The organism is Desulfoluna spongiiphila (genome assembly GCF_900101345.1).
GTDB lineage: Bacteria > Desulfobacterota > Desulfobacteria > Desulfobacterales > Desulfolunaceae > Desulfoluna > Desulfoluna spongiiphila.
In genome coordinates this window covers 1-229,312 of the sequence record NZ_FMUX01000001.1, presented here as the reverse complement: position 1 = coordinate 229,312, position 229,312 = coordinate 1, and the positions used below count along the sequence as shown (strand labels likewise).

The 229,312-nt window shown below is 58.2% G+C and carries 202 protein-coding genes, 3 tRNA genes, 1 pseudogene and 1 riboswitch (1 of these 207 cut by a window edge); of the genes and pseudogenes, 95 read left to right on the top strand and 111 right to left on the bottom strand.

Going from position 1 to position 229,312, the window contains the following annotated elements; translation table 11 throughout:
• Both BLQ12_RS01010 and BLQ12_RS01005 read left to right on the top strand, forming a co-directional pair.
• A protein-coding gene (locus tag BLQ12_RS01010; RefSeq protein WP_092207386.1) for a class I SAM-dependent methyltransferase crosses the window boundary here: on the top strand, positions 1–44 show its final stretch. The gene continues 775 nt to the left of window position 1, outside the view; only the last 44 of its 819 coding nucleotides appear in the window; its start codon lies beyond the left edge, outside the window; its stop codon occupies positions 42–44.
• Between the two features lie 70 nt (positions 45–114).
• Positions 115–1,146 (top strand): glycosyltransferase family 9 protein, encoded by a 1,032-nt coding sequence (locus BLQ12_RS01005; RefSeq protein WP_092207384.1) that lies wholly within the window; start codon positions 115–117, stop codon positions 1,144–1,146.
• Here the strand turns inward: BLQ12_RS01005 and BLQ12_RS01000 are convergent.
• The 3 genes from BLQ12_RS01000 to BLQ12_RS00990 all read right to left on the bottom strand — a co-directional run bounded on the left by BLQ12_RS01000 (position 1,118) and on the right by BLQ12_RS00990 (position 4,355).
• A complete protein-coding gene (locus BLQ12_RS01000; RefSeq protein WP_092207382.1) occupies positions 1,118–1,912 on the bottom strand; it encodes a glycosyltransferase family 2 protein in 795 nt (264 codons plus the stop codon). The two genes, BLQ12_RS01005 and BLQ12_RS01000, sit on opposite strands and share 29 nt — an antisense overlap.
• A 90-nt stretch (positions 1,913–2,002) precedes the next feature.
• Positions 2,003–2,755, bottom strand: a complete 753-nt coding sequence (gene kdsB, locus BLQ12_RS00995) for a 3-deoxy-manno-octulosonate cytidylyltransferase (protein WP_092207380.1) — start codon at positions 2,753–2,755, stop codon at positions 2,003–2,005.
• Between the two features lie 331 nt (positions 2,756–3,086).
• Positions 3,087–4,355 carry a 3-deoxy-D-manno-octulosonic acid transferase gene (locus BLQ12_RS00990; RefSeq protein ID WP_092207378.1) on the bottom strand — a complete coding sequence of 423 codons (1,269 nt, stop codon included), beginning with the start codon at positions 4,353–4,355 and terminating at the stop codon, positions 3,087–3,089.
• Between the two features lie 414 nt (positions 4,356–4,769).
• Between BLQ12_RS00990 and BLQ12_RS00985 the strand changes: the two genes are divergently transcribed.
• From BLQ12_RS00985 to BLQ12_RS00975, 3 genes are read left to right on the top strand one after another with little or no spacing between them, the layout of a single operon-like run.
• Entirely contained in the window at positions 4,770–4,940 is a 171-nt protein-coding gene (locus BLQ12_RS00985) for a Trm112 family protein (protein ID WP_092207376.1), read from the top strand.
• Between the two features lie 3 nt (positions 4,941–4,943).
• Positions 4,944–5,477 carry a DUF4416 family protein gene (locus BLQ12_RS00980; protein WP_092207374.1) on the top strand — a complete coding sequence of 178 codons (534 nt, stop codon included), beginning with the start codon at positions 4,944–4,946 and terminating at the stop codon, positions 5,475–5,477.
• Positions 5,478–5,485: 8 nt separating this feature from the next.
• Positions 5,486–6,367 (top strand): YicC/YloC family endoribonuclease, encoded by an 882-nt coding sequence (locus BLQ12_RS00975; RefSeq protein WP_175469411.1) that lies wholly within the window; start codon positions 5,486–5,488, stop codon positions 6,365–6,367.
• Between the two features lie 2 nt (positions 6,368–6,369).
• Here BLQ12_RS00975 and BLQ12_RS00970 read toward each other — a convergent pair whose 3' ends face one another.
• A complete protein-coding gene (locus BLQ12_RS00970; RefSeq protein ID WP_092207370.1) occupies positions 6,370–6,555 on the bottom strand; it encodes a hypothetical protein in 186 nt (61 codons plus the stop codon).
• Between the two features lie 24 nt (positions 6,556–6,579).
• On the opposite strand from BLQ12_RS00970, the gene BLQ12_RS00965 reads away from it, so the two are divergent.
• The 13 genes from BLQ12_RS00965 (at position 6,580) to BLQ12_RS00905 (ending at position 15,896) form a co-directional block, all read left to right on the top strand.
• Entirely contained in the window at positions 6,580–6,855 is a 276-nt protein-coding gene (locus BLQ12_RS00965; RefSeq protein ID WP_092208119.1) for a DUF370 domain-containing protein, read from the top strand.
• 18 nt (positions 6,856–6,873) lie between these two features.
• Complete coding sequence (gmk, locus tag BLQ12_RS00960; protein WP_092207368.1) at positions 6,874–7,449, top strand: guanylate kinase; 576 nt, start codon at positions 6,874–6,876, stop codon at positions 7,447–7,449.
• A complete protein-coding gene (gene rlmB, locus BLQ12_RS00955; RefSeq protein ID WP_092207366.1) occupies positions 7,449–8,231 on the top strand; it encodes a 23S rRNA (guanosine(2251)-2'-O)-methyltransferase RlmB in 783 nt (260 codons plus the stop codon). The genes gmk and rlmB overlap by 1 nt, the downstream gene beginning before the upstream one ends.
• Before the next feature lie 230 nt (positions 8,232–8,461).
• Positions 8,462–9,283 carry a ComFC family protein gene (locus BLQ12_RS00950; protein ID WP_092207364.1) on the top strand — a complete coding sequence of 274 codons (822 nt, stop codon included), beginning with the start codon at positions 8,462–8,464 and terminating at the stop codon, positions 9,281–9,283.
• Between the two features lie 17 nt (positions 9,284–9,300).
• Positions 9,301–10,107, top strand: a complete 807-nt coding sequence (locus BLQ12_RS00945) for a nitrilase-related carbon-nitrogen hydrolase (RefSeq protein ID WP_092207362.1) — start codon at positions 9,301–9,303, stop codon at positions 10,105–10,107.
• A gap of 83 nt (positions 10,108–10,190) precedes the next feature.
• The gene (gene pgeF, locus BLQ12_RS00940; RefSeq protein ID WP_092207360.1) at positions 10,191–10,952 is read left to right on the top strand and encodes a peptidoglycan editing factor PgeF; all 762 of its coding nucleotides are present in this window, start codon (positions 10,191–10,193) and stop codon (positions 10,950–10,952) included.
• Positions 10,953–10,978: 26 nt separating this feature from the next.
• Positions 10,979–11,770, top strand: a complete 792-nt coding sequence (locus BLQ12_RS00935) for a dihydroorotate dehydrogenase electron transfer subunit (protein ID WP_092207358.1) — start codon at positions 10,979–10,981, stop codon at positions 11,768–11,770.
• Positions 11,771–11,797: 27 nt separating this feature from the next.
• Complete coding sequence (gene selD / locus BLQ12_RS00930; RefSeq protein ID WP_092208117.1) at positions 11,798–12,838, top strand: selenide, water dikinase SelD; 1,041 nt, start codon at positions 11,798–11,800, stop codon at positions 12,836–12,838.
• 261 nt (positions 12,839–13,099) lie between these two features.
• A complete protein-coding gene (locus BLQ12_RS00925; RefSeq protein ID WP_092207356.1) occupies positions 13,100–13,318 on the top strand; it encodes an AtpZ/AtpI family protein in 219 nt (72 codons plus the stop codon).
• Positions 13,319–13,336: 18 nt separating this feature from the next.
• The gene (locus BLQ12_RS00920; RefSeq protein ID WP_092207354.1) at positions 13,337–13,723 is read left to right on the top strand and encodes an ATP synthase subunit I; all 387 of its coding nucleotides are present in this window, start codon (positions 13,337–13,339) and stop codon (positions 13,721–13,723) included.
• Positions 13,724–13,725: 2 nt separating this feature from the next.
• Entirely contained in the window at positions 13,726–14,418 is a 693-nt protein-coding gene (atpB, locus tag BLQ12_RS00915; RefSeq protein WP_092207352.1) for a F0F1 ATP synthase subunit A, read from the top strand.
• Positions 14,419–14,510: 92 nt separating this feature from the next.
• Positions 14,511–14,783, top strand: coding sequence for an ATP synthase F0 subunit C (gene atpE, locus BLQ12_RS00910; protein ID WP_092207350.1), 273 nt, complete (start codon positions 14,511–14,513; stop codon positions 14,781–14,783).
• Positions 14,784–15,116: 333 nt separating this feature from the next.
• Positions 15,117–15,896, top strand: a complete 780-nt coding sequence (locus BLQ12_RS00905; RefSeq protein WP_092207348.1) for an FHA domain-containing protein — start codon at positions 15,117–15,119, stop codon at positions 15,894–15,896.
• Between the two features lie 444 nt (positions 15,897–16,340).
• Here BLQ12_RS00905 and uvrA read toward each other — a convergent pair whose 3' ends face one another.
• Both uvrA and pdxA read right to left on the bottom strand, forming a co-directional pair.
• On the bottom strand, positions 16,341–19,184 hold the full coding sequence (gene uvrA, locus BLQ12_RS00900) for an excinuclease ABC subunit UvrA (protein WP_092207346.1): 2,844 nt from the start codon (positions 19,182–19,184) through the stop codon (positions 16,341–16,343).
• A 67-nt stretch (positions 19,185–19,251) separates the two neighbouring features.
• Positions 19,252–20,262: a 4-hydroxythreonine-4-phosphate dehydrogenase PdxA gene (pdxA, locus tag BLQ12_RS00895; protein ID WP_092207344.1), complete on the bottom strand. Its 1,011-nt coding sequence runs from the start codon at positions 20,260–20,262 to the stop codon at positions 19,252–19,254.
• 426 nt (positions 20,263–20,688) lie between these two features.
• On the opposite strand from pdxA, the gene BLQ12_RS27240 reads away from it, so the two are divergent.
• From BLQ12_RS27240 to BLQ12_RS00875, 4 genes are all read left to right on the top strand, one after another.
• Positions 20,689–20,853, top strand: coding sequence for a hypothetical protein (locus BLQ12_RS27240; protein WP_175469410.1), 165 nt, complete (start codon positions 20,689–20,691; stop codon positions 20,851–20,853).
• Between the two features lie 250 nt (positions 20,854–21,103).
• Positions 21,104–22,468 carry a chromosomal replication initiator protein DnaA gene (gene dnaA / locus BLQ12_RS00885; protein ID WP_092207340.1) on the top strand — a complete coding sequence of 455 codons (1,365 nt, stop codon included), beginning with the start codon at positions 21,104–21,106 and terminating at the stop codon, positions 22,466–22,468.
• 138 nt (positions 22,469–22,606) lie between these two features.
• Complete coding sequence (locus tag BLQ12_RS00880) at positions 22,607–22,789, top strand: hypothetical protein (RefSeq protein ID WP_139163794.1); 183 nt, start codon at positions 22,607–22,609, stop codon at positions 22,787–22,789.
• A gap of 11 nt (positions 22,790–22,800) precedes the next feature.
• Entirely contained in the window at positions 22,801–24,177 is a 1,377-nt protein-coding gene (locus tag BLQ12_RS00875) for an FAD-binding oxidoreductase (protein ID WP_092207336.1), read from the top strand.
• A 392-nt stretch (positions 24,178–24,569) separates the two neighbouring features.
• Here BLQ12_RS00875 and BLQ12_RS00870 read toward each other — a convergent pair whose 3' ends face one another.
• From BLQ12_RS00870 to BLQ12_RS00825, 10 genes are all read right to left on the bottom strand, one after another.
• Positions 24,570–24,767 (bottom strand): hypothetical protein, encoded by a 198-nt coding sequence (locus tag BLQ12_RS00870; RefSeq protein WP_092207334.1) that lies wholly within the window; start codon positions 24,765–24,767, stop codon positions 24,570–24,572.
• 81 nt (positions 24,768–24,848) lie between these two features.
• Positions 24,849–25,634, bottom strand: a complete 786-nt coding sequence (locus tag BLQ12_RS00865) for an inositol monophosphatase family protein (protein ID WP_092207332.1) — start codon at positions 25,632–25,634, stop codon at positions 24,849–24,851.
• An 85-nt stretch (positions 25,635–25,719) separates the two neighbouring features.
• Positions 25,720–27,387: a GTPase HflX gene (gene hflX, locus BLQ12_RS00860; RefSeq protein ID WP_092207330.1), complete on the bottom strand. Its 1,668-nt coding sequence runs from the start codon at positions 27,385–27,387 to the stop codon at positions 25,720–25,722.
• The gene (gene dnaB, locus BLQ12_RS00855; protein WP_319016577.1) at positions 27,384–28,826 is read right to left on the bottom strand and encodes a replicative DNA helicase; all 1,443 of its coding nucleotides are present in this window, start codon (positions 28,824–28,826) and stop codon (positions 27,384–27,386) included. The genes hflX and dnaB overlap by 4 nt, the downstream gene beginning before the upstream one ends.
• A 273-nt stretch (positions 28,827–29,099) precedes the next feature.
• On the bottom strand, positions 29,100–29,567 hold the full coding sequence (gene rplI, locus BLQ12_RS00850; RefSeq protein WP_092207328.1) for a 50S ribosomal protein L9: 468 nt from the start codon (positions 29,565–29,567) through the stop codon (positions 29,100–29,102).
• Between the two features lie 106 nt (positions 29,568–29,673).
• The gene (gene rpsR, locus BLQ12_RS00845; protein ID WP_092207326.1) at positions 29,674–29,958 is read right to left on the bottom strand and encodes a 30S ribosomal protein S18; all 285 of its coding nucleotides are present in this window, start codon (positions 29,956–29,958) and stop codon (positions 29,674–29,676) included.
• A 1-nt stretch (position 29,959) separates the two neighbouring features.
• Positions 29,960–30,430 (bottom strand): 30S ribosomal protein S6, encoded by a 471-nt coding sequence (rpsF, locus tag BLQ12_RS00840; protein WP_092207324.1) that lies wholly within the window; start codon positions 30,428–30,430, stop codon positions 29,960–29,962.
• Between the two features lie 110 nt (positions 30,431–30,540).
• A complete protein-coding gene (locus BLQ12_RS00835) occupies positions 30,541–32,415 on the bottom strand; it encodes an AMP-binding protein (protein WP_092207322.1) in 1,875 nt (624 codons plus the stop codon).
• Between the two features lie 348 nt (positions 32,416–32,763).
• Entirely contained in the window at positions 32,764–33,372 is a 609-nt protein-coding gene (locus BLQ12_RS00830) for an alpha/beta hydrolase (protein WP_092207320.1), read from the bottom strand.
• A 110-nt stretch (positions 33,373–33,482) separates the two neighbouring features.
• The gene (locus tag BLQ12_RS00825) at positions 33,483–34,628 is read right to left on the bottom strand and encodes a ribonuclease D (RefSeq protein ID WP_175469409.1); all 1,146 of its coding nucleotides are present in this window, start codon (positions 34,626–34,628) and stop codon (positions 33,483–33,485) included.
• 426 nt (positions 34,629–35,054) lie between these two features.
• Here BLQ12_RS00825 and thrS point away from each other — a divergent pair, with 426 nt between their 5' ends.
• From thrS to BLQ12_RS00795, 6 genes are all read left to right on the top strand, one after another.
• Positions 35,055–36,968, top strand: coding sequence for a threonine--tRNA ligase (gene thrS / locus BLQ12_RS00820; protein ID WP_092207316.1), 1,914 nt, complete (start codon positions 35,055–35,057; stop codon positions 36,966–36,968).
• Between the two features lie 51 nt (positions 36,969–37,019).
• On the top strand, positions 37,020–37,424 hold the full coding sequence (locus BLQ12_RS00815; RefSeq protein ID WP_092207314.1) for a VanZ family protein: 405 nt from the start codon (positions 37,020–37,022) through the stop codon (positions 37,422–37,424).
• A 125-nt stretch (positions 37,425–37,549) separates the two neighbouring features.
• Entirely contained in the window at positions 37,550–38,446 is an 897-nt protein-coding gene (locus BLQ12_RS00810) for a DHH family phosphoesterase (protein WP_092207312.1), read from the top strand.
• Positions 38,436–39,698, top strand: coding sequence for a (Fe-S)-binding protein (locus tag BLQ12_RS00805; RefSeq protein WP_092207310.1), 1,263 nt, complete (start codon positions 38,436–38,438; stop codon positions 39,696–39,698). The genes BLQ12_RS00810 and BLQ12_RS00805 overlap by 11 nt, the downstream gene beginning before the upstream one ends.
• Before the next feature lie 85 nt (positions 39,699–39,783).
• Positions 39,784–40,539 (top strand): metal-dependent transcriptional regulator, encoded by a 756-nt coding sequence (locus BLQ12_RS00800; protein WP_092207308.1) that lies wholly within the window; start codon positions 39,784–39,786, stop codon positions 40,537–40,539.
• A gap of 158 nt (positions 40,540–40,697) precedes the next feature.
• Complete coding sequence (locus tag BLQ12_RS00795; protein ID WP_175469408.1) at positions 40,698–41,903, top strand: DUF2325 domain-containing protein; 1,206 nt, start codon at positions 40,698–40,700, stop codon at positions 41,901–41,903.
• A gap of 179 nt (positions 41,904–42,082) precedes the next feature.
• Here the strand turns inward: BLQ12_RS00795 and trmB are convergent, their stop codons facing one another.
• Both trmB and BLQ12_RS00785 read right to left on the bottom strand, forming a co-directional pair.
• Positions 42,083–42,748, bottom strand: coding sequence for a tRNA (guanosine(46)-N7)-methyltransferase TrmB (trmB, locus tag BLQ12_RS00790; protein WP_092207304.1), 666 nt, complete (start codon positions 42,746–42,748; stop codon positions 42,083–42,085).
• 13 nt (positions 42,749–42,761) lie between these two features.
• On the bottom strand, positions 42,762–43,904 hold the full coding sequence (locus BLQ12_RS00785) for a THUMP domain-containing class I SAM-dependent RNA methyltransferase (protein ID WP_092207302.1): 1,143 nt from the start codon (positions 43,902–43,904) through the stop codon (positions 42,762–42,764).
• Positions 43,905–44,294: 390 nt separating this feature from the next.
• Between BLQ12_RS00785 and BLQ12_RS00780 the strand changes: the two genes are divergently transcribed.
• From BLQ12_RS00780 to BLQ12_RS00750, 7 genes are all read left to right on the top strand, one after another.
• Positions 44,295–45,023, top strand: coding sequence for a YfaP family protein (locus BLQ12_RS00780; protein WP_139163793.1), 729 nt, complete (start codon positions 44,295–44,297; stop codon positions 45,021–45,023).
• A gap of 503 nt (positions 45,024–45,526) precedes the next feature.
• A complete protein-coding gene (locus BLQ12_RS27235; RefSeq protein ID WP_175469407.1) occupies positions 45,527–45,841 on the top strand; it encodes a PEGA domain-containing protein in 315 nt (104 codons plus the stop codon).
• A 176-nt stretch (positions 45,842–46,017) separates the two neighbouring features.
• Positions 46,018–47,811, top strand: a complete 1,794-nt coding sequence (locus tag BLQ12_RS00770) for an FHA domain-containing protein (protein WP_175469406.1) — start codon at positions 46,018–46,020, stop codon at positions 47,809–47,811.
• On the top strand, positions 47,808–49,304 hold the full coding sequence (locus BLQ12_RS00765; protein ID WP_092207294.1) for an LPP20 family lipoprotein: 1,497 nt from the start codon (positions 47,808–47,810) through the stop codon (positions 49,302–49,304). The genes BLQ12_RS00770 and BLQ12_RS00765 overlap by 4 nt, the downstream gene beginning before the upstream one ends.
• Positions 49,305–49,337: 33 nt before the next feature.
• Positions 49,338–50,282: a double zinc ribbon and FHA domain-containing protein gene (locus tag BLQ12_RS00760; protein WP_092207292.1), complete on the top strand. Its 945-nt coding sequence runs from the start codon at positions 49,338–49,340 to the stop codon at positions 50,280–50,282.
• 301 nt (positions 50,283–50,583) lie between these two features.
• A complete protein-coding gene (locus BLQ12_RS00755; protein WP_092207290.1) occupies positions 50,584–53,238 on the top strand; it encodes a serine/threonine protein kinase in 2,655 nt (884 codons plus the stop codon).
• A gap of 299 nt (positions 53,239–53,537) precedes the next feature.
• On the top strand, positions 53,538–54,329 hold the full coding sequence (locus BLQ12_RS00750; protein WP_092207288.1) for a protein phosphatase 2C domain-containing protein: 792 nt from the start codon (positions 53,538–53,540) through the stop codon (positions 54,327–54,329).
• Between the two features lie 466 nt (positions 54,330–54,795).
• Here BLQ12_RS00750 and BLQ12_RS00745 read toward each other — a convergent pair whose 3' ends face one another.
• The 10 genes from BLQ12_RS00745 to BLQ12_RS00700 form a co-directional block, all read right to left on the bottom strand.
• Positions 54,796–56,184, bottom strand: a complete 1,389-nt coding sequence (locus BLQ12_RS00745; protein ID WP_092207286.1) for a vWA domain-containing protein — start codon at positions 56,182–56,184, stop codon at positions 54,796–54,798.
• Between the two features lie 248 nt (positions 56,185–56,432).
• Positions 56,433–57,344 carry an AAA family ATPase gene (locus BLQ12_RS00740; protein ID WP_092207284.1) on the bottom strand — a complete coding sequence of 304 codons (912 nt, stop codon included), beginning with the start codon at positions 57,342–57,344 and terminating at the stop codon, positions 56,433–56,435.
• A gap of 373 nt (positions 57,345–57,717) precedes the next feature.
• Positions 57,718–58,407 carry a regulatory protein RecX gene (locus BLQ12_RS00735; RefSeq protein ID WP_092207282.1) on the bottom strand — a complete coding sequence of 230 codons (690 nt, stop codon included), beginning with the start codon at positions 58,405–58,407 and terminating at the stop codon, positions 57,718–57,720.
• The gene (tsaA, locus tag BLQ12_RS00730) at positions 58,404–59,111 is read right to left on the bottom strand and encodes a tRNA (N6-threonylcarbamoyladenosine(37)-N6)-methyltransferase TrmO (protein WP_092207280.1); all 708 of its coding nucleotides are present in this window, start codon (positions 59,109–59,111) and stop codon (positions 58,404–58,406) included. The genes BLQ12_RS00735 and tsaA overlap by 4 nt, the downstream gene beginning before the upstream one ends.
• Before the next feature lie 145 nt (positions 59,112–59,256).
• Positions 59,257–59,670, bottom strand: coding sequence for a hypothetical protein (locus BLQ12_RS00725; RefSeq protein ID WP_092207278.1), 414 nt, complete (start codon positions 59,668–59,670; stop codon positions 59,257–59,259).
• A gap of 242 nt (positions 59,671–59,912) precedes the next feature.
• Complete coding sequence (locus BLQ12_RS00720) at positions 59,913–60,335, bottom strand: hypothetical protein (RefSeq protein WP_092207276.1); 423 nt, start codon at positions 60,333–60,335, stop codon at positions 59,913–59,915.
• 291 nt (positions 60,336–60,626) lie between these two features.
• Positions 60,627–62,426 (bottom strand): oligoendopeptidase F, encoded by a 1,800-nt coding sequence (pepF, locus tag BLQ12_RS00715; RefSeq protein ID WP_092207274.1) that lies wholly within the window; start codon positions 62,424–62,426, stop codon positions 60,627–60,629.
• A gap of 15 nt (positions 62,427–62,441) precedes the next feature.
• Positions 62,442–63,629, bottom strand: a complete 1,188-nt coding sequence (locus BLQ12_RS00710; RefSeq protein ID WP_175469405.1) for a cation diffusion facilitator family transporter — start codon at positions 63,627–63,629, stop codon at positions 62,442–62,444.
• A gap of 172 nt (positions 63,630–63,801) precedes the next feature.
• On the bottom strand, positions 63,802–65,007 hold the full coding sequence (locus tag BLQ12_RS00705; RefSeq protein WP_226859941.1) for a thiolase family protein: 1,206 nt from the start codon (positions 65,005–65,007) through the stop codon (positions 63,802–63,804).
• Positions 65,008–65,221: 214 nt separating this feature from the next.
• Complete coding sequence (locus tag BLQ12_RS00700) at positions 65,222–65,533, bottom strand: hypothetical protein (RefSeq protein ID WP_092207269.1); 312 nt, start codon at positions 65,531–65,533, stop codon at positions 65,222–65,224.
• Between the two features lie 368 nt (positions 65,534–65,901).
• On the opposite strand from BLQ12_RS00700, the gene BLQ12_RS00695 reads away from it, so the two are divergent.
• Both BLQ12_RS00695 and BLQ12_RS00690 read left to right on the top strand, forming a co-directional pair.
• Entirely contained in the window at positions 65,902–66,294 is a 393-nt protein-coding gene (locus BLQ12_RS00695) for a hypothetical protein (protein ID WP_092207267.1), read from the top strand.
• 328 nt (positions 66,295–66,622) lie between these two features.
• Positions 66,623–67,498: a helix-turn-helix transcriptional regulator gene (locus BLQ12_RS00690; protein ID WP_092207265.1), complete on the top strand. Its 876-nt coding sequence runs from the start codon at positions 66,623–66,625 to the stop codon at positions 67,496–67,498.
• Between the two features lie 642 nt (positions 67,499–68,140).
• Here the strand turns inward: BLQ12_RS00690 and BLQ12_RS00685 are convergent.
• The 8 genes from BLQ12_RS00685 to BLQ12_RS00650 form a co-directional block, all read right to left on the bottom strand.
• Positions 68,141–68,902, bottom strand: a complete 762-nt coding sequence (locus BLQ12_RS00685) for an endonuclease/exonuclease/phosphatase family protein (RefSeq protein WP_092207263.1) — start codon at positions 68,900–68,902, stop codon at positions 68,141–68,143.
• 129 nt (positions 68,903–69,031) lie between these two features.
• Complete coding sequence (locus tag BLQ12_RS00680; RefSeq protein ID WP_092207261.1) at positions 69,032–70,093, bottom strand: DUF2860 family protein; 1,062 nt, start codon at positions 70,091–70,093, stop codon at positions 69,032–69,034.
• A 56-nt stretch (positions 70,094–70,149) separates the two neighbouring features.
• The gene (locus BLQ12_RS00675; RefSeq protein WP_092207259.1) at positions 70,150–73,287 is read right to left on the bottom strand and encodes an efflux RND transporter permease subunit; all 3,138 of its coding nucleotides are present in this window, start codon (positions 73,285–73,287) and stop codon (positions 70,150–70,152) included.
• 319 nt (positions 73,288–73,606) lie between these two features.
• Positions 73,607–74,836 (bottom strand): efflux RND transporter periplasmic adaptor subunit, encoded by a 1,230-nt coding sequence (locus BLQ12_RS00670; protein WP_092207257.1) that lies wholly within the window; start codon positions 74,834–74,836, stop codon positions 73,607–73,609.
• Positions 74,833–76,299, bottom strand: a complete 1,467-nt coding sequence (locus BLQ12_RS00665; RefSeq protein WP_092207255.1) for an efflux transporter outer membrane subunit — start codon at positions 76,297–76,299, stop codon at positions 74,833–74,835. Before BLQ12_RS00665 ends, BLQ12_RS00670 begins: the two co-directional genes overlap by 4 nt.
• 264 nt (positions 76,300–76,563) lie before the next feature.
• Complete coding sequence (locus BLQ12_RS00660) at positions 76,564–77,118, bottom strand: RNA polymerase sigma factor (protein WP_092207253.1); 555 nt, start codon at positions 77,116–77,118, stop codon at positions 76,564–76,566.
• Between the two features lie 21 nt (positions 77,119–77,139).
• Positions 77,140–77,631, bottom strand: a complete 492-nt coding sequence (locus BLQ12_RS00655; RefSeq protein ID WP_092207251.1) for a hypothetical protein — start codon at positions 77,629–77,631, stop codon at positions 77,140–77,142.
• Positions 77,628–78,065 carry an anti-sigma factor family protein gene (locus BLQ12_RS00650; RefSeq protein WP_139163792.1) on the bottom strand — a complete coding sequence of 146 codons (438 nt, stop codon included), beginning with the start codon at positions 78,063–78,065 and terminating at the stop codon, positions 77,628–77,630. The genes BLQ12_RS00655 and BLQ12_RS00650 overlap by 4 nt, the downstream gene beginning before the upstream one ends.
• Positions 78,066–78,357: 292 nt before the next feature.
• Between BLQ12_RS00650 and BLQ12_RS27230 the strand changes: the two genes are divergently transcribed.
• The gene (locus BLQ12_RS27230; protein WP_175469404.1) at positions 78,358–78,987 is read left to right on the top strand and encodes a DUF3786 domain-containing protein; all 630 of its coding nucleotides are present in this window, start codon (positions 78,358–78,360) and stop codon (positions 78,985–78,987) included.
• On the opposite strand, the gene BLQ12_RS00640 is transcribed toward BLQ12_RS27230, so the two are convergent.
• Positions 78,977–79,981, bottom strand: coding sequence for a methyltransferase (locus BLQ12_RS00640; RefSeq protein ID WP_092207245.1), 1,005 nt, complete (start codon positions 79,979–79,981; stop codon positions 78,977–78,979). The genes BLQ12_RS27230 and BLQ12_RS00640 overlap by 11 nt on opposite strands.
• Before the next feature lie 295 nt (positions 79,982–80,276).
• Between BLQ12_RS00640 and BLQ12_RS00635 the strand changes: the two genes are divergently transcribed.
• The 5 genes from BLQ12_RS00635 to BLQ12_RS00615 all read left to right on the top strand — a co-directional run bounded on the left by BLQ12_RS00635 (position 80,277) and on the right by BLQ12_RS00615 (position 89,628).
• Positions 80,277–82,619 carry a TolC family protein gene (locus BLQ12_RS00635; protein WP_092207243.1) on the top strand — a complete coding sequence of 781 codons (2,343 nt, stop codon included), beginning with the start codon at positions 80,277–80,279 and terminating at the stop codon, positions 82,617–82,619.
• Between the two features lie 69 nt (positions 82,620–82,688).
• Positions 82,689–83,786, top strand: coding sequence for an efflux RND transporter periplasmic adaptor subunit (locus BLQ12_RS00630; protein WP_175469403.1), 1,098 nt, complete (start codon positions 82,689–82,691; stop codon positions 83,784–83,786).
• Between the two features lie 49 nt (positions 83,787–83,835).
• Positions 83,836–86,892, top strand: coding sequence for an efflux RND transporter permease subunit (locus BLQ12_RS00625; RefSeq protein WP_092207239.1), 3,057 nt, complete (start codon positions 83,836–83,838; stop codon positions 86,890–86,892).
• A gap of 740 nt (positions 86,893–87,632) precedes the next feature.
• On the top strand, positions 87,633–88,235 hold the full coding sequence (locus tag BLQ12_RS00620) for a TetR/AcrR family transcriptional regulator (RefSeq protein ID WP_092207237.1): 603 nt from the start codon (positions 87,633–87,635) through the stop codon (positions 88,233–88,235).
• A gap of 271 nt (positions 88,236–88,506) precedes the next feature.
• Positions 88,507–89,628 (top strand): NADH:flavin oxidoreductase, encoded by a 1,122-nt coding sequence (locus tag BLQ12_RS00615; protein WP_092207235.1) that lies wholly within the window; start codon positions 88,507–88,509, stop codon positions 89,626–89,628.
• A 238-nt stretch (positions 89,629–89,866) separates the two neighbouring features.
• Here the strand turns inward: BLQ12_RS00615 and BLQ12_RS00610 are convergent, their stop codons facing one another.
• A complete protein-coding gene (locus tag BLQ12_RS00610) occupies positions 89,867–91,924 on the bottom strand; it encodes a methyl-accepting chemotaxis protein (protein WP_175469402.1) in 2,058 nt (685 codons plus the stop codon).
• Positions 91,925–92,383: 459 nt separating this feature from the next.
• Between BLQ12_RS00610 and BLQ12_RS00605 the strand changes: the two genes are divergently transcribed.
• A complete protein-coding gene (locus BLQ12_RS00605; protein ID WP_092207231.1) occupies positions 92,384–94,213 on the top strand; it encodes a peptidase U32 family protein in 1,830 nt (609 codons plus the stop codon).
• A 4-nt stretch (positions 94,214–94,217) separates the two neighbouring features.
• On the opposite strand, the gene BLQ12_RS00600 is transcribed toward BLQ12_RS00605, so the two are convergent.
• Complete coding sequence (locus BLQ12_RS00600; RefSeq protein WP_092207230.1) at positions 94,218–94,412, bottom strand: hypothetical protein; 195 nt, start codon at positions 94,410–94,412, stop codon at positions 94,218–94,220.
• 290 nt (positions 94,413–94,702) lie between these two features.
• Between BLQ12_RS00600 and BLQ12_RS00595 the strand changes: the two genes are divergently transcribed.
• The 3 genes from BLQ12_RS00595 (at position 94,703) to BLQ12_RS00580 (ending at position 97,561) form a co-directional block, all read left to right on the top strand.
• Positions 94,703–95,917: an OmpP1/FadL family transporter gene (locus BLQ12_RS00595; protein WP_092207228.1), complete on the top strand. Its 1,215-nt coding sequence runs from the start codon at positions 94,703–94,705 to the stop codon at positions 95,915–95,917.
• 670 nt (positions 95,918–96,587) lie between these two features.
• Positions 96,588–96,899, top strand: a complete 312-nt coding sequence (locus BLQ12_RS00585; protein ID WP_092207224.1) for a hypothetical protein — start codon at positions 96,588–96,590, stop codon at positions 96,897–96,899.
• Between the two features lie 38 nt (positions 96,900–96,937).
• On the top strand, positions 96,938–97,561 hold the full coding sequence (locus BLQ12_RS00580) for a hypothetical protein (protein ID WP_139163791.1): 624 nt from the start codon (positions 96,938–96,940) through the stop codon (positions 97,559–97,561).
• A gap of 38 nt (positions 97,562–97,599) precedes the next feature.
• On the opposite strand, the gene BLQ12_RS00575 is transcribed toward BLQ12_RS00580, so the two are convergent.
• Complete coding sequence (locus BLQ12_RS00575; RefSeq protein WP_092207220.1) at positions 97,600–99,162, bottom strand: sigma-54-dependent Fis family transcriptional regulator; 1,563 nt, start codon at positions 99,160–99,162, stop codon at positions 97,600–97,602.
• A gap of 655 nt (positions 99,163–99,817) precedes the next feature.
• Here BLQ12_RS00575 and BLQ12_RS00570 point away from each other — a divergent pair.
• The 10 genes from BLQ12_RS00570 (at position 99,818) to BLQ12_RS00525 (ending at position 113,046) form a co-directional block, all read left to right on the top strand.
• Positions 99,818–100,909, top strand: coding sequence for an MlaE family ABC transporter permease (locus BLQ12_RS00570; RefSeq protein ID WP_175469401.1), 1,092 nt, complete (start codon positions 99,818–99,820; stop codon positions 100,907–100,909).
• 4 nt (positions 100,910–100,913) lie between these two features.
• Entirely contained in the window at positions 100,914–101,693 is a 780-nt protein-coding gene (locus tag BLQ12_RS00565; RefSeq protein WP_092207216.1) for an ABC transporter ATP-binding protein, read from the top strand.
• 82 nt (positions 101,694–101,775) lie between these two features.
• The gene (locus BLQ12_RS00560; RefSeq protein WP_092207214.1) at positions 101,776–102,774 is read left to right on the top strand and encodes an MlaD family protein; all 999 of its coding nucleotides are present in this window, start codon (positions 101,776–101,778) and stop codon (positions 102,772–102,774) included.
• A 277-nt stretch (positions 102,775–103,051) separates the two neighbouring features.
• A complete protein-coding gene (locus BLQ12_RS00555) occupies positions 103,052–103,558 on the top strand; it encodes a PqiC family protein (protein ID WP_175469400.1) in 507 nt (168 codons plus the stop codon).
• Positions 103,559–103,724: 166 nt separating this feature from the next.
• The gene (locus tag BLQ12_RS00550) at positions 103,725–104,414 is read left to right on the top strand and encodes a hypothetical protein (protein WP_139163789.1); all 690 of its coding nucleotides are present in this window, start codon (positions 103,725–103,727) and stop codon (positions 104,412–104,414) included.
• A 143-nt stretch (positions 104,415–104,557) separates the two neighbouring features.
• Entirely contained in the window at positions 104,558–105,649 is a 1,092-nt protein-coding gene (locus BLQ12_RS00545; RefSeq protein WP_092207208.1) for a lipid A deacylase LpxR family protein, read from the top strand.
• 71 nt (positions 105,650–105,720) lie between these two features.
• A complete protein-coding gene (locus tag BLQ12_RS00540; protein WP_092207206.1) occupies positions 105,721–106,404 on the top strand; it encodes a potassium channel family protein in 684 nt (227 codons plus the stop codon).
• A 255-nt stretch (positions 106,405–106,659) separates the two neighbouring features.
• A complete protein-coding gene (locus tag BLQ12_RS00535) occupies positions 106,660–107,616 on the top strand; it encodes an efflux RND transporter periplasmic adaptor subunit (protein WP_254781957.1) in 957 nt (318 codons plus the stop codon).
• 15 nt (positions 107,617–107,631) lie between these two features.
• Entirely contained in the window at positions 107,632–110,682 is a 3,051-nt protein-coding gene (locus tag BLQ12_RS00530; protein WP_092207202.1) for an efflux RND transporter permease subunit, read from the top strand.
• A 552-nt stretch (positions 110,683–111,234) separates the two neighbouring features.
• The gene (locus BLQ12_RS00525; protein ID WP_175469398.1) at positions 111,235–113,046 is read left to right on the top strand and encodes a TolC family protein; all 1,812 of its coding nucleotides are present in this window, start codon (positions 111,235–111,237) and stop codon (positions 113,044–113,046) included.
• Positions 113,047–113,193: 147 nt separating this feature from the next.
• Here BLQ12_RS00525 and BLQ12_RS00520 read toward each other — a convergent pair whose 3' ends face one another.
• The gene (locus BLQ12_RS00520) at positions 113,194–114,528 is read right to left on the bottom strand and encodes an acetyl-CoA hydrolase/transferase family protein (RefSeq protein ID WP_092207198.1); all 1,335 of its coding nucleotides are present in this window, start codon (positions 114,526–114,528) and stop codon (positions 113,194–113,196) included.
• A 180-nt stretch (positions 114,529–114,708) separates the two neighbouring features.
• Here BLQ12_RS00520 and BLQ12_RS00515 point away from each other — a divergent pair, with 180 nt between their 5' ends.
• The 4 genes from BLQ12_RS00515 (at position 114,709) to BLQ12_RS00500 (ending at position 120,127) form a co-directional block, all read left to right on the top strand.
• A complete protein-coding gene (locus tag BLQ12_RS00515; RefSeq protein ID WP_092207196.1) occupies positions 114,709–116,259 on the top strand; it encodes a sigma-54 interaction domain-containing protein in 1,551 nt (516 codons plus the stop codon).
• A gap of 252 nt (positions 116,260–116,511) precedes the next feature.
• Complete coding sequence (locus tag BLQ12_RS00510; RefSeq protein ID WP_092207194.1) at positions 116,512–118,749, top strand: molybdopterin-containing oxidoreductase family protein; 2,238 nt, start codon at positions 116,512–116,514, stop codon at positions 118,747–118,749.
• A gap of 98 nt (positions 118,750–118,847) precedes the next feature.
• Positions 118,848–119,249 carry a Rieske (2Fe-2S) protein gene (locus BLQ12_RS00505; RefSeq protein WP_175469397.1) on the top strand — a complete coding sequence of 134 codons (402 nt, stop codon included), beginning with the start codon at positions 118,848–118,850 and terminating at the stop codon, positions 119,247–119,249.
• Between the two features lie 29 nt (positions 119,250–119,278).
• Positions 119,279–120,127: an alpha/beta fold hydrolase gene (locus tag BLQ12_RS00500; RefSeq protein ID WP_092207190.1), complete on the top strand. Its 849-nt coding sequence runs from the start codon at positions 119,279–119,281 to the stop codon at positions 120,125–120,127.
• Between the two features lie 42 nt (positions 120,128–120,169).
• Here the strand turns inward: BLQ12_RS00500 and BLQ12_RS00495 are convergent, their stop codons facing one another.
• The 4 genes from BLQ12_RS00495 to BLQ12_RS00480 form a co-directional block, all read right to left on the bottom strand.
• The gene (locus BLQ12_RS00495) at positions 120,170–121,186 is read right to left on the bottom strand and encodes a GlxA family transcriptional regulator (RefSeq protein ID WP_092207188.1); all 1,017 of its coding nucleotides are present in this window, start codon (positions 121,184–121,186) and stop codon (positions 120,170–120,172) included.
• A 247-nt stretch (positions 121,187–121,433) separates the two neighbouring features.
• On the bottom strand, positions 121,434–122,519 hold the full coding sequence (locus tag BLQ12_RS00490) for a 4Fe-4S binding protein (RefSeq protein WP_092207186.1): 1,086 nt from the start codon (positions 122,517–122,519) through the stop codon (positions 121,434–121,436).
• A gap of 174 nt (positions 122,520–122,693) precedes the next feature.
• Positions 122,694–123,713 carry a DUF3187 family protein gene (locus BLQ12_RS00485; RefSeq protein ID WP_092207184.1) on the bottom strand — a complete coding sequence of 340 codons (1,020 nt, stop codon included), beginning with the start codon at positions 123,711–123,713 and terminating at the stop codon, positions 122,694–122,696.
• A gap of 368 nt (positions 123,714–124,081) precedes the next feature.
• Complete coding sequence (locus BLQ12_RS00480; RefSeq protein ID WP_092207182.1) at positions 124,082–124,618, bottom strand: outer membrane beta-barrel protein; 537 nt, start codon at positions 124,616–124,618, stop codon at positions 124,082–124,084.
• Positions 124,619–125,554: 936 nt separating this feature from the next.
• Between BLQ12_RS00480 and BLQ12_RS00475 the strand changes: the two genes are divergently transcribed.
• Positions 125,555–126,091 carry an outer membrane beta-barrel protein gene (locus tag BLQ12_RS00475; RefSeq protein WP_092207180.1) on the top strand — a complete coding sequence of 179 codons (537 nt, stop codon included), beginning with the start codon at positions 125,555–125,557 and terminating at the stop codon, positions 126,089–126,091.
• A 43-nt stretch (positions 126,092–126,134) separates the two neighbouring features.
• On the opposite strand, the gene BLQ12_RS00470 is transcribed toward BLQ12_RS00475, so the two are convergent.
• Both BLQ12_RS00470 and BLQ12_RS00465 read right to left on the bottom strand, forming a co-directional pair.
• On the bottom strand, positions 126,135–126,956 hold the full coding sequence (locus BLQ12_RS00470; protein ID WP_092207178.1) for a HesA/MoeB/ThiF family protein: 822 nt from the start codon (positions 126,954–126,956) through the stop codon (positions 126,135–126,137).
• 225 nt (positions 126,957–127,181) lie between these two features.
• On the bottom strand, positions 127,182–127,916 hold the full coding sequence (locus BLQ12_RS00465) for an alpha/beta hydrolase family protein (protein ID WP_092207176.1): 735 nt from the start codon (positions 127,914–127,916) through the stop codon (positions 127,182–127,184).
• Positions 127,917–128,350: 434 nt separating this feature from the next.
• Between BLQ12_RS00465 and BLQ12_RS00460 the strand changes: the two genes are divergently transcribed.
• The 4 genes from BLQ12_RS00460 (at position 128,351) to BLQ12_RS00445 (ending at position 133,368) form a co-directional block, all read left to right on the top strand.
• On the top strand, positions 128,351–130,369 hold the full coding sequence (locus BLQ12_RS00460; protein ID WP_092207174.1) for an LTA synthase family protein: 2,019 nt from the start codon (positions 128,351–128,353) through the stop codon (positions 130,367–130,369).
• Positions 130,357–131,070, top strand: a complete 714-nt coding sequence (locus tag BLQ12_RS00455; protein ID WP_092207172.1) for a phosphatase PAP2 family protein — start codon at positions 130,357–130,359, stop codon at positions 131,068–131,070. Before BLQ12_RS00460 ends, BLQ12_RS00455 begins: the two co-directional genes overlap by 13 nt.
• A 210-nt stretch (positions 131,071–131,280) precedes the next feature.
• Positions 131,281–132,018: a response regulator gene (locus BLQ12_RS00450; protein ID WP_217640212.1), complete on the top strand. Its 738-nt coding sequence runs from the start codon at positions 131,281–131,283 to the stop codon at positions 132,016–132,018.
• 36 nt (positions 132,019–132,054) lie between these two features.
• Positions 132,055–133,368: an ATP-binding protein gene (locus BLQ12_RS00445; RefSeq protein WP_092207168.1), complete on the top strand. Its 1,314-nt coding sequence runs from the start codon at positions 132,055–132,057 to the stop codon at positions 133,366–133,368.
• A 16-nt stretch (positions 133,369–133,384) separates the two neighbouring features.
• On the opposite strand, the gene BLQ12_RS00440 is transcribed toward BLQ12_RS00445, so the two are convergent.
• From BLQ12_RS00440 to BLQ12_RS27630, 3 genes are all read right to left on the bottom strand, one after another.
• Positions 133,385–134,224, bottom strand: a complete 840-nt coding sequence (locus tag BLQ12_RS00440) for a pirin family protein (RefSeq protein WP_092207166.1) — start codon at positions 134,222–134,224, stop codon at positions 133,385–133,387.
• Positions 134,225–134,453: 229 nt separating this feature from the next.
• The gene (locus tag BLQ12_RS27635) at positions 134,454–134,840 is read right to left on the bottom strand and encodes a redoxin domain-containing protein (RefSeq protein WP_226860233.1); all 387 of its coding nucleotides are present in this window, start codon (positions 134,838–134,840) and stop codon (positions 134,454–134,456) included.
• A gap of 12 nt (positions 134,841–134,852) precedes the next feature.
• Positions 134,853–135,101, bottom strand: coding sequence for a thioredoxin domain-containing protein (locus BLQ12_RS27630; protein ID WP_217640211.1), 249 nt, complete (start codon positions 135,099–135,101; stop codon positions 134,853–134,855).
• A 780-nt stretch (positions 135,102–135,881) separates the two neighbouring features.
• Here BLQ12_RS27630 and BLQ12_RS00430 point away from each other — a divergent pair.
• Positions 135,882–136,664 carry a glycosyltransferase family 9 protein gene (locus tag BLQ12_RS00430; protein WP_217640210.1) on the top strand — a complete coding sequence of 261 codons (783 nt, stop codon included), beginning with the start codon at positions 135,882–135,884 and terminating at the stop codon, positions 136,662–136,664.
• Positions 136,665–136,849: 185 nt separating this feature from the next.
• Here the strand turns inward: BLQ12_RS00430 and BLQ12_RS00425 are convergent, their stop codons facing one another.
• Entirely contained in the window at positions 136,850–137,479 is a 630-nt protein-coding gene (locus BLQ12_RS00425) for a PEP-CTERM sorting domain-containing protein (protein WP_092207160.1), read from the bottom strand.
• Positions 137,480–137,501: 22 nt separating this feature from the next.
• Positions 137,502–137,578: riboswitch (cyclic di-GMP riboswitch) on the bottom strand.
• 379 nt (positions 137,579–137,957) lie between these two features.
• Positions 137,958–138,395 (bottom strand): Lrp/AsnC family transcriptional regulator, encoded by a 438-nt coding sequence (locus tag BLQ12_RS00420; RefSeq protein WP_092207158.1) that lies wholly within the window; start codon positions 138,393–138,395, stop codon positions 137,958–137,960.
• A gap of 190 nt (positions 138,396–138,585) precedes the next feature.
• On the opposite strand from BLQ12_RS00420, the gene BLQ12_RS00415 reads away from it, so the two are divergent.
• Complete coding sequence (locus tag BLQ12_RS00415; RefSeq protein ID WP_092207156.1) at positions 138,586–139,236, top strand: LysE family translocator; 651 nt, start codon at positions 138,586–138,588, stop codon at positions 139,234–139,236.
• Positions 139,237–139,599: 363 nt separating this feature from the next.
• Here BLQ12_RS00415 and BLQ12_RS26800 read toward each other — a convergent pair whose 3' ends face one another.
• Entirely contained in the window at positions 139,600–140,103 is a 504-nt protein-coding gene (locus BLQ12_RS26800) for a hypothetical protein (protein ID WP_139163786.1), read from the bottom strand.
• 319 nt (positions 140,104–140,422) lie between these two features.
• Positions 140,423–140,974 carry a recombinase family protein gene (locus tag BLQ12_RS00410; RefSeq protein ID WP_092207154.1) on the bottom strand — a complete coding sequence of 184 codons (552 nt, stop codon included), beginning with the start codon at positions 140,972–140,974 and terminating at the stop codon, positions 140,423–140,425.
• 516 nt (positions 140,975–141,490) lie between these two features.
• Here BLQ12_RS00410 and BLQ12_RS00405 point away from each other — a divergent pair.
• From BLQ12_RS00405 to BLQ12_RS00385, 6 genes are all read left to right on the top strand, one after another.
• Positions 141,491–142,501 carry a tyrosine-type recombinase/integrase gene (locus tag BLQ12_RS00405; RefSeq protein WP_175469396.1) on the top strand — a complete coding sequence of 337 codons (1,011 nt, stop codon included), beginning with the start codon at positions 141,491–141,493 and terminating at the stop codon, positions 142,499–142,501.
• A 192-nt stretch (positions 142,502–142,693) separates the two neighbouring features.
• Positions 142,694–146,554, top strand: a complete 3,861-nt coding sequence (locus tag BLQ12_RS00400; RefSeq protein ID WP_092207150.1) for an LPD38 domain-containing protein — start codon at positions 142,694–142,696, stop codon at positions 146,552–146,554.
• 72 nt (positions 146,555–146,626) lie between these two features.
• Positions 146,627–147,817 (top strand): YonV C-terminus-related protein, encoded by a 1,191-nt coding sequence (locus BLQ12_RS00395; protein ID WP_092207148.1) that lies wholly within the window; start codon positions 146,627–146,629, stop codon positions 147,815–147,817.
• A gap of 486 nt (positions 147,818–148,303) precedes the next feature.
• Complete coding sequence (locus tag BLQ12_RS00390; RefSeq protein WP_092208113.1) at positions 148,304–149,011, top strand: ribonuclease H family protein; 708 nt, start codon at positions 148,304–148,306, stop codon at positions 149,009–149,011.
• A gap of 26 nt (positions 149,012–149,037) precedes the next feature.
• A complete protein-coding gene (locus tag BLQ12_RS28270) occupies positions 149,038–149,157 on the top strand; it encodes a PDDEXK family nuclease (protein ID WP_175469395.1) in 120 nt (39 codons plus the stop codon).
• Between the two features lie 75 nt (positions 149,158–149,232).
• Positions 149,233–150,003: a KilA-N domain-containing protein gene (locus tag BLQ12_RS00385; RefSeq protein ID WP_092207146.1), complete on the top strand. Its 771-nt coding sequence runs from the start codon at positions 149,233–149,235 to the stop codon at positions 150,001–150,003.
• Positions 150,004–150,332: 329 nt separating this feature from the next.
• Here BLQ12_RS00385 and BLQ12_RS00380 read toward each other — a convergent pair whose 3' ends face one another.
• Positions 150,333–150,551 carry a hypothetical protein gene (locus BLQ12_RS00380; protein WP_092207144.1) on the bottom strand — a complete coding sequence of 73 codons (219 nt, stop codon included), beginning with the start codon at positions 150,549–150,551 and terminating at the stop codon, positions 150,333–150,335.
• A 109-nt stretch (positions 150,552–150,660) separates the two neighbouring features.
• Between BLQ12_RS00380 and BLQ12_RS00375 the strand changes: the two genes are divergently transcribed.
• Together BLQ12_RS00375 and BLQ12_RS00370 are read left to right on the top strand one after the other, a co-directional pair.
• Positions 150,661–150,861 (top strand): hypothetical protein, encoded by a 201-nt coding sequence (locus BLQ12_RS00375; protein ID WP_092207142.1) that lies wholly within the window; start codon positions 150,661–150,663, stop codon positions 150,859–150,861.
• Positions 150,858–151,037, top strand: coding sequence for a hypothetical protein (locus BLQ12_RS00370; RefSeq protein ID WP_092207140.1), 180 nt, complete (start codon positions 150,858–150,860; stop codon positions 151,035–151,037). Before BLQ12_RS00375 ends, BLQ12_RS00370 begins: the two co-directional genes overlap by 4 nt.
• A gap of 331 nt (positions 151,038–151,368) precedes the next feature.
• Here BLQ12_RS00370 and BLQ12_RS00365 read toward each other — a convergent pair whose 3' ends face one another.
• From BLQ12_RS00365 to BLQ12_RS00320, 11 genes and pseudogenes are all read right to left on the bottom strand, one after another.
• Positions 151,369–152,847: a site-specific integrase gene (locus BLQ12_RS00365; protein WP_139163785.1), complete on the bottom strand. Its 1,479-nt coding sequence runs from the start codon at positions 152,845–152,847 to the stop codon at positions 151,369–151,371.
• Between the two features lie 21 nt (positions 152,848–152,868).
• Positions 152,869–153,048, bottom strand: a pseudogene (locus BLQ12_RS28265) (DUF6538 domain-containing protein); the annotation flags it as partial.
• Between the two features lie 97 nt (positions 153,049–153,145).
• A tRNA-Leu gene (locus BLQ12_RS00360) sits at positions 153,146–153,232 on the bottom strand.
• 40 nt (positions 153,233–153,272) lie between these two features.
• Positions 153,273–153,920 (bottom strand): L-threonylcarbamoyladenylate synthase, encoded by a 648-nt coding sequence (locus BLQ12_RS00355; protein WP_092207136.1) that lies wholly within the window; start codon positions 153,918–153,920, stop codon positions 153,273–153,275.
• 230 nt (positions 153,921–154,150) lie between these two features.
• Positions 154,151–155,932 (bottom strand): phosphoribosylamine--glycine ligase, encoded by a 1,782-nt coding sequence (gene purD / locus BLQ12_RS00350; RefSeq protein ID WP_092208111.1) that lies wholly within the window; start codon positions 155,930–155,932, stop codon positions 154,151–154,153.
• A gap of 67 nt (positions 155,933–155,999) precedes the next feature.
• The gene (locus BLQ12_RS00345) at positions 156,000–156,944 is read right to left on the bottom strand and encodes a D-alanine--D-alanine ligase family protein (protein WP_092207134.1); all 945 of its coding nucleotides are present in this window, start codon (positions 156,942–156,944) and stop codon (positions 156,000–156,002) included.
• Between the two features lie 43 nt (positions 156,945–156,987).
• The gene (locus tag BLQ12_RS00340) at positions 156,988–157,362 is read right to left on the bottom strand and encodes a DnaJ family domain-containing protein (protein ID WP_092207132.1); all 375 of its coding nucleotides are present in this window, start codon (positions 157,360–157,362) and stop codon (positions 156,988–156,990) included.
• A 308-nt stretch (positions 157,363–157,670) separates the two neighbouring features.
• A tRNA-Met gene (locus BLQ12_RS00335) sits at positions 157,671–157,747 on the bottom strand.
• Positions 157,748–158,492: 745 nt separating this feature from the next.
• Positions 158,493–159,818 (bottom strand): (Fe-S)-binding protein, encoded by a 1,326-nt coding sequence (locus BLQ12_RS00330; RefSeq protein ID WP_092207130.1) that lies wholly within the window; start codon positions 159,816–159,818, stop codon positions 158,493–158,495.
• A gap of 534 nt (positions 159,819–160,352) precedes the next feature.
• Entirely contained in the window at positions 160,353–160,760 is a 408-nt protein-coding gene (locus tag BLQ12_RS00325) for a VanZ family protein (protein ID WP_092207128.1), read from the bottom strand.
• A gap of 57 nt (positions 160,761–160,817) precedes the next feature.
• On the bottom strand, positions 160,818–161,540 hold the full coding sequence (locus tag BLQ12_RS00320) for an enoyl-CoA hydratase/isomerase family protein (RefSeq protein ID WP_092207126.1): 723 nt from the start codon (positions 161,538–161,540) through the stop codon (positions 160,818–160,820).
• 852 nt (positions 161,541–162,392) lie between these two features.
• Here BLQ12_RS00320 and BLQ12_RS00315 point away from each other — a divergent pair.
• Together BLQ12_RS00315 and BLQ12_RS00310 are read left to right on the top strand one after the other, a co-directional pair.
• Positions 162,393–164,042 (top strand): hydantoinase/oxoprolinase family protein, encoded by a 1,650-nt coding sequence (locus tag BLQ12_RS00315; protein ID WP_254781930.1) that lies wholly within the window; start codon positions 162,393–162,395, stop codon positions 164,040–164,042.
• A gap of 91 nt (positions 164,043–164,133) precedes the next feature.
• Positions 164,134–165,459 (top strand): histone deacetylase family protein, encoded by a 1,326-nt coding sequence (locus BLQ12_RS00310; RefSeq protein ID WP_367888768.1) that lies wholly within the window; start codon positions 164,134–164,136, stop codon positions 165,457–165,459.
• A 764-nt stretch (positions 165,460–166,223) separates the two neighbouring features.
• Here the strand turns inward: BLQ12_RS00310 and BLQ12_RS00305 are convergent.
• The 17 genes from BLQ12_RS00305 to BLQ12_RS00225 all read right to left on the bottom strand — a co-directional run bounded on the left by BLQ12_RS00305 (position 166,224) and on the right by BLQ12_RS00225 (position 179,819).
• Positions 166,224–167,192 (bottom strand): contractile injection system protein, VgrG/Pvc8 family, encoded by a 969-nt coding sequence (locus BLQ12_RS00305; protein ID WP_092207122.1) that lies wholly within the window; start codon positions 167,190–167,192, stop codon positions 166,224–166,226.
• Position 167,193: 1 nt separating this feature from the next.
• Complete coding sequence (locus BLQ12_RS00300) at positions 167,194–167,400, bottom strand: tail protein X (protein WP_092207120.1); 207 nt, start codon at positions 167,398–167,400, stop codon at positions 167,194–167,196.
• A complete protein-coding gene (locus BLQ12_RS00295) occupies positions 167,397–167,834 on the bottom strand; it encodes a phage tail protein (RefSeq protein ID WP_217640209.1) in 438 nt (145 codons plus the stop codon). Before BLQ12_RS00295 ends, BLQ12_RS00300 begins: the two co-directional genes overlap by 4 nt.
• Complete coding sequence (locus BLQ12_RS00290) at positions 167,827–170,031, bottom strand: phage tail tape measure protein (RefSeq protein WP_092207118.1); 2,205 nt, start codon at positions 170,029–170,031, stop codon at positions 167,827–167,829. The genes BLQ12_RS00295 and BLQ12_RS00290 overlap by 8 nt, the downstream gene beginning before the upstream one ends.
• Positions 170,032–170,299: 268 nt before the next feature.
• The gene (locus BLQ12_RS00285) at positions 170,300–170,545 is read right to left on the bottom strand and encodes a phage tail assembly protein (protein WP_092207116.1); all 246 of its coding nucleotides are present in this window, start codon (positions 170,543–170,545) and stop codon (positions 170,300–170,302) included.
• A gap of 370 nt (positions 170,546–170,915) precedes the next feature.
• Positions 170,916–171,419, bottom strand: a complete 504-nt coding sequence (locus BLQ12_RS00280; RefSeq protein WP_092207114.1) for a phage major tail tube protein — start codon at positions 171,417–171,419, stop codon at positions 170,916–170,918.
• 348 nt (positions 171,420–171,767) lie between these two features.
• Positions 171,768–172,958: a phage tail sheath subtilisin-like domain-containing protein gene (locus tag BLQ12_RS00275; protein WP_092207112.1), complete on the bottom strand. Its 1,191-nt coding sequence runs from the start codon at positions 172,956–172,958 to the stop codon at positions 171,768–171,770.
• Positions 172,959–173,153: 195 nt separating this feature from the next.
• Positions 173,154–173,465, bottom strand: a complete 312-nt coding sequence (locus tag BLQ12_RS00270) for a hypothetical protein (protein WP_092207110.1) — start codon at positions 173,463–173,465, stop codon at positions 173,154–173,156.
• Positions 173,462–175,021 (bottom strand): phage tail protein, encoded by a 1,560-nt coding sequence (locus BLQ12_RS00265; RefSeq protein WP_092207108.1) that lies wholly within the window; start codon positions 175,019–175,021, stop codon positions 173,462–173,464. Before BLQ12_RS00265 ends, BLQ12_RS00270 begins: the two co-directional genes overlap by 4 nt.
• 9 nt (positions 175,022–175,030) lie before the next feature.
• The gene (locus tag BLQ12_RS00260) at positions 175,031–175,597 is read right to left on the bottom strand and encodes a phage tail protein I (RefSeq protein WP_092207106.1); all 567 of its coding nucleotides are present in this window, start codon (positions 175,595–175,597) and stop codon (positions 175,031–175,033) included.
• Positions 175,594–176,487 (bottom strand): baseplate assembly protein, encoded by an 894-nt coding sequence (locus tag BLQ12_RS00255; protein ID WP_092207104.1) that lies wholly within the window; start codon positions 176,485–176,487, stop codon positions 175,594–175,596. Before BLQ12_RS00255 ends, BLQ12_RS00260 begins: the two co-directional genes overlap by 4 nt.
• On the bottom strand, positions 176,484–176,840 hold the full coding sequence (locus BLQ12_RS00250) for a GPW/gp25 family protein (RefSeq protein WP_217640208.1): 357 nt from the start codon (positions 176,838–176,840) through the stop codon (positions 176,484–176,486). The genes BLQ12_RS00255 and BLQ12_RS00250 overlap by 4 nt, the downstream gene beginning before the upstream one ends.
• A gap of 169 nt (positions 176,841–177,009) precedes the next feature.
• The gene (locus BLQ12_RS00245; RefSeq protein ID WP_092207102.1) at positions 177,010–177,225 is read right to left on the bottom strand and encodes a hypothetical protein; all 216 of its coding nucleotides are present in this window, start codon (positions 177,223–177,225) and stop codon (positions 177,010–177,012) included.
• Between the two features lie 10 nt (positions 177,226–177,235).
• Entirely contained in the window at positions 177,236–177,811 is a 576-nt protein-coding gene (locus BLQ12_RS00240; RefSeq protein ID WP_092207100.1) for a phage baseplate assembly protein V, read from the bottom strand.
• Positions 177,808–178,341, bottom strand: a complete 534-nt coding sequence (locus tag BLQ12_RS00235; protein WP_092207098.1) for a hypothetical protein — start codon at positions 178,339–178,341, stop codon at positions 177,808–177,810. Before BLQ12_RS00235 ends, BLQ12_RS00240 begins: the two co-directional genes overlap by 4 nt.
• Before the next feature lie 409 nt (positions 178,342–178,750).
• Positions 178,751–179,101 carry a DUF2730 family protein gene (locus BLQ12_RS00230; protein WP_092207096.1) on the bottom strand — a complete coding sequence of 117 codons (351 nt, stop codon included), beginning with the start codon at positions 179,099–179,101 and terminating at the stop codon, positions 178,751–178,753.
• A 283-nt stretch (positions 179,102–179,384) separates the two neighbouring features.
• Positions 179,385–179,819 carry a Mor transcription activator family protein gene (locus BLQ12_RS00225; protein WP_175469394.1) on the bottom strand — a complete coding sequence of 145 codons (435 nt, stop codon included), beginning with the start codon at positions 179,817–179,819 and terminating at the stop codon, positions 179,385–179,387.
• Positions 179,820–180,058: 239 nt separating this feature from the next.
• On the opposite strand from BLQ12_RS00225, the gene BLQ12_RS00220 reads away from it, so the two are divergent.
• Positions 180,059–180,871, top strand: a complete 813-nt coding sequence (locus BLQ12_RS00220; RefSeq protein ID WP_092207092.1) for an XRE family transcriptional regulator — start codon at positions 180,059–180,061, stop codon at positions 180,869–180,871.
• Between the two features lie 11 nt (positions 180,872–180,882).
• The gene (epmA, locus tag BLQ12_RS00215) at positions 180,883–181,788 is read left to right on the top strand and encodes an EF-P lysine aminoacylase EpmA (RefSeq protein WP_254781928.1); all 906 of its coding nucleotides are present in this window, start codon (positions 180,883–180,885) and stop codon (positions 181,786–181,788) included.
• 729 nt (positions 181,789–182,517) lie between these two features.
• Here the strand turns inward: epmA and BLQ12_RS00210 are convergent.
• Positions 182,518–183,243, bottom strand: a complete 726-nt coding sequence (locus tag BLQ12_RS00210; RefSeq protein ID WP_092207090.1) for a pseudouridine synthase — start codon at positions 183,241–183,243, stop codon at positions 182,518–182,520.
• A 74-nt stretch (positions 183,244–183,317) separates the two neighbouring features.
• Positions 183,318–184,292: a class I SAM-dependent methyltransferase gene (locus BLQ12_RS00205; protein ID WP_092207088.1), complete on the bottom strand. Its 975-nt coding sequence runs from the start codon at positions 184,290–184,292 to the stop codon at positions 183,318–183,320.
• A gap of 640 nt (positions 184,293–184,932) precedes the next feature.
• Here BLQ12_RS00205 and BLQ12_RS00200 point away from each other — a divergent pair.
• Positions 184,933–186,771 (top strand): glycerophosphodiester phosphodiesterase family protein, encoded by a 1,839-nt coding sequence (locus tag BLQ12_RS00200; protein WP_092207086.1) that lies wholly within the window; start codon positions 184,933–184,935, stop codon positions 186,769–186,771.
• 448 nt (positions 186,772–187,219) lie between these two features.
• Positions 187,220–187,597, top strand: a complete 378-nt coding sequence (locus BLQ12_RS00195; RefSeq protein ID WP_226859949.1) for a translation initiation factor Sui1 — start codon at positions 187,220–187,222, stop codon at positions 187,595–187,597.
• A gap of 394 nt (positions 187,598–187,991) precedes the next feature.
• Here the strand turns inward: BLQ12_RS00195 and BLQ12_RS00190 are convergent, their stop codons facing one another.
• From BLQ12_RS00190 to BLQ12_RS00095, 20 genes are all read right to left on the bottom strand, one after another.
• Positions 187,992–189,557: an alanine/glycine:cation symporter family protein gene (locus BLQ12_RS00190; RefSeq protein ID WP_092207082.1), complete on the bottom strand. Its 1,566-nt coding sequence runs from the start codon at positions 189,555–189,557 to the stop codon at positions 187,992–187,994.
• Between the two features lie 845 nt (positions 189,558–190,402).
• Entirely contained in the window at positions 190,403–191,248 is an 846-nt protein-coding gene (locus BLQ12_RS00185; protein WP_092207080.1) for a metal ABC transporter permease, read from the bottom strand.
• Positions 191,245–192,045: a metal ABC transporter ATP-binding protein gene (locus BLQ12_RS00180; RefSeq protein ID WP_092207078.1), complete on the bottom strand. Its 801-nt coding sequence runs from the start codon at positions 192,043–192,045 to the stop codon at positions 191,245–191,247. Before BLQ12_RS00180 ends, BLQ12_RS00185 begins: the two co-directional genes overlap by 4 nt.
• 260 nt (positions 192,046–192,305) lie before the next feature.
• Entirely contained in the window at positions 192,306–192,704 is a 399-nt protein-coding gene (locus BLQ12_RS00175) for a YkgJ family cysteine cluster protein (RefSeq protein WP_092207076.1), read from the bottom strand.
• A gap of 185 nt (positions 192,705–192,889) precedes the next feature.
• Positions 192,890–193,471, bottom strand: a complete 582-nt coding sequence (locus BLQ12_RS00170; protein ID WP_092208101.1) for a peroxiredoxin — start codon at positions 193,469–193,471, stop codon at positions 192,890–192,892.
• Between the two features lie 581 nt (positions 193,472–194,052).
• Complete coding sequence (gene ftsZ / locus BLQ12_RS00165; protein WP_092207074.1) at positions 194,053–195,258, bottom strand: cell division protein FtsZ; 1,206 nt, start codon at positions 195,256–195,258, stop codon at positions 194,053–194,055.
• A 171-nt stretch (positions 195,259–195,429) separates the two neighbouring features.
• Positions 195,430–196,656: a cell division protein FtsA gene (gene ftsA / locus BLQ12_RS00160; protein WP_092207072.1), complete on the bottom strand. Its 1,227-nt coding sequence runs from the start codon at positions 196,654–196,656 to the stop codon at positions 195,430–195,432.
• 12 nt (positions 196,657–196,668) lie between these two features.
• Positions 196,669–197,508 carry a cell division protein FtsQ/DivIB gene (locus BLQ12_RS00155; protein WP_092207070.1) on the bottom strand — a complete coding sequence of 280 codons (840 nt, stop codon included), beginning with the start codon at positions 197,506–197,508 and terminating at the stop codon, positions 196,669–196,671.
• The gene (gene murB, locus BLQ12_RS00150) at positions 197,489–198,436 is read right to left on the bottom strand and encodes a UDP-N-acetylmuramate dehydrogenase (protein ID WP_092207068.1); all 948 of its coding nucleotides are present in this window, start codon (positions 198,434–198,436) and stop codon (positions 197,489–197,491) included. The genes BLQ12_RS00155 and murB overlap by 20 nt, the downstream gene beginning before the upstream one ends.
• Positions 198,437–198,438: 2 nt before the next feature.
• A complete protein-coding gene (murC, locus tag BLQ12_RS00145) occupies positions 198,439–199,812 on the bottom strand; it encodes a UDP-N-acetylmuramate--L-alanine ligase (protein WP_092207066.1) in 1,374 nt (457 codons plus the stop codon).
• A 46-nt stretch (positions 199,813–199,858) separates the two neighbouring features.
• Complete coding sequence (gene murG / locus BLQ12_RS00140; protein ID WP_092207063.1) at positions 199,859–200,953, bottom strand: undecaprenyldiphospho-muramoylpentapeptide beta-N-acetylglucosaminyltransferase; 1,095 nt, start codon at positions 200,951–200,953, stop codon at positions 199,859–199,861.
• Entirely contained in the window at positions 200,943–202,049 is a 1,107-nt protein-coding gene (gene ftsW, locus BLQ12_RS00135) for a putative lipid II flippase FtsW (protein WP_092207061.1), read from the bottom strand. The genes murG and ftsW overlap by 11 nt, the downstream gene beginning before the upstream one ends.
• Positions 202,042–203,397, bottom strand: coding sequence for a UDP-N-acetylmuramoyl-L-alanine--D-glutamate ligase (gene murD / locus BLQ12_RS00130; protein ID WP_092207059.1), 1,356 nt, complete (start codon positions 203,395–203,397; stop codon positions 202,042–202,044). The genes ftsW and murD overlap by 8 nt, the downstream gene beginning before the upstream one ends.
• Before the next feature lie 8 nt (positions 203,398–203,405).
• The gene (gene mraY, locus BLQ12_RS00125; RefSeq protein ID WP_092207057.1) at positions 203,406–204,485 is read right to left on the bottom strand and encodes a phospho-N-acetylmuramoyl-pentapeptide-transferase; all 1,080 of its coding nucleotides are present in this window, start codon (positions 204,483–204,485) and stop codon (positions 203,406–203,408) included.
• A 9-nt stretch (positions 204,486–204,494) separates the two neighbouring features.
• Positions 204,495–205,889: a UDP-N-acetylmuramoyl-tripeptide--D-alanyl-D-alanine ligase gene (locus BLQ12_RS00120; protein WP_092207055.1), complete on the bottom strand. Its 1,395-nt coding sequence runs from the start codon at positions 205,887–205,889 to the stop codon at positions 204,495–204,497.
• A gap of 10 nt (positions 205,890–205,899) precedes the next feature.
• The gene (locus BLQ12_RS00115; protein ID WP_217640207.1) at positions 205,900–207,402 is read right to left on the bottom strand and encodes a UDP-N-acetylmuramoyl-L-alanyl-D-glutamate--2,6-diaminopimelate ligase; all 1,503 of its coding nucleotides are present in this window, start codon (positions 207,400–207,402) and stop codon (positions 205,900–205,902) included.
• Positions 207,399–209,162: a peptidoglycan D,D-transpeptidase FtsI family protein gene (locus BLQ12_RS00110; RefSeq protein WP_092207053.1), complete on the bottom strand. Its 1,764-nt coding sequence runs from the start codon at positions 209,160–209,162 to the stop codon at positions 207,399–207,401. Before BLQ12_RS00110 ends, BLQ12_RS00115 begins: the two co-directional genes overlap by 4 nt.
• Positions 209,163–209,266: 104 nt before the next feature.
• Positions 209,267–209,566: a cell division protein FtsL gene (locus tag BLQ12_RS00105; protein ID WP_092207051.1), complete on the bottom strand. Its 300-nt coding sequence runs from the start codon at positions 209,564–209,566 to the stop codon at positions 209,267–209,269.
• A gap of 79 nt (positions 209,567–209,645) precedes the next feature.
• Positions 209,646–210,584, bottom strand: coding sequence for a 16S rRNA (cytosine(1402)-N(4))-methyltransferase RsmH (gene rsmH, locus BLQ12_RS00100; RefSeq protein ID WP_092207049.1), 939 nt, complete (start codon positions 210,582–210,584; stop codon positions 209,646–209,648).
• Between the two features lie 6 nt (positions 210,585–210,590).
• Positions 210,591–211,043, bottom strand: a complete 453-nt coding sequence (locus BLQ12_RS00095; protein ID WP_092207047.1) for a division/cell wall cluster transcriptional repressor MraZ — start codon at positions 211,041–211,043, stop codon at positions 210,591–210,593.
• Positions 211,044–211,439: 396 nt separating this feature from the next.
• Between BLQ12_RS00095 and BLQ12_RS00090 the strand changes: the two genes are divergently transcribed.
• From BLQ12_RS00090 to BLQ12_RS00040, 12 genes are all read left to right on the top strand, one after another.
• Complete coding sequence (locus BLQ12_RS00090) at positions 211,440–212,363, top strand: diacylglycerol/lipid kinase family protein (RefSeq protein ID WP_092207045.1); 924 nt, start codon at positions 211,440–211,442, stop codon at positions 212,361–212,363.
• Positions 212,364–212,907: 544 nt separating this feature from the next.
• Positions 212,908–213,918, top strand: coding sequence for an ABC transporter permease subunit (locus BLQ12_RS00085; RefSeq protein ID WP_092207043.1), 1,011 nt, complete (start codon positions 212,908–212,910; stop codon positions 213,916–213,918).
• Positions 213,915–214,958, top strand: a complete 1,044-nt coding sequence (locus BLQ12_RS00080) for an ABC transporter permease (protein WP_217640206.1) — start codon at positions 213,915–213,917, stop codon at positions 214,956–214,958. Before BLQ12_RS00085 ends, BLQ12_RS00080 begins: the two co-directional genes overlap by 4 nt.
• Before the next feature lie 376 nt (positions 214,959–215,334).
• Positions 215,335–216,291 (top strand): ABC transporter substrate-binding protein, encoded by a 957-nt coding sequence (locus BLQ12_RS27840; protein WP_254781926.1) that lies wholly within the window; start codon positions 215,335–215,337, stop codon positions 216,289–216,291.
• Entirely contained in the window at positions 216,227–217,132 is a 906-nt protein-coding gene (locus tag BLQ12_RS27835) for an ABC transporter substrate-binding protein (RefSeq protein WP_254781924.1), read from the top strand. The genes BLQ12_RS27840 and BLQ12_RS27835 overlap by 65 nt, the downstream gene beginning before the upstream one ends.
• 2 nt (positions 217,133–217,134) lie before the next feature.
• A complete protein-coding gene (locus tag BLQ12_RS00070) occupies positions 217,135–218,142 on the top strand; it encodes an ABC transporter ATP-binding protein (protein WP_092207041.1) in 1,008 nt (335 codons plus the stop codon).
• A 322-nt stretch (positions 218,143–218,464) separates the two neighbouring features.
• Entirely contained in the window at positions 218,465–219,421 is a 957-nt protein-coding gene (locus BLQ12_RS00065; protein ID WP_092207040.1) for an ABC transporter ATP-binding protein, read from the top strand.
• 282 nt (positions 219,422–219,703) lie between these two features.
• On the top strand, positions 219,704–220,030 hold the full coding sequence (locus BLQ12_RS00060; RefSeq protein ID WP_092207038.1) for an MGMT family protein: 327 nt from the start codon (positions 219,704–219,706) through the stop codon (positions 220,028–220,030).
• A 92-nt stretch (positions 220,031–220,122) separates the two neighbouring features.
• The gene (locus tag BLQ12_RS00055; protein ID WP_092207036.1) at positions 220,123–220,329 is read left to right on the top strand and encodes a 4Fe-4S dicluster domain-containing protein; all 207 of its coding nucleotides are present in this window, start codon (positions 220,123–220,125) and stop codon (positions 220,327–220,329) included.
• Between the two features lie 114 nt (positions 220,330–220,443).
• Positions 220,444–221,592 (top strand): 2-oxoacid:acceptor oxidoreductase subunit alpha, encoded by a 1,149-nt coding sequence (locus BLQ12_RS00050; RefSeq protein ID WP_092207034.1) that lies wholly within the window; start codon positions 220,444–220,446, stop codon positions 221,590–221,592.
• Positions 221,593–222,396, top strand: a complete 804-nt coding sequence (locus BLQ12_RS00045) for a 2-oxoacid:ferredoxin oxidoreductase subunit beta (protein WP_092207032.1) — start codon at positions 221,593–221,595, stop codon at positions 222,394–222,396.
• A gap of 3 nt (positions 222,397–222,399) precedes the next feature.
• Positions 222,400–222,945 carry a 2-oxoacid:acceptor oxidoreductase family protein gene (locus tag BLQ12_RS00040; protein WP_092207030.1) on the top strand — a complete coding sequence of 182 codons (546 nt, stop codon included), beginning with the start codon at positions 222,400–222,402 and terminating at the stop codon, positions 222,943–222,945.
• A 175-nt stretch (positions 222,946–223,120) separates the two neighbouring features.
• Here the strand turns inward: BLQ12_RS00040 and BLQ12_RS00035 are convergent, their stop codons facing one another.
• Entirely contained in the window at positions 223,121–224,242 is a 1,122-nt protein-coding gene (locus tag BLQ12_RS00035) for an NAD(P)/FAD-dependent oxidoreductase (protein ID WP_092207028.1), read from the bottom strand.
• 375 nt (positions 224,243–224,617) lie between these two features.
• Here BLQ12_RS00035 and BLQ12_RS27225 point away from each other — a divergent pair, with 375 nt between their 5' ends.
• Positions 224,618–225,109 carry an NlpC/P60 family protein gene (locus BLQ12_RS27225; RefSeq protein WP_175469392.1) on the top strand — a complete coding sequence of 164 codons (492 nt, stop codon included), beginning with the start codon at positions 224,618–224,620 and terminating at the stop codon, positions 225,107–225,109.
• A 196-nt stretch (positions 225,110–225,305) separates the two neighbouring features.
• Here BLQ12_RS27225 and BLQ12_RS00025 read toward each other — a convergent pair whose 3' ends face one another.
• The 5 genes from BLQ12_RS00025 to BLQ12_RS27220 form a co-directional block, all read right to left on the bottom strand.
• Positions 225,306–225,644, bottom strand: a complete 339-nt coding sequence (locus tag BLQ12_RS00025; RefSeq protein ID WP_175469391.1) for a DUF2845 domain-containing protein — start codon at positions 225,642–225,644, stop codon at positions 225,306–225,308.
• Positions 225,645–226,128: 484 nt separating this feature from the next.
• Positions 226,129–226,557 (bottom strand): iron-sulfur cluster assembly scaffold protein, encoded by a 429-nt coding sequence (locus tag BLQ12_RS00020; RefSeq protein WP_092207022.1) that lies wholly within the window; start codon positions 226,555–226,557, stop codon positions 226,129–226,131.
• Between the two features lie 541 nt (positions 226,558–227,098).
• Positions 227,099–227,173 (bottom strand) — tRNA-Gly (locus tag BLQ12_RS00015).
• Between the two features lie 145 nt (positions 227,174–227,318).
• Positions 227,319–228,278 carry a universal stress protein gene (locus BLQ12_RS00010; RefSeq protein WP_139163783.1) on the bottom strand — a complete coding sequence of 320 codons (960 nt, stop codon included), beginning with the start codon at positions 228,276–228,278 and terminating at the stop codon, positions 227,319–227,321.
• A gap of 320 nt (positions 228,279–228,598) precedes the next feature.
• A partial coding sequence (locus BLQ12_RS27220; RefSeq protein WP_175469390.1) for a hypothetical protein occupies positions 228,599–229,312 on the bottom strand: 714 nt, incomplete at its 5' end.

Here is a 229,312-nt window from a genome sequence, read left to right as displayed (position 1 = left end):
ATGATGCTCGAAAACGTATCGCTTCAATGTACAGGAGGGTGTAAACGGGTCAGGGGGCAGACAAAAGGGTCTTCCCCAATTTGAGTCTTACTTGTTGCGTGTCTGGAATTAGTGATGAATAGAATTCTCGTCGTCCGAAACGATAAAATCGGTGATTTTATGTTGGCGTGGCCAAGTTTTGCCATGCTCAAAGCCTCCCTTCCGGAGTGTCGGGTTGCCGCCCTGGTCCCTAAGTACACGGCTGATTTGGCGCGTTTGTGCCCGTGGATTGATGATGTGATCATCGACCCCACCAAGACGGCCCCTAAATCTAAGCGGAAGGCCCTGGTGGAAGAGATCAGGGGGTATGGATTTGACGCATCAATCAACCTGTTTTCCACGACGTACAATGCCCTTCTTGTGTGGAAGGCCGGGATTCCCTACCGCCTGGCACCGGCGACCAAACTAGCCCAGGTCTTTTATACGCGCCGCATCACGCAGCGGCGTTCCAAGTCGGCAAAGCCGGAGTCTGAATACAATCAGGACCTGGTGCGCAGCTTTCTTGCTGACAGGAAACGTTCCGTCGTCGAGGTGCAGCAGCCCTATTTAAGGTTTTCCCAAGGTCAGCTTGAATCGCAGCGGCAGAAACTTGCCGAACAACTTTCCATACGTGTGGATACGCCATGGGTCTTTGTGCATGCGGGCTCGGGGGGGTCTGCCAACAATCTTTCTTTGGAACAGTATGCAGCGCTGATAAGCGGGCTCCCCGCCCACTGCGATGTGGTGTTGACCGCCGGTCCGGGGGAAGAGGAAAATGCGAAAAAACTGCGTGGTATTGCGGAAGAGAAGGGCAGGCATACTGTGTTGTACGATAAAAACGATGGGCTGGTCGATTTTACGGCAGCCATTGCCTGTGCGGGACTGTTTATCGCAGGGTCCACGGGGCCCCTTCATATTGCCGGGGCCTTGGACGTCCCTACCGTGGGCTTTTTTCCCCGACGGCGCTCCTCGACCCCCCTTCGGTGGAAGCCCCTCAATTCGGACGGTCGGCACCTTGCCTTCTGCCCGCCGGAAGGCGGCGGCTCAGAAGGCGAGACGGACATGGGCCGCATCGACATCCAAGGGGCCCTGGCGGAGATTAATCCCTGGGCCTCTCCGTTTTTGTGATGATCCATAAATCGGCGTATTTTACGAACGTGGAATGCGCCGACAGCAGGGAAAGCAGAAACCCCTGTCTGCCATCCAGAAACCCCACCTTGAGAATATACATCTTTAAAAAGCAGCCCAGGGCATGGAAGATGCCCTGGCCAAGGCTGGTTTTTTTTCCCCGTGCGTTTCGTTGGTCTGCCCAGGCCTTGGCGTATCCAGCCGATTTTACCAGATAGTGATGAAGGTCTTTGTAGGTGTAATGAATGGCATCTCCGGCAAGGTTTTCAACATTCATTTCTTCGGTGACCTCCACCTTTTCGTGGACCAGCGAGTCGTCGTAACGCGTCAGTTTGGTAGGGTATAGCCGGACGACTCGATCCGGGTACCAGCCGCAGTGCCGGATATACCGCCCGAACACCCAACTCAACCGGGAGATGCGATACACGGTTGAAGGGGCGTTTGCCGCAACCGCCCCTTCAATACTGGCGCGAAGTTCCGGGGTGACGCGTTCGTCCGCATCAAGCCACAGGATAAAATCCGAACTGACATGCTCCTGGGCGATGCGGCGCTGAGGGCCGAACCCGGGCCAGGTGTCGTGGACAAAAAATTTATCGGTAAATTGCCTGGCCACATCCTCGGTTGCATCAGTGCTGCCGGAGTCGAGGATGACGATTTCATCGACCCAGCCCTCAACGGTCTTCAGGCAGGCGCAAAGGTTGTCCGCTTCATTTTTAACGATGACCGCAACGGCAAGGGTCGGTGTTGTTCGGGAATGTTCAGGCATGGGGTGGTTTCACTTTTTATGGAATGCGTGATTGGGGTTGTGCAACACAGGTGAAGAGGTTGCCGTCCGTAACCTAAATGGAGTGTGCGCCTACTGTTCGGGCGTTTGCCGGAGAAGGTCCTCCACGATGGGGATATCATCGGGATGGTCCACCCCAAGGCTTTGGTGGCAAGTGATGCCGACATGCATGGGAATACCGTTTTCAAGGAGCCTGAGCTGTTCCAGTTTTTCCACCTGCTCAAGGGTGCCTTGGGGAAGGGTGGAAAACAGTTCCAGGGTTTCCATGCGGAAGGCGTAAAGCCCCACGTGGCCCAGGTACCCGTCAAAGTCTTCATCCCGGGGGTAGGGGATGGGGGCGCGGGAGAAGTAAAGGGCGCGCTGCGCCTCATCGGTGACCACCTTCACGCGGTTGGGATTTTGGGCCTCCCCTGCGGAGATGGGGGTGGCCAGGGTGGTGACCCGGATGGACGGGTCGGTGAAGAAGGGGGCGGTGAGCTCGGTGAGCATGGCCGGGGCAAGGGCCGGCTCGTCTCCCTGAATGTTGACGATGACGGCATGCTCCGGTGCGTTGATGGTTCTGGCCGCCTCAAGGACGCGGTCGGTGCCGCTGTGGTGAGCGGCGGAGGTCATGACCACGGGCACGCCTGCTTTTCTTGCCGCCTCGTAGATACGGTTGTCGTCGGTGGCCAGGAGAACCCGGGTGATGGACGGACAGCTTGAGGCCCGCTCGTAGACGCGTTGGAACATGGGTTTACCGGCAATAAGGGCCAGGGGCTTTCCGGGGAACCGAGAGGAGTCGTAGCGTGCCGGAATGATGCCGATGCATGGGATGGATGAGGGCATGGGGTATCTCTATTGAAAATAGTTAACATCACGGCGTGACCGTCTCGGTCGCGTCCGGGGAACGTGGCGTCGCCCCACGTATGCTCTCTGTGGCGTGCTGGCCATGGGAAATCAGGATCGAATACCTCAATGGTGTTCTTCGGTTTCAGCACGCATTATCGTTGTTGCAGGGCAGTATACCACCCCTTTTCGGCCAGGTGAAGGCTTGTTGTCACGGCGGGTGTGCGTGCCTGAGGTGGTGCCGGATATCGGGGATAACCATTCAGCTGCTACCGTTGCCTAAAGGCTATGGCGCGGCAAGCTGCACACACATTCCGGTTTTATCCGTTTATTACAGCCCCGCCAGGCGTGTGAGATGCTTGCAGGTGGCTGCCGTGCCTCCGCGGCGGGTTGCGATGAGGCTTTCGAATCGCTTCAGGATTTTGTTGTCACCCCGGGGCTCCCGGGCAAGGCGGACAAGGTGTTCGGCGGCTTCGCCCGTGGTTGTGCAGAGGATCAGCAGCCCTGCGTTCCTGAGGTCGTCTCCTACCCAGGCGAAGTTGCTGTAGGAAGGGCCCATGACAGGGATAAGGCCCGCGGCAAGGGGTTCTAGCATGTTCTGGCCGCCCAGGTCTGCAAAACTGCCGCCGACAAAGGCGGCGCGGGCACAGGAGAAGGCCCCTCCCATCTCGCCGAACCGATCCCAGACAATAAGGGAGGTGGCGGTATCCAAGGACCGGCAGCAGGACCGCTTAGCAGGGGCCAGGTGCCTGGCCTCAAGGTATAGGCACAGGGGCTCCACCCTCTCCATGTGGCGAGGGAACCAGGCGATGAGGGCGCTTTTGTCCCGTGCAAGGATTTCTCGGCACATGTCTGCCACTGCGTCTTCTTCCTCTTCCCGCACGGAGGCCAGAAGGTAGATGGTACGTGCTTCGGCTCCGGGAAACAGGGACGGCACCGGAGCAGCGGGCTCATCCAGGGACGGGATTCTGTCAAATTTGATGTTGGGTATGACCTCAACCGGGGTGCTCGGAAAGAGCCGGGACAGCCGCTGGGCGTCTTCCGGGGAGATGGCTGAGATGAAATCCGGGGCCAGGGGCGCCAGCAAGCCTTTGGCGCGGGCATAGCCCTTAAAGCTTGACGGGGTCAGGCGGCCGTTGACGATGGCAACGGTTGTCCCGTGCTTTTTTGCTGCGGCAAGCATTCCCGGCCAGAGTTCAAGCTCTACGAGGACAAGAAGCCGTGGGGCCACCTGTTGAAACGCCTTGTCCATGAGGCTCGGGGCGTCAAAGGGGGCGTAGCAGGCTGTCGCCCTCGGGGCTTCGATGTCGGCGAGCCGTTTTTCAAGGACCTCCAGCCCCTGGCGGGTGTGGGTGGAGATGAGAATGGAGGGGGCTTCCGGGCCGGACAACTCCGCCACCAGTTCGGCTGCGATATACGCTTCTCCCGCGGATGCGGCGTGGATCCAGATGTCCGAGGGGGTGAGCCGATTCTCCATGAGGGTGCGCTGGTCATACCCTTCCTTGAGGCGCTTGTGGTTTCGCGTCAGGGGCACGGCAGCCTTCCAGAGGAGGTTGTAAGCCGAAAGGGTAAGGCCTGTGACGAATCGAGAAAGGGTCATGGATGACGGGCTCCGGGGTGGCGGCAGGGGCCTGCGGTCACCGGAAAAGGGTTAAAGGTCACAACAAACCAGTCATGATAAGAGAAGCGGTTGGGTGTGTCAATTTAAATGGGAATTGCATGGGGTTGACCCATCTGGTATAGATATGAATTTGTAGGAAAAGGGTGGGGAACTCGCAGGGATCCATCGAACAACACACCATGTGGTGAAGGGGCAACCCGCTTATATCTTAGGCCGATATCGGCCCGGGGAGAGGCCTTCCCGCGGAACCCTGTCTGCCTACGTTTGCTCGAGTCCTCTGCCTGCTCCGGCCGGATTTTTCACGTACGAGCCGTGAGGCCTGTGGTCCACAGGTTGTGTGTTTAACGACTCGCGATGATATCAATACACCACACATTAGGATTGGATAAACACATGACGATTTCTCAGGAACTCATCGACATTCTGGCGTGCCCGAAGTGCAAAGAGAAGGTGGAACTCAATGAAGCCGGAGACGGCCTGGTGTGCGGGGCCTGCAAGCTTGTCTATGAAATCAGGGATGGCATTCCCGTGATGCTGGCCGAAGAGGCCAAGCCCCTTTCGTAAGCCATGCGACCGGCAGAGATGTTGCCTGCAAAGCTGGTTATCGGCGTGCTTACGGAGGAGAAGGGCCTGTTGCCAGGCGTCGCAGGCGCCCTGGTGGATCGGTTCGGTCCTGCGGATATGGTGAGCTGCTGGATGCCCTTCAGTGACACCTCGTACTACGAAGCGGAAATGGGCGGCCCTCTTTTCAGGCGGGTCTTCTCCTTTTCCCGGCTCGTCGGCCAGGAGACCCTGGCCGATATCAAGGGGCGTACCAACGCCCTGGAAGATGCATTTTCAATCAATGCAAGGCGGAGAGTGAATATCGATCCCGGGCTTCTCCTGAACGCCCGGTTCCTGTTGGCAACGGCCAAGGATCATGCCCACAGGGTCTGCATCGGCAAAGGGATCTTTGCGGATCTGACCCTGGTATACAGGGCGGGGGCGTTTCGTCCTCTTCCCTGGACCTTTCCCGATTACACCGAGCCGTTGATGATTGATTTTCTGACAGATGTCCGCAGGCGATACGACGCCTTGCTTCATCACACATTTAAGGAATGAATACCCCCATGGTTAAAAGCATGACCGCCTATGCGCGGGCGGAGAAAATGGACGGCAGCGTTACGGCCGAAGTGGAACTTCGCAGTTACAACAGCCGCTTTTTGGATACCCACATCAAAGTTCCCCACGGTTACAGCCGGTTTGAAGAGAAGGTGCGCGGCGTGATCGCCTCTCGCCTTGAGCGCGGCCGGGTGGAAACCCGTGTGGTGATCCGCAACGAAGCCGATGATGCCATCGCCTATGAGGCGGATACGGCCAAGGCCCGTGCCTATGGCGTGGCCTTGAAGGAAGCGGCCGAGGCCGCGGGAATCGAGGCAGCCGTCACCCTGGATCAGCTTCTGCACATCAACGGCCTGGTGGTTCCCAAAGAGATCGAGACGGATTTCGATCACCACTGGCAGGTGGTGGAGGGGTGCCTGACGGAAGCCCTTGAGGGGCTGGACGCCATGCGGGCCAAAGAGGGCGGGTTCCTCGCCGATGACCTGAATGAGCGCCTGGCCATCGTAGAGAGCTCCCTTGATGCCATCGAGGAAGGGGCCGGTGCCCTTCCGGCCATCTACCGGGATCGCCTCATGGATCGCATCGCCACCCTCTGCGGCGGAGCCGTGGAGGTGGACGAGGCCCGTATCGCCCAGGAAGCGGCCCTTCTGGCAGATCGAAGCGATATCTCCGAGGAGATCACCCGGGCCCGGAGCCACATCGTTCAGTTCCGCGCCATCATGGCAGGGGACGCGGAGGCGGGCAGAAAGCTGAACTTTCTTCTTCAGGAGTTCAACCGGGAGTTCAACACCATGGGCTCCAAAATCGGCAAGGCCGATATTGCCCACACCATTGTCTCGGTGAAATCCGAACTCGAAAAGATGCGCGAGCAGGTTCAGAATATCGAGTAGGATCATAAAAAAAAGCCTTCGGCCGCCCTGCCGGGGACCAAACTTTTGAAAAGTTTGATAAACAGCTTTAAAGTGATTTTATGAAAATCTTCGCGAATGCTTTCTCCCCGAGAAACGAGGGGGGGAGAGCATTCGCAACCTGGGGTCCAGGGGATCATCCCCTGGCCGCCGGAGGCTGTCTTTTTCATGCACTTTATCCTTTGGAAATGATTATGGAACAACAGGCGTTATTGAATATCGGTTTTGGGAGCAGCGTGGTGGCGGAGCGTGTCATTGCCATTGTCTCTCCCAACTCGGCACCCATGAAGCGGTTGAAGGACGACGCCAAGGATGACAAGCGGCTGGTGGACGCCACCCACGGCAGGCGGACCCGTTCCATCATCGTGATGGACAGCAACCATGTGATCCTTTCGGCCATCCAGGCGGAAACCATCTCCCAGCGCTACGCCCAGCTCAGGGACGGTGGGAAAGAGGAGAAGGCCGAGTAGGCCGTCTCAGGAGAGATTTTGAAACGACGAGGCAATATCTATATCGTATCGGCGCCGTCGGGTGCCGGAAAGTCCACTTTGTGTCAGGAACTCCTCACGGTCTGTCCCGACATCACTTACTCCATCTCCCACACCACCCGGGCTCCCCGGGGGGGGGAAGAGGATGGAAGAGACTATCACTTCGTTACCCGCGAGGCCTTTCAGGAGCGCATCGCCAAAGGTCTCATGGCCGAGTGGGCCGAGGTGCACGGCAACTATTACGGGACCTCTCTGGAGACCCTGGAGGCGACCGTGGCGCAAGGGATCGATGTGCTTCTGGATATCGACGTGCAGGGTGCCCGTCAGATGTGTGAAGCACTCCCTGAGTGCGTGACCATCTTTATCATGCCCCCGTCTGTCGACGAACTTCGGGCGCGCCTTGAAAAACGTGGGACCGACTCCCCTGAGACCATCGAAAAACGCATGGCAAATGCCGTGGGTGAGATGGATCAGCGTGATTTTTACCGCCATGTGATCGTCAACGATGACCTGGCAGAGGCCGTGGCCGCCTTTGTGGCTGTGGTCAAGGGATGCCGTGAAGGGGTGAATGCCTGATGAGACAGCAAAAACAGGGGAAAAGGCCGAAGCCTTCAGCGGATCTGCTGTATGGCATCAACCCCGTCATGGAGGCCTTGAAGGCGGGCAGGCGACAGATTCGCCAGTTGATCCTTGCCTCGGGCCGTCGGGACCGGCGGGTGGATGAACTGGAGTCCCTTGCCCAGTCCAAAGGTGTGCCGGTCAAGCGGGTGGACGCAGAGGCCCTTGAAGGGCTTTGCGGCACCGGTCATCATCAGGGGGCAGCCCTTGACGCCGGCGCCTTGCCCGGCATCGCACCGGAAGATTTGATTCAGGTGGCGGAAAAAAAAGGGGAAGAGCCCTTTCTTGTGCTTCTGGACAGCATTGAGGACCCCCGGAACCTGGGGGCTATCGTGCGCACGGCCCATTGTGCCGGTGCCCACGGGGTGGTGGTGCCCAAGGATCGGTCGGCCCAGCTCACCTCCCTTGTGTCCAAGGCGTCGGCCGGGGCCCTGGAGCATATGCCCGTGGCCGTAGTCACTAACCTGGCCAAGGCCATGGAGGAGCTCAAAGAAAAAGGGCTCTGGTTTGCGGGCCTTGACGCCGATGGGGACAGCTCTCTTTTCGGGGGCGATTTTACGGGCCCTGTGGGCATCGTGGTGGGGAGCGAAGGCAAGGGGCTGCGTCCCCTCGTCAAAAAGGGGTGCGATTTTATCGTCTCCATTCCCCTGAAAGGCGCGGTGGACTCCCTTAACGCCTCGGTGGCGGCCTCCCTTGTGATGTATGAGGTGGTGCGCCAGAGAGGCGGCTCAGAAAAATGAGCGGCCAAGTCATGTAAAAATGCCTCCGGCGGCCCTGTCGGAGGCTAAGGCTTTAAAAAGTTTAACAAACAGCTTTGAAAAAACAGATTCAAGGCAATCTAAATTCAAGGCGAATGTGATTTTTCCCGAGGAACGAGGGGAAAAGCGCATTTGCAACCTGCTTTCGAGGTGGCACACCTCGCCGCCGGAGGCATGTTTTTTCCTCATGTTGACCAGGAAAAGGGGGCTGGATGCGGTGGCGGTGGCTTTCGGCTTTGGCGCTCATGGTGAGGCGCCTGGTGTATCCTCCCCGGTGCCGGGTGTGCGGGGTGCTGCTTCCCTGGGAGCGGGTGGGCGGTTCGTCGAGTCTCCACAGTGGGGATTTGGCCTCCATGTTTCACGGGGAATTGTGTCACGTGATGTGCGCGACCTGCCGTGCGGGGGTGCAGGAGCCTTCTGGGCAGCGGTGCACGGCCTGCGGGCAGCCCCTTTCAGGGGTGGTCTTCGATCCTCCTTTGTGCGGGCCCTGTATGGACCCGGACCGACCGCTTCTTCGCATGACGGCCCTGTATCTTCACGACGGCGGACCCGCCATGGCCGTGCGGGCGTTAAAGTACAAAAACAAGAGAGCTCTGGCGCCCCCCATGGGGCGCCTTCTTTTTGCCCGGGCCCTCCGTGCGCATCTGGACGGGGAGGCGAAAAGGTGGGATATTGATCTTGTGGTTCCGGTGCCCCTGCATGGGAAACGGCTTAAGGCCCGGGGGTTTAACCAGGCGTCTGTGCTTCTGGCCGCCTTTGAAAAAGAGGCGGGTCTTCGGGTGTGTCATCGCCTGCTGCGTCGCAGGCGGCCCACCACCCCCCAGGCCGGGCTCTCCCGAAGGGCGCGCCTGACCAATGTAAAGGGGGCCTTTGAGCTGGCTCCCGGGCGGATGGTTGAGGGGTTGAAGGTACTTCTGGTGGACGATGTTTATACCACCGGTTCCACCCTGGCTGCCTGTGCAGCCCTGTTAAAGAGGCACGGGGCCACCGAGGTCTCAGCCCTGGTTTTTGCCAGGCGGGATATGACACACTAATGTGAGGAGCGGTTGAGATGAATCCAGCGGTTGTGGTCGGCGTTGTTCAGTATGATGTGGTGGAGGGAGGACTTGAAGCCAACCTCACGCGGGCCTTTCATGGGCTGATGAAGCTTGCCGAGGCAGGGTGCCACCTGGCGGTGCTTCCGGAGATGTGGAGCTGCGGGTTTGATACCAAAAACCTTGGCGCCATGGCCCGGGAGACCCCGGAGATTCTGGCCCGTCTCCAGGCCTTTGCCGCTAGGGAGAAGATGGTGGTGGCAGGCTCCCTTCCCGAAGAGGTGGACGCAGGGGTGGTGAACACCCTGTATGTGGTTGACCGGGACGGTGAGGTAAAGGGTGCGTACCGAAAGCTCCATCTTTTTTCTCCCACGGGGGAGGACCATCACTTTGCCGCGGGCAGTGAAACGGTGGTGGTCGACACCTCCATCGGGCGGCTGGGGCTCATGATCTGTTACGATCTGCGGTTTCCGGAGCTGGCCCGGGGGCTGGTCCTGGAGGGGGCAGAGATTCTTGTGGTTCCGGCCCAGTGGCCGGCGGCGCGCCTTTTTCACTGGGAGACCCTGCTTAAGGCCCGGGCCATGGAAAACCAGTGTTTTGTGGTGGGGGCCAACCGGGTGGGCCGGTCCGGCAACCTGATTTACAAGGGCGCCTCCCAGGTTGTGTCGCCTTTGGGGGATGAGCTGGCCCATGGGGGGAGTGCCGACGGCGAGGTGGTGGGCGTCATGGAGTCAAAGAGCATGACCACGGCCCGGGAGCACGTTCCTTGTCTTGAAGAACGGCGCCCCATGTGTTACAGCAGGCGATTGACAGAAAGAGCATGATGTGTGCGGTGTCATGGGTTTTCTCGACGGGGTCTCCGCACACCGGCATGTGACGAACCCACGTTGATACAGGGGAGGTCTCCATGGAGCGAAGGTGTTCAGGCGAACTGGTTTACGATTGTTTTCCCGCTCTTTCCAGTGTGTCCTGGCTTTTTCACGGATGTTTTACACGCAAGGGCGGCGTGAGTACCGGCCCGTTTCAGGGTCTCAATGCCGGGGTCTCCTCCGGCGATGACGGCGAGTCGGTGGCGGCCAACCGGGAGGCGATCCTCCGGGAGAGCGGTGGCAGTGACCTTGTGGTTCTGTCCCAGGTCCACGGCAACGCCGTGCATGTCCATGCCGGACCCGAGCTTGGGCCGGTGGAAGCAGACGCCGTGGTGACGGACCGACCCGGAGCCATGTTGACCATCCTCACCGCCGACTGCCAGGCCGTGGTTCTCGTGGACCCCGTGAGGAAGGTGGTGGCCAATGCCCATGCCGGGTGGCGCGGCAGCGTGGCGGGGGTACTCTCTGCCACCGTTTCTGTAATGAAAGACCGCTTTGATTGCCGCCCGGAAGACCTGCTGGCCGGTATCGGCCCTTCCCTGGGGCCCTGCTGCGCTGAATTCGTGCATTACAAAAAAGAACTCCCGAGGGTGTTTTGCACCCATCGGGTGGGGTTCAACCATTTTGATTTTTGGGCCATCAGTCGGGATCAGCTGTGCGATGCCGGCCTTGCAGCCTCAAACATTGCAGCAGCCCAGCTCTGCACCCGATGTGACGAAGAACACTACTATTCATACCGGCGGAGTCACACAACCGGCCGGATGGCAACGGTTATCGGCATCAAGCCGACAGCTGCTTAATTCTATCGACAACCAATGGAATCACGATGAAACTTAGCGATTGCACCCTGCTATGGAACCGGGAAGTGAGCCCCGGATATTACCACATGGGCCTTGAGGCCCCGGCGCGTTACACAGAGGCCCAACCGGGACAGTTTGTCATGCTCAAGGCGGAAAAAGGCGGGACCCTCCTGCGGCGCCCCTTCTCCATCCACGATGTGACAACCCGTGACGGCAAGACCGTTGTGACCCTTCTTTATAAGGTGGTGGGCCCCAACACCCGGGTGTATGGCGCCATGAAGGAGGGCGAGGTGCTCAGCATGCTCGGGCCTTTGGGCAACAGCTTTACCGAGCCTGAGGCCGGAGAGGCCACCTTCCTTGCAGGGGGCGGCATCGGCATTGCCCCCATGCTGCTTCTGGCCAGGCGCATTCTGGCGGCAGGAGCATCGCCTTCAGACCACACGGTCTTTATCGGCGGGCGTACCAGAGGCGATGTGTTGGCTGAAGAGGCGTTCCGTGAGCTCGGCTTTCCCGTTGTGGTGACTACAGACGACGGGTCCGCAGGAGAGAAAGGACGTATCACAGAGCCCATGGCCCGCCTTCTGGGCGAGAAGGGGCCGGCCAAGGTGTATGCCTGCGGCCCACACCCCATGCTGGTGGGGGTTGCCGACCTGATGGAAGGGCACTCTGCGCTGTGCGAGCTCTCCCTTGAGATCATCATGGCCTGCGGCATGGGGGCATGCATGGGTTGTGTGGTGGAGGCCAGCGGCGACGACGCGCCGTATCGACATGTCTGCATCGACGGTCCGGTGTTTGACGCCCGAACCATCAAGGTATAGGGGCAAGGAGGGGCTGTGACGGACAAATTGAAGGAGATACGCCTCACCGAGAAGGTGAAGGCGGCCGGTTGAGCGGCCAAAGTGGATCCAGGGGTCCTGGATCGCGTGGTAAAGGGGTTGAAGGTTATCAGTCCTCCCGAGCTTCTCGTGGGGGTGGAAGGGGCCGATGACGCCGGGGTGTACCAGCTTAATGAGGAGACGGCACTGATCCAGACCCTCGATTTTCTGACGCCGGTTACCGACGACCCGTATGATTTCGGTCGCATCGCCGCGGCCAATTCCCTGAGCGATGTCTACGCCATGGGCGGGCGCCCGCTGACGGCCATGAACATTGTCTGTTTTCCCACGGACAGCCTGCCCGAGGCCGTACTGGCCGAGACCCTTGCCGGTGGCCTGGAGACCATCCATGAGTCCGGTGCCTGCCTTGTGGGGGGGCACAGTGTGGACGACAACGAGTTCAAGTACGGTCTTTCTGTGACCGGCGTCGTGCACCCGGATCGCCTGCTTACAAACGGCGGGTCACGTACCGGCGATGCCCTGATCCTGACCAAGCCCCTGGGAAGCGGCCTGTTGTCCACGGCCATCAAAGGACAGGTGGCCGGGGCCGAGGCCTCCCGTCGCCTGGTTCAGGTGTGCGCCACCTTGAACAAGGGGGCCGCCGAAGCCCTTGAGGCCTTTCATCCCACGGCCTGCACCGATGTGACGGGGTTCGGCTTTGCCGGGCATGCCCTGGAGATGGCGCGGGGCGCGAAAAAACGATTTGTTGTGTCCGCCTCCTCCCTTCCGGTGATGGAAGGAGCCCTGGGCTATGCGGAGATGGGGCTGCTCCCGGCCGGAGCGTATCGAAACCGCGATTTTTGCGGGGCCTCGGTTGTGGTGTTCCCATCGGTACCCCGAAATCTTGCGGACCTTCTCTTTGATCCCCAGACTTCAGGAGGGCTCCTGATCACCCTGCCGGCCCGTGAGGCCGGGCCCTGCCTTGCCGCCATGACCGATCTGGGCGTGGAGGCTTCCATCGTGGGGGAGGTGGCCGGGGAGTCCGGTTGCGGAAGCGTAGAGTGCGTCTGATCCCGGTGGGTACATGACGGCTTTCGGGCTGGAGAAAAAAAGAGAAGGAATCCCCGGGGGCTGTCCCGATCAGAGGGGACAGCCGTAGTCGGGGATTTTAGGATGTACCTGAATGTCTCATGGGTTGCGTGATATAAGTCTTTAAAAACTATGATGTTCAGTGCTCTTTAAAATTGACTTTCAGCAATTCGCGTGATAGGTGAATCAAGGCTGAGTTGGCTTCCGTTATGTCTTGTGCTGCGGGTTCGAGGAAGGAACATCATGAACAAAGAGATTGCTCAGATACTCAAGGAGTTGTCGTATTACAGCAGTCTGGGGCTTCAAGTTGCCATCTCGATACTGCTGGGCGTCGGCTTTGGTATTTTTCTGGATCGGTTTTTCGGGACGACACCTGTGCTGATGCTTATCTTCCTCGTTTTGGGTATTGCTGCCGCATTTCGGAATCTTCTTCTGGCGGTCAAAAGAAGCAAAAAACTGTAGGCGAACTGGGAGATTGACATGGGGGTGCAGCAGAGAATTTTAGGGTTCGTTACACGGGCCAATTGGGTGCTTCTCGCCCTTGCGGCGGTGATGGGACCCATTTTTTTTCCTGCTGATGTGGCCATGGGCCTTACCTGCGGCGCCCTCATCGTGACAGCCAATTTTCACCTCCTTTCCCGCACTCTGGAAAAGGGGTTTCGTCCCAGGCAGCTCGCATCGGGGAATGTGATCCTGGCAAAGTACTATGTCAGGTTTTTGATAAGTGCGGTTATAATCTTTTTTCTCATTTCAAAGCACCTTGTGGACCCGCTGGGGCTCATTCTCGGACTCTCTGTGGTCGTGGTGAGTGTAACCCTGGCAACGGTGTGCGAATTGATGAAACTCATCTTTAAGGAGGCGGTGTAAGGATGGCACATCCCTTTTTGTTCCTGGTTGATTTCTTTGATGTCAATGGGGCTCTTTATCATTTTGCTCACACGTACCCCCATGTGATGTACACGTGGCTGGTGATGATCCTGCTTGCAGGCTTCGGCTTTGTTGCAGCCCGCAAGCCCGCTCTGGTACCCACCAAGGGGCAGAACTTCTTTGAAATCGTCATCGGCGGGCTGGAAGATTTTCTCGTGGAGACAGTGGGTGAGGAGGGGCGGTGGTTTACACCCCTTGCAGCCACGATTTTCATTTTTATTTTTGTCTCCAACATGATCGGTCTGGTGCCGGGATTCTTTCCCCCCACCGCCACCTTGAACACCACCGCAGCCTGTGCCCTGGTGGTGTTTTGTTTCACTCATTACATCGGCGTGAAGTATCACGGCATAAAATACGTGAAGCACTTCATGGGACCTGTCTGGTGGATGGTTCCCCTGATCATGCCCATTGAGATCATCGGTCATCTGGCAAGGGTTCTCTCCCTCTCGTTCCGTCTTTTCGGCAACATGATGGGGCACGAACTGGTCCTGGGGATCCTGTTTATGCTGGCCGGCCTCTACTTTGCTCCTCTGCCCATCATGGCCCTGGGGATCTTTGTTGCCTTTGTTCAGGCCTTTGTGTTCTTCCTTCTCTCCATTATTTACTTTCAGGGGTCTCTGGAACACGCACATTGATCGGCATTGCTCAACCTTCGGATTACACGGCTTATACATTGGGATAATGGAAGAAGCCGAACACCAATACATTCTACATTAAGGAGAAACAAATGGAAGCATTACAGTTCTTCGTGGTCAGCTCTTTTTCAGCCGCACTTGCCATCGCCATCGCAGCTTTCGGTTGTGGTATCGGCCAGGGTATGGGTCTTAAAGCCGCCGTTGAAGGGATTGCAAGAAACCCCGAATCTTCCGGTAAAGTAACTGTAACCATGCTCATCGGTCTTGCCATGATCGAATCTCTTTGTATTTATGCTCTGGTTATCGCACTGATCCTGATCTATGCGCATCCCCAGGCTGCTGCCATCGCAGGGCTTCTCGGTTAATTCCGAGAGACCGCGGTGTCTCTAAGGGAATTTAAAGGGCCGGATCGTTTATTCAACGATTCGGCCCTTTTTTTTATCCCGCTGATGGCCAAAGGTTGTTTTTTCGAGATATCAGGTGCTTGTGGCGGCCCGGAAAGATCCCCTTGACCCTCTGAAAGCCAATCATATATAGTATGTAAGGTGAAGGGATAAGCCCGGAGAGCTCGCAGAGCCGGCAGGGCATGATCCCTTTTTTATCGGCTGCATCCATTTCTAAGCATCCTTATTCCCCAACCATCCCATCGCAACCCGCATTCCGGCGGGGGTGGTGCTGTCATCCTGGAGTCCTGACCCATGCCGTTTCTGATATTGAAATACCAGGGAAAAATGATCCGGCAATACACCGTGGAGTATGGTCGCCCCTTGTCCATCGGCCGCAACGAAAAGAACGATATCATCATCGGCAACCTGGCCGTCTCCGGTTTCCATGCCCGGGTGGAGTTTCGCGAGAACAACGTGGTGGTCTCGGACCTTGAGAGCAAGAACGGCACCTATGTCAACGGGACCCGCGTGAAAAAAGCCACCCTGTCAAACGGCGATGAGCTGGGGGTGGGCAAGCACCAGCTTCTCTTTTCCGAACATCGGGCAGATGTCACTTTCCATGAAACGCCCCTGACGGCCACAAAGGCGGGCAGCCTGGACGTCACCATGGCCATCGATACGTCGGATCTTAAAAACGGCAGGCAAAAGGGGATGAAGGGCATTTCAGCCAAGCCATTGCCTATCCTTGTGTTTAAAAAGGGGGGCAAGGGGCGCATTGAGCTGGGGAATCGGTACACCCGCATGGGAAGCGCCCGTTCAAACGAGGTGGTGGTCAAAGGGTTTCTCATGGGCAAGCGAGCGGCCACCGTGGTGAGGCGCGATGACGGGTACTACCTGAACCACGTCTCCGGCCTTGTCAAGCCCAGGCTCAACGGCACCAAGGTCGGCAAGGAGCCGGTGAAACTGACCCATGGGGACACGGTGACCCTGGGGCAATCCAACCTTCGCTTTCTCTCCAAGGTGCGCATGCGAAAGGTGGATGGAAGCCCCCTGGATGCAGAGGCTGAAGCATCCGCCGGCACAACGGCCTGACCGCAGGGTCCCACAAAATTATTTAGCTCTAATAAAGAAGCCTCCGGCGGCAAGGTGTGCCATCTTGAAAGCAGGTTGCGGATGCGTTTTGCCCCTCGTCCCTCGGGTCAAAGCACATCCGCCTTTAAGGCGAAATTCAATCAGGTAGTTTTTTAGGGGGGCAGGTTTGTTAGATTTTTTGTAACTATTCAGCTTGCCTCCGGCGGGTCGCTTTTTTGAAAAAAAGCTCCGCAAAAAACGTTTCTAATGTGAAAAAGTGGAACTTATTTCGGCGGAGCCTGGAAAGGCTTGCTTAAGACCTGTTTGTCAAACCCGGTTTTATAAATCAGGCTAAACGTTTGGCCCCCGGCAGGGACGCCGGAGGTATACGCTGAATAGGTACAGATGTTGTATGGTAAGCCGTCTCACCCGAAAAGGGGTGGGACGGCTTTTTTTGTTGTGACGTCAAGGGCGCGGGGGAAGGGATTCTTTCAGGTAGCGCCCGGTGATGGACCGGGGGTTGGCGGCCACCTCTTCCGGGGTGCCCATGGCCACGATGTCGCCGCCGCCTTCGCCGCCTTCAGGCCCTAAGTCGATGACGTGGTCGGCGCATTTGATGACATCCAGGTTGTGTTCGATGATGAGGATGGTGTTTCCCGCATCCACAAGCCGGTTGAGCACCAGCATGAGTTTCCTGATGTCCTCCAGGTGAAGTCCGGTGGTGGGTTCGTCAAGGATGTAGACGGTGTGGCCGCCCCCTTTTTTGGACAGCTCCCTGGCAAGCTTGATTCGCTGGGCCTCTCCCCCGGACAGGGTGGTGGCGGACTGGCCGAGGTGGATATAGCCCATGCCCACCTCAATGAGGGTTTCCAGCTTGGCCCGCAGCACGGGGTAGCTTTTGAAGAATTCAAAGGCCTGGTTGACGGTCATGTCCAGGACATCGGCGATGCTTTTTCCCCTGTAGCGTACGTCAAGGGTGTCCCGGTTGTAGCGTTTTCCGGCGCAGACATCGCAGGGGACATAGACATCGGGGAGAAAGTGCATCTCGATTTTGACGATGCCGTCTCCCTGGCAGGCTTCGCAGCGCCCACCCTTCATGTTAAAGCTGAACCGTCCCTGCTTGTAGCCTCGCTCCTTTGCTTCCTTGGTTTTTGCAAAGATATCCCGGATGGCGTTGAAGAGCCCTGTGTAGGTGGCGGGGTTGGATCTCGGGGTTTTGCCGATGGGGGACTGATCAATGCCGATGACCCGGTCCACCAGGGGCAGGCCCTCAAGGCGGGAGTACTCACCGGGGCGTTCTTTGGCTCCGGACAGTTTCTGGGAGAGGACCCGCTTCAAGGTGGTGAGCACCAGGGTGGACTTGCCCGACCCCGAGACCCCGGTGACACAGGTGAGGGTCCCCAGGGGAAAATCAACGGTGACGTCTTTTAAGTTGTTGGCGCAGGCCCCGGAGAGGGTCAGGCAGCCCTTTTCATGGGGGCGGCGCACCAGGGGGGGCTCGATGCCCCTGCGACCCGAAAAGTAGAGGCCGGTAAGGGAGTCGTCACAGGCGGTGATGCCGGACGGTGGGCCGGAGTAGACCACCTGCCCTCCCCGGATACCGGCGGCAGGCCCCATGTCGATGAGGTGGTCGGCGGCGTAGATCGTGTCGGTGTCGTGTTCCACCACAAGGACCGTGTTGCCAAGGTCCCTGATTTTTTTCAAGGTGTCGATGAGGCGCCTGTTGTCCCGTTGGTGCAGGCCGATGCTGGGCTCGTCCAGGACATAGAGGACTCCGGAGAGCTTTGACCCGATCTGTGTGGCCAGGCGGATGCGCTGGCTCTCGCCGCCCGAGAGGGTGGAGGCGCCCCGGGAGAGGGTGAGGTAGGAGAGACCCACATCGGTAAGGAAAGTGAGGCGGCTTTTGAGTTCCCGCAAGATGGGGTCGGCCACCAGGGCTGTCTTTCCCTCAAAGGAGAGGGTCGAAAGGGTGGCAAGGGCCTTTGCCACGGACATGGCGGTGATGTCTGAGATGGCGTGGCTGTTGATGCGAACCGCCCGGGCCAGGTCGTTAAGCCGTGAGCCCTTGCAGGCGGTGCAGGGGCGATGGGTCATGAACCGGCGTACATCTTCTTTTTCCGATGCGGTGGTGGCGTCGTCCAGGCGCTTTTGAAGGGCCGGGATCACCCCTTCAAAGGGGGTTTCGTAGGTGACCCGGCGTCCCTTTTTTTCAAAGTAGAAGGGGATGGCTTCCTTGCCGGAGCCCTTCAGGATCACCCGTTTAAACGAGGCGCTAAGATCCCTGAACGGCGTGTAGATCGAGGTGCCGTAGTGGTGGGTGAGGGCGTCTAAAAATTCGGCGAATTGCACAGAGCTTCGCGATGCCCAGGGCGCGACGGCCCCCTCCCGAAGGGAGAGGTCTGCATCCGGCACAATGAGCTGAGGATCAAAGCCCTCCGTGGTGCCCAAGCCACCGCATCGCTGGCAGGCTCCCAGGGGGGAGTTGAAGGAGAAGGAGGCCGGGGTGTAGTCGGGCAGGGTGATGCCGCACTCCGTGCACCCCTTTTCTTCGGAGTAAAGGATGGTGTGTCGAACGGAGGAGCTCCCCTCGGCAAGGAGGTCGATTCCTGCCTTGCCCCCTGCGGTGCGGGCAGCAAGCTCAAGGGAGTCTGCAAGGCGATTTCGCATGCCCTCTTTGATGACGATGCGATCGATGATCACGTCAAAGGGGCACTCATCCACGCGGAACCCTTCGGGGAGGTCGTCGAGTTCGTAAAGCCGGGTCCCCACGCGGATACGTGAGTACCCTTCGCGCCTCAATCGCCTGAGCATGGCCGCTGCTGCATCGGGGGCCGTGGCGGGAAGGGGGGCCGTCACCAGGATGCGCGTGCCCATGGGTTCGTCAAGGACCTCTCCGATGATTTCGTCCAAGGAGCGAAACCCCACCTCTTTGCCGCATGTCGGGCAGTGCGGGGTGCCGGTCCTGGCAAAGAGAAGTCGCAGGAAATCGTAAATCTCCGTGACTGTCCCCACCGTGGACCGGGGGTTGTGGGAGGAACTCTTCTGCTCAATGGCAATGGCCGGCGAAAGCCCGTCGATGAAGTCCACATCGGGTTTTTCCATCTGCCCCAGAAACTGGCGGGCGTAGGTGGAGAGGGACTCGACGTATCGCCGCTGGCCCTCGGCGTAGAGGGTGTCAAAGGCCAGGGACGATTTCCCTGAACCCGACAGCCCGGTGACCACCACAAGGGCATTTTTGGGAAACGAGACGTCGATGTTTTTCAGGTTGTGCTGCCGGGCACCGGATATTGTGATCTCGGGTTGAACCATGGTGTGTTTGCTTCCTGATGAGGGGCATGGTGCGCCACGGTGACGTGGCGCGTTAAATGGCCGTCCGCTAACGGACTCGGTTCCGGGCCTGCATGGCGGCCATCTCCATGGCGCTGAGGAGGCTGCCTTCCGAGGCGATGTTTTTCCAGGCAATGTCGTAGGCGGTGCCGTGGTCCACGGAGGTGCGAATGATGGGGAGCCCCAGGGTGGTGTTCACTCCGTCGTGGAAGTGAACCATTTTAAAGGGGATGAGGCCCTGGTCGTGGTACATGCAGACCACGGCGTCGTAGTGCCCTTCGGCGGCCTTGAAAAAGACGGTGTCCGGGGGCATGGGATCGCTGATGGTGCAGGTCGGGTGCAGGGCCCGGGCTTTTTCGACGGCCGGGGCGATGAGACGGCTCTCTTCATCTCCGAATAGGCCCTCTTCGCCGGCATGGGGGTTGAGGCCGGCCACGGCGATGCGCGGGGAGGTCACGCCGAATCGCTCGGTGAGGGATCGGGCCGTCAGGCTGATGAGGTCGGTGATGACAGGGCTCGTGAGCTCTTCGATGACCTGGCGCAAGGGGATGTGGATGGTCACCAGGACCACCTTCAGGCGGTCGCCGGCCATCATCATGGCAAACTCCCTGGCCCGGGTTCGTGTGGCGATGAGTTCGGTGTGTCCGTGAAATTCAGATCCGGCCAGTTTCATGGCCACCTTGTGGATAGGGCCCGTGACAATGGCATCGCACTCCCCTGAAAGGGCCAGGTCCACGGACCGGGTGATGGCCTCGATCATGGCTTGGCCCGTGCGGGCGGTGGGAGCCCCGGGGATGACCTCGTCACGGTCAAGGGACGAGACCGTGAGAAGGTCCACGGTGCCCGGGACGAACTGCGCCTCATCTGCGGTGCGGATGGGGCGGATGGTCAACGGGACGCCGGTGGTTTTCACGGCTTTTATCATGGTCTCTTCGTCACCCACAAGGAAGGGGCGCATGTTGTCGTATGCTTTTTCGGAGTGAAAGGCCTTGGCGGCGAGTTCCGGGCCGATGCCGCAGGGATCACCCATGGTAAGGGCCAGCAGGGGAGGCTGGGTCATGTTTTCTCCTTTATTATATATGGGCGGGCCAGGGCCTGTCCCGGCACTGCCACCCAGAGGGTTCAGGCGTATCATCCCGGATTCCTGAGATATGTATGGTGACAACAGGCGAACAGCGGAATACCGGGCGTCTGCCTCATATATATATCAGCAGCGTTGGCCCAGGGGAATGCAAAAAAGAGAAAGAGAGGGACCAATGAGAACGCCGGTGTTTTGTTGCCTTGGGAGGAACACCTAGGCTCATCCCCTATATTGTGGTAGGGAATGGACCTGTGTCAACAGGTTGGGGGGGTGCCGGTAAAGGGGTGTTTTATAGGGCTCTTGGGGGGAACCCTCCCGGGGGCTGTGGGAGAAAAAAGGGGAACCCATCTAAGGGGGCTAAATGGTGCAGTATTTCAGGTGGTCGGGTGGTTTGTCGGGGTGGGTATGCTGAAAAATGGAGCAAATCAGAGCAATGCGCAGGAAACAAGAGATTTTGTGTTTGTCGATATTGAGAAGGAAATCGCGGATCATTCGAATATAGTTGGGAAATCCTACATTGAAGGATTGGGAATATTTATGGGGGGTTGCGGTTTTGTTTCTTTGTATTAATAATTATATCAAGTTGTTGTTGTGGTGTTGGCGCGTGGGGCAATGGATCCTGAAAATCGAAGATATTCGGGTTGACGGGGTCATCACGTTGGATTAATACCAATTTACATCACTATGGGGGATCCCGTCCTCTGTTTCTATCCTTGGTATTCTGCAATGTATCGGGAATAATCAGAAATTTTGGTGGTTTTCTAACGAGCCCTGTAAAGGGAATAGCCTCTTATTGTTTTTTATTTGGTGAGCATACTGTATGGAATCGGTTTGGAATAATGTAAAAGCTGTGCTGGAGGAGAGACTGCCCGGCCACAGTTTCCGAATGTGGATTGAACCTGTAAAGTTTGAGAACAGGAGCGGAGATGACTTTCGTGTCTCGTGCCCCAATTTGTTTTCAAAGAAGCGGGTTCAGGATCACTACGGTTCCATGATTCAGGATGAAGTAAGAACCCTTCTGGGGTCTGATATCAGTCTCTGTCTTGATGTGCGCAAAGGAACAAACGGTGCAAGCCGTGGCCCGGTGGTAAAAAAAGGGCTCAAGAAGGTGGAAACCCAGCTGGTCATTCCCAACGTGGCCAACCCCGTGATGCACAGCGGTCGCATGCTGCGGCCGGATTTTACCCTGGATGACTTTGTGGTTTCCGGCAACAACGACTTTGCCTATTCTGCGGCTCTCTCCCTTGCCTCGTCCACCCAGACCCAGAACAGCTCCCTGTTCCTGCTCTCCGATACGGGCATGGGCAAAAGCCATCTGACCCAGGCCATCGGTCATCATATCAACCGGAAGAAGCCGGGGGAACGGGTCTACTACATCACGGCGGAAGACTTCACCAACGAAATGATCGGCTCGTTCAAAAACGATACGGCCGGGCAGTTCAAGGACAAGTATCGTTCCCAGTGTGACGTTTTGCTGTTGGAAGACGTGCACTTTTTAGGTGGCAAGGAGCGCACCCAGATTGAGCTGGCCATGACCCTGGACTACCTCATGGAGTCCGGCAAGAAAATCATGTTTTCCAGCTGCTACCTGCCCAACGACATTCCCAAAATGAATGAGCAGCTGGCCTCCCGGTTCACCTCCGGGCTGATTTCCCCCATCGAAGATCCCAATTTCAGGACCCGCGTCCGCATTTTGAAAAAGAAGGCGGCGTCAAAGGGGCACCAGCTTCCCATGGATATCATCGAGTACCTTGCCGGTGAACTCACCGACAACATCCGGCAGCTGGAAAGCGGCCTGGTCTCCGTGACGGCCAAGTCCTCCCTGATGGGTGTTCCCCTGGATCTCGACCTTGCGGAAAGCGTGGTGAAAAACATCGCCACCAAGAAGAAGCGTGTCACCATTGATGTGATCAAGAAGCTTGTCTGCCGTGAATTCAACATCACGCCTACCGATATTGTCTCCAAGTCACGAAAAAAGACCATCGTAAAACCCCGCCAGGTGGCCATCTACCTCTCACGTCGATACACCGACCAGCCCCTTCAGGCCATTGGGAAGAACTTCAATCGGTACCACGCAACCGTGATGCATGCGGTGGGAACCATTGAAAAGGACATCCGCCAGGAGGTCCAGATGCGAAACCAGATCGAATATCTTTCCAGAAAGATCGAAAACGGCGATTTTTAAGACGGAATTTTTGCCATGCAGGGAAAGGCTTGCTGTAAAGGTATCCGTTGCAAGGTGCGTTGTTTTTGTGCTTCCACGTAAACATTGATCGCATAGACGCGAATGGTTTTTTCCTTTCACCTTCAGCTGGAGGGTCTTATGATTTCATCGGATGAACCCGTCTGGGGCTCTGACCATAGAAAGAAAAAGCGATTAAAAGAGATCCTGGAAAAGTTGAATCGGGCCGAGGTGATTGCCCGCGGCCTGGGTATTGAGCCTCATGAAATTGTCCGCCTCAAAGAGGAGGGACTTCGTGAGCTGGACCGCCAGAAGTACTGGTAATTGGGGAAGGCATGGAATTAAAGAGAAAGGCCCGCTTGGCCCTTACGGACATTTACGGCAAGGAGCGGCTGAAGACATCAAAGGAAGACCGCGTCTGCTACGCGTACGATGCACGAAATGCGCGATGCATCCCGGATGCGGTGGTGTTTCCCACCAGTGCCGAGGAGATCTCCCGCACCCTGGCCCTGGCCTGCGAGCTGGGGTTTCCCGTGGTGCCCAGGGGCAGCGGCACAGGGACCACCGGCGGCTCCGTGGCGGTTGAAGGCGGGGTGGTCCTGGTGACGACCCTGATGGATCGTATTGTCGAGATCGATACGGACAATTTTACCGCCGAGGTGGAGCCCGGGGTGATCACCGGCGATTTTCACAAGGCCGTGGAGGCAAAGGGGATGTTCTATCCCCCGGACCCCTCCAGTGCAGGGGTATCCACCCTGGGGGGCAACGTGGCCGAATGCGCCGGCGGCCCCCGGGCCGTGAAGTACGGGGTGACCCGGGATTATGTCCTGGGGGTGGAAGCGGTCCTGCCCACGGGGGAGATTGTTCATACCGGCGTGCGAACTGCCAAGGGCGTGGTGGGGTATGACCTGACCCGCCTTCTTGTGGGCTCCGAGGGGACCCTTGCCGTCATCACGCGGATCCTGCTCAAGCTTCTTCCCCTGCCTGCGGCCACCGCCACCCTGAAGGTTTCCTTTGCCAGCATGGACGAGGCCGCAGAGGCCGTCACCCGTATTATTGCCTCAGGAACCCTGCCGCGCTGTGTGGAGTACATGGACGAGGCGTCCATTTCCTGCGCGCAATCCATCGCCGACCTGGATCTTCCCCAGGGGTGCCGCTCTATTTTGCTTATTGAGGTGGACGGTTCGGCCTCGGAGGTGGCCACCTCCCTTGAGGCGGTGGCGGGAATCGTCAAGGGAGCCGGGGCCATGGCCGTGGAGGAGGCCCGGGATGCCCATGAGGCCAAGCGCCTCTGGACGGTGCGCAAAAAAGTGTCGCCGGCCCTCTATCTCTTCGGGCCCGATAAGATCAACGAGGATATCGTGGTGCCCCGAAGCGCCATTCCCAAGATGGTCAAGAAGATCGAATCCCTCAAAAAAGAGTACGGCCTTCCCATGGTGAGCTTCGGCCACGCAGGGGACGGCAATATCCATTTTAACGTCATGATCGATAAAAAGGACCCGGTGCAGAAGCTCAGGGCCGATGCCGTCATCGACGAGATCTTCGATCACACCCTGGCCCTGGGGGGGACCCTCTCCGGCGAACACGGGGTGGGGATCACCAAGCGGGAGTACATCGGTAAAGAGCTCGGAGACAAAGAGCTGGAGATCATGAGGGGCATCAAAAAACTCTTCGACCCCAAGGGGATCCTCAATCCGTCCAAGATTTTTTGAGATATAACGGCGTAAAGCCGCAGAAAAAGCGTTGCCTCCGGCGGCCCTGCCGGGGGCCAAGCTTTTAAAAAGTTTGACAAACAGGTCTTAAGCAATTCTTTTCAGGCTCCGTCGAAATAATTTTGACTTTTTCATGAGGAACGTTTTTTGCGGAGCTTTTTTTCAAAAAAGCGACCCGCCGGAGGCTAAATCTTTAAAAGGTGGATGTGATTTGCCCCGAGGAACGAGGGGCAAAGCGCATCCGCAACCTGCTTTCAAGGTGGCACACCGTGCCGCCGGAGGCATCGTTTTTTTTTGAGCTGAATGGTTACAAAAAAGCAAAAACCCGCCAGGGCACCTCGTTTTCTTTGGAGGTCCTGTCGGGTTTTTTTAGTGGGTGTGTCGTGTTTTGCTTACTGGAGCCGTGCGGGCATGGCCTCGGTGTTCATGAGGTCTTCGATGAGCTCCATGCGGTCGTTCTGGTCACGTTCGATGATGCATTTCAGGCAAAGGGCACAGTGTTTGGTGCACACTTTGTCGTTGATGTCGAAGTTGCCGAAACAGTCGAGGTAAGCCTCTGATTTCTGGACGAAGACAATATCGTTATGCATAGGTCCCCTTATGGTTTGATGGCGCGTCAGTCTGGCAATCCGGGCGGGATAGGGTCAGTCGCAGCCGGGTGTGCGCGGGCTTCAGGCCGTTGGTGTCGTCAACAGTGTCATCATGTCATGGTGAATCTTGCCGTTTGTGGCAAGCATTTCAGCGTCTCCGGGCGTAAAAGGCTCTCCGTTGAAGCCGGTGACTCTCCCCCCTGCCTCTTGGGCGATGAGGACTCCTGCGGCCGTGTCCCAGGCTTTGAGGTTCTCTTCCCAGAAGCCGTCAAAGCGTCCGCAGGCGAGGTAACAGAGGTCCAGGGCGGCAGAACCCAGGCGGCGAACCCCCTGGGCCGCGTCGAGGCAGGCTTCAAAGCGCTGCATGAGCCCGGGCAGGATTTCTCGGACATTGTAGGGAAACCCGGTCACCAGAAGGCTCTCCTCCAGGGACGGGGTGTCGCTTACCGAGATGCGGCGGCCGCAGAGAAATGCGCCTTCGCCCTTTGTTGCCGTAAAGAGTTCTTCGGTGACGGGGTTGAACACCGCTCCGAATCGGGTCTCGCCGTGGGCCTGAAACGCGATGGCGATGGAGAACAGGGGCAGGCCGTGGGCAAAGTTCGTGGTGCCGTCCAGGGGATCGATGACCCATCGGTACGGGCTTTTTTTTGCTGTGGCCCCACTCTCCTCGGCCAGGATATCGTGGTCGGGAAACTGGTGGGACAGGGTCTCGATGATGGCCTTTTCAGAGGCGGTATCCGCCTCGGTGACCAGGTCGATGCGGCCTTTCCGGTCGATACGGAAGGAGCTTCCGTACATGGAGGAGAGGATTCTTCCCCCTTTGAAAGCGGCGGAAAGGGCCGTATTTTTAATTGCTTCCATGTTCATGGCTATCACATGTATCCTTTTTGTCCCGGGGAGTCAACATCTATGATGGCACAGGGTGCATGACAGCATATCTTGTGTTGCGAGGCTACTCCTCGGGGTCTGGGTCCTCATCCGGGAGGTTGTCCGTGATAAGGGTCTCGATCTGGTCTTCGATGCGGTGGAGCAGCGGGGTCAAGGTGGCCCGGTTGAGGGCGGAAATGAACAGGCCTCCGTGCTCCCTTGAAAGCCCTTCGCGCCGCTCCTCGTCCGTTTGGTCCATTTTGTTGAAAATTTTGAGGACAGGAATGGTGTCGAGCTTCAAATCGGCCAGGATGTTCTCCACGGACTCGATCTGCTTTTCGCACTGGGGGTTGGACGCATCAATGATGTGAAGGAGAAGATCCGCCGATTCCAGCTCTTCCAGGGTGGCCCGGAAGGAGACCATGAGCTCTTTGGGCAGGTCCCGGATAAACCCCACGGTGTCGGTGATGATCACCTCGATGTCTTTGGGAAAGCGCAGGCGACGGCTGGACGGGTCCAGGGTGGCGAAGAGGCGGTCTTCGGCCAGCACCCGGCTCTGGGTGAGGGTGTTTAAGAGCGTGGATTTCCCCGCGTTGGTGTAGCCCACGATGGAGACCACGGGCACCCCTTTCCGGTTGCGCCTGGCCCGCTGCTGGCCGCGCTGTTTTTTAACGCTTTCGATCTGCTTGGACAAGGTGGTGATGCGGTCCCTCACCCGGCGCCTGTTGAGCTCCAGCTTGGTCTCGCCGGGGCCTCTGCCGCCGATGCCCCCGGTGAGGCGGCTCATGGCGGTGTTCAAGGTGATGAGTCGGGGCAGCATGTACTTGAGCTGGGCCAGCTCCACCTGGAGTTTGCCTTCCCGGGTCTGGGCGCGGCGGGCAAAGATGTCCAGGATCATCTGCGTCCTGTCAATGACCTTGATCTCCACCTGGTCGGTGATGGACCGGATCTGGGCAGGCGAGAGCTCCTGGTCGAAGATGAGGATGGAGGCCCCTTTCTGCATGGCGGCGATGGTGATTTCGTTAAGCTTACCGCTTCCCAGGAGGTGCTTGGGATCGCTTTTTTTGCGGATCTGAAGGACCGTCTCCATAATATCGATGTTGCAGGACCTGGCCAGCTCTTCGAGCTCCCTGAGGGAGCCCATGGCCTCTTTTCTGGGGCGTGTGGTCACGCTCACCAGGATGGCCCGCTCTTCGGCGTCTCCGGCTGCCAGGACCCGCTCTTTGCGGGACAGTTCCTCTTCCACCTCCCGCACGATGGCGTCCAGGTCGTCCCGGAGATGGCCCGGGGCCATGGGGGGAAGTTCCCGGGTGGGTTCCCCTGAGTCGCCGGTGGTGACATGGGCGGTGTGGACCCTGTGCACCGATCCGTCGGGGGTGAGGGTGACGGCGGCCATGAGGTCGAAGCGCAGCAGGGCCAGGTCGGTGTGGTCGTCCCGGGTCAGGCCTTCGCCTTCCTTGAGGTGGGTGTGAATGTACCGGAGGCCAAGGAGCCGCCCTGGAAGGGGGGTGTAGCCTTTGAGCTCCGGGATGTAGATCTGGTCCGGGGTCCCTGCGATGACAAACTCCACCTTGCCGGCCCGGCTCACCAGGACGGCCACCTGCCTTCGGATGTCGTGGCTGATGGCGGCCAGCTCATGGGCCAGCTCGGCGTTGACCGCGTACCCCTGGGGGAGGCGGCGCCGGTAGAGGGATTCCAGGCGTTTTTTCTGGTTGGCCTTCAGGCCGTCGGTGTGTCCGTGTACTTTTTTCATTCGCTGTCCGGAAGGGCGTAATCGCCGATGGCGGCGTTTTCAAATCGTGTGTACTTGCCGATGAAGGTGAGGTGGGCCGTGCCCACGGCGCCGTTACGGTTTTTGGCGACGATGATTTCGGCCTTGCCTTTGTTGGGGTTATTCTCTTCCTTATTATACACCTCGTCACGGTAGATGAAGGCGACGATATCGGCGTCCTGCTCCAGGGAGCCCGATTCCCTCAAGTCCGAGAGGAGGGGCCGCTTTTCCGCACGCTGCTCCAGCATACGGTTCAGCTGGGAGAGGGCGATGACCGGAACGTCCATCTCCTTGGCGAGCCCTTTGAGGGATCGGGATATTTCCGCGATCTCCAGGTCTCGACGGTCCCCGGTGGTGCCGGAGCCCCGCATGAGCTGGAGGTAATCCACGATGATGAGGCCCAGTTCCCGGTCGGCCTTGAGGCGGCGGCACTTGGCCCGGATCTCCATGACGCTGATGTTGGGGGTGTCGTCGATGTAAAGGGGCGCCTGGCTGATGACCCCGGCGGCTTCCGTGACCCGTTCCCAGTCCTCGGCGCCGATGGTGCCGCTCTTGAGTTTTTCTGAGTTGACCCGGGCCTCTGCGGTGAGCAGTCGCATGGAGAGCTGCTCACACCCCATTTCAAGGGAGAAGATGGCCACCAGCTTCTCTTCAAGCACCGCCACGTTTCGTGCCAGGTTGAGAACAAAGGCGGTTTTGCCCATACTGGGTCGGGCGGCGAGGATGATGAGGTCGGTTTTCTGGAGGCCCGAGGTGAGTTTGTCCACCTGGGTGTATCCCGTGGGAACCCCGGTGAAGTCGCTGCCGCTGTTCTGGCGCTCTTCAAGGGTGGTGATGTTGCTGTTGATCAGGTCGTTGATGTGGGAAAAGGAGGGCTTGATCTTCGAGTTGGAAATCTCGTAGATGGACCCTTCCGCCGTGTCGATGATGGACTCCACGGCGCCCTGTTCTTCCATGCAGTCGTTGATGATATGCGAGCAGGTTTCGATCATGCGCCGCAGGGACGACTTGTCACGGATGATCTCGGCGTGTTTTACCGCGTTGACCGAATAGGGGGCACGGTCCACCAGCTGGGAAAGATAAGCGGCACCGCCCACCTCGTCGAGTTGCCCTTTTTCCTTGAGCCGGTTGGCCAGGGTCACGATATCCACCGGCTCGGACCGGGCAAAGAGCTCGGCCATGGATTCGAAGATTTTCTCATGGGCCGGCTTGTAAAAGTCCGTGGGGGTCAGCATCTCGATGACATCCACCAGGGTGTCGTTGTCGATGAGGACAGAGCTTAGGATGGACTCTTCCGCGTCCAGGGCGTTTGGGGGCAGCTTCGCCCTGGTGCTGCCCTCTTCGCTTGAGGGATAGCCGCCCATGGAGCGGTTGCCGGACGATTTTTTCCTGGGCTTGGTTGGGGCAAAATTCGTGATCATGGTGCGCTGGGTCTCTTTTTTTTACGTCTTTTGTCTGTCGGTTTGGGGTGGACACACGTTGGTTTAGAGCTATCAGGTCCCCGGGGTGTTGGCAATACTTTACCCCGACAGGCGGATCAAAATCCGGAGAGGGGCTGGCCGGGTTGACGAGGGCCCCGGCAGGGAGCTGCCGTCCTCAACCGTTTGCTGGTGCGGTGGCCAAACGCAAAAAGGGGGGCTGCCGGCAATCGGCTGCCCCCCTTTACGGCTTTTCACGGGTGGAAAAAGAGGTGTTTACTCCTCTCCTTCCTTGGCTTCCGCCTTCACCTCAACGGTGATTTCAGGCTCAACGTCCTTGTAGAGACGGACGGGGACCTTGTAGGTGCCCAACTCCTTGATGGGAGCGGCAAGAAGCAGCATGCGCTTCTCGATGGTGACTTCCTGGCCCTTCAAGGCTTCCAGGATGTCCTGGGCTGTGATGGAACCGTAGAGTCGCTCTTCCTGGCTGACCTTGGCCATGAGGGTGCAGGAGATCTCCTGTACTTTCTTGGCCAGCTCTTCAGCCTGCTCGCGCTCTTTGGCGATCTGGAGTTCAAATCGAGCTTTCTGCTGCTCCAGAATCTTTTTGTTCTGGGGCGTGGCAAGAACGGCTTTCCCGCGGGGGAGGAGGTAGTTGCGTGCGTATCCGTCCGCAACGGTAGCCTCGGCGCCGATGATGCCCAGAGTGTCGATGGTTTCCGTTAAAATAACTTTCGTTGCCATATTATCCTCCGCTGAAGGGGGACACCCCTTCAAAGTGTACCCGGAATCGTGTCCGGATATCCGGCGTTGTTCAGTTGGTCATCGAAGCGGCATGGGCCGCTGCGCATTATGATTCCAGGTTTCCGACGTAAGGAAGCAGTGCGATGGTACGTGCACGCTTGATCTCACGGGTAAGGACCCTCTGGTGCTTGGCACAGGTGCCGGTAATGCGACGGGGAATAATTTTTCCGCGCTCAGAGATGAAATACTTGAGAACACGGGTTTCCTTGTAGTCGATGACGATGCTGGAGTCGGCACAGAAACGGCACACCTTCCTGCGGTGGTAAGTCCTTTTACGGCCTCCCTTGCGTCCGGGTTTCCCTTTTCCTTTTCCTCGTGCTGGTGCGGCCATCTTAGTCCTCCTCTTTGGTCTCAGGTTCTGCAGGTTCCTCAGCTTTTTCCTCTGCGGCAGGGGCGTCGGCAGCGGGGGCCTCTTCGGCTTTTTCTGCTTCTACTTCTGCTTCAGGCGCAGCTTCTGCTTCAGCGGCAGCCGCTTCGGCCTGTTCTTTTTCTGCGAGGATGTCGTCGGGGTTGACGTCGTCGCCGAGGATGATGGTCATGAACTTGAGGAATTTATCGTCAAGGCGGAAAGTTCGCTCCAGCTCGGAAATAAGGGTGCCGTCACCGCAGTAATCAACGCGGACGTACTGTCCACGGGTTTTTTTGCGGATGTCGTAAGCCAGCTTGCGTACGCCCCAGTCGTCGAACTCAATCAGTACGCCTTTGTAGGCACCGATGATCTCTTTGACCTTGTCGTAACGCTGGTTGCGGACCTCCTCGCCCAGATCGGGATCGAGGATGAATACGGTTTCGTAACGTCTCATGTAACCTCCTTATGGATGTAAAGCCCTGTATTTTAAGACAGAGCAAGGATCGGTAGGCCGGTCTCGGCCTCGAAAAAACTACCCTTATTAACACCCTTTCCAAAGGGATGTCAAGGGGCGAGGTTCCGTGCGTGTGCCCGCGCCAGTTCGCGCACCTTTTTTTTGTCCAGTTTCTGTACGGCGGTCAGGGGCATCTCGTCCACGAAAAAGACGGACCGGGGTACCGCGTAGCGGGCCACGCGCTCTTTTAAAAAGGTGATGAACTCGTCTGGGGTGACCCGGTTTTTGTAGCCCGCCTTGGGCTGAACGCAGATGACCACCCGTTCGCTGCCCTCCCGTTTACCGTCGGGGACGCCCACCGTGGCGGCGTGTTCAATGGCCGGGTGGCCGTAGAGGATGTCGTCCACCTCCCGGGAGTAGACCTTGTACCCGGAGACATTGATCATGTCCTTGGTGCGGTCCACGATGCTGAAGTAGCCCTGGGGGTCCACGGTCACCACATCGCCGGTGCGGATGTACCCTGCCTCGTCGATGCCGTTGCCCGCCTCGGGCCAGTATCCGCTCATGCGCTGGGGCCCCTGAAGGTGCATCTCTCCGCGAACCGCCGGGGGAAAGGCCTCCATGTCGGCCACGGGGCTTCCCGTTGCCGTGTCTGCGATGCGGACCCGGGTGTCGGGCAGCGGGATGCCCGTGGCGCCGAGTTTTTCGGTGGGTGTGCCCGTTGCGGCGGATGGCCGGGTGATTTTTAGCAGAATGGCAATGGCCCGGGTGACGAGATAGCCCAAGATCCTTGGGCCCAGAAGGCCAAGGGCGCGGTTCAGGACCTGGCTGAGGCCCGGAGTGCCTAAGGTGAGCGTTAAGCCGCGCTGCACAGCGCGCCCTCCCACGAGGCGCAGCAGGAGGGAGGGGTTGAGGTGGGTGCAGGGGGACATTTCAGACAGGCCGTACCCTTCCATGATGGCCCCCTTGGCGTTTGTCTCAAATTTTTTCTGGGTGCTCGGAGGCAAAGGCGCCGAACCCGATACCCCCAGTACGGCAATGCCTTTAAGCTCTTTTTCCGCCATCTTCATGAACTGGACAGGGACCCCGAGCTGCAGGAGGGGGCAGTGGGTGCGGATCATGGCCACCATGGATTCCGTGTCCCTGGCGTCGGGGATGAGGATCTGGTTGTAGCCTTCAAGGGTCATGGTGTGCATGATGACATGGCCGTAGGAGTGGAAGAGGGGCAGTCCCAGAAGGGCGGTGATGTTGCCCTGGAGCAGCGTCTTGATGCGCCCGAAGGCCCAGCCGTTTTGTACCGAGTTGCAGTAAATGTTCCGGTGGGTGAGCATGCACCCCTTGGGGACGCCTGTGGTGCCGCCTGTAAAAAGGATCATCTCAAGGTCTGTGCGGGGATCCAGGGGAACTTGCGGCGGGGTGCAGGGGGATCGGGCGATGAGCTCCGTGAACCGGTGGGCGGCGCAGGAAAACCCCGCAAGGGGCTCTGGGGGTTCCGGCGCATCGGAATAATCGGACAATCTGGAGACGACCACCTGCTCCACGCTGGTGGTCTCGGCAAGCTGTTTGGCATGGTCGAGGGTATCGTCCATGGTGATGAGGGCCCGGGGGGTGCAGGTGTTGAATTTGTGGGTGAGGTGCGAGACGGGTTCCAGGGCAGAGCAGGGCACGTGGACCAGTCCGGCCCGGCTGATGGCGTAATCCGCGATGACAAACTGGATGGAGGTGGGCAGCAGGGTGGCTACGCGATCGCCCTTTGCGAGGCCGAATCCGGACAGGGCCGTGGCAAGTCGGTGGGCCAGCTCGCGGACCTCCGGGTAGGTGAGCATGATGCCCAGCTGGATCAGGCCCCGTTTGGGAAAGCGCCGGGCGGCCCGGTCCAGGATGTCGTAGGCCGGTGCGTCGGGGTAAGGTTCCAGGGTCTCCGGGATGCCCAGGATGCGGTACTCCCTGCTCCAGGGCAGGGCATTGCCCCTTCTGGTTGTCATGGCGGTCTCCTTTCGGGTTGGTGCCGGCCAGCATGGACTTCACACCGGGAGATGATGGGCGGCATGGGTGGGTGCGGCGGGCGGGTCTTCGGATTGTGCGTATGGGGATGACAGGGCCTTGTGGTGCGCTGGGTGAACGATTTGGGGGTGCTTGGTATGTTGTAAGGGTGCGAAACACTGTTTGTCAATAATAAGTGTGTTTTCTGAAGGAACAATGTGGCGGGGCGGTTCGTCTGGCATGAAGGGGAAAGGGCGGCGTGTTGCCGGGGTGGGGGGACCTGGGCTGGCCGGCCCTGTCGGGGTGACAGGGTGTGGTCAGGGCCGGTCAGCGTGGTTCGTGCGAGTCCCCTACAGTCCCGCGAGGTAATCGTCGATGGCCCGGCTTACCTCTTTTAAATGGATGGAAAAGAAGTGGTCGGCACTTTCGATGACGTGGAGCCGGGCATCGGGGTTCCACACGGGGACCATGCCTTTGACGGTTTCGAAATCGGCAAAGCTGTCCTGGGTCCCCGAGATGACGAGGTTGGGGCCCCTGTTGCACGGTGAGGTCTGGAAGTCGAGGAAGGTCACCGGGGGAGCCACCATCACGTCGGTGGTGACGGGGTGGGCCAGGGAGGCAGAAAGGCAGATCCAGGTCCCGAAGGAGTAGCCGGAACAGGTGACCTCCTCCATGCCTTCGGACTTGAGGCGATAGACAGCGGCCAGGAGGTCGCGGATTGCACCGTATCCCTCGTCGAACTCGCCGTCGCTGTTTCCTGCGCCGCGGAAATTGAAGCGCAGGGTTGCGAACCCTGCCTTGCGGTAGCTTTCGGTGATGGCAAGGACCACGGGATTGTCCATGTCGCCGCCGTAGAGGGGGTGTGGATGGGTGATAACGACCCCGCGTTTGGCGCCGGGGTTCTCGAGCATGCCTTCAAGGATGGTGCCTTCAGACGAGAAGGTGATGCGATGTTCCATGGGGTTCCTCATGCGGGCGGTGCCGGGCACTGCCCTGTGATCGGGTCGTGGGATGACGTGTTTTTCGGGCGGCCTGTCGGCAGGCCACCCGTTACGACAGGGTCGGCTTGTCAGGATCCCGGGTGTAGGGCGCGGACAATGCCCTGGCCCAGGGTGCTGATCTGCCATTGGCGCAGGCCGTCGATGGAATTGAGCTCTTCCACGGTGTCGGGGTTGCGTACGGCAATGGCAGTCATCAATGCTTTGTTGAGCAGGATGGGAGGATCAAGGGCCAGTCTGCTGGCCATGTCGTCCCGGTAGCTCTTTATGGCGTCCATGCGTTTGGGGATCTCCGGGTTGAAGCTGGGCCGTTTCCCCCTGGGGTATTTGGGCAGCTCCTCCTCGGGAAGGGCGACCCCTTTTTCTATCGCCTTCAGGATCTGGGCGCCGTGGGCAGCGGCCTGTCTGGGAGACAGGGCCCCGCAGGCCTTGAGGCGTCCTGTGGTGGTGGGCTTTTCCTTGGCCAGGGTGTGCAGGGAGGCGTTGCTGAAGACCTTGAAAGGAGGGCGGTCTTTTTTCTCGGAGAGGGTGAGCCGCAGCTGGAGCAACTCCTCAAGGACGGCCAGGCTGCGCCTGTCGAGCTTGCCGGCTCCCTTGACGCGGGTGAACAGGGGGGCGTCGCCGTTGTCCTGGTGGCGGACGCCGGACAGGAGCAGGCACTCTTCTTCCACCCAGGAGGTCCGACCCTTCTCTTCGAGTTCGCGGTCGAGGATGGTGGCGAGCCGGGGAAGGTAGATGACGTCACCGGCTCCGTATTCGATCATGCCGTCGGTCAGGGGACGTTTGGACCAGTCCTTTTTCTGGTAGGTCTTGTCCAGCTCTACCCCGAAGCGCTGTTTCATGACCGAGCCGAGTCCGGTTTCGGGGATCCCCAGGAAGCGGGAGGCCAGCTCCGTGTCGAAGAGGTTGCGGATGGTGATGCCGAAATCCCGGTTGAGGGAGCGGACGTCGTAGTCGCTCCCATGGAAGATTTTTCGGATCTCTGGCCGTTCGAATACAGGCACGATGGGGCCCATGTCGTCGATGTTCAAGGGGTCGATGACGGCAATGAAGTCTCCGACGGCCATCTGGATGAGGCACACTTTTTCACGGAAGTGGAACATGGAGTCGGCTTCGAGGTCCACGCCGATGCAGTCGGCGTTTAAGAACACTTCGGCGATCTCCTCGAGGGCCTCTGGGGTGTCCACGTAATGGAGGTTGTTTATCATATCGGTCATGGGAAAATCGGGGCTCGTTTCGACGGCCATTCCATGCGCTGGGCATGCGAAAAAAAAATCCAGGCACATCAGGCCTCGGTGCTGCTGCCGTGCCGGCTTCGGGAAAGGACTCGGTGCGCGGCGTGGGCCCCGGACAAACGTCCGGGCTGTTTTGGAGGCCATGGTACCTTGAGCACAACCGCCGGCCCACCGGCGGTGCGAGTGAGTTTGATTTATGTTTGTGTATCATTTTTTTTACAGGAAGACCATACACTTTCCGGGAGAGGCAAGGAGCTTTTGTCTTGACCCTCCCGGGGAATTGCCCTAAATTCACAGATTAGTCCTGTTTTCAGTGTGGTGCGCGCACCCCGCTGGGTTTAAAGGTATTGACAAGGCATCGCCTGCTGTGCGGTTCCTTATATAATTCGAGGCGATACGGATACGGATATGGTTAAGATCACTCTACCGGATGGAAGCAAACGAGAGTTTAATGAGGCCCCTTCCGGGGCCGATATAGCCCTTTCAATCTCCGAAGGCTTTGCACGCAGCTGCGTGGCCATGGAAATCGAAGGGGTCCTTTTGGATCTGTCGGAAAAGGTCGCGGACGGCGCCGCCGTCCGCCTCATCACCACCAAAGATTCGGAAGCCCTCGAGATTATGCGGCACAGCGCCGCCCACGTCATGGCCCAGGCCATCACGAACCTCTATAAGGATGCCCACCTGACCATCGGACCTGTGGTGGAAGGGGGCTTTTATTACGACATCGACATGGAGCCCCTCGGCGAAGAGGCCTTTCCCGCCATCGAGCAGGAGATCAACCGACTCGTCAAGGCCAAGCTCCCCTTCACGCGCAAGGAGATCTCCAAAGAGGAGGCCCTTGAGCGTTTTAAGGACGAACCTTACAAGCTTGAGCTCATCGACGGCCTCGAAGGGACCATCTCCCTCTACGAGCAGGGCGATTTTACGGATCTCTGCAGGGGGCCCCACGTCCCCCACACCGGCCTGATCAAGGCCGTGAAGCTCATGCGGGTCTCCGGTGCCTACTGGCGTGCCGATCAGAACAACGCCCAGCTTCAACGGGTGTACGGCACCGCTTTTTTTGATAAAAAGGAACTCAAGGCCCACCTTCACATGATCGAAGAGGCCAAGAAAAGGGACCACCGCAAGCTCGGTACCCAGCTGGACCTCTTCAGCTTCCATGACGAAGCGCCGGGGATGCCCTTTTTCCACGCCCGGGGCATGGCCATGTGGAATGCCCTTCTCGACTACTGGCGTGAAGAGCACTTAAAAGACGAATACGTGGAGACCAAGACCCCCATCATGCTCAACCGGGCCCTCTGGGAGCGCAGCGGCCACTGGGAGAACTACCGGGAGAACATGTACACCTCCAACGTGGATGGTTTCGATTACGCCATCAAGCCCATGAACTGCCCCGGCGGCATGCTCCTTTTCCGCATGAAGAGCCCCTCCTACAGAGAGCTCCCTTACCGTGCCGGTGAAATCGGCCTGGTGCATCGCCATGAGCTCTCAGGGGCCCTCTCCGGTCTCTTTCGCGTGCGGGCCTTCCACCAGGACGACGCCCACATTTTCATGACACCCGAGCAGATCCACGACGAGATCCTGGGGGTCTTGAAACTTGACGAACGGATTTACGGCACCTTCGGCCTCGACTTCCACCTGGAGCTCTCCACCCGGCCGGAGAAATCCATCGGCTCGGACGAGCAGTGGGAAAAAGCCACCGAAGGCCTGCGTTCCGCCCTGGACGCCTACGGCAAAGGGTATGTCATCAACGAAGGGGACGGCGCCTTCTACGGGCCCAAGATCGACATCCATATCAAGGATGCCATCGGGCGTACCTGGCAGTGCGGTACCATCCAGCTGGACATGAGCCTGCCTGAGCGGTTCGACCTCTCTTACATCGGCGCGGACAACGAAAAGCATCGCCCCGTGATGATCCATCGCGTGGCCTTTGGCTCCATCGAGCGATTCTTCGGGATCCTGGTGGAGCACTACGCCGGACGGTTCCCCCTGTGGCTGGCACCGGTCCAGGTGGTCCTTCTGCCCATGAACGACGACCTGCTGGACTACACCCGGCAGGTGAAAAAAGAGCTGGAAGGCGAAGGGCTTCGCGTGGACGTGGACGCCCGGGGCGAGAGCCTCAAGCGCAAGGTGCGCGATGCGCAGCTTGAGCAGGTTCCGGTGATTGTTACCATCGGCGAGAAAGAGCGGGAAGCCGGGGTCTTTTCCGTCCGTACCCTGGACGGGAAGGTGACCTACGGGGTCTCCAGAGAGGCCTTCCTCTCCGTGGTAAACGCGGATATCCGCAGCAGGAAAAATGAAAGTGTTCCCGTTTTCGGATAGACTGAAACGGTTGCAGCCCCCTGGGTGGGGACGACGGGGAGGGAGAATGCGATGAGGATTTCAGAGTCAAAGGGGGTGCGCAACTGGGTTGCCGTGCTTCTTCTCTGCGTGCTGATATTTCTCCCCTCCCTGGTTCACCTGCCCATGCCCCGGGGGCCTTTCAACGACAAGGTGGCCCACCTTCTGGTGTACGCGGTGGTGGGCTTTCTGGTGTTGCGTGGCGCCCGTTCCCTGCCCCTGGGGCAGAGCCGGGTCGCCGCCGTGTGTTTCGCCTTTCTGGTGGCGGTGCTCATCGGCATGGCCGATGAGGTGCACCAGCTCTTTGTCCCGCGCCGGTCCATGGACCGGGTGGATTTTTTATGCGATATTGTGGGGGTGACCTGCGGTATCGTCCTTTATGTGATCGTCTGGCTGCGTGAAGACCGAAACGTGCCCGATCGGTCGCCAACGGACTGATACCTGAAGACGCACGCCCGGGGCCCACGCGTCCCGGTAAATTCCGATGTCTCCTTGAACCATGCGAGAGCTGTTTCTGAACACCTGATACCATCTGCCATCACAACCCAACAGGAAACAAGACCATGCGAATCGTCACACGACCCGATTTTGACGGGGTGGTTTGCGCCGCCGTGCTGGAAGAAGCCCTGGCCCTGACCGAACCGACCCTCTGGGTGGAACCCAACGACATGCAGCAGGGCAAGGTGGAGGTCCGAGACGGCGATGCCATCGCCAACCTGCCCTTTGATCCCCGGTGCAGCCTCTGGTTCGACCACCACGCCACCAACCGCGTGACCGTGCCCTTTGAAGGGGCCTTTGAGGTCGCTCCCTCGGCAGCGGGACTGGTGTGGTCCTACTACCGGGACGGGCTGACCAAAGACCTTACCGAGCTTATCCGGGAGGCGGACCGCATCGATTCGGCGGATCTCACCCGGGATGAGGTGGAGGCGCCCGAATCCAACCCTTATGTGCTGCTCTCCATGACGATTTTCGGCCGCAAGGGGCAGGATGCGCCTTACTGGGACCGTCTGGTGGACCTTCTCAGGTCCCGGCCCATCGACGAGGTGATGGCCGACCCGGAGGTCAAGCGTCGCTGTGAGGCGGTGGTGGCCCAGAACAAAGAGTACAGGCGGCATTTAAGTTCGTGCACCCACGTGAAAGAGGGGGTCTCCATCACCGATTTCAGGGGGTATGAAGAGGCTCCGGAAGGAAACCGGTTCCTGGTGTATGCCATGTTTCCCGATGCCGTGGTCAGCGTTAAGATCCGCTACGTGGACCGGGCCAGAAAGCGTGTGGTGCTCAGTGTGGGTCACAGCATCTTCAATGTGGGGTGCAACGTCCACGCCGGTCACCTTCTGTCGAAATTCAACGGAGGCGGCCACTTTGGTGCCGCGGCCTGTACCTTTGAGGCTTCCATGGCCGATAAATACATTCCCCGCATCATAGGGGCCCTGCAGGAAAATAAGCCCCATGAGCATTGATCTGGTGTCCCTTGCGGACGCCGCAGAGAAGATGGCGTCCCTGTGCAACCGATGCGGCCTGTGCCAGGCTGTCTGTCCCGTGTACAAACGCACCGGCCTCGAAGGGGACTCGGCCAGGGGAAAGCTGGCCCTTATCACGGCCCTTCACGAAAACCTCACCGATGCCCCTGCAGAGACCCTGTCCCGCCTCAACCGCTGCACCCTCTGCGGCGGATGCAAGGCCACCTGTCCCCGGGGGGTTGCCACGGTGGATGCTTTTCTCCTGGCGAGAAAGGCCCTGGCCGAGGCCGCTCGACTGTCCGGCACAAAGCGTGCCCTGCTTCGAAAAGCGTTTTCCGATCCCAAACGCACCGCCACCCTTGCCGCGCGGTTCGCGGCTGTTCAGAGGCGCCTGATCACCTTTCCGGAAGAGGAACGGGTGGCCCTTGCCCGGCGCTATCCGGTGCCGAAGATCACCCAGCCTTTTTTCAGCGAAAACTATGCCGCCAGGGAGCCCGAGTCCCCGGGGCCCGATGTTGTCCTTTTTGCCGGCTGCCTGGTGGACAAGGTCTATCCCTTCGTGGGGGAAGGCCTTGCCGGCTTGCTCACCGATGCAGGGGCCCGGGTGCATGTACCCAAAGAGCAGGGGTGCTGCGGGATCCCCTTTCTGACCGAAGGGGACGAAGATGAATTTTTAAAGGCCGTGAGACGGCACCTCGCCCTTTTTTCAGGAATGGACTTCAGCCATGTGGTGACCCCGTGCGCCACCTGCACCCATGCCTTGAAACACCTCTGGCCCATGGCAAAAGAGAGACTCTCCGAGGCCGAAGGGCGTTTGGTGGATCGCATCGCCGATGCCGTGTGCGACGGCAGCGATTTGCTGGCGCAGCTGGGGGCTGGGGACAGGCCCGAAAGCGCGGAGACCGGTCTTACCGTCACCGTGCACGACCCCTGCCACGCCCGGCACAGCCTGAACAACACCGCCAATACCCGTGCGCTCTTAAAAGACGCGGGCCACAACCTGGTGGAGATGGAGCCGGGGTGCTGCGGCCTGGGGGGGAGCTTCGGCATGAAGAACCGGGACCTCTCCCTTGCCATCGGAGAGGGCTGCCTTGCCCGCATCGAAGCCACCGGCGCCGACGTGGTGGTCACCTCCTGTCCGGGGTGCATGGCTCAGATCGAAGCCCTGCTCAAAGGGGCGAATTCGCGGATCCGGGTGTTGCACGTCGTGGAAATTCTGGAAAATCCCCTTGACAGTCCTGGGCTCTCCTGATTTATATTCGGATAGACGAAAAAAAGTGCCTAATGTAAAACCCTTTTACATACGCATCAACCACACAGATGGGGTAAAATCTCTGATGTCGCAGATCGAAGAACTCAGTGCAAGCCTGGAAGACTACCTTGAGGCGATCTACCACGTTGTCTCGGAAAAGCAGGCCGCCCGTGCCAAAGATATTGCCAAAAAGACAGGGGTGAACAGCTCGTCAGTCACCGGCGCCCTGAGGGCTTTGGCTGAAAAAGGGTATATCAACTACGCCCCTTACGACTTGATCACCCTGACCCCCAAAGGTCAGAAACACGCCCGTGACGTGGTCCGGCGCCATGAGGCCCTGAAGGATTTTTTCATTCGGGTCCTGTTTATCGATCCCACGGAAGCCGAAGAAACGGCATGCAAAATGGAACATACCGTCTCCCGGTCCGTTCTGGATCGCATCATCTCCCTGATGGAATTTATCGATCTGTGTCCCCGTGCCGGTACGGAGTGGCTCGGCCAGTTTGCCGCCCGCTGCGAGAAGGAGTCTCCCCTGGATGAATGCAAGGGGTGTCTTGAGCAGTGCATCGGCGGTCTTCGGGATTTAGGGGGGCTGGACCCCGACTCCGGAAAAACCCAGAACCTCTCCTCCCTTGCAAGCGGTGAGAGGGGCCTTATCGTAAAGATTGCCGGGAAAGGCAACGTGGCGCGCCAGCTCAAGGAGTCCGGTGCGGATGTGGGCAACATCATTGAAGTGGAAGCCGTGGATGAGCCCGGTGAGGTGATCCGGGCCAAGGTGATGGGGTATCACCTGGACCTGCGGAAAGAGGACGCCGAAAAGGTCGTCGTGAAAATGTTTTAGCATCGATGATGCCGTGATTATCGTTGCTGCCCTCACCGGGAGGGCGGCAACGGATCGGGAGTGGGAATCCGCTCCTCTTTTTTTATGTATAATGTTTGGTTTGCCTAAAATTATTTGGAGGTTAAAAAATGTTCGAGGGCCTGCTGGAAGGAATTGGAATGGAAACTGCGGCTAAGGAGACGGAGGACGCTGTGCTTTTTCAATCCTTTTGGGATATACCGACGTCCCTTAAATGCCCGGTGGTGGGGCTGGGGGTCAGCGACGAGGAGGGACGGCGCATCCTTAAAAAATGCGGGCGCCGCATCAAGGCCCTCGCTCCCTGGGAGGTCCATCGGGACATCATGGAGGAGGTGGGGTCGGCCTCTGCCGTGGCGCGGCGCGTGGATGCGCTTTTGAAGCGGAAGTTTGCCGATGCCATCGCAAAGGTGAAGTCCCTTCCCGAAGAGGAGCTCCTGCCCCTTCTTAAAGCCGCCATTGCCCGGGGAGACGCTGCCGAGGCCCTGTACTGCGTGGCCATGCGCAAGGCCCTCTCCGTGGATACCCTGGTGTCTGTTGTGGGGGAGGCCCATATGATGGGGCACACCACGGCCATCGATCTTTTTGAGGCCCGGAAAAAGGAGCTGAAAAGTGTGGCCAAGGTCAAGGATCTTACGGAAAGCCTTGAGGCCGAAAGGCGCGAACGCCGTCGTTTGGGTCGCGAATTGCAGGGAATGGCCGATGAGGTACGGGAGCTTCGGCTGGCCCTTGAGAAGCGTGCCGAAGAGCCTGTGGCCGTGGTCCAGGCTCCCGTGGTACCGGAGGTGCATCCGGCCTATGGCGACGAGCTGAAGCGGGAGAAGGCAAAGCGAAAGGAGAGGGAGCGCGAACGCGACACCCTGGCCAGGGAAGCCAGGAAGCACGAGCGGGAGATGCGCAAGCTCAAGATTCGGACTCGGGAGCTTGAAAACGAAAACAAGGCCCTTGCCGATGAGGTGATGAGCCTTGCCATTGGCAGGCCCGTTCCATCCCTTTCATCCATGCCCTGCGAAGGCCGGGGGTGCAGCACCTGCCCGGAGATGGAGACCTGCAGCCGCAGGGTCCTGATGGTGGGCGGGCTCTCCCGTATGGAGCCCCACTACAGGCGCGTGGCCGAAGCCAAGGGCCTGGGGTTTGAGTACCACGACGGCACCATGAGCGGGGGGCGAAAGTGCCTTGAGAAACAGGTTACCCGTTGCGACATGGTGGTCTGCCCCGTGACCTGCAACAGCCACAACGCCTGTCGAAGCGTCAAAAAACTCTGCTCCAAGCACAACAAAGAGATCCGGTTCCTTCCCACCTCCAGCATTTCTGCACTGACCGGCGTGCTTCTCGATATGCCTGCGTAGGGAAACCAAAAAGCGTGCCTCCGGCGGGCAGGGGCTACAGCCCCTGCACCCCAGGTTTGCAAATGCTCTGTACCTTCGTTCTTCAGGTACTTCACATTTTCTGACAGGCTACGCCCGTGGTGAACGCTATGGATTATTCAACCCATGGCAGGCGCTTCGAGGAGCGTCTCTTATATTTTTTAATTCAGGCAGAACCGGATGTATTTGATAAGACGGCCTTCCTTGATGTAGCGTTTTTCGTAGGTGGTCTGAACCGCGGTGGCGTCCCCTAACTCTTCGGTGACGCTGTAGAGGTCGTTGGTGTGGAAGAGAATCTCGGCCCCGTTTTCTTTGAGGCTCTCCAGGGAGAACTCATAGAGGGTGGGGTCGTCGGTTTTCAGGTGGAGCAGGGCTCCGGGCTCCACGATGTGTCTGTATACGTCCAGAAACGTGCCGGCCGTGAGGCGCTTTCGGCCGTTTACGGTGCGGTTGTACGGATCGGGAAAGGTGATCCAGGCTTCGGAGAGCTTCTGGTCCCCCAAAAAGGGGATCAGGTACTCCACCCGGATCCTCACGAACATGACGTTGGTGAGTCCCTCCTCTTTGGCTTTCAGGGCCCCGATGTAGAGGCGGTCCGCCTTTAAGTCCACCCCCACGTAGTTTTTATGGGGGTTGCGCCTGGCCAGGTCGATGCAGTACTCGCCCCTGCCGCAGCCGATCTCCACCACGGTGTCCTGCGCCTTTTCAAAGGCGTGTTCGTCCCAGTTTCGACTGACAATGCGGTTCTCCGCGTCCACGATTTCCGTGTAGATGACGTTGGGAAAATTGTGGATCTCCTCGTAACGCATCAATTTTTTCTTGGCCATACCTTCTGATCCATCAATACAGGTTGTATTTGCAGAGCCGTCCGTCCAGGCCGCCGTTCATGAGGGGGCGCTTCCACTCGGTTTTGAGGCCCAGGCTCCCGATGAGTTCACGGTTTCCGAAGTAGATGAAGGCCGTGGACCCCTTGCACTCGTTTTTCAGGAAATCACCGAACTCTTTGTAGAACTGCTTCATGTCCTCTTCCCTGCCGAGCCTGATGCCGTAGGGCGGGTTGCAGACGATGAGGCTCTCTTCGTGGATTTCGAGTTTTCGAACGTCTTTTCTGAAGATGGGGATCTGCTCGCCGCCGGGCAGGTTCGCCATGTTCTCCCGGGCGGATGCCACCGTGGTTTTGCAGATATCGCTTCCCATGATCAGGCCCTCTTCCGGGGGCTGGATGCGTTTTGTCGCCTTCTGCCGCTCGGCTTCCCACAGCTTTTTGTTGAAGTTGGGCAACCGGGAGAGGCCGAAGTGCTTCCGCAGGTAGCCGGCCGGGATGCCGCAGGCGAGCATGTGGGCTTCGGACAGGATGGTCCCGGATCCGCACATGGGATCCACCAGGGGGGTCTCAAGGTCCCACTCGGTCATGGCGAGAATGGCGGCAGCCAGGGTCTCCTGCATGGGCGCTTCCACGCCCTGGGTGCGGTATCCGCGTCGGTGCAGGGAACCGCCTGAGGTGTCTACGCTGATGCTTGCCCGGCCTTTGCGGATGTGAAGGTGGAAGATGACATCCGGGGCTTTCTTGTCCACATCCGGGCGAACCCCGGTGCGTGCGCGGAAATAATCGCAGATGGCGTCTTTGAGTTTGAGGGCCGCAAAATGGGAGTTATTAAACGCTTCGGTCTCCGAAACGTTGGCCACAATGGCAAAAGACCCTGTGGGGCGGAGAAAATCGCGCCATTCCATGGTCCGTGTCGCACGGTAGAGCTTATCGGCATCCGGGCACCGAAAGGAAATCAGCGGGGCCAGGATGCGGGTGGCGAGACGTGACCGGAGGTTGATGCGATAGAGTCCTGCCTTGTCGGTCGTGAAGGTCAGAATTCCGAATTCGGTTTTGATCACCTCGGCGCCGAGCCATGAAAGCTCACGCGTCAGCTCCTCTTCAATACCGGGAAGTACCTGTGCATAATAGAGATTCTGTTTTTGATACGTATACATGGGAAGGCAATATACACCTATTTTGTGGGTTCCTCAATACCAATATAGGCCATGGAGACGGGGGAATGATCACAGGCTGAAAGCCCATGGCAAAATGCTTGAAAAAGGCGGGAAATGAGCATCGGCGGGACGGTGCGGCCGTAAATAAAAATGCGCGACTGTTCCTTCACAGGTGACGATAAGGGTGTGATGTGACAGGAATCACTGTGAATGGGCCCCATTGTGTTGTATGGGGAAGGGGTGGTTTGTTTCGTTGGGCGACGATACGTTTTCCCTTACCCTGTGGCCACGGGGAGCGAACCATGGCATGCCGTGTAAACCTGCTGCTATCAACCGATACACAACATATAAGGGGGAACAATGGGTCGGACAACGGGCTGGACGGTATTTTTGTGTTCTTTATTTGTGGCAGCGGCTGTTTCTCTGGCCGGTGAGTGCTCCTGCTGGGATGACCGTGAACGTCATGAGGTGGAAGGCTTTTCAGAGATCGAAGGGGCTGTTGTCCTTTCGTTTAAAGACGCCGTGAGCTGCGCGCCCCTTGCAGGGGCAGATGTGCGGCTTTCATTCCCCGACAAAGAGCGGAGCCTTCGTACCGGCGCCAAAGGGTATATCGTTATGCCGGAAGAGGTGGTGGAGTCCATGGACGAAGGGACCATCGGCGTCACGTTGTCCAAGGAGGGCTACATCCCTTTTAAGACGTTTCTTCCCGTGGAGGCCGGGACCATTCGCCACAGGCGGTTTCTTGTCTCCCGCAAGCTCCCCCTTTCGAGTGTCCGTTTTGTTCTCCAGTGGGATGAAAAACCAAAGGACCTCGACCTGCACCTTATCAAAGATACCACCCTTCATATCTCGTACCGGCACATGCGCTCCATCCCGGATCTTGCCCGCCTTGACCGGGACGACATGGATGGGCTGGGGCCCGAAACCCTCACCCTGGATCGCATCGACAAAGACGCGTCCTACCGTCTCTTCGTCCACAACTATTCCGGTGAGTCCTCCCTCGCCGGAAGCCGCGTGAGCGTTTATGCCAATGGAAAGCTGGACCGGGTGGTGACCCTTCCTGAAACCGCGGGCCGGCAGGCAGATGTGCTGGTGATCGAAGGCGGGACGCTCAGGTAAAGAAATGGCACCTCACACGTGCCCCGTGGCGGGCGTAAGGGGATCGAGCCCCGGCAAGCTGCGGAGACGCGAAGTCCATGCAGTGCACGGATCTTTCCATGGGGTTTCAATCATACAGACCCTCGTGGGTGGTTTTCTATATGGAGTAAGTGCCCTTTCGATAATTTCTTTATGTTTTGTAAGAGTATTGTAGTAAGAAAAACCGTTGATCTAAAGAAAGTACTCTTATTTGAAACTGAGCATGCTATCGGGGGGGGGGAGTTATGACCTTTTGTAAAAAATGCGGGAAAGCATTGGGCGGTGATTCGGAGTGTTGCCACCACTGTGAAATATCGGTTGCAACATCGGAGGAAATACGGGATTCGAGCAAAACGGCGGTCAAAAACGCCTCAAGGGCTTCGAGTAAAGGCCCCCATGAAGAGATGGGGCTTTCGCCCTCCGACGAAGCAAAGCCCGGGGGCCAGTCCCCTGTTGTGCTGTGGGGCATGGTTTTAGGGGGGCTTATGGCTATTTGTCTCGGCTTGTTTTTCGGGGGATACCGGGATGCTGCCGAGGGCCACGCAGAACCTGTCGTCATGGTGGAACCCGCTGTTGCCGCCCCTGATGTCGGGACACTGGTTGTGACCAGCGCCCCCGTCGGCGCAACGGTGACCTTTTTGTCCGGTTCCCACGTTTACCGGGATAACATGCCCCTTGAAACCGGAACCTACAAAATTCGTGTTTTTAAGCCCGGCTATACTCCCAATGGAAAACAGGTAACGGTTGAAAAGGGCCAGACCACGAGGGTCTTTGTGGCCCTGAAAGCCGGGGTACGGTAAGGGCGGATCGATGCCCCACCCGCCGGTTTCCAGGTGCGGGTACGCCGCCGTAAAGGAATGGGAACCCATTAAACGGCGAGACCAACGTATTTGGGTATGTGCCTCCGGCGGACCTGCAGGAGGCTGTTTTATATCGTTTTGAGATCGAACACTATATGGATGATGGAGAGTGGAACATGAGGTTTGTTCGGTGGGCAATTGTGGTGCTTTTTGTCGCCGGTATGGTGGCGTTGTCGGTGCAGCCGGTGAGGTATCACTTTTTAACGGATAAAAAGGTGGCTGAGATCCCTGACCACACCTCGTATCGAAAGGCCATGGAAGAGCTGCTCCCAGGGCGCGTGCGGGCCATGGCCGAGGGCAAGGAGTGCGGCGATTTTTTGATTCCGCCCAAGGGCGTGACGGGCATGCCCGAAGGGCTGCCTCACCTCCTTGTGGATGTGCGCATGGCCTTAGGGAGCCACATGGGCTGGCAGCTCTGTGTGGATGACGCCGTAAAGGAGGCCATGATCAATAGGTGGGACGAACGCTTTAAACTCTGGGGGAACATGGGAACCGGCCGGGAGATGATCGCCCACATTCGGAGTCAGAAGGACGCGGCCATGAAGGTCCGGTATTCGGCTCTCTGCTCGGTGCAGGCCCTGACGGGATCCGGACACGATCGGCGGGTGGTGGTGACGGTCAACGACGAGAAGCTCCAGAGCAAGCTCTTTGATGTGTCGGTTTCCTTTATGGCGCCTGACACGTTTAAAAACCTCACGGCCCGACGGGATGCGGCCCTTGCAACTTTGGCGGCTGAAAAAGCGCGGGCAAAAAAACAGCTGACCATGGCTGGGGGCCTTGGGGCCGCGCTTTTTGTCTATCTGCTGGGCTGGGGAGCGTGGGCCCATGGGGCCAGGAAGAAAAAGGCGGCCTACCACGCCTACCTGATCGGCGAGATCGAAAAGCGCGAAGACCTGGTCCGAAACGGCCATTACGTGGCCGCTCTGGAGCTTGCCGACGAGTACCTGGCGACCTTTCCCAAAGACACGGAGATAAAAGCCTTTAAAGAGAGGCTCCTGGATTTTACGGGGGGCGACCCCAAAAAAGCCCAGCTTGCCTGGGTGGAGGCCAAAAAGCTGGCGCAGCGGTTGGCCGCTGCCGCCCCCCTTGAAAACGGCAGGTTTCTCCTGGCCGACGAGAAGCGCGACATCGCGGGCCTGGTTCCCTATCACCCCGAGCTGAAGACATCCTTTGACCGGCTCCTGGCCATGGACGAGGCGGCCGAAAGGGAACGGACGGCGGCTGCCGACGGGCGGTTTGCCGAGGTGGAAGGGGCCTTTCGCCGGGGGGACCTGCCAAAAGGCCGTTCCCTGCTGGAGGGCTTTTTGAGGTTCTATCCCGATTACCCCGCGGCCGTGGCGATGAAAGGGGCGCTTTCAAACCCCAGTGGCCGGAGCTTTACCCTGAAAACCGGGGACGGGGCCCATGTGACGGTGGTTGCCTCGGACCGGCTGACCCTGGGGCGCGGGGACGACGGGGATTCCCCCGACGTGGTGTTTGCCGACCGAAGGATCAGCAGGCGGCACCTTAGCCTGACCCTGGACACGGGGGTGCTGACGGCCTCGGACCTCGGCAGCGCCGGGGGGACCTACGTCAACGGTGATGCCATTGACGGTGCCGTCTCCTTGGGGGTGGGGGACCTTCTGACCCTTTCCCGGGTCATCAACTTCGATGTGACCTGCATTCAGAAAAGCGGCAGCGGGGCCACCGGTGCCCTGCTCCAGGGGGATGAGGGGAACCTCTGCCTGGTACGAAGCAAACTGGAACTGGAATTTTCCGGTAGCCGCCTGGGGTGCGCAGAGGGGCGAGTGTCCATCTGGCGAGTGGATGGCACCGTGTGGGTCGTGACCCCGAAGTCCCTTGTGTTTCCTGGTGAAAAGAGCGTGTATCGGGTGGAAGACACCCTTGAGGTCAAGGAGGTGACGGAATGAAGACCGAACTCAAGATAGCGGGCCTTTTTATGGCGGCGCTTCTTTTTGCGGGCTGTATGGGGGCGAAACCGGTGGCGGAGAAGGGGGGCGTTGACAACATGGCCCCGGCCGAGGCGGCAGCGGAACGGGCCCACCTGAAAGCCATGCGGGCCGAGGCCAAGGGGTTCATCGGCGAAAAGAGGCGGGACAAGAATTTGTACATTGGCGAAGGCACCGCCAACATCGGGGTGGACCTGGGCAAGGGAAAGCTGGAAGCCAAAAACCGCGCCAGGGAGGAGCTGGCCCGGCAGATCCGCGTGAAGGTGGAGTCTGATTTTCAGCTCATCACCGAAAAACGCGGGGTCGGGGCCTCGGCTGAGGTACAGCAGGAAATCACCCAGCGTCTGGAGACCTACACCAGTCAGGTCTTGACCAATGTCCAGGAGAGTGATTTTTTTATCGATTACCCCAAAACCGGCACCGTCACCGTGCTGGTCTTCATCCCCAAAGAGGCCTACGAGGTGCAGGTCAAAGAGGACCTGAACCAAAAGAAAGAGATGGTGGTCGAGGCGGTCAAACAGGCAGAGAAAGCCCTTAAAAACGGGGAGTACGTGCGCGCCCTCAAGCAGTTCCTCGAGGCGGGGACCATGCAGCGAGCCTTCTTCGGGCGGGTTCCCGTCTATGCCGAGATCGACGGCGACGGGCTGCGGGACGAGTTGGCCAACCACGTCACCTTTCGGGTGGAGGGCATCACCAGCCGCATCCAGCTCAGCCTGCTCAACGACACCTTTCTCTATGACCCCGAAGGCCATCTGGAAAAACAGCCCCGGGTCCTGGCCCGGTACCTGGACGGAACCGGCACCAGCGTGCCGGTGACCAGCCTTCCCCTTGTGGCGTCCTTTGCCGAGGGACAGGGACGCGTGGCCCCTTGTGTCACCGGCGTCTACGGCCAGGCCGAGCTGGCGGTGTCCGCCGTGGACCCCAGCTTGAAAACCGCCGTCCTCCAGGTGGCTCCCGATTTTGCCTCCCTGGGCGATTTCAGCGCCTACGACCTGCCCCCCATGCGTCCCTTGAAAGTGGACCTTATTCGGAAGCGGGCCGTGGCCCTTCTGGTGCGCTGCAAGAACGGGGGCAAGGGGATTAATGTCAGCGGCCTCACCGATGCCGTCACCTCCCTGCTCCTGAACCGACAGCTGACCGTTGTCCCCGTTGACAGCGGCCAGACGGTCGCTTCCGTAAGCGGCGATTCCCTTAACGCAGACTATCTCCTTGCCGTGGAAGTCGTCCCCAGCGGCGGAGGCACCGTGGGCAGCTACGCCAACATGCACGCGGCCAGATGCGGTGCGGGCCTTTCCCTGTACACCCTGCCGGCCAAGAGCCTTACAAAAAAAGAAAATCTTGCGTCACAGGAAGGCTTTGGCATCACCGCCGAAAGCGCGGTCTGGGATGCCTTCGGCAAAAGCCGGGAGCCGATTGTAAAGGCGGCGGGGAAGATGATGGAAAGGGTTCAATAGCGGGTTACAGGGCATAGAAAATAGAGAGGCATCATGAGTCAATTCTGTGAAACATGCGGTGAACAGGTCGAGCCGCTTCATCTGTACTGTTCGTCCTGCGGGGCCCAGGCTCCCATGAAGACCATCGTGGGGAGCTTTGCCGAGCCGGAATATGAGAACCCGGTTTACTGTTGCGGCTGCGGCAAGGCGGCGGTGAAGGAGTCTGCGTTTTGCGGCTGGTGCGGAGGTGATCTCTACAAAAAAGAGACGGCGGGGACGTTTTTTTGCCCCTGGTGCGGGGGGCAGGCGGGGGCTGAGGCAAAAATCTGCTCGTCCTGCGGGGGTTCCATGGACGAGTGGTTTGCCATGAAAGGGGCGGTGGCAAAGGAGCTGGGGTACCGGGGCGAGTTTTTGCTCAAGGAGAAGATGACGGGGCTCACTTACCATTTCAGGCCGGGAAAGGGCGTCACCATCGGGCGGGCGCCGGACAACGATATTCCCATCACCTGTGCCTGGGTATCGTCCCGCCATGGGCGGATCGACGGGCCCAAGGGATTTATAGAAGACCTTTCAAGCGCCAACGGCACCTACATCAACCGCAGCCCCGAGCGCATCGGGAAGGTGCCCCTCCATGACGTTCGGGAGTTTAATGTGGCCGGCAATTTTACCTTTACCCTGGAGAAAGGGCCGGGCCTCTTCGCCTTTCGCCTGACGGCTATCCTGGATGAAGAGGAGAGCCTCAAAAACGGCGATCGTGCCTGTTTTGAGGCCCTTCGGAATCAGTATACCATCCTCTTTGAGGGGGACCAGGCCCTCCATATCCGAAAACTCGACGGCCATCTCACCCTGAGCCCTGACCCGGCCTACGATCACTACACGATCGAGGTGGCGGACGGGTGCTATCACTACTCCGATGAAAAACGGGGGATCAGGGGCGTGCTCCTCAAAAAGAGCCGGGACAACTGGCCGGTGAATTGGGTGGTAAAAACGGGTTTGTAGGTTATAGGGGATAGGAACACTGCGCACGTTTGCGCCCTGCGGACCGGGCCTGATGAAAGCGGGGGCCTTCTATGGTTAAAGTGGGCAGAAAAAATTTGCCTCCGTCGGCCAGGGGATGATCCCTTGGACCCCAGGTTGCGAATGCGCTTTAAAAAATCAAACGTGACTCAATAATCATTTTTTTAGACCTGTTTGTTAAACTTTTTAAAAGTTTAGCCCCCGGCAGGGCCGCCGGAGGCTTTTTATTATTTTGTAACAACCGATGAGTGTCGCAAATTTTTACAGGGATAATGGAGGGGTGATGGCGTTTTGTGCTTCGTGTGGCAAGGAGCTGGATGAGGGGGGGAAGTTTTGCATCCATTGCGGTACGCCGGTGGCGTCTACGGCAGGTGGGGAGGAAGGGGGTTCTGGGGCGGTTGATCCCTACAAGACTGTGGTGAAAGGGGCCCCTGCCTATGGACGGGTGAACCTGGAGCAGCTGCCGGTGGGGCATGTGATCGACGACCGGTACGAGGTGAAGGCGAAACTGGGCCAGGGGGGCTTCGGGGCGGTGTACCGGGTCCATGACCGGAAGATGGAGTGTGACAAGGCCCTGAAGGTGCTTCCCGAGGCTGTTGCCTCAGACATCGAGGCCATGGCAAGCATCCGAAAGGAAGCCGTGACCATGGCCAAACTCAACCATCCCAACATCGTCCGGATCTTTGAATTCCAGGACCAGGGGGCCATCAAGTACATCGACATGGAGTTTGTCGATGGAAAGAGCCTCACCGAAATCAAGGTGGATGCTTCGGAGAAGAGGCTCACGGAAGAGGAGGTGGCCGCCTTTGGTGCGGGCATCGCCCGGGGCCTTGCTTATGCCCATGGGCAGGGGGTGATCCACAAGGACATCAAGCCCCAGAATATCCTGATCGCAACGGACGGAACGCCCAAGGTCACGGATTTTGGGATTTCCGAGACGGTGAAGAGCTCCATGAGCCGCATCGCCAACTCCAGCTCTTCGGGGACCCTCTTGTACATGGCTCCCGAGCAGGTTCGCGGAAGGGACGTGGGGCGCGAGTCCGATATCTACAGCTTCGGGGCCCTTCTCTACGAACTTCTCTGCGGCCACCCACCGTTTCACAAAGGGGCCATCGAGCACCAGATCCTCAACGAGCCCGTGCCGCCCCTTGAAGGCATCAGCGCCCCCATGAACACCCTTGTCCTGAAATGCCTGGAAAAAGAGTACACGGTGCGGTTCAGGCGTTTTGAAGAGGTCCTTGCAGCCCTTGAGGGCAAAGAGGTTCCCGCTGCATCGAGTCCGGCGGGGGCTCCGGTACCCAACGGGCAGGGCACCAAAGGGAAAACATCCTTTGGGATCGTGGCTTTTGTGGTTGCTGTGATTGCCATGGCCGCAGGGGGCTTTGCCCTCATGGGGGGCGGGGAGTCCCCTTCGGCAGAGGAACCCCTGACTCCGGGTATGGATACGGTACAGACAACGACGGATCTGGCTGAACTTTCCTTTCCGGAACGCCAGGACCTGAAGATTGCTGCCTGCAGGAAAGAGATCACCCTTCTCACGTCCGCTGTGAGTTCCATGAAGGCCCGCATGGACTCCGGGCAGCCGGCGGAAGGGGACAGCATGAAGGCCATGCTGGGCCTCATTAAGGAGAAAACAACAAAGACCGATGCCCTGGCGGTGCTGATCGAGAAAAAAGATGCCTGGTCCCGCAAGAGCCTGGAAGAAGACATCGCCACCTACAAGGGGTTGGTGGCCACCGAAGAGGGGCGAAGCCTCCAGGCCGCCGCCTGGAATGAGCTCATCGAAAAGTACCCGGAGAGATCCGAAGGGGCCGTGGCCTACGACACCGATGCCCTGCTGGATGGGTGTCGCCTCTATGTGGAGGCCGAGCCCCGGGGTGCGGAGGTGAGGATTACAAATATTCGGCCCGCCTTTTTCCCCGGAATCAGGTTAACGCCGGGGCGGTATGACATCAGCGCGACCCACGACGGGTACATCCCCGAGTCTTCATCGGTGATGATCACCGAAGGAGGCGGCGAGATGCGGGTGAGCCTTCGCCTGGAGCCTTACGCCAGCATGACCGTTACGACCCAGCCCGAAGACGCCCGGATTATTCTGAAGGGGATCAAAGAAAAATACAGCCCCGGGGTCCAGCTCAAGGCAGGGACCTACAAGGTCTTCGTGACCGCCGAAAATCACATGCCCGTGGAGCGGGAGGTGACCCTTAAGGCCGGTCAGGCCGAGTCCCTGGCCTTTGATCTGGTTCCCCTGCCCCGACTGTACGTGACCACCTCACCGGAACATGCCCGGGTTCGGATTGACGGAATAGAGGCTTCCTATGCGCCGGGTATGCGGTTGAAGCCGGGACAATACAAGGTCGTTGCCAGCGCAAAGACTTACAAAGGTGCATCAAGGCTCGTCACCCTGGGCGAGACGGGCAAAACGGAGCTCCACCTGGCCCTTGAGAAAAACACGGGTGACTGCCTGTTTCCCATGAACGGCATCACCCTGGGGGTCAGTACGGTTAAGGACCTGAGGGCCGCCGGGGTGCAGTGCAAAAGCATCGACGACGATACCGGCAAGCCCTACCTCTATTACACGGTGGACGGCATCGATTTCTGGTATGACAAGGAGTCCGGGGTGGTGGACTACCTTCCCTTCAGCAAAGGAGACACGCTTCACGACAGCCTGGTGGCCATGGGCTTTGACCACGATAAATCCTACAACGACTGGCTTGAGGTCCTGAAGAAAAGTGGCTTTGAGGTCACCGTGACCAAAAAACCGACCACGGGCAGCTACAAAGGGAAAAAATGGCTCAAGGCCGAGCTCAAAGGCACCAAGACCACCCTGTGCGGTACCGAGATCAAGATCAAACTCGACTTCAGTTGGGGGAAAGGCAGGCGGGTCACGGATCGAAAAACCCTGAACGGAATTTATATCTGGGGGAAGAAGGTGTAAGGCAGGTCATAGTGAATGGTGAATAGGAAAAGCTGGAAAAACAGGGGCGAGGTCGAGGTATTTCCACTGCAGTGGCTTCGCAACCCTTGCCTCCGACGGCCCGGCCGGGGGCAAACTTTTGCCTGTCTTATACCTCGGGTTTGACAAACAGGTCTAATTTCATTCTATGGAAACCTTCGCGAATGTCCTCACCCTGAGGAACGAAGAGGGAGGACATTCGCAATCTGGGGCTCAGGGGATCATCCCCTGGCCGCCGGAGGCATTTTTTGAATTTGAGCTGAATAGATACGCGGAGAGTTATGTTTTCATTTTTGAGGGGAGACACCTCGCTCCATGCAGCCATGAGCGATATTGGCAAGAAGTATACCCATAACGAGGATTCTTTTTTTCTTCCTGAGGCAAATGCCACCTGGGAGATCTCCGAGGCGGCCATTGAAGCTTCGGGGAGGCTTTATATCCTTTGCGACGGCATGGGGGGCGGTAATGCCGGTGAGGTGGCCAGCAGCCTCGCCGCAGGGTGGATCGCCCGGGATTTTTATGCCGAGCCCCTGACAGGGAGAGAACCCACGGAGCGTCTGGCAGCGCTGGTGTGCGAGACCAATACAGCGCTCCACGCCCTTGCCACGACCCATGAGGCCTATAAGGGCATGGGCACGACCCTTGTGGCTGCCCATGTCCGGGATGGGGCCGTGTCCCTGGTCGCCATCGGGGACAGCCGGGCTTACCTTTTCCGTGATGGCGACCTGCGCCAGCTCACCGAAGACCACTCCGAGATCTGGCCCCTTTACAAAAACGGCTCCCTTACCAAGGAGGAGCTTCGGGCACACCCCCGGAGCCATGTCCTCACAAAGGCCCTGGTGGTCACAGAGACCCTCACCGAGGACGATCTTTTCATGGCCACCGAAACCCTTGAAGACGGTGATTTTCTGTTTCTGTGCAGCGACGGCTTAACGGACATGGTGCCTGAAGAGGAGATCCGGGGGATCATGGCTAAAAAGAAAAAGATTGCGTGGAAGGCCCAGGCGCTGGTGGATGCTGCCAACCGGCATGGCGGGCGGGACAACATCACGGTGGTTTTGGTTAGGGTGTAGCCGCGCCGGTGGTTTGCGCGGCGTCGGGGGTGTTGGTCAGGATGCGCGTGCACATCTTTGTAACTATTCAGCTCAAAAAAAGCCTCCGGCGGCAAGGTGTGCCACCTTGAAAGCTGGTTACGAATGCACTTTGCCCCTCGTTCCTCGGGTCAAATCACATCCGTATTCGTGTCGGCGTCAACTGAAAATATGCCCTTAAGATGTGTTTGTTAAACTGTAACTATTCAGCTTGTCTCCGGCGGGTCGCTTTTTTGAAAAAAAAGCTCCGAAAAAAACGTTTCTAATGTGAAAAAGTGGAAATTATTTCGGCGGAGCCTGGAAAGGCTTGCTTAAGACCTGTTTGTCAAACCCGGTTTTATAAATCAGGCTAAAAGTTTGGCCCCCGGCAGGGCCGCCGGAGGCATAAGCTGAATGGTTTCTGTCCTTTCACCTATAACCTGTTTCCCTCTCCTCTATTTCCTGCTTTCTACAGCACCAACTCCTGAATAAAATCAATAAGCTGATTTAAGTTTCCGCAGGCGCGGACTTCGTGGCAGTGTGCCTTGTAGGTGTACATCTCGGAGTCGCCTTCGGACCACTGTTTTTCCTGTTCCGGGTTGAGCCAGATGATGCGGCGGCACTTGTCCCGGAGTTGCCTTAAGATGTGGTCCTGGGGGTTCTGGTAGTTGGAGCGGGCGTCGCCGATGATGATGAGGGTGGTTTTTTTGTCCAGGTCGGGGAGGTGGTTGTTTTTGAAGGTCTGGAAGGCCATGCCGTAGTCGGTCTGGGCGTAGTAGTTGATGGGGGCGTCCTTCATAATGGCCTCGATGGCGTCGTTGACCTCTTTTTCGATGAAGTGGTCGGTGACTTCGGCCAGCTCCGAGACGAAGATGAAGCTCTTCACCTTGCTGAAGCACTCCTGCAGGGCATACAGGATGTTGAGCATGAAGCGGGCCGTGGCCCACACCGAGCCCGAAACGTCGCAGAGCACCACGATCTTTCCTTTGCGCAGGGGCTTGTCCTTTCGGATGATCTCAATGGGGATCCCCAGGTATTTTCCCGCCCGGCGCAGGGTCTTCTTGACGTCAATTTCGCCCTTTTTGGCCACGGAGTAGCGAAGCGTGGCGATCTCTTCGAGTTTTTTCACCAGCTGGCGAATGACGTCTCTTACCTCTTCGATCTCGTCTGCCGAGAGGGAGGAGAAGGGGATTTGACCGATCTCGTCGTAGTGCTCATCGTTGTGGGCCACGGTTTTGAGTCCGGAGTTCTTGGTCTTCGGTTCTTTGGTGAGGATGTCGTAGGCGCTCTCCAGGCGGCGGGAGAACTCCTCTTCGATCTTTGCCTTCACGGAGTCGTCCACCACGGCGTGGTTGCCCCCTAAAAACTGGAGCACCTTTTCTTTCATCTGGTTGATCTTGAGCATTACCTCCAGGCGGCTGGAGAGCTGGGTCATGTTGGATTTAAGGCCAGTGGCGGCCTGCTCTTCCTGCTTATGGAGCTTGTTGATGAGGTCCAGGTAGCCCAGGGGCTTTCCGGCCATGAAATCGAGGATGGCCTGTTTCATGGCATCCCCGTCTGTTTCCATCTCCTTGGCCAGCTGGGCAATGACCTCATCAAACCCTTCGCTCTCCGGCGTGATTTCAACCCCTGTGAGGTCATTTTTCATCTCATGGAAGAAGAGGTTGTAGAGCTGCTCGAATCGGTCCTGATCCCGGTGGCTCTTGGCAAAGTTGGTTCGGAGTACCGTGTAGAACTGAAACTCGTCAAAGGGATCCACAATGGCCAGCTGCTGGACCACGTCCAGCACCTCGGCAGTGGAGACCCTTAAATCCGCTGCCCGACAACAGTTCACAAATCGCAATGTCAGATTGACCATGGGTGCCTCCGGCGGGTCGCTTTTTGAAAAAAGCTCCGCAAAAACTTTTCGGTTGCCGGCTGTCTGCCTTCGTTTCTCGGACAAACAGCCGGCGAGAATAACGGGACTTAGGGCTCACGCAAAAAAAAATGTATGCCCCCATAAGAATGCCGCTGTGATTTAACCCGAGGAACGAGGGTTAAAGCGCTGCGGCAACCAGCTTTCAAGCTGGCTCACCTTGCCGCCGGAGGCCTGCTTTTTGCCCTTTTTTAGTTTGGCAACAGATCGGAGATGTTTCGTTTGACCAGCTCGTAGTCCGCTTTGTATTTGAGCAGCGGGTTCAAAGTGGTGGCAACGATCTCCGGGGACAGGTCTTCGATCTGGAGGGTGAGAAGGGCGGTGGCCCAGTCGATGGTCTCGGAGATGCACGGCTTTTTCTTTAAGTCCATGTCCCGGATCCGGGCGACGATGGTGACGATTTTTTTAAGGAGCGTCTCGTCGATGTCGGGGAGCTTGATGCGCACGATGTCCATCTCGGTTTCGATATTGGGGTAGTCGATGAAGAGGTGGATGCAGCGTCGCTTGAGGGCATCGCTCATGTCCCGGTAGTTGTTGGAGGTCAAAAAGACAATGGGCTTGGTGGTGGCGGTGATGGTACCGATCTCGGGAATGGAGATCTGGAAGTCACTGAGGAGCTCTAAGAGAAAGGCTTCGAACTCGGGGTCGGACTTGTCGATCTCGTCGATCAAGAGCACCACCGGGTCTTCGGATTTGATGGCGGTCAAGAGGGGGCGGGTCTGGATGAATTTTTCCGAGAAAAAAGCGTCTTCGTGGTTGGCGATTTCATCCACGGCGCCGGCCAGGGTGGCGGTGTCCGAGACGATGTCGTTGATTTTGTCCTTGAGCATCTGGGTGTAGAGGAGCTGCTTGGCGTACTCCCACTCGTACAGGGATTTGGATTCGTCCAGGCCCTCGTAGCACTGCATGCGGATCAGGGGCCGCTCAAGGGCCTTGGCAATGCTTTTGGCCAGCTCGGTTTTGCCGACCCCAGCAGGGCCCTCCACCAGGATGGGTTTTTCCATGGCCACGGCCAGGTAGACCACCGTTGCAATCTCCCGAGAGGAGATATACCGTTGAGATTCCAGCCTCTCTTGAACCTCCAGAACACTTTCAAATTCCATTGCTGCCCCCTTGGACCGTGAAAATCGCACTTTCGCTTATGTGGCACAGGGTTGAATGCGTTGGCGGAAAAAGGTCCTGCCGTCTGGTCTGCCATACCCCTGCGACGCATGATATCTGACGTTTTACCGATCGTACTATTTTTTGAGCTGATCATTGATTCCACCCCATGACGCATGGGATGGGTCAAATCATGATGCATATCAACAGAGGTCTCAAAGAGCAAGAAAAATAGGGATGGATGAGGCTGAGACGTTGAAGCAAAAGAAGGAAACAGCCAAATGAGGAGGGGCATTTTTTACGGAAAAGGGGCCTGGGTTTTATCCGTTATCTTGAAGGGATGGCCACCTGCTGGCCCGGTGGGCCAGGGGGCTACTATTCCGGCTCGTCTTCTCTCTCCTGCAGGAAGAGGTCCACCGCTTCCCTGGTGATGTCGAAGGCAAACCCCTTGCCGGCCAGGAAGGTGTATGCCTTTTGCTTGAAGACGGGAGTCTCCATTTTTTTCCATTTCCAGGCTTTTTTGCGGAGCAGGGTGAGGGCGGCGGAGGTTTCATCAACGCCCTCCTCAAGGAGGCGGTCGATGAGGGCGTCATCGATTCCCTTGAGCCTGAGTTCCTGTTTGAGGAGGTAGCGCCCCTTGGGCTGGTTTCTCAGGCGGGAATCGATCCACTCCTTTGCAAAGGCCTCGTCATTGATGAATCCGGCTTTTTCCGCCCGGTCAAGGGAGAGCTCGATGGCTTTTCTGGAGAATTTTTTGTCCCGGAGGCGACGCATGAGCTCCGCACGGCTTCGGGAGCGGACTCCCAGCAGGCGCAGTGTGCTTGCCCAGCAGCGTTGTTTTTCGTCTTCAAAGGCCCGTTTTTCGACTTCTGCGGGGGCCATGACGGATCCGCGCTCCAGCAGGGCGGCATCAAAGGCGTTCATGCTGAAGGCTTTTTTCCCGTTTAAAAAGATGTCGGCCTTTCCGGGGCGCTTTTCATTGTAGTCGATGTTGGTGATTTTGCAGGGCCGTTCCGTTGGCTGGTCCGTGTCGCTGGCGTCGTCCCATGGAGAAGAGGCTGTCATCGCGTGATCTCCGTAATGGTGGCATGGGTGCCCTCGGCGCGCCAGCGGATGTTCAGGTCCCAGAGGCAAAAGCCGAAGGAGGCATCTTTTTTACGGGCATCGTAGTAGGCCGGGCGGGGGTCCTGCTCCACCACCCCTGTGATGATGCCCTTGAGGTTGGGGTAGTCGGCATGGGAGAGCCCGCTGAGGGCCTGTTCCGCCTCGGGGGCAAAGCCGACGGAGAGGCGGGGTTCTGGTTTTTCCGGGGCAAATCCCCCGGTGGCATCGGCAACGGCGTCCACATAGGGGATGTAGGGCTTGATGTCCAGCACCGGGGTGCCGTCCAGAATATCCAGGCCCTTGACATGGATGAGGATTTTCCCCTTTTCCTCGGTCACGGACAAAAGGCGTACCACGGACAGGCCTACGGGGTTGGGACGGAAATTGGAGCGGGAGGCAAAGACCCCGATTTTTTTGTTGCCCCCGAGCCGAGGCGGGCGAACGGTGGGTTTCCATTCCCCACGGGTGGACCGATCAAAGAGAAAGATCACCCAGATGTGGGAGAACCCGTCCAGTTCACGGACGGCCTCCGGTCGGTTGTATGGGGCCAGAAGTTCGATGCTGCCGATGGCTTCGGTGACGATGCCCGGTTGCCGGGGGACGCCGAATTTTTCGGTGAAGCAGGAGTGCACGGTGCCGATGGGGGTCAGTATGGGGTGATCCATGGTTGCTGCATCTGTCTGTTTTGGGTTGCTGGTGCGTGGCGCGTATGAAAAAGCGGTCCTGTCAGGTCCTATAGCATAGGACGGCTGAGGAAACACAGAGGTTTTACAGGGCACGGACGGACAGATGCGTTGCTCTGGCGGGGCCTCAGCGTTTGGTCATGATGCGGAGGTAGCTTTCGGCGGCGCCTGCAAGGATCTTTTCCGTTGAGGGGGGGAGCTTCCCTTCGCCGGTGGCAAGGATGGCCCCGGTAATCCGTCCCCGGATGAAGTGGCAGGCCAGGCTGTTCCCTTCGGAAACCTGGATGATTACGGTCTCGGCCTGGGTGAAGTCCACGGGACCGGACAGGGTTGTGGCGGCTCTCTGGAGTACCCAGGCCATGGGGCCGATGGTTGCCGCGTTGCCGGCCGGAGTGGAGCACGCCACCAGCTCCCCGTCGTCATCGACAATGAGGGCATGGCTGAAGCCCCCTTTCAGTCGGGTGTAGTCAAGCAGGTTGTTCAGGGCTTCTCTCTGGTTGGTCGAACGGTTGATACGCCGCTCCTGGTTTACTTCGATCATACAAGTCTCCCTGTCACTTGGGGTCCGGTTCGTCGGGGGATTGCGAGGGACATGGTTTGAATCGGGATACCGCACATGAAGCATGGATGCTTTCCTTTAAAGCATACTCCAACGGGTTGGTTCAAGGGGGAATGTTAGAAAAATGAAGGGGATACCAGCGGGTTGTCCGGTGGGAGGGGCTTGGGATGGGTGGCCATGCCCTCGGCAATGTGGGCTGCGGGGGCATGGCTGAAGGGCCGGCATCAGGTTGACGTGGTTCTCATGATGCGTTCATAGCCGGTGGCGGTTCGGGCAAAAATTTTATCGGCGGACGGGGGGATGCGCGTTTTTGACAGGACCACGATGGCACAAGGGGCCCCGCTGACGGATTTGAAAAAATAGCAGCCCACGCTGTCGCCCCGGGAGGTCTGGGCCACCATGGTCTGGATATCGGGGTAGGCGGCTGCCTTGGAGAGGTATCCGGCCGATTTTTCCAGGATCAATGCGATGTCCTTCATGCGGGTAAACTGGTCCGCCTGGTTCGACTTGGCCACCACGTCCCCTCTGTGGATGATGATGGCGTGATCAAAGCCGCCGTATATTTTTGAGTAGTTGAGAAGGTTGGTGAGGGATTCCTGTCGTGTGTCCGATCGGTTGAAACGGCGATCCTGTTTGATGGCGTCCATGGATACCTCCTGGCGATGGGCGGGTGTCCTCACCCCAGGCGAAACTGGGTTTCGTTATCAAGGCCTGGGACGTCTTGTACGGGGGACGGGTGAGGTGACAAACCCTTCGATTTTTTAGTGGGATTATAGAGACCACTATACCGGAAAATGTGTGCGGATGCGAGGGGGAACCGACAGGCGGGCAGGGTCGATCCGGGGGCATGGGCGCCAGAGGCCCTTGTTTTTTGCGCTGGGAGGCCGGAAAAAAAAGCCCCCGGCATTGCTGTCGGGGGCCTTGTTCACCTGCATGGATCAGGAAAGGAGGGTTTTCAGTCGTTCCACCAGGGAGCCGAAGTGGGCGATGGTGTTGTTGACCGGGTCCGGCCGGGTCATGTCCACCCCGGCGATACGCAGTTCATCCACAGGGAACCTGCTGCCCCCCAGGGTGAGGAATTCCATGTAACGGGACACAGCCCCTTCCTCTCCGGCCAGGATGCGCCCTGCAATGTCCAGGGCCGCTGAGATACCGGTGGCGTATTTGTAGACGTAAAAGGAGGAGTAGAAGTGGGGGATGCGCAGGCACTCCAGCTTCAGGGCTTCATCCACCTCAAGGGTGTCTCCGAAGTAATCGGAAAGCAGGCTGCCGTAGAGGTCTGTGAGGGTGGTGAGGGTGATGGCCTGGTTGTCGGCAGCCATGGCGTGGATGCGCATCTCAAATTCGGCAAACATGGTCTGGCGGTAGAGGGTCCCCCGGATGTTGTCGATCTCCCGGTTGATGATGTAGGTCTCCATCTTTTTGTCCCCCTTGTATTTCTCCAGGAGGTGCCTGCCGAGGAGCGCCTCGTTCAAGGTGGAGGCCACCTCGGCCACGAATATGGTGTAGTCCCCGTAGATGTAGGGCTGGGTGGTCCGGGAGTAGTGGGAGTGCATGGAGTGGCCTGCCTCGTGGGCCAGGGTGAAGAGGCTGTTGATGCTGGTGGCGTCATGGTTGAGGAGGATGTACGGGTTGGAATCGTAGCAGCCCGAAGAGTAGGCCCCGCTTCGTTTGCCCCGGTTCTCATACCGGTCCACCCAGCCGCCCGTCAGCCCTTTTTTCAAGGTGCTGACATAGGCCTCGCCCAGAGGTGCCAGGGCCTCTAAGGTCACCTCCACCGCTTCGTCGTAGTCCATGTGGAACGCCACATCGGAGGCCAGGGGCACATAGGTGTCGTAGATATGGAGGGCGTCGACGCCCAGGACGCTTTTCCGCAGGGAGAGATAGTCGAAAAGGGGCGAAAAACCGTTTCGGACGTTTTCAATGAGGCCGGTGTAGACCTCCTTGTCCACGTTGTCCGCGAACAGGGCCCGGGAGAGGGTGGCGTCAAATCGTTTGGCCCGGGAGATGAACAGGTCCTTTTTGATGGCAGAGGAAAGGGAGGCGCCGATGGTGTGCTTGTGGGCCTCGTATGCCTCGTAGTAGGTGGTGAAGGCGTTTTTCCGCACCCCGCGGTCCGGGTTCATGAGAAAGGCGATGAAGTTGCCGTGGGAGAGCTCGTGGGTTTTGCCGGTTTCGTCTTCGATGGTGCCGAAGCGCATGTCGGCGTTGTCCAGCTGGCTGAAGATGCGGGAGGGCGCGCCCATGGCCTCGGCGGACATGGCAAGCAGCTCTTCGACCTCCTCGCTTCGGGTGTGGGCCTTGTAGCGCAGGATTTTTTCCATGAAGAACCGGTACCCGGAAAGGGCCGGGTCGGCGAGGAACCCCTTCATGGTGGTTTCATCGATGGCCTGGACCTCGGGGGTGAAGAAACTCGATGCCTGGGCAATGCGGGCATAAAGATTCACGGCCTTTTGAAAGAGGCCGTCGTAGGTGGCGTTGGTCTTGTCCTCATCGTTGCGGAGGTGGGCGTAGGTGTAGAGAAGCTCTAATGAGCGGTTCACAGAGAGGTCGTAGTCAATGGCCTCTTTGAGTACCGAGGCCGACTCGTTCAGGCGTCCCTGGTAGGTTTTGTATCCGGGGATCCTGGCTTCGGTTTCCCTGAAGAGCGCGTCCCACGCCGCGTCATCGGCGAACATGGGGGTGAGGTCCCATTTGTGGGCGTCGGGTATCTCATGTCTCTCGGGTATGGTGGTCATCTGAAAGGGTCTCCTTTAGGGGTTGTAGCTGAACATGGGGGTGATTTTAATGAGGAGGTCCAGGCCCGGGAACCGGGCCTGGATTTTATCGCGCGTCTCCCGGAGTACCTCGCGGTGGTCCGTGGGGCGGTCGTTGTTGTTGAGGGTGATGTTAAAAAGAATGGTGCCCCGGTCCAGGCTGGCCCCCACGATGCGCAGGTCGTGGAAGGTGAGGACCCGTTCGTCCTGGGCCACCACCTTCTGCACCTCGGTGAGCACGGTGTCGTAGTGGGGATGGTCCCGGTTGATGGGGTCCATGTGGACCACCACCATGCCTTGTGTGATGCGGCCCACGGACTCTTCCACGTCCTCGGCGATTTCGTGGATGGCAAGGGCCGAGAGGGTGTGGGAGACCTCAATGTGAAGGGAGACAATGCGGTTCTCGCCGTAGTTGTGGACCACAATGTCGTGGACACCCAGCACATCGGTGACACTGCGGCAGGCTCCTTCGATTTCGTCCAGGAACACCTGGGAGGGCGCTTCGCCGATGAGGGGGTTCACCGCCTCCCGGGCAATGCCCCATGCCGAGGCGAAGATCACAAGGGAGACCCCGATGCCCATGATGCCGTCCACCTGGGTGTAGCCAAGGTGCGATGCCCCCAGGGCCACCACCACGAGCAGGGTCGAGAAGGCGTCGCTTCGGTGGTGCAGGGCATCGGCCTTGAGGGTGGCCGAATCGATGAGGTCCCCCAGGGCAAAGGAGAAGCGCGCCATGAGCTCTTTGGCCAGCGCGGTTCCGGTGACGATGACGATGGCCACCACCCCTGCTTTGGAGACCGTGGGGTGCAAGGTGGCGGTGATGCTGTGCTTGAGGAGCTCGAAACCGGCCACGAAAAGGAGGATGGCAATGATCAGGGTGGCCACCGGCTCGATGCGTCCGTGGCCGAAGGGATGCTCGCTGTCCGACGGTTTCCGGGACATTTTAAATCCCACGATGACCACGGCGGAGGTGGCGGAGTCCGAGAGGGTATGGATGGCGTCGGCCATGAGGGCCGCGCTGCCCACGGCCAGGCCGATGGCCAGTTTGACGGCGAACAGCAGGGTGTTGCCCACAATGCTCACCCACCCCTCCAGGACGCCGTAGCGGGCCCTGACATCGGGGTTTGCGGTGAGGGTGTGGTTTGGGACAAAAAATGACGCGAACCAGAGGGCAAAGGTTTTCACAGGCGGCTCCAGAAGATGCATAGGCAAGGCAGGTTGATGATGTGGCCCCGGCAGCCCTTAGGGGAAGCGCTGCCGGGGATATCATGGGGTTTCGCACGGTCCCGCGGGCGTGGCGCCGGGGGGATGAATCGCGAAACCCTTCATGTATGCTTTCTGAATCCGTTATACGGCCTTACACCGCCCTTGTCCAGAGGGAGGCGATGGCAGGGCCGGTTCCCACACAGAGGGAGGCCCCGCCCACCGTGAGGTCCAGGCGCTCCATCTCGTAGTAGAGGCTCACCAGGATCCGCAGGGCCGTGCAGCCCACGGGGTGGCCCAGGGCGATGCCGGAGCCGTTGTGGTTGGTTTTGTCCATGGAGAGCTCAAGGCCGTACTCCTCTTTGAGCATGCGGCCCACCCCGAGGAACTGGGCGGCAAAGGCTTCGTTCACCTCCCAGTACTCCACGTCGTCAAAGTGGACCCCCGTGCCCGCAAGGGCCTTGGGGATGGCCACGGCGGGCCCCAGGCCCATGAGCTTCGGGTCCACACCGGCACAGGCCGTGTTGATGAGTTTCATCAAGGGCGTGATGCCGAGCTCTTTGGCCTTGGTCTCGCTCATGAAGATGGCGGCGGCGGCCCCGTCGTTGATGCCCGAGGCGTTGGCGGCGGTGACCACGCCCCCTTTTTTGAAGGCGGGCTTGAGTTTGGCAAGGCTCTCGGGGGTGCTTCCGGCGATGGGGTGTTCGTCGGTGTCGAAGACCGTGGTCCCTTTCCGTGTCACGATTTCATAGGGGACGATCTCCCGTTTGAAGCGGCCAGCGGCGATGGCGTCAAGGGCCCGGGTGTGGCTCATCAGGGCCAGCTCATCGCACTCTTCACGGGTGATACCGTATTGTTCCGCCACGTTTTCGGCGGTGGTGCCCATGTGGCCCCCGGCCAGCTCGTCCACCAGGGCGTCGGCCAGGAGGGAGTCCTCGATGGCACCCGGGCCCATGCGGTATCCGGACCGGGCCTTGGGGAGCATGTAGGGGGCACCCGTCATGCTCTCGGCACCCACGGCCATGACGATGTCGTTTTTGCCCAGCATGATACTGTGGGCGGCGATCTCCACGGCACGCATGCCCGAGCCGCAGTTCTGGTTGATGGAGACGGCGCTGCTGGCATCGGAGAAGCCGATGCGCTTGGACACCTGGCGGGCGGGAAGGGACCCCTGCATGCCGGGAAGGCACTGGGCAAGGACCAGTTCATCGATGGCTTCCACGTCGATGCCGGCGCGGGCAACAGCCTCTTTTCCCACATGGACGGCGAGCTCTCGGGCCGAGACGTTTTTTAAGGCTCCCTGGAATTTGCCGATGGCGGTTCGGCAGGCACTGACCATCACAACATTTTGCGTTTTCACATCTTCCTCCTGTGGCATGTTGACTCGTTTATGTGGTGTGGATAGTTGGTTTGCTGTCGACGCGTCACTCAATATAATGTACGAATCCCTTGATTAATAAACAATGTTAATGTAACAAACGATAGTAGATAGCTAAAAAAGAGGAAGAAGTATAGAAAAAACACAGGTGGGCGGGCACAGGGATTTCCCGTGTTGGGCTCAGGGACGCGTGCTGTTACCCATGGGCTTGCGGTCGGGGGGCCTGGCCGGAGAAATCCATGGCAGGGTCTCCTTTCATCAGCCGCCCGTTGCGGAACCACAGGACAATGTCTGTGGTGACCATCATGGCGTTGATGCCGTACAGGATGATGACGCCATCATAGCTATAGATCAGTTTGTGGGCGATGCCTGCGGCATAGCCCACGAGGACAATACAGAGGAATTGAAGGCTTTTGCCCGAGTTGTTCCGGGAGGTCCAGGATTTCCAGATGGATGCGGGCCAGGCAAAGCCGAAGCAGACCAGCATGGCGATTTCAAATACACTCATAACAGGTGCCTATACCTTGAAAAAAGTCACGGGCATGGTGCCCGTAAGTGCCGGTGGCGGGAGCTCTACCGCAGGGTCCCGTGCGGCCCTTACACCAAAGGGCTATACCACCATCGCCTGCAAATGAAAAGCCGGAGGCGGTGTGTTCTTTCTTCAGGTACTCACCCTGTGGGAATAATTGACATAACGGTTGCTTTGCATGATAATGGGGAGTACTTCAGATGGCCGGTCCAGTGATCTTTACCGGCCCCTTTCCTCCCTCGGTGTTTGTTAAGGAACCCATGATGTGATCCATCCGCGGACCGCGTTTATCCAGGCGCTCCGTTCAAGCAGGCATATGGACCCCCAACAACCTAAGGAGACAGATCATGACCCGACGAGTTTACGTGCTTTTTCTGGTACTGCCGCTTCTGGCGATCTTTTCGACGTCCCCCGCCTTTGCCGAAATAATGATGGTCAAGGGAAAGATCATGGGGGCGAGCTGCGTGCTGAATGATACCACCTGCCCAACAGACCTTTCGGACCCCCGGGTCTCCATGGAACGTGATTTTGTGCTTGTGGCCGAAGACGGCAGCACCTACTTTCTTACCAACATGAAGCGCGGTGCCAAGCAGGTCCTTGTCAGCCAGGACGTGGAGGTGATTGGAAAGGTCCGGGGCGATAAGATGTTTGTCCACAACGTGGAAAAGATGATGATGGGCGGCATGGTCAGCGTCTGGAACTGGGACCTTCGCGTAAGGAATCTCCGGCACCCCAGGTGAGGCACCGGGTCTCTGAGCCCATCCCGATTTACCAACCCGCATCGGCGTCCGTTACCGATGCGGGTTTTGTCGTTGGAGCCTTCCCTTGACACGCCGGAGGGCCTTGCCTACATAAAGAGATCCCCGGGGCAGAGCCGCTGCCAGCCAAACCAAGGCATCAGTGATGCGCAACCCGGAGGGTGAGAAAAGCGGGCAGAAAACGTAACTATTTTGTTTGATCGTTTTCCCATGAACTGGTCGGGCTGACAGGCCCTGACCCTTATTCGACCCCCCTCACCGGCCCGGCCATGGGTTGTGGACACGGAAGGGACAAGGCGAGACTTGGACCATGGACGAACTCGATGCGCTCCGCAAGGAGAACGCACAGCTGAAACAGCAGCTAGAAGAGAGCAGCCGGCTCATCAAGGGGCTGCCTGATTTGATGTTCACCCTTTCCCGGGAGGGGGTGTTCATGGATTACGCCGCCATGGGCCTTCCTTTGTACCGGTCCCCGGAAGGGTTTATGGGAAAGAGCGTGCACGAGGTATTGCCCGAGGCCCTGGCCCGGCAGATCACCACGGCCTGTGAAGCCGCCGTTGGAACCGGGGAGCGTCAGACCCTTGAGTACTCCCTGGTGCTGGAGGGCGATGAACACCACTTCGAGGCGCGCATGATGCGGTGCTGCCAGGGAGAAGGGGTGGTGGCCTTTGTGCGGGATGTCACTCGGGTGGCCCTTGTGGAGGAGGCTCTTCGGAACCGGGAAAAGGAGCTGGAGCGAAAGACCGTGGGCCTTGAAGAGATGAACACCGCCCTTGAGGTGCTCTTGAAAAAGCGGAGCAGGGACAAAAAAGCCCTGGAGGAGGAGATTCTTTTCACCATTCGGGAGATGATTCACCCGTGGATAGAAAAACTCAAAGGAACACGGCTGGGGAGCCGCCAGATGGCCTATCTGGAGGTGGTGGAGAACAACCTCAGCACCATTGCCCGGCCTTTGGTCCAGACGGCGCCCTCCTATCAGCTGCAACTGACTCCCTCGGAAATAGAGATCACCAACCTTATCCGGGAAGGCAAGACAAACAAAGAGATCGCCGACATTCTTTCCCTGTCCGTGAAGACCATCGAAACCCACCGGAAGAATATCCGCAGGAAGCTGGGGCTCACCCACTCCAAAACCAACCTGAGGGCCCTTTTGTCGGCATCTCTGACGCCGTCGGAGTTAGAATAACCGACGGTCACTTTTGGGTATGTCTCCAGCGTTCCCGGAGTGCGTTTCGGTGGGGGGAAAGTGGTTACAATTGCTGGGGAACCCGAGGCTCAAGGGATTGCCCAATTTTGGGTATGCCTTGTACCTATTAAGTACCTTATCAACAAGGGTTGATTTTGTCAGGCAGTCTGTATAAATCACATTTGAAAAAGGGGGCACATTGCTGTTGATTGACTTCCCGGCTGTGATGTTTCAGGGATGCAATGCTTACCGGATTGCCTGACCGATGTTGTGCTGAGCTGACTTACTTCTGCTGTTCATACATGGATTTTGGGCGGGTTTGATTTGATGTGATCTGGATATACCGGTCGATCCGGCTGGCCGTCTTGGGGGGAGGCTTTACAACGGACGTGGAACGGACTTCGCAGGGTTTTAGCAACGCTGAGCTGAATGGATACATGACAGGGCCTGCACTTCCTCCCCCGAAATAAAACATACCAAAACGGGATATTTGAAGACAGGGGAAGAGTCCTGCCTGACCATCCTACCTAGCTGAGTCGTTAAGAGGTCATGGCCCGATGAGGCCATGAACGGATCATACCAGCTCTTCCTCTCTCTTCCCGTTTTTTTAGATTTAAGAACCGCCTGTTCAGGCGGTTTTTTTTATGTGAACCTGCACACCACGGGGTAGTGATCGGAGGGGTAGATGCCTTCGAAGGGGTGCTTGATCACCTTGGCATCCATCACCTTGAGTTTTCCCTTGTACAAAATCCAGTCGATATGCTTGCCCAGGTCGTTTCCGGTAAAGCCGTGGAAGGTGGAGGAGTGCTCTCCGGCGAAGCTGTCTTTGAATCCACCGGATTGAAAAGCTGCATGGGCGAGGCTCTCGGGCGGGGCGTTGAAATCGCCGGTGATGACCATGGGCACGTCCCCGGGAAAATCCTCCAGAAACCCCATGAGCAGGTCCGCGCTCTGCGCCTGGACCTTTTCGTCAAAGTCAAAGTGGGTGGTCACGCAGACCACCCGCTCCTCCTCCCGTTCAAACTCTCCGATGACGCACTGGCGGGGCCACCGGCTTCCCTCTAGCTGGCTCACCTCATGGGGCGTGTCGCTTAAAAAACAGTGGGTATGCCGCAGGCAGGTCCACTCCTTTCTGTAAAAAATCAGGTTGTTCTGCCAGGTGGATGGGGACGGGTTCCTGACGCCTACAAACCGATAGTCCCGCAGGAGCTGTGCCAGGTAACGGGTCTGGAAATTGTTGGCCTCCTGCATGCCGATAAAATCGGGGCAGGTGGCGGTAAACAGGGGGCCGTAGGCCTTGCGTCGGTGCTCCCAGGCGTTGTCGCCGTCGTCGGCAAGACCGAAGCGCAAGTTGATGCTCATCACGGAAAAAGGACGGTTCATGGGATCGGAAGCATAGTTCATGGCACCTGCCTGGAGTCAGGGGTTATGGAACGCGGAAACAGCCGGGCCGAGATCTCAGTCCTTCATCATAGAGCAGGCATGCGCTGCCTGTCAAAACTCGTTTTTCAGGCCAACCCTCCTGCGTCGCTGTTAAAATCGGTAGCTGACCCCCATGCCGCCCATGATGGTGTCCCCTTCATAAAAATCGATATTCGAGTCTGTACGGCCGTACCTCACCAGCATGGAGAAGGCAAGGTCGAGCCTGTCGAAGGGCAGGGGGGCCTCAATGCCCAGGGAGGCGCTGTAGAGCCGGTCTTCCCGTTTCTTATCGAAGACGGGGTGGGTCCCGTCGAAGTCTGCCCGGTGATAGGAGACGGTGGAAAAGGCCTGGAAGACGGGGTGGCGAAAGATCATGGATACTTTGCCCCCGAGCTGGTCGAACCGATGGGCCTTGCCGTCGGCTTCGTTGTGAAGGGCATCCAGGGTTGCGCCCAAAATGATGGAGCGGCTTACGGGGAGGCGAAAGCCTGTCTCAACGAAGTGGACCTCACTGGAGCGCCTGAGGCTCAGCAGCTCCTCGTCGGTGAGGGGGTTGCCGTCACCATCGGTGTATCCCTGACCGGACTCCTCTTCATCGATGTCGTTGACGGCAAAGGCATAGCTGACAAAAAAGGGGGAGCCAAAGATGTCTTCCGCCTTGGCCTGGAAGCCCTGGGAGGTGCGGTCGGTCTCTTCCCGGTCCACACCCGTCAGAAAGGGGTCTTTCCATACCTCGTCGTCAATGAGGGGAAGCTCGGGGATCCAGGAAAGGCTGAGGGTGGTGCCGTTGTCCAGGCGGTGGCTGGCCCCGATTTCCAGAAAGTAGGTCCCCTTGACGATGTTGGAGGTGGGGGTGCCGGCGTACAGGCTCGTTTTGAGGTTGTCAAAGGTGTAGCCGAGGTTCCACAGGACGATGGGGATCACCTCGGTTTCGGAGGATGCAGACTGGTCCAGGCTGTCGATGCGCTCGTTGTCATCGCCGACGTCGTTCTGGGCCTTTGTGGCGTGGATGACCCCGGGCATGACCTTGATGTCTCCCTGAAGGCCCGCGGTGGGCGTTTTTCCGGGGTTTGCTATACCGACAGCCGGAGCTGCCAGGGCAAGGAGCAGGCAGATCAAGGGGAGGTATCGCGTCGATGCCGAAGGCCGTGTGTTCCGTGTCCAAGTGAGCATGTCTTAGTATTCCTCTGGTCTGGTGGTGTGTGGTGAATCGAGCCTGTCCCGGGCCTTTACAACCTCGGCACATCTTCGGTGGTGGTGTCCGTGGGCGCCTCGGAGCGCCCCACAAGTGCTTTGACGTCCTCCAGAATCATGTAGAGGCTGGGGACGAGAAGCAGGGTGATGAAGGTGGCAAAGACGATCCCGAACCCCAAGGAGATGGCCATGGGGATGAGGAACCGTGCCTGCCGTGAGGTCTCGAAGATCATGGGGGCCAGGCCGCCGAAGGTGGTGACGGTGGTGAGGAGGATGGGCCGGAATCTCTGGATGCCCGCTGCCTTCACCGCATCGACCACGGCCATTCCTTCATGGCGTTTTCGGTTGGAAAAGTCAATGAAGACCAGCGAATCGTTGACCACCACCCCGGCCAGGGCCACGATGCCGAAGAGGCTCATGACCGAAAGGGAGTAGCCCATGATCAGGTGCCCCATCACCGCTCCGATGATGCCGAAGGGGATGCAGACCATGATGATGAGGGGCTGGGCGTAGCTCCTGAAGGGCACGGCCAGCAGGGCGTAGATGAGGATCAGCGCCATGAGCAGGCCCTGGATCAGGCTTTCCACACTCTCTTTCAGGTCGGCCTGTTTGCCCTGAAAGACGTAGGTGAGGCCGGGGGTGGCGGCCATAAGGTCGGCCAGGCTCCCGTCTTTCAGGGCCTCGGCCACGCGTCCGGCTTCGGCCTCGGGGATGATGTTGGCGGTGACATCGGTGATGCGTTTCTGGTTCCGCCTGTAGATGGTGGTGTAGGCGCGTCCCCTGCTCATGTCCACCGCTTCGCTTAAAGGCACCTCCATGCCCTCGGGGGACCGAAGGATCAGGCTGAAGAGGTCTCCTTCGGTTTTGCGCTCTTCCCCTGTAAGGCGCACCATCACCTTGATTTCGTCCCGGCCGCGCTGGAGCCTCAGGGCCTCGACACCGTAGTACGCGTTTCGTACCTGCCGCGAGATCTCTTCGGCGGTGAACCCCATGCGCTCCCCCTCCGGGAGCATGACCAGGTCGAACTGCATCTTGCCGGTGGACGAGCCGTCGTCGATGTCCCGGGCGTTGGGAAACGCGGCGAGCTCGTCGGCCAGCTGGCGGCTGGCCCGCTCCAGGGTGTCGGTGTCCCGGTGGCGCAGCTCAATGGTCAGGCCTTTGCCTGATCCGGGGCCCCCGCGGTTGGCTTCAAAGAGGCCCGACTCCATGCCGGGAAGGCTCCCCACACGCTCGCGCCAGGCGCGGGTGACCTCGGTGGTGCTCATGGGGCGGACCTCCGGGGGCGTCAGGAGGATCCGGATACGGATCTCCTCTTCATCGATGCGGGTGAGGATTCCCCGGGACAGGTCCTCGCCGCCGTTTTCCGCCACCACCTCCTTGGCTGCGGAGACGGCGATGCCTGCGATGCGGTCCACTTCGGCGGCCGGGGTGCCGTAGGGCAGGGTGAGGTTGGCGTAGGCGTAGTCGGACTCGATGCGGGGAAAGAGCTCCATGCCCATGCGGCCGGACAGGGCCCAGGAACCGGTGACGGACAGGATGAAAATCCCTGTGGTCAGGGTGACGTAGCGATGCCGGAGGCAGACGGAGAGCAGGGGACCGTAGCGGCGCTCCACAAAACGGGTGAAGGCGCCGCTGAATCGTCTTTGGGCATCGGAAAGGGGTTTGAGGAAGCCACCGAACCCTTCCCTTCGGCTGTGGCCCAGGTGGGCTGGGAGGATAAAGAGGCTCTCCACCAGGGAGATGGCAAAAACGATCATCACCACGATGGGGATGCTCTTGAAGATTTTTCCCAGAAATCCCGGCACAAAGTAGATGGGCATGAAGGCCACCATGTTGGTGAGCACGCTGAAGACAACGGGTTTGGCAATCTCCCGTGCCCCTGCCACGGCCGCCGGGAGCAGGCCCATGCCCTGCTGCCGCTTGTGGTAGATGTTCTCCCCCACCACGATGGCGTCGTCCACCACGATGCCCAGGGTGACGATGAAGGCAAACATGGTGACGATGTTGATGGTGAAATCGGAAAAGGGGAGCACGAGAAAGGCCCCCAGAAAGGAGATGGGAATGCCCAGGGAAACCCAGAAGGCAAGCCGGATTTCGAGGAAAAGGGCCAGGATGATAAAGACCAGGGCCAGGCCGATGAAGGCGTTTTTGATGAGCAGCTCCCCACGCTGCTTGAAGATCTCCGAAAGGTCCCGCACCATGGCCGCAGAGATCCCCTCGGGCAGGGAATCGTTGAAGGAAGCAAGGGTTTGCTTGGCCGCTTCGGCCACATCAATGGGGGTCTGGTCCCCCACCCGGTAGACCTCTACCATGACGGCGGGCAAGCCGTTGAAGGTGGCATAGCGGGTGGTCTCGACGAAATCATCCCGGATGGTGGCCACCTCTCCCAGGGTGATGCGGGAGCCGTCTGCAAGGCTCATGAGGGGAAGGGAGGCATAGTCCCGGGCGATGTATCGTTTCTCTTTCATCCGCACCAGCAGCTCTCCCCCGTCGGTTTTCAGGCTGCCGCCGGGCAGGTCCACCGAGGCGTTTCGGATGAATGCGGCCACCTCTGCCAGGGTGAGGCCGTAGCGACGCAGGGTGGTCTGGGAGACCTCCACCTGAATTTCCCGGTCCCGGACGTCTGCAAGGCTCACCTGGGTGATGGCCGGAGACTCCAGAAGGCGGGCGCGGAACTCTTCGGCGCGTTCCTTGAGCACCGAGGTCTTCTGGTCTCCGTAAATGGCAAAGGAGATCACCTCCCGATGGCGGGCTGCTATGGAAATTTTGGGGTTCTCCGCGTCCACGGGAAGGGAGGTGATGGCATCCACCTCTTTTTCGATGTCCCGGTAAAGCTGCTGGATGTCCGCCCCTTCCAGGGCCTCCACGGAAATGCTGGCTCCCCCTTCGGATGAGGTAGCGGTGACCTCGGCCGCTCCGTCAATGCCCTGGATCGCCTCTTCCACGGCCAGCGACACCCCACGCTCCACCTCCTCGGGGCTGGCACCGGGATAGGGCACGCTGATGTTGACAAAGTCCAGGTCAAACTCGGGGAACACCTCCTGCTTGATGGACGCCCCCACAATGAGGCCGCCGATGAGCAGGACCACCATAAGAAGGTTTGAGGCCACGGAGTTGCCTGCCATCCAGGCAATGGGGCCGCGGCCCGGGTGTTCGTTGGGATCGTGTGTCATGAAATAAACCTGCGTATCGTTGGGTGGTTGGGCATTTAAAAAAGGGAATTCATCCGCTCAGGGCTCTGGTGTAAATAAAGCAGACAAAAAGCGATGCCTTCTATGGTTAAAGTTCGGATGAATCACAGGGTCAAGAGGGCTCAAGAAAAAACAAAAGCAATGCCTCCGGCGGCGAGGTGTGCCACCTCGAAAGCAGGTTGCGAATGCGCTTTCCCCTTCGTTCCTCAGGGAAAATCTCATTCGCTATTGATTCAGATGAAACCGAATCTGTTCTTAAAACCTGTTTATTAAACCCGTCGTTATAAGATCAGGCAAAAGTTTAGCCCCCGGCAGGGCCGCCGGAGGCTTTTTTATCTTTTTTTTCGCCTCGGGTGCGTATCTTCATGCCGTCGGCAGGGGAGGAGAGATCCGAGAGGATGACGCGTTCCCCCGGGGCAATGCCCCGGTCCGTGAAGACCGTTGCGCCTTCCCGCCAGACGATGCGGACCGTGCGGATACGCAGGGTGTCGCCATCGGCCACCCACACCTCGTTTCCGTCCCTAAGGGCCCGGTCCGGCAGGGCGATGATGTCTCGAAGGGGTTTGCCCTCCAGCTCTGCGGTGACGTAACTGTTGAGAAGCAGCGGGGGGGCACCCGTGGCAGCGGCCTGTTCCATGGGGTCGTCCACCTCGATGAGCACGCGGGCCATGCGGCTCATGTCGCTTAAGTCCCCCAGAACCTGAATCAAGCGGCCCCGGAAGGCGGCCCCGGTCTGGGTGAGGACACGCGTCTGGCTTCCGTGGGTCTCGTTGGCTTTCGGGAGGCGCAGCCAGGCCAGGTCCTTCACGGGAAGGGTAGCCTCCACCCACCAGGTGTCGTCGTCGGCGAGGGTGGCCACGGTCTGGCCTTCGGTCACCAGGGTGCCCACCGGGGCGCTCCGGGAGAGCACAATGCCGCCAAAGGGAGCCCTGATTTCGCTTCTGGCAAGGTCCAGGAGGGCTTTGTCCAGATCGGCCTCGGCCAGGGCGAGGTTTGCTTCTGCGATCTTGAGCTGGGGGAGCCTCAGGGCCAGGGACTGGTCTTTGACCCGGTGGCCCATGGTGGTCTCCATGAGGGCCAGCTCTTTTCTGGCCACCTCCTGGCTTCCCTGTTCCAGGGAGAGGTCTGCCCGGGCCTGCTGGACCTTTGCCCCGGCCAGGGCCAGGGAGATGTCCAGGTCGGCTTTGTCCAGTTTGATCAGGATTTCCCCTTTTTTAAACCGGCCGCCGGGGACAAGGGCGGGTGCAAGCCACTCCACCTGGCCGCCGACACGGGCCTTGAGATCGATTTGGGCCGAGGCGCGCACCGTGCCCATGGCCGAGACGGTCACCGGGTGGTTTGTTGTCCGGGCCTCCTCCCAGCGTACCAGGGGGGGCAGGGCCGTGCGGGGGCGTTTTTCAGCCTTGGGTTTGGAGTCCATGAGATGGCTGCCAATGAAAAAGGCCGCCGCCAGGATAAGGAGCGGCAATCCCGCGCGCGTAAGACGGCGGGACATGGGGGCCTTGGAATTCTGCTGGGGGGTGCGGATCATGATGCGGTGGAAACTCCTTTGGCTGGTTCGGTTTCTTCGGTGGGCGCAGCGGCCTCTCCGGGGGGCGTCAGGGTGTTGGACCAGCTGCCGCCCAGGGCCCGGTGCAGGGCGACGCGCTCTTTGACCAGGCGGGCCTTTTCCTGGACCAGTTTTCGCTGAAGCTCCTGGAGGTCCTTGAGTTCGTCGAGAAGGTTAACGTAGTCGGAGACCCCTTGGGTGTACTGGGTTTCTGCCTCAAGAAGGGTGAGGCGTGCGGTTTCGATCTCCCGGGTCAGGGCCGCCACGGTCTCTTTTTGCCGCACCTCGCCGATGAGGCTGTTTTCCACGTCGGACAGGGCCGTCAGTACGGTGCGGCGGTAGGTGGCCAGGCGCTCTTCGGCCTGGGCCCGGGCCCTTTCGACCTCGGCTTTGCGTTTACCGGCATCGAAGATGGGACCGGTGATGTTGCCGGCTAAGTTGGCCAGCCAGTTGTCAAAGAGGCTCTCCACCCCGTCTGAGGTGTATTTGGCCCTGGCCGTGATGGACAGGGCGGGAAGGCGGTCTGCCCTGGCCGCTGAGATCTCCCATTCCTCGGCCTTGAGTCGCAGGCCCGCGGCCCGCACATCGGGTCGCATGGCGAGAAGGTCCGCAGGGAGTCCCGTGGGCGGAAGGGGGCCGGGCTCGGGCAGGGTGGTGGTGCCCACGGCCGGTGCCATGCCGGGCGGTTTGCCCAGAAGCAGGGCCAGGCTGTTTTCAAAGCGGCTCTCCTGCAGCCTGAGGGAGGGCAACTCCGAGAGCTGGCGCTCGATCACCTTTTTTTGTCTCAGGACGTCCACGGCCGAGACCAGGGAGTTTTCAAAGCGCCAGGTCAGGGCGGTGAGCAGGGTCTTGTTAAGGTCCATCTGCTCTTCCACCAGGGCGATTTCGTTTCGGATGGCCACCAGTGCCACCCAGGTTTCCGCCACCTCGCCGGTGAGGGTCATGGCCGAGGTCTCCACATCGGCCCGGCTGGCCAGGAGGCGCTGCCGCTCGGATTCCTCAAGGGCCCTGATGCGCCCCCAGAGGTCCACCTCGTAGGAGGCGGCAAGGCCCAGGGAGACGGAATCGGTGGTGGTCTCGGTGGTGTCATCTCCCCCGCGCCGGGTGGTCTCGGCCCCGGCCTCCCCGGAAAGGGTCGGGTAAAGGGCCGCCCCTTTGGCCTTGTAAAGGGCTGCATTTTGTTTCAGGCGGGCCCAGGCCTCCTGGAGGGTGAGGCTCTCCTTCAGGGCCTCGTCCATGAGGCCGTTGAGCTCCTCGTTTTCAAAGGAGAGCCACCAGCGGCTCTTTTGAATCGGTGTGGCTTCGGGGTAGAGACTGTAGCTCTCCGGCAAGGGAAGGGGGCCCGGTCCCGTATTCGGGGGCGCAAAGGGGGTGCAGGCCCCAAGGGTCAAGAGAAGGGCGGCCAGCCAGGCCTTGGGGCACAGATGTCGGGATAAGCAGAGCATGTAGATCCTTAAAAAAAACAGATGGTTAATTTATGCCTCCGGCGGCCCTGCCGGAGGCCAGCTGAATAGTTACGAAAAGTTTAACAAACAGCTATTTGATACGATGCCCTCACCATGCCTTGAATCAAAGGCGAATGTGATTTTCCCTGAGGAACGAAGGGGAAAGCGCATTCGCAACCTGCTTTCGAGGTGGCACACCTCGCCGCCGGAGGCAGGCTTTTTGGTTTTTTCAGAACCCTCTGTGGCTCTGTGGTTTACCCAAAATCAAGCGGCCGTGGCCTGAAGGCGCCTGCGAAGGCTTCGTCGGGCCCGGACGAGGAGAGACTCCACGGCGGAGAGGGAGAGTCCCATGACCTCGGAGATCTCGGCGTAGGAGAGCTCCTGGGTGTGGCGCAGGACCATGGCCGTGCGCTGGTTTTCGGGGAGCTCGTCCAGGGCCCGGGAGAGGGTGTGTCGCCCCTCTTTCAGGCTCAGGGTGTCAAAGGGCGACGGGGCCGGGTCCGTGTCCGGGGTGCCCTCCAGGGGCTCGGGACGTTTTTTGCGTGAAGCGTCAATGAGCAGGTTGCGGCAGACCTTGTAGAGGTAGGCTTTCACGCTGCCCGAGGTGTCAAAGCGGTGCCGGTTTCTGAAAAGGCGCAAAAAGGTCTCCTGAACCATATCTTCAGCCTCTTCCCTGACCCGGCAGAACCGCAGGGCAAAGCCGTAGAGACCGGGTTGGTGGCGTTCCACCAGCTCGCGAAATGCCCGCTCTTTTCCAAGGGCAAGGGCCCTCATCAGGTCGGCATCCTTCTTTTTTTTCCAGGGTGTTCCAACGTTCATCTTACGGGGTATCCCTAAGACTCAATGGGCCGCCTTCTTCCAGGCGGCCATCCTCTCACGGTGTGGGCGGATCAGTTCAGCAGCGTGGGCGTACATCAAGGCCATCTTATCCGGGGGCAGGAGGCCCCGCATGCTGAGGGTATACTCAAAGTCAAGGGTGGAGATGATTTGTTCGATGCGTTCTTCTTCCGCATGGCACTGTTTAAACTCTTCCCGGGAGAGGGCTGGGTTCTTTTCCAGCAGGTCCAGTGTCTTGAGTTTGTGGTCGAGCTTTTTGACGATGAGGGCGGTGCGCTGTTCCATGAAGGTGTCCAAAAGTTCCGTGGCCTGTTGAAGGGTCTCCTCGGGCAGGTCAAGCTCACGAAGCAGCTCCATGTGCCGTGTGTACGCACGGAAGGGGTGCTTCAGTTCCTTTTCTGTGGACGGCGTATGCCTTGCCAGGGTGGCGGCAAGGAATCCGGCGTTGAGGCACAGGGAAAAGGCCAGGAGGACAAGGATTTTTTTCCGGCTCATAGGAGGTCTCCGTTGTCGCTGATAAGATAGCCCAGGTAGGGATCTTCCTGGGCGGCCAGGGTATAAGGGGCCGTCTTGTCGGTGTCGTAGGGCTTCCAGTCTGGGAGGGCGGAGTACCCCAGGATGCCCCCCACAACAAGGCCCACGGCTACGGCAGCCCAGCCCATACGGCCGAAAAGGAGCCTGAAGAGGTCGAGGGTGAGCGGACGGTTCTGATCCTCCCGTTCCCGGCTGAGAAGGATTCGTGTCACCATCCCCCGGTCCGGCGGAGGGGCGGAGAGGTGCTTCAGCTCATGGAAAAGAAGACCGAGTTCATCCACCTCCCGGCGGCAGCAGGGGCAGTGGGCGAGGTGGGCGTCCATGGCCTTTTCGCCCTGTGGGTCAAGGGTCTTGTCCACATACGCGTGGAGCTCTTTTTCTTGTGGGTGTTCCATAGCGGTCACCTCCCGGGTTGGGGCCGGAAAAGAGATACATCCATTATCGTACACCGTGTCCCCTGATTGGCCGGGGAGGTACGGGCGCTTTTGTTTTTATCCTGGAATCTGTCATGGATATACATACAACGAACCCGGCCGTAAAATCCTGCGGTTTTTTCTTCCTGGCCCGGGCGGGCCCATAAAAAGTGCCTTGTGCGATCCCAGGGGGGGCTTGTATGGTAAAGGAGCTTTTCGTGCGGGGGATGGTAAAAGGCCCGTGGTCACCCACAGCGACAACGATGGAGGCAGGATGCGTGATTCAATGACGGTGTTTGAGAAGACGTACGGCTGGTACCTGAAACAGCTGGCTGCTTGTGATTTCCTCGGTCGGGCGGAAAGGCTGGGGGCCCGGGTGGGTGACGAGGCCCTGGTGTTCTCTTTTCTGAACGACCCCATTGCCATTTCACGGGCCGGGGTCATTGGCCCCGGAGGGCAGGCCCCCGGGTTTTCCGAGTGCATCGTGTTGATGAATTACATCCTCCGTTGCCCGGAGACGCTCCCTGCGACCGGGGACTGGGTTACCTACCGCGAGGTCAAGGGGTCGGGCCCCCTGGCTGTCTATTTTTCAGAAAACGCCGTGAAGCCTTTGCAGGACCGATTCGCCGGAAACGTGGCCGCGTTGGAGGCGGCCTGCAGCGCCCTCGGTGGCAGGAAAGAGCCCGGGACAGGGGGCTACGATTTTTCCGCCACCTTTTTTCCGCTTCCCCGGGTTCCCCTTAACCTTCGATTCAACGACGCAGATGAGGAGTTCCCCGCCTCCTGCACCCTGCTTTTTACCTCGGATGTGTCCGCCTGGCTCGACCCCGAATCCCTGGCCATCCTGGCGGTGCTCTTTGCCCAGAAAATTGCGACCGGTGATCCGTCAGCGGTCAGGCCTTGATCCCTTCGATGACGGCGGTGCCCTTGGGGCTTCCGTAGTCGATGCGGCGTATGGCGGTGAGCCCGCTTTGTTCCATCATGGTTCCTAATTCCGAGTAACTGTAGGCCCTGCCGTGGTCGGTGACGGCCAGCATGTTGAGGCTGAACAGGGCCGGGAACAGGGGGCTGTCTTTGGTGTCTTCCAGAATAAATTCATGGATGAGGAGCTTGCCGCCGGGGTGAAGGGTGGCAGAGGCTTTGGCAATGACCGAGCGGGCCTGTGCCTCGCTTTCGCCGTGGAGGATATGGGAGAGCCAGGCGGCATCGAAGCGGTCGGCGTCAGTGAAGCTGTGGCTGATGAAGTCAAAGGGGACAAAGCCCACGCGGTCGCCCATGAGGTGCTTGTCGATAATACTGACGGCAAAGGGCTCGGTACCGGCCAGGTCGTACACCCAGGCCCTGAGCTGGGGATTTTTTTTGCAGAACTGGATGGCGTAGGTGCCGGGGCCTCCCCCTAAGTCCAGGAGGGTGGCGCAACCCGAAAGGTCCACGGCATCGGCAACGTCCGGTGCGGACAGGGAGGCGTTGTTGTACATCCCGAGGAGAAAGCTCTCCTGCTCTTCCTTGCCGCGGTCTTTTTGCTCGTGGCGAACCGGGGCTCCGGCCAGGGCGGCTTCGTCCAGGCGCTCCCAGGAGGAGACCAGGTGGTGGTGGTGCATGAGGATGTGGCCGATGTAGTCCGGGGATTCCCGGGTGAGGTATTTCAGGGCAAAGGGCGGGTTGCTGAAGGTCTCCCCGTTTTTGGCAAGGAGATCCATGGCGGACAGGGCATTGAGGAGGATCCCCAGGCCCCGGGGGTTGCCGTGGATTCGGTCCGCGATCTCCCGGGCCGTCAAGGCCTCGCCTCCCAGGAGTGTAAAGATTCCGAGTTTGACCCCGGTATGAATGGTGCAGCTTTTCCAGTACGCTCCCGAGGCTTCCATGAGGGAGCCAGGGTTCCATTGATCTTCAGACATGATGCATCCTCCCGTTTGGCATTGCGATAGGGGAACAGGCACGGCCATATGACGGAGTCATTTTATCCTTAATGTACCGGATTGTCGAGGTTCGTTGACGACAGGATGAAATTGTGCGTCACATGAAGGCTTATTGCCACGGCCTGTGACTTGAGATAGGATGGGCTCCATTTACTCTGTCTGAGTATAACATGTAACATTAAAACCCAGTGCGGATTGGATTGGGACATTGGTTATCCCGTGATATGGTCGATAACCCAACAAAATGTCTTTCGATAAGTAAGGAGTCTATGACGTGAAACGAAACATCCTTATCGTGTTGATGCTTCTGGTGTGGGGTATCCCCCAGGCCGGATGGACCTCTTCAGGGAGACACTTGACCCTTGGCCTGATTGCCGATGATACGAGGGGCGACATGGCACAGTTTCTGGGCCTTGTTCACCAGGAGATGGACCTTCTGGCAGGGGCCCGTTACACCTACACCCTGGGAGAGGGCAAGGGCGGGGCCATCGACTGGAACGCCGACAAGGCCCGGGCCCTTTATCGGGAGCTGGTGGCCGACCCCGAAGTGGACATTATTGTCTCCATCGGGGTGGTGAGTTCGTCGGTGATCGCCGACTCCGGTCCCTACTCCAAACCTGTGATTGCCGTGGGCATTATGGACTCGGTACTTCAAGGGGTCCGACACAGCGACGAGGATCGATCCGGCATTGCCAACCTGACCTACGTTCATTTCAACCACTCCATCACCAAAGACCTGCTTCTTTTTCGGCGCCTGACCCCTTTTAAAGAGGTGGGCATCGTCTTTGATCCGTCGGTGGCCGATGTCATCCGGAAAAAAGAGGGGGAACTGGACAAGGCCCTGCACCCTGAGGCAGATTACCGTATTGTCTCCTCGAACAAGGGCGTCAACGAGGTGCTGGCTGAACTCAGCGGCGTGGATGCCGTGTATGTGGGGTACCTGGGGGCCCAGGAGGAGGTAGGGCGCCCGGCCCTTGTCCAGGCCCTCACCGAGATGAAGATCCCCACCTTCGGGGGTTCCCTGAGGGATGTCCGCAAAGGGGTCCTTGCCTCGGCATCGCCTGAAGGGACCTTCAACCGCGTCGCAAGGCGGGTGGCCCTGAACATTGACGGCTGGGTCGGCGGCGACAAGCTGTCCGATCTTCCTGTGAACATGGAGTTTGAGGTGGCCCTGACCATCAACATGGAGACGGCTCGAGCCATCGGTTTTTCCCCCTCCTTTGAGATGCTTTCCGGTGCCCAGCTCCTCGGGGACCTCCAGGAGGGTGGGCTTTTTTACACCCTGCAGGATGCGGTGAACAGCGCCCTTGCCGCCAACTACGACCTTCGCATCAACACCTTTGACGTCCGTCAGGCCAAAGAGGCCGTTCGCCAGGCCGGAACCTCGTTTTTACCCGACGTGAAACTCGTGGGGTCCCAGACCTTCATTGATGAAGATGTGGCCACAACCTCCAACAACACCCAGGCGGAGCGTACCACCACGGGCAGCGCCGTCGTCGAGCAGCTGATCTATTCCGACGAGGCCATAGGGACCATTTCAAGTCAGAAGGACCTGCTGGAAGCCGAGCAGGAAAGCAGGCAGGCCCTGATCCTCGATACGGTGTTCGACACCACGGTGGCCTTCACCGACCTTCTCAAGGCGCGCACCGAAGAGACGGTCCAGATGGACAACCTGGCCCTTATCCGGAAAAACCTTGTCATCGCCAAGCAGCGGGAAGAGGCGGGGTATGCGGGGTCCGGGGATGTGTTCAGCTGGGAGAGCCGCATGGCAACGTCCAAGGCCGCGCTGTTTACCGCGCGGTCCAATGTGAACGTTGCCTCTCGGAACCTGAATCTGATTATGGGGGTCCCCATTGACCAGAAAACCCGGGCCCTGGGGGCCGGTCTGGACGATTTCATGGATGGGAGTTTCCTTGTAAGGAGTGTCAAGGGGCGGCTCACCAACACGGAGGGGTTTGAAACCTACCTGACGTTCCTTGTGGAGGAGGCGGTGAAAAATGCCCCGGAACTCTCGGCCCTTTCCCGCAACATCTCTGCGGTTGAGACCCGTGCCGGGGTGTTGTCCCGAAAGAACTGGGTCCCCACCGTCAGCGCCGCAGGAACCTGGAACCGCGACATGGATCGCGGGGGCGCGGGGTCCGAGGACGGGCCATTATACCACGAAGAGCGCTGGGACGCCTCGGTTAACCTGACCTGGACCCTCTACTCCGGGGGCGAGAACCGGGTGGAGCTCGCCAGGGAGCGCCTTACCCTGGCCCAGCTGGAAGAGAAGAGGCGAAAGGCCCAACAGGAGATCGAGCTCTCCGTGCGGGTGGCCCTGCTGGATACCATCACCCGGTATGTGACGCGGGAGCAGGCCGTGAGATCGGCGGAATACGCCAAAAAAAGCCTGAACCTCATCGCCGACTCCTACGCCAAGGGGAAGGCGTCCCTCACCGACCTGGTGGAGGCCCAGAACTCCTCTTTAACGGCAGACCTTGAAGCAACCAACGCCATCTACGAGCAGGTGAGGGCACTTTTAAAGCTGGAACGCACCGTGGGTAAAATGACCCTGGTCTCCGATCCTCTGGAGACAGAAGCCTTTGCCGGGCGGATCAAGGCGTTGTTCGACCAATAAGTAGGTTAAAAACAGTTTATATCATCAATACCTGCAGCCGATGCGGCTGTGATCATGGGAGATGACCTTATGGGATGGAAAAAGAGGGCTATATATGGCGTGGCCTTGGGGCTTCTGGTTGGGGTGACCGGCTGCGGCGGCGAGGAGAAGCAGGAGGCCGAGGTGATCCGGGCGGTGAAGTACCGTGAGGTGGCGCCGGTCCCCAGCCACCTGGAACGTCGATTCTCCGGGATTACCAAGGCAGGGGAGGTCGTGCGCATGAGCTTTCGCACCGGGGGCAAGATCGAGACCCTTGAGGCCGGGGTGGGGGACCGCGTGAAAAGGGGGCAGGTGGTGGCCACCCTGGACAACCGGGATGCCAGGCTCAACCTGGAAAAGGCCCTGGTGGATTTGGAGAAATCCCGCATCCAGAGCGACAACGCCAAATCCAACCTTCAGCGGACAAAGGCCCTGTACGAGAACAACAACGTCCCGGTCAGCGAGTACGAGAAGGCCCGGGACACCTACGCCAACGCATCGGCAGCCTACGATGTGGACGTGCGGGCGGTTCGGCTTCAGAAGCGGGAGCTGACCTACTACACCCTGGCGTCCCCCATGGACGGCATCGTCACCGCCCGGGAGGTGGAGGCCAATGAAAACGTCGCCTCCGGCGAGGTGGTGGCCGTGGTGCAGGCCGGTGACTCCATTGAAGTGGAAGCGGGGATCCCCGAGCTCTGGATTGCCCAGATCCGTCAGGGGCAGGCCGCGGGCATCGTGTACCCTGCCATGCCGGACAAGCGCTTTGAGGGGCGGGTCACCGAGGTGGCCTTCGAGTCGGACCCCGAGACCCATACCTACCCCGTGACCCTTGTCATGGAAGGGGCCCGGGCAAACATCCGGCCGGGGATGCCGGCCTCCGTTGTGTTCCGGTTTGAGCGGGAGGGGGCGGTGCCCGCCCTTCTCGTACCGGTCCATGCCGTGGCCAAAGATTACGAGGGACATTTTCTCTACATTGTCGAAAAAACAGGGGAGGGCGAGGGCGTGGTGACCAAGCGGCGCGTCACCGCAGGCCGGATGATGTCCGACGGGTTTGAGATCCTGAGCGGCCTTGAAGGCGGTGAGAAGGTGGTGACAACGGGCATCTCTTTTCTGACCGACGGCAAAAAAGTGAAGCTGATTTCCGACTAACCCTTGAACCCGCCCCTGCGTCACGGGCGTGGTCATCAGGATATGGACTATGATTACAAGATTTGCCATAAAAAACAGCGTGCTGGTGTATACCGTCCTGGGGTTGCTCTTCCTGTCCGGGGTGACGATTTTCAATAGCCTTCCGCGGGATGACATGCCACCGTTTCTCATCCGGACGATCAACGTGGTCACCACCTATCCCGGGGCTTCTCCGGAGCGGGTGGTGAACCTCATCACGGATCGCATTGAAAAAGCCGTGCAGGAAGTGCCCGAGGTGGACTACATCACCAGCGAGTCCCGCACGGGCATCTCCATCATCAACATCAACCTCCTTGAATCCACCATGGACCTTCAGCCGATTTTCGATCGCATCCGGCGCAAGGTGGAGGCTGTGGAGCCGGAGCTTCCCGACGGCTCCCAGGTGCGGGTGGACGATGAGCTGGGGGATGTGTTCGGGATTATCCTGGGGCTCATCGCCGACGGTTACTCTGCGGCGGAGCTCAGCGATCTGGCCGACGATGTGCGCGACGAGCTGATCAAGCTCCCCGCCTCGGCCAAGGTGGAAATTCAAGGGGCCCAGGAGGAGAGGATTTATGTCTCCTTCTCCAATGAGCGGCTGGCCGCCGTGGGGCTCTCCAAGAATCAGCTCCAGGAGATCATCTCGGGCACCAACATCGTGGTGCCCGGCGGGGACATACTGGCCGACGGGCGGCGTATTATTCTGGAACCCACGGGTAACTTTCAGTCCCTTGAAGACCTCTCCGAGATCGTGGTGGCTTCAAGCGGCGGCCGTGTCCTGAAGCTGGGGGACATCGCAGACATCACCCGCGGGTACACCGACCCCAGGGAGAGCATCGTCAAGATCAACGGCCGGGAAGGGTTGGCCATCGGCGTGAACCTCATGCACGGGGGCAACATCCTTGCCCTGGGCAGCCAGGTGGATGCCAAGGTGGACGAGCTGTTGAAGAGCCTGCCTTACGGGGTGGAGATTTTCCGGGTGGCCTCCCAGGATACGGTGGTGGCCAAGTCGGTGAACGATTTTACCAGCAACCTGGTACAGGCCGTGGTGATCGTGCTTTTGACCATGCTGGCCTTTCTGGGGCTTCGCACAGGGCTGGTGGTGGCCTCCCTTATCCCGGCCACCATGGTGACCACCCTTCTTCTCATGAGCTTTGCGGGCGTGGGCCTGAACAAGGTCTCCCTTGCCTCCCTGATCATCGCCCTGGGCATGCTGGTGGACAACGCCATTGTCATGAGCGAGTCCATCATGGTGAAGATGGAAGGGGGAGATTCCCCGGTGGACGCGGCCGTGGACTCCGCCAAGGAGCTCACCGTGCCCCTGTTGACCTCCTCGTTGACCACATCTGCGGCTTTTATGGCCTTCTGGCTGGCCGAGTCGGTGATGGGCGAGATCATGGGGCAGATCTTTGTGGTGCTCACGATTGCCCTGATCTGCTCCTGGTTGCTGACCCTCTCCATGGTGGCCCTGCTGTGCATCAAGGCCATCCGGGTGACCACCGAAGGGGAGAAAGAGACCTTGTTCACCCGGTTTGCCGGTCGTTACCGCAAGGCCCTGGAGCTCTGTCTCAGGCGACCCTGGCTGACCATCGGGGGCATCGTCATGGTGTTTGTTGTCTGCATGGGGATGTTCCGCTTCATTCCCTTTATCTTTATGCCCCCCAGCGACCGGCCCCTGGTGACGGTGAATGTGGAGCTTCCCATGGGAACGGACATCCAGAGGACCCAGGAGATCGTCAGCGGGGTGAACGATTTTATCCAGAAGAACATGGCCCCGGACGGCAACGAAGGTGACGGGGTGGTGAGCTGGTCCACCTATACGGGGGAGGGGGCCCCGAAATACGACCTGGGCTACGTTGCCCCGGAGGCAAGCCCCAACAACGCCCACATCCTCATCAACACCACGTCGGATGAGGCCAGCACCCCGGTGATCGCAGCCCTTGAAACCTACTTTCTCTCCACCTGGCCGGACGCCAAGTACAAGGTCTCGCGCCTGGTGAGCGGGGGAGGCTCGGCCGATCCGGTGGCGATCCGTGTCATCGGCAACGACGCCGAATCCCTGTACCGCATTTCCGAATCGGTCAAGGCCGAACTGGCAAAGATCCCCGGTGCCACCAACATCTCCGATGACTGGGGCATGCTCTCGAAAAAGCTCGTGGTGAAGGTGGACCCCATCAAATCCCAGATGGCGGGCCTTACCAACCAGGACATTGCCGTGGCCCTTGAAACGGAACTCTCGGGCTCCACCACGGGATCCTATCGCGAAGGGGAGGACGTGATCCCCATCATCATGCGGGAGAACCGCTCCGGCCTGCTGACCGTGGAGGAGATCGAGGGGCTCTCCATCACCTCCCGCAGTACGGGCAAGAGCATTCCCCTGACCCAGGTGGCGGAGATCAACACCGAATGGCAGTCCGGCAAGATTCTCCGCAGGGACCTTAACGTCACCCAGACCATTACCTGCGATGTTCGGGAAGACACCACAGCCAGTGACGTGATCAAGGCCGTGACCCCCTGGCTGGACGAGGCCCAGGCGACCTGGCCCTCCGGGACCCGTTACGAACTGGGCGGAGACGCCGAGGGCAGCTCCAAGGCCATGGGTGCCGTCGTGGCAAAACTTCCCTGGTCCGGGGTGATCATCGTGCTGCTTCTGATCTGGCAGTTCAACTCCCTTAAAAAACCCCTGATCATCCTGCTGACCATCCCCTTGGGGCTCATCGGGGTGATCATCGGCATGCTCATCACCGGGTCGTACTTCGGGTTCATGGCATTTCTCGGGGTGATCTCCCTTGCGGGGATCGTCATCAACAATGCCATTGTGCTGCTGGATCGCATCCGCATCGAAGAGGAGGAGCTGAAAAAGGAACCGGCCCAGGCCATCGTGGATGCTGCCTGCCAGCGGTTCCGGCCCATTCTTCTTACCACGGCCACCACCTCCCTGGGGCTTTTGCCCCTATGGCTCGGTGGCGGCATCATGTGGGAGCCCATGGCCATCTCCATTTTGTTTGGCCTGCTTTTCTCCACGGTGCTGACCCTGGTCTTCGTGCCGGTGATGTACTCCCGGTTTTATGGTGTCAACATGAAATGACCATGCCAGAAACCTCGGAAACACCATAACGCCGGTTTCCGGCCATGGGGTTCTCCATTTTTAAAACCCTTTGCCCATCGTTTAACGGGCAAAGGGTTTTTTGCGTTTCCGGGCAATCGGGCCCAGCGGTGACAGGCTTTCAAGGCGTTTCAGGCAAAGTGGCTTCCATGAGAAGGCCCGGTTAAAGATGCCTTCGGCGACCCGGCCGGGGGCTAACAGGTTCAGTTTAACCTGAATGAATAGCGAATGTGATTTTCCCTGAGGAACGAAGGGAAAAGCGCATTCGCAACGTGCTTTCAAGGTGGCAAACCTTGCCGCCGGAGGCCTTTTTTACCGGGTTTTAGGCATAGAAATCATAGCTTTTCGTGGGTTTAGGGCAAACAGGCTGGAATAAAAAAAGGCCCGCCGGGATGGCGGGCCTTTTTTATTGGGTGAGAAAGGAAGCATTTGCCAAGCAATGGCTATAATCTATCGGAGGATAGGGAGCCTCCGCCGGATTATCATGTGGCATGGTCGGCGTCATCGCCCTTTGCAGTTTCTGCTGAAAAAAGCGTGTTGCCTGCAGATGAAGCCGGGGGAGTGGCTCATCTGTTGGGTCCACTATAGCGAGGTGATTTTGTGTGGTCAAGGGAAAAAATATCATGGACCTGAAAAAAGTTAGGGATAGCTAAAAAAAGGCCTTCCGGTGGGTGTAGAGAAAAAAACTTGCATTCGAAGACGATCGGTCATAATAGACAGGTATGTCACGACCACGAAAAAGCGAACATACCAGAGAGGCCCTTCTGGAACTCGGCATGGAGATGATAGCTGAGCATGGGTACCACGGCACAGGCCTCAAGGGGATCCTGGATACGGCCCATGTGCCCAAGGGCTCTTTTTATAACTATTTCAAAAGCAAGGAAGACTTTGTTGCTGAAATTATCGCCCGCTACTGCCTGGGGATGAAGGCCTCTGTGGATGCCTGCATGGAGGCCGCCGGTGACGATCCCGTCAAGGGGCTGCGCTGTGTGTATGGGTTGTCCTTTGCGGTCCTGGAAAACCGTGGCACGAAGGGGTGCCTTGTGGGAAACCTCGCCGCCGAAATCGGTGATACGGATGGGCCCTGCCGGGATGCCATGCACCGCGGGATGGGTCTGTTCCGGGAGCGGGTGATGGCCCTGATTGAGGAAGCCCAGCGGCGGCGGCTGTTTCGGGATGACCTGGGTGCCCGGGCCCTCGCCGATATTTTCTGGAGCACCTGGCAGGGGGCTCTCCTCGGGATGAAGATTGACGGGGACGCAGAGCATCTGTCCCAGGTCATGGATGCCCTTTTGGATCGGTTGTTTCGGCCTGACACGCCATAAAACAAAAGCAATGCCTCCGGCGGCGAGGTGTGCCACCTCGAAAGCAGCTTGCGAATGCGCTTTCCCCTTCGTTCCTCAGGGAAAATCGCATTCGCTATTGATTCAGATGATATTGAATCTGTTTTTTAAACCCGTCGTTATGAGATCAGGCAAACGTTTAGCCCCGGCAGGTCCGCCGGAGGTACAAGCGGAATAGGTACGGTATTTTTTTTGTCTAATTAATAGACGACCGGTCTAATTTTAAAGCCGGTCACAAAAGGAGACGATCAGCATGAACGTATTTGAACACGGGACGGTGGGCGGCATCAATGTGAAAAACAGGGTGTTCCGGTCGGCCACCTTTGAGTCCATGGCCGATGAGGGCAGGGTCAGCCCATCCATGACGGAGGTGTATACCAACCTGGCCCGGGGGGAGGTTGGACTGATCATCACGGGGTATCTCTGCTTTGCCTCTTCGGACAACCCGTCTGCCCGGACGGTGAGTATTGGCCCGGACGCGGATCTTTCAGGGCTGCGGTCCCTGGCGGATGCCGTGCATGGGCATGGCGGCCGCGTGGTGGCGCAACTGGCCCATGTCGGTTCCCAGCTGCACGGTGCTCCTTCCGGAGAGGTCTTTGCACCGTCGGCCGTTGTGGACCCCGTCAGCGGGATCCTGCCCACGCCCTTTTCGGTGCAGCAGATCGAGACGCTGGTGACGGAGTTCGGAGAGGCCGCTTTGAGGGCAAAGGCTGCCGGCTTTGACGGGGTTCAGCTCCATGCCGCCCATGGGTACCTGTTGAGTCGGTTTTTGAGCCCTGTCTACAACCGGCGGACGGACGCTTACGGTGGGAGTCCCGAGAAAAACGCCCGCATCCTTTCGGAGATTCTCGGGGAGATCAAACGGGTCTGCGGCGCAGCCTACCCGGTCTGGGTCAAGCTCAACTGCGATGACTTCGAAACAAGGGGAGAGGGGTTGACATACAACGGCATGCTGGTGGCGGCAAGGGCGCTGGATGCCGGAGGTATCGACGCCATTGAGTTGAGCGGGGGGGCCTTTGCCGGGGCCTGGACGCCCTGCCGGCCCCTCAAGCATGAAACCTACCACCTCGAAGCAGGGAGACAGCTGGCGGCCGAGGTGTCGGCCTCGGTGATCAGTGTGGGGGGCTTTCGCAGGATTGAGGCCATCGAAGCGGCCTTGAGCGGGGGCGGCATCGAGGCCGTCTCCCTGTGCCGTTCCTTGATCCGGGAGCCGGGTCTTGTGAAGCGATGGCGGCAGGGGGATCGGTCCAAGGCTGCCTGTGTGGCTTGCAACGGCTGCTTTAATCCCGGGGGCGTGCGTTGTTTTTTTGACCTGAAAGGGGAGGAGAGAGATGCTCAGAAACAGGTGATGGCGGCCATGAAGGGCAAGGCGTGAGAAAAGGGCGGGGAGGCGGCGTAAACCGCAACCTCCCCGTCATGCTTGGGTGCGTCAATGGGCACCGCTCTTTTTGTTAGGAAACGTTGAAAAAACGCTCCGCTAAAAGCTGTCTTAATGCAGAAAAAATCGACATTGGTTCGGCGGAGCCTGGAAAGCCTTGTCTAAGATCTGTTTGTCAAACGTTTTTAAAGTTTGGCCCCCGGCAGGGCCGCCGGAGGCATGTTGAGCGGAATAGTTACACTTTGAAGCGCCCCACCAGGCTGCCGAGTTGATCGGCCATGGCCTGCATGTCCCGGGCGCTGGCCTGGAGGGATTCGCCGATGTGGGTCACCCCTTCGGCCCCGCTGTTGACATCCACAATGGCCGTGCCGATGTCCCCGGCCATGGCGCTGCAGCCGGCGGCGTTTTCATTGACCTCGGCGATGCCCTGTGAGGCCTGGCTGACGTTTTCCGCGATCTCGCTGGTGGCGGCAGACTGCTCTTCCACGGCCCCTGCGATGGTTGAAACGATATCGTTGACCTCCCCGATGACCGTGGTGATCTCCTGCATGCCGGTGGTGGAGGCCGTGGCCGTTGACTGAACGCTTTCCACTATGGTTTTTATGCCCAGGGTGGCATCGGCGGTCTGGGAGGCCAGCTCTTTGATCTCATGGGCCACCACGGCAAACCCTTTTCCGGCTTCACCGGCACGGGCCGCTTCGATGGTGGCGTTTAAGGCCAGCAGGTTGGTCTGCTCGGAGATGTCGGTGATGGTCTCGGTGACCTTGCCGATCTCCTCGGCGGCGCTTTGAAGGGCCGCCATCTCCCTTGAGGTGCCGTGGGTGCGTTCAAGGGCCGTGGCCGAGATGCCCCGGGCGGTCTCCGTGTTTTTTGCGATCTCCCCGATGGTGGCGGACATCTCTTCCGTGGCAGTGGCCACCATGGCGATGTTGGCGGAGGCCTGCTCAATGGCCGCGGCCACACCCGCCAACCGGTCGGTCATGTCCCGGGAGGCCTGGTCCACATGGGTGGCGCGGGACGAGGTGTTGCCCGCGCTCTGGGCGAGCTCTTGGGACATGGACAGAAGGCCCGCGGACGCCTCGTTCACCGAGGAGACCCCTGCGGCCACGTCCCGGATGAGGTGCTGGAGCTTTTCCATAAAGCGGTTGAAGCCCGAGGAGAGCTCTCCGATTTCGTCTGTGGATCGTACCTGAAGGAACTGGGTCAGGTCCCCTTCCCCTTCGGCGATATCGTTCATGACCAGGGCGTTTTCTTTGATGCGCGCCACAATGGAGTTGGCAATGGCCCAGGCCACGGCGGCAAAGATGAGAAAGGAGACGAGGCCGATGGTGATGTTGGTTATGAGAATGCTGTTGGCATTTTCCATCACCTTGTCCATGGGCAGGGTCACAAGAAAAGACCAGGGACGGTCTGTGGCCCCCACCTTGATGGGAACGAAGATCTGCTGAAGATCTGTCCCGAGGGTCTCGGAGTGGCTGGTAAAGGTGTAGGGCCTGCCCGCTTTGACGGCGTCTGCAGCGTTGACCCACGGGCCTTTTTCTCCCATGGGTTTTCCGATGCGCTCTTTGTCCACATGGGCGGCAAAGGTGCCGTTGTTGGCGACGATGGCTGCGCTGCCCGTCCCGTATGGCTTGATGGTGGCCACCAGATCGGAGAGGGCCTTGAGTTCGATGTCCAGCCCCACGACCCCGATGGTTTTTCCGCCGTGCTTGATGGGGGTCACCATGCTGGTGAGCACCACGTCCATGCCGGTTTCACCGATGTGATACACCGTGGGCGGGGTGATGTACTCTTTGCCGGAGCGCTGGGGGATGACGTAGTAGTTGTTGGTCTCAGGGATCATGTAGTCGCGGAGCTGGTCCACGGTGAGGGCCCCACCGGTTCGGAAGATGTAGGGGATATACCGGCCGGTTTTGTCATGGTGGTCGGTGCCTGCATATTCGGCGTCCCGGCCGTCCAGGGCACCGGGTTCAAAGCAGGCCCAGAGGCTTTCCAGGTTGGCGTCGTTTTCCACCAGCCCTTTGAGCAGGTTGGTCAGAACCTCCCGATCGGGCATCTTTCCCGTCTTTTTCATGCCCATAAAGGCGTAGGCAAGGGCCTGGGACCCCTCCATGGGCTCTTCCAGGATGACCTTCACTTCGTTGGCGTATCTGTGGGCCATCTCGGTGCCCTTTGCCAGGGCGTCGTCTTTTGCCAGTTGCCGTGTTTTGGTGGTCATGACGGCAATGGACACGCTGAAGGTGACAAAGGCTGTCAGCGCGATGAGAAAGACGATCTTTCCTCTTAACTTCATGTGTTTCAACATCTGTGGCGTATCTCCGAAATCATGCGGGTTCTAAAAATGATACTTAATATATCGACCTGAGGTCGTTATTTTTAAAGTAAAACATTGTCTTGCTCTGGTGTGTTGCCCCGGAGCTATGAAATAACACAGTGTTAGGCGTGTGTTTTTATTTGTGGGCGTTTCTGCTGTGAAACTATGCCCTTAGGGGGAAGGTTTGGGTTGGGGTATACCCCGTATTTCTTTGCTGATGATTGTTTGTTGTTGTGAAATGGTAAGTTAAATTTAAAGGGTAGGTCTTGGTAGTAATGGAGCATAGCGGCTGTGTGCCGGGAGGCGGGGTGGAAAGGGCGCTGGTCGGTCCGTCGTCCATAAGAAGTGACAGGCGGCCGGGGCATCTGTTATATATGGTCAAAAAGGTCGAAGCTTTGGGCTTCGGCCTTTCATGGTTTTAAACCCTCAGGATGTATCATGGAAAAACAACGAATCGAATTATTGAGCCCGGCCCGGGACCTGGCCTGCGGCAAAGAAGCCATCAACCACGGAGCCGACGCGGTCTATATCGGGGCCCCGAAATTCGGTGCCCGGGCCGCCGCCGGAAACACCCTGGAGGACATCGAGGCCCTGTGTGCACACGGCCGGCTCTACGGGGCCTCCGTGCATGTGACCATGAACACCCTGCTCTTTGACGGGGAGCTCGACGCCGCCCGGGAGCAGGCCGTGGCTCTCTGGAGCGCCGGGGTGGACGCCCTGATCATTCAGGACATGGCCTTTTTGGAGATGGACCTGCCGCCCATTGCCCTGCATGCCTCCACCCAGACCGACAACCGGACCCCGGAGCGGGTAAAATTTCTGGAAGACTCGGGTTTTGAACGGGTGATCCTTGCCCGGGAGCTCTCGCTGGATACGATTCGGGCCATCTCCGATGCCACCACGGTTCCTTTGGAAGCCTTTGTGCACGGGGCCCTCTGCGTGAGCTACAGCGGTCAGTGCTGGATGAGCGCCGCCCTGGGCGGTCGAAGCGCCAACCGGGGCACCTGCGGCCAGCCCTGCCGGCTTGCCTGGGACCTGAAGGAGGCTTCCGGTAAGGTGGTGAGCGCAGGCCGCCACCTTCTCTCCCTGAAAGACATGGATCGCTCCGCACACATCGGGCCCATGCTGGATGCGGGGATTTCGTCCTTTAAAATAGAGGGGCGGCTCAAGTCCCAAGATTACGTGAAAAACGTCACCGCTTTTTATCGGCAGGCCCTGGACCGGGAGCTTGATCGCCGTGCCGGGTCAACCCGGGCTTCCTTCGGCCGGGTCACCCACCACTTCACCCCAAATATAGAGAAGAGTTTTTTCAGGGGCGGAACCGATTACTACCTTTCCGGCAAGCGGGGAAAGGTGGCCTCCCCGGACACGCCCAAGGCCATGGGCGAACGCATGGGGCAGGTGGTGCATGTGGCAAAGGACCATGTGACCCTGAAAGTGGACAAAGGGCGAACCCCCGTGGTGAACGGCGACGGCCTCTGTTTTCTGGATCCGTCGGGAAACCTCAAGGGCATCAAGGCAAACCGCGTGGACGGCGGGCTCATCCGGCCCAGCCAGCCGGTGGCCAAGACCGGGTTGTTCAAGGGCGCGGTGCTCTACCGCAACTTTGACCACGCTTTTCTGAAACTCCTGGAAAAAGAGAGCGCCGAGCGGCGCCTTGCCGTGGACCTTTCCATCAAGGAGGTCAAAGACGGCCTCTGGATTGCTGCCGCCGACGAAACCGGGCGCAGCGTCACCCACTGGTTCGGGGTGGAGCCGGTCCCGGCCCGGGACAAGGACAAGGCCCGCAAGACCCTGGAGACCCAACTCGCCAAGCTGGGGGGAACCCCCTTTTACCTCCGTGGCCTGACCCTCAACCTCCCCCCTCTCTTTGTTCCTGTCTCCGAGATCAACCGGCTTCGTCGCGAGGTGGTGGCCCTTCTTCTGGACGAGGCCGGGGCCATGCCGGCACGGGATTCCGAACCCGTTTCCAGGCCGGTCATTCCTTTCCCCGAGACCCGGCTTACCTACGGGGCCAACGTGGCCAATGCACTGGCCAAGCGGTTTTATACCCGCCGGGGAGTCTCCTCTGTGGAGCCTGCCTTTGAAGCCACAGAACCCGAAGGCCCGGTCACCGTCATGGAGACCCGCCATTGCATCCGGGAAGCCTTAGGCCTCTGCAAGGGCAAGGCGCACCAGGCAGAGCCCCTGGTCCTTGAAAATGAAAAGGGGCGCTTTACCGTCCATTTTCTCTGCGGGGTATGTGGCATGCGGATTGAAAAAGGATAACCACTCAGCAATGACTCACCTTGCCTCCGAAAGATCGCTTTTGGGGAATAGTCCCGTAAACCCTTTCCGGTTCCACTTCCTTTAGCCGGGCATCCCCTTGAGGCTGCCCGGCTAAAGGGGATGCTTGCTCGTCGACCTTGTCTTCTTTGCGGGAAAAGGTCGCGACCCCATGCACGTTCATACCCTGGCGCTTCTTCATGCCACCTGTTTCCTTCCCTGACATGGGTGGTCCCATCACCATGGGGCACCCATCCCTTGGTGGGGCCGCTTTCTTATGCGTTGCGCGTGGCTTCCCTCTTTTCCTTGTTTGTTATTTCTGCCATATATCGCACCCCATTTCTTCCAAATGGTGCGGTTTGTATTGTGTGATTTGAAAATCCCAATAATTTCAAACGCGTGCTTTTTGGCACTGTAATTGAATGAGGATAGTGGTAGCGAACATCGATCGCATCCAGAGAATCAATTACTTTAGGTAAGGAGCATTACGAAATGAAGGGATTTGTTTTGCGTGTTGGTGCCGGTTTTTTTGCGGCACTTCTGATCTCGAGCAGCGCCATGGCGAGCATGGTGGACAATCAGTCCAGTCTCACGGCGGATTTTACCCGGATGCCGGCCAGGACCGCCGCATCCGATGCCTCAGACGCGTCAATTTTCAACCCGGCAGGATCCGCATGGCTTGAAGAAGGACTGCACGTGGGTGTTTCGTTCAAGGCATGCTTTAAAGATTGGCAACACAGTCGAAACGGCGAGACATTCGAGGCTGATAACGCCAACTTTCTTCCTCCGTTCCATAGTGTGTACCGCAACGGGCGGCTCGGGCTTTATGCTGCCGTGACAGCCTTTGGGGGAATGGGAAAGGCGGACTATGATGACGGGTTTACTCTGGGCTCCATGCCCGTGGTTCACCCCATTGCTGGGCCCATGATGGTGGACTTGACGTTTCGGGACAAGGCGGAGTTTACGTATGTCGTTCCAGGGCTGACCACGGGTGTCTCCTGGCAGCTTAATGACTCGTTTGCGGTTTCAGGTGGTTTTCGTGTGCTTCACGGCATCATGGAGGTTGAGATTGACGAAGGGGAGCAGTTGGATGCCTCCATGGATGCCACAGGTGGCGCTCCGGTCTTTGGCCTCTCGTGGAGAGCGACAGATAAACTGGATATTTCACTGCGTCATGAGATGCGCACGAAAATGGAATATGAGGTGGACAAGGTGGAGGGGAGTCATCCCCTGGTTTCCCTGGTCAAGGGGGTTGTCAAGGAGGGGAGCAAGATGAGGCGGGATTTTCCTGCCCAGACAGCCATGGGTGTCATGTATCGCATTGCCCCGAAATGGCGGGTGGCCGTGGACGGCGCCATGGCCTGGCAAAAAGATGCCGACAGGGGGGGAGAAGAAAAGGGGATGGGTAACGGGTACTATGTTGCCAGCGGTGTTGAGTGTGATGTGACCCCAAAGTGGACCTTGGGGGCCGGCTACATCTATTGCGACCCCAAAGACGACCGGGATCGCTTCCCTTACCTGACCGTCAACCCCAAGTTGAAGTACCAGGTTGTTTCTGCAGGTGTCAAATATCGTTACAGCGATACCTTGTCCTTGAGTTTTTCCGTGGCACCTTATTTTTATGACAGCTGCACAACTCCTCAGGGCATCAAGATGGAGAAGAAGACCCTGGATGTTGCCTTTGGCGTGGAGTGGTTGTTGAAGTAGGCGGCACGGGACTGCCTTTTGGTGTCACCGCATTAAGGTGGCGTGCGAATCAGTGGCAGCAGGGCTTCAGCCTATTCAATTTACCGCAGGACGTGTCTCACCAGCATGGCCTGCGGTAAACGGGGGTGCGTTTCACCATCGCACTTCCGGCAGCGGCCGGGGCAGGCCCAGGATACATCCACAGTTTCCGGCAGAGAACCACCTTCATCAGCCGTAAACTGTTCCTGGTCTGCCCTTGGTTTGCATCCTTCACACCTTCAGGTCCTTGTGGCTCAGGAGCGTATTTTTTTGCGAAACCCGTCATATATCCTACTCCTTGCCGGATCATCCAAATGTGGCATAAAAATCTGCGGCATTTCCCGGTCATGTGTAGGGTGGGGATAAAACTGTTTGAAAATAATAGATATTCAGATTTGGCACGGTTATGGCTATAGAGGTGACAACAGGTTGAGTTGCTAGGGCAGTGACAGGTGGCCGGGGGGCTCCTCGGCCGCGGACCTTCAACGCGAACAGGTTGGCTCAATCCTTGGGTTGGGTACGAAGCCGCTGCCCGTTTCCCTGGTTTATCTATGTCTCCATCGGTTGAATACGCGGCCCTCTTATGGGCATCAGCTTATTAAATCAGGCGCTTTTATTCAGGGGAAAGGCTTGGTGAAGAGGCTCTTTCCGCATGGGTGAAGATGAGATGCATGCTTACATTGATATCGACGGCCAGCGACGCCCTGTCCTGGATTGCACATCCTGGGGGGTGAGGTATCGGTGCGCTGAGTGCAATGCCGGGGACTGGCATTATGCCACCATTTTTATCGGGTCCTTTGTCACGGTCGCTGTTGTGATAGAGGTCATTGATGTTGATTGGGGGATTTGCTCCTGTCGATATAAAGCCATCGGCGCCGATGACAAGGCAATCATTGATGCCGTTGAATCGTCCATCGGGGCCATAGGACACGGTGCCGGAAGGAAATCATATAAATTAGGATGAATAAGTGGTTGCGATGTGGGGCAGGAGGTGCGGCTGTCATGCGTCGCCAAGTTTGTGATTGGTATGTTGAGATGAAAGGTTCCGAGACGTTTATGAAGAGAAGGGTTTGTATGAAACGGGTCGTTTGGATTGTTATTGTCGTTGCCTGGGTAGCGGCATTTACTCCTTGTGCCTTTGCGGGCAGGAGCATGTCAGCCTATATCGGCGGCATGGTGTTGTTGGACCCCTCCAATGGGGAAGAGGGGGAGGGGGTTTTGATGACGGTGGATATTCCATTGATGCCCGGTGTCGATGTGGAGTGGGCAGGCGGTATGACCAGCAGCTTTGATCTGGAAAACGATCTGACCCACAAAGGGGCAAAGGTGTCGTTTATGACCCTTGGCGGGCGATTCTATTCGCCGAGGGCTTATGGCCCCGGTTTTTGCACTCTGGGCATAGGAGCGATACGCCTCGAAGCCGATGACTCCTTCCTTGCTGACGGCACCCGTGTCGGTGGCGTTGTTCGACTGGGGATCGGGGCGGATAAAGTTCTGCAGAAAAACCGGGCCCTGAGATTCGGGGTGGGGCTTTCTCAGGGCTTTGGGGCCACCTCTGAGGTGACGCTTATTGAAGTGTCCCTGGCGTTTACCCCCAGTGCGGCCGAAATAAGGAACGTCCTGTAAGGATCAGCAGGTAATGTGTTTGCGAAGGTCTTGCATGGCTATGTCTGATGCAAGGCCTTTTTTTTGTGTGTGACACCCAGTTTTTCCATGCGGGCCCTTAAGGTGCTGGGGTTGATCCCCAGGCGAAGGGCCGCACCGCCCTTGCCCTGGACTTTGCCGTTGCATGCCACAAGGGCCTTATGGATGGTGCGGGCCATGGCCTGGTTCAGGGTTTCCGGTGTCTCCTCGTCATCGGTTTGACCAGAGGGGGCTGGCTGCTGCGGGGTAAGGCTCTCAAAATTCAATGGGCCGCTGGGGGTCAGGATCAGCTCGCGTTCCACCACATTTTGAAGTTCCCGGACATTGCCGGGCCAGGAGTAGGAGAGAAGCCGGTCAAGGGCACCCTCTGTCATTACCTGGGGGGTTTTACGCCTCAATGCGCTCAACTTTTCAATCACAAAGTGGTGGGCAAGGTCAGGGATATCTTCAGGGCGGTTGCGAAGGGGGGGCAGATCGATGGGGAAGACGTTGAGCCGGAACCAGAGGTCCTGGCGAAAGGTCCTTCCTTTGACCATTGCGGCAAGGTCCCTGTGGGTTGCGGAGATGACGCGTACATCCACCGGTATGGGGTGGGTTCCTCCCACACGTTCCAGTTCCTGATTTTGTATGACCCTGAGGAGCCTCACCTGGGCGTGTAAGGGGAGTTCTCCCACTTCATCCAAGAACAGGGTGCCCCCTGAGGCACGTTCAAAACGCCCTCTGTGGCTCTTTGATGCCCCGGTAAATGCGCCCTTTTCATGGCCAAAAAGTTCGGAGTCCACCAGATTCTCAGGGATGGCTCCGCAATTGACCTTGATAAAGGGACCCTGTTTTCGGTTTGAGCTGGCGTGAATGGCGTTGGCGATCACCTCTTTTCCCGAGCCTGTCTCTCCTAAGATCATCACGGGGCTGTCTGTGACGGCCACCTTGGCGACCATCTTCATCACCTCTTTCAGCCCGCCCTCTGAACCGATCACATGTGTTCCGGCCTCTTTTCTGAGCGCTTTTTGGAAGTAACGGCAGTCGTCCTCCAGGTCACTCTTGTACTGGATGAGGGTGAGGTGCTGACTCCAGTTGGCCATGGCGATGGCAAAGGGGGCGTGGAGCAGGTTTGTCAGGTGTGTATGATCCCGTGTGAAGGCGTGCGCTTTATAGGTGGTGATGATGATAAGCCCCAGGTCTTGATCATTCATGGACAAGGGGATGAAAAGGGATGATTTGTTCTTGTGGTCTGACTGGTGCAGTCGTTCGACCAGGGCAAAAATCGGGTCGGCTGTCTCAAAGTCGTTAATGTAAAAGGAATCGCTGCCGCTTGAAAATAAAGCGTCTCGGTATCGTTGCCATTCGCTCTTGGAATACCGGGCCATGGGAGCACTTGAGAGTTCGGGTTTGCATGTCGCGTTTGCCAGAACCATCCCCGTGCTGGTGAGGTTGTCGTAGTAGCCCACCTCCACCTCATCGCAGGGTATCCAGTCCTGGATGAACGTATAAAAAGCATCGATTGCCTCTTGGACATGGAGGCTCCCGCAGATGTGAAGGGTGGCCTCCTTGAAAAATTTGTATTCATCCAGATCTCCGTGCATGGGACCTCCTTGGCTTTTAGGTGTTGCGCCGTATGATGGCCGTTAAATACAGCATATTTTTAGTGTTGGAAATATTAAAACTTCATATTTGAAAGATTTGTGCCCGATTTTTTTCTTGGTATGGCGGATATGTCTCACTGTTTTGGTAAATATGGCGAAAAATGTCCTGGTCGTTATATTTGGCGGATTATTCCTCCATATTTGGTGTTTTTTGGAACGGTGTTTTTAGCAAATAGTTGAAAATATACACATTGCTTAATTTGGCACGGTTCTGGCAATAGGGTTGCTGCCGGTGTGCCTGGAGGAGGGTGCCCGGCGGTTGATTCTGAGTAGAGCAAAGCCCGCTGGCTGTAGATGCAATGTTATCTCTCTCCCAATCAAGGAGAGCGTGTGCGTTTGTCTCCTGCAATCAGGAGGTGTCTGTGGCCCGGGTGATCAAAATATAGAAATAACAAGGCATAGAATGATTCCGCCTGCTCGGACGGGAGCATGGGTTGAACGTGGGATAACCTGGTGGGTGCACACCGACTTGGGCCCTCTCGTAAGATCGTTATACGCATGCGGCTGAATTGTTTCAGACAGAAGGGAAGGCAAAGCACCAATGGTTTTGGAAGAACGGGAAGGGTTGCAAAAGACAGGTGAGGTTGCCTTTAGCATGTCTGAGGGGCACGGAGTCGTTTCCCTTGTCGGTTTTCTGCGAGAGGCGGCTATAGGGGCTCGGGTACGCGATTACCCCAAAGGAATGGGGTATGCCCGCACAGTCTGTTTTGACGCATCGGAATTGAAAAGCTGGGACTCTCGCCTCACCGTCTTTGTCATTGGGTTGACCGAGGTACTGAGGGACCGTGGTGTGGACGTGGAAACGCAGGGGCTTCCCAGCGGGATGCTTCGTTTGATGGCCTTGGCGGGGCAGGGTGACGTCGCAAAGGGCGCAAGTTCTTCATCTGATCGTCCTTTCATACTGGCCCGTGTGGGCCGGGCTGTCGTCTCCGGCTGGTGGGCCATGGTCGATTTTTTTGCGTTTGTCGGTGAGACCGCCACAGGGCTCGGGAAAGCCATTACCGGGAAAGGGCACATGAGGCGGGTTGATTTTATGGGGTGCCTTCAGGACTGTGGCGCCTCTGCCTTGCCCATTGTCGCGCTGATCAGCATCGTCATCGGGGTGATCTTCGCCTTTGTGGGGGCTGTTCAACTCAAGATGTTCGGCGCCCAAATTTATGTGGCGGATATCGTTGGGCTTGGCATGGCGCGTGAGATGGGGGCCATGATGACGGGAATCATCATGGCCGGACGAACCGGAGCAGCCTTTGCTGCCCAAATCGGCACCATGCAGGTCAATGAAGAGGTGGATGCCCTGACCACCATGGGTATGGACCCGGCAGAATTTCTCGTGGTGCCTCGGCTGATGGCCCTTGTGATCACGATGCCTCTTCTCTGTCTTTACTCGGATGTACTCGGCATCGGAGGAGGCATGGCCATTGGGGTCGGGATGCTGGACATCTCGTGGGAACAGTACTGGCATCAGACCCAGGCTGCCCTGAATATAACGCAGTTCCTCCACGGCATAGTGAAAAGCGGGCTTTACGGAATCATCATCGCCCTTGCTGGGTGCTATTGCGGCATGCGTTGCGGGCGAAGCGCGTCAGCCGTTGGAGAGGCAGCCACCAGAGCCGTGGTGTCTGCCATTGTGGGTATTATCATCACCGACGGGTTGATCGCGGTGGTGACAAGCATTCTTGGGGTGTAGATCCATGAAGACAACCGATCAGGACGTCGCACTTTCCGTGGATCATCTCACCATGGCCTATGGTGAGCGGGTGATTCAACGCAACCTCTCTTTTGATGTGGGACGTGGCGATATTTTTATCATTATGGGGGGCAGCGGATGCGGAAAAAGTACCCTGTTACGCCACCTGGTGGGCTTAAAGGAGCCGGCCAACGGGCACGTCTGCTACGGAGAGGCATCGCTGTATGACGTCTCTTCCTCTGAGCAGAGGGCCTTGATGAAGCGCATCGGCATTCTCTATCAGGGCGGGGCCCTGTTCAGCGCCATGACGTTGTTTGAGAATGTGGCGCTGCCTATTTTTCAATACACCGATTACACCAAGGCCGAGGTTCGAGAGCTGGTGCAGTTCAAGCTCTCGTTGGTTGGCCTTGGCGGGTTTGAACACCATTTTCCGGCCGAAATCAGCGGGGGCATGAAGAAACGCGCGGGCCTTGCCCGTGCCATGGCCCTTGATCCCGAGATTCTTTTTTTCGATGAACCCTCCGCAGGGTTGGATCCTCTGAGTGCCCGGCGCCTGGATGATTTGATTCTGGAGCTTAAGGATTCCCTTGGGGCCACCGTGGTGGTCGTAACCCACGAACTGGCCAGTATTTTCGCCATCGGCACCAACTCCGTGTTCCTCGATGCAGGGCAAAAGACCATGATCGCCTCCGGCAATCCCCGTGAACTCCTAAGGCACTCAACAGACCCGCGGGTGATTCGCTTTTTGACGCGGGGAGAAAACAGCTTTTCGGAGGCGTCATAGGGCGGATATTGAGGCCGGTTATTGGCAGATCATCAAACGACAGTCAGGCGTTTTACCGCAGGGTGAATGCGATGGGGAGACAATGGGAAAGAATATAAAATACAGCTTTATCGGAGCTTTTGTGGTTGGGGGGTTCCTCCTTGCGGCAGGGTTGGTGGTCATCTTTGGGGCCGGTGAATACTTCAAGAAAAAAGATCGTTTTGTCCTCTATTTTGAAGACTCGGTTAAGGGGTTGGATGTGGGGGCGCCGGTCTGTTTTTTCGGGGTAAAGGTCGGGCTCGTGACGAAGGTGGAAATAGTCTTTGACAGCCGGAATTTTACGTTTTGCACCCCTGTGTATGTGGAGGTGGATACGGAACGGGTGAGGCTCATGGAATATGGCGCCGAGGTTGAGCAGGAGCTTGCATCCATGACGGAGAAGGAGTTCAGGAACGAGCTTGTAGCCCGGGGACTTCGGGCGCAACTCAAGGTCGACAGCCTGCTGACGGGAAAACTGTACGTGGATGTCGGGATGTACCCGGACAGAGCGTTTCATGTGGCTGGAAAATCAAAGACTTTATATGAGCTGCCTACCGTTCTTTCCGATATCTCAGAGCTCTCGCGAACCATGGACAGTGTGTCCTTTCAGTCGATTCTGGAGGGTGTGGCTTCCACTGTGGAATCCGTTGACAGTCTCACCAGCTCATTGGCGGAGAGCCACCTTATACAGGATGTGAGTGAGGCGGTTGTTGAGTTCAAGGGGCTGGTGGCCCAGACGCGGAAAACAGTGGACCCCCTTGCCGAGTCCATCCAGGAAACCGCCAGGGACACTCGCAGGCTGGTGGTGAATTCCGATGCAGGCATGCAGAAGACATTCGGGATCCTTGAAGAGGTTGGGACCTCTTCAAGGGACATGATGGGGAAAGCGGGAAAGACCCTTGACAGTATAGAATTAAGCCTCGGCAAGGATTCAGCCATGATCTACCGGATCAACCGCATGCTCAGCGAGGTCTCCGAGACTGCACGCTCCATGCGTATCTTGGTGGATTACCTGGAGCGCCATCCCGATGCCCTGGTGTTCGGCAAGGCGCAGGGGGAGTGATGTGCTATTGCCGCAGTGTGATGACTTGGAGATGAAACCGGTTCATCCGGCTAAGCCACTGGCCAGCTTTATGACCGATCAGTCAGGCTCGTGTGGCACAACTCAATATGATCTGTTTATGACGCATTCGGTTCCGGCATGGTCGCCGGAGTCATTGCGTACCAGAAGGATATGACGATTGAAAAAGACGTACAGGAAGACGCCGTGTTTCAGTGTTGTGTGTTTCATGCTGCTGCTTGCGGGGTGTGCCACCCCTCCGACTGAGGTGACATACCATTTGCTTCATACCAGGGAGGCCTTTTCGGAGAAAGCCGTGTCGTGGCCCCCTTCCCTGTATGTTGTGGTGGGGCCCGTGAGTGTTCCGGATTACCTGAAGCGGCCCCAGATGGTGGTGAGGAACACCGATCATACGCTTTCGTTTTTGGAGAATGTCCGATGGGCTGAGCCGGTGGATCGGGGCATCGCCCGTGCGGTGTCTGAAAACGTGTCCCACCTGTCAGGGAACCAGCAGGTTGCGCTGTTCCCCTTTGACGTTCCCAAAGGGGCCACACCGATTCAGGTTTCCCTGGACATCGTTCGCTTTGATGCAGGCAATACAACCGGGGCCGTACTGGATGCCCGGTGGGTTGTAACGAATAGGGTCACCCAGGCCGTGGCAATCGGGCACACCAAGCTCAGGGGCGTTGCGGAAGACAAGGGGGCGCTGCATCGTGTCGCGGCCCTCGATGTACTGGTTGCATCCCTTAGCGGGGAGGTGGCTCGGGCCATTGAGTCGGTGAAATAAGCGGCCGGATGTCCCCGACATCATTGTTGGCACAAGGTGCCTCAACCGATTTCAAGAGGAACTGAACACGCCTTTTGGATGCATAAATCTCCTGAAAACCCGGAAGGGGGGAGTGCACTTGAGCTCTCCCCTTTCGGGTTCGGTGATGAGAATACGAACCAGACTTATGAACCAGGCAGAATGTCCAAAGCGGATCGCGAGCACCGCGCTTCGCTATACCCTTTACGCCCTGATGATGGGCGTCATGATGTATGCCGTCACCATGAAGGCTGTGAGTCATCCGTTATGTCATCTTTTTGATGAGCATTCACTCGTAGAGACACTTCAGGTGAGTCTCCTTTTTCTTACCGTTTTAAGCGGGTTTTGTGTCGGGTGCCTTGAACCGCGAAAGCAAGCCCTGTCAATCCTTGTGATGGGGGCAGGAGCCATTGCATTCATCCGCGAATTTGATGCAGGGCTTGATGTTATTCTGTTTGACGGAGCATGGCAATTGCTTGCTGCAGCCATTGCTGTCGCTACCCTTGTTGGTGTACGCCGCTTTGCACGTGATCTAACGTACTCGCTTTATGCGTTTTTACGGACACCCGGTTTCGGCATCATGTTCGGTGGGTTCATGGTTGTCTTCGTGTTTTCTCGTCTGATGGGGCAACAGGTGTTCTGGAAAGCTGTGATGGCAGAGGGGTACATGCGGGTCGTTAAAGATGCTGTGGAAGAGGGGTTGGAGCTGTCTGGATACGCCTTGATCCTTGTCGGGACATTGGAGTGCCTTTGGGAGACCTATTGGGGCGTCCATCATGTCCGCAAAAAAACAGACTCGGGAGAAGACGCATCGGCGCAGGTTCCCATGGGATCGTGAAGGACGTCGTTTGTGAAACGACTGGAAACATAGGCTGTATCGTAGGGGGTGCCTGCTCGGTTTCCCTGTTTTAATCACGTGGTGCGCTGAAAAGGCCACTGGTAAGGGCGCTGGGAAAGCTGCCCCGAAGGCAAAAAGAAGTGATGTTGAAATGTTGTGTAGTTCTTGTCGGCTTTCTGCTGGCAATGGTTGTGTATGCTCCCCCCTCTGAAGGGGCTTTTCACCTTCGCAGTCCATACAATACAGGGATTTTCCGTTTTGAAATCGACAACGACGCGGTGTGGAAAAAAGACAGTAATTTTTCCAACGGCTGGAGTCTTCAATACCATACGCCCTGCTATGACGGGTGGGATGTCGCAGATGTACCGGGTCTTGTGGCCTGGGTGGGGACCCATGTCCCGTCCATGGATGCCGGCGATGCCATCGTCCGCTATTCCTATGGTGTTGGGCAGAATATGTTGACGCCTGGGGATCTGTCCATGGAGACCGTACGGAACGGGGATCTTCCTTACGCGGGCACGGTGACCGTCAGTGCCAACTGGCAGAGCTTCAACCGAGATGTTGCCCGCAACCTGCAAGTCTCTGTGGGACTCCTCGGGAGGCAATCGTTTGCCAAGGAGTTTCAGACCTTTGTCCATAACGATTTGGGAATGGGGAAGAACCCGAAAGGATGGGGCGGGCAGAGAAAAACCGAACCCCTCATTAACCTGGGGTATCAGTATGTGCGGAGGCTGGCTTATGTCGGGCGGTACACCAATGGCTGGGCAGGACAGCTTGCCATCGAGGCCAATGCCACCCTGGGCAATCTGTACACCAGCGTTGGCAGTGGGCTCAGTGCCCGTTTCGGCTGGAACATTCAAGAAGGCTTCGGCCCTGCACCGGCACCTCCCGGCGTGGGTTTTTACCAGGCGGCCTTTCTTCCCAAACCGGCTTTTGCCTCACCCCACAGCATTGAGATGGTTCTCGGGGCATCGGGTACCGGGCTGATTTACTCGACGTTATATGATGGAAGCCGCCTCACAGATGACGATCGTGAGGTCAGCAGAGAAGATGTCATGGGGGCCTGGCTCATGGGGGTCAACTACCATTACTTTGAGCTGTTTTCCATTCGGGCTCATTTTCAGGTCTCGACCAAGTTACTCAAAGAGGACCTGATTCCGAACGCCCTTCCCGGTAAAAAGAAAACCCATGGAGACGTCTCCTTCGGGGCCTTGATGGTGGATGTCTATTTTTAAAGCGGAAACAGGCGTTTGGCTTTTAATGGTTTTTGCCGGTATGCCGTTCCGTTCGGATAAACGACTGATAAATGGATTCAGAGACGGTGCATTCACATTGGAGACAACGGGTTTTTCAAAGGACAAATCTGCAGATTGGGCAATTGTTGCTGGTGCTGACAGTCATTGTGCTGGTCGCACCTTCTTTGCCGGATGACAGCAGTGTTGCAGGCATGGCCTTGGTGTGCCTGATGCTTGCCAGCCTGGCGACGGCACTGGGGCCCCTGGTGAATGGAAAGCCCCGCCTCAAGCTGTTTTTGCAGATTATTGCCGGGATGACGATTGTCACCGTATTCGTTGCAGATAAGGCGAGGTGGAGCGATGAATCGTCCTGCATGGTGCTGGGGTGTGTCATGCTCTATCACTTCGGAATGATGGCGGTGCTGCTTTACCATCTGTTCAGGCATGTGACGCAAACGGAAAAGCTCTTGACGGCCATCAATTTTTATCTCCTGACAGGCATCACATTTAGCTATGTCTATGTCATGGCAAATTACTTGATACCCGGGGCCTTTGATCTGCCGGGGCATAACCTGACGAATTGGTCTGATTACCTCTATTTTAGTTTTGTCACATTAACGAGCGTGGGGTACGGGGACATTTCTCCCCAGCACCATGTAACTCAGAGCCTGGCCGTATTTGAGGCCATCATCGGTGTTCTGAGTCCAACGATTATGATTGCCCGTTTTGTGGGCGGGGACCATAGACACGAGTAAACCCAACGGTGTGCGCTGGCTAGTTTTAGCGTGGTATCGGGTGCCTTATAAACAGCAATGGATGTGTGAAAGAAAAACGGAGAAGAAATGAACGATACAAACGATACAGGGTGTTGCAAAGAACTGTCCCCTAAGGGGCAGCGCGTAAGGTTTGGGAGGCTATTGCTTGTTGTGCTGTTGTCCTTTCTTGCGGTCTCGTGCGGGTCTCAGGATGAGGCAGGGCAACAACCAGACGTTGTCCGGCCCGTGAAACTGATGACGGTCTCCTCCATGGCCAACGTGGACAGCCAGGAGTTTCCGGGCAGGGTTCAGGCAAGCAGGCGTGCGGACCTGGCATTTCAGGTTTCGGGCCCACTGACCGCGTTTCCTGTTGAAGCAGGGGATGTGGTGAAAAAAGGGGCGGTCATCGCACAGATTCTTTCCCGGGACTTTGAGATTGCCCTGCAAGCCGCCAGGGCAACCGAACTTGAGGCCAGGCAACAGTACACCCGAATCAAGGGGCTCTACATAAAAAAACAGGTCTCCAAATCTGATTTTGATTCTGCAAAACGGGCCTACGATTTGGCGGTGACCGATGTGGCACGTGCGAAGAATGCACTTCAGGATACTTTTTTGAGGGCTCCGTTTTCCGGGGTGATTGCCCGGAGGTATGTGGAGAATTATCAGGAAGTGCATGCAAAGGCCCCGATTGTGAGCCTTCAGGACTTGTCCGAGTTGGAAATTGCCGTGGATATCCCGGAAGCCGTGGTGGCCACCTTACGGGACCAGCCCATGGGAACCGAGGTTGCGCGCGTGGCATTTTCGGCATTGCCCGGTGTCATCCTTGATGCTCGCCTGAAAGAGTTTTCCACCGAAGCGGACCCAAGAACCCAATCGTATCGTCTGGCCCTTTCGTTTACGGCCCCGGAAGGCGTGATGGTTTTGCCGGGCATGACGGCAAAGGTGATCGGCAACGCCAACCTGTACGTCAATACTCAAGGTTTTGTGATGCTGGTTCCCGTGAATGCGGTGTTTGTGGATGAATTGAATGAGTCGTGTGTCTGGGTTGTCACTTCAGAGATGACCGTGGACAAGCGAAAGGTGACCCTGGGCATGATCTCGGAGACCAGCATACGCATTGTAGACGGGCTTGAACCCGGTGAGCAGCTTGTCGTTGCAGGGGTAAACTACCTGCATCAGGGAATGAAAGTCAGGCAACTGCCGTCAACATAGGAGCCCAGGAATTCGATGAATATCGCTGAACTATCCATTCAAAAAAAGACCGTTACCCTGGTTTTGAGCTTGTGTATCCTCATCGGCGGGCTTTGGTCCTATGTCGGGTTGGGCCGCCTGGAAGATCCGGAGTTTACCATCAAAGAAGCGGTTGTCTTTACCCCATACCCGGGAGCCACCTCCATGGAGGTGACCGAAGAGGTCACCGATCGCATTGAAACCGCCATCCAGCAGATGCCGGAACTCGACTATGTAAAGTCCACCTCCCTGGCCGGGGTCTCCATTGTGACTGTTAAAATAAAGGATCATTACGGAAAAGCCGACCTTCCGCAGATCTGGGACCTGCTGCGACGCAAGATGGGAGACATCCGCATGGAACTTCCCCCCGGAGCCCAGGCCCCCATCGTCAACGACAACTTTGGGGATGTCTATGGCATTTTACTTGCTGTGACCGGGGAAGGGTACAGCTTTGATGAGCTCAAAGAGTACATGAAGTTTCTTCGAAAGGAGCTTCTCCTGGTGGAGGGGGTGTCCAAGATCGAGCTGTGGGGGCTTCGGGAGGAGGCCGTGTTTGTGGAGATCTCCCGTGCCCGGATGGCGACCCTGGGCATTGGCCTGGACGCCATCTATTCTGCACTGGAGGCCCAGAACCTGGTTGTGGCTTCGGGCTCGGCAAAGGTGGGACCGGAGTACATCCGCATCAACCCCACGGGCAGTTTTGACTCGGTGAAAGACATCGCAAACCTCCAGGTGAGAGACCCGGCTTCGGGCAAAGGGATCTTTCTAAAGGATGTGGCAACGGTATCCCGCGGGTACACCTCCCCTCCTGAAAGGGTTCACCATTTCAATGGCATCCCGGGTGTCTCAATCGGTATATCCGTGGTTCCGGGGGGCAATGTGGTTACCTTGGGCGCACTCGTGAAGGAACGCCTTAACGAGCTGGAAGCCCGGCGGCCCATTGGCATGGATATCGGCGTGGTTAACTTTCAGGCCGATGACGTCTCAAAGGCGGTGAACGGCTTTGTGGTGAATTTTGTGGAAGCCGTTGTCATCGTGGTCCTGGTGCTTCTTGTCTTTATGGGGCTTCGAAGCGGGCTTTTGATCGGGGCGATCCTCGCCCTGACGGTGCTGGCCACATTGGTGGCCATGAAGGTGCTGGGTATCGACCTTCAACGAATCTCCCTCGGGGCCCTTATCATTGCCCTGGGGATGCTGGTGGACAACGCCATCGTCGTCACCGAGGGCATGCTGATACGGATTGAAAAGGGCATGGACCGGCTCCAGGCAGCCAAAGAGGTGGTGGGCCAAAATGCCATGCCTCTTTTCGGGGCCACGGTCATCGCTGTACTTGCCTTTGCCGCCATCGGCCTCTCCCAGGACGACACGGGGGAGTACTGCCGCTCCCTTTTTCAGGTCATGCTTATCTCGTTGATGATCAGCTGGGTCATCGGCGTGACCATCACCCCGCTTTTTTGTGCGCTGTTCCTTAAAGGTGGGGATCAGACAGAAGGCGAGCCCTTAAAGGACCCGTATGAAGGTCGTTTGTTCAGGGGATACAAGCACCTGTTGACGATGTGCCTCAAACGACGCTGGCTCACCATGGCCGTCATGGGGGGGCTCCTCGGACTCTCCATTGCCGGGTTCGGAACCTTGAAAGACAGCTTTTTTCCGGAGTCCGTTCGTCCGCAATTTAAAATCAACTACTGGCTGCCCGCAGGAACCGATATTCGGAAAACCACCGAGGACATATCTCGTATCGAACAGCGTCTGAAGGCAGATCCCCGCGTGACCGACACGGCTTCGTATATCGGGGACGGGGCCACACGGTTTATGCTCACCTTTGAGCCAGAGAACACCATGGACAAGGGCTACGGCCTGATTCTTGTCTCGGTGAAGGATTTTAATGCCATCGACGAGATGATCGCCGATTACACAACCTACCTCCATGAAACGTTTCCCGACGCTCAGCCCATTTTGGAAAAATTTAAGCTGGGCACGGCAACCGAGGCCGTGGCGGTTCGCTTCAGTGGACCGGATCCTTCCGTATTACGCCAGCTTTCCCATCAGGCGAAGATGATTTTTGAAGGAAACCCCCATGCCTATGCCGTAAGGGATGACTGGCGGCAGAAGGTAAAGGTGATCCGACCACAGTTTGATGAGACCCGGGCCCGGCTCGCAGGGGTCACCCGCGCTGACCTTGCCAGGGCCCTTGAGATGAATGTCACCGGCTCTCGTATCGGCGTTTACCGTGAGAAAGATGAGCTGCTTCCCATTGTGGTCCGGCAACCGAAAGAGGAGCGCCTCAACGTAGAAAATATCAGGAATCTTCAGGTCTGGAGCCCGGCCACAGGGCAATCGGTTCCTGTCAGGCAGATCGTTTCGGGGTTTACGACAGAGTGGGAGGACGCCAAGGTGTTTCGCCGTGACCGCCGCCTGACCATCACAGCCAAGTGTGAGAACAAGCCGGGGATCTTGCCCAGCACCATTTTCAAGGATATTCAGCCCAAAATTGAAGCCATGGAGCTTCCCAACGGGTACACCATGGAATGGGGCGGAGAGTACGAAGGGTCCGTGAAGGCCAGGGCAAACCTGGCCACCTCCATGCCTTTCACCTTTGCGGCCATGGTCCTTGTGGTGATCATGCTGTTCAACTGTTTGAGGCAACCGCTGATTATCTGGCTCACCGTGCCCCTTGCCATCATCGGGGTGACCATCGGGTTGATGATTTTTGACCTCCCCTTTGACTTCATGGCGCTGCTGGGTTTCCTGAGTCTTGTGGGGATGCTCATCAAGGGGGCCATTGTGCTCATTGATCAGATCAACCTTGAGATCGCGGAGGGGAAGGCTCCCTATGAAGCCGTTGTTGACTCATCGGTGAGCCGGATGAGGCCGGTATGCATGGCCGCTGTGACAACGGTGTTGGGGATGATCCCTCTGATTCCGGACATTTTTTTCAAGGCCATGGCTGTGACGGTGATGTCCGGGTTGAGTTTTGCCACGATTTTGACCCTCATCGTGGTACCTGTCCTTTACGTGATTTTTTACACCATCCCGGCGGAGGGATGATCCATGAAATATCCAGATTCCGGGAGTTTGAATATGGCTCGTCAATGGTTCTTGGTCTTTGTAAGTGTTGTGACGTTTGCTGCTTTGGCTGGTGCCGATACGTTGCGGCCGGCTGTTCGGGTCGGCCTTGTCACCGACGGGGCGTGGGAAAGGCACCCGGAGGCAATCGAACTCTTCAAAAAAGAGCTCCTTTCCCTGAGTGACGGTGAGTTTCACCTCTCTTTTCCTGAAGAGCGGAACCTCAATGGCCGGTGGACGCAGGACGGCATCAGGAATGCCCTCGACACGCTTCTCCATGCACCGGATGTGAGCCTGGTTATTGCCTTGGGGAGCATGTCGTCGCAGGACCTTTTTAAACGGGGGCTGATTCAAAAACCTGTTGTTTCCGTGTTCGGGGATTCCAGGAGGGGAGAACCGCTTGGGTCGGGTGGGGCTGGAAAACTCCACGGCCTTGGTTCTGGGGCAAATATAGCCCGTGAACTTGATGTTTATAGGACACTGGTTCCTTTTGATCACCTGACCATTGTGTCCGATGGCGGCGGAGGGGAGGTGGTGCCGTTACAGGTTCGGGAGTATGCGCAAAAGCATGGGATCAGGATCCATGTTGCAGGGTATGAACCCACGGCTGCCAAGCTCATCGATAAGATACCTTCGGTTACCGATGCGGTGTTGGTCACCTCCTTGGTGCGTATGGCTCCCGGTGAGTTCAAACTGTTTTGCAACGGTCTTATTGAGAAGAGGATCCCCGGTTTTTCCCTTTGGGGTGTAGGCGATGTGGAAGAGGGGCTCCTGGCAACACTGACGCCGCAGTTTCGCATGGATTTTCTTGCCAGAAACGTTGCCATAAGCAGTCTGGCCATGCTTCGGGGTGAATCCTCTGAGGCCCTTTCCTCCTACCTGGACGAAGAAGAGAACCTTACGATAAACGGGGCCACAGCGCGTGCCCTCGGCATCTCTTTCAACTGGGGCACGCTTGGAACGGCGGTGGTCCTCAATTCTGAACCCAACGACGGGGGGCGATCGCTGAACCTTAAAATGGCCATGGACGAAGTCGTTCGGGAAAACCTTGATCTCAAGGTGATGGACAAAGCCGTGGCTGTGGGCAAAGAGGATGTAAATGCTTCGCGGGCGGCCCTTTTGCCCCAGGTCACCCTGGGGAGCAATGCCACCGTTATCGATAGCGACAGGGCCAGGGTTTCCATGGGACAAAGTCCTGAGCGGGCCTGGACTGGATCAGCGACGGTTCAGCAGGTGCTCTACTCCGACATAGCATGGGCGAGCTATGCCGCCAAGGGGTATGCGCAGGACGCATTGGTCCATTCCCGCGAGTCCATGATTCTTGATGCCATGAACCTGGCTGCTGCTGCTTATCTTGATGTTCTCAGGGCAGAGGCTGTGTTGCGCATACAAAATGACAACCTGAAATTGACCAGAGCGAATCTGGAGCGGTCCAAGGTACGCGTCTCCGTCGGGGCGGCGGGCCCTGAAGAGGTGTACCGATGGGAGAGTGAAATTGCGAATCGCCAGCGTGAAACCCTGGTTGCCGAGTCCTCCGTCCTGGATGCACGAAGCGAGATGAACCGACTGATGGGCAGGCCATTGAGGGCTCGGTTTAAAGCCGGCGATATTCAAGAAGAGGGGGCGCTTCCTACGGTCGGGGACCCCCGGATTTATGATTACCTTGATACCCTTGGAAAATTTGGCATGTTAAGGGATTTTTTGATGGAAGAGAGCCTCTCCTTTTCTCCCGAGTTGAAGGCGATCAACGCGCAGAAGCTTGCCCGTCAACGCCTTCTGGTCTCGTCCGGAAGGGAGTATTGGCTGCCAACCGTTTCACTTCAAGGCCGCGTGGCTGAGATGCTTGAGAAAGGGGGGGAAGGCTCTTCCGGCGGGCTCGGCTACCCCGATGACACCAACTGGTCTGTGGGTGTTTCAGCGAGTCTGCAGCTTTTCAGCGGTGGCGGAAAAGCCGCTGAACTCAGGCAAAGCCGTCAAGAGCTCGCCAAAGTCGACATCGAGCGCAGGGACATCATGAAAAAAGTGCGTCAGCGGACCTTGATAGCCACAAACAGGATCCGTGCGTCGTACCCCGGTATACATCTCTCCAAAGGTGCCGCAGAGTCGGCCCGTCGCAACCTCCAGCTTGTGACCACTGCCTATGAACGTGGTGTGCGTTCCATCATCGATCTTCTTGATGCGCAGAACCTTGCCCTGGTTGCTGAGCAAAACGCAGTGAACGCGGTGTACGATTTTCTGGCGGATCTCATGGAGGTTCAACGGGCAGTGGGGTATTTTTTCCTCTATGGCGGAGAAGGAGAGCGTAATGAGTGGTTTGCCCAATTGGACGCGTATTGTAAGGGATAAACGAAGTCCAACATCACATGACCCACATACCTTGGCGATAGCCATGTCACCCCTTGTATGGGACAGCGTATAAAGGTTTGATGTCTTTTTAACGTCGATCATAGCGAGGATGTTTCTCACTATGATCGGCGTTCTATTGTGCATAGATCAGGCTGCTGATTTTTGGGATCGCAAATCTCCAAGGGTGACCAGACCCGACTCCATTGCTTCCCGTGCCAAGTCACCCCGAAACATCGGGTGAGCAATGGAAATCATTGCCCTCACCCGTTCGGGAATGCTTTTTTTGTCGAGGTCGGCGATGCCATACTCCGTGACAATGTACTGAACATCACTACGGGGAGTTGTGACCACAGAGCCCGGATTCAGGGTGCACTGAATCCGGGAAATCGGGTTCTCTTCTGAGCCCGCTGTGGATTTTAAGGCCAAAAAGGACATGCCACCCTTAGACATTCGGGCCCCCCGGACGAAATCGAGTTGACCGCCGGTACCGCTGAACTGGTTGAAGCCTATGGATTCGCTGACCGCCTGCCCTGTCAGGTCGATGGTAAGGGAATTGTTTACGGATATGAAATTGCTGTGTTTTGCCACCACCCTGGGGTCGTTTACATAGGATACCGGGTAGAATTGAATGTTTCCGTTTTTGTGAAGAAAATCGTAATCAGCCTGGCTTCCTATGGTAAATCCGCCTATGGCCTGGCCGGGGTGGAGCTCTTTTTTTGCCCCGGTGGCCACCCCTTCTTTCATCAGACGGATCAATGAAGGGGTGAGCATTTCTGAATGGATCCCTATGTCTTTTTTTTGTAGCAATCTCTCGCCGATGGCATTGGCTAATCTGCCGATACCCAGTTGAATCGTGGCTCCGTCGGGGATGCGTTCGGAAATAATGTCAGCGATTTTTTCTTCCATTGCATCTGGCTGCGCATCAGGAGCCTCAAACAGGGGGCGATTGCATTCACAGACCATGTCCACTTCATCCATATGCACATGGGCATGGGTTCCATAAATAAATGGTACGCGCGGGTTGATTTGTGCGATCACCAGCTTTGCCGCCTGGATCATCGCGCGTCCCGCCAGTGTTCCCATGGGGCCAAGGCTCATGTTTCCATTGACATCCGGAGGCGATACTTCGAGGAGTACAGCATCATACTTTTTGCTCCCAATTGCTTCATGGAGCCTGCTGAAATGGATGCTTATCGCATCGATGGGAACCGTGTCCCGAATCATTCGTTCCAAAGGCCCCAGAAAAAAACTCTTGTACATGATTCGCCCCTTCTGCTCCGGTGACATAAAGTCGGGAAGCCTCATGAGCAGTCCCGATTGAAGTTGGGTGCCAGCGAGGTCTTCTCGGGCGGAAAGGGCATTGACCAACTCCAGGGGGAAGCTTGAAGCCGGTGGGGCTGCAATGTTGCTGTTGGGGGGGATGCCAGCCACGGCTGTTGTGAGATCAACGAATTTGTCTGGGTATTTTTGTCTCCAGGTCATGTTTGCCTCCGTAAATTGATGTTGCCAGGTGGTAGTTGAGGCAGTAATGAATCAATAAATATGCCAATGGAGAATGTCATTTTATTTCAGGTTGTTTTCTTTTTCGTGATGGGCGGCATGTGATATGTCACAGTTATATGTAGGAAATATCCTATTTGAATATGATATATCGAGGGTGCCATGGACAATCGCCATTTTATCGAAGTGACCCGACGGATTTGCGGAAGCCTTGACCTTGACGAGGCCCTTTACGATGTTTTTTGCTATTTGAAGCCACGGTTCCCCCTGGATGCCTTGTTGATTTCCATTTACGAGACAGCACCCCGTCAGGCCAGGGTCTTTGCAATGGCAGAAGAGGGCGGTGGGTTTATCGTGGATGAACCCATTGTTCTGTCCGAGGCTGCGTGGAGCGAGATCAACCGCTGGCTCGAGGCCTCCTGCACGCAGACCATCCCCTGGCTGCGGAACCAGGACCACCCTATCAATCAGGAAATTTTACATATTGTTCGTACAGGGACTCCTTCGATTCAGGCCCGTAGGATCGATGAATTTTGCAGTCTCACCTGTGCCTTGAAGGTGAAGCAGGCCATCATCGGTAACTTGACGTTTGCTGCAGAAGGGGCACATCATTACGACCGCACCCATGTTGATTTCATTCGGCAGCTCAATGATCCCTTTGCCATCGCCCTGTCCAATGCACGGCGGTACATGGACCTGGTGCATGACCACCAGGCCCTTCAACGTGATGCCCGGAAGATGGTCGGGGACACCATGATTGGAGCAGACAGCGGCCTTCTTTCCGTTCGTCGGCTGATTGAACAGGTGGCTCCCACCAACAGCCCCGTCCTCCTTTTGGGGGAAACCGGTACGGGAAAAGAGGTGGTGGCCAATGAGATCCATAAATTTTCCAACCGATCATCAGGTCCCATGATCCGGGTAAATTGCAGTGCCATCCCCGAAAATCTCATCGACTCAGAGCTGTTTGGGCATGAAAAAGGGGCCTTCACCGGTGCCATTGGGACAACACATGGGCGTTTTGAACGTGCCCGCCAGGGCACACTCTTTTTGGATGAGGTGGGTGAGTTGCCCCTGGCGGCCCAGGCCAAGCTCTTGAGGGTTCTCCAGAGCGGAGAGTTTGAACGGGTGGGGGGCGGGTGTCCATTGCAGGCCGATGTGCGGATTATCGCAGCCACCCATCGTGATTTGCCCACAATGGTTCAGGACGGCTTGTTTCGGGCTGATTTGTGGTATCGGCTCAATGTGTTTCCCATCGTCATTCCTCCTTTGCGGTCACGCAAAGAAGACATTCCGACCATGGTGAATTATTTTATTCACCAGAAGTCTACAGAGATGAACCTATTACGTTGCCCGGCCCCCACTCCAGGAGCCGTGGACGCCCTGCTGGCCTATCACTGGCCGGGAAATGTACGGGAGCTTCAGAATCTTGTGGAAAGGGCTTTGATTATTTCCAAGGGCGATCAGCTTGAATTTTTCGATTTCAATCCCCAGGGGATGGCGTTGGAGCCCAATCAATGCAAGGACGAATCCCGCGTGGCGACCTTGGATGAGATCACGGCCGTCCATATCCGCTGGACCCTTGAAAAGACCCATGGCCGAATTGGTGGCAAAGGCGGTGCCGCTGAGCTGCTGGGTCTGAATGCCAGTACCCTTAGAAGTCGAATGAAAAAAATGGGTATTCCCTATGGGCGGAGGGAACTACGGATCAACTAACATTAGAGGCAGCGTTGGGGGGGAAGCGCATCATAGATGAAGCTGGTCCGTAGCCCATTCGTCATGGCGGCTTAAAAAATAGCACTGAGGGTGGCGGCAGGATTGCTTAATGTATGTTCAAGAATGTCTGATATGACCTGGTTTTTGTCGTAAACGCCTCTTTGCTATGGGTCCGTGGCTGGGATACTGTGTTTAAACGCTGATTTGGGGTGGCGCAACAAAGCTGATGACACAGACAATAAGGAGGCCGTTATGGGGACGTGGCACAAGACAGGGTGCGTGCTTTGCGCGCAGAACTGCGGGCTGGAGGTGCTGGTGGAGGGCAATCGCATGGTCAAGGTTCGTCCGGACAAGGAGAACCCCCGCAGCCTGGGGTATGCCTGCCGCAAAGGGATGAACGTTCTCTACCACCAGTACCCGGCGGATCGCCTGAACCAGCCCTTGAAAAAGGTGGGCGGCGAGTTTGTTCCCGTCTCCTGGGACCAGGCCTTAACCGAAATCGCGGAGAAGCTGACCACCACCGTGGAGGCCCACGGGCCGAGGTCCTTTGCCTACCTGGGGGCCAGTGCCCAGGGAGGCCACATGGAGGCGGGTTTCGGGGTGAGCCTGATGAAGTGCCTGGGCTCCCAGAACCTTTACACCTCAGCGGGCCAGGAGTTCAGCGGCACCTGGTGGGTTCAGGGGAGGATGTTCGGCAAGCAGTATATCCTCACCGGCCCGGACGACCATGAAACCGAGATGCTGGTGGCCTGGGGCTGGAACGGCATGGAGAGCCATCAGATGCCCCGGGCGCCCCTGGTTCTCAAGGGGATCAGCAAGGACCCGGAGCGCCTTCTGGTCTCCGTAGACCCCCGAAAGTCCGAGACCGCCCGCATCGCTGATATCCACCTGGCCCTGAGGCCGGGTACCGACTCCCTGCTGGTGAAGGCCATGATCGCCATCATTGTGGAACAGGGGTGGGAAAACGAGGCCTATCTCTCGGACCATACCGACGGGTGGCAGACCGTCAAGCCCTGGTTTCAGGCCTTTGACACCCGGGCCGCCCTGGCCGTCTGCGAGCTTTCCTACGACACCGTTTTTGACCTTTGCCGTCTCATGACCACCAGGCGCTGGGCCTTTCACCCGGACCTGGGGATTTTCATGGGACGGCACAGTACCCTTAACTCCTACCTTCTCAATATCCTGGGCTGTGTCTGCGGGATCTTCGGCCAGCGGGGCGGCAACATTATTCCCGGTATGGTGATGCCCCTGGGCTACCACGCCGACGAGCGAAACCCCAAGGTGTGGCAGACCGTTGTCTCCGGGCTTCCCCCTGCGGCCGCCGGCTCGTTTCCTGCCTGTGCCCTGCCCGAAGAGATCCTCACCGACCACCCGGACCGCATCCGCGCCGCCATCGTGAGTGTCTGCAACCCCTTGCGCTCCTGGCCCGACACAAAGGCCCTGGAGACGGCTTTCGACCACCTGGACCTTCTCGTGGTCCACGACATGGTGATGAGCGAGACCGCGCAAAAAGCCCACTACGTGCTTCCCTGCCGGAGTTTTTACGAAGCGTACGACGGCACCTTTTTTCCCTGGAGTTTTCCCAACGTCTACTTTCAGATGCGCCGCCCCGTGGTCAAGCCGGAAGGCGACCAGCTGGAGTCCTCCCAGATTTTCACCCGCCTGGCCGACAAGATGGGCCTCATCCCCGAGATCCCGGAAGAGGTAAGGCAGGCGGCCCACAAGGACCGCATGACCTTCGGGGCCGCCCTCATGGCGTGGGTGGGGGCCCATCCCGAGTATTTTCCCAAGATGCTCTTTATTCTGGGCAAGACCCTGGGGGAGGCATGGGACAGCGCGGCCCTGGCCGGTTTCTGGGGCATGATGATGACGGCCCCCAAGGCGTTTCGCAAAAACGCCGCGCGCCTGGGGTTTGAAACCGGCATGGACATGGGGGACCGGATTTTCCAAACGGTTCTCGATACCCCCGAAGGGCTCTGGGTGGGCACCATGGATACGGAGAACAACCTGGCCGAGGTCAAGACCGACTCCGGTAAGATCGAGCTGGTGATCCCCGAACTGGAAGCCGAGTCCAGGGCCCTTGACGCCGACACCGAAGCCCGGGACCTGATCCTTACCGACGCCTTTCCCCTGGTCCTCAACGCCGGGCGTCACCGGGCCACCAACATGAACACCCAGATGAGAAACCCCGAATGGGTTGGGGGCAAGCGCGGGTGCACCATTGCCGTAAGCCCTTCTCTGGCTGACACGCTCGGCCTGTCCGACGGTGATGCCGTTCGGGTCACCACCGAGGCGGGCACCGCCGTGGGCGAGCTGGAGGTCAAAGACGATGTGCGGGAAGGGATGGTTCTCATCCCCCACGGGTTCGGCCTGAATTACAACGGGCAAACCACGGGGTTCAACGTCAACGACCTGACCGGAAGCACCCACAGGGACCCCATCGGGACACCGCTTCACCGGTTCGTTCCATGCCGCCTTGAAACACCTTAAAAAGGATTGCGTAAAAAACAAAACATACAACAAACGATGCCTCCGGCGGCAAGGTGAGCCACCTTGAAAGCTTGTTGCAACAGATGAAAGGAGCGACCATGGGATTGATAAAGAAGCTTTTCGGGATTTGTGAGACCAAGGCCCCGGCAGACCACCTGTCCTGGCGGGTTGAAGGAGAACGGATTCTTTTGGATTTATCACGGCTTCCTGAACTGCGGGATGAGGGCGGTGCCGTGTGTCTGGAAGGGAAAGATCTTCAGACGCGGGTCTTTGTGATCCGTGGGAAGAAAGACGCGTTTCATGCCCTCGAAAACCGATGTACGCACATGGGGCGACGGCTCGACCCCGGCAAAAAACCGGGGCAGGTCAGCTGTTGCAGTGTGTCCGGTTCTGCCTTTGATCTTTCCGGCAATCCCGTGGCCGGTGCGGCCAAACGCGGGGTGAAGAGCTACGGGGTGGTGAGGGAGGGGGAACAGCTTGTTGTCTCCATGACCCCATGAAAAAAGGTGTCAGCCCATGGAAGGCCCAAATGAGATTACCCGAAAACGCAACGTGGAAGCACCATGGCGGAAGCGGGTTGACTGCCCATTTTTATGGCGCCAACGGGTTTCCAGCCGGCGTCTATTCGCCCCTTGTCACCCGGCTGGCGGATCAGATGAACCTGTTCTCTCTGGACCTGCGCCCGTCGTGGCCGGACATCGGCAAGCCGCCTGCATCCCGGGACTGGACCCTGTATGCCGATGACCTGATCGCCTTTCTGGAGAATACGGTGGAGGCTCCGGTGATTGGCATCGGCCACTCCATGGGCGCCACCTGCACGATTCTGGCTGCGGCCAAGCGGCCGGACCTGTTCAAGGCGCTTGTCCTCATCGAGCCGGCCATGCTCTCAAGACCCCTGGCGTTTCTTGCGGGCATCCTTCCCAAGGCCGCCATGAATCTGACCCAGCCCGCAAAAGGGACCTTGAAGAAGACGGACGCCTGGGAAAGTCGGGGGGCCTATCTGGCCCATTGCCGGAGGATGCGGATGTTCAGCCGCCTGGGGGAAGATGCCTTTGAGGCCATGGCGGCCCACGGTGTCAGGGAGACCGGGGATGGTCGGGTGGAACTGGTGTTTCCGAAAGTCTGGGAGGCCCACAATTATACCCAGCCGCCCAATGTGATGGGGACACTTCATGGGATCAAGCTGCCGTGCGTTGCCCTTCGTGCCAGGCCATCGGTTTTCTTTACAGAGGCCCTGTGGCAGGAGTGGCAGCGCCTGAGCCCGGAGACCGTGTTCATGGAAGATCTGTCGGCCGGTCACCTGCTGCCCCTGGAAGACCCGGAAGGGTGCTGCGGGTTGATTTCATCCGGCATTGCAACGTTACGTCACCTGCTTTGACCGGACCGTCGGTGTCTGGGCCCACCTTTCTCCTGCCTTTTTTTACGTCATGGCACATTCACTTCGGGATCGATTCGGCAATCTGGTGAATCGGTCCCGGTACTCTTTGGGGGAGAGCCCCGTGCTTTTTTTGAAGAGTTTGCGAAAGGAGTTGGTGTCCTCATACCCCACCTGCCGCGTGATGGCATCAATGGGCTCTGAGGTTTTTTCCAGGGTCTGTTTGGCGGCTTCGATGCGGACGCGTTGAAGGTACGCAAGGGGCGTGTCCCCGGTGGCGTTTTTAAACCGTCGGACAAAGTGACGTGGGCTGATGGCCAGCTCCGAGGCCATGGCCTCAATGGAGAGGGGGCCGGGGTAGTGAGCTTCCATGAGGCCCTGGGCCTTCAGCACCGTGGGGTCTGAGTGGGCTTTGTAATACTCGAAGATAAAAAAGGGGGATTGGCTTGACCGGTTCGACTCCAGCAGCAGCCCTTTGGCGCAGGTGGCGGAGAGCTCTTCCGACCCGAAGGTTTTGATGAGGTAGAGGCACAGGTCCATGTAGGCGGAGGTGGCCCCGGTGCAGAGCAAGCGGTCGTCCTCGGTGAGGAGGCGCTCCGGCTTGAGGTGTACCCGGGGGTAGCGTTTTTTGAAATGCCGCGCAAAGACCCAGTTGGTGGTGGCCTCTTTTCCGTCGAGGAGGCCGGTTTCCGCCAGGAGAAACGAGCCCGTGCAGGTGGCGGCGATCATGGCACCCCGGCCATACCAGGCTCGGATCCAGGCGATCAGTTGTTCAGGCAGGCTCTGGAGGAAGGCCATGGGAGCGATAAAACCGGGGATGAGGATGAGGTCGGTGGCGGTCACATCGCCCATGGACCGGTGCGGCTCTATGGTGATTCGATTGTCTCCCTGCACGGTTTTCCCGTCCAGGGAGACGATGTCCCAGTGAAAAAGCGGGTGGTTTTTCTCGTCCTCTCCCCCGATGAGGGCCTGCCATCGGTTGGCGATGGACAGGGCATCGATGGTTCCGGTGATGCAGGAGGTCGCGCAGCCTGGGTAGGCAAGCAGGGTGATGTGTGCCATGGGGGATCCTTTGGGTGACGGGGCGTTTATCGCCTGATCGGTGGCATTCTGGACGTTTTGGGGGCGGGCTGTCAAGGGCACGGCATCCCGTGGCAGGGCCAACGCACTTAGATTTGGCCTCCGGTGGCCCTGCCGGGGGGCAAGTTTTTGAAAAGTTTTTGCGGAGCTTTTCTCAAAAAGCGACCCGCCGGAGGCAACTCACAGTTAAATGCGTTTACCCTGCATCCCCTGGCCTGGGCGCTCCTGATCAGGTGTTCATGTCGATAAAGGCCTCAAGGCGCCCCTTTTCCATAAGGACCTGGCTCCCCAGCTGTGAACCGGTTTCGGGGACCGGCGGGGTCATTGCCCGTTTTATCATGGAGATCGCCTCTGCGGGACAGGTGGAGACGCACAGGCCGCAACCGATGCATTGGGCTTCATCGATGGCTGCCGCGTCTCCGGTGGTGTCGATGGCATCGAGCATGCATCGCTCATCGGCACAGATTCCGCAGCCCGTGCACTCGGTTTCGTCCACCCGGGCGAACCATTGGGATGTGGATACGGGGTAGGGGGCGTTGAGCTTGGTCCGGCAGGTGAGGATGGTGCAGCAGCATCCGCAGCAGTTGCAGATGAGGTTCAGGCGGTCCTGGCTGTTGTTGGTGGTGTGCACGAGGCCGGCCTCTTCTGCCCGGAGCAGGGTAGCATGGGCTTCTTCCCGCGTGATCTCCCGGGCGTGTTTCCGGTCGATGAGAAAGCGGGCCATGCCGTCGAAGAGCAGGCAGACATCGGTGGGTTTGTCGCAGGCATCCTCGCCTTTGGATACCCGGCAGGCGCATTCGGCCAGGGCAAAGGTGTGGTTGTTCTCCATCATGCGGGTAATGACCTCATAGGGAAGGACCTCGTCGTTCCCGGACACCGTCTCTTCCACGGGCAGGACGCGCATCAGGGGCGTCGGGCTTGAGGCGAACTCCATGCCCTGGTTTTCCACGTGGTAGGTTTCCCACAGGTGACCTAAGCGATCATGCATGGGGGTGCCCCCGCCGCCCATGAAGGGAAACTCAAAAAGGCCGGGAATCGCCGGGAGCAGGCAGTAGCCCATGTCCCCTTTCTTCTCACGGCTGAAAATCACCCCCTTGTCTGCCATGGCTTCACAGGTGTCCCGAACCGTTTGCATGGAGAGGCCTGTTTTTTCGGCAATCCGGTCCACGGGCTGGGGGAGAAAGGTGAGCGACAGCGCCAGTTTTGCTTCATCGGGGGTGAACAAAATGCGCAGGATCTCATCAAACGCCTCTGAAGGCGGTGCACCCACAGGGTTCGTGGCCAGCCGTTGCCGTAGTTTTTCGTAGATGTCCATGGTGTCTCCTTTGACATGTCTTGCCCTGGTGTGTGGTGCCACTGGGGTGGCAGGCGTTTACCTGCTCCATTTCAGGATGAATGATACGCAAAGGCGTCGCCGTTGTGGAAGGGGCAGAATTGACAAATAAGAGGTTGAATCGGACTTTCCGGCCACAATGGCAGCCTGCAGGGGCTACAGGCTCATGAACCAACCGAGGTGAATGCCGAAATCCGGGCTGTTGTCCATGGTGATGATGTTTTCGATAAACGAGAGATTCAAGCCCGTGCGGGGGCTCACCTTGTACTTCAGCCCGAGGTGAACTTCGTGGGAGGCCTCCTTCAACCCTTCGATCTCCTCCACCACCGAGGAAGAGTGGAGGTATTGGGCCACGGCGGTGAGTTTGGGTGTGGCGCTCCAGGCGAGGGCAAACAGGCCGGTGACCTGGTAGTTTTTCAGGTTGATGACCTCTTTTTTTGTCTCATCCTGGCTGCCGTAGATGGTGTACCCGAGGACGCCGTAGGCGTGTAGCCTGGGGACCACCTGCTTTGCGAATCCCAGCCCTGCGCCCATGTCCACCTCGTCTCCGTTTGAGATAAAGTCGGCTTTTTCAAAGGCGTATCGGGTCACGCCGTAGATGTTGACGGCCGGGAGTATGGGGTGGTCCTGAATCACGGTGTAGTTTACCAGGAGGCTGATTCCCTGGTTGTTGAGGTCCCCGGGGGATCTTTCTTCCACCACGGCCCTTGTGTCAGGATCAAAGAAGGTGATGGCCGCACGGCCTTTGCTGTAATCGTCCCGGCCGTTCTGGTCGATTCCCGCCAAATCGTGAAACCCTTGGATAAACCCGTCCATCTCCCCGCCGAAGTAGCTCCGTTTGTCCATGACTACCGAGATTCCCAAGCGGTCGCTTATGCCGTAGCTGAAGCCCAGGGTGGTATCCAGCATTTCATAATCTAGGAGGTAACTCGACTCTTCGGCCCACACGTTGGTCCAGGTGGCCTGGGAGAAGACCTGAAAGCCGCGGGGGATATCTCCGGGTACGAGCAGGGGCAGGGTCAGACGGAAGCTCTGGCCGATGGACTGGGAGCGCACGTTGAGGATTCCCGGTCCGTGGTCGGGGCCGGCGAGGACCTCATCGGCGCGGACGACCTGTGCGGTCAAGGTCAGGAGAACAAAGATAAGGGTGGAGAGACAGGAGAACATGGCTTTCATGGAGGTGGCCTTTCAAGGGGCGTTTTCATCGGCATTGCACTGCGCGTTGCCTTTTCGAGTTGTCGATGGTTACGCCCGGATGAAAGACAAGGGGCCGCAAGCCCTCGTGCCGTTTGCGCAATATGCATCGGTCACATGGGGGGGGCCGTGGCGTCTTTTGTGGGATCGGGCAATGTTTGGAAAATCAGGAATGTATTTAACATATGAAATATACAGGCACAAGGGTTCCCCTCCACGACAGCCTTTTTTTCTCAGCTCGTCGTTATCAAGTTAACAGGGCAGGTTCTGGTCCCCCTTGGGGTGCATGGCGCACCCCGGGAAGGGATATTTCAGGGGACCAGGGGACCGTTTTTTTGTGGCCCGTAAACCTAAAACGCGCAGAATATGGAGAAGGTCAAGTCGTAGAGGACGACTTCATCCGTATCCCCGAAGCCGCGGTTGAAACCGGCGCCCATGGTGACTCCCAGGTTGGGGATGAACGCGTGATCAATGCCGACCCCGAACCGTCCGATGCCACCGCTGCGGGTGTCGTCGTCCCCTGCCGGGGAGTCCTCCGCCTCAATCTCCATCACGCCGGCCCCAAAGGCGATAAAGCCCCTGGTTTTGCCGCTGAAGGAGGAAAGGTACCGCCCGCCCAGGGTCACCAGGGATATGGAGGCATCGCCGGAGGTGAGATCGTTTTTCATGTCAAAATGGTCGCTCGATGCCCCGTAGAGCTCAATCTCCCATGCAGGCGCCACCTGGTACCCCAGGGTGACATGGCCACCAATGCCCGATTCCTGGGTCGAGGGGTCAAAGAGCATGGTGGGGCCTGCAGAAATCCTGAATGAAGGCCCGTTTTCTGCCAGGGCCACTGACCCCAGCATCACCAGAATGGCTGCGGATAAAAGGGTGATTCGTTTCATGAGCCGTATCCTTAGAAGGTTGGTTTTGACGGGTGCCCGTAACACAAGGGCCGCGGTACGTGACATCTCTCGGTCCTTGCCATGGATGTTTCTCAGGTGCGTGGGGAGCGCCGAGGGCGTGGGAACGAGGGCAGGGTGACTGGGGGAAGGGGCGACAGCGCATAAACGGGAAGCGAACCGTCAGTGGGAGGTCTGTTCTGTAACCGCCTGCATGCCATATGACAACGGATGGGACGTATTACATTGATTCAATGGTTCATGATACTACGCGTGCGACCCGGCTCGCAACTCCAAACCATCATTTGCAGTAGATCTCTTCCTGAAATTTGGCCACGCCGTCGAGACGTGTGGTTTCCCTCGCTGTTGTCCGTGGAGATGCCCTCGGCAGGGGAGGGGCCTTTTTTACCGATACGCTTTGCTTTTCTAAGAAAGATGTGTGCGCATGCCGTGTTTCCTCACAGGATACGGGGTGTGTGTACAATGTCCTGTACGCTGTTCTTTGTAGCAGCACAGCGTATTGTTATTGCAGTTGATTGTGGCGTGTTGTATGAATGCACCGCTTGATTTTCAGGAGTTCATTGTTAGCTTAAATGCAGTTGAAGGATTTCTTTTTTTTACCTGTGCTCAGCAGCCATGGCATACCGGGTTTCAGCGGGGCCGGAGCCTAAGGGCTGCAGTGCATGGCAGGAGAGATGAAAACGTGGAGACGCACTCTTTTTCGGACTCGATATATGCCTGGATCGATCATCCCCCGTGATGGGATGGCGCCCGGTTCACCCGGTGGTGAGGGCATGGCCCGGCAAGACTTCCGATTGGCATGATAGGACCCCGCATGGGCGGGAATCGATGTACCCCTGGCGCGTGTGGCGCAAGGGACGAACAAACAGACAGAAAACCCCTTTTAACAGGGATTTGAATAGGTAAGGACAGACCACCATGAAACGAATGATCATCGCAGTGACAGCCATCCTCGTGCTGCTGGGCCAGACCGCCTTTGCAGGTGAGGGCAACACCTTCCGTCTTTCCGCAGGCCCCAGCCTGTTTTACGACTCCGTCAACCAGGATGCCGGTGCCGGGGGGTACCTGACCCTGGGGTACCGTGTGGCCCCTTCCGTGGAGCTGGAAGTCTACGGGGCAACGAGCAATCACTTTGAAGTGGACAACGACCTCACCCGCGGGGACGCATCCGTCTCCATGGTCACCTTCGGTGCGCGGTACCTCTCCTCCATGGGGGACAAGAGCATCGGATACATTTCCGCAGGGGTTGGGGTCCTTGAGCTGGAGGCCGACGACGTGCCTGCCGGCACCGACGATTCACGTTCAGGTGGGGTTGCCCGGTTTGGCGTCGGGGTGGATTTTCCCCTTACCCCTCACCTCGGGGTGACCTGCGGGGCCGGTTTCAACCGGGGGTTCGGGTCCACGGACGAGATTATCCTCTTTGATTTGACCACCGCCCTTTTCTGCACCTTTTGATTCAGGCTTTTTTGATTCATCCCGGCGGTAAGAACGGGGAGGGTCAGAAATGAAACACCTCGGTGCGCATCTCCATGAGGTCCATGTGCACCATGGGGGTCTCTGCAGGGGAGACCTTGCCTAGGAGCACCCCCACGATCTGGGAGCACTGAAGACCGGCCGCCACAGCAGGGGTGACGGCCGGGGTGCCGAGGGTGGCCTCGGCAGTGGTCTCGGCCTCTGCTCCGAAGAGCTCGCCGAAGGAGGGCCCCTCGGGCCAGAGCACCATGACCCGGGCTTCAAAACCGGAGATGGCGGCATGGACCATGGGGACCTTCAAAGCGCGGGCCAGCTCCGAGAGCCTGGCCCGGTCACCTAAGCTGTCCAGACCATCGGCCACGAGGTCCACGCCGGTGAGATGCGGCCGGGCCTTGTCCCCGGTGACGTCCAGCCTGTGGGCCGTCACCGATACGGATGGGTTGACGGCAGACAGCGCCGCCCGGGCCGTCTCCGCCTTGCCTGCGCCCAGGGTGTCGCTGGAAGCGAACACCTGGCGGTTCAGGTTGCTCGCCTCGTACACATCGGGATCAAACAGCCGCAAACCTCCCACCCCCATGCGGGCCAGGAACTGGGCAATGTACCCCCCAAGCCCGCCGCACCCGGCCACGGCCACCACCTTCCCCAAGAGCTGCCTTTGCTCGTCAGACGAAAAACTCCCCGCGTTTCGCACATACCGTTCGGGCCAGATGCCCATCTCAAGGGCCGCGTTGTAAATGTCCGTAAGAATCAGCCCCGCCCCACCGGCAATCCGTTCGGTCTCCGTCTCGGAAAGCATGTCATGCCCGTGCTCGTTGGGTCGCGCCGCCTGCCGAATCTGTCTGTTCATTATGTCCTGCCTTTTATGGTTCCAGTCGGTTCAAAAAGCAGCCTCCGGCGGCAAGGTGTGCCACCTTGAAAGCAGGTTGCGGATGCGTTTTGCCCCTCGTTCCTCGGGTCAAATCATATCCGCCTTTAAAACAAAATCCATTCAAGGCATTTTTCTGAGACCTATTTGTTCAACTTTTTAAAAGTTTAGCCCCCGGCAGGGCCGCCGGAGGCATTTCTTTGTTGTTTAGCTTTCCAGAAGCGCTGTTTTCAGCCAGGCGGTGGCGCGGGTGAAGAAGCGGGCCTGGTGGTCGGCGTCGCTCATGCGGTGGTCGCCGCCGTGGTTGATGATGAGGTCTTTGGGGGGTCCGGTCTCAGCCATGATCTTGTGGGCGTTGCCGATGGGGACGATTTCGTCGTTGTCCCCGTGGACCACGAGGATGTGGTGGATGCCGGAGAGCCCGGGGGTGATGTCAAATCCCATGTTCTCCTGGTAGTAGGAAAGGGGGACGTCGTGGAGTTCTTTCTGGGCGGCGATGGCCGCTTCGGTGATCCCGGTGCCGTCCACGGGGGCGGCCAGGCTCACCATGCCCTTTATGGGAAAGCCCCGGTCCATGAGGAGCTGCCAGGAAGCCAGGCAGGTGGCGCCGCCCATGCTGCTGCCGAAAAGGGCCAGGCCGTTATCGGCAAGGCCCATGTCCCGGAGGAGCCCGGATGCTGCCAGGAGGTCGTCCACGCGGGTGGCAAGGGTGGTGTCGAGGAATCGCCCTTCGCTGTCCCCGCAGCCCCGGTGATCCAGCCTCAGGTAGGCGGCGCCGAAGGCGTTGCAGCGCGCAGCCAGGGTGAGCTGCTTCCCTGAGTCCTTGGTGGAGAGCAGACCGTGGGAGCCGATGACAACGGGTGGGTTTGTTGCCTCGGGCATGTGGAGGACGGCTTTGAGGTGGAGCCCCGAGACGGGGATGGTGATCTCTTTTTGTGTCATGGTGGCGGCCTTTCAACGGTCCTTGCTGCGCAAGGGGGTGACGGTGAACGTGATTCTGCTTCGTGAATGTAGCGTGTGGGGTGTCTGATTTCAAGGGGCAGCGTCCCTTGTGTACATTTTGCTACAAACAGGGAACCACCTGCCAAAAGGGGGCGTTGGCGGCCCCGTGTTCCCTTTGTTCCCATTGCCTTCGCACAGCTTGCAACAGACCGTTACACTTCCCCAACAGACAAAAGGATGGCGATTCGGCATGGTGTCCCTGCAGCGAACACACCCGAAAGATTCGGGTTGAATCTCCGCTCCAAAGGAGCCCACCTGCTCAGGCAGCCGCGCGTTTGTGGTGCCTGACCGACTGAAGGCGGCAGGGGGCTCTTTGGAGACGGGGGATCACATCGCTTTTTTCCCTTAACACCTTCCTTAGCATAGGCAAAAAAATGACCGATTATCCTTGTGTCCCGAATCAGTCTCAGCGCCACGATTCCGGCTTGTTTCGGCGGTTTCGTGAGGGGTTTCGTTCTTTGTTCATCGACCGTTTTTCCCTGCTCGGCCTCTTTGTCGGGGTCTACCTCGGGGTCAACGCCATCACCCGAACCCTTCTCATGATCCTGTCCGCCTCCCAGGTGGATTTCGGGTTGACGCAGGTGGGAGCCATCTACGGGGTAGGCCTTTTTTTTGACGGCATCACCGCCTTTTATTTTATCATCCCCGTTGTCCTCTACTTTATCCTGGTCCCGGACCGGGTGTTCCGGCATCGGTTTCACCTGCCCGTGGTTCACCTCTTTTTCTTTGTCGGCGTGTATGTCCTCTGCTACGGGGTGGTGGCCGAGTGGCTCTTCTGGGATGAGTTCGGCAAGCGGTTTAACTTCATTGCCGTGGATTATCTGGTGTACACCACCGAGGTGATCGGCAACATCATGGAGTCCTATCCGGTCTACCCCCTTCTGGCGGGTCTTCTCGTGCCCTCGAGCCTCATCTATTTTTTTTGCGCCCGGAGCCGGGTTTTCAGGGATGCCCTGACGGCGCCTTGCCATTTAAAGCACCGTGCGGCCACCGGCTTCATGTGCCTCATGATCCCGGTGGTCTGCTTTCTGGGGGTGGACAGTTCGCGGGTGCGTGTCTCTGACAATGCGTTTAACAACGAGCTTGCCAAAAACGGGCTGTACGAGCTTTTTGCGGCCTTTCGGAACAACGACCTCGATTACGCCACCTTTTACGATGGGCGTGACACCACCGCAATGCTGACCCGCCTGCGGGAGATGGTGGCAACGGACAACTCTGAGTTTATAAGCGAGTCACCCGAGGATATCACCCGCAGGGTGGTCAACCCCGGCGACGAAAAACGCCTCAACATCATGCTCGTGACCATCGAGAGCATGAGCGCTGAGTACATGGGCATCTTCGGAAACGGCTCGGGGCTGACCCCCAACCTCGACAGGCTGGCGCAAGGGGGGCTCTTTTTCGATAACTTCTATGCCACGGGCACCCGGTCGGTGCGTGGGCTGGAGGCCCTGACCCTGTCCACGGTTCCCACGGCGGGTCGCAGCATCGTGAAGCGCCCCGGTAACGAGGGCATGTTTTCCCTGGGCTACCTCTTCAAGGAGAGGGGCTACGACACCAAGTGGGTCTACGGCGGTTACGGCTATTTTGACAACATGAACTATTACTACGGCAACAACGGGTTCTCCGTGGTGGACAGGACCGATATGTCCGCAGGCGAGAAAACCTTTGCCAACATCTGGGGGGTCTGCGACGGGGATCTTTTCAACCGCTCCCTCAAAGAGGCCGATGCCTCCTGGGCTGCAGGCAAGCCCTTTATGAACTTTGTCTTTACCACCTCCAACCACCGTCCCTACACCTACCCGGAGGGCAAGATCGACATCCCGGTCAAGACGGGACGCGCCGGCGGGGTGAAGTACACCGATTATGCCGTGGGTGAGTTTATGAAGGCGGCCCGGGAGAAGCCCTGGTTCGACGACACCCTCTTTGTCTTTGTGGCGGATCATTGCGGCAGCAGCGCCGGGAAGACCAGCCTTCCCCTTCGCAAGTATGAAATCCCCCTGATCCTGTACAGCCCTAAAACCATCGAGCCTGCGCGTATCAGCAAGCTCTGCTCCCAGATCGACGTGGCCCCGACCCTTCTTGCCCTTTTGAACTGGGATTATGACAGCAAGTTCCTTGGCAGGAACATCCTCACCATGAAACCTGATGAGGAGCGCGCCTTTGTGGGAACCTATCAGAAGCTGGGGTACCTGAAAGGGGATCGCCTCACGGTGCTCCTGCCCAAAGGGGGCAGCGAGACCTATGTGTACGACCGGGTGACCAAAAAGCAGGTTCGGACGGGCGTTCGGGACGCCGACCTGACCGACGCCATCAGTTACTACCAGTCTGCTTCCTGGCTTTACAAGAACGGCATGACGCGGCGCATCAAAGGGGAACCGGGATGGGGTGCGTAAAACGGTGCGCCCTTGGCGTGGCAGTGCTTGGGGCTGTTATGGCCCTTTTTGAGATGACCGACCTGGACCTTTGGGTCCAGGACCGCCTGTTCAATGTCGAGACCGGCCTTTGGCTGGTGGACCGCGACGCCCCGGTCCCGCGTCTTCTCTTTTACACGGGGATCAAGGGGGCGATCATCGCCTTTGGCGTGGCCCTGCTGGTGGCATACGGTCTCTCCTTCAGGAAAAAGGGCGGTGGGGGATCGGGGGTGTTTTTTTCGAGGCAGCGATGCCTGATGATGATCCTGGCCCTTTCTGTGGTGCCCCTGACCATTGCCAGCTTAAAAGATGTGACCAACATCTACTGCCCCTCGCAGATTGAGCGTTACGGCGGGGACCGGCCCTATGTGAAGCTTTTCGAACCGTACCCGGTGGCCTGCGGGAGCTGCGATTCCGGTCGCTGTTTTCCCGCGGGCCACGCCTCCGGGGGATTTGCCCTCATGGTCCTGACCCATGTGTTTCGAAAAAAACGACACAAGATGGCCGGGCTGGTCACCGGCCTTGCCCTGGGGTGGGTGATGGGGGGCTACCAGATGATGAAGGGGGCCCATTTCCTCAGCCACACCGTCGTGACGATGGTGGCCGCCTGGATCCTCATTGATTGCCTTGTGGCGGTGGCGAGAAAAGTACACCCGGAAGGGCGGCTCGCTGTGGTAATTTAAGGGGCAGGCTGGTCGGATCTTCGGACGGCAAGGCGCGTCACCATGGTTATCCTTTTTTATAAAAGGGCTTCTGGTTTATGGCGGACGGGGATACCCTTGACGTGACCCCTGTGAAGTGATGGTGTAAAGCGGTGCGGGGTGGGACTGACACGCAATGGATGTGTGTATCGAATACAAAAGGGGCTGTTTTATGATCTCAAGGAGGTGGATGTGAGTACATCGGGGGCCAAAGAGGTGCTGCTTGTGGAGGACGATCTTCCTCTGGCGGGTTTGATCAGTGAGTACCTTGGGCAGAACGGCTATCACGTGACCCAGGTGCATGCCGGTGACGAGGCGGTGCCCGTTATCGTTTCGTCGCGACCGGATCTGGTCATCCTTGACCTGATGCTTCCCGGACTGGACGGCCTGTCCGTCTGCCGAGAGGTGAGGCCCCTTTATCCCGGGCCTATTTTGATGCTGACGGCCCGGGAAGACGACATGGACCAGGTGGCGGGCCTTGAGATGGGGGCCGATGACTATGTGAAGAAGCCGGTGGAACCCCGGGTGCTGCTGGCACGGATCCGGGCCCTTTTCAGGCGCTACGAAGGGACCGCCCCCACAGCCGGGGCAAAGGGCGACACAAGGGACCTCCATTTTGGTGCGCTGGAGATCAGGATGACCACGCGATCCGTGAGTTTTTGCGGTGAAGAGGTGAAACTCTCCACCACGGAGTTTGACACCCTCCGGGTCCTGGCCTCCCATGCCGGAGATATCCTCAGCCGGGATGATCTGAGCCGTGAACTCAAAGGGCGGGAGTACGACGGGATCGATCGCTCCATCGACATCTGTATTTCACGGCTGAGGCGGAAGCTGGAAGAGAACCCCGAGACACCCGAACGCATCAAAACGGTGTGGGGCAGCGGCTACCTTTTCGTGACGGACGCCTGGGAGGCGACGAACCATGGCTGATGACGACACCTGCCCGTGTAGCGGAGGCCCTCGCCCGTGAAACGCATCTTTTTTACCATTTATGTGCTCATCACCTGCTCGGTGCTCTTCATCGCCCTGGGGGTGGTCCCCATTGTGGATCACCTGATGCAGGGAATCGAGCTCGAAGAGGAACGGTCCGAGTTCCGGGGCATTTTTTCTCTCATCATCGGGGACCTCACCTCCATGCCCGAGAGCGCCTGGCAGGGGTACCTGGACGGGCTTAACCGCTCCTTTGATTACCCCATCACCGTGGAGAGGAACAAGACGGTCCGGCTTCCGGAGGCATACCACCAGGCATACGCAGAGGGGCGCATCGTGTCGTCCAGCACGCAGGTGGAGGTGCTGGTCCAGAAAATTCCCGGCAGCGATTACAGCCTGTGCATAGGGCCTTTGCCGGAGCTGAAGAACATTGAGATCATCCAGTTTCTCATGGTGGTGATGGTCTTTGTGGTGCTTGCCATTCCGGTTTTTGTCTGGTCGCTTTTTCTCTGGCGGGACCTGTCCCGGATGGAGGAGGCTGCCCGGGCCTTCGGACGGGGAGATTTTACCTCACGGGCCAGGGCTTCCCGGTTTTCAAGCCTTGCGGATTTGAAGCTCACCTTTAACGGCATGGCTGAGCGCATCGAAAAACTGATCGCGTCCCACAAGGAGCTGACCAACGCGGTCTCCCATGAGTTGCGAACCCCCCTGTCCCGGATTCGGTTCGGCATGGAGATGGTTAAGACCGGAAAAACACAAGGGGAGCAGGAACGCTATTTTCAGGGAATTGAGCGGGATGTGGGGGAGATCGAGACCCTGGTGGAGGAGATGCTCTCCTACGCCCGGTTCGACCGGGATACCGGCCAGGTGGAGCCGGAAGCCCACGACATGATCGCCTGGCTTCGGTACCTCGTGGCCTGTGAGGAAGCAACCGATGGCGTCCGGCTTGAGCTGACGGCCCCGGAGGAGCCCCTTGAATTCTGGTTCGACCCCCAGTACATGGCCTGGGCCGTGAGAAACCTCATTCGTAATGCCATGGGGCACGCCGCTTCCCGGGTGCGTGTCTCGGTGGTGAACAATGACCGAATGGTGCGTATCCTGGTGGACGACGACGGCCCCGGGATTCCTGAGGTCAACCGCGTCCGCATCTTCGAGCCCTTTGCCCGCCTGGACAACAGCCGCAACAGAAAGTCCGGGGGCTACGGACTCGGGCTCTCCATCGTCAAGCGCATCGTTGTGGCCCACAAAGGCACCGTCACGGTGGACGATTCCCCCATGGGTGGTGCCCGCTTTACCCTTTCCTGGCCCGGGAATCGGCCCGTAGAGAGCAGGTTGGTACAATCGCTGTAAGGCAAACGCTGTGCCGTTATATTTTTACAAAGGTTCCGCTTTGGTACTCCAGAAAAGCCAGGTCCAGCTCCGCCTTGGTGTTCATGACGATGGGGCCTTTCCAGGCCACGGGTTCGCCGATGGGCTTTCCCGTGAAGAGAAGAAATCGAAACGGCCCCTCCGGGGCGCTCACCACAATGTCGGTGCCGGAGGTCAGGTGCGCGAGGTGGCGGGTCGGCACCTCGGTGTCTTCGATGCGCCCCGCGCCTTCGATGCCGTAGACAAGGGCCGTGTGGTCAGGCGGCGATGTGTGGCGGAAGCAGGCGCCTCCGGGAACGGTGCAGTCGATGTAGACCGGGGCCGTGACCACATCGGTGACCGGGCCTGAGGTGCCGGCCACGGTCCCTGCGATGACCTTGACGTGGCAGCCCTCGGCTGTTTGGGTTTCCGGGATCCTTGCCGCCGTGTATTCCTGGTACCTTGGCCGCATCATTTTGTAAGAGGCGGGCAGGTTGGTCCAGAGTTGGAACCCGTGAATGGCCCCGCTGGGGTCCCCCTGGGGCATCTCCTGGTGGATGATGCCGGACCCGGCCGTCATCCATTGCACGTCCCCGTCGGATATGGTGCCGCTGTTCCCCAGGCTGTCGCCATGCTCCACGTCCCCTTTGAGCACATAGGTGATGGTTTCGATGCCCCGATGGGGGTGCCAGGGGAACCCCTTTTTGTAGTCTTCCGGGTTGTCCGACCTGAAATCGTCCAACAGCAGGAACGGGTCAAACATGGGCGCTTCATGGAAGCCGAAGACCCGGTGAAGGTGTACCCCTGCCCCTTCGGTGACGGCCTCCCCCCTGAGCAGGGTCTCTACGCGTCGATTCATTCTTTCTCTCCAGTGGGGGCCAATGCGTTGGCCCCCGTTTTTGATGTGGCTGCCCCGCTCCTGTCGCCTCGGACAATCCGAGCAGTCGGGGATGACGACACCGAATGATGAAAGCCGTCTCCATCGCGACTCATCTCACCCCGAGGAACGAGGGGTGAGATGAGTCGCATCCTGGGGCCAAGGGGATCATTGCCTGGCCGCCGGAGGCATGCTTTTTCAGTCTCTTTGACTACTCATCCGGTGAGATGGCCGAGATAATCTCCCTGGGGTCGGGCCGTTTGGTGTAGTCCGGGTTGGCTTCGGCGCTGACGACCACCCCATGGGTGTCCAGGATAAACCGGGCCGGGACGGGTAGCTCCCATGCGTCGTCGCCGTTGAACCGGCTAAGGTCGATGCCGAAGTCCATGTAAATTGCCTTGAGCTGCGGGGGAAGCCGGTAGAGCAGCCCGAACTCTGAGGCAACCCTGTTCTGGGGATCGGAGAGGATAGGGAAGGTGATTCCGAGCTTTTTTGCCAGGGGCTTGGAAAATTTAGCCTGTTGGGGGGAGATGGCCACAAGGGAGGCACCCAGGGAGGCCATGGCCGGGACGATTTCCTGCAGAGCTTCCAGCTCCAGGTTGCAGTACGGTCACCAGGCCCCCCGGTAAAAGGTGACCACAAGGGGCCCCTTGGCCTGCAGTTTCCGGCTGTCTACGGGATTTCCCGATGCGTCTGTGAGCTCAAAGGCAGGGGCCGGTCTGCCGACGCTCGGGATGTGGTCCAGCAGATCGGAGGCCACCAGGTCCCGTGTGGCCTGGTGCATGATTTCAAGGGCTTCTTTGGGGGCGTTTGCCTCAAACTCTTGTTTCAGGCCGTGCAGTTTGTCCTGCAGTCTCATGGGCAACCTCGCTTTGTTTGAAAGATGGTGTGCCTCCCTTTGAAGGCGGAGACGCGGGAGACGAAGAGACAGGTGAGCAGAGAAAGGGCAAAGGGCTTGGCACGGGTTTCGGATGGTGATCGGCGTGGTGCGTCGGCTCTACAGCGAGAAACCGCGCTGCCGGTGTATTGTAATTAGGATGGTCAATGATACCACACCCGGGTGTCGGGACAAAGGCCGGGGCGATCAAATCTTGGCCCGTTCATGGAGACGACACCCCGGGACCATGCAGTGAGGTTGCCCCGGCACATGGCTTTCCCCCCCGGCCGGGCAAGGGGCCTCCATGCTTGTTTTTTCATGAACTTTTCAGTTGCAATTTTTAAGTTTGGGTTCAATTGGTCCTTGCTCTTTTTCTGTGGGTGTGTAGTCTTACTGTCTGCAATTATTCTTTTAGATCGTCGTTGTACGTAACGAAAAGCACAGGGGCATCCACTCCAAGCCCTCCTCGACATGTTATGATGAAAAACACAAGGGGATCGAATGAGAGTCAAGACAGTTCTTGTGATTCAGTGCGGTGCACTGGGAGATTTGATTTGTTCCACAAGCGTGATTGATGCCGTCGTACGTCAATTCGGCAAAGACACGCGCATTGATTTTGTGTGCAAGCCCGGGCCCGGGGGCTTGTTTGCTCTGGATCACCGTGTGAACAGAGTGTTTAACCTGAGCCACTGTAAATGGCCGGTCTGGCTTAGTCCGGGCAAGCGCAACATCGTCCGTTCCTCTATGGTGTCACCTTATGATGTGCTGATCAATTTTGGGGGCGGAAGCCAGTTCAAGGGGTTGGTTGAGAAGGTCTGCGCAAGGCAGAAAGTGGGTTTTTACGGCAGTGAGGACCATTTTCCCCAGGGGATGCATATGGTGGATGCCTTGAAGCGCATTTATGCCCGAGCTGTTGATGAGGAACATCTCTGGCAATCCTTCCCTTCCCTTGTGGGCACCCCTGTCGATGACGTGACAAACGCATACGGGCTGGAGGACAGATATATCGTTATCAGCCCCAGCAATTCCCATCACAACCAAAAAAAAATCAACCATCGTGCCTGGGACGACAGGCGGTGGTCGGAGTTGATCGAGGCGCTTAACCGGGATATTCAGGTTGTCGTTGTGGGGAGCCGTAATGAAGGGCGTTTTTTCGATGGGCTCAGGCCCTTTCCATCCGGCGTCGTGGACCTCGTGGGAAAAACATCCATCGCGGACCTGGTGGGGGTGATTGAGGGGGCCCGGGGACTCATTGCAACGGATACGGGAACGGCCCATATGGCTTCCGCCACAGGCACCGAGGTGTTTGCCCTCATCGGCCCCACGCCAGCCTGGGTAACCGGACCGTACCAGGGCCCGGCAAACAAGGTGCACATCATCTCATCCAATCTGCCCTGCAGCCCCTGTTACAAAACGGAGATCATGAAAAAATGCCGGGACAACCTTTGCATGAAAGGGATCTCGGCCTCCGACGTCTACACGAAAGTCGCCGCATCCTGTCTTGCCGGGGAAAGGCTCCAAGACAAAAAATCCGCAGCATCCTGAGATGCTGCGGATCGTGTTGTCCTGCTTAGCCCGGGTAGTTCACGGGTCGAGTGCATTGAACTTCAAGGCGCCGGAGCTGCAGATGAAGCGGTTTACCTCAACGCTCCGGCAACGAAGAAAATGGGGGCACTCGGCTCGCCCGGAGGGTGAGGACATCGGGCAGAAAACCGAAAACGGCATGGTGATTAATGCCTCAAGCTCTTTTTTCTGCGGACTCCAGCGATACCGCAAAGGCCTAAGCCCAGGAGGAGAACGGTTGACGGTTCGGGAACCGGGGCCCCCAGAGACGTATCGCCGCTCATGTCGTCAACCAACCACATGTTTCCGCTGTCATGAAGGACAACATAGTCGATAAAGGCCCCGGCAGTGGCATCGACCCTTAAAAAACCCATGGGGTCTCCACTGTTTTCACCTGCCACGGCGGTAACCATGGTGCCGTCTGTCAAATACGCATCAATGTAGAAACTGGACCTGGAACTGAAGCCGGTTTGAAACCAGGTGCCATTGTCGTTTTCAAAATCAACTTTAACGCCCCGGGCATCTGCGCTGCTGCCAGCCCACAACCACATATTGCCATTGTGATGAAATGGACCACTCCCGTAACCAAGATCATCGGATGTGGTATTATACCCTTTCCGACTGTCACCATACATCGGTGCATTACCCGAAAAATCTAAAAAACTGATCCCTTCGATTCCTTCCACCCTGGCTCCGTCGACCCCGTCCTCAAAGTCGATGGAAAAGGCCCACGCCCCGTTTATCCCGAGAAAAACCATAAGACCTGCCATGCACAACATTTTGAACAATTTTCGCATCGTTGCTGCTCCTTGGTTGGCTCAAGGCAACCCGGCTGTCTCCCCGTGAGACCCGTGGCTTTCCGTGCCTGTATCGCTACAGGTTTGGCTTTTACTTGATGTGTGATTCTAAAAGACTGCTTGGAAGGTTTGCTACGGTGAGACTGTTTGGTAGTATTTGTGTAGTAAGAAAGTGGGAGGATGTCAATTGTAAATTAGTATTCTTTTTATGGGTTGTTACGGGGGTTTTGTTAATCCTGGCTTGGGGCGCGAATGTCCTCTTTGTGACCGTTCGTTATCGCTTAAACAGGACGGCCCTTTTCCTGCATGGAGGTGTGCCCTGGCCGGTATCGCGTACTGAAAAATCGCTGCGAAGAGGTTTTTTGATCCCGTCCCGTGTTGTGTGTGGAGGGCTGAAAAATCATTCGTTGCAGATTTGGGAGAGGAAACGAGGTGGGCGGTTGCCAAGTACAGGGGTACTGGTTATAGATAGCCTTTGCTATGGCCCTTTTAATGTGGACATCACCATGAACGAATGGATCCGTTCCAGGCCCGGAATGGTGGCCAGGGTATCAAGGTGGAAGTCTTCATAGGCGTTGATATCTTTTACCGCCACCTTTGCGAAGAAATCGAACTGGCCAGCGAGGTGGTATATCTCCTTGACTTCGGGAGCCTCAGCCAGGGCTTTTTGGAATTCATGGAGTGCCTCACGGGTATGGCTTTCCAACGTCAATCCAACAATGATCACCAGGCCTTCAGAAAGGGCTTCCGGGTTGATCACTGCCTGGTAGCCGGTTATAACTCCTCTTTCTTCCAAACCCTTGACGCGTCTCTGGCAACTTGAAATTGAGAGCCCCACACGGTCCGCCAGCTCAGCATGAGTGACTTTTGCATTACGCCTGAGCTCATGCAAAATTTTCCTGTCAATTCTGTCCATAACGATATTAATACCTGATTTTTTAATGTGTGGGAATAATAATTAGTAAATATGCCCATAGTATTTGGGTTATAATCCCAACTTGAGGGACGTACGGAAGAGCATTCAGCCGTCTGTGGCAGGATTCCCGAGATGGGGCCATGTAACCCCATCTTTATTTCAGGTAGGATCGTATACAGGAGGAGGCACTATGAACATGGCATGTATTGAAACGTTGCCATATTTATCCGAACTTATTTCTGTCAGTGTTGTTGCCATGTTCATGGCCATAAGCCCTGGCGCAGATTTCGTCATGGTTACAAGAAACAGTATGTTTCACAGTCGTTCCGCGGGTATTTTCTCGGCTCTTGGGGTCGGGAGTGCTATTTGGATTCATGTGACGTATTCCATTGCCGGATTGGCCCTCATCATTTCACGATCCATTGTGTTGTTTTCCATCCTCAAGTACGTTGGCGCAGCCTATTTAATCTACATGGGTTGGAAGACGTTTACATCAAAAGAACTGATAGACATAGATGAGCCATCTGCCGGAAATGCATTGTCTAACGGGGCCGCCTTTAAAATCGGTTTTGTTACAAATGCCCTGAACCCCAAGACCACCATTTTTTTCCTGAGTATTTTTACACAGGTCGTTAATCCTGATACCCCGATATGGATGCAACTTGTTTACGGGCTGATCATCTCTTTGTCTCATGTGGCGTGGTTCACCGGCGTGGCGGTCTTTTTAAGCCACCCTATCTTGTTGCAACGGTTCCAAAACTCCAAGAGCGTGATCGAGAAAGTGGTTGGATGTGTTTTGATTGGGTTTGGTTGCAAGGTTGCTGCTGCAAGCCATGGTTGACGATGTGTAACTCTTCAAGTCAATCAAAATCAAAGGCGAATGTGATTTTCCCCGAGGAACGAGGGGGAAGCACATTCGCTACTTGCTTTCAAGGTGGCACACCTTGCCGCCGGAGGCATGTTTTTTACTGTTAGGGCACAATTTTAGCACAATGGAAGGCTCATGTTGAAATCCCAACAAACAAAAAAAGCCTTACGCTTTCGCATAAGGCTTTCGAAGTATTTTCTTATTGAATGGTACCGGAGGACGGAATCGAGTCAAGATGCCCGGTTCCCAAGGGGTCCGGCGGTTGAGCTCCCGCTGATGAACCAGTTAGTACCCCGGTTACGGACCCTCCGTCAAGGCCTGTGTTGAGCAATCTTTTTAAGCCAAATCGAATCTGTATCGCATAGCTTCCTGAACCATCTCTTCAGTGATACCCAATACTGCCCATGTTTGATGACGAGTTGAGGTAGGCCAGTCTCCACCGTTATCACCAAGACGAATAAAGTCCCCCCATCCGTATTTACCATGTGAACAATAGATAGGGTAAACCCGATAGCAACACTCCTGGGGGCCATCTATGCTTTTATCAATTCCCTCCCAAGGGTTACCCCACACAACGATTGACTCCCTTGGATCAACAGACATCTTCATGACCAAATTATCGACATATGTGTTTGTCGGCATGGCTGGTTTGTACTCAATAAGAGTCGGTTTGTCTGGGCGGGTCGATGATGCCACCAAAAAGTCCCACCTATGATTGCCGTGTTCTGGGGGATGGTATTTCCACTCAGCTCCTGATAGGTCCAACGTTCTTGCAAAGACAGCTTCTGACTTTGAGTCAAAGACAATCTCTCTATATTCAGTCGGTATGCTCTTTCTCATGTGTCAAATGCCTTTAAGTGGCGGTTATTATGATGAGTATCCGTTCGTTGAACAACTCGTGGACAAGTCAATACACACATGGATTCAATGTGAAAGTCAACCTGTAACACCTGATTTTTTCACCACAAAACTCTAAAGGGGCATCATTATGAGAGCCGACAAGTCTTCTCCCCCCGTATCCCGGCCAAGGGGTGGCCCCCACCCTCCGATCTCTCCTTAATAAAGGATCATCGTCGCCCCTGGGACGTCTCCCTCTGTGACCGGAGCAGGCCCAACACCACAGACTCACGGGACTACCTGTGGTGTTGGCGTGTTGCCCTCACCCGTTCAGAACATTATAAATGGTGGCCCGTGAGACTCCGTACTTCTTGGCAAGCTGCGTGGGGTTGAGTGCTTCTCTCTCACCCTTGATGGCCTGCTTCTGTTCATCCGTGAGGCTTGGCTTGCGTCCAAGATGCTTCCCGGCTTCCTTGGCGTTCTTGATGCCTTCAAGCTGCCGCTCCTTCCGTAGGTTCGTTTCAAACTCAGCAAAGACCCCAAGCATCTGAAGGAAGGCTTTACCGGCTGCTGTTGAGGTGTCGATGGCTTGGTCGAGGATCTCCAGTGCAGCGCCCTTGGTTTCCAACTCCTTGACGATGTTGGTTAGGTCATTCAGGTCACGAGCCAAGCGGTCGAGTTTCCAGACCACCAGCTTGTCACCCTCCTGTATCGACTTCAAAGCGCCCTCAAGCTGCACACGGCCTTTCCTTGTGGTGCCACTGGTCTTCTCTTCCCAAAAGATGGCGTCGGGATACTTTGCCTTGATGGCTGCATGCTGCATGTCGGTGGATTGGTCGAGGGTTGAAACTCTGGTGTAGGCGTAGACTCTCATGTGCGATGCTCCTTCCGGTGGCTGTTAGAAAATGTGTAATCATTGTCTTAGACCTTCTTGGAATGGCTGTCAACAACTCAAATACAGACCTTTATGACACGGGTTTGAAGGGTGTTAGGAAGGTATACCTTTTTGACAGTCACTAAGCAGAACGGATGGGGGCAGTGCCGGAGTGGTCGAGATGGTCAGCGACCGTGGGTCAGAGTATCTGTTTGTTTCGGAAGGAGAGCACCGGGAAGGGGCAGACACTGTGGGCACTCCTAAGATCTCCCTGATCATCCCACCCCCTTGCATTGCTTGGGGTGCCATTGTATATAAACTACTGATACAGCAGGCTTATTCTGCTGATCTGCAGAGGTATGCATGGGACAATATAGACGACTATCCGACAGTTTAGTCCAGTGGCACAACGACAAGGGGGAGCCTACAGGGGCCATCAAAATGCAGTTCCGACACCGAGGTAAGCGCATCTCTCGTACCACTGGGGAACGGGACCTTGAGCGTGCCAAAGTAGTCATGGATAGGGTCCGACAGGAAATTGACATTGAGATTGACTCCCCTCCCACGACAGTCTCAACCGTCCATCCCATCCGTCTGTCGGAGGCCACCCAAGAATACTACGACCTGAAGTGGAAGGGCTTGGCCCACGGTGAGGACTCCTTGATAAAGCTGAGAGTCATCATTGATGCACTGGGGGACCCTCCCTGCAACACCATCACCACAACCACCGTCCGTCGACTCCGTAACATCCTCCTTAGTCAGAACATCGGGACAGCCACAAAGAAGCATCACAGAGCGGATGCAACCGTCAACCGCTACGTAACGGCCCTCCGCACGATCATCTTGGACCAACACAAACAGGGCAACCTCACCAAGCTACCAGACTGGGAGATGGTCAGTGAGAAACAATACCGGCGGGATAGACTTGTCACTGACGAAGAGCTGGCGGCCATGATCGACTTTACGCAAATCCCGGTCCTCAAGTACGGCCAACGGGGCGGGGAGACCGTCGTCCTCACCGACAAGATGACTGGAGCCCCACTGGTCAACGAAGAGGCCACACAGAAACGGCGACTTGTCGGGGATCTCCTGATGGTCCTTAGGAAAACCGGAATGCGCCTGGGTGAAGCCTGTGCGATCACGTATGGTCGCCACATCAACCTGACCCGACGTACGATCATGATCAGTGCGGATATTGCCAAGGGTAAATCCATTCGGACACTACCAATGACCCCCACCGTCCATACTCTTCTGAGAGACCTTTCTCCGGCCCCTGATAGTCGCGCCTTCCCGCTTTCCAACGACTATGTGGGCAAGGTGTGGAAAAAGGGTCGCCGCCATTTGGGGATCACGGATAAGCATTTTGTGGTCCATGCAATCCGACACACGGTCGCCACCCGACTCCTTGAGGATGGGGTCCCAGTGGCAAAGGTTCAAGCCCTCCTTGGGCACGAAGACATTAGTACCACGATGATATACACCCACCTGGTTCCTATCGATCTTGCCGACGAACTGGAACGAATATAAGGACAACCAGTCATCCTCCCCTCGCCCATGCCCATCCCCACCAGCGGTCGCTAAACTCCGTAGCCACTCTGGAACACTCCATTGTAGCAGTATGGACGTCTCACCTCCGGTCGCTAAATTCCGTAGTGACCCCCTATCCCTACATAGCAGGAGAATGAACGCCCTAACGTTTACCAAAAACAAGGATGACACATGGATAATGTAACTGAAGCACTTCCAACACAACCCGAACCCTATGACCCTATCCTGGCTGTAGCCGACGCAGCTCTTGCAGGTACGACCATTACGCATGAAACTAATGACCCTATCCTGGCGGTGGCTGATGAGGCTGGCGTAGAGATGATCACCCCGGAAGCCAAGGAACGGGCATTCGTCAGTTTGAAGGGTCCCCGCTCCAGGTTCACCACCAACAAGAAATCCTACAAGACCCGCTCACTGAAGGCCCAGGCCCGACGTGAAGACCAGGAACAGATGGGAGCGATGTGGGAGGACACGGCATTAGCCAGGGTGGTCCAGGCCGAAATGCGCGACTGGGAGAGGGCCGCTGAGATGGGCTACGATGAGAGTATCGTTGGGATGTACGCACAGAAGAAGGCCCCGGTGCCCACCAATGAGAAGCTCACCCTCCGTCAGCAGTTTATTAAGGAGATCGTAGCGGGGTCCCTGGACGCCCCTGTGTCCGTTGCTGGTGCTGCCCCTGGTATATTCACGATGAACCCCCTGGCGGCTCTTGGTGGTGCGGGTGCTGCCCCTGCGACTCTCCGTCAGTGGCTTATAGACGAGTACACCCTGGAGCCTGAGGTCAGCCAGATGGAACTGGGGGAACGCCTTCAGAGATCCCTGTGGGAAGGCACCAAGGCTGGAGCAGTGAGCATGGCCGGAGGTAAAGCCGGGGAGAAGATGGGTACAGCGGTAAAAGGCGTATGGGGGGCAACGGCTGGTCGGCTGGCTCAGATCCCCACGGAGCTTGTCGCTGGGACCACAGCCCACAGTATCGTGATGAACGGGGGTCTGCCCACCATGGAAGACTTTAGGATGAGCGCAATCAGTCTTGCTGCGGGTCACGCCACACATGCCGCTGGTGCTCCCCTCCGTAACCAGATGGCCGACGCCCGGCTCCGACAGAAGAGCCACATGGAAGCCAAGCTGATGCACATCTATGAGGAGACCGGCCTCCACCCCAATGCAGTCATGAAGATGGCCCGTGAAGATGAGACCCTCCGTGCCCAGCTTGTCAGTGCCCATGAGGGGGTCCCCGATGCTTTGATGGGAGGTCCCCGCGAAAAGATCGACACCGGGGAGCGACCTACCCGTGACCTGAAGGAGGACGTCAAAGGGGTCAAGCAGTGGGCCGAGGACAAGTTTGTGGATGACCTGGGACCCATACGGCGGTTCGTCGATGAGGTGGAGGGGAAGGGAGCTGCCGCCGAACTCGATGCCAAACGCAACCCCTACAAGCAAGCCCGTGTTGCCCGTGGATGGATGGGCAAAGTGGAACACATTATGGAGCACGGGGGGTGGGACCTGAAGACCGGTGACACCGATGGTACCAAGGGTATGCTCCAGATCTTAAGAAACGCCCACAACCCTGAAGCTGGTAAGAGCCTCCAAGGCTTCGCCGAGTACTTGGTAAGCCGTCGTGCGGTCGAACTGGAGAAGCGTGCCCACAAGTCCCGCAGGAAGCTCCGTCAAGAGGTGCGAGACCTACGCCGCAGAATGGCCGAGAACGTCGGCAACAAGGCCGAATACTCCAAGCTCAGTAAGCGGATGGGTAAGCTTCAATCCGAGATGCAGGGGAAACTCGACGCCAAGAACGCCAACGAGGTCACGGGCTTCCGACAATACGACCTAAAGGAGGTCATCAAGCGTGGTGACGCTTTGTACAAGCATGACGCCGCCGACTTCCGGGCCCTGAACAGTAGCGTCCTCAAGATGCAGCATGAGGCGGGGTTCCTGAGTAAAAGCGAGTGGAACCGCATCAAGAACGCCAACCAGGAGTACGTACCCTTCAAGCGTCTTATGGATGACATGGTGAAGCTGGGACCTAAGTTCGATGCTGAAGGTAAACCCCTCAAGACCATCGAGGGTTCTGGACGTCCACTCACCAACGTTCTTCAGCAGTGGGCTGTTGACCTCCAGAGTACCTTCCGTGCAATCGAGCATAACCGGGTGGTGAACATGCTGGCTGACACCGACATTAAGGGGGCGACCATCAAGCGTCTCAAGTTGGGAAAGGACCACGATGCGGTGTCTGAAGTCGCCAACCGGATGGGCATCAAACGCTCTGAGGTGACCGCCGTGGATCTCATGGAGGCCACCCACGGTAAGGAATCCTCAGTCATCTATGGATACCGCGACGGTAAGCGTTACGCCTATGAGGTCCCCGAAGGTATCGCCCGTGCAATGAACAACTTGACCGGACGGGAGTGGAGTCCCAAGAGTCCGGGCGGTCGGTTCCTGCATAAGATTCTGAAGGCTCCGGCAACACTCCTTCGAGGTGGTGCGACATCAAGTCCTGACTTTATGGCAGCAAACGTGGTCCGTGACATCAGCAGTGCATTTGCTTTCAGTGAAAACGGTAACCGGCACATTCGGAGCTTTGCTGAGGGTGCTTACCACGCCATGAAGACCACCAATACTTACAAGGAGTGGCTCCGTTCCGGCGGCGCTATGGGGAACCTCAGTTCCGAACACTTGGGCCACCTTCAGGGGGACGTCTATAGGTCCCTCAGTGAACGGACTCTCCACAACACTGTGGACATGAAGAAGCTCTGGACGATCTACCAGAAGATTGGTGGGACCGCTGAGTCAGCCACGCGAGTGGGTGAATTCATTCAGGCTGGACGGAAGGGTGCGAGCCTTACCGAAAGGGCGTACCAATCGCGGGACATCAGTTTGGACTTTGGGAAGGCCGGATCATGGGGACGGTACATCAACGACCTCGTGGCCTTCCACAATGCTGGAATCCAGAGCATGGCAAAGTTACACCACGCCTTCAAACGGGACCCCCAAGGTACAGCCCTGCGGGTGTTTGGTGTGGTCACCTTGCCGAGCATTGTGATTAACACCTTGTTTGGTGACGATGAGCGTGTCAAAGAGGTGCCCCAGTGGGAGCGTGACCTATATTGGGTCTTGCCAATTGGGGATTACTTGGTGCGAATACCAAAGCCCCATGAGGTCGGTATCATCTTCGGGTCAAGCTTTGAGCGCGGACTTGATGCGATGCGCCGCGAAGATCCTCATGCGTGGGACGGCTTCCGTAACAGCATTATGGAGAAGTTCGGTTTGAGCATTAGCCCGACCATTGCTGAACCCTATATTGAATCACTGACCAACCACAGCTTCTTCACAGGCAACAACCTTGTTCCGCACTACATGGAGGACGTTCTCCCTGAGTTTCAAAGGACTACCTACACATCGGCAACGGCACGTAAGATCAGTAGCGTGATTGCGCGGGGAGCGGAGGCGCTCGGATACGATCACGGGGAGGGAACCGTCAGCCCCATCATGATCGACAACTTGGTGCAGAGCTGGACGGCAGGGATGGGACGATATGCCACTATGGGTCTTGACCACTTTCTGCGACCGAAAGAGGAGGTACCCCCTGAGTGGCGTATGGAGGATCTCCCGGTAGTAAGGGCCTTCATGATCCGAAGCCCGAAGTCAAGCAGCCGTAGCATGGATGCGTTCATGAAGAGGCACAAGAAGGCTGTCCGTTCTTGGACCACAGCAGACGGTCTCCTGAAGGCTATGGACTTTGAGAACTACAACTTGGTCATGAATGATCAGCGGTGGGTCAAGCTGGACGGCATCTATGACACCATCGTCACACTCAGGGGGCTGGCGTACCGTATTCACAATGCGAAGGACGGGGAGTTTGGTCTCCACGGAAAGGAGCTGGCCCACTTCAAGACAGAACAACTGGAGGAAATCTATAAGCAGATCACAATGATGGGCCAATGTGGCCTTACTGCCTACGACAAGCTGGACCAACAAATTGAACAGTTAAAGGAGTGGCAGTGGTTGAACATGAAGCCATCCCAAACCCATTAAGGAGCATTTCCCATAATCAATATTGTCGATGCACCGTGCGGAGCCGGTAAGACTACGTGGTGTATCAACCGAATGAATCAGACCCCTGAACACAATTACCTTTTCATCACGCCCTACCTTGAGGAAGTGAAGCGTATTACCAAGGCATGTCCCTCCCTATCCTTCAAGGAGCCCACAGCGAAGCCCGGCAGATTCAACAAGAGCGATTCCCTGAAGGCTCTCATCATGGACGGTCACAACATTGCATCAACCCACGCGCTGTTCAGCCTCATGGACGCCGAGACGTTGGACCTGCTTACCAAGTCCGACTACCACCTAATCCTTGACGAGGTTATGGATGTGGTCCACCAAGTTCCCATCACCAAGGGCGATCTCTCTGACCTATTCAGGCTTCATCTTGATGCGGATCCCGAAACACACCGGGTATCAGTCAAGCAGGACGTCCCCCTTGATTATGACGGCAAATACGCTGAGATAGTCGGCTTGGCAAGGGACAACAGGCTGGTCTACATCGACGGCAAAATACTTGTCTGGGAACTCCCCCGTGAGATCTTCGGAGCTTTCAAGAGTACCCACATCCTGACTTACATGTTTGACGGACAGATCCAAAAGGCATACTTCGACTTGCACGACGTCGGGTATCAATATCGGACGGTCCGGTGTAGGACCCCCGACGCTCCCCACAGTGATCCCACCAAGTATGAGCTTGTGGACCTCTACGACGGCTACGACGAGGACTTTCGGCGACGTCTGGGGGACCTCCTGACCATCCACGTGGACAACGGCACCAAGTTGAACGCCGTGGGGCATGGCAGGACGTCCCTCTCCCTGAGCTGGTACCACAACAAGCGCAACGGCCCACTCAAGGCGCAACTCCGGCGCAACCTCTCGAATTACTTTCGTAAGAAGCACAAGGCAACCGCCGACACAATCCTTTGGACAACCTTTAAAGATCAGACGGACAGTCTCAAGGGTAAGGGCTATGCGGGTGCCTTTGAGGTCTGCAACGTCCGGGCAACCAATCAGTATCGGGACCGCACGATCCTGGCGTATTGCATCAATCGGTACGTCAATACTCCGGTTCAACGATACTTGAAGGCCCGTGGTGCGGGTACGGTGGATGAAGACCGTTACGCCCTCTCGGAATTGATCCAGTGGATCATGCGGTCGGCGCTACGGGAAGACATGCCGGTGGACCTGTACTTGCCGTCACGACGGATGCGGGGCCTTCTGACAGCCTTCATGGGTGTGACGGAGCGGTAGGGTTCTGTGGGGTGGTACACCTGAGTGGTGTACTTTGAGTTGATATAGAGTGTAAAAGCAGGGTGTTGTACGGCCGTCCCTTAATAGAAAAGGGGTACAACGTAAAGACATCCTAAGGGGGCTATGGGGGTACATAATGTCCATTCCCTCAGCTCATACCGCCGTAGCCGAAGGTGTAGGCTCCAAGCATGAGACTCCCGCTTGCGGGGGACGAAGGCGCAGGGACCCTCTATCAAGATCCTTACATACATCCTGACGGAACGGGTCCTTATGGTGTCCCTAAGCTGGGTGTCCTTACAGCGTGAAAGCTTCGCTTACTGTGCTGCTACGGATGCCTACGGCACAATCATAGAGACCTCCTCTACCCTGATAGTATCCATAGAATGTCCCAACAGAAGGAGATTCATTCAGGAGTCAGGAGGTCTCATAACCATCAATCAAAACACAAGGGGCCGCCTTCAGTGGACGGTCCTTGAAAGGAACATAATGGTGAAACAACAGTACTATGCAGTGGCAAAAGGAAGGGTCCCCGGAGTCTACACCACATGGCCCGAAGCTGAGGAACAGGTCAAAGGCTTCATCGGCAACCATCACAGGAAGTTCAAGACCCGGGTGGAGGCCGAGGCATGGATCAAGAACCCTACCCAAAGTCCCACCCAACGTACCAGCAGCCCCAGTGGGAAACGTCAGCAGCCCACAATGATGGTTCCCGATAATGCCGTCTTGATCCACTCCGACGGTGGGGCCATCGGGAACCCAGGTGTCGGGGCCTATGGGGTGGTCATTGTGGACGGTGACGACCGTACAGAACTGAAGGACGGATACCAGCATACCACCAACAACCGCATGGAACTCTTGGGTTGTATCCGGGGTCTTGAACAGGTGGGTGCCGTGGATCGGCCGATTGTCATCGTTACCGACTCAAAGTACGTGGTCAATGCGGTGAATCGGGGGTGGGCCATCGGATGGAAACAAAAGGGATGGAAGAAAAACGACGGCAAGCCAGCATTGAACCGGGACCTCTGGGAACGTCTATTGGAGCTGACGGAGGATCGTCGGGTGTCCTTCCAGTGGGTCAAGGGACATGCCGGTCATCCCTTGAATGAACGCTGTGACGCCCTGGTGAATGAGGTGACCCGTGGTGGTGCCGTGTCGTTACGTGTCGACAGGGGATATACTGTGACTCCCTCATAAGTCACACCCCACGGCTGACGTCCGGATTGAACCCAGCTCTCAAGATTAACCCCAATGCAAAACAATCCTGCGCTCAATGGGCAGAACGGAACGGCTTCAAGTGGGCCGACAAGTTCATACCTGAGGAGTGGCTCCAGGAACGATAGAACCGGAAGGACCGGGGGTCACTGCAACTCTGTTGCTACCTGCCTCCTGTACCTCCGGTCCCGAAGGAGAACAATATGAACGACATTCTTGGCACCTATAACGACACCCAGATCGTATTCACTGATGACAACCTGATCAACCTGACGCAGATGCACAAGGCTGTGGATGGGAGGATGAGTCAAGCCCCGGCCCAGTGGCTTAGACATAAAGACACCAAGAACTTCCTGAAATCCTTATGTAATAAACTTGATGTGTGTGAGGAACACATCATAACGTCCATCAAAGGTCGGGGTAAAGCCCAAGGAACCTACGCCCACTGGCAGATCGCCCTGGCCTACGCCAAGTACCTCAGCCCTGAGTTCCACATCCAGTGCAACGAATGGATCAAGGAACGGTTTGAGTTCGAAGCTGATCCCGAAAAGGCTGTTGACCACTACTACGACAAGCTGGAAGCCAAGTACCGGAGCAGGGGGTGGTCCCCTGAAAAGATCGAAGCCCGTATGAAGGGCCGTCTGTGTCGTCGTCAGTTTGACTCCACCGCACGGACCATGGGTGCCACCCGCAACGGCATGAAGACAGCAAGTAACATGATCAACCAGTTTGTCACCGGCATGGACACAGCGGAGCTTCGTAAGACCCGGAACGTTAAGGAGACCCGTGACGGGCTGACCCTTGCGGAACTGGCTGTCATCAACGCTATCGAAGCCATCGCGTCCGAGCAGATCGACAAGCGAATGTGCCAGACCTTCGAGGCCACCAACGATCGAGACCTCATCAAAATTGTAGGTCCTTTAGCTAAGACTTTTGGTCAGGCACTGCACAACCAGGGCACAACAATCGGGTAAGCGCAAATCCAGAACAGTGCGAACGGACCAGCCCACTTCATCCCGCGCCACAACCCTAAGCCCACAACCCCAGTTACCAAACCCACAATATTCCCAACCAGGAACCACCCACTTTCCATAACTGAATCCTCCGTAAATTGAGGACCTATAACATACAGGAGACCACCTATGTCAAACCTTGCACGCCGACACCAAGAAACCATCGACCAGTACCATGCCCGTCAGAAAGCCGAACGTAAGCGCACTGAGGAGCACCTCAAAGGTAAGCACATCTGGATCAGTGCCGCCCTGGTACCCGCTCGTGACAAATCCGGGAGGCCCATCATTGGTCAGTGACTCTCCCCGTGCTCCTGATGGTAATGCAGCAATACCCGCTCGATGGCCTCGCTGTTGGTAGTTCCTGTACGCTCTTTGATGGCCTGGAGGATCTCCCATGCTTCGGTGCTAATCGTTGCGCTAATGGCCCGTTTCCCGCTTTGTGATTGCTTTTGACGCCATTTTTCCTGCCTCTTACGGTCTGCCTCTCGGCGGTCTTCAAGTGTGGTCATTACATCCTCATGCTAACGTTAGTTCTAACAAAATCCTTGACAGATTGTGGAGCTGTGTGTGACAAATTGGGCGTTAGTTTTCACGTTAGTATAACACAGGAGATTCACCATGACCACCAGCACTACTCTTTCCACCGGTTCCACCACCATTGACATCGTAGGCTCTATGATCCTGATCGAACGAGATGGACATGAAGCATGGGTTCCCCTGGCGTCTCTGCCGGGGACGTCCCGGGCTGTCCTTGAGCTGGTGTTCCGTACGGTTGACAACCTGCCCATGCCCAAGAACTCGCCGGAGGTGGCCGCATGAGTATGACGACCATCCGTATCAAAGGCTTGGAGCTGGAGACATCACCGGGGGTAACCCTGAAGGTCGACATAGGTGGCTCCCTGCCCCGGACCATCCGCCATTCCGTGGAGGACTTGGAGGACGACATTAGCCGATTTCTCGAAAGGGCCGTCAAGAGACACCGGAACAGTCGTTAATATCCCACCAGAGCGCCCCCAGAGTGGCCGTAGTTAGAGCCCTATCGGTAACTACGATCGTCGATATTGGGGCGTTTTGGGGCCACCTACCTACCTGATAATATGGGGCTATTAGGTTCCCTCCATGGTAGGAGAATGTCATACATTAGGTAGCCTCATCCTGACCCTAACCCTCGTAGGATCTCAGGTATACACCCTCATATCCCCTTCATTGGGTCCCCATACCCCTATATCCCCTGATGACAGCGCCACCGGTTCTCCCTTCCTGACCACTCCCACGACCATTCAGAGGAGGCCATAAGGCAGGGACGGTCGTCAGATCCTCCACAAATCAACCCTTGGAGGGAACGGTCCCGGCGTACTTGCTGGCCTTCAGGTGGTCCAAGTCCACGTCATACCGGAGCGACTCCACAATGGCCTCATACATGCGTTTCACGGGGTAGTCCTTAACATACACGCTATAGGTCACAGTATTCTCGGCGTGTCCCGCTATGGCCTTGATAATGTGCTCATCGACGCTGTTGTGGGCGAGCTTTGAGATGACAGTGTGTCTAAAGCTGTGGAATACCTTGTCGCGTCCAGTTATGCCGATTGTCTTCCGGTAATATCCGAACCACTTGCTTACCGTCTGACCGTAACCGTCACGGGAACGGTTGATGTCCGGGAACAATCGGTGGTGGCCCTGTGCCTTCATGGTCTCCACCCGCTGAATTATCCCCAGATCGTCAATCAGGAACGGGTGCAGGGGGACCAGACGTTTTGCTGCTTGGGTCTTGAGGCGCTTGTCGTCGGGGTCGTCATTAATGTCAATGCACCATATGCCATCAACCTGCTTGACGTCCTCAAGGTGAAGTTGGGCAAGCTCTGTGATACGGGCACCGGTGTACAGGGCAAGGGGTGGCATCCAGAAGTTAAAGGCGTTTCTGAAGGTGTCATTCCGGTATTTGGCTGACCCAAAGATCGCTTGAAGGTCGGCAGTGTTGAAGACCTCCCGCTTGTCCTTCTTTCTCCCTTTTGGTTTCAGGCTCAGGCCCTCCATATAGTTCTTTTCAACATATCCATGACGGACACCATACTTCAGGACCATCCCCATGCGCTGAATTCCCTTGTTAACCGTCCTAGTGCTGCGGGCTTCGGGGTGCTCCATCGCTAATATCTCTTTGATGGGCAGGGCTTTTAGCTTCGGTTTTTTGTTGATGTTCGGGGGGAGCTTCAGCAGGGCATCTTTCAGGCGGTTCGCCACGCTGTGATCAAAGGTGTTGATGGGGATGTCACCGATAATGCGGATGTTCAGTGCGATATCTGAGCTGACCTCATCCAGAGTCTTATCAGTCCAGCTATCCTCCCGTTTGCCCTCCTCATAGTAGAGCAGAGCGAGTTCGGACAGTAGCATGCCCGGGGCGGTGTCTTCAGGAGGGGTGGGAACTGTGAGAGGTGGGGTGGGGATGGTCGTTGGATCGTCGCTGTAGTCGCCCTGGTGGCGCTTTTGGATGACCTCCCATATGTGGGTATCGGCCTTGAGGTACTCCCGGCATAGCTTGCGGTACTCCATGCTTGATTTGTCAATGGTGACTCCCGAGTCATTCAACAGACCATCCACCGACTTTTCAACCCATGTCCGGTCATTGACGGCAAGATGTCCTTTGGTGATCTCTTGGACCATCCCCAAGGTTTTTGTGTGGTCTCGGTGATACCCCTCGTCATAATCGGCGGGGGCCATCATAATGCGCTGGTGTTCGTCGGCCTCAAGAGTCTGCTTGATGTGATTCCTGATGATGTCTGCGATCTGGGTGTCCGTCAGTTCTGCCATATGCCCGCCTCGTATATTTCTGATGGTGCTTTGAAGGGTCCCCGCAAGTAGTCGGGCCTTGGAACGTGCCAGACCAATAGAGCGAGTACGGAGGGAATACCGTAGTTCAGACTGGTTGACAATGGGCTTGATGTCGGACGGAAGCTGATAGCGGAAGTAGTAGCCGGATGGCTTCTGAAGGAGGTAGCTGGCGGTGGGCACAAAAAAACTCCTATTGTGTGGCAGGTCCGGGCAATTCGTACCCCGGATTAGTACCTCAACAGGAGTTTTGAGACTATTCTCAATGATATCAATTTGATGGTACCGGAGGACGGAATCGAACCGTCAAGGGGTCACCCCCGGCGGATTTTGAATCCGCTGCGTTTACCAATTTCACCACTCCGGCACACGAGAGCCTATTTATGAAATAATAAGCGGCTTGTCAATCAAAATGAGGGCAGGTCGTTCAGAATAGCGTGAATGGTGGCTGCCGGGGTTGATCCTTCGCGAAGAATCCGGACGGGAGAGCAGGTAACATCCACCACCGTGGAGCCGGAGCCGCCGTGCAGGGGGCCCGCATCCAGGACGAGGTCGGCGCCCCGGACAATGCGCGGATCGAGTTTGTCCGGGTCGGAGACTCCGCCTTCGCAGGAGATATTGGCGCTGGTGCCGGTGATGGGGAAGGGGACGGCTCCTGCCACGGCGCGGGCCACGGGGTGTGAAGGGACCCGTAAGCCCACTTTTCCGGTCCCTGCCGTGATGACATCGGGTATGGACGGGTGGGCGTTGAAGACGAGGGTCAGCTTGCCGGGCCAGAGGCGGGCCATGAGGGCTTCTGCTGCCGGAGGGATCTCGGTGACCAGGGCATCCACAGCCTGTCGGTCCTTGATGAGCAGGAGGATGGGGTTGGTCAGGGGGCGCTCTTTGATGGCGAAGACCCTTTTTACGGCGGCTTCGTCAAAGGCACTGGCTGCCAGCCCGTAGAGGCAGAAGGTGGGGATGACCACGCAGCCGCCCGTGGTGAGAATGTCAGCCACTCTGCCCAGGGTTTCGGGGCTTGGGGAATTTGTGTGAACAGGAAGTCGGGTGCCCATGAATTGGTGTTCCAAATGGTTTGATGAAAGGGTGAGGCGCGCATGGCCCGAGGCCCCTGTGTTTGCAACGCTCAGGGTTTTTGCTTGTGGGGCTTATCGCATGTGACTGAACAGTCGAGGTCTCATGCGCAGGCCATTGCGGCACCATAGGTGGTGCCGCAATGGCTTGTGACATCGGTGTATCAGACGTTTGGTCCCCGGCAGAGTTGCCGGGGGCTTTTTTTGTCGGTTTATCCGAATTTGAGCTTCTGCTTCAGTCTTTCGGACTTGGCTTCCACTTCGGCGGCCAGGTCTTTTTTGAATTCGGCCATGAGATCCGCCATGACCGGGTCGCCGATGGAGAGGATCTGCACGGCGAGGATACCGGCGTTTTTGGCGCCGGGCTTGCCGATGGCCACGGTGGCCACGGGGACTCCGGGGGGCATCTGTACGGTGGAGAGCAGGGCGTCCATGCCGTTCAGGGCCGAGGAGTCCACGGGCACCCCAATGACGGGAAGGGTGGTGTGGGCGGCCATAACGCCTGCCAGGTGGGCCGCGTGGCCGGCGGCAGCGATGATCACCTCCAGACCGTTTTCACGGGCCTTGATGGCGAATTCTGCGGCCACAAAGGGGGTGCGGTGGGCCGAGGCCACCATGAATTCGTAGGGCACGCCGAATTTCCGGAGGATCTCGGTGGCGCCTTTCATGGTCTCGTAGTCGGAGTCGCTGCCCATGATGATGCCAACCCTGGCAGTGGCGGAGAGGTGGGCCAGGGCGCGTCCGCCGATGTCGGTGCGGTGGAAGGCCTTGGTCCAGGAGATTTTATCCACGGCTTTGTAGGCCTTGTTGATGGCGCGCTTGATGTCGCTTCCCAGGGCGGTGACACCCAGGACGCGGCCGCCGGCGGAGACCACCTTGTTGCCGCGAAGGGCGGTGCCTGCGTGGAACACCTCCAGGTCTCTGGCAGACGCGGCGTCTTCGAGGCCCTTGATGACGTTGCCCTTGCGGTAGGATCCGGGGTAGCCTCCGGAGGCCATGACCACGCAGACCGCGGCGCGTTCGTCGATGTCGATGGTGTGCTGGTCCAGGGTGCCGTCGGTGGTGGCTTCCATGAGGTCGATGATGTCGTTTTGTACTCGCATCATCAGGGGCTGGCATTCGGGGTCGCCGAACCGGGCGTTGAACTCCAGCACCTTGATGCGATCCCGGTCGATCATGAGGCCTGCGTAGAGCACGCCTTTAAAGGGAATCCCCTCCTTGGCCATGCCTTCAACGGTGGGGATCATGACCTCTTTCATGATCTTGTCGTGCATGAATTTGTCGATGATAGGGGCCGGAGAGTAAGCACCCATGCCGCCTGTGTTGAGGCCCTGATCGCCGTCAAAGGCGCGCTTGTGGTCCTGGGAGGTGGGCAGGGGCAGGACGGTTTTTCCGTCGGTGAAGGCGAGGAACGAGACCTCTTCCCCTTCCAGGCGCTCTTCGATGACCACGCGGGCACCGGCATCGCCGAAGGCCTTGTCTTTCATGATCTCTTTGAGGGCAGCCTCGGCCTCTTTGGGTGTGGAGCAGACGATGACGCCTTTGCCTGCGGCCAGGCCGTCGGCCTTGACCACCACGTTGCCATTGAACTCGGCCATGTATTTGGCGGCGGGTTCGTAGGAGGTGAAGCTGCGCCCGGTGGCTGTGGGGACCCCGTAGCGGTTCATGATCTTCTTGGAGAAGGCCTTGCTTGCTTCGAGCTGGGCCGCTTTTTTGGAGGCGCCGAACACCTTCAGGCCTTTTTTCTCAAAGATGTCCACGATGCCTTCGGCAAGGGGGGCTTCGGGGCCGACCACGGTGAAGTCGATTTCGTTATCCTGGGCAAAGGACAGGAGCCCGGAAATGTCGTCTGCTGCGATGTCAACGCAGGTCGCCAGGTCGGCGATGCCCGCATTGCCCGGTGCACAGAACACCTCGTCTACCTTTGCGCTCTGGGTGATCTTCCAGACCAGGGAGTGCTCTCGGCCTCCGCTGCCTACAACCAGTACCTTCATGTCCATATCCTCTCATGTCTCAGGTTCAAATAAACGACAATGCGTTACGTATAGTCCGGCGTTATTGTTACGGTCGTTCTTTATTAGACTCCAGGGCCAGCTCGATGAGCCGGTCCAGAAGGGCTGAAAAGGAGAAACCGGCAACCTTTGCCGCACGGGGCAGCAGGCTGGTGCGGGTCATCCCCGGGATGGTGTTGGTCTCCAGGAGAAAGATTTCGTCTCCTTTGATCATCATGTCGGTGCGGCTGTAGCCCTTGAGGTGAAGGGCCCGGTGTGCCCGTTCGGCAAGCTCCATGACCCGGGCAGTGAGGGCATCGCTGATCCGGGCAGGGCAGATCTCCGTGGTGGCTCCGGGGGTGTACTTTGCCTCGTAGTCGAAGTAGGGGCTGTCCCCTTCGGGGATGATCTCGATGACGGGCAGTGCTTTGGGCTCCTCGTTGCCGATGACGCCGCAGGTGACCTCGGGTCCGTCAATGAATGCCTCGATGACCACGGTCTCGTCGTAGGCCAGGCTCTGGGTGACGGCTCCGGCCAGCTCCTGCTCTTCGGACACACGGAACATGCCCAGGCTGGAGCCTCCGCAGGCGGGCTTGACAAAGAGGGGGAGTCCGAGCCTTGCCACGGTGGCCGCCGGGTCAAAGGGCTCTCCCTTGCGGACCTGGACGGCCTCCGGCGTGGGGAGCCCGGCGTCGGTGTAGAGCTTTTTGGAGAGCTCCTTGTTCATGGCGATGGCGCTTCCCAGGACCCCGGAGCCCTGGTAGGGGATCTTCAGCAGGTCGAGGAGGCCCTGGATCGTGCCGTCTTCCCCGGGGGAGCCGTGGAGGAGGATGAGGGCGGCATCGAGCTTTTCAGCGTCGCGTACGAGGGCGTCCAGCCCGTCCTTGGGATCGTATTCGAACAGGGTGTAGCGGTTCTGGTCCAATGCGGCCAGGGCCTCTTTTCCGCTGACAAGGGAGACGTCTCGCTCGGGGGAGGTGCCTCCGTAGATAACTGCAAGGTTCAACTTCTTCATGGGGTGTCTGTCCTGAAGGGGCGAAAAAGCCCCGTTAACCGTTTTATTTTTTGCCGAGTTTGTTGATCACGCCCTCGTGATAGGTGTCCGGGATGTCGAAGATGGCAGGGGAGCGGCCATCGCGGAGGAGTTTTGCCTTGAGACAGCGGAGACGTTTCATGGCGCGGTAGGTTTCCGAGAGATCGTCGCTCTCCCGGAGCAGGTCCTCCGTGCGCCTGATTTCCACGTGTTCTTCAAGTTCCCGCGGAACACAACCTGCGTTTTTCAGGATCTTGTGCGCAAGGCGCAGGTCTTCGGGGACCCTGCTGTCATCTTCAATCTCCAGGGGCTTTCCACGGCCCGGAAGGTTGTCGAGTTTGCCATCCTTCTGGGCTTTTAGAATCTTTTCTTCAACGATGCGGTCAAAACCGATGCTCATAAAGTACTGCAATCCTGAAAATAGTGATCCACGCGCCTTTGATGTTAAAAAAGCGTATTGTTCAACAATGTCAGCAGGTAAGGTTTAAATCGCCTGGGTCGTGTGCCCCCACACTAATAAAGGTTGGAGCTGATTTCAAGAAAGAAGTGGGAAATGACTGTAACCCGGGGGGATTCTCAGGGCAGAAAGGGCCATGGGGAGCGTAAACGTTCTGGGGGGTGTGGAGCTCAACGGAGGGCAGAAGAAGCGGGGGTGCAAAATGCAAAAAGCCGGTGAGTTTGTTTTAAACTCACCGGCTTCTTTATAAATGGTAGCGATGCACGGAATTGAACCGCGGACACTGCGGATATGAGCCGCATGCTCTAACCAACTGAGCTACATCGCCATATTTTCTATTTTGGTGCCCGATGCGATCGGTGTTGATCTCGCGTCGAGACAAAAAGCTTTTAATCTATTTCGAAGCAAATGGTCAAGGGGTTTTTAAAGAAAAAGTGGAAAAAATCCCGAAGGGCCTGCCTTTCGGGCGTTTGGATTTGAGCATGGCGCGGAAATCATACGGAAATCGATGCGGGGCGGACAGGGGGCTTTTTGTGCGGTAAAATGCCTCGCAAGGGGCGTGGTGTGGGCTGGGCACCTTGGGTTTTGGGGTCGGTACACATGGTATTTTTTGAGGTGCGGGGCAACAATTCGGCCTGGCCCCAGGTGTCGGGCCAGCGAGGCCGCTCAGGGAACATGCTTTAGGGGTTGGTTGACAATGCGGTTTGTCCTTTGCTGTTTCGGTGTGGGCCGTGTTTCTCTTCAGTCGTGGTTCGCTTCGGGCATGGGGGCGCCTGTTGGTGGGCCCCATTTTTTGTGTCTGCAGCGGGTGTTGCGGCGGCGTGGGGTGGGTTGTTGGGGTTCGAGGGGCTCGGGTAAAGGAAGGTCAGGGCTGGGGGATGAAAGAGGGGCGATACGGCGGCTTGCTTGTCGTTGGGGGTTGTCGGGGGCTTCGGGATCATGCCTTCGGGCTCTGAGGGCTCGTTTTAAGGCTGCTTTTATGTTTATGTTGTGCACCACTAAAAAAGGCCGCCCGAAACGGGCGGCCTTTTTTTATCGGCTCTGCGCTGGATTCCCTTTAAAGGGACGTTCCATTAAAACTCGGGCTCGATGTATTCAGGAACGTTCACTTCCTGAAGCTCGGGGCCGAGGTAGGTTCTCTCGTTGGGAGCAAGGATACCCAGGGAGAGGCAGATCAGGGTCCAGATGTGAACCACATGGTAGTGCCCGCCGTAGTGCTCGCTCAGCTCATGGATCTGGGCGTGGCAGTTGTGGCAGCCGGCGATGCAGTATGTGGCGCCGGTTTTCTGGATCTGGGAGTCTTTGATCTTGCCGTAGGCGAGGCGCTCTTCTTTGAACCCGGACTGGAGGAAGCCGCCGCCGCCTCCGCAACAGAAGTTGTTGCTCTTGTTGGGGTACATGTCGATGAGGTTCTCTTCGCCGACCACGGACTTGATGACGAAACGCAGGTTGTCGGCCGTCTCATCGCCATAGGTCTTACGGATGATCTGACAGGGATCCTGGACGGTGAACTTGATGCCAAGTTCTTTGTTCCAGTCGGAGTTGACGGGAAGCTTGCCCTCACGGATCCACTGTGCATAAAGGTTGTAGATGCTCTCGACGTTGAAATCGTGCTCGATGTTGAATTTTTTCAGTCCTGCCAGGACTGAGAAGGTAACGTGCCCTCATTCGGTGTTTAGGAACGTCTTACACCCCAGCTCCGTGCATTTGTCAGCACTTGTTCGGGTGACTTTGTCCCAGGCTTCGTCGTCGGAGAGGAACATGCAGTAGTTCTCACCGGCCCAGCCTTTGCTGCCGTATGTCCAGTCGGCACCGACGATGTTGAGGATTTTCCAGAGGGGAACCATCTCCTCGGGTTCGGTCATGGGCTCACGGGAGTTCTGGTTGAGGAAGAATTCGGCGCCCTGCTTGTCGATGGGTGCCTGGAGGTCTTTCTCTTCCCACATGGGTTGGGATTCCTTGACTTCGTCAATGACGTCTTCGCAGACGAATTCGAAGTCTTCCTGGGAACAGCCCATGGCGCTGCAGGTGTCATTGTTGAGTGCCATGTCGCAGGATCCGAGGATGCCCTTGGGACGCTCTTCTCTCGGGGTCAGCTGTCGTGCGTTGAACACAAGCTGGGGGATGTTGATCTCCATGGGGCAGATGCGCACGCAGCGCATGCACATGGTGCACATCCAGGTCCAGTCGTGTTCAGCGATCTCTTTGTCCATGCCCAGAGCCGCCATGCGCAGGAACTTTCGGGGGTCCATGTCGGCCAGTCCGGTCGCCGGACAGCCCGAGGCACAGAGCCCGCAGGTCAGACAGGCGTTCAAGTTCCCGCCCTCGGGCAGGATCTCCATCACCTTGTCTTTGAAGGCACTTCTGGTGCCTCCGCCGATTTTGATTGCCTCAGCCATACTACATTATCCTCCGTGTCATTTTTCCCGCCCTCAAGGTACCGGTGGTTTCTGCCGTCAATTTAAAGCAGGAAAGGATGATGTGCTCCCACAACACAAAAGAGCAAATCAGTCATTATATGAATGGTATAATCAGTGAAAACCTTATGCTCACAACTATTCCAAGAAAAAATTTATACCATAGTGTCCTTTGCAGGACAATAGTGTTTCTACTCTTAATGATTAAAGCGTGTCAATAAGAATAAACAAAACATATCGAGTAAATACCCCCGCCCGTCAGGGGGCGCAGGCCCCTTTTTCGCGCGGTGCTCGCCGGGGTGGCCAGGGTATGTTTTCTGCATGATTTCAGGTGGAAGGCAAAGGCCGTCCGGGCCCGGCATAGGGGCCTCGTCCCCGGGGCAGGGGGATTTTGGCCGGACGAGGGGCGGGGGCCTCTTGACGGTGCGGTTTTTTAAAAGTTTGTGAATTCGGTATGATATCCCGGTTTCGGGTCGCGATCCATGTACTGACTATGACTGATCGTAGATATCAAATTTATTGATGGGTCGGGCCTCCTGTGGGGCTTTTGTCTTTGGCGGGAAATACTCCCGGAACCCCCGCTGCATGGAGGAGGCCAAGGAGGGCGCCTCCTGTCGCGATGCCCGAGGCGTTGGCCACCATGTCCAGAACCGAGAAACTTCGCCAGGGCAGGCAGGCCTGGGCTCCTTCGATGCCGATGCCGTAGGCCATGAGCAGGGCCGCGTGCCGCAGCGTGAGGCCACGGGGCGACGAGGCACCCCAGACCAGCAGGGTCAGGTAGAGGTATGCGCCTGCGTGCTGGGCCTTGTCCCAGATGTCCACGGCCAGGCTTCCCCGAACCGGGACCAGCGAGAGGATGGTGATGATGACAAGGGAGAGTGCAAGGACCACTCGGGTGGTGTGGGTGTAAAGGGATGTGGGCATGGTGGTTGCCGGCCCCGAAGGGCCGGCTCCTGATTGGGCTTTTCCCGGAAAGGGCGGTTAGTCGGTGACGAAAAGGGCCAGGGACTCGATGACCTCTTTGTCTTCAGCTTCCATGACATCAAGGATCTGCTTGTGGTTCCTTGCCTTGTGGATTTTGAAGATGCCGCGTTTCTTGGCAAAGGTTGCGGCAAAGGCCAGGGCGTCTTCCATGAGGGCTTCTGGGTTGTCGCTGGCTTTGACAAGCATCTTGCGCTCGGCAAGCTCGGGAGCACCGGCCCGTCGGCCTGTGAGGTACAGGTCGTTGAAGTGATCGAAGGCAAAGGCCTTCTTCACAAAGGCAAGCATGCCGGGGAGGAAGGGGATCCCCAGGTCCACCTCGGGGAAGCAGAAATACCCGCGGTCGGCCCGCATGAAGCGGAAATCACAGGCGCAGGAGAGGATGGCTCCGTTGCCGAAGGCGTGGCCGTTGATGGCGGCGATGGTGGGAACCGGCAGGGTCAGCAGCTTGGTGAAGACATCGTTCATGCCGTACATGAAGCCTTTGATGTCATCGAGCTTGCCATCGGCAAAGGCGCCTCCCATCCACTGGACGTCCACCCCTTGAGAAAAGGACTTCGGGTCTGTGGAGGTGAGGATGATGGCTGTGACCTCCTCATCGGCAATGGCCTCGTCGAGGCAGCGGTTCAGTTCCTGGGCAAAGATCAGGTTCTGGGTGTTGGCACCGTTGTCCATCCAGACAACTGCGGTTCGATCCTTTTTCTCCCATTTGACAACAGACATGATAACCCCCGTTATGCATTGTAGGTCCATCGGAAATAACCGGTTCATTGCGCGCCGGAGCTGTGGGCTCGGACCCGAAGGCTTCTGGCCGGAAGGGGTCGGAGGCTCTTGGTAAATCGGGTTTTTTGTCTGCGCATCAATGATTGCGGGATAAAACATAATTTTATTATCTGATAATGGAAATGCTGGAAAAAAGAAAGGGGGAAAGTTTATTTGTGTACGAATAAATAAGGCGTAGAGGGAACGTTCGCTGCAGGTGTTTTGTTGTAAGTGATTGATCGATAAATCAAAATATTGTGTGGTGGGTTCCTGTTGCTTGATGGTGTGCTTATAGTTTGTGTTCATCATAAAAAGTGTGGGATGACGGGGGGATGTTCTCTCCAAAGGGGCATGCAGGTAGATATGGGCACCTGCGCCCCGGCGGGTCTTCTTGTATGCTTTTCGCCTTGAAGTGTTTCGTAATCAAGGGGTTATCTCTTATTGAGTCTGTGTTGACACCGTGAGAATATTCCTATAGATACGTTAGTATTCAGTTCCACTTACCGGGAGCTCCGTCACCACCGCAGCGCCATGGCTTTCCATGGCTGCGGGTGATGCTGCGTCTCATCATTTCTGATGAACCCGTAGACCATGTACGGCGATTTCAGACCCAGGGACCATGGACTGACCTGATCGTGCATACGCAGGTTGCCGTTGTCTGCCCGACAGCAGGTGACCACGGTGGGGCATCGCTGCTTTGTGAGCGTGCGGCAGCCTCCGACATGTACCGCGTTGGTTCTTTTGATGTCCCCAATTCCTAAAGAAACGAGGTAGTCATGATTATCGGCCTGGATGTGGGGGGAACCCACACGGATGTTGTGCTCATCGGGCAGGGGGGGGCTGATTCGGCAGACCAAGGTGCCCACCGACCCCGAGAATCTCTTTGAATCCATCCTCTCCGGCCTGGAGAGCGTGATCCGGGATACCGACACCGCATCGGTGGAACGCATCGTGCTCAGCACCACCCTGACCACCAACGCCGTGGTGACTGGCAAACTTGAGACGGTGGGCATGGTTGTGGCAGGGGGGCCCGGCCTCGACCCCATGCTCTTTCGCTGCTGTGAAGACTACCATACCGTTGCAGGCTCCGTGGATCACCGGGGGCGCGTGGTGGAGGGGCTGGACCGTGATGCCGTGGAGGCCCTTGCCGACGGCTTCCTTGCCCGGGGGATCCGCACAGTGGGCGTTGTGGGGAAATTTTCCACGCGCAACCCGGCCCATGAGCAGCGCATGGAAGAGATTCTGAAAAAAAAGGGGATCGAACGGGTCTTCACCGGCCACACCGTCTCCGGCCAGCTCAATTTTCCCCGCAGGATCCACACCACCTTTTTAAATGCATCGGTCTACGCCATTCACCGGCGCTTCTACGAGTCCGTCCGGGACAGCCTCAAAGAAAAGGGCATCGACATTCCCATCTACATTTTGAAAGCCGACGGCGGCACCATGGAAATGGCCACCTCCATGATCTATCCGGGGGAGTCGGTCATGTCCGGTCCTTCGGCAAGTGTCATGGGCGCGATCCCCTGGGCCTCCGAATCGGTGGACACCCTGGTCCTGGATGTGGGGGGAACCACCACGGATATCGCCATCCTGGTCAAGCGTGCGCCGGTGCTGGAGCCCCTGGGGATCTCCATCGGCCCTTGGCACACCTTGATTCGATCCCTGAAGAGCACCTCCGTGGGCCTGGGGGGCGACAGCCAGGTGCGGGTGGAAAACGGGGCCGTGGTCATCGGGCCCCAGCGGCTGGGACCGGCCATGGCCTTCGGCGGCCCGGAACCCACCCCCACGGATGCCATGGTGGTGCTGGATCCCGACGGCACACAAGGGGACCTGGCCCTGGCACAAGAGGGCATGCGCCTTGTGGGAGAGGCCCTGAGTCTTCCCCCGGAAGAGGCGGCCCGCAAGGTGATGGAGACCATGGGCCATACCATTTTGGACCACGCCCGCAAGGCGGTGGCCGAGATCAACGCCAAGCCGGTCTACACCATCCACGAGATGATGGAAGGCTACCGGGTTGCCCCGGAGGAGATTCTGCTCCTGGGCGGACCGGCCCAGGCCCTCTCCGGGTACCTTGCCGACTGCACGGACAAGGCCGTGCGCCCCGTTCCCCGCTGGGGCGTTGCCAACGCCATCGGGGCGGCCCTTGCCCGCACCACCTGTGAGGTGACCCTTTTTGCCGACACGGAAAAAGGGGTGATCCTCATCCCCGAAGAGAACTACTCCAAGACCATGGACCACCACTACACCCTGGCCGATGCCGAAGAGACGGCCAGGAATTTTCTGGTGGAGAAAGCCCGCCAGGCGGGAAGCCGCACCGCAAGCCCGGAGACCGAAATCGTCGAGAGCATCGCCTTTAATATGGTTCGGGGGTTTCGCACCACGGGCAAGAACATCCGGGTGCGGGCCCAGGTGAAGCCGGGGCTTATCGAAGGGTATGATCTGAAAGCAGGTGATGGGTCATAGGCGATAGGAAAAACGGCAACGTACGTTTTTGGTTTTTGTTGCGGCTTCGCCACCCTCGCCGCCGGAGGCCTCAGAATAAAAAAGGACACGCATGATGATCAAAGCGGACAGAAAAACAGGGTTGGTCTTTTTTCCGGCCTTTGACTGGGCCATCGACCCCACGCACCCGGAACGGGAGGAGCGGCTTCTTTACACCCAGGACCAGGTGTTTGAAGAGGGGCTGTTTGATATTGAGGGCATCACCGAGTTCAAGCCCGATCTCGTGACCCATGAGGACATCCGGCGGGTCCATTTCTGCACCCCGGATATCGAGAGCGTCACCACCGAATCCCACCTCATCAGCGCAGGGGGCGCCGTCACCGTGGCTAAGGCCGTGATGGAAGGGGCCGTAGAAAAGGGCTTTGCCCTGGTGCGTCCCCCGGGCCACCACGCCATGCGCGTGGTCCACGGGAACCGGGGCTTTTGCAACATCAACATCGAAGCCATCATGATTGAGTATATCAGGGCCAAATACGGGGTGCGGCGCGTGGCCGTCGTGGACACGGACTGCCACCACGGCGACGGGACCCAGGACATCTTCTGGCACGATCCCGACACCCTGTTTATTTCCATCCACCAGGACGGGAGGACCCTCTACCCCGGCTCCGGATTCATCGAGGAGCTTGGGGGCCCCAACGCCCTGGGCACCACCGTAAACATTCCCCTGCCGCCCCTTACCTCCGACGAAGGGTACCTCTGGACCATTGAGAACGTGGTGATGCCCATCCTTGAGGATTTTCAGCCCGAGATCATCGTCAACTCCGCAGGCCAGGACAACCATTTTTCCGACCCCCTGACCAACATGAACTTTTCGGCCCGGGGCTATGCCGACTTAACCGACATGCTGAGTCCGGATATCGCCGTCCTTGAAGGGGGCTACTCCATCGAAGGGGCCCTGCCCTATGTCAACACCGGGATCATCCTGGCCCTTGCCGGCCTGGACTACACCGGCATCAAAGAGCCCGGCTTCGATGTCGCACGCCTCGTCCAGCCCCAGGACGTCACCCGCCAGGTGCGCCAGATCGGCCAGGCCGTCCTCTCCACCTGGCGCCAGCGCGAAGCCCTGCAGGCCAAGCTCGTGGGAAACCATAAGACCGTGAGCCGCCGTCGCAACATCATGTACGACACGGACATGATCTATGAAATGCAGATCGATGAGATCACCGTCTGCAATAGTTGCAAAGGCGCCCTCAAGGTGGACTCCTCCTCGGACACCGGCCACCACCTCTTCGGGGTCCATATCCCCAAAGGCGTCTGCCCGGCCTGCCGGGCCAGGGCAGAGCAGTGGTTCGAAGAGTCCAAAAACGGCCCCTACACCCTCCGCACCATGCAGGACCTCGACCGGCAGTCGTTTTTCGACGAGCCGCGGGAGGCATAGGGCACCGTAATGGATATTCTTCTTGGAGCGCCGTACACGCGTGCGGCGTTCCATGGCCGTTTCAACGGATGAATTTTTCGGTAAACTCAAGACGGGCCGTTGGTTTGCAGGGGGCACTCTGTGCACCATGTTCGGATTGCGAAGGCGTTCGATTTCAGCGAGGCCTTCGCGGAATGCCAGGGCTTCATTTTGGTGCACGGAGTGCACCCTACGCGATCTCGCTTCCCGTGAGTGATCCGGTTTGCCTTCCCCATTCACTAAAAATCCCGCCCGTGCTCCACCGACACCATACCGAAAGCCCCCAGCCCGTAGGGTGCACTCTGTGCACCATGTTCGGATTGCAAAGGCGTTCGATTTCAGCGAGGCCTTCGCGGAATGCAGGGCTTCATTTTGGTGCACGGAGTGCACCCTACGCGATCTCGCATCCAGTGAGTGATCCGGTTTGCCTTCCCCATTCACTAAAAATCCCGCCCGTGCTCCACCGACACCATACCGAAAGCCCCCAGCCCGTAGGGTGCACTCTGTGCACCATGTTCGGATTGCAAAGGCGTTCGATTTCAGCGAGGCCTTCGCGGAATGCAGGGCTTCATTTTGGTGCACGGAGTGCACCCTACGCGATCTCGCATCCCGTGAGTGATCCGGTTTACCTTCCCCATTCACTAAAAATCCCGCCCGTGTTCCACCGACACCATACCAAAAGCCCCCAGCCCGTAAGGTGCACTCTGTGCACCAGATATGAACGGCAAAGGTTTTCGGTTTTATCATCATGAGGCCTTGGGCCGCGCCCTGGCCCTCAGGTTGTACCCGGTGCTGTCCAGGGTGTGGGTGACGTGGTCCAGCACCCACGGGCCGTCGATGCCCGGGCCGATCTCCCGCAGGTCCAGGGGCGTGCCTGTCATGAGGTCGAACCGCCCGGCACACTCTATGGCAAGGGTGGTCTCCTGTTGCGGGGCTGTGCGGTGGGCGGCCAGGGCCTTGGTGTAGGCGGCTTCTGGCGTTGGGGAGGGCACCGTGAGCACCCGTTGCGGGTGACCGGCCCCCACCAGGGCGTGGCCTTTGGCCCCTCGATCCGTGTCCTGCCAGAAGGCGAGGGTGGAGCTATACGCCTTGCGGGCTACCTGCCTCATGGACCACCGGGTGAGGTCCTGTGCCGTGAGGTGCACGGGGGGGATCGCCGTGCCCGAGGCCGTGGCGGCCTTGCCCCGGGGCAGGAAGAGGAGGCGACCTGCTGCGGTCTTGGCCATGGCCCCGTAGCGCGTGCCGAGGCGGGTGAGCAGGTGAAGGTCGCTTTCGGCCTGGTCCAGGTGGCCAAGGGCAATTTTTTCCAGGCTGCTATGGATTTGGGGGGTGAACCCGTGCTCCATGGCCAGGGTACTGACCAGGTCGCCCAGGGTGACTCCGTGCCAGGATCTCTCCTTGACCTCCTTGAGGCTCTCGGTCATGTCCGCTGCATCGGCCACGATGGTGAGGGTCTCGGCAGGGCCTTCCACGCGGAGTTCGTCGGCCGTAAAGGTACCCATGGACGCCAGGCCGCTCTCGGCGTACCCCAGCCACACCTCGATACGGGCTCCGACGGCGGGAAGGGCCACACGGTTTCCACGGTTGTCCAGTTCCAGGACGAGGGTGTCGGACTTGAGTCCGGCCTCGTCCAGGACGGTGAGGGAGATGAGACGGTCCTTGACGGTATCGGTGATGTCGTTTCCGTTGGCTTCTATTTTGTAGTCCGGTGTCATATCAATCCCACAACCTGATGGGGGCCTCGGTGACGGGCCCGGTGATGGTCGGAAGGGTCACGGTGAGCCCTGCGGGGAGCCTCGGCCCCCAGGCGGCAAGGCCGGGGTTGGCCTCCAGGGTTATTTCCACCGTGCCGCGGGTGGTGCCGTAGTAGCGGAACGCCACCTCGTCGAGCATGTCGTTGTCTTTGGTTTTGTAATGGGTCATGTGTCGTCTCCATAGGCAGACAGGGTCAGGCGAAAGGTCTGCTTTCGCGGGATACCGTTGGGCAGAAAAAAGGTTTGGGTATCCTCGATGCTCTCGATGCACCATCGCCCCCGGGTGTTGCCGAAGCCGTCGGACAGGTGCAGGGGCTTTCCCCGTCGGGCCTCCTTCCGCATGGCCTCAAGCTGGCCGAGGCCCCCTTTGTAGCTGGGGTAGATGGTACCGGAGAGCTCGATGGTCTCCTTGCCGATGCCCGTGAACTTCAGGGCAGGGCGGCGGCCGCTCCGGCTTTTTTCCGACCAGGTGAAGGGGGTGGTGTGCCGGAGCTCCTGATACGCTGCGGTGTCCACGGCAAACCGATAGTTACCCAGGGCCATCATCTGGTGCTCTTTGATTCGTTGCTCTTCGGTCTTCTCTTCTGTCGGCTTCTCAGTCATAAAACCTCCGTGTCTGTTCGCGTTTCAGGTGGCGCAGGACTTCCTCGGCGAGTTCCCGTGTGGATTGACCCTCGGCGCCGTACACATAGATATTGATGGGGCTGCCGCCCGAGGGGGCGCCTTGTTGGGTTTGCCTGCTCTTGTTCTTTCCTGCCTTGGCGGGCTGCCCGGATGTATCCGCTCCCCGGTTTTTCTTTGGTTTCGCGGGCGACGGGGTGAACGATTGGTTTTTTACGGGCTTGGTAGCGGTGCTCCCCAGTTTTGTGGGGTTGCCGGTGCGTGCTCCTTTGGCCTTGCTGTTGCCTTTTTTATTCTTTGCAAGGGCGTTGCCCGGTTTGGTTTTGGCCGTTCCTTTTGAGTTTTTCTTCTTCTTTTTTTTCTCTTTTTTCTGGGTTTTTCCGAGTTTTTTGTCCTTGGGCTCCTCGTCATCCGGCTTCTTTTTCTTTGAAAAAAGTCCCGAAAACGTCTTCCAGACGGCGCCGATGACCTTGAAGGTGGGCATGAGCCAGCCCAGGACCCCCTTGGCCATCCCCACAATGCCCCCCCAGAGTCCTTTGAAAAACGCACCCAAAGGTTTCCAGCATTTGATGATGAGCACCGCGGCCAGGGCAATCCCGGCGATGGCCAGGCCGATGGGGTTGGTCATAAAGGCAGCGGACAGGGCGCGGATTCCCCCTGCCATCATGGGAATCACCCGTCCTGCAAAGCTCATGAAGGTGCCTCCCAGGGCCTTGACCCCCGAGCCCATGGAGAGGAGCTTGGTGGCAACGCCCCCTATGGGGCCGCCCATGCCGGACATGGTGGTGAGACCCGTTTTCACCATGTCCAGGCCTTGTTTGGTGTTTCCCCAGATGGCCTTGGCGGTTTCGGCTTTTTCCTGAACGGCATCGATGCCGTTGCCCACGTTGGAGAGCATGGATTGCAGGGGGGCAAACTGGGCAGGGAGGCCGAGGTCCATGTGTGCCACCTGGCCGATACGCCCCAGGGTGGTCTCAAAGGCGGCCGTGGCTTTTTTTGCGTTTTGGAAGAGGTCGCCGGGTGCCTTCTTGCTTGTGTCCTTGGCCTTGCCCGAGGTGTTTTTGTTACCCTTTTTTGACCCGCCGAGCCCCTGTTTCAGGCCTGCCCACACGTTTTTCGCTGCGTCCACGCCCTCTTTGGCGCTGTCCCAGGCTTCCTGTGCGGTTGCAGCCTTTTCTTTGAGGGTACCGAGGCCTTCCCCGAAATCGGTGACCAGGGTGGTGAGGGGGGCAAGGCTGGCGGGAAGGGTGACGTTTCCTGTATCGAGTCCCCGGAGGGTTCCCAGGGCGGATTGGAAAGACGTGGCCGCCGTCCCAATGCCCTGAAAGACCGTGCCGGGTTGTTCTGGTGTGTTTTCCTTGTCGGCCGCGTCGTTTTTTTTGGCTTTTCCTTTTCCCTTAAATCCCTGCTTCAGGGATGCCCAGGCGTTTTTTGTGGCGTCGATACCTTCCTTGGCGCTGTTCCAGGCGTCCTGTGCGGTGGCTGCTTTTTCCTGGATGGATCCCAGGCCTTCGCCGAAATCGGCAACCACGGTGGTGAGGGGCTCAAGGCTGGCGGGGAGGGTGATGGCGCTTGTGTCGATGCCTTGAAGGGAGCCTAAGGCTGTCTCAAAGGAAGAGGCCGTGGTTTCGAAGCGCTGAAACACACTGCCGGGTGTGGTCTCTGTGTCGCTTTTAGATTCGGTTTTCGCTTTTTCCGGGCGCCTCTTTTTTTTTCCCTTTTTACCCGGCTTTTTTTGCCTCTTTTTTTTGCCGGGTGTGCTCGGTACATCAGCCTCGCTTGATTTTTCAGTGGTTTCCTTTTGTCCTTTGAGGCCTTTGAATGCTTTGTAGGCAGAGCCCAAGCCGCTTTTGGCTTCATCCCAGGCTTCTTTGGCCAGTTCTCCGGTCTCTTGAAGGGGGGCCACCGCCTTGCCCAGTTTAGAAATGATGGACGCCAGGGAGCCGAGGGCGTCTCCCATGTTGTTTTTGGGTGGTTCCGGGGCGGTCGCAAGGGCGTCTCCCGGGGTGGTGCGTTTTATATTATCAGTGGGCGCCTTTACCGCTGAGAGGCCGAGGGAAAACCCTTTGAGGCTTTGACCCACGCGGCTGATCTGATCAATCACGGCCTCACCCGCTGCCACCATGGCCTGTGCGGCCGAGGTATCCGTGGGGAGTATGAGCGTGTTTGTGGATGCCATGTTTTTTCCTCTAAGTAAGTGGGGCAAGCCCAGGCCTGCCCGGGTTGTGGATTGAAGGAGGCCTTTATCTGTTTGGCAACCTTTTTAAATGGTTGGCCCCCGGCAGGGACGCCGGAGGCTGCCTTTAATACCCGTCGTTACTCCAGGGCTTCCCTCAGGGCCTGGTGCCATGCCAGGAGTTCCTCACCGTCGAGTTCCAGGAGTTCGCCCAGGCCCCAGCCAGTGTGGGATGCGATGTCGAGGGTGAGAGATCTCGCCGCCGACGGGCTTAGGATAAAAAATCCTGGTAGGTTTTCTGGAGCTCGGCGTAGTCCGCCATATCCAGTTCCTGGATGAGGTCCGGGGTGACCTCGCAGAGGTTTGCGAAGACGTGGATTTCACGCTCGGCATCGCTTTTGCCTTTTTTCTCCCCCACGAGCATGTCCCGCACCTTGGGGCGTCGCATGGAAAGGGACGTGGTTTCGATGCCGTTGAGGGTGACGGGGAATGTGAGGGGCAGGGTGGTGGTGTTCATGGGTGTCTCCTTAATAAATATAGGGTCGATGAAACCGTTTGCTTTTTGAAGCCGACGCAGGTTCGAAAGATGTCCTCCGGTGGCCGTTGTTTTTTTGCTGCTTGGACTTCCACGGCTCGTGAAGAGCCCGTGGTGAGCCAAAATCGTTGGAGCGCCGCACTCCTGTGCGGCTTTTTTAGGGTGTGGCGATACGTATGCCGCACTGGAGTGCGGCGCTCCTAAATGAATACATGAGACGCTGCCATTCAGGTCGTGCCGGCTGCTCCAGCACAGCCGACACCATATTTAAAACCTGTTTGGTAAACCCGATTTTTATAAATCAGGCAAAAGGTTGGCCCCCGGCAGGGCCGCCGGAGGCTTTTTTGTTTTTTTACTTAAATCCCAGCGCCTGGCGCTGTTCGAGGAGCTGGTCCACGCCGTTGATTTTGCGGACCATGTTCTCCACGTCGAGTTCGATGAGGACGGTGCCCGCGATGGTGAGCTTGTAGTAACGAAGGGCCACGGAGGCTTTGAGGGAGGTGTCGTCCCCGGCTTTCCAGGTGCCTGCGTCCAGCTCTTTGAATCCGCCCTGGAGGTTGATGATGATCTCATCGGTGCCCTGGTCGTTCTGGCGGGCGCCCCGGAGGGTCAGGCTTACGGCTTTTCCGTTCACCAGGCCGAATTTTTTGTAGATCTCTTCGCTGTACTCACCAAAAGTGAGGGTGGCTTCGAGCTTTTCCATGCCCATGTCCACCTCCACGGGGGCGTCCATGCCACCTGCGCGGAGCTCTTCGGTTTTGAGGGTGAGCTTGGGGAGTTCGAGCTCGGTGATCTTGCCTGCGTAGCCGAATCCGTCCACAAAGGCGGTGAAGTTTTTCAATTTTTTAGGCAACATAAGGTATCTCCTTGTTTGGGTAAGGCTCTCCCGGCCCCGCCGGGCGGGGATGTTGGGAAGGGGCCTGTGTGTTTTTGGGGTGTGACTCCGGCTGTTTCAGGCAGAGTCGGGTGATGGGGTTCAGCCCATACAGTTGGAGGAAACCGGGGAAAACCGATTTCGGTACAATGACGACATGGTGTTCAGCGACCTGACGGAGCTTGTAACAACACCCATACAGTCACCGGCTTTGGTGGCGGGCGAAGCCCGCAGCGAACACCATTGCGATTTGCCCTGAGGAACGAAGGGCGAAGCGCGATGGCAACCCGCTTTCGAGGTGGCTCACCTCGCCGCCGGAGGCTTTTGCCCCTATGACGCGGAGAGAACCTGGTTCACCAACTCGGTGTAGTGCCCGTTGTCCCTGTGGGCCCGGAAGGTGAGGTGTTCCAGGGGCGCAGGGGGTTCGATGTCGAAATCCAGGTAGAGCTTGCCTGCCATGAGCTGCTCTTTGCTGTTGAGCTCGGGGTCGAGCCAGCAGGATCCGCCCAGGATGGCACCCACGGCTTTGAGGTGCCGGAGGTAGGAGCCCACGCTCTCCTGGATATCCAGAACAAGGTTGGCGCTCATGGGGCGGTCCATGGCCCAGAGGAAGGCCTCCTCGATGCTCTCGTAGATCATGTCCGCGGTGCGGCGCACGGAGAGAAAGGCCCACGTGGGGTCGGTGGCCGTGGTGCGGTTGCCCCAGAGTCGGTAGCCGTTCTTCTGGACGATGGTGGCCACGCACTTTTCATTGAGGCGGTTGGCCTCGGAAGCGGGGTCGCTCATGTGAAAGGCCACGGGCCGTGCCGTGCCCACGATGCCGTTGACGGGCTGGTTGGAGGGGCTCCACCAGAAGCCTTTTTCCGCGTCCCGTTTGGCGATCATGCCCGCAACCCGCGCCGAAGCGGGCTGCACAGCGTTGGCCTTGGTGGCGGGGTCCCACACCTTGACTCCGGGATCCACCACAAAGACGCGATCGCTGCCCAGGGTCTCCCGGTAGGCGATGGCATCAATGGCCGTGGTGTTGGGGCCGTCGGCAATGACAATGGCCCGCATTTTCTCGGCCAGGCCCTGGAGTTCCGCTACTACTGGGTTGACGCTGGAGCCCCCGTTGAAGGTGCCTGTGAAACCTGGGGCACAGAGGAGGCGGGGGCTTGCCTTTACAACGCTTTCCGCGGCCAGGAAGGTGTGGACCCCGGTGCCAGAAGCGGCGTCGCCCAGGACATTGGTGAGGGTGGCAGCGTCATCGGCGCCTTCGTCTACACGCACCACCACCACCATGGCTCCGGCCTGGTCAAAGATGGCGTCCAGGGCCACCTTGAGGGTGCCCTTGTCTCCCAGGGGCTGGGCCGCCCTGGGGGTGCCCGGGATCAGGACGGGGGTGTTGACGGGAAAAAGGGTGTCGTCGGCCTCGGGGGCCGTGCCGATGAGGCCGATGACCGCGCTCTTGACGGTGCGGATGGGGCGGGTGCCGCCGTCGATCTCAATGGTTTCGATGCCGTGCAGGAATGTTTTACTCATAACGCATTTCTCCTTGTTTCTTGATTATGTCTCATGGGTGCCGGTTGTTTCGGCGGTTACGGGTTTGGTTTGCATTGTTATGTGGCTCCCTCAGAGTTGACGATACAGCTAAATACTGCTGATAAATATCCGAGAGATTTTTATCATTATTGATTCGAATATCATTACCGTTAAAAAGTTGAGTGGTTCCCTTAGCTATGGAATTGTTGTATGGATTCTCTCAACCTCGACAGTAACTTCAGGCATTTCATTTGCAAATTTTTTGCGAATAAATTCGAGTACCATAGGATCGGTTCGTCGGTTGTAAGCTTTCTGTCTTAGATATTCACGATCACTCCGAGTGACTGGAGGGGGTGAGTTTTCGAAAGCAAGAGTATCTGGGTTAAACCAATTTTCCGTAATGTCAAAGTCATCCGGCACTTCGATAACAATATAATTTTCGGTTTCGGTGGGTGCGGGAAATATAATAATGTTTTCTGTGTTTGATTTTTCGATATATATAATCATTTTAACCCCATAACTGCTATGATTCCGCTTGAGTAAGCTTCTGCGACCACTCTTAGTTGCATGGAATTGTCTTTTCGAACTCTGATGAAATCGTTGGCATTACCAGTTCCAGTTATTGGTATAGTAAGGTCTCTGCCATTAGAGTATAAAGAAGGTGGAATTATAGCTGTTCCATAGTGACCGGAATTGTGACGTCCGAGAATGCAAATGGCTTTGAAATTGTTTATAGATTCAGATAATCTGATTGTACCTTTTGTTGAGCCTGACCAAAGCAATTTGTCCGTCCCGGTAGACAGCCCCAACCATGCTTTAAACCCCTCTTTCGTGACTGATCGATGGTAGTTATCAGATCCGTTGTCGTTTCTCATGACTACACAGGCGTTGGATTTGATAGCTGAACCATTTTGGTATGTTGAGCGGGGTAGCCGACACTGGATATCTCCTGCGCCATCTCTTACAACGAGTTTGTTTTTTGTTGGCCCTGCATCTTCGTCGCCCTGAAGAAAAACCCTCTGGCTACAATCGCTTCCGGCATAGATCTCACCTTCCACATACACCGGCTTAGCGAAATAGAATTTTTCCCGGTCCGTCCTGAAATGGCAGAAGTTAGAATTGTAAGGGCCTAAGTCGACATATCCATAAGGGGTTACCATTCGCATGACATCGTCAACGGGTTTAAGGAAGGTGCTCTCCCCCAGACGAAATTCACCACCCTGTATTTTCCCGTTTCCTGTGGCTCCAGCCGCATTTTCACTACCCGATACAAAGTGCCAGGTGCTCGTAGTGCCATCATGGTACAAATAGTCACTATGCAACGACTTTGAGGAATACAAGGGGGCGTTTTCAATGGATATACCCTTAGAAAATTTCACCAGCCCTGTTGCCGTTCCACCATCTAAACCGAGGTAATTATTTTTGAGAAGGCATAACAATTTTTTTGGTGTAACAAATCGAGTGTTACTAATGCCCTCATCCACCTCGTCTTGGGTGGCAATGGCTGCCGTGCCTCGTTTTCCCTCCGTGGCCTGAGCCGTTTTTTCAGCAAGTGCCTCCCGGATATCCTGATGCGCCTCCCCATGCTCATTATGGACTGCAATTTTTCGGTCCACATCCCCGTTGCTGGCCACCACCAGCGGGTCCACCGTTAGGCTGACACTGTCTGCGTTTTCTACGTGCACGGGGATACGGATGATCATGTCCCGCACCGATCCGTCTTCAATCAGGGGCTTTTGTGTGTCGGGAAAATTCCCGACAATGCACAGGGTGCCGTTTTCGTCTTTGAGGCCCACCTCCCGAACGGTGAAGGGGCCTGCGTCCGCGGGTACGGCAAACTCGTAGACGAAGGTGTTGGCATTGGTGCGGCTCTGGGTGATGCTGGAGATGGTGCCCTCCCATACGAGGTTCTTGAGGCGGGTCATCCCCTTGGTGGGGATCACTGGTGTGCCGCCACCGTCTCCGACCACTGCCGTGGGCATGGTGAATTTTTTATCCTGGGCAATTGATGCACCGATCTGTTGCAGCCCGGCGTCGGTCCACAGGGTGTAGAATTCTGTCATGATACTCCTTTATCTAACGTCGTCCCCCAGGCCGATGCGGCCCAGAGGGTAGATTGTGGTGACAATGCCCGAGGCCATGGCCGCTGAAAACAGGGGCTTTTGCGTCAGACCCTCGGGGATCAGTGAAATCTTTTTTAATCGACTCCGCACGTTTTTAGCCCGGTCGGCCAGGGCAGACACCTCATCGTAGGTGGTACTGTCTACGGCGTATCCGGCGGGCACTTTCACCACGAGGCCAAAGGTGCCTGCAGGGTCCAGTGGATACTTTTCCCACCATTCCTCCACCTCGACCCGGAAGCCTAAGTTGGAAAGGGCGTCCTCCACGGCGCGGCGGGTTCCCTTGGTGCGGTGGAGGGCAGGGCTGGTTTTGATCATCCTTCGCTTCTGGCCCTCGTTCCAAGCAGGGTCCCAGGTGTCCACGGACAGGGCCCAGGCCAGCCAGGGCAGGGTTTTTGCTAAGCACGCCGTCGGGTTCCAGAGGTGGGGCGTGGGCACGGGGAGGCTCTCCAGCCGGACAGCCTGCACCGCATCCAGTGCCCGTTCGAGTCGGGTGCTGTTAGGAGGCAGGATGCTCATGCGTCCACCTCCAGGGCCGTGCAGTAGGTGGCCTGGTGGGCAAGGGCAGGAATGTCCGCCGTGGGGCTCATCAAGGTGACCTTGCGCACCCCGGGCTGGTGGAGGGCGGCATAGATCCCCGAGAGGGTGATGCCATCTCCCAGCCGATGGTGAACGCGCGCGTACTCCGTGACCGCGTCCCGTGCCGCCTCGATGGCCACCTGGGTGTCCGGCCCGTCGTAAAAGGCCAGGGTAGCGTGGACGGTGTAGGGCAAAATGGTAGCCTTTTTTACGGTGACCTCGTCGGTGAGGGGCCGCACGTCTCCGTGGGCAAGGGTATCCCTCACAGCTTGAACCACTGCGTCCGAAGGGGTCCCGTCGCCCTCACGGCCCAGGACGGTCACCTCCACTTTGCAGGGATCGGGGCTGGTCACGGAAGCGTCCCTGCATCCCGGCACCTTTAAGGCCGCGTATAGGTAGGCGCCTTCAGGCCCGGCCACGGAAAAACTCTCCGGGGCCATCTGGAGGCGCCGACGGAACTCGTCGTCGCTCTCCAAGACGGGGGGCACAAGGGGGACGGCTTTGGGGTCGCCGGGGTGGATCACCTTTCGAACGGCCGGGGTGAGGGCGGCCAGGTTGTCCAGATCGCTTCCCACGGCATAGGCGAGCATCACGGCCCTGGCGCTGTCGTTGATGCGCTGGCGGAGCAAAAGCTCACGGTAGGCACCGGCTTCCAAGAGCTTCACCACGGGGTCGGACTCAAGGTCCAGCATGGGTGCGTCTTCCGTACCGGTCCAGTGGTCGCGAAAGGTGTTTTTCCACTGGTCCAAAATGATTTCGTAGCTCAGCTCTTCGACAACGTCGGGGGCCGGGAGCCGGGTCAGGTCGATGGTCGGCAGGGCATGGCTCATTGGACAATCACTCCTTCCATGAGGATTTCCTTGCCTAAGGGGAGGTAGTCCCCCCTCAGGCTGAGGGTAAGCTGGCCGGGCCCTGCGGAGACGGACTCCACGCGGGTCAGGCGAAATCGTTTTTCCCAGGTGGCCAGGGCTTCGGCCACGGCGGCGAAGATCTCCACGTTGAGTCCCTGCGTCATGGGGGCGTGCATGAGCTCCGGGAGCCGGGAGCCGTAGTCCCGCCTCATGACCCGGGAGCCCAGGGGCGTTGCGAGGATGTCCCCGATACTCTGTTTCAAGTGGTCGTAACCGGAGAGGCGGGCGCCGGTTTCAGCGTCCATCCCCACGGCGGGGATTGTGTCGGGCATGGTTTCTCCTTTCAAAATGGCCTCCGGTGGCCCTGCAGGCGTAGCCTGTCAGCAAATGTGACGTCCCTGAGGAACGAAGGGGCGGAGCATTTGCGAACCTGGGGTGCAGGGGATTTATCCCCTGCCCGCCGGAGGCCTTTTTTTCCAACTGTGATTCGTGCGCCGGCCCTTATGTGATGTTGCCGGAGTGTTCGCCGTCCGGGGCACCGGAGGTGGTGGTGACCACGGCGTGGGCGGTGATTTCGTCGATGATGCCCTGGCACAGGGCTTCCAGGCTTTTTTGAGCAAAGGCCTGGGCCTGTGCCGGGTCGGACGCCTGCACCGGTTGCAGGGCCCCTTGTCGTCCTCGGATGGCTTCCGCCATGCCTTTGGCTGTCATGGTCATACGGCCTCCTTTACTTGGTTGAGGTGACGCTTGCGGATACATGGATATGGGGGGTGCCCGTAAAGGGGCAGATGCAGTGTCCGTTCACCGTGCCCAGGCAGGCCCCTGTGTCGTCTCCGTCGTGAATAATGCCCCCGGCTCCTTTTACCGTTACCTTGCCTCCGGATGTGAGGGAGGCGTTTCCGTTGCATGTGCCGTCAATGGTGCCGGGAATGGTGGCGGACAGGGCATGGCCTTCCCGGTCGTACTGGGTGACGGCTCCGTCCTGATAAACGGTACGGTGCACGGTTTTCGTGTCTGCCGGTGCGGGAAATTCGTCCCTGGGAATGCCGGGGAGCGCCACCCCCAGGGCCGGATCCCCGCAGGGGCAGAGGAGCATCACCTGCTCTCCGGGTTCCGGGGCCCACCACTCGCCGTCGGGGCCTGCCCGGCGGGTGAGCCAGGGGAGCCAGTCCGTGACGAGTCCGCCTGAGGCGATCCGGACGCGGGCTGTTTTTTCATCCAGCTCCCGGACCGTGCCCATGAGGAGAAGGCTCCGGAGGCGTCGTTCCAACTCGGCGATGCGGTACTCCAGCTCGGCCATCATGGGGTCACCTCCAGGGTTGTGTAGTCATCTTCATGGCCTGGGCCGATGTTGGGAGCCAGGCCCGTGAAGAGGCGGGTGGGATGCTGCGCCGGGGCTGCCCAGAGGGCGTCGCCCAGGCGCAGCATCTGGTTCCAGGAGAGGGTCCAGACAGCCCGGTCCCCGGAGGCCAGGGGGTGGGAGGGACACCCCCTGGCCTCGACTCCTCCGGCGGGGTGGGCCGTGGCCAACCCCCAGATGGTGCCGGGGATATGGGCAAGGAGCCCTTCCACCAGGTTCAGGAAGGCGGCGTCCGGGGTGACGGGGCCCGCGACCACTGCTTCTATGGAGAGGGGAAGATCCCACTCGCCGGTGGCCGTCTCCAGGGCCGTGTCGGCCCCGGAAAGGGCGACCCAGGCACGGGGTCCGTCGCCTCCGCCTTCAGGGAACGCCTGGGGAACGGGGTCGCCCAGGCAGGGGGTGCACGCGGCCAGCCCGGGAAAGGTGCGGGTCAGGTCCGCGCAGATGGCGTGAAGCAAAGATGCGATATGCATGGGGCTCTCCTTATGGATGACGGGGCGCTGTGCCTTACCCCGCCAGGGTTTTCGTTTTGGGTCGGTCGCTCACTTATGGATGCCATTCTACGTATTCCTCGGCATCGGTGGGTTTCAAACGTTTCACTGGAAACAAGGTGCCACTTGGAAAGCCCGCCTTCTATGGGTAAACCCACCGGGAAAAGCCTGCCTCCGGCGGCGAGGTGAGCCACCTCGAAAGCGGATTGCCCTTGCGCTTCGCCCTTCGTTCCTCAGGGCAAAGCGCAAGGGCGTTCGCTGCGGGCTGCGCCCACCACCAAAGCTGGTGACTATACGGGTATTGCTGCAAGGGTTATAAATTTGGGGGTTTGTGGTGAAAAATTGGGCGGATCTGGTTTTGCCTTATGTGCCAAAGGTTTTTTTGTCACGTTCAGTGATCGTTCAACAGGTGAGCCTGGATCATATCCACGGTGCCTTTGACGCCGTCCATTTTGCCGGAGAGGCCTGCCACCTGTTCGGCCATGTCGTTGAGCCGGTCGTAGACGGCGGCGAGGTCTTCGTGGGAGAGGGCGTGGGCCATGTCGGTTTCAAGGCGTGTAATCCGCCCGTCCATTTGGTTTTTTGCCGTATCCAGGCGTCGGGCGAGCTCTTTCAGCTCGCGGGCCTTGGCGTTGAGCCGGGAGTTGAGCCAGACGTAGAGGCTCACCGCCAGGGTGATGAGGTACTGGACGATGTTGAACCAGAACCGGAGGGATGCGTAATCTGCGGGGTGTTGATCCATGGGGTCTCCTTGGGGGGTGTGTGGTGGTGTGGGTTGAAAAGCAGGGTGAAAAAAAGGCTCGGCTCGGTGCAGAGTAAACCACGGCAGGGGAGGGGGCGGGTGTGAAGGGTTTAAAAAAAGGTGGCATTGGGTCGAAGCCGTAGCGGCAAGGGGGATACGTGAGGTGTTGCCCTTAAAACCGCGGCCGATGGGCACGGCACCACCTTTGCCCACCCTACATATTCGCGGTGTGTGACCGGGTAGGATGGGCAGTATGGTGCCCGAGTTCAGGCATAAGGTGGGATCAGGACCAGGCGAGGGCTTCCCGGGTGCGTGCCTGGCGGAGGGCGCGTTGTTTTTTGATGATGTTGTAGATCTGGGCGGTGGTGAGCTTGCTCTTCATGGCCAGCTCTCGGTGGTTGTCACCGGTGAAGGCATGGTAGATGGCCGCGTCCCGGATGGCCCGTTTGAGGCGATCGTCCCGGGGGAGGTAGATGCTGCGGCCGCCGAGGTGGTGGGAGAGGACCACCACGATATCCTGGGCGTGGGTCATGGCCAGGTCCGGGGCCATTTTTTCCCGGGTCTCAAGGTGGTCGGTGAGCACGTCCACGAGCTCGGTGAGAAGGGCCGGCCAGACACGGGGGGCGCTTCGGATGACGGGGTCCATGGCGTCCATGATGTGGTCGGTGTCCATCGTGTCGGGGGAAAAGGTCGCGGGAGCGAGGGGCTGTTTGTTCAAGGTGTGTCTCCAGTGGTTCGGGTGATGGATGGGTGCCGTGTGCGGGTCACCAAACAGTTTAGGGCGCCTGGGCCGGTCCGCCGGGGTTTCATGGTTGGTATAACCAAAGGAATTGTGGTACGGTTGGGCCATTACGTCCAAAGTTTGAAAAAGAATAACCAATAAACATTGGTTTATCAACAATAAAATTGGGTATCACATAAAAAGATATGTGTGTGGTAGCCCCCTGAGGCATAACCATGAAAAATAATGGAAAAAAAGGCCCGGAGCCTTGTTTGGGAGGGGAAAAGGGAGACGGTCAAACGCCGGGTACCTCAACGGGTAACCAGGAATTTGGTGATCGTCTCAAGATGTCACGTGAAAAACTTGGCCTGAGTCAGGCGGGGTTAGGGAAGAAAATTGGTGTGACCACCACCACCGTCCAAAATTACGAGTACGGCGGGTCCCCGAAGGGAGATGTGCTGGTGCGCATGGCCGAGGTCCTCGGCTGTTCCCTGGACTGGTTGCTCCTGGGGCAGGGAACCCACTGCGGTGCCTTTTCTATAGAAAACGGCGGAGGCGTCTTTTCGGTCGAAGGCTCCGTGGGCCGCGAGGGCGGCGAGTTCAAGGTCCCTGTCCTGGAAGAGCCGGACACCGACAACTACAACTGGGTTCCCATGGTGGAGGCAGAACTTTCGGCCGGGGGCGGCTCCCTCATGGCCAGCGAGCGCATCCGAGACTACTACGCGTTTCGAAAGCGCTTCATCGCCAACATCGCCACCTCACCAAAAAATCTGGTGCTCATGCGGGTCTCCGGGGACTCCATGGACCCAGAAATCCGCAACGGGGCCACGGTGATGATCGATCTTGGCCGTCGAAAGATCAAAAACAACTGCATCTTTGCCCTGGGGTTTGAAGACACCATCATCATCAAAGAGCTTGAAAGGCTCCCCGAAGGTCGGGTCCGCATCATCTCCAAGAATCGCGAAGAGTACCCCGCCTACGAGGCCGAGGCCAACTCCCTGCGCATCATCGGCCAGGTGATATGGGGTGACCGCCTCTACCCCATTTGAAGGACGCAGCCATGAAGATTCATATGGAGAACCTCCGGCGCCGTGCACGGATCACAGCCTCGGTGCGCCGCTTTTTCGTGGAAAAGGGTTACCTGGAGGTGGAAACCCCCTTGTGGGTACCGGCCCCCATCCCCGAAGCCCATATAGACCCCCTGGAAGCCGGAAACGGTTACCTCCAGGCCTCGCCGGAGCTGTGCATGAAACGGCTCCTGGCCGCCGGATCCGGGCCGATCTTTCAGATCACCAAGGCCTTCAGGAAGGGAGAGCGGGGGGCAAAGCACATCCCGGAGATGACCATGCTGGAGTGGTATACCCCCGACGCGGACTACGAGTCCCTCATGGCCGATTGCCAGGGGCTCTTCCTTGCCGTGGCCCAGGACCTGGGCCTGGGAACCACCCTTTCGGTGAAGGGAAAGCCCATTCACCTGGACCGGCCCTGGAAAAGATTGACGGTGAAGGAAGCCTATGCCCTCTACGGTTCCGAACCCATGGACGAGGCCCTATCAGGGGACCGATTCGACGAGGTCATGGGCCTTGACGTGGAGCCCCGCCTCTGCTGCGACACCCCGGTGATCCTCTGTGATTACCCAGCACCCATGGCCGCCCTGGCGCGTAGAAAGCCCTCGGACCACACCGTTGCCGAGCGGTTCGAACTCTACGTGGAAGGCCTGGAGCTGGCCAACGGCTTCACCGAGCTCACCGACGCCCACGAGCAGCGCAAACGTTTTGAAGAGGAAGTGGCTCTACGGCAGCGCTTCGGCAAACCCACCTGGCCCCTCCCCGAGATTTTTCTGAACGACCTGCCCCACATGCCCCCCGCAGCCGGTATCGCCCTTGGCATGGATCGCCTGGCCATGCTCTTCTGCGGCGCCGAGACCATCGACGAGGTACTCACCTTCCCGCCTGAAAGCCTGTAGGAATATAAAAAAAGCCTCCGGGTTCGCGAATGTTCCCGGCCTTCGTTCCTCAGGCCGATCACATTCGCTGACGGGCTTTGCCCGCGTGGCCCTAACAGCTTGGAGCGCCGCACTCCGTGCGGCATACGCATGGCATCACGCAAAAAGCCTGGAAGGAAAAACCAAACAAACTGCCTCCGGCGGCCAAGGGCTGAGCCCTTGGAACCCAGGCTCGCGAATGCTCCCGGCCTTCGTTCCGCAGGCCGATCACATTCGCTGACGGGCTTTGCCCGTGTGGCCCTAAAAGCCTGGAGCGCCGCACTCCGTGCGGCATACGTATCGCACCAGCAAAAAAAGCCGCACAGGAGTGCGGCGCTCCATAAGGGGCGGATGGGCATTCTTGAACGGCTTGCATCGTGCAGTGTAGGGGTATGAAAAAATGTACAAACCTCACAAAAATGCCGCTGTGATTAAACCCGAGGAACGAGGGTTAAATCACAGCGGCAATAAGCTTTCAAGTGGCTCACCTTGCCGGGTGAGGCATGACGGTTAAAGCCGATAATCAACACGTTACGGTGACGTATGCCGTTACTTCGAAGCTTGTGGCCCAATCCGAACAAACCCTCAGTCTTTATGTCGGGCGAAGCCCGAGCCGAATGCCCTTGCGCTTTGGCCCGAGGAACGAGGGACAAAGCGCAAGGGCAATATGCTTTCGAGGTGGCTCACCTCGCCGCCGGAGGCATCGCTTTTTTAAGCGTCTTCGGTCATGGCATCGATCTCGTCTTCGGTGAGTTCGCGGCAGTGGCCCTCGGGCAGGTCTGCCGGGAGTTCGAGGTTGCCGATGCGGTCCCGGTGCAGTTCGACGACCTTGGCTCCCAGGGCTTCGAACATGCGGCGGACCTGATGGAATCGCCCTTCATGGATGAGCATGGTGGCGCGGCCCCGGCCTTGGGGGTCGGGCCCGTGGATTTCCAAGATTGCCGGCAGGCAGGGGCGGTCGTCGTCTGGGAGGGGCAGGCCTTTAGCCACACGTTTTACCGCATTTTCACTGAGGTCTCCTTCATAGACAACCCGGTAGCGTTTGCCCACTTTTTTATTGGGGTGCACCAGTTGGTGGAGGAGCTGGCCGTCGGTGCTCAGGATGAGCAGGCCGGAGGTGTACCGGTCCAGGCGTCCGGCTGATTTGGGGTCGGCCTGTTGCCATATGTCGGGCACCAGGTCGTAGACCAGGGGGGATTCCGACGGGTTGTGGCTGCACGCGTATCCTGCGGGTTTGTTCAGCATGAGGTGAACGTCCGTGGGAGGCAGGTCGACCTTTTCACCATTTACCCGCACATGGTCAGGTTCCACCTGCCTTTTTGCGCTTGTTTCGATCTCTCCGTGAACCGTTACCTGCTTGCGCTTGAGAAGCGCTTTCACGTCTTTACGTGTCCCGTATCCGCAATGGGCCAGCAGTTTATCCAGGCGCATGGTCATGATGTAAAATCCTGTTTGTTAAGCGCATTAAAAGTTTAGCCTCCGACAGGTCCGCCGGAGGCCTTCGCGAATCCCTAGCTTTTACCCTGCCAGACATGAAAACGGGGGCTCTCTTTCAATCGCGTCACCTTGCGGAAGCTCTCTTCAAGCCACCGCTGCACAGGGACCTGCCGCTGGACGACGAGGGTAAGGCTTTTGGAACGGCTCGGTGCTTCCCGGATCAGGGATTGGAGGATGCCGAAATCCTCGGAGACCCCTTTGTGGATGGGCGGGTTGCTGACGATCATGTCCCATGGCCCCTCTTTCTGGAGGGCATGCCACCCGTCGCCCAGGTGGGTGTGGGCCTGGGGCACGTTGATGCGTGTGGCCTCAACGGCAAGGGCGTCGGCGTCCGTTGCGTCCACATTGCTTGCTCCCCGGGCCAGCAGGCCCGCGGTGAGGACTCCGGTGCCGCATCCGAAATCCAGCACGTTTCCGTGGACTTCCAGGCCGTCCAAAAGCAGGGCCGTGGCTTCATCCACCCCTCCTTTGGCAAAAAGGCCCGGGTAGGTCACCCACGGCAGTTTGCAACCGTCTAAAAGGAGTTCGTCGTGCTGCGCCCAGTCGGCAAGGGATGCTTTCATGTTTTTGGGGCCCTTGGCCCGCACAAGGCGACACTTCTGCCGGTAGCCCACGGTGTCAATCTCTGCAAAGTGGTCTCGAAACATCTTGGGAACGGACTTTATGCCCTCATCGTTTGCACCATAGATATAAAGCTCCCCTTCCGGGGCAAGGCTGCCGCCCAAGGCGTGCACCGCCATTTCGATGGCGCGGCGTCCTTTGGGCAGCCGCAGGGTTGCCACCTCAAATGGCCCCGCGGACGGCCAGGGCTGTCCGGGGCGCTCACCGGAGGACCATCGGCTCCAGAAATCGGCTTCAAGGGTGCTTGCCAGCCTTTCGTCCTCAGCGACGAGGGTTGCCTCGGGCAGTTCGGGGAGCTCCTCCCGGGCAAACCGGCTTACGTGCTCTTCATGCAGGTCGGCACGCTTGTTCATGCGATTTTTTTTCATAAAAATATGTTTCCTGCGAATTGTTCGGCCGTTGGAATCAAGCTCATGGGGGCCCTCATCTTACGGGTCGGCGAATTCATGTGGTCAACGGTGGGTTGTCCGTGGGTGTAAAGTCTGTCGGTATGCCGATTCCATGTTCGAACTCTTTAAGCAATGTGGGGGCGGTCGTCAATAGCGGACACCTTTTTTTCAACGGATCTCAGGTGGCTGGAGAGTGACAAGGGGGAAACATAGGGGGGCCGGTGAGCATAAAAAAACGATCATGTGCGGTACGGGGCTTCGGCCACCCGAATGTACGTTATGTTGATGGCTTTGGCTATGGGGTGTCCCCCTAAGGGCGTTTTACCCTGGGCTGTCTGGTTAACCACTTGGAATTGCCTGTGATTTTCTTTTCTTGTGGTCGATATTATGTTTGATTGTGTGAACGATATTTGTGATAATCAACGTCGAAATATAACGAGAAACTGACACGATCAACATCAGAAATTCGATTGTTTCGGGTAGGTCGAAGGGCAACAACCAAGGGCTCAGGTAGAATAAGCATGCCGGTATCACTGTGTGGAACGTATCCAGCGACACATTCGAGGTATGATCTTTATATTTTGCACGAGCCTTAACCTTTCAGAGAAGGAGGCACAGGATGAAGGTGAAACATGCGCTTTTTGTCGGCTTGATGGTGCTGGTGTCCCTGGGCGTCATGGGGTGTGATTCAGATCTGACGTCGGAGAATACGGTGATTGTGGTCTCCGACGGGGTGACCGGTGGGCCGGACGGGGCCGGTGAGGTGTTGCCCAACGTCATGGTGTACAAGGTCGCCAATGCTGCGGATGCCTCTTTTGCCGATCTGGTTTTTGCGGAAAAGGTGGAAGGGGCCCATGTGGGGTTTGCGGTGAGGGCCTTTGGGGAGACGGCCTGGGTTCCGTTGATGGAGGAGGCCATCCTCACGGACGGTGACGGCCGCGCGCGGCTTTCGTCCCTGAAAGAGAGGCTCCCTGCGTCCTATCTTGATGCCGCCCCTGTGACCCTGCAGCTCCAGGGCCGGGTCTATTTCAGCGAGACCGAGTACTCTTCAGACGATCTTGGCATCATCCGGGTGCTTTCCGAGGATGCGGAGTTGAACCCGGGCATGATCGCCGCGGATCACGACAACACCATCCACGCCACCGGCGGTCTCAACGCCCTTCAGGACTGGGTGGATTTCCTCAACGTGTTCCAGGGGGACTGGCCCTATGTGGACGATGAGGTGGAGACGGTGATTCCCAGGCTCATGGAGGAGGGCAACGACCTCGTCATCGTGACGGGCATGTTCCCGGAGCTTCGGTACGGCTGCAGGGCCCAGATGATGAGCCACTTTGAAACGGGCGCCCATCGAACCATCCCCATCATCGTCAAGGAAGACATGCTTTTTGAGCACAGCAACACCTTTAAAGACGAATGCTTGAAGATTTTGAAGGATCTCTACGGCGGGGACAACGCCCGGGGCATGGTGGGGGACACCGTGCGACAGGACGGGTACGGGGCCGTTGCCAACGGGATACTTTACGTGCCCTTTCAGATCCATTACGAGCCTGACTTCTGGCTCCTCGACACCGAAGGGTACGGCTGGATTCACCCGGATACCATCGCCTGGGACTGGGGCGAGGTGGAAGAGAAAATTGCAGAAGGGCCCGTGGTTCCAGCCAACTATTTTCTCAAGCACCACACGGGCTTTAAGAACATCGCCCATCGGGGCGGCGGCGAGCTGGCACCGGAAAACACCCTTGTGGCTTACCGAAACTCCCTGGCCGAAGGCGCCGACACCCTGGAAGGGGATGTGCACATGACCTCCGACGGGGTCGTGGTGGTCTCCCACGACGAAACAGTGGACCGCTGCACCGACGGTACCGGAGCCATCACCGGGATGACCCTTGCCCAGGTCAAGGCCCTGGATGCGGGGTACCGGTTCACCACGGATGATGGGGCCACCTATCCCTGGCGAGGAAAGGGCCTGACCCTGCCCACCTTGGAGGAGGTCTTCACCGACGGTGAGTTGGCCGGCGCCCCCATGGTCCTTGAGATCAAGCAGGAGGGCAGCCTCATCGTGGACAAGGTGCTGGACCTCATCGAAGCCAACGCCATGCAGGACAAGCTGATCCTGGGGGGATTCGATCAGTCGACCCTGGATCTGATCAAGGCAAAGGCCGGCGACCGTGGGCTTTCCATCAAGACGATTTTTGCCACCGAAGGGGTGCTTGAGTTTACCCTGACCCCCACGGCCATCATGAAAAAAGAGGACTACGAGATGCCCGCCGACGTCCTCTGCCTTCCGGCGGCCATGATGACCCAGATCCTCATGGCCAAGATCCGCATCCTGGGCATGAAGTGCTACGTCTGGACCGTTAACACCGAGATCGAGATGAAGCGCCAGATGGACTGGCTCAAGGTCGACGGCATCATGACCGACAACCCGAAGCGCCTTAATGCCCTTGTCGAGCCGTAAAGCTGAACATAAAACGCAACGATTCAGTTGCTAAAAAGCTGCCTCCGGCGGCAAGGTGTGCCACCTTGAAAGCAGGATGCGGATGCGCTTTGTCCCTCGTTCCTCGGGTCAAATCACATCCGCCTTTAAGGCTGCATTCACCCAGAAAGACTGTTTGAATCGTGTTTGTTAAACGTTTTAAGAGGCTTGGGTAAAAGGGGCAGTCCGTTTCTCAGAAACCGACTGCCCCTTTTTTCTCCGTGCCATAAAAGAAGCATGAACCCGTTGACAACCGGCGTAGCTTTATTATCACGCCCTTCGCCCTTCGCCCTTCGCCCTTCGCCCTTCGCCCTTCGCCCTTCGCCCTTCGCCCTTCGCCTGTTATTATGATATGAATCCACAGCGGTTCAAAGGCCACCGGCACCGGCCGGCTGGTAAGAGATAAGGTGACATGACACGGGAGAAAGCAATGACGAACGATTCCAACAGCCGTCTGGTGTATTCGACAGAGACGGGCAGGCTCTGTTCCTCCTGCGGTAAGCCGGTGAAAAACTGTGCCTGCAGGAAAAAGAAGAAGGGGGCTTCGGCCGGACCTGCCGTGAAACAGGATGGCATCGTGCGGGTCATGCGTGAGACCAAGGGGCGCAAGGGCAAAGGCATGAGCCTGGTGACGGGGGTACCCGGCAGCGAGGCAGACTTAAAAGCCGTGGCCAAAGAGCTTAAGCAGCTTTGCGGCACCGGGGGGAGCGTGAAAAACGGGGTCATCGAGATCCAGGGAGACCACCGGGACAAGCTGGTGGAGGCGCTCAAGGCCAGGGGCTTTTCCGTCAAAAAGGCGGGGGGGTGAACTGGTTCGTCAGTCTGCGTATACCAACGAAAAAGCCTCCGGCGGCCCTGCCGGGGGCCAAACTTTTGAAAAGTTTGATAAACAGGTTTTAAAAACAGACTCAGTTTAATCTGAACCAATGGCGAATGTGGTTTCCCCTGAGGAACGAAGGGGAAAGCGCATTCGCAACCTGCTTTCGAGGTGGCACACCTCGCCGCCGGAGGCATTGCTTTTGGTTTTTCCTGAGCCATCTCTGGCTCTGTGGTTCACCCAACGTTGACCATAGACGTATTTTTAGAAAACACAAAAAAACGGGAAGGGGCAGATGCCCCTTCCCGTTTTTTAATGGAAGAAAGGATGAGAACCGCGGGGCGTCACAAGGGAGTGAGGACGCCCCGCGTTTTGATTTCCGCTTTTAGGCGGCTTTCTTCATGGCACAAGGGGCGCCGTTTCTTCTTGCGTTTCTCTCTTTGGTGGGAAGGATCTGGCCGGACTTCAGGCGGGCAAGGTAGCTGTTAAGCTCTTCTTTGACTTCCGGTGCCATGATGTAGAGGCCGATGATGTTGGGGATACAGACCACGAAGATGAGGGCGTCTGCGATGTTGACAACATACTTCAGGTTGATCATGGCCCCTGACCAGTAGACCATGCAGTAGAAGATGTTGTAGGCCAGGCCCAGCTTGGGGTCTTCTCCGACGATGTATTCGAAGGCCTTCAGTCCGTAGTAGGCCCAGGAGACCGCGCAGGTGAATCCGAAGAGGATGGCGGCAAAGGTCAGGGGGTAGACGGCGAAGCTGAAGTGGCGCTCAAAGGCCCAGGAGCTCATGGGCATGCCCTGCAGGCCCATGTTGACGTATTCGGGGACGGCGATCATGGTGGTAACAACCACCAGGGCCGTTGCGAACTGGACCACGATGGTGTCGATGAAGGGCTCGATCATGGAGACGAAGCCTTCCGTGACGGGCTCGTTGGTCTGCACGGCGGAGTGAGCGATGGCTGCGGTGCCCAGGCCACACTCGTTGGAGAAGGCCGCACGCTGGAAACCGATCATCATGGCGGCCGCGATGCCGCCGCCGGCTGCTTTGGCGGTGAAGGCGTCGGCGATGATGAGCTTGATGGCGGGCAGGATGAAGGAGCCGTTGAGAAGGAGGACCATGGCCACCAGGGCGAGGTAGGTGAAGACCATGATGGGAACGATGCGGGTGGCCATGGAGGCGATGCGCTTCATGCCCCCGATGATGACGATGCCCACGATGACCGCACCGATGAGGCCCACGAGCCAGCCCAGGTGCATGATGGCGCCTTCGTTGTTGCACATGGTTTTAAGCTGGTTGTAGATCTGGTTGGACTGGAAGAGGTTGCCGATGCCCAGGCAGCCGAGGACCAGGCCCCATGCGTAGAATTTCCCGACGAATTTTCCGAGGCCTTCCATGCCGCGGGCGGCCAGCCCCTGGGAGAGGTAGTACATGGGACCGCCCTTGACGGTGCCGTCCTCTTTGTAGGTCCGGTACTTGGTGGCCAGGGTGCATTCGGTGAACTTGGCGGACATGCCGATGAAGGCGGCGAACATCATCCAGAAGATGGCGCCGGGGCCGCCGATCATGATGGCGATGGGAACCCCTGCGATGTTGGACATGCCCACGGTGCCGGAGATGGCGGAGCAGAGGGCGCCGAAGTGGGACACCTCGCCGGTGGCGTGGTCGTCGATGTAGTCGCCCTTGGCAAGGCGGACGGCATGCTTGAAACCGCGGATGTTGATGAAACCCATGTAGCATGTGCAGAAGAGGCCTGCGGAGATGAGGAGGCAGACGATCAGGGACCAGTCGTTGCCGAAGAGATGGACTTTATAGAAGATAAAACCGGTGAGAAAGTTTGAGATGGGCTCAAAAAAATGATCAAGGTTGACACCTTTTTTGGTTTCGGCAAAGGCGGGTGTCGCAGCGGCAAGGAGCAGGACGATCGCCTTGATTAAGAACTTCATAAATCCTCCAACGATGAAATGAATAACAGCAGATGGTGACCGCGACGAGGGAAAGGGGAGGGGCATCTGACCGAAAGGCTGCGTTGCGAGTCGGTTCCATGGCCCTTACGACTGTTCCAGTGGCAGTTCATCCATCATGACCGGATGCCGGTCATCGTTTCTCTTTTAACAGGATCCCCCAACCCTGCCTCTTCGACGTCGAAGAGGTTCTTAAAAGAGGAACATGTGATACGTTGGAGACGATACTTAGCCAATAACGGGCGCGGAATCAATAGATATCTCTTATCTGATATATCACGTATCAGTGACAGGGCATGGGGTAGGGGTAAAATATTTTTATCGTAATGATATGGAAAAACAATCGATTTCCTGTCACTCGGGAAGGGAGCTGAGGAGCCCTAAAAAAAATTCCAGGCCGGGCTTCAGGGCGGGTGCAAAGTGTTTTTTGTGTTTGGGGATCGTGGATGGGGGTGTAATGGTTAATTTTTTCAAGGTGTTGTTGGTGCTTGACGGGCTCGATCAGCAAAGATAGCCTATCAGGGATAGTGCGCTGGTAACGCCCATTTGACGGGTGTTTCAACGATTCTTAAAGGCGGAACGCGGTTTGCATCCGAACCGCTGTATACAGGTCGGGAGACGGCATTGGTACCCTTGCACGGTACCGCAGGCGATGATGGAACTGGGCCGTGCATTTGCGTGGTGGGTCCTTGGCTGTATAGGTGCCATGCGCACTGAGGCAACGGGACTGTTGTTGCGGCGTTTTTTTACACCTGGGCGACCCGGAGAAGGTGAGCCAACCGTTACCTGCTGCTCACCACAGGGCCCCGATCGGTATATGGCCATGCTCACCGGTTCGGGAGCATGCGGGTAAGGGCCAGGAGCCCCAGGTAGACGAGGCCGGCCACGGAAATGATTACAGGGCCCGCCGAAAGGTCCAGGGTGTAGCTCAAGGCCAGGCCGCTCCAGTTGAAAAAGAGGGCAAAGCAGGTGGCAAGGACCATGATGACCGAGAGACGTCGGCTGAGGGTGGAAGCGGCTGCAGCGGGCAGGGTGAGCATGGCGATGACCATGATCACGCCCACGAGGCGCACCAGAAGCACCACGGTGATGGCGGTCATGATCAGGAGAAGGATATAGAAAAAGGGGGTGTTGATGCCCCTTAGGGTGGCAAATTCTTCGTCAAAGCAGATGGACAGGAAGGTGGGATGGAACATGACGGCCAACACGATGATGACAAGATCGAGTCCCGCCACCAGGATGATATCCCTCTGTGAGATGAGGAGGATGTCTCCGAAGAGGTAGCTGGAGAGCTCGAAGTACCCGGGGGTGAGATCGATGAAGATCAGCCCTGCGGCCATGCCAACGGCCCAGAGGGCCCCGATGATGGAGTCTTCCCGCTCCCCTGCCTTCATGCTGACCAGGCCGATGATGATGGCGGCCACGATGGCGCTTGCAAGGGCCCCGTACATGGGATCGAGCCAAAAGAGGCCCCATCGGTGTTTGAGATAGAGGGCTGCACCGATGCCGCCGAAGACGCAGTGGGCGATGGCTCCGGCCAGGTAGCCGATGCGCCGGGTGACCACATAGGTCCCCATGATGCCGAAGGAGACGCTGGCAAGGGTCCCTGCCGCAAGGGCGAGGCGTAGAAAGCTGCTGTTGGGGTCGAAAAGTGCGTGGAAGAATTCGATCATGGCTTTTTCGGGTGCGGCATAAAGGAGGTTGGAAGTGTGAGGGACTCGTTGATGCAGTGGCCTTCGTGGCTGCAGCGGTGGTCATGTCGTACCATGCGCAGGTCGCCCCCGTAGATTTCGTTGATGAGGGTGCCGTCTAAGTTGCTTGTGGGGTGCACCAGGACCTTTTTGTTGACGCAGATGACGCTCTTGACCACCTTGGAGACGAACCCCAGGTCATGGGAGACCACCAGGATGGTCATGCGGCTGTTTAACGTGGAGAGGAGCTCAAAAAGGGTGGCTTCGGCGGCGGGGTCCACGTTGGCCGTGGGCTCGTCCATCAAGAGAAGGGACGGGTTGCTGCAAAGGGCCCGTGCGATAAGTACCCGCTGGCGCTGCCCGCCCGAGAGGCTGCTGAAGGGTTTTTGCTCCTTGTCGGTGAGCCCCACCTCGGAGAGGGCGTGTCGGGCCGCCTCCCGGTCGTTTTTTGTGTAGCGCCATCGCCTTTTTCGGGTAAGCCGTCCCATGAGGACCACGTCCAGTACGGAGACGGGAAAGGCCATGTCCACATGGGTGTACTGGGGCATGTAACCTATCTGGTTCCACGCCGATTCGGGGGTTTTCCCAAAGAGGGTCACCCGGCCGGAGGTGGGGGCCAGAAGGCCCAGAATCAACTTGATGAGGGTGGTTTTTCCCCCGCCGTTGGGGCCCACCACCATGGCGAAGTCTCCTTTGGGCACAGTGAGGGTGACCTCGTCAAGGACCGGATGACGGGTGTAGGAAAAGGAGACGTTGTCTAACGCAATGGCGGGTTCCATAGGGTTCACCGGTATGTTGATGTCAAAGGGGCGGACGGGGTCTCTCAGGGCTCGGGCCCACCGGGGCTACGGGGCAGGGCTGGTGCCCTTTGGTATCGAATGGTGCCGTATCCTTACCCCTTTCCCCTTCGGATTGCAACAGGAAGCGGGAAAATAGCAAAGGGCGCGGCAGGCGGGCCTTGGTCCGGGTATTTCACGGGAAAACCATGGGGCCAAATCAATAACCTGTCATGCCCGTCAGGGCTCGTGACATACCCGGGTTAACGGGCCGGGGACCAGGGGCAGTACCCGAGGCGCGGGGAGAGCCGGGTCGGGTGCATGCGGCACACCTCGGGGCGGTCTTCGTAGACGCTGCACCGGTTGTGGGCATCCAGAAAGCAGCATCCCCCTTTTTTGCGTGTGGCCAGGGTGAATTTTCCCTTGGAGAGGTTGCAGCGCGTGATGAGCCCCTCTTTTTTGAGGCGTTTCACAAGGCCTTTCATGTCAAAGGCCACCTCCTCTTCATCGGTGATGCCGAGGCGGATGAGGTCGTCGGTGGTGACCTCCACGATGAGGTAACAGCACAGGGCCATGCAGTCCGTGCAGAGGGTGGCGTTGTATTTTTTCCAGGTGGCGGGGCGCTCAATATCGCAGCCCCTGGTGTCCGTCTGTCGTGCCATGGGGTACTCCGGGGTTTTCGGTTTTCAAAACCCGGGAGAATAGCATTGAATGGTCGACAACGGGAAAAATCAAAGTTGGGTTGGGGTAACGGTGTCCCAGAAAGAGGCGGTGATTCAGGGCCGGTGACACCTGAACGGGCAGGGGGCCGGGCACACCGCAGGTGCCCGGCCCCCCCGGGATGTGTTTATTCGAAGTACTCCTTGAGGCCTTCCTTGGAGGGCTTCATCCCCCTGGCACCGGGGCTCCAGTTGACGGGGCAGACCTCGCCGTTTTCTTCAAAAAATTTCAGGGCATCGACCATGCGGATGGCTTCGTCCACGTTTCGTCCCAGGGGAAGGTCGTTGACCACCTGATGCCGGACGATGAAATCCCGGTCGATGAGAAAGAGGCCGCGCAGGGCCACGCCGTGTTCTTCAGCAAGGACGTCATAGTTCTTGCAGATGGAGCGGTGGATGTCCGAGACGATGGGGTAACCGACCCCTTCGATGCCTCCTTCGGCCCTGGGGGTGTTGAGCCAGGCCAGGTGGCTGAAGTGGGAGTCCACGCTCACGGCCACCACCTCCACTTTCCGCTCCTCGAATTCGGGAAGACGGTCCGAGAAGGCATGGAGTTCGGTGGGGCAGACAAAGGTGAAGTCCAGGGGGTAGAAGAAGAGGACGATGTACCTGCCCTTGAGATCCGAGAGCCGGAACGATTCGTCAAAGGTCCCGCATTTTACGGCAACAGCCTGAAAATCAGGCGCCTGTTTTCCTACAAGAACGCTCATGTTTTCCTCCATCATGTGGTGGGAAAGGGCAAATCCCTGGGTTGGCATTTTTGCCTGGATACTTCATCGAGACAACGCGAATTGGGAGCAATGACCATGGGTCCGGATGGTTGCCCTGAAATATCCGGGGTGGGGCTCAGGGTTCGGGCACGCACCGAAAAATCACATGGGGTGATGCGGGCCGCGGCCACAAGGCACAAGAGGCTGTACCGATGAATTCCGGAGGTACCGAAGGCTGCAGAAGGTGTCAGGAGTCGCAGGGGGACGAGGTGTGGGTGGTCATGGCGCGCTAAGTCCCTGGCCTTTTGGATAAGTATTCAAAAAAGTAACACGGAAACAGGGGTGAGACAACGCCTTAAAACAACCCGGGACCCTTTCTGCAGTCGGAAGGAGGGTGGGACTCTCCTTCGGCGTTGGGACTGCAGGAAGGGGGTGCCGCAAGGCGGCATGACTGACAAAGGGACCACGGCGTTACGGGCCCTTACAGGCCGTTACGGCGCAGGCTTTTAAAACACACGTCCCGGGTTGAGCGTCACGGGGTGGGGATACCCCGGGGGGCAGATTCCGTCACGGGTGACGGATCAGTCCGCTTTTTTCCGGAGGAAGGTCGGGATATCCAGGTCCTCTTCGGCGTTGATGGTGAGCCCTGCAGCCGTTGACACGGCCGTTCCCTGGGTGCTGCCCACCGGGATGTTGTGGCGCACGTAGGCCGGCTCCTCCAGGGTGTGGGTGTTGAGTTCGAGCTCATTTAAGGTGAGGTCGCGCACCTTGCCCCGTTTTTCAATGGTGTCCAGATTGCGCTTGGGCAGGTCCACGGCAGGGGGCTCGGCACTCTCGCCGATGCCGGTGGCAATGACGGTGATGCGCATCTCGTTGCCGATCTCTTCGTCGATGGCCTGACCCCAGATGATCTCGGCCTCTTCACCTACCTGGTCGTGGATGAAGTCCGAGGCTTCGGTCATTTCATCCAGGGTGAGGTCCGGGCCACTGGTGATGTTCATGAGCACGCCCTTGGCGCCCCGGATGGAGATATCTTCCAGCAGCGGGTGGGCAATGGCCTTCTGGGCCGCTTCCCGGGCGCGGTTTTCACCGGAGGCGATGCCGATGCCCATGAGGGCGAGGCCGGCACGTCGCATGGTGGTCCGCACGTCGGCAAAGTCGAGGTTGACGAGACCGGGCATCATGATGAGGTCGGTGATGCCTTTTACCGAGTGGTGGAGGATCTCATCGGCTTTGCGGAACATGTCGATCATGGTCGCCTTTTTCTCGGCGATGCTTCTCAACCGGTCGTTGGGAATGGTGATGACCGTGTCGGTGTGCTTTCGGAGTTCTTCCAGGCCCAGGTCGGCCTGGCGGGCCCTTTTTTTGCCCTCAAAGGAGAAGGGGCGGGTCACCACGGCCACGGTGAGGATTTCCAGCTCCTTGCAGATCTGAGCCACCACCGGTGCGGCTCCGGTGCCGGTGCCGCCACCAAGGCCTGCGGTGATAAAGACCATGTGGCTGTCCTGCAGGGCAGAGCGGATGGCGTCCACGTTTTCAAGGGCCGCCTGCTTGCCCAGCTCCGGGTTGGCGCCAGCGCCTAAGCCTTCGGTGAGTTTGCCTCCGATCTGGAGCTTGACTTCGGCCAGGGAGTTCTCCAGGGCCTGGGCATCGGTGTTGGCCACGATAAACTTCACGCCGTGAAGGTTTGCAGCGATCATGTTGTTGACCGCGTTGCTTCCGGCTCCCCCGACTCCGATAACCTTGATTTTTGCCGACTTGTCACTGTCTACAAAAGAAAAACTCATCTCCCACCTCCACTCTTGTTCATCATCGGTTACTTGGTCCCTTGGTTGTGCCTTTTCCGCGTATGGAGCCTTGCCAACGCCAGGCGGGCTCCCGAAGGAAAAGACAGGTTGCTTGCTGTATGTCAGACGGATGGTGCGGTGACCGCCTCGGTTCGGGCGGTACCCTTTCCCCTACACCACGTCGGAAAACCATTTTTTCATGCGGCTGGTGACCCGCTGAAACATATTGTCGTCCCGGATGCGGAACTTTTTGTCCACCTGGTTCTCGGCCCCGTAGAGCACGAGCCCCACGCCGGTGGCGTACATGGGGTTGCTGACGATGTCCACCAGGCCGCCGATCTGGCGGGGTTTGCCAAGGCGGGTGGGCAGGTCAAAGATGCTTTCGGCCACTTCGGTCATGCCGTCCAGCAGGGAGGACCCTCCGGTGAGGACGATGCCCGAGGCGATCTGGTTTTCAAGGCCGGCACGGAAGATCTCCCGTTTCACCAGGGCGCAGATCTCTTCCACCCGGGGTTCCAGGATCTCACCCAGCACCTGGCGGGGCATGCTGCGGGGCTCGCGGCCGCCCATGCCCGGCACCTCGATGGTCTCCGTGGGGGAGACGGCGCTGGACAGGCAGGTGCCGTACTTGAGCTTGATCTTTTCGGCGTCGTTTTTGCTCGCCCGAAGGCCGATGGAAATATCGTTGGTGAGCTGCAGGCCGCCGATGGCCAGCACAAAGGTGTGCTGGATGTTCCCGCCGGAGAAGACGGCCAGGTCCGTGGTGCCGCCTCCGATGTCGATGAGGGCGGTGCCCAGGTCCCGCTCTTCCTCGGTGAGGACCGCATCGCCCGAGGCCAGGGATTCAAGGACCACGTCGTTGACGTCCAGGCCTGCTTTGTTGGCGCATTTGATGATGTTGTGGGCCGATGAGGCCGCCCCCACCACGATGTGCACCTTGGCTTCCAGGCGGACGCCGGTCATGCCGATGGGGTTGTGCACCCCTTTCTGGTCGTCGACGATGTACTCCTGGGGGAGCACGTGGATCACCTCACGGTCCATGGGTATCGAAACGGCTTTTGCCGCCTCGATGACGCGGTCCACATCGTCCTGGGTCACTTCCCGCCCTTTGATGGCGATGACGCCGTGGCTGTTGAGGCTGGTGATGTGCCCCCCGGCGATCCCGGCATAGACAGAGGAAATTTCGCAACCGGCCATGAGTTCGGCTTCTTCCACCGCTTTTTTGATGGAGTCCACCGTGGCCTCGATGTCGATGACCACCCCTTTGTTGAGCCCGATGGAGGGGTGGGTGCCGGTGCCGATGATGTTCACATCGTCCCCTGAGCGTTCCCCGACAACAGCACAGATCTTTGTTGTGCCTATATCCAGGCCGACAATAATATCCTCATGTGCCTGCATGGGCATCCTCCTTTAACTTTTTGCCGGTTTGATGACAACGCTGTTGGGGTCACTCACGTCGATGGCTGCAACAGCGGTAAGGTTTACTTTTTTTTCCAGTAGGGCAAAGAGTTCGTTTACCCGTTTGATCTTTTTATCGTAGTGGCCGAAGCCCAGGTCAATGGTCTGGGTCGCCCCTTCGGTGAGGAGGCGAAGGCCGGTGTCCGGGTCGGCAATGGCACCGGTCATGACAAAGCGTCCCCCCTTTTGTGTCAGGCGGCCCAGCAGGGGAATGATCTCTTTGATCTCCCGCTCAACGGGGCCGTTGCCTCCGGAGGGTGCGTGCCCGGAGAGGGGAAGGCTTCCCCGCTTCAGGTTTTTGAAAACGGGAAGGCCGGCGAAGGCTTTGCCGCCTTTTTCAAAAATCTCTCCCCGGCTGTTGATTAGGTACGGATGGCCGATCTCGGCCACGGCCACCGGGGTGTGCTCGGTCACCCGGATGATGATCCGGTTGGGAAATTCCCGGATGACGGAGGCGGTGTCGATCCACGGGTGGGCGGAAAGGCGCGTCCTGGCCACATCCAGGTTGATGCCGAAGATGTTGTCCCCGCTTCGGATGTCCGCGGTGTCCAGTACCTCGCCGTGGCTGACGGTACGGTTCCCCGAGACGATGACAAAGCGGGCCTTGAACAAGGGGGTCTGGGTCAGCCAGGCGTAGGAGAGCACGCACAGGGCGCTGCACACCGCGGCCAGGCAGAAGAGCCCCGTGCCGAAGAGAAAGGTCCGGCGACGTCGACGCCGCCTCTCCCTGCGCACCGCTTCGGATTCCACAAAGCGGTTCTTTTTGGCTGGTTTACGTTTCCCTGCCGACAAGGGTCACCTCTTCTTCCAGTTCGATGCCGTGGGCCTGTTTCACCCGCGCTTTGATACGCGCCGCCAGCTCCAGGATATCGGCGGTGGTGGCCCCTCCGGCGTTGATCAGGTAGTTGGCGTGGAGCTCGGAGACCCGGGCTCCGCCGACGGCCTCACCCTTGAGGCCGAGGTCATCGATGAGCTTTCCCGCCGAAGGGCCTTCAGGGGGATTCTTGAAAAAACACCCGGCACTGGCCAGGCCCACGGGCTGGCTTGCCTTGCGTCGGGACAGGAGGGCCTCCCGTTCGGAGACCAGGGTGTCGCACTCCCCGGGGGTGAGGCGGAGCCGCACGCCCACGATGATGGGGAACCCGTTATCATGGCGGGTTTTTCCGTCGATGGCAAGGTGGCGATACCCGATTTCAAGGGCGTTTCGCGGTACCATCCGGGTTTTACCCGAGATATCGACCACGGAAAGGCCGTCCACGATGTCTGCAAACCCGTTGGCGTCTGTTCCGGCGTTCATGGCCATGGCGCCCCCCACGGTACCGGGGATGCCCGTGGCAAAGCTCAGGCCGCTTAAACCCCTGGTGGCTGCAAGCCTGCAGAGATGCTGGGTTTTTGTTCCCGCGGGCACCGTCAGGATGATTTCGTTCCCTTCCCGGACCTCATCAATGGCGGTGCCAAGGCCGGCCAGGGAGATGACGGCCCCTTCAATTCCCCCGTCCCGGACCAGCAGGTTGGTGCCGTCCCCCACCACGGTGAGGGGCACGCCCTGCTGGGTGAGGAAGGCCACGGCGATGCGCAGGTCGTCCAGGCTGCCGGGTTCCAGGTAGAGGTCGCAGGGACCACCCGACTTGAAGGTGGTGTGGCGGGCCATGGGTTCCCCTTTTTTAAGCACGCCCTGATAGAGGGCGGAAAGGGCGGCTATGGGGTCCAGGGCAGCCATGCTCAGGCATCTCCTCGCTGGAGGTACATTTCACCGACTTTAAGGACATCGCCGGCCCCTAAGGTAAGAAGGATGTCTCCGTCTTCCAGGGTGGTTTCCAGGCGGTCCACCACCTCGCCGAAGGAGTTGAAGCAGCCCACGTGTTCGTGGCCCCGCTTTTCGATCATCGCCCCCAGGCTCTGGCTGTCGATGCCCTCGGAGGGCTCTTCCCCCGCCGCATAGATGGGCAGGATCATTAGGGTGTCGGTGTTGTAGAAGGCCCGGGTAAAGTCATCGAAGAGGTCCCGGGTCCGGGTGTGCCGGTGGGGCTGGAACACGGCGACGATGCGCTTTTCAGGCCAGCTCTCCCGCACGGCCAGCAGGGTGGTCTTGATCTCCGTGGGGTGGTGACCGTAATCGTCCACAACCATGACCCCGTTGCGTTCCCCTTTTTTCTCCAGGCGCCTTTTGACCCCTTCGATGGTCTCCAAGGCACATTTGATCATGGGAAAGTCGATGCCGATCTCCCGGGCGGCGGCGATGCCTGCCAGGCAGTTGGAGACGTTGTGCACCCCGGGAAGGTTGAGGGTGATCTCCCCCAGCAGCTCGTCGTGGTGGTAGACGGTAAAGGTGCTGCGGCTTCCCTCAAAGGAGATGTCCCTTGCCTGGTAATCCGCCCGGGTGTTGAGGCCGTAGGTGGTATAGCGGCCCGTGAGTTCCGGCAGGATCTCCTGGACGGATTCGTTGTCCATGCAGAGGATGGAGAGCCCGTAAAAGGGGACCCGCTCGGTGAACTGCACAAAGGCCTTTTTGATGGTGGCCAGGTTGCCGTAGTGGTCCAGGTGTTCCCGGTCGATGTTGGTGATGATGGCAATGGACGGGGAAAATTTCAAAAACGACCCGTCGCTCTCATCGGCCTCGGCGATGATAAAGTCCCCCAGGCCGTGCATGGCGTTGGTACCCTTGCTTTTCAGCACTCCGCCGATGACCACCGTGGGATCAAAGCCTCCTTTTTCAAGGATGGCCGCCGTGATGGAGGTGGTGGAGGTCTTGCCGTGGGCCCCTGCCACGGCGATGCTGTATTTCAGGCGCATCAGCTCGGCAAGCATCTCGGCGCGCGGGATGATGGGAATGCCGCCTTTTTTGGCCGCCATCACTTCGGGGTTCTTCCGGTCCACGGCCGAGGAGGTGACCACCACGTCGGCATCACCGATATGCTCGGCGGCGTGTCCGATGGAGACCTTGCAGCCCAGCTCCTCCAGGCGTCTGGTGTTGGCCGAGGGTTTAAGGTCCGATCCGGTGACGGTGTAGCTCAGGCGGACGAGAATTTCCGCGATGCCGCTCATGCCGATGCCGCCGATGCCGACGAAGTGAATATGGTATTTCTTTTGGTACATGCACTGTCCTGTATGGTTTGCCCCGTTGGTCTCAGAAAGTTGGGGGTCAGGTCGTTTTTTTTGTGAGGCCGAGGATACCGTCGGCCACGTGTTGCGAGGCGTCGGGACGCCCCAGTTTCTTGGCATTTTGATCCATAGCCGAAAGGGCCTCGGGGGCGTCCAGCAGTTCCGCAAGGAGTGCGGCCAGGCCGTCGCCGGTGAGATCCGCCTCCAGAATCATGCGTGCCGCCCCGTTGTCTTCAAGGTACCGGGCGTTGATCTCCTGATGGTTGTCCGTGGCATGGGGGAAGGGAACCAGCACGGCCCCTTTTCCAATGGCCGTCAGCTCCGCCAGGGTGGTGGCCCCTGCGCGGCAGAGGACCAGGTCGGCCCGGGCATAGGCCCCGGACATGTTGTCGATGAAGGCCAGGATTTCCCCATGGACCCCGGCCTCTGCGTAACAGCTTTTTACCCGTTCCACATCGGCGTCGCCGCATTGATGGATGACGGTGAGACCCAGGGCCTTGAGCCGGGGCAGGGCCTCGGTGACGGCCCGGTTGAGGGCCACGGCTCCCTGGGAGCCGCCCACCACCAGAAGGGTGGGAGAAGCAGCATCCCGGCGGCCGGTCTCGATGCCGAGGATCTCTTCTCGTACCGGGTTGCCGGAGAGGGTGCACTTCTCTTCCGGGAACCACGCTGCGCTTCCCGGAAAGGTGAGGTATATTTTTTTTGCAAACCGGGCCGACAGCCTGTTGGCGATGCCGGGAACCGAGTTCTGTTCGTGAAGCACCACCGGTCGCCTTAAGAGCCAAGCAGCCAGGATCACCGGTCCGGAGGAAAAACCTCCCACCCCCACCACCGCATCGGCGCGAAAGCGGATCAACTTGATCATGCAGCCGACAACGGACAAGGGGAGTTTGAGGGCGGCCGCGATTTTTCTCTTCAGGCCCAGGCCCTTGATGCCCGATGCCCCGGCCACGCTGTGGGCAAATCCTTCCCGCGTAACGCATTTTTTTTCAAAGGCCCTGTCCGTGCCGATGAAGAGAACCCGGGTGCCGGGCTGTTTCTTGCAGAAGGCCTTGGCGATGGCGATACCCGGGAACAGGTGGCCCCCTGTGCCACCTCCGGCCACCACGAGGCGACACTCTTTTTTAGCGAACATGCGGTTCCTCCCGTGCCACGTTCAGGACGATACCGATGCCCGTCATGGTGCAGAGCAGTGAACTTCCCCCGTAGCTCATGAGGGGGAGGGTGAGCCCCGTGGGGGGCAGAATACCCATGGTCACCGCAAGGTTGATGATAATCTGAAGCCCGATGACCGCGCAGATTCCCACGGCCAGCAGGCAGCCAAACATGTCCGGACAGCGCATGGCCGCCAGAAAGCCCCGGCTCAGGAGCAGCACATAGAGCCCCAGGGCGGAAAGGACCCCGATGAGGCCCAGCTCTTCCCCTAAAATGGGAAAGATGAAGTCGGTGTGGCACTCCGGCAGGTGCTTGAGCTTGAGCTCGCTGTTGGAGAGCCCTTTGCCGGTGATGCCGCCGGAGCCGTAAGCCATGAGGGACCGGGTTACCTGATAGCCCCCGTTTTTCTCCACGGCCCAGGGGTCCATGAAGGCCTTGATGCGTGCCATGCGGTAGCCCTCACCCGTGACAAAGAGGGCCAGGACGATGGCCAGGGGGACCAGGGGGCCGACGATGTGAAGGAGCCTGGCGCCTCCCAGGAACAGCATGATCCAGGTGACGGCACAGAGGATCACCACGGTGCCGAAGTCTGGCTGCCTGATGACGGCAATGGCGATGATGCCCAGCAGTATCAGATGGGGGACGACCCCGATTTCAAACTTGCGGACATTCTCGGCCTTTTTGCTGAGGGATGCCGCCATGAGCATCACCAGGGCAATCTTGAGAAACTCCGTGGGCTGCACGGAAAACCCGCCGATGCGTATCCATCGTGAGGCCCCTTTGATCTTGTGGCCGATCACCGGAAAGAGGGTGGCAATGACAAGGGCCAGGGTGACCACCATAAACGGAACAGCAAGTTTTTTCCAGCATCGGTAAGGAATTCGGCTGGCCGTCACCATGAAGACCGTGCCCACGATGACAAAAAGGACCTGGCGCCTTAAGTAGAACAGGCCGTTGCTGCTCTGTGCCGTGGCACTGAAAATCATGAGCAGGCCCAGTCCCACCAGGGTAAAGGTGGTGTAAAAGAGCCAGGGGTCGTAGACACCGTATTGTCGGGTTGCCTTTGCGTTAGCCATGCTGTGCTTTCAGTCGGTAGACCGATTCGCGGAACTTGTCGCCCCGCTCGTTGTAATTGGTGAACATATCAAAACTGGAACAGGCCGGGGAGAGAACCACGGCATCCCCGCTCCGGGCCTTGGAAAACGCCTTGCTCACGGCATCGTCCAGGTCCCCTGCTTCAAGCGTTTTGATGCAGGGGGCCAGGTCGGTAACGATTTTTTTTTTTGACTCCCCGATGGCCACGATGGCCCGGGCTTTCTTTTTCAGGGCACCTGACAAGGTGGCAAACCGGCCCCCTTTGTGGCGTCCTCCCATGATGAGCACGATGGGGTCGTCAAAGCCGGTGACCGCTTTTTCCACGGCATCGATGTTGGTGGCCTTGGAGTCGTTGTAAAACCGGACGCCGGAGACGGTGTCCACATACTCGATGCGGTGGGGCAGCCCCTGGAAGCTGTCCACGGCCTCCTGGATCCCTTCGGGGGTGGCACCGGCCGACAGGGCGGCCAGGGCCGAGGCGGCGATGTTCTGGCGGTTGTGTTCCCCCACCAGCGGGGTCTTTGACAGGTCGATCTTGAGCTCGGGGAGCCCCGGGGTGCGGATGGTCACCTGGTTCCGGGTGACGGCTGCGGCGTTGGGGCCGGAGCCGCCGATGGTGAGCCTGCGGTTTTGCAGGACCCGTCCGATATCGGCCACGTGGTCATCGCCGGTGTTGAGGATGGCCACGTCGTCCTGCTGCTGGTTTTCAAAGATTCGGCCCTTGGAGCGCTTGTAGGCGTCGAAGTCCGGGTAGCGGTCCAGGTGGTCGTCGGTGATGTTGAGGAGCACCGCCACATGGGGCCTGAAGCACTCGATGGTGTCGAGCTGGAAGCTGCTCACCTCCACCACCACCACATCGGCGGGGTCGTCGGCCCTTAAGTACTCGGTCAAGGGGGTGCCGATGTTGCCTCCGGTAAAGACCTTCATCCCCGAGGCGGCAAGCATCTCGCCCAGCAGGGCCGTGGTGGTGGTTTTGCCGTTGGTGCCGGTGACGGCGATCATGGGGGCCTTGATGAAGCGGGAGGCCAGCTCGATTTCCCCCACCACGGAGACGCCCATGTCACGGGCCCGCTTCACAGGGGCCAGGGTGTGGGGCACGCCGGGGCTTAAGACCACCAGGTCGGCGGACTCAAAGAGGTGGGGGGTATGTCCGGACAGGTCCAGGGCGATGCCTTCGGCCTCCATGGCCGCGGGCAGGTCGCCCAGGGCTTCCCTGGGCTTGGCGTCACTTACCACGACGTGGGCCCCGCGTTCTGCAAGGAAACGGGCGATGGAGGCCCCGGATCGGGCCAGTCCCACCACAACAATGTGTTTGCCGGAAAGCTTCATGGTGTCTCCTATCTGATCTTGAGCGTGCTGACGGCCAGAAGGGCAAGCATGGCGGAGATGATCCAGAATCGGACGATGACCTTGGGTTCCTGCCAGCCCTTGAGCTCAAAATGGTGGTGCAGCGGCGCCATGCGGAAGATCCGCTGGCCGCCTGTCAGCTTGAAGTAGGTGACCTGGATAATAACCGAGAGGGCCTCCATGACAAAGAGTCCCCCCACGATGACCAGCAGGATCTCCTGCTTGGTGATGACGGCGATGGTCCCCAGGAGGGCCCCCAAAGGCAGGGAGCCCGTGTCGCCCATGAAAATCTGGGCCGGGTAGGAGTTGAACCAGAGAAAACCAACCCCGGCGCCGGCCATGGCGCCGCAGACGACGGCCATCTCCCCGCCGTTCTTGATAAAGGGGATCTGGAGGTACTCGGCAAGGCCTGCATGACCGGCGACATAGGCAAAGACCATGTAGGTGATGCTGGCAATGATCATGGGGCCGGTGGCCAGGCCGTCAAGGCCGTCGGTGAGGTTGACGGCGTTGGAGCATCCCACGATGACAAAGGCGGCAAAAAAGATGTATCCGAAGCCCAGGTCCGGCTGCACGTTTTTCAAAAAGGGCACCGTCACCGTGGTGGAAAAGCCCGGGGAGCTGTAGACCAGCCAGCCGATGCCGAGGGCCAGAAGGGTCTGAAGACTGAATTTTGCCCGGGCCGACAGGCCTTTGCTGCGTTTTTTGATCTGCATCAGGTAGTCGTCGGTAAAGCCGATGAGCCCGAAACCCGCGGCGGACAGAAGGACGATCCAGACATACGGGTTTTTGGTGTCCGCCCAGAGGAGGGTGGAGCCGATGATGGCAAAAAGGATCATCACCCCGCCCATGGTGGGGGTGCCGGCTTTGCCCAGGTGGCTCTCCGGGCCGCACTCCCGGATGTATTGTCCGATCTGGAGGCGCCGGAGCCTGTCGATGAGCCAGGGGCCCATGAGAAAGCAGATGAGAAAGGCCGTGATGGTACCGTAGATGGTTCGAAAGGTGATGTATCGGAACAGGTTAAAAAACGAAATGTTCCCATAAAGGCCGTATAGAAGGTTGTAAATCATAAAGTCCTGCTACCTGCACAGCAGATCGTTGACGATCTGTTCCATGCCCATGGAGCGGGATCCCTTCACAAGGATCCAGTCTCCGGTGTGGATATCGTGTGTGATGCGTTGTATCAGCGCATCTTTCTCGCCTGTGTGAATGCAATGATCCGGCAAGCCTGCCCCGAGGGCTCCCTGCCGGACCTCCCCTGCGAACTCGCCGCAGGTGTAAAGGCCCGCTATGCCCGATTCGGCCGCTTTTGCGCCCAGTTCACGGTGAAAGCGCGGGGCCTCTTCCCCCAGCTCGCGCATGTCTCCAAGGACGGCCAGGGCCCGATTCGTTCCCTTGAGGCGGGACAGGGCGGTGAGGGCCGCCTCCATGGAGAGGGGGTTTGCGTTGTACGTGTCGTCGATGACATGGATGCCCGATGCCGTCTCTTGAATGGTGAGACGCCCGGACTCAAAAGAGGCTGTTTCAAGGCCTTGGGCAACGTCGGTGAGGGAGAGCCCTGCCTGGAGCCCTGCGGCGGCAGCCGCCAAGGCGTTTTGCACCATAAAGGTCCCGGCCAGAGGGACGGCAGCCTGTACCTTTGTGCCGCTGTGGCAGAGGGTAAAGTGCTGGTACGTGCCGTCCCAGGAGATGTTTTCGGCCCGGACGTGGGCGTCGTCACAGAATCCGTACCAGACAGGAGAGAGCCCGCGGTCCGCCGCGATCTGTCTCAGGTGGGGGTCGTCACCGTTTAAAATGACGGTGGCGCCTTCGTCCAGGGTGTCCAGGAGCTCCGCCTTGGCCGCAGCGACTTGCGCCACGGTTCCCAGCCCTTCCAGGTGGGCTTCGCCGATGCAGGTGATGACGGCGATGTCGGCCCGGCAGATCCGGCCAAGGCGCGTCATCTCACCCGGGGCGTTCATGCCCAGCTCCACCACGGCCCAGCGATGGTCCGGGGCAAGGTCCAGAAGGGTTGTGGGCAGGCCCACTTCGTTGTTGAAATTGCCGCGGGTGGCGTGTACCGGGTGGCGAACCCCCAGCACCGAGGCGGTGAGGGCCCGTGTGGTGGTCTTGCCGTTGGAGCCGGTGATGGCGATGAGGCGGACCTCGCTCTGGTCGCGCCGGAACCGCCCGAGGCGGCCCAGGGCGGCGAGGGTGTCGTCCACCAGCACCAGGGAGACCCCACGGGACTGCCAGCTTTCGGTTTCCATCCCTGCCACGGACGCCGAAGCGGCCACGATGCAGCGGGAGCCTTTGTCGATGGCAGAGTCAATGTACCGGTGTCCGTCGAAGGAAGGACCTTTGAGGGCTACGAAAACGCTGTTATCTTCGATGGTTCTGGAGTTGGTTGAGACGGACGCATGGGTGGCGTTCGGGTCTCCGAAGGCCAGTTTTCCTCCGGTGGCCGCCAGGACATCCCCCGTGCTCCAGGGCATCGGGTATGACCTATCTTGTGCTTTCAACCGCCTTCAGAACCTCCTTTCTGTCGTCAAAATCGAGTCGCTGGGTACCGATGATCTGGTAGGTTTCATGGCCTTTTCCGGCTACCAGTACGGTGTCTCCGGGACGGGCCGAGGCAACAGCCAGGCCGATGGCCTCGCGGCGGTCGACAACCACCACGTACCCTTTGCGGGAAAATTCCTTTGAGAGACGCTCAGGTTCATACCTGAAACTTGTTTCCCCGTCTATACCCGGGACCATGTCTTCGATAATTTTTTCGGGCGCTTCACTCCGGGGATTGTCCGAAGTGACCACGGCAAGATCGCTGTAAGCCGCGCCGATACCAGCCATGAGAGGGCGCTTGGTGCGGTCCCGGTCTCCCCCGCACCCGAACACACAAATCAGCCTCCCCGGCACGAGGTGCCGAAGGGTGGACAGGACATTTTCAAGGGCATCCGGTGTGTGGGCGTAATCCACAAAGAGGTGAAGCCCGCAGGGGTTTGGAACCCGCTCCAAGCGTCCGGGCACCTTAAAGGCGGCCACTCCTCGGACCACTGCGTCCATGGGGATGCCCACGGAAAGGGCGGCCCCGGCAGCGCAGAGGATGTTCTCCAGGTTGTAGCGGCCCGTGGCACCGGAGGCAAAAGGGACGCGCTCATTGGGGGTGACAAACTCTCCCTTGATGCCGTCGATGGCCACCTCGATGCGGTCGGCGGCAAGGGCGCCGGTTTCTTTCCCCACGGTGAAGACGGTGCCGGAAAGGGTCTCGGCCAGGTTCCGTCCGTGCTCGTTGGCCATGTTGATGACGGCGGCCGCGCCCTCTTTTCGGTGCTCTTCGAAGAGCCGTTTCTTGGCCTCTCCGTAAATCTCCATGGTGCCGTGGTAGTCCAGGTGGTCCTGGGTGAGGTTGGTGAAGATGGCCGCGTCAAAGGCGCAGCCCGCCACGCGGTCCAGGGCCAGGGCATGGGAGGAGACCTCCATCACCGCGTGGGTGACCCCGGCTGCCGCCATGCGGGCCAGGGTGTCCTGGATGTCCCGGGACTCGGGGGTGGTCATGGCGCTGGCCTCTTCCCTGCCGCAGAACCGGGTGCTGATGGTGCCCATGACCCCCGGGCAGAGGCCGGCGGCGGCAAAGATGCTCTCCAGTATATAGGCCACGGTGGTTTTGCCGTTGGTACCGGTGACGGCGACAAGGGTCAGCCTGTCGGCCGGGTGGTCGTAGTGGGTTGCCGAGATCAGCGCAAGGGCCTTGCGTGAATCGGTGACCTGGATATAGGGGACGGCAAGGTCGTCGTGGGGGAGCTCCCCCATGACGGCCACCGCCCCGCTGGCGATGGCTTCCGGGATGTAGCGGTGGCCGTCCACCGCCTCTCCGGGAATGGCCACGAACAGGGCGCCGTCGGTTACCTTTCGGGAGTCATACTGGATGGCGGACACACAAGGGTCCGCGTCGGGCAGGGGGCCCGCCAGCAGGTCGCCGAGGGTATTGGTGAGGCAGGATAATGTCACTTCTTTTCCTCGCTCTTGAAGGCCAGAAGCAGTTTCTCCGGAATGGATTCGGTTTCCGGGGCAACGTGCAGGTAGTCCAAGGTTTTATATGCAATCTCACGAAACGCGGGGCCGGCGACTGTGGCGCCGTAGTACCCACCGCTTCTCGGGTCGTCTAACACGACCACGATGCTCAGTTCCGGGTTTTTCATGGGGACAAAGCCTGCAAAGGAGGCGATGTACCGATCTTTAAAGTAGCGCTTGTCCGGTCCGATTTTCTGGGCGGTGCCGGTTTTTCCGCAGACGGTGTAGCCGGACAGGGCCGCCTTGACCCCCGTGCCCCCCTCTTCGGTGACCGAGGCCATGATCTTTTTGACAAACCGGGCGGTGTCGGTGCTGATGACCCGTTTTTTCCCGGGGGATGAAAAGGCTTTTTCCCGTTCGCCGTTGGGGGAGACCACCTCCTTGACGATCCAGGGCTTGACGAGCATCCCGTCGTTGGCCAGGGCGGAGTAAGCGGTGGCGAGCTGAACGGCCGTCACGGAGACGCCCTGGCCAAAGGCCACGGCCCCGGTCTCGACCCGGTTCCAGTTGGCGGCGCTGGTGAGGATGCCCCGGGACTCCCCGTTGAGGTTGATCCCGCTTTTCTGGCCGAACCCGAAGCTTTTAAGGGCGGTGTGGAGCGCGTTTTTTCCGATGATCTCGGAGATCTTGACCACGGCGATGTTGCTGGAGAACTTGATCACCTGTTCCAGGGTGAGCCACTCGTACTCGTGGGTGTCGTGGAAGGTGAACCCGCCGATGTCGTAAGCGCCGTTTTCGCAGTAAAAAATACTCGAACGCTTGACCTTGCCCGAGTCCAGGGCCGCTGCCACCACAAACACCTTCATGGTGGAGCCGGGCTCGAAATCAGAGGCCACGGCGCGGTTGCTCCGGGTCTCGCCGCTGAAGGCGCCGAAGTTGTTGGGGTTGAAGCCCGGGTAATTGGCCATGGCCAGGATCTCGCCGGTCTTGGGGCGCATCACCACGGCCATGCCCGATGAGGCCTTGTGGGTGACCGCCGCGTCCCTTAAGGCCGATTCGGCGATGTCCTGGATGTTGGCGTCAATGGTCAGGACCAGGTTGTTTCCGCTGATCTCTTCCAGGGGCGCGGATTCGATGTCCACGGGGTTGCCGCCGCCGTCCCATTTCACCGTTCTGTTGGCGGTGGTGGGGCTCAGGGTCTCGTTGTAGCGATACTCCAGGCCGTTTCGGCCCTCGATGTCGTCGATCTTGGAGGCACCGATGAGCTGGCCGGCCAGCTCCATGCTGGGGTAGACCCGTTTGTGAAACGGATGGACCTCAACGCCGGGAATCTTAAGAGCGGCAACGGCGGCTCCCATCTCCGGGGAGACGGGGCGCTTGATCCAGTTGTACTTCGGGTGCCGAAGGGCCCGCTCCACTTTCCTGCGGTTGATTTTCAGCACCGAGGCGATCTGTGTTGCCGCCTTCGGGACGTCGTCGATGGCGGCTGCCTTTCGGGGGTAGACCCCGATGGCCTTGGCCGCGATGCTGACGGCAAGGGGCCTGCCGTTGCGGTCGCTGATGGTGCCGCGTTTGCCCATGACCGTGTCGGACCGGGCAAACCGAACCTCGGCCTTGCGGCTGAGCCACCCCTGTTTGAAGACCTGCAGGGAGACCGCCTGTGTCGCGATGACCAGAAACCCCATGGCAAACACAAGGGCAAGAAGGGTGCCCCTGGCTTTGACGCGTTTCATGGTGGTGTCGGTTTGTGCAGGCATGGTTTCCTCTGTTGGTTGTCTTGACGGGCTTGAAAAAAAGGAATCAAGGCCGCTTTCCTTGCTTGACTGATTTTGGTGCCCGGAGCGTTTTGCCCCCGGCCGTGTTACTGCGGGCTTTTCAACCGAAGGATCTGGTCCTGGGTGGGCCGCTTCAGGCCGAGTTCCGCCCGGGCCCTGAGTGTGATCTGCCGGGGTGATTTCAGATGCGCCAGTTCGACCTTGAGCCGCTTTCGTGTCTTGACGAGTTTCTGGTTCAGGATCAGCTCCGACGCGATGGCCCGGTTGGTCAGGTGGCACCTGCTTCGCACCCAGGTGTAGGTGAACCCTTCAACCAGCAACACCGCCAGGAACAGCAGGATTGCCAGTTGCATGGCCGGAGAGAGTAAGGACGTTTTTCGGCTCATGGGACAGGTCCGTCAGAGGGTGAGGCCGGGATCCGGCAACGTGCGCATGGGGCGTATGGATGACACATGACACCCCATGTTACAGTTTTTCACAGGCCCTGAGGCGTGTGCTGCGTGCCATGGGATTTTCCGCCACTTCGTCGTCGGCGGGTCGAACGGCCTTGCGGGTGAGGAGCTTGACCTTCGGTTCGTTTCCGCAGGTGCAGATGGGGAAACTCTTCGGGCAAATGCAGCCGGTGGCAAGGCCCTTCATCTTCTGCTTGACGATGCGGTCCTCCAGGGAGTGGAAGGAGAGAACGCACAGCCTGCCGCCGGGGTTGAGGAGCTCCAGAAAGTCATCCATGAACCGTTCCAGCCGATCCAGCTCGCGGTTGACGGCGATGCGGATGGCCTGGAAACTCCGGGTGGCCGGATGAATTTTCTGTTTGGCCACGGCCTTGGCCGGCATGGCGTAGCGGATGATGTCGGCGAGCTCCGCCGTGGTGGTGATGGGGGACTCCTGGCGTTTCTTGACGATGGCCCTGGCAATGCCCCGGGAGAAACGCTCTTCTCCGTATTTGAAGATGAGGTCCGCCAGCTCTTTTTCCGGAAGCGTGTTGACCAGGTCTTCGGCGGTGGTGTCTCCCCGGTCGTCCATGCGCATGTCCAGGGGTTCGTCCCGCATGAAGCTGAAACCGCGGCCGCTTCCTTCAAGCTGATGCTGGGAGAGCCCGATATCCACCAGGATCCCGTCTACGCCGCCAACCCCGAGTTCCTGCAGGATGGCAGCGATGTTTTCAAAGTTGTCATGGACAAGGGTGACGCTGTCGCCGTGGTCGGCGAACCGCTTTCGGGCGTTGGCGATGGCGTCTATGTCCTGGTCCACCCCGATGAACCGGCCCCCCGGCATGATGCGATCGATGATCAGCGCGGAGTGGCCTCCCCCGCCCAGGGTCCCGTCCACGAAGGTGGCGCCCGGTTTGGGGTCGAGGGCGGTCATGACCTCTCGGGGCATGGCCGATATATGCTTAAAATCCATATGGATCTACAGTCCCAATTCCATCAGCTCGTCACGAGCTTCGTCGGTTTGGAGCAGCTCTTCAATGGCGTCCTGCTCGTCTTTCAGTTTGTCTGATTGCCAGATTTCAAAACGTTCCACAAGGCCGATGAGGGTGACGTCCCCTTCGGGCCGGATGTCGGCGTAATCCCGGAGGTCTTTGGGGATCTGGATGCGTCCCTGCTTGTCCAGGGGGCACGCCTGGGCGCTGCCGATGATAAAGCGCCGTATCTTGTTCATGTGCTTGCCCATGGCCTTGCGCAGCCTGGTCTCAAAGGTGTCCCACTCTTCCATGGTGTAGGCGTACAGGGCTCCGTCAAGCTTGGTCACCATCACGCACTCCTCCCGGCCTGCCTTGATGACGGACCGGAACCGCGAGGGGATGATGAGTCTTCCCTTGGGGTCCAGTGTGTGATTTGAGGTGCCTCTGAATGCGCTCATGCCAAGCCTCTGGGTATTTGGTGCACATTACATCCACTTTACTTTTGTAAGACTACAATTTTTGGTCGAATAGTCAAGGGAAAAAACAAAATTTGTTACAAATTATTTAATGATTATATGCGATTAACTGTGTAAAAGAAAAGTGGATGTGACGAGGTTCAAAGTGGAGCTGTTTGGGGATCAGGAAAAAAAGATCTGGGCATGGGGCCAAAAGTTCTGATAAGAATCAGGAGACTTGCGCCCTTCTTTCGGGCGTTTCGGAGCATGCATTTCAGACAGCCCACGCATCCCGCGTCATGATGTGACAGCCCCTTGTCCCGGGTAGCGGTACCCTAAAATCAATCCATGTATCGCGATTTTTTTATACCTTAAATATACATTTAGGAAACGAGACTTGTGATATCTGTTATTCATAATCCCAACGCCAAGCAGAATCGAAAACGACCCGAACGCGCCGAGCGACTGGCAGAGATCCTGGACGGCGTCGGTACCCTTCACCAGACCCAATCCATTGAGGCGGTCCATGATGTGGCCAGGCACTGCCTGGAGACAGGGTGTAAAGTGGTGGGGGTCAACGGGGGCGACGGTTCGCTGCAGATGGCCATGACCATTTTTGCCAACATCTATAAGGATCACACCCTTCCCTCCTTTGTGGTGATGCGCGGCGGCACCATGAACACCGTGGCAGGCGGCCTGGGCATCAAGGGGACCCCGGAGTCCATTTTAAGCAAGGTGGTCAAGGGGCTGAAGGGCCAGGGCCCCTTGACCCGCATGAAAAATCAGGTTCTCTGTGCCAACGGCCACCTGGGGTTTATGTCCGGGGCCGCCGTGGTGGTGAGGTTCCTGGATGCCTACTACGACGCCCCGAGCCAGGGCCCGGTCCAGGCGGTGAAGATGGGCTTCCGCATCGCGGGCAGTACCCTTACCGGCACCGACTACGCCAAAGAGATGTTCAAGCCCGAGCCCCTCATCGTGGAGGTGGACGGAGAGCCCCTGCCCGAGACGGAATTCAGCATCATTCTGGGGTGCACCGTGGAGGACATCAGCATGGGCTGCCGGGCCACCCCCAGGGCCTACGAACGCAGAGGCGCCTTTCATTTCCTGGCCTGCTCCCTTTCCCCCATGCAGATTGTGGGACAGGCCCCGAGGCTCTGGACCGGCCGCGAGATTCCCCACCCGGCCATGCACCACTCCGCCCCGGTGGAGCGGGTGACCATCCGCTCGGAAAACGGATCGGTCCGCTGGATGCTCGACGGCGAATGCCGCACCGACGACCGGCTCGATATCAAAGTGTGGGGCGAGGTGGAGCTTCTCTGGTAATCCGGGTGTCCACTTTGCTTGCCAGGGTGGTCGTATGACGCCCATAAACAGGGTTTTATGTTTTGCTTTGGTGTCTGCGTGGCCCTGTCGGGAAGACAAAAAGCCGCACGGGAGTGCGGCGCTCCAGAACATTAAAGGCTGTGGCGACGTCAGCCATACCACCCGCTTTCGAGGTGGCACACCTGGCCGCCGGAGGCAATTTGGCCTTAGTCATCGTTTCGGTCAGGACCATAAAACCGCGAATTACCTTTGGTCGCCATCCAACAGACGGAACATGTAATTCCGGGCATGGGTCCCCGGTCACTTGACGATACGAAAGGTGTCACGTGCCGGACAGCAAAACGGTACAACCGGCCCCTTTTCCCGGGAAGTCGGGGAAGACGAGGAGGTGCGAAGGGCATCACACTCTGTACCGTCTTTCCCGCGAAGGCGGGAACCCATGTTGGTTATGGGATACTGCCGGGCTTCATGATGCGGGTGGTGCGATAAACGTGAAGGTGGCCTTAACGATGATCAAGGCCCAATTTTTCAATAAAAGGCATCGATGAAAGCATACTTTATCAGGCGATTGTTGCTGGTGATTCCCACCTTCCTCGGGATTACGGTGATGGTATTTGCCGTAACTCGGTTTGTGCCCGGGGGGCCTGTTGAGCGCATGATCGCCGAGGCGCGGGCCCAGCAGACGGGCATGGTCTCAGGGGATCAAGGGCAGCCGTTGTCCGAAGACCAGATCGAAGAGCTCAAAAGGTATTACGGGTTCGACAAGCCCCTGCTCCAGAGCTATGTGTCGTGGCTGGGAAAGGTTGTGAAAGGGGATCTGGGAACCTCCACGCGGTATTACGACCCGGTGCTTTCCATGATTCTGGAGCGGCTTCCCATCTCCCTGTACTTCGGGCTCATCTCCCTGGTGCTTGTGTACGGGGTGTGCATTCCCTTAGGGGTGGCAAAGGCCGTGCGCCACAACAGCCGGTTCGACAATATCTCTTCTCTTCTCGTTTTTACGGGCTACGCCATTCCCGGCTGGGTCATCGGGGTACTGCTCCTTCTTCTCTTTGCATCGCGCTGGGAGTTTTTTCCCCTGGGCGGTTTTGTGGGGGATTTTTACGACGAATTCGATGCCTGGGGAAAGACCAAGGACGTGGTGTGGCACACGGTGCTGCCGGTGATCTCTTACGTGGCGGGCTCCTTTGCCGTCATGACCATGCTTATGAAAAACACCCTCATGGACAACCTGGCCGCCGACTACATGCGCACGGCCGTCGCCAAGGGGCTCCCCTTTCGTAAGGCCGTGTTTCGTCACGCCCTGAGAAACAGCCTTATTCCCCTGGCCACCAGTTTCGGCAGCAATATTTCCCTTATCCTCACCGGTTCCTTTTTGATTGAGAAGGTGTTCAACATTGACGGCATGGGGCTCCTCGGTTACGAATCGGTGGTGGAGCGTGACTATCCCGTGGTGCTGGGGGTCCTGGTGATTTCCTCTCTGTTGTTTCTCATCGGCAATATCCTCTCGGATATCTGCGTGGCCTTGACCGATCCAAGGGTGACCTTTGAATGATGGCACTTAACCCCCTGACCATCCGAAAACTCAAACGATTCCGCTCCATCAAACGCGGGTACTGGTCCTTTGTGATGCTGATACTGCTCATGGCGCTGGCCGTTGGGGCCGAGCTGTGGGTTAACAGCCGGGCCCTGGTGGTGAGCTATGGGGGGAGCTTGTATTTTCCCACCTACGGGGACATGGTGCCCGGAACCGCCTTTGGCCAGGACTACGGTTACGAGACCAACTACCGGAAGCTGAAAAGCCATCTCGAAGGGGAAGGCACCGGCTGGGTGATCATGCCGCCCATCCCCTGGAATCCCCTTGAGACCGACCTGAAAGAAGACGACTACCCGCCCTTTGCCCCCTCCTTTAAATCGCGGCATCTCCTGGGCACCGACACCGTGGGCCGTGATGTGCTGGCGCGCCTGGTCTACGGGTTTCGTACGGCCATCTTCTTTGCCCTGGGGCTCCTTCTGGTGACCTACGGGGCAGGCATCGGCATCGGATGCCTTATGGGGTATCTGGGGGGACGGTTCGACCTTTTTTTCCAGCGGCTCATCGAGATCTGGTCCAACGTGCCCTTTTTGTATGTGGTGATTATCATCGCTTCGGTGATGACCCCGGGCTTCTGGACGCTTATTATCCTCATGGCCCTGTTCAGCTGGATGGGCATGACCTGGGTGATGCGCACCATGACCTATCGGGAGCGGGAGCGCGAGTACGTGCTTGCCGCCCGGGCCATGGGAGCCTCCCGGCGTCGCATTATTTTTCACCATATCCTGCCCAACATCCTTGCCGTGGTGGTGACCTACGCCCCGTTTTCCGTCTCCGGCGGCATCGTGGCCCTGACCTCCCTTGATTACCTTGGCTTCGGCCTGCCCGCGCCCACTCCGAGCTGGGGGGAGCTGCTCAACCAGGGCTGGGCCAACATGGACGCCTGGTGGATCGCCGGATCGGTCATCGGTGCCATGACACTGGTGCTGACCACCGTGACCTTTCTGGGGGAGGCGGTAAGGGAGGCTTTTGATCCGAAGATGTATACGTATTATGAATAGGAAAGACAGGTGATAGGAAAAGCGGGGAAATAGGCAAAAGGGCGAAAGAACGGAGGTAAATAAAAGCCTCCGGCGGCAAGGTGTGCCACCTTGAAAGCAGGCTGCGAATGCGTTTTGCCCCTCGTTCCTCGGGTCAAATCACATCTGCCTTTAAAACGGCATTTATTCAAACGTTTTTTTATGATCTGTTTGTTAAACCCGTCTTTGTAAAATCCGGCAAACGTTTAGCCCCCGGCAGGGTCGCCGGAGGCATAAGCTGAATAGTTACGAGTGGCGATCCGTTTGCAGGGTGTGGGGATGGATTGCATGTGGCTGACGATGGGGCGGCGTGTGGGCGAGTTTCGGAGGTTTTTTGATTTTTAATAGGGAGAACAGAATGCGACGACAGGTGGTGGGGATACTCTTTTGGGCGTTTGTCCTTTTGGCGTGGGGGGGCACCTCCGTGGGTGCCAAGGCCCTGCCCGAGGGGCTCACGTGGCTGACGAACCATGAAGACCCGGTTTTTGCATCGCCCGAGGCGGTCAAGGGCGGGGTGTTTGTGAGTGCCATTGCCAGTTACCCGCTTACCTTTCGGACGGTGGGGCCCGATGCCAACGGCAGTTTTCGCAGCAACATCGGCGGCAACCAGATGAGCCTGGTGGAACTGCACCCCAACACCGAGCGGATTATCCCGGCCCTTGCCACCCACTGGGCCTTCGGGGACGACAAGAAGACCATGTACTTCAAGCTCGACCCCAGGGCGCGATGGTCCGACGGGGAACCGGTCACGGCGGATGACTTTGCCTTCACCCTGGAGTTCATGCGGACCAAGGAGATCGTGGCCCCGTGGCACAACCGGTATTACACCGAAGAGATCGAAGATGTCATCGTCTACGACGATTACACCCTGGCGGTGGTGAGCACCAGGGCGGAGCCGGATCTGCACCTCAAACTCACCATCTCGCCGACCCCGCGCCACTTTTACGGCAAGGTGGGCAAGGATTTTGTGGCTCGCTACAACTGGAAGATCGTTCCCAACACCGGCCCCTACCAGATCAGTTCCTTTAAAAAGGGAAAAGAGGTGGTCTTTACACGGAAAAGGGACTGGTGGGCAAGGGACCTTCAGTACAACCGGGGCCGGTTCAACGTGAACAAGGTCATCTTCCGCGTGATCCGGGATTTCAACACCCAGTGGGAGTATTTCCGCAAAGGGCGCCTCGATACCTTCCGTATCACCTACCCCAAGTACTGGTACCGCAAGAGCGACACCGAGGTGGTCAACAAAGGGTATGTGGAGCGGATCTGGTTTTACAACGACACCAGGCGTCCCCCCCCAGGGGCTCTATCTCAATGAAGACCGTGAGATTTTCAAGGACCGCAACCTGCGTATGGCCTTTGCCTATGCCATGAACGTGGACAAGGTAATCCAGAAGGTTCTCCGCGGTGATTATTACCGGCTCAAGCAGGCCTATCAGGGATACGGGGAGTACACCGATGAGAGCATCGAGGCCCGGCCCTACGATATCGATAAGGTGATGGAGCTCATGACCGCCTCGGGGTGGGCAAGGGGTGCCGACGGCATCTGGGAAAAAGAGGGGAAGCGCTTCTCCGTGGAGGTGAGCTACTCCTTTGATGAGATCACCGAACGGCTGGTGGTGCTGAAAGAAGAGGCCAAGAAGGCCGGAGTGGAGATCCGGATCCAGAAGCTGGACAACTCATCGGCGTATAAAAAGTTTCTGGAGAAAAAGCACGATGTGGCCATGATGGCGTGGTCTACCAGTTTTCATCCGAGATACTGGCAGACCTATCACTCGGACAACGCCCACAAGCCCCAGACCAATAACATTACCAACACGGACAACAAAGACCTTGATGAGGTCATTGATCGCTATCACAACTCCCTGGACGAAGAGGAGCGCAAGGTGCTCTCCCGGAAAATCCAGCGCATGCTACACGACCAGGCGAACTTTGTGCCTACCATGATGGTTCCTTACTTCCGACAGGCCTACTGGCGCTGGTGGCGTCTTCCCACCCCACCGGGGACCAAGCACGCCACCGACCTCTTTGATCCCTTTGACGACAGCCTGTTCTGGTACGACAAGGCACGTCACGCGGAGACAAAAAAGGCGATGAAAAAGAAAAAAGCATTTGAGCCGGTGACCATCATCGACGAGACCTTCAAGCCGAAAGGATAAGCATGACAGACGATGTTCGTCAGGCGGATGACCCCATTCTCTCGGTGCGGGGGCTCACGGTGGCCTTCGATACCGAGGCCGGTGCCGTCAGGGCCGTGGAAAAGGTCGGCTTTGAGCTGATCCGGGGCCGTACCCTGGGGATCGTGGGAGAGTCCGGCTGCGGCAAGAGCGTCACGGCCCTTTCCATCATGCGACTTCTGCCGCGCCCCATGGCCCGCATCGAAGCCGGAGAGGTGGTGCTTGACGGCACGGATCTGCTCAGCCTCTCCGCGGACGCCATGCAGACGGTGCGGGGCGCTTCGGTGGCCATGGTGTTTCAGGAGCCCATGGCTGCCCTGAACCCGGTGCACACCCTCTTCAAGCAGGTATCCGAGCCCCTTCGTATCCACAGGCCGGAGTTGAAGAAAAAAGCCCTTGAAGCCGAAGTGGTCCGCCTTCTTTCCGATGTGGGCATCCCCGATGCCGAAAGCCGTCTTTTTGCCTATCCCCACCAGCTCTCCGGCGGGATGCGTCAACGGGTGATGATTGCCATGGCCCTTGCCCTGTCGCCGTCCATCCTTATTGCGGATGAGCCCACCACGGCCCTGGACGTCACGGTGCAGGCCCAGATCCTTGATTTGATCCGGCATATCCGCACCACCATGGGCATGTCGGTGATTTTTATTACCCACGACCTGGGCGTCATCGCCGAGCAGTGCGACGATGTGGTGGTGATGTATGCAGGCAAGGTGGTGGAAAGGTCAGGGGTGAAGGCTCTCTTCTCCGACCCGAAACACCCCTATACAAAGGGGCTCCTCGCCTCCATGCCCCGGCTCGATTCCCCCCGGAAAACCCGCCTTGAGACCATCACCGGCCAGGTACCGGGGCTCATGGACCTGCCCTCGGGCTGCCGGTTCAGGAACCGGTGTCCCCATGCCATGGAACGCTGTGCAACCGAGGTGCCGGAGGATCTGACCGTGGGGGATGAGCACCAGGTGGCCTGCCATCTGTATGACAACGAAGGGGCTTGATAAAAAAAAGGATATTGCCTCCGGCGACCCTTCCGGGGGCCAAACTTTTGAAACGTTTGACAAACAGGTTTTAAGCAGTCATGGAGCGCGCCTTCATTACGAAGGGGGGCTACCGAAACGTTTTTGGCCCAGCTTATATCGAAAAGCTGGCAGCCGGAGGCGGAGAAATAGTTACAGTGAATTTTGTTTTGAAGGCGGGTGTGATTTGACCCGAGGAACGAGGGGCAAAGCGCATCCGCAACCTGCTTTCAAGGTGGTACACCTTGTCGCCGGAGGCAGCTTTTAAAAAATGAATCGGTACCTTAGGAAGGAGCGGTACGGCATGTTGACGGTGAAGGACCTGGTGAAATACTTTCCGGTGACGGGGGGGGTCTTCAAGCGCAAGGTGGGCCATGTCCACGCGGTGGACGGGATCTCCTTTTCCGTGCCCCGGGGCGAGACCCTGGGGCTGGTGGGGGAGTCCGGGTGTGGAAAGAGCACCCTGGGGCGCACCCTGGCGGCCCTGTACGAGGCCACCTCCGGCAGCGTGCGGTTTGACGGAACGGACCTCACCTCCCTGACCGAAAAGGAGCTCAAACCCTTCAGGCGCCGGATCCAGATGGTGTTCCAGGACCCCTTTGAGTCCCTCAACAGCCGCCACAGCGTGGGGGACATCATCCAGGAACCTCTGGTGATCCACGGCATCGGCGACGGGCCCTCCAGGCGAAGGCGGGTGGCCGAGCTCCTGGACCAGGTGGGGCTGCCCCGGTCTGCGGAGAGCCGCTTTCCCCACGAGTTTTCCGGTGGCCAGCGCCAGCGCATCGGCATCGCCCGGGCCATGGCCCCGTCACCGGACTGCCTGATCTGTGACGAGCCGGTCTCGGCCCTGGATGTCTCCATCCAGTCCCAGGTGATCAACCTTCTTCTGGATCTCCAGGAAGAGATGGGGCTTACTACCCTTTTTATTGCCCACGACCTTGCCGTGGTGAGGCTCATCTCAGACCAGGTGGCCGTCATGTATCTGGGCAAGATCGTGGAGCAGACCGATGCCGATACCATCTACCAGCACCCCATGCATCCCTACACCCAGGCCCTGATATCAGCCATTCCGGTCCCCGACCCCGGAGCCGTCGGCAACCGCATCATTCTCAAAGGCGACGTCCCGTCCCCCATCCATCCCCCTTCCGGCTGCCGGTTTCACACGCGCTGTCCCCACGTCATGGATATCTGTCGTACAACGGAACCCGAGTTTGTCGATCAGGGCCAGGGCCACTGGGTGGCCTGCCACCTGTATGATTAAGTCGGCTTTTGTGGCTGGCAGGGTGCTGCTTTTGTATGTTTTATTGTCACTGTCCAGCTTGCCTCCGGCGGGTCGCTTTTTTGAAAAAAAACTCCGCAAAAAACGTTTCAAATGCACGCGAAAAAGTGGAAATTATTTCGGCGGAGCCTGGAAAGGCTTGCTTAAGACCTGTTTGTCAAACTTTTTTAAAGTTTGGCCCCCGGCAGGGCCGCCGGAGGCTTGTTTGAGCTGAATAGTTACCGTTTTATTTTTGTACCGTCCCTTAAGCTTCGGAGGTCCGCTGTGTCCCAAAGCCCTTTTACCCGGCGCGTGATCGCCTTGATTCACTCTATCCCTTCCGGTCGGGTGTGCACCTACGGCCTGCTGGCCGCGTCTGCGGGCAACCCGAAGGGAGCACGCCAGGTCTCCCGTATCCTTCACAGCTGCTCCCAAAAGGAGGGGTTGCCGTGGCATCGCGTGGTGAACCGCATGGGACGGATTTCCCTTACCGGGTCATCCTTGGATGTGCAGAAGGGCCTGCTCATGTCCGAAGGGATCTCCTTTGACCCGGACGGCGGCCTGGATCTCGATCGCTACCTCTGGGTTCCTTCCGGCCTCTCTTTTTCTTGACAATACCATGCAAAACATCTACCCCTAAATCAGGGTAGACTCCCATGACAGGGCAACTCATTGCGACCGGATACAGTAAGGAGGGCGCGACCATGAGGCCACAGAAATTAAAAGAAATCATCATCAACCGGGACTGGTGCAAGGGGTGCGGGGTCTGCATCCATTTTTGTCCCAAAGAGGTCTTGGAGAAAGACCCCTTTGACAAGGTGGTGGTGGCCCACCCGGAAAACTGTACCTGTTGCAGGCTCTGCGAATTGAGGTGCCCGGAACTTGCCAGCGAAGTGATTGTCGAAAAGTAGGGCGTGGCATTCGCAACCTGCTTTTATGGTGGCTCACCTTGCCGCCGGAGGCGCGTTGTTCCCATAGAAGGCCCAGCCGACGTTTAACATTCCGCTCCGAAAGAGGCTGCCACCATGGATGAGACCGTTGTGTTTGTTCAGGGAAACGAAGCGTGTGTGGAAGGATCCCTGTATGCGGGGGTGGGCTTTTTTGCAGGCTACCCCATCACACCCTCCACGGAAATTGCCGAGATTCTTGCCAGGCGGCTGCCCGCGCGGGGAGGCCGGTTCATCCAGATGGAGGATGAGATTTCGTCCATGTGCGCCATTGTGGGCGGCTCACTGACGGGCAACAAGGTCATGACCGCCACCAGCGGCCCGGGATTTTCTCTGATGCAGGAAGCCCTGGGCTACGCGGTGATGACCGAAATCCCCTGCGTCATCGTCAACGTCCAGCGCGGGGGCCCGTCCACGGGAAATCCTACCCATGTGGGGCAGGGCGACGTCAATCAGGCTCGCTGGGGCACCCACGGGGACCACGCCATCATCACCCTCACCGCATCCAACCATCAGGACGTCTTTGCCATGACCGTCCATGCCTTTAACATGGCGGAAACCTACCGAACCCCTGTGATTCTCCTTTTTGACGAAGTGATCGGCCATATGCGTGAAAAGCTCGTGATTCCCGAGCCAGGTGTCCTGCCCGTGGTGGATCGGCTCCGCACCTCGGTGAAGCGGGGCGTGGACTATCACCCCTACCTTCCCCGGGAGGACGGGCGCCTGCCCATGAGCGATTTCGGCGGGGTCCATCGGTACAACGTCACGGGTCTTTACCACGACATGTGGGGGTTTCCGTCGGGCAAGCCCGAGGTGGTGGAGAGCCTTCTCAACCATCTGGTGGATAAAATCGAATCCAATGTCCATGAGATTACCCGCTACAAGGAGGCTTATCTGGAGGACGCGGAGGTGATCCTTCTCTCCTTCGGGTCGGCGGCGCGATCGGCCCTTCATACCGTGGAGAACCGGCGCAGGCGGGGGGAGAAGCTGGGCTATCTGGAGCTTCAGTCCATCTGGCCCTTTCCGTCGCTCCTTGTGCGGGAGAAGTGCTCACGCGCCACGAGTATCCTGGTGGTGGAGATGAACAAGGGGCAGGTGACCGAGGCGGTGAAGGCGGCCGTGGACAACCCGGAGCGGGTTTTCCTTGCCAACCGCATCGACGGGGAGCTGATCTCCCCCACCAACATCAAGAACATCCTGAGGATTATCCAGGGCAAGGGGGTGTAGATGGGGACCCGAGACTATATCCGGGAGCGTTTTTTTCCGCACATGTGGTGCCCGGGGTGCGGACACGGCACGGTGTTGAACTGCCTGGTCCGGGCCATCGAGGAGCTGTCCGTGGACAAGAGCGACATCGTGGTCACCTCCGGTATCGGGTGCTCGGCGCGCATCTCCGGGTATGTGGATTTTCACTCCCTTCACACCCTCCACGGCAGGGCCCTGGCCTTTGCCACGGGCGTGAAGTTTACCCAGCCGGAGCTTACCCTCATCGTGCCCATGGGCGACGGAGACGCCCTGGCCATCGGGGGCAACCACTTTATCCACGCGGCCCGGAGAAACATCGACATTACCGCCATTGTCATGAACAACCGGATTTACGGCATGACCGGCGGGCAGTACTCCCCCATGACCTGCCCGGACGCCATGGCCACCACCGCCCCTTTTGGAAACATCGACAACGCCTTTGACGCGGTGAAACTGGCCACGGCAGCCGGAGCCTCCTTTGTGGCGCGTACCACCACCTACCATGCCAAAGAGGGGATCCAGATCCTGAAAAAAGCGATCAGGCACAAGGGGTTCTCCGTGGTGGAATTCTTGAGCCAGTGTCCCACCCAGTTCGGCCGGAGAAACCAGCTTGCCGATGCCTCCGCCATGCTGGAGTACTTTAAGACGCACACCGCGCCCATAGGGTCCGAGAAGGCCAAAGAGGACCCCGAGATCCTGGAACGGGGTGTGTTTGTGGAAGAGGTTCGGACCGAATATTGCGACGCTTACGGGGCGGTGATTCGCGAACACGGGAAGGGGGCATAAGCGATGGAAAAGTACCGCATGGTTTTTTCGGGCTCCGGCGGCCAGGGCGTGATCACCGCCGCCATCATCCTGGCCGAGGCGGCGGTCCTCCACGAGGGGCTTATTGCCGTGCAGTCCCAGTCCTACGGCGCCGAAGCCCGGGGCGGGTCAACCCGCGGGGATCTTATCATCTCCGAGTTGCCCATCCTCTTTCCCAAGGTAACCCAGCCCAACGTCCTGGTCTGCCTGACCCAGGAGGCCTACGACAAATTCTCCCCCATCATCCGGCCGGGGGGGCTCCTTCTTTCCGACGACCGCTTTGTCGTGCCCCGGAAAAAAGTCGACGCCCGCCAGGTGAGCCTGCCCATGTTCCAGGCGGTCATGGAAGAGTTGGGCGATCCCGTGGCCTTTAACATCTGCATGCTCGGCGCACTCATGGGGCTCCTTGGTGTTGTCCGTGTCGACTCGCTCCTTGCCGTTATCGCAAGGCGGGTGCCCGGAGCGTACGTGGAGATGAACGGCAAGGCCCTTGCTCTGGGCGCTGGGCTGACGGAGTCTCCAGAGGGTTAAGGTGTCCCTTTATAGCCTAAAATTGGTGGAAAAGCATGCCTCCGGCGGCGAGGTGTGCCACCTCGAAAGCTGCTTGCGAATGTGGTTTCCCCCTCGCTTCTCGGGGAAAATCACATTCGCATTTTTTGTCAGGGTATTCATGGGAAAGTTTGGTCCCCGGCAGGGGCACCGGAGGCTATTTTGAGCTGAACAGGGACTGATACTTTTTCATGAAGCGCGAATCGATGAAGGTCTTGATGCGGAAGGCAAGGCGTCCGGACGTGGTGAACCCGTTTTTGTGCAGGTATCCCGTCCCTTCGCCCAGGTTGAAGATCAAGAGGTAGCTCCCTCCGGGCTGGAAGGGGGAAAGGGGTGAACCTTCGAGTCGGGCCACAAGGTTGTCGCGCAGGACAGCGTTCTGGCGAACGGCGTAAACACCGACTTTGGTCAGGGGCTCCGGCTCAAAATGGATGCAGTCCCCGCCTCCGAAGATGCCCGGGTGGGCCGTGCACTGGAGGTATTGGTTCACGAGAAGGCCGCCGTCCGGGCCTGTGGGGAGGTGGGAGTCGGCAAACAAGGTGGAGGGCCGGACGCCGGTGGCGTCCACGATGATGTCTGCGTGTTGTCGAGCGCCGGAGGCAAGGGCTACGGCGTTTTTTTCTGCCCGCACCACGGCGTTATCTTCCATCAGCCCGATGTCCCTTTGGCATAGGCGCCCGGCGACCCCTGTGCGGATTTTGTCCGGGAAGGATTCGAGGAACCGCCTGCGGGCGTGGATGGTGATCACGGGGCGCTTTCCCCTGGCCTCGTTGATGAGCTGAAGGATATTTCCCGCCACTTCCGCCGAGGATGGGCCTCCCCCCGCAACGGAGATGTGAAGGGCTGTGTTGCGGCACCGATCCAGGATGGCCTGCCGGAGGGTGAGTAGGGATTCGATGGGCTTCACCGGAAAGACATCGGCACCCGGGGCGGTCTCAAAGGGCCGTTTTACAAAACTCCCCACGTTGGCGGACAGCACGTCGTATCCGAGCTGTTCACCGGACTCCAACAGGACGGTTTTTTCAAAAGGGTCAATGGCCACGGCGAGGCCCCGGACAAACCTGGCTCCCCTGTCGGTAACTGCTGCTTCGGTATCAAAGCGGATCTCCTCCGGCGTGAAGGTGCCGCCCAGCATGCCGGGCCCCATACCTGAATAGTAGTGGTGGGGGGACGGGGCCACCACCGTGACGTCATGGCCGCGTGCTCGGATGGCCGCAAGGGCCGCCAGGGTTTCCAGGTGGGCGTGGCCGCCCCCCAAAAGGAGGAGTCTTTTTGTCATGGGATGTCCTGTGTGGGGTGGAAAAGATAAAACAGCGGACTTGAAACCTTTTTACTATCGATGCAAACGGTTTGTTTGTCAAATGTTTCAGGTGTTTTGCTTTGTGTTGAAAGAGGGGGCGCCTTGCAACCCCATGACGAATGCCTGGAGGCCCTCGGTCTGCAGATATTCGCACCAAGGGCGACCCTCGGCAATTGTTCTGCAGGAAAGGCCCATTCATTTTACAGACAAATACCATGCGGGGTGCTTCCGGTTGATCTGGTTTTTATTGGAAGAACTCCATGGTCCGGCCCCAAAGGGGATGCAACAGGACTATGGTTGCGGTTTTTCCCGGTGTTGCCGAAGGCGAAGACGAAACTTTTTTTTGGACGAATTATGAAGAAATGGATTGTGTGTTTGATCGTGTTTAATCTCATGGGGTGTGCCACCAGCCCCATGGTGAAACAGCGGAAAACCGTCAAGGTGGTTCACGTCCCTCCCACAGTAAGCGCCAAGCCCTCGGGGGTGAAAGGAAAGCTTGATGCCCGGTACGCAGACTGGAAGGGCACGCGGTACAAAATGGGCGGCAACGACAAGCGTGGTGTGGACTGCTCAGGATTTGTCCACCGGACCTTTCGGGAGACCTTCGGCATCTCCATCCCCAGAACCACCCGGAGCCTTGCTAAAACCGGAAAACCCGTCAAGAAAAAGGACCTGCGCGTCGGCGATCTCGTGCTCTTTAAAACGGGTATCACCCTTCGCCATGTGGGCATCTATATGGGCCAAAACACCTTTCTCCATGTCTCCACCCGCAAAGGGGTCACCCAGTCGAAGCTGGACAATCCCTATTGGCGTAAAAGGTACTGGACCGCGCGGCGGGTTTTTTGATGGAGGTGCCAGGGGCGCCTGCTCCTTTGATTACACGTCGAATGCCACCATACCTGCAGGTGGGGTGCGGCTCCCCAACCGGGTTTGGTTTCAAAGGCCCGTGCTGTGGATTGGGGGCGCTTCGCCGCGGCACCGGTAAACGGAACCGAAACCTTCACACCATGGACCTGTGACGTTTTGGAGGGTTTCTAAGGGGCTAGTATTTCTTTTCACCGAGGGAATTGATTTCCGTAAGCTTGTTTCCTTCAAACACCAAATTATAATAATAAGTGCTGTTGTAATTTGTCGTTTTGATGGTCCACTCCTCGATCTTCATCACCCGGATCCTTTTTTCTGACGTGGTTCCATTGTTTTTTTCGCTCTCCACGCGATCAATGTAGCCCAGGATCTCCTTTGAGACAGGTTCTCCGCAAATCATGCGGACTGCCCCCTTTGAATCTCCGACTGAGATGGTGTTGTTTCCGTACCTCAGGGCAAAGGCAGGGGCTGAGGCCATGAGGATAAAGCATAGTGCGATGATGATTCTTTTCAGCATTTTAAGGGTTCCTTTCATGGGGGGTGTATGACGTTACCGGTGGAGGGGGCTCGGCTATCCAGCCCACCTCTTTTCCGTGTTTATGATCATGCCGCTCACGCCTTCCTTTTACTTTTTTTGATAAGTCAGTAAAGATGACCGGACATTCTATTTTGAGCTCTCTCTTCACGCGTTGACGATGCGGTGAAGGGCACCTCGTGTCGTGTTGAGGCGTTTGGTGGTGTGCCCGTATCATGTGTTTCGGTGAGGGATATAATGGCCTGTAAACGTCGTTGACCTTTTCATTTTGACAGAAGTGCTTTGAGTTGCAAAGATAAAATAAACTTTCTGTCGTTGGGTAAGTATTTTATTCGGGCGGTCAGGGGGCTTTCCCGTCGGGTTGGTGGTTCACTCAGGTGGGTGCGGCCCCCCGCTCCATTTTCGATTGTATGGAGCCGTGATGGGGTTTGGGGAGTGCGCACCCTGTTATTGCTTGCCGGGGGCCTTATTTTCTTTTTTTCATATAACACGACAGCGCTTCCTGGAGTGTTGAGGCCGCAAGCCCTGAGCAATGCGTGTCTTCGTCGGGTAATTTACCGACTGTTTCCAAAACCAGTTCACCAGTAATGTTCGCAAGTTCATCCGGGTCTTTGCCGATGGCAAGCTCTGATGCAAAGGAGCCGCACAGAGCACTCGAAGCACAGCCATTTGTAAAATAGGAAGCCTCCGTAACGCGGTTGTCTGAAAATTTCAGGTAGATTTCCATTGTATCCCCGCAAGACCCCGTTAACGAGGCAAAGGCGTCGGCAGATTCCATCTTGCCTTGAAAACGAGGGTTCCTCCAGCGCTCAAATCCTTTTTCGCCAAACGACTCTTTAGCGTCCTCAAAAATCTCATCCTGAAGATTGTCCAAAAATGCATCTAAATTATCCATGTTTCTGTCCTGTGTATATTCTTGATAAACGTAACTAGTTGGTGGCTTATGCGCGCGGTGCGGTCTCATCTGTAGCCGGCAATGATTCCATGCTGTCTCTGGGCCTTTCGTTTGTACCCGCAGAATGGTGAACTCAAGGGTTTGTCGCTTTCCCTTCCGGGGTTTTTGTTGCACCACTTTTATTAACAGTGCTTCGGTCTTTAATGACAGGGGAAAATTATTTTTCTTGTAAAAAGAGCGTTAGATAATGGATTTGCTCCCGGAGTATGTCCGTCTTCCTGCCGTAAGATCCGACTAAGAGCAGGTCAAAGTGTCGCGTCGACACATGTGAGAAAATTCTTTATAGGACCAAGGGGGTGGCGGGCAGGGTGAGGCTCCCGCACCGTTTTAGGTAACAAGATGCCGTTCTGGGCTTTGGGGGGAGAGAAAACGCGGCCGTGAAAACAAAAACAGCCGTAAAGAGTTGTCTCTTCACGGCTGTCGTATGAGTCAAATTCAAAATGTGCAAGGTTTTGCAAATGATTGAATTTATTATCTTTAATGGAGCGGGAAACGGGACTTGAACCCGCGACGTTCAGCTTGGGAAGCTGACACTCTACCACTGAGTTATTCCCGCTCATGTGGGACGTATACTAAAGGCATTTTGGTGCCGCGTCAATCCCTTTGATACGTTTTTTAAACCGAAAAATAAGGGCGCATGGAAGTGGTTAAAATCGTGGTTGATACGGGGTGGTCCATGTGCCCTTACCCGGTAACTCCTGCTAATTGACAAGCCAGATGGCGCGGTCCTGGCCCATCTGGACCAGTTTGTCCCCCACACGGCCAAGCAGGAAATCCTCCACGATGGAGTGGCCGCGGCGCCCCACCATGACGGTGTCGTAGCCGCTTTTTTTGGCCTCGTCCATCAAGCCTTCGGAGCGGCTCAGGTAGGACCTCAAGATGATGGAGTCCACCCCGGCACGGTCGAACCCGGCGTCCCTCAGGATGGTTTCCGCCTTTTGCAGGTGGGGACGCATGCGGGACTGGTGGTGGATCTGGTGTTCCTGTTCCATGATGTTGTAGGCATCCAGGGAGGCCTGGAAGGGGTCGAAGGAGCCGCTTATGAGGTTCAGTGAGCGGGATACATAACAGATTTTGACTTTTTCAATGTCTCGGGTAACGCTTTTTTTTAGCTGGCGTACACAGTTTTTCGCGCCGTCGGATGCGTCGAAGCCAATGAGTACGGCCGTGCTGTCGGGGTTTCCTCCCACGATGACCAGGGGCGCGTGGTTGATGGATGAAATCAACTTACGGGCGCAGTTGCCAAGGATCGCTCCGGTGTGGATGTTGTGGCCGATTCGACCGGCCACCACCAGATCGTAGCCTTTTTTGGATTCTCGGATAATGTCCCGGGCGATGCCCACCCGTCTGGGGCGGACTTTTATTTCGACGGCCTCGTCGGAGAAGCCTTCTTTGATGAGGTCGGTGCGGATTTTTTCGATGATTCGTCTGTTGTAACGGATATGATTCTCTTCCCACCATCCGTCGAGTTTGGCGGGGCCGGGTTCTTCCGTTCCCTTGGGCTGGTTGTCCCAGAACGCTTCAGGAACTGTATTTTCTACGAGGAACAGGGTAAATCTTGTTTTTTCGGTGATCAGGATTCTTGCCGCGTAAAGGGCAGCATGGGTGGATTGAATGGATCCGTCCACGGCAATGAGAACACGTTGATAGAGATCGTTCACCTGGGCCTCCTTGGGGTTTGGGGTGCATGACTGGACCGGTCCGCCAATTCCGTCTGGGGTGGATTCTTCCGGTCTGCTGTCGCATCGTTGCTCTTTTTCTGGAGATGATAAGAGCAAGGGGTATGCCAAGGGGATTGCTTGTGTAAAAATGCAGTATTTCGGCGTGTTGGGGCGTAGAGGGTGGTGGGCTTCGGAGGGCCGGTGGTGGTGGCCTTTACACGTTGGAAAAAGGGCTGGCAGGGTTCCCTGGCCCTGCCTCCCGGTGGGCGGCAGGGCAGGGAACCCCTTGAACGGGTGCTTAAAACGTCACCGGAAAGGGGCTACTGGATGGCCTTGAAGACGTCTTTGGCAGCTTCGAGCTGTTTCAGGGCCTCGTTAAGCTCTTCCGGGCCGGGGGCAAAGTCCACCGCTGCCTCGTAAGAGGCGATGATGGCCTCAAGGTCAGGAACGCCTGCAACGTCCCGAAGGGCTGAGGCCGTGTCCATGTGGTGAGTAAAGATCAGCGGTTTCACCTCTTGCAGGGTGTAGGTCTCCTTGACTGTGTCCAGGGCAACCGGTGCGGGGATCTCAAGGATGAGGTCCTTGCCCGTGGGAGAGAAAATCCCCTTATATATTAAGGTGGAGTGCTTTTTGACCGCGACGTAATAATTGGATGTGTTTGAGGCGCTGGCGGCGATGAGGATCAGAACGAACACGCCGAAGGCGCATGCGGCCGTGATGAGTTTTCGCGTGGCAGCCTTCTTGGCGGCTTCTTCCCGGAGCTGTTTTTCTTCCAGGTTCCGGGCCCTGGCCTCTTCTTCGGCCTTGGCGCGGGCCTCTTCAGCGGCCTTGCGGCGAGCGGCGGCCTCGGCTTTCTTTTTGGCGTCGAGTTCAGCCTGGCGCTTGGCTTCTTCTTCGGCCTTTATTCTGGCTTCTTCCTCGGCCTTGAGACGGGCTTCCTCTTCGGCCTTTTTCTTTGCCTCTTCCTCGGCCTTGAGACGGGCTTCTTCTTCGGCCTTTTTCTTCGCCTCTTCCTCGGCTTTGATGCGGGCTTC

What these genes read in the sequence shown, in the direction of transcription:
- BLQ12_RS00175 (WP_092207076.1), bottom strand. Translation starts at nt 192,704, where the DNA reads ATGGCACGACAGACGGACACCAGGGGCTGCGATATTGAGCGCCCCGCC.
- BLQ12_RS00300 (WP_092207120.1), bottom strand. Translation starts at nt 167,400, where the DNA reads ATGACCCATTACAAAACCAAAGACAACGACATGCTCGACGAGGTGGCG.
- BLQ12_RS00465 (WP_092207176.1), bottom strand. Translation starts at nt 127,916, where the DNA reads ATGACACAAAAAGAGATCACCATCCCCGTCTCGGGGCTCCACCTCAAA.
- BLQ12_RS00070 (WP_092207041.1), top strand. Translation starts at nt 217,135, where the DNA reads ATGACAGACGATGTTCGTCAGGCGGATGACCCCATTCTCTCGGTGCGG.
- BLQ12_RS00685 (WP_092207263.1), bottom strand. Translation starts at nt 68,902, where the DNA reads ATGAACTATGCTTCCGATCCCATGAACCGTCCTTTTTCCGTGATGAGC.
- murD (WP_092207059.1), bottom strand. Translation starts at nt 203,397, where the DNA reads ATGAAGCTTTCCGGCAAACACATTGTTGTGGTGGGACTGGCCCGATCC.
- BLQ12_RS00865 (WP_092207332.1), bottom strand. Translation starts at nt 25,634, where the DNA reads ATGAACATGGAAGCAATTAAAAATACGGCCCTTTCCGCCGCTTTCAAA.
- BLQ12_RS00880 (WP_139163794.1), top strand. Translation starts at nt 22,607, where the DNA reads ATGATTTCATCGGATGAACCCGTCTGGGGCTCTGACCATAGAAAGAAA.
- BLQ12_RS00495 (WP_092207188.1), bottom strand. Translation starts at nt 121,186, where the DNA reads ATGGCACACATCACCCTGCTTGCCTACCCAGGCTGCGCGACCTCCTGC.
- BLQ12_RS00410 (WP_092207154.1), bottom strand. Translation starts at nt 140,974, where the DNA reads ATGAGAGTCTACGCCTACACCAGAGTTTCAACCCTCGACCAATCCACC.
- BLQ12_RS00610 (WP_175469402.1), bottom strand. Translation starts at nt 91,924, where the DNA reads ATGAAGTTAAGAGGAAAGATCGTCTTTCTCATCGCGCTGACAGCCTTT.
- atpE (WP_092207350.1), top strand. Translation starts at nt 14,511, where the DNA reads ATGGAAGCATTACAGTTCTTCGTGGTCAGCTCTTTTTCAGCCGCACTT.
- BLQ12_RS00050 (WP_092207034.1), top strand. Translation starts at nt 220,444, where the DNA reads ATGGATGAGACCGTTGTGTTTGTTCAGGGAAACGAAGCGTGTGTGGAA.
- BLQ12_RS27230 (WP_175469404.1), top strand. Translation starts at nt 78,358, where the DNA reads ATGCGTGATTCAATGACGGTGTTTGAGAAGACGTACGGCTGGTACCTG.
- BLQ12_RS00570 (WP_175469401.1), top strand. Translation starts at nt 99,818, where the DNA reads ATGTCTGAGGGGCACGGAGTCGTTTCCCTTGTCGGTTTTCTGCGAGAG.
- BLQ12_RS00275 (WP_092207112.1), bottom strand. Translation starts at nt 172,958, where the DNA reads ATGAGTAAAACATTCCTGCACGGCATCGAAACCATTGAGATCGACGGC.
- BLQ12_RS00990 (WP_092207378.1), bottom strand. Translation starts at nt 4,355, where the DNA reads ATGACCCTTTCTCGATTCGTCACAGGCCTTACCCTTTCGGCTTACAAC.
- BLQ12_RS00690 (WP_092207265.1), top strand. Translation starts at nt 66,623, where the DNA reads ATGGACGAACTCGATGCGCTCCGCAAGGAGAACGCACAGCTGAAACAG.
- BLQ12_RS27840 (WP_254781926.1), top strand. Translation starts at nt 215,335, where the DNA reads ATGCGACGACAGGTGGTGGGGATACTCTTTTGGGCGTTTGTCCTTTTG.
- BLQ12_RS00040 (WP_092207030.1), top strand. Translation starts at nt 222,400, where the DNA reads ATGGAAAAGTACCGCATGGTTTTTTCGGGCTCCGGCGGCCAGGGCGTG.
- BLQ12_RS00945 (WP_092207362.1), top strand. Translation starts at nt 9,301, where the DNA reads ATGAATCCAGCGGTTGTGGTCGGCGTTGTTCAGTATGATGTGGTGGAG.
- BLQ12_RS00765 (WP_092207294.1), top strand. Translation starts at nt 47,808, where the DNA reads ATGAAGACCGAACTCAAGATAGCGGGCCTTTTTATGGCGGCGCTTCTT.
- BLQ12_RS00405 (WP_175469396.1), top strand. Translation starts at nt 141,491, where the DNA reads ATGGATAGGGTCCGACAGGAAATTGACATTGAGATTGACTCCCCTCCC.
- BLQ12_RS00110 (WP_092207053.1), bottom strand. Translation starts at nt 209,162, where the DNA reads ATGCCTGCACAAACCGACACCACCATGAAACGCGTCAAAGCCAGGGGC.
- BLQ12_RS00280 (WP_092207114.1), bottom strand. Translation starts at nt 171,419, where the DNA reads ATGTTGCCTAAAAAATTGAAAAACTTCACCGCCTTTGTGGACGGATTC.
- BLQ12_RS00655 (WP_092207251.1), bottom strand. Translation starts at nt 77,631, where the DNA reads ATGAGCCGGAAAAAAATCCTTGTCCTCCTGGCCTTTTCCCTGTGCCTC.
- BLQ12_RS00800 (WP_092207308.1), top strand. Translation starts at nt 39,784, where the DNA reads ATGTCGCAGATCGAAGAACTCAGTGCAAGCCTGGAAGACTACCTTGAG.
- BLQ12_RS00420 (WP_092207158.1), bottom strand. Translation starts at nt 138,395, where the DNA reads ATGGACAGAATTGACAGGAAAATTTTGCATGAGCTCAGGCGTAATGCA.
- BLQ12_RS00340 (WP_092207132.1), bottom strand. Translation starts at nt 157,362, where the DNA reads ATGAGCATCGGTTTTGACCGCATCGTTGAAGAAAAGATTCTAAAAGCC.
- BLQ12_RS00585 (WP_092207224.1), top strand. Translation starts at nt 96,588, where the DNA reads ATGGGTGAAGATGAGATGCATGCTTACATTGATATCGACGGCCAGCGA.
- BLQ12_RS00105 (WP_092207051.1), bottom strand. Translation starts at nt 209,566, where the DNA reads ATGAGCCGAAAAACGTCCTTACTCTCTCCGGCCATGCAACTGGCAATC.
- BLQ12_RS00170 (WP_092208101.1), bottom strand. Translation starts at nt 193,471, where the DNA reads ATGAGCGTTCTTGTAGGAAAACAGGCGCCTGATTTTCAGGCTGTTGCC.
- BLQ12_RS27240 (WP_175469410.1), top strand. Translation starts at nt 20,689, where the DNA reads ATGCTGAAAAATGGAGCAAATCAGAGCAATGCGCAGGAAACAAGAGAT.
- BLQ12_RS00745 (WP_092207286.1), bottom strand. Translation starts at nt 56,184, where the DNA reads ATGGTCAATCTGACATTGCGATTTGTGAACTGTTGTCGGGCAGCGGAT.
- BLQ12_RS00905 (WP_092207348.1), top strand. Translation starts at nt 15,117, where the DNA reads ATGCCGTTTCTGATATTGAAATACCAGGGAAAAATGATCCGGCAATAC.
- BLQ12_RS00815 (WP_092207314.1), top strand. Translation starts at nt 37,020, where the DNA reads ATGAGGATTTCAGAGTCAAAGGGGGTGCGCAACTGGGTTGCCGTGCTT.
- BLQ12_RS00185 (WP_092207080.1), bottom strand. Translation starts at nt 191,248, where the DNA reads ATGATCGAATTCTTCCACGCACTTTTCGACCCCAACAGCAGCTTTCTA.
- BLQ12_RS00970 (WP_092207370.1), bottom strand. Translation starts at nt 6,555, where the DNA reads ATGAAAAAGACAGCCTCCGGCGGCCAGGGGATGATCCCCTGGACCCCA.
- BLQ12_RS00670 (WP_092207257.1), bottom strand. Translation starts at nt 74,836, where the DNA reads ATGATCCGCACCCCCCAGCAGAATTCCAAGGCCCCCATGTCCCGCCGT.
- BLQ12_RS00985 (WP_092207376.1), top strand. Translation starts at nt 4,770, where the DNA reads ATGACGATTTCTCAGGAACTCATCGACATTCTGGCGTGCCCGAAGTGC.
- BLQ12_RS00615 (WP_092207235.1), top strand. Translation starts at nt 88,507, where the DNA reads ATGAACGTATTTGAACACGGGACGGTGGGCGGCATCAATGTGAAAAAC.
- ftsW (WP_092207061.1), bottom strand. Translation starts at nt 202,049, where the DNA reads ATGGCTAACGCAAAGGCAACCCGACAATACGGTGTCTACGACCCCTGG.
- BLQ12_RS00055 (WP_092207036.1), top strand. Translation starts at nt 220,123, where the DNA reads ATGAGGCCACAGAAATTAAAAGAAATCATCATCAACCGGGACTGGTGC.
- BLQ12_RS00235 (WP_092207098.1), bottom strand. Translation starts at nt 178,341, where the DNA reads ATGCATATCGCATCTTTGCTTCACGCCATCTGCGCGGACCTGACCCGC.
- BLQ12_RS00805 (WP_092207310.1), top strand. Translation starts at nt 38,436, where the DNA reads ATGAGCATTGATCTGGTGTCCCTTGCGGACGCCGCAGAGAAGATGGCG.
- BLQ12_RS00315 (WP_254781930.1), top strand. Translation starts at nt 162,393, where the DNA reads ATGTTGTGCTCATCGGGCAGGGGGGGGCTGATTCGGCAGACCAAGGTG.
- BLQ12_RS00035 (WP_092207028.1), bottom strand. Translation starts at nt 224,242, where the DNA reads ATGACAAAAAGACTCCTCCTTTTGGGGGGCGGCCACGCCCACCTGGAA.
- BLQ12_RS00045 (WP_092207032.1), top strand. Translation starts at nt 221,593, where the DNA reads ATGGGGACCCGAGACTATATCCGGGAGCGTTTTTTTCCGCACATGTGG.
- BLQ12_RS00400 (WP_092207150.1), top strand. Translation starts at nt 142,694, where the DNA reads ATGGATAATGTAACTGAAGCACTTCCAACACAACCCGAACCCTATGAC.
- BLQ12_RS00540 (WP_092207206.1), top strand. Translation starts at nt 105,721, where the DNA reads ATGGATTCAGAGACGGTGCATTCACATTGGAGACAACGGGTTTTTCAA.
- dnaA (WP_092207340.1), top strand. Translation starts at nt 21,104, where the DNA reads ATGGAATCGGTTTGGAATAATGTAAAAGCTGTGCTGGAGGAGAGACTG.
- rpsF (WP_092207324.1), bottom strand. Translation starts at nt 30,430, where the DNA reads ATGAGACGTTACGAAACCGTATTCATCCTCGATCCCGATCTGGGCGAG.
- BLQ12_RS00595 (WP_092207228.1), top strand. Translation starts at nt 94,703, where the DNA reads ATGAAGGGATTTGTTTTGCGTGTTGGTGCCGGTTTTTTTGCGGCACTT.
- BLQ12_RS00580 (WP_139163791.1), top strand. Translation starts at nt 96,938, where the DNA reads ATGCGTCGCCAAGTTTGTGATTGGTATGTTGAGATGAAAGGTTCCGAG.
- BLQ12_RS00675 (WP_092207259.1), bottom strand. Translation starts at nt 73,287, where the DNA reads ATGACACACGATCCCAACGAACACCCGGGCCGCGGCCCCATTGCCTGG.
- BLQ12_RS00210 (WP_092207090.1), bottom strand. Translation starts at nt 183,243, where the DNA reads ATGACCATGCGCCTGGATAAACTGCTGGCCCATTGCGGATACGGGACA.
- BLQ12_RS00875 (WP_092207336.1), top strand. Translation starts at nt 22,801, where the DNA reads ATGGAATTAAAGAGAAAGGCCCGCTTGGCCCTTACGGACATTTACGGC.
- BLQ12_RS00770 (WP_175469406.1), top strand. Translation starts at nt 46,018, where the DNA reads ATGAGGTTTGTTCGGTGGGCAATTGTGGTGCTTTTTGTCGCCGGTATG.
- BLQ12_RS00795 (WP_175469408.1), top strand. Translation starts at nt 40,698, where the DNA reads ATGGAAACTGCGGCTAAGGAGACGGAGGACGCTGTGCTTTTTCAATCC.
- BLQ12_RS00195 (WP_226859949.1), top strand. Translation starts at nt 187,220, where the DNA reads ATGACGAACGATTCCAACAGCCGTCTGGTGTATTCGACAGAGACGGGC.
- BLQ12_RS00255 (WP_092207104.1), bottom strand. Translation starts at nt 176,487, where the DNA reads ATGAGCCATGCCCTGCCGACCATCGACCTGACCCGGCTCCCGGCCCCC.
- atpB (WP_092207352.1), top strand. Translation starts at nt 13,726, where the DNA reads ATGGCACATCCCTTTTTGTTCCTGGTTGATTTCTTTGATGTCAATGGG.
- BLQ12_RS00750 (WP_092207288.1), top strand. Translation starts at nt 53,538, where the DNA reads ATGTTTTCATTTTTGAGGGGAGACACCTCGCTCCATGCAGCCATGAGC.
- BLQ12_RS00760 (WP_092207292.1), top strand. Translation starts at nt 49,338, where the DNA reads ATGAGTCAATTCTGTGAAACATGCGGTGAACAGGTCGAGCCGCTTCAT.
- BLQ12_RS00725 (WP_092207278.1), bottom strand. Translation starts at nt 59,670, where the DNA reads ATGATCGAAGTAAACCAGGAGCGGCGTATCAACCGTTCGACCAACCAG.
- BLQ12_RS01000 (WP_092207382.1), bottom strand. Translation starts at nt 1,912, where the DNA reads ATGCCTGAACATTCCCGAACAACACCGACCCTTGCCGTTGCGGTCATC.
- BLQ12_RS00550 (WP_139163789.1), top strand. Translation starts at nt 103,725, where the DNA reads ATGAACCAGGCAGAATGTCCAAAGCGGATCGCGAGCACCGCGCTTCGC.
- BLQ12_RS00575 (WP_092207220.1), bottom strand. Translation starts at nt 99,162, where the DNA reads ATGCACGGAGATCTGGATGAATACAAATTTTTCAAGGAGGCCACCCTT.
- BLQ12_RS00640 (WP_092207245.1), bottom strand. Translation starts at nt 79,981, where the DNA reads ATGTCTGAAGATCAATGGAACCCTGGCTCCCTCATGGAAGCCTCGGGA.
- BLQ12_RS00290 (WP_092207118.1), bottom strand. Translation starts at nt 170,031, where the DNA reads ATGGCATCCACAAACACGCTCATACTCCCCACGGATACCTCGGCCGCA.
- BLQ12_RS00510 (WP_092207194.1), top strand. Translation starts at nt 116,512, where the DNA reads ATGGGGACGTGGCACAAGACAGGGTGCGTGCTTTGCGCGCAGAACTGC.
- BLQ12_RS00395 (WP_092207148.1), top strand. Translation starts at nt 146,627, where the DNA reads ATGAATCAGACCCCTGAACACAATTACCTTTTCATCACGCCCTACCTT.
- dnaB (WP_319016577.1), bottom strand. Translation starts at nt 28,826, where the DNA reads ATGATCACGAATTTTGCCCCAACCAAGCCCAGGAAAAAATCGTCCGGC.
- BLQ12_RS00830 (WP_092207320.1), bottom strand. Translation starts at nt 33,372, where the DNA reads ATGGAACATCGCATCACCTTCTCGTCTGAAGGCACCATCCTTGAAGGC.
- BLQ12_RS00650 (WP_139163792.1), bottom strand. Translation starts at nt 78,065, where the DNA reads ATGGAACACCCACAAGAAAAAGAGCTCCACGCGTATGTGGACAAGACC.
- BLQ12_RS00025 (WP_175469391.1), bottom strand. Translation starts at nt 225,644, where the DNA reads ATGCTGAAAAGAATCATCATCGCACTATGCTTTATCCTCATGGCCTCA.
- BLQ12_RS00380 (WP_092207144.1), bottom strand. Translation starts at nt 150,551, where the DNA reads ATGACCACACTTGAAGACCGCCGAGAGGCAGACCGTAAGAGGCAGGAA.
- rplI (WP_092207328.1), bottom strand. Translation starts at nt 29,567, where the DNA reads ATGGCAACGAAAGTTATTTTAACGGAAACCATCGACACTCTGGGCATC.
- BLQ12_RS27630 (WP_217640211.1), bottom strand. Translation starts at nt 135,101, where the DNA reads ATGAGACTGCAGGACAAACTGCACGGCCTGAAACAAGAGTTTGAGGCA.
- trmB (WP_092207304.1), bottom strand. Translation starts at nt 42,748, where the DNA reads ATGGCCAAGAAAAAATTGATGCGTTACGAGGAGATCCACAATTTTCCC.
- BLQ12_RS00920 (WP_092207354.1), top strand. Translation starts at nt 13,337, where the DNA reads ATGGGGGTGCAGCAGAGAATTTTAGGGTTCGTTACACGGGCCAATTGG.
- BLQ12_RS00230 (WP_092207096.1), bottom strand. Translation starts at nt 179,101, where the DNA reads ATGGATCAACACCCCGCAGATTACGCATCCCTCCGGTTCTGGTTCAAC.
- uvrA (WP_092207346.1), bottom strand. Translation starts at nt 19,184, where the DNA reads ATGGTTCAACCCGAGATCACAATATCCGGTGCCCGGCAGCACAACCTG.
- BLQ12_RS00390 (WP_092208113.1), top strand. Translation starts at nt 148,304, where the DNA reads ATGGTGAAACAACAGTACTATGCAGTGGCAAAAGGAAGGGTCCCCGGA.
- BLQ12_RS00260 (WP_092207106.1), bottom strand. Translation starts at nt 175,597, where the DNA reads ATGAGCATCCTGCCTCCTAACAGCACCCGACTCGAACGGGCACTGGAT.
- BLQ12_RS00475 (WP_092207180.1), top strand. Translation starts at nt 125,555, where the DNA reads ATGAAACGAATGATCATCGCAGTGACAGCCATCCTCGTGCTGCTGGGC.
- BLQ12_RS00735 (WP_092207282.1), bottom strand. Translation starts at nt 58,407, where the DNA reads ATGACAGCCTCTTCTCCATGGGACGACGCCAGCGACACGGACCAGCCA.
- BLQ12_RS00320 (WP_092207126.1), bottom strand. Translation starts at nt 161,540, where the DNA reads ATGTCTGTTGTCAAATGGGAGAAAAAGGATCGAACCGCAGTTGTCTGG.
- pepF (WP_092207274.1), bottom strand. Translation starts at nt 62,426, where the DNA reads ATGACCACCATACCCGAGAGACATGAGATACCCGACGCCCACAAATGG.
- BLQ12_RS00355 (WP_092207136.1), bottom strand. Translation starts at nt 153,920, where the DNA reads ATGGGCACCCGACTTCCTGTTCACACAAATTCCCCAAGCCCCGAAACC.
- kdsB (WP_092207380.1), bottom strand. Translation starts at nt 2,755, where the DNA reads ATGCCCTCATCCATCCCATGCATCGGCATCATTCCGGCACGCTACGAC.
- rsmH (WP_092207049.1), bottom strand. Translation starts at nt 210,584, where the DNA reads ATGGATTTTAAGCATATATCGGCCATGCCCCGAGAGGTCATGACCGCC.
- BLQ12_RS00285 (WP_092207116.1), bottom strand. Translation starts at nt 170,545, where the DNA reads ATGAACACCACCACCCTGCCCCTCACATTCCCCGTCACCCTCAACGGC.
- rlmB (WP_092207366.1), top strand. Translation starts at nt 7,449, where the DNA reads ATGAGACAGCAAAAACAGGGGAAAAGGCCGAAGCCTTCAGCGGATCTG.
- BLQ12_RS00500 (WP_092207190.1), top strand. Translation starts at nt 119,279, where the DNA reads ATGAGATTACCCGAAAACGCAACGTGGAAGCACCATGGCGGAAGCGGG.
- murG (WP_092207063.1), bottom strand. Translation starts at nt 200,953, where the DNA reads ATGTTCGCTAAAAAAGAGTGTCGCCTCGTGGTGGCCGGAGGTGGCACA.
- BLQ12_RS00220 (WP_092207092.1), top strand. Translation starts at nt 180,059, where the DNA reads ATGAAAAATAATGGAAAAAAAGGCCCGGAGCCTTGTTTGGGAGGGGAA.
- BLQ12_RS00265 (WP_092207108.1), bottom strand. Translation starts at nt 175,021, where the DNA reads ATGACAGAATTCTACACCCTGTGGACCGACGCCGGGCTGCAACAGATC.
- BLQ12_RS00270 (WP_092207110.1), bottom strand. Translation starts at nt 173,465, where the DNA reads ATGATTATATATATCGAAAAATCAAACACAGAAAACATTATTATATTT.
- BLQ12_RS00935 (WP_092207358.1), top strand. Translation starts at nt 10,979, where the DNA reads ATGAAACTTAGCGATTGCACCCTGCTATGGAACCGGGAAGTGAGCCCC.
- BLQ12_RS00490 (WP_092207186.1), bottom strand. Translation starts at nt 122,519, where the DNA reads ATGGACATCTACGAAAAACTACGGCAACGGCTGGCCACGAACCCTGTG.
- BLQ12_RS00200 (WP_092207086.1), top strand. Translation starts at nt 184,933, where the DNA reads ATGAAGGTGAAACATGCGCTTTTTGTCGGCTTGATGGTGCTGGTGTCC.
- BLQ12_RS00305 (WP_092207122.1), bottom strand. Translation starts at nt 167,192, where the DNA reads ATGACACCGGACTACAAAATAGAAGCCAACGGAAACGACATCACCGAT.
- pgeF (WP_092207360.1), top strand. Translation starts at nt 10,191, where the DNA reads ATGGAGCGAAGGTGTTCAGGCGAACTGGTTTACGATTGTTTTCCCGCT.
- ftsA (WP_092207072.1), bottom strand. Translation starts at nt 196,656, where the DNA reads ATGCAGGCACATGAGGATATTATTGTCGGCCTGGATATAGGCACAACA.
- BLQ12_RS00385 (WP_092207146.1), top strand. Translation starts at nt 149,233, where the DNA reads ATGAACGACATTCTTGGCACCTATAACGACACCCAGATCGTATTCACT.
- BLQ12_RS00535 (WP_254781957.1), top strand. Translation starts at nt 106,660, where the DNA reads ATGACGGTCTCCTCCATGGCCAACGTGGACAGCCAGGAGTTTCCGGGC.
- BLQ12_RS00680 (WP_092207261.1), bottom strand. Translation starts at nt 70,093, where the DNA reads ATGCTCACTTGGACACGGAACACACGGCCTTCGGCATCGACGCGATAC.
- BLQ12_RS00485 (WP_092207184.1), bottom strand. Translation starts at nt 123,713, where the DNA reads ATGAAAGCCATGTTCTCCTGTCTCTCCACCCTTATCTTTGTTCTCCTG.
- murC (WP_092207066.1), bottom strand. Translation starts at nt 199,812, where the DNA reads ATGTACCAAAAGAAATACCATATTCACTTCGTCGGCATCGGCGGCATC.
- BLQ12_RS00825 (WP_175469409.1), bottom strand. Translation starts at nt 34,628, where the DNA reads ATGACCGATATGATAAACAACCTCCATTACGTGGACACCCCAGAGGCC.
- BLQ12_RS00630 (WP_175469403.1), top strand. Translation starts at nt 82,689, where the DNA reads ATGGGATGGAAAAAGAGGGCTATATATGGCGTGGCCTTGGGGCTTCTG.
- BLQ12_RS00665 (WP_092207255.1), bottom strand. Translation starts at nt 76,299, where the DNA reads ATGCTCTGCTTATCCCGACATCTGTGCCCCAAGGCCTGGCTGGCCGCC.
- BLQ12_RS00120 (WP_092207055.1), bottom strand. Translation starts at nt 205,889, where the DNA reads ATGCCCTGGAGCACGGGGGATGTCCTGGCGGCCACCGGAGGAAAACTG.
- BLQ12_RS26800 (WP_139163786.1), bottom strand. Translation starts at nt 140,103, where the DNA reads ATGAGAAAGAGCATACCGACTGAATATAGAGAGATTGTCTTTGACTCA.
- BLQ12_RS00870 (WP_092207334.1), bottom strand. Translation starts at nt 24,767, where the DNA reads ATGCATAACGATATTGTCTTCGTCCAGAAATCAGAGGCTTACCTCGAC.
- BLQ12_RS00415 (WP_092207156.1), top strand. Translation starts at nt 138,586, where the DNA reads ATGAACATGGCATGTATTGAAACGTTGCCATATTTATCCGAACTTATT.
- BLQ12_RS00190 (WP_092207082.1), bottom strand. Translation starts at nt 189,557, where the DNA reads ATGAAGTTCTTAATCAAGGCGATCGTCCTGCTCCTTGCCGCTGCGACA.
- BLQ12_RS00530 (WP_092207202.1), top strand. Translation starts at nt 107,632, where the DNA reads ATGAATATCGCTGAACTATCCATTCAAAAAAAGACCGTTACCCTGGTT.
- BLQ12_RS00925 (WP_092207356.1), top strand. Translation starts at nt 13,100, where the DNA reads ATGAACAAAGAGATTGCTCAGATACTCAAGGAGTTGTCGTATTACAGC.
- tsaA (WP_092207280.1), bottom strand. Translation starts at nt 59,111, where the DNA reads ATGGATCACCCCATACTGACCCCCATCGGCACCGTGCACTCCTGCTTC.
- BLQ12_RS00295 (WP_217640209.1), bottom strand. Translation starts at nt 167,834, where the DNA reads ATGACTGAGAAGCCGACAGAAGAGAAGACCGAAGAGCAACGAATCAAA.
- BLQ12_RS00245 (WP_092207102.1), bottom strand. Translation starts at nt 177,225, where the DNA reads ATGACCATGACAGCCAAAGGCATGGCGGAAGCCATCCGAGGACGACAA.
- ftsZ (WP_092207074.1), bottom strand. Translation starts at nt 195,258, where the DNA reads ATGAGTTTTTCTTTTGTAGACAGTGACAAGTCGGCAAAAATCAAGGTT.
- thrS (WP_092207316.1), top strand. Translation starts at nt 35,055, where the DNA reads ATGGTTAAGATCACTCTACCGGATGGAAGCAAACGAGAGTTTAATGAG.
- BLQ12_RS00455 (WP_092207172.1), top strand. Translation starts at nt 130,357, where the DNA reads ATGGGGTGCGTAAAACGGTGCGCCCTTGGCGTGGCAGTGCTTGGGGCT.
- BLQ12_RS00020 (WP_092207022.1), bottom strand. Translation starts at nt 226,557, where the DNA reads ATGGATAATTTAGATGCATTTTTGGACAATCTTCAGGATGAGATTTTT.
- hflX (WP_092207330.1), bottom strand. Translation starts at nt 27,387, where the DNA reads ATGAAAAAAGTACACGGACACACCGACGGCCTGAAGGCCAACCAGAAA.
- murB (WP_092207068.1), bottom strand. Translation starts at nt 198,436, where the DNA reads ATGGCTGCCCTGGACCCCATAGCCGCCCTTTCCGCCCTCTATCAGGGC.
- BLQ12_RS00205 (WP_092207088.1), bottom strand. Translation starts at nt 184,292, where the DNA reads ATGAAAAAAAATCGCATGAACAAGCGTGCCGACCTGCATGAAGAGCAC.
- epmA (WP_254781928.1), top strand. Translation starts at nt 180,883, where the DNA reads ATGAAGATTCATATGGAGAACCTCCGGCGCCGTGCACGGATCACAGCC.
- BLQ12_RS00625 (WP_092207239.1), top strand. Translation starts at nt 83,836, where the DNA reads ATGATTACAAGATTTGCCATAAAAAACAGCGTGCTGGTGTATACCGTC.
- BLQ12_RS00560 (WP_092207214.1), top strand. Translation starts at nt 101,776, where the DNA reads ATGGGAAAGAATATAAAATACAGCTTTATCGGAGCTTTTGTGGTTGGG.
- BLQ12_RS00345 (WP_092207134.1), bottom strand. Translation starts at nt 156,944, where the DNA reads ATGAAGAAGTTGAACCTTGCAGTTATCTACGGAGGCACCTCCCCCGAG.
- BLQ12_RS00375 (WP_092207142.1), top strand. Translation starts at nt 150,661, where the DNA reads ATGACCACCAGCACTACTCTTTCCACCGGTTCCACCACCATTGACATC.
- BLQ12_RS00325 (WP_092207128.1), bottom strand. Translation starts at nt 160,760, where the DNA reads ATGCCCACATCCCTTTACACCCACACCACCCGAGTGGTCCTTGCACTC.
- BLQ12_RS27235 (WP_175469407.1), top strand. Translation starts at nt 45,527, where the DNA reads ATGGCTATTTGTCTCGGCTTGTTTTTCGGGGGATACCGGGATGCTGCC.
- BLQ12_RS00620 (WP_092207237.1), top strand. Translation starts at nt 87,633, where the DNA reads ATGTCACGACCACGAAAAAGCGAACATACCAGAGAGGCCCTTCTGGAA.
- BLQ12_RS00660 (WP_092207253.1), bottom strand. Translation starts at nt 77,118, where the DNA reads ATGAACGTTGGAACACCCTGGAAAAAAAAGAAGGATGCCGACCTGATG.
- mraY (WP_092207057.1), bottom strand. Translation starts at nt 204,485, where the DNA reads ATGATTTACAACCTTCTATACGGCCTTTATGGGAACATTTCGTTTTTT.
- BLQ12_RS00740 (WP_092207284.1), bottom strand. Translation starts at nt 57,344, where the DNA reads ATGGAATTTGAAAGTGTTCTGGAGGTTCAAGAGAGGCTGGAATCTCAA.
- BLQ12_RS00785 (WP_092207302.1), bottom strand. Translation starts at nt 43,904, where the DNA reads ATGTATACGTATCAAAAACAGAATCTCTATTATGCACAGGTACTTCCC.
- BLQ12_RS27835 (WP_254781924.1), top strand. Translation starts at nt 216,227, where the DNA reads ATGTGGAGCGGATCTGGTTTTACAACGACACCAGGCGTCCCCCCCCAG.
- BLQ12_RS00720 (WP_092207276.1), bottom strand. Translation starts at nt 60,335, where the DNA reads ATGGACGCCATCAAACAGGATCGCCGTTTCAACCGATCGGACACACGA.
- pdxA (WP_092207344.1), bottom strand. Translation starts at nt 20,262, where the DNA reads ATGACCCAGCCTCCCCTGCTGGCCCTTACCATGGGTGATCCCTGCGGC.
- BLQ12_RS00950 (WP_092207364.1), top strand. Translation starts at nt 8,462, where the DNA reads ATGCGGTGGCGGTGGCTTTCGGCTTTGGCGCTCATGGTGAGGCGCCTG.
- BLQ12_RS00965 (WP_092208119.1), top strand. Translation starts at nt 6,580, where the DNA reads ATGGAACAACAGGCGTTATTGAATATCGGTTTTGGGAGCAGCGTGGTG.
- BLQ12_RS00505 (WP_175469397.1), top strand. Translation starts at nt 118,848, where the DNA reads ATGGGATTGATAAAGAAGCTTTTCGGGATTTGTGAGACCAAGGCCCCG.
- BLQ12_RS00605 (WP_092207231.1), top strand. Translation starts at nt 92,384, where the DNA reads ATGGAAAAACAACGAATCGAATTATTGAGCCCGGCCCGGGACCTGGCC.
- BLQ12_RS00460 (WP_092207174.1), top strand. Translation starts at nt 128,351, where the DNA reads ATGACCGATTATCCTTGTGTCCCGAATCAGTCTCAGCGCCACGATTCC.
- BLQ12_RS00520 (WP_092207198.1), bottom strand. Translation starts at nt 114,528, where the DNA reads ATGACCTGGAGACAAAAATACCCAGACAAATTCGTTGATCTCACAACA.
- BLQ12_RS01005 (WP_092207384.1), top strand. Translation starts at nt 115, where the DNA reads ATGAATAGAATTCTCGTCGTCCGAAACGATAAAATCGGTGATTTTATG.
- BLQ12_RS00545 (WP_092207208.1), top strand. Translation starts at nt 104,558, where the DNA reads ATGTTGAAATGTTGTGTAGTTCTTGTCGGCTTTCTGCTGGCAATGGTT.
- BLQ12_RS00180 (WP_092207078.1), bottom strand. Translation starts at nt 192,045, where the DNA reads ATGGAACCCGCCATTGCGTTAGACAACGTCTCCTTTTCCTACACCCGT.
- BLQ12_RS00700 (WP_092207269.1), bottom strand. Translation starts at nt 65,533, where the DNA reads ATGAGTGTATTTGAAATCGCCATGCTGGTCTGCTTCGGCTTTGCCTGG.
- BLQ12_RS00440 (WP_092207166.1), bottom strand. Translation starts at nt 134,224, where the DNA reads ATGAATCGACGCGTAGAGACCCTGCTCAGGGGGGAGGCCGTCACCGAA.
- BLQ12_RS00695 (WP_092207267.1), top strand. Translation starts at nt 65,902, where the DNA reads ATGACCCGACGAGTTTACGTGCTTTTTCTGGTACTGCCGCTTCTGGCG.
- BLQ12_RS00600 (WP_092207230.1), bottom strand. Translation starts at nt 94,412, where the DNA reads ATGAAGAAGCGCCAGGGTATGAACGTGCATGGGGTCGCGACCTTTTCC.
- purD (WP_092208111.1), bottom strand. Translation starts at nt 155,932, where the DNA reads ATGAAGGTACTGGTTGTAGGCAGCGGAGGCCGAGAGCACTCCCTGGTC.
- BLQ12_RS00515 (WP_092207196.1), top strand. Translation starts at nt 114,709, where the DNA reads ATGGACAATCGCCATTTTATCGAAGTGACCCGACGGATTTGCGGAAGC.
- BLQ12_RS00470 (WP_092207178.1), bottom strand. Translation starts at nt 126,956, where the DNA reads ATGAACAGACAGATTCGGCAGGCGGCGCGACCCAACGAGCACGGGCAT.
- BLQ12_RS27225 (WP_175469392.1), top strand. Translation starts at nt 224,618, where the DNA reads ATGAAGAAATGGATTGTGTGTTTGATCGTGTTTAATCTCATGGGGTGT.
- BLQ12_RS00080 (WP_217640206.1), top strand. Translation starts at nt 213,915, where the DNA reads ATGATGGCACTTAACCCCCTGACCATCCGAAAACTCAAACGATTCCGC.
- BLQ12_RS00810 (WP_092207312.1), top strand. Translation starts at nt 37,550, where the DNA reads ATGCGAATCGTCACACGACCCGATTTTGACGGGGTGGTTTGCGCCGCC.
- rpsR (WP_092207326.1), bottom strand. Translation starts at nt 29,958, where the DNA reads ATGGCCGCACCAGCACGAGGAAAAGGAAAAGGGAAACCCGGACGCAAG.
- BLQ12_RS00980 (WP_092207374.1), top strand. Translation starts at nt 4,944, where the DNA reads ATGCGACCGGCAGAGATGTTGCCTGCAAAGCTGGTTATCGGCGTGCTT.
- BLQ12_RS00480 (WP_092207182.1), bottom strand. Translation starts at nt 124,618, where the DNA reads ATGAAACGAATCACCCTTTTATCCGCAGCCATTCTGGTGATGCTGGGG.
- BLQ12_RS00365 (WP_139163785.1), bottom strand. Translation starts at nt 152,847, where the DNA reads ATGGCAGAACTGACGGACACCCAGATCGCAGACATCATCAGGAATCAC.
- BLQ12_RS00975 (WP_175469411.1), top strand. Translation starts at nt 5,486, where the DNA reads ATGGTTAAAAGCATGACCGCCTATGCGCGGGCGGAGAAAATGGACGGC.
- BLQ12_RS00755 (WP_092207290.1), top strand. Translation starts at nt 50,584, where the DNA reads ATGGCGTTTTGTGCTTCGTGTGGCAAGGAGCTGGATGAGGGGGGGAAG.
- BLQ12_RS00250 (WP_217640208.1), bottom strand. Translation starts at nt 176,840, where the DNA reads ATGCCCGACACAATCCCCGCCGTGGGGATGGACGCTGAAACCGGCGCC.
- BLQ12_RS00085 (WP_092207043.1), top strand. Translation starts at nt 212,908, where the DNA reads ATGAAAGCATACTTTATCAGGCGATTGTTGCTGGTGATTCCCACCTTC.
- BLQ12_RS00565 (WP_092207216.1), top strand. Translation starts at nt 100,914, where the DNA reads ATGAAGACAACCGATCAGGACGTCGCACTTTCCGTGGATCATCTCACC.
- BLQ12_RS00095 (WP_092207047.1), bottom strand. Translation starts at nt 211,043, where the DNA reads ATGAGCGCATTCAGAGGCACCTCAAATCACACACTGGACCCCAAGGGA.
- BLQ12_RS00835 (WP_092207322.1), bottom strand. Translation starts at nt 32,415, where the DNA reads ATGACAACCAGAAGGGGCAATGCCCTGCCCTGGAGCAGGGAGTACCGC.
- BLQ12_RS00370 (WP_092207140.1), top strand. Translation starts at nt 150,858, where the DNA reads ATGAGTATGACGACCATCCGTATCAAAGGCTTGGAGCTGGAGACATCA.
- BLQ12_RS00310 (WP_367888768.1), top strand. Translation starts at nt 164,134, where the DNA reads ATGATGATCAAAGCGGACAGAAAAACAGGGTTGGTCTTTTTTCCGGCC.
- BLQ12_RS00425 (WP_092207160.1), bottom strand. Translation starts at nt 137,479, where the DNA reads ATGCGAAAATTGTTCAAAATGTTGTGCATGGCAGGTCTTATGGTTTTT.
- BLQ12_RS00065 (WP_092207040.1), top strand. Translation starts at nt 218,465, where the DNA reads ATGTTGACGGTGAAGGACCTGGTGAAATACTTTCCGGTGACGGGGGGG.
- BLQ12_RS00240 (WP_092207100.1), bottom strand. Translation starts at nt 177,811, where the DNA reads ATGATGGCCGAGCTGGAGTACCGCATCGCCGAGTTGGAACGACGCCTC.